The sequence below is a fragment of the Hyphomicrobium sp. DMF-1 genome, from assembly GCF_027886585.1.
Classification (GTDB): Bacteria; Pseudomonadota; Alphaproteobacteria; order Rhizobiales; family Hyphomicrobiaceae; genus Hyphomicrobium_C; species Hyphomicrobium_C zavarzinii.
On sequence record NZ_CP115706.1, the window covers coordinates 3,989,079 to 4,218,501 of the forward strand.

Below are 229,423 nucleotides of genomic sequence, written 5' to 3' on the forward strand. Positions count from 1 at the left end.
ACCGCTCAATGGCTATGCTTCAGCGTTCAATCGTGCGTGTTGGCAGGATCGACATCGCGCTCTCGTTGACCGTGCTCGTTCTCGCCCTTGTCCTCACATTCTCCAGGCCCGCTCACGCCATGAAAATCGAAGTCGTAAAAAGCCCCGGCGGCATCCAGGCGTGGCTTGTGGAAGCCCATGAAAATCCGCTGCTCGCCCTCAAGTTCTCGTTCGAAGGCGGCAACTCGCAGGATCCCGAGGGCAAGGACGGCGTCGCGAACTTCGTCTCCGCCATGCTCGACGAGGGCGCTGGCGACATCCAGGCGAGCGACTTCCAGGAGCAGATGGAAAGCCTCGCGATGCGCATGCGCTACGAGGACAGCCGCGACGCGTTCTACGGGAATTTCGAGACGCTGACGCAGAACCGCAACGAATCCGCCAAGCTGCTCAAGCTGGCGCTGACGAAGCCGCGCTTCGATCAGGATGCGGTGGAGCGTATTCGCGGTCAGTTGCTCGCCAACCTCGTCTACGCCGACCGCGATCCCGAGAAGGTGGCAGCCAAGGAGTGGTTCGCCGTTGCCTTCGCCGGTCACAGCTATTCCCGCCCCTCGCAGGGTACAGAGGCAACCGTCAACGCGATCACGCGCGACGACCTCGAAGCCTATCGCAAGCGCATCTTCGCCCGCAGCAACCTCAAGGTCGTCGCCGTCGGCGACATTACGCCGGAGCAGCTCGGCAAGCTTCTCGACGACGTCTTCGGCGATCTGCCGGAGAAGGCGAGCCTCGCGCCGGTGCCGCTGACCAAGCCGGCGGCGGGCGGCAAGGAAAAGTGGATCTCGATGGATGTGCCGCAGTCGGTCGCCGTGTTCGGCCTGCCTGCCATGCCGCGCAAGGACCCGGACTTCATGGCCGCGTTCGTGCTGAACCAGCTCATCGGCGGCGGCGGCTTCGCCTCGCGGCTGATGGAGGAGGTGCGTGAGAAGCGCGGGCTTGCCTACTCGGTCTACAGCTACATCCAGCCGTTCCGGCACACGTCTATCCTGACCGGCGGCGTCGCCACCCGCGCGGACGCGATCCAGCAGTCGCTCGACGTGATCCGCAAGGAGCTGAAGCACGTCGCCGACGAGGGGCCGACGCCAACCGAGTTCGAGAACGCGAAGAAGTATCTCATCGGCTCCTATGCGCTGCGCTTCGACACCAACTCCAAGATCGCGAGCCAGCTTCTGGGCCTGCTCGAGGACGACTTCGGCCCGGAGTACATCGACAACCGCAACAAGATGATCGAGGCGATCACGCTGGACGACGCCAAGCGCGTGGCCAAGCGGCTGCTCGACACCGACAATCTGATCGTGACGATCGTCGGCCAGCCCGCGACCGCCACCGCCGACAAGAAGGGCTGAGGGCGCTCGCCCCTCCTTCCTGCAAGAATATCGACGCCGCTCCGATCCTACCGGGGCGGCGTTTTCGTGAAAGGCTGCCGAACCGCCAAGCTTTCGGCATATGCCTCACCGACCATCTTGGCGCGGGCTGCGAAACCGGCTACGCCTCCCGCGGAACTCACGCTCGCTCGAACGGTTATGCGGGATGCCATGACAAAGCCCAGCTCCTCCTCCCCCTCCTATCGCCAGTCGATTGCCGGGTGCCTTTCTGGCGCCATCGGCGAGAACGGATTGTCCGAGGCCGAGCTTGGAAGCTGGCTCGAGAAGCTCGGGCCAGCGCTCCACGATCTCAAGGCGGATCATGCGAGCGGGCGTCTTCCGCTGCTCAAGATCTCAGAGGAGACGGACGATCTCGATGCGGCGGAGGCAGCGCTCGCCAAGCTGTCCGAAGGCGCGGAGACGATCGTGTTCTTCGGCACCGGCGGCTCTGGCCTTGGCGGCCAGACGCTCGCCCAGTTCGGCGGGTGGGGGCTTCCCGGCGTCTCCTGCTGCGCGACTGGCGACAAGGCACGCCCGCGTACGCGCTTCTACGACAATCTCGATCCGCTGACGCTGTCGGCTGGTCTCGCCCGGCTCGAACTCGACAAGACGCGTTTCGTCGTCACGTCGAAGTCGGGCGGCACGACAGAAACCATTGCGCAGCTTCTCGCGACGTTGTCGGCAGTGAAAGCCGCAGGCCTCGAAAGCCGTATTCCTCAGATGTTCCTCGGCATCACGGAGCCGGACAAGCCGGGCAAGAGCAACGGCCTGCGCGCGCTGCTCGGCAGCCTCGGCATTCCCATGCTGGAGCATCACACCGGTATCGGCGGGCGCTTCTCGTGCCTGACGAACGTCGGCCTGCTGCCGGCGCTGGCGCGCGGGCTCGATGCCCGCAAGATCCGCGCGGGTGCGCAGGAGGTGATCGACAGCCTCGTCTCGGCGTCCTTCCCCGCAGCCTTCGCTCCGGCGATCGGCGCTGCGACGGCGGTGGGCCTCTCGAAAGAGCGCGGCATCCGCACGCTCGTCATGATGCCCTACAACGACCGGCTCGGCCGCTTTTCTGAATGGTACGTGCAGCTTTGGGCGGAGAGCCTCGGCAAGGGTGGCGAGGGCACGTCGCCCATCCCGGCCCTCGGGCCGCTGGACCAGCACAGCCAGCTTCAGCTCTTCATGGACGGTCCGCGCGAGATCGCGGTGACCGTGGTCCGGGTCGCGAGTGCAGGCGAAGGCGCTCTGCTCGACGCGGAGATGGCTAAGCTCGCGGGGCAGAGCTTCCTCGGCGGCAAGACGATCGGCGACGTGGTGGATGCGCAGTCGCACGCCATCGCGGAGGCGCTGACCCAGGCTGGCAGGCCGGTTCGCACGTTCGATATTCAGAAGCTCGACGAGCGCGCGATCGGAGCGCTGCTCATGCACTTCATGATCGAGACCATCCTGGCGGGGCGGCTTCTGAACCTCGACCCGTTCGACCAGCCCGCGGTGGAGCTTGCGAAGACGCTGACGCGCGAGCGGCTCGCGCGCTGAGGGAGCCCGCCTCCGCTTACCGGATGCGGCGCTCGACGCTGAGGCGGATGAGATCGGCGGTGCGCTCAACGCCGAGCTTCTCCTTGAGGCGGCTGCACGAGTTCGCCACCGTCTTGTAGGCGATACCGAAGGTTGCCGCGATCTCCGCGAGGCTCTTGCCTTCGCCGAGCAGGCGCAGAATCTCGACCTCACGGTTCGACAGCTTGTGCAGCGGATCCTCGGTGAATGCGGAGCTGAACACCAGCTCGCTCGCCATGGAGCGGTCGAGATAACGATCGCCGGATGCAATCTTCTTCACGGCCGTGACGAGTTCGCCCGCTTCGGCGCTCTTGCTGACATAGCCGGCCGCACCTGCCTTGAGCGCACGCATGGCGTAGCTCGGCTCGGAGTGCATGGTGAACATCACGATGCGGGCCGCGACATTCTCCGCCTTGAGACGGCGAAGCAGCTCTAGCCCGCTCGATCCGTCGAGATTGATGTCGAGCACCACCACGTCGGGATTGACCGTTCGAGAGAGGTTCATCGCGTCTTGCGCATTCGCCGCTTCGTGGATCTCCGCTCCGGAAATCGTCGCGAGCAGGCGACGGATCCCCTCCCGCACCACCGCGTGATCATCGACCACAAGAATTTTCATCGGCTCAAGTCTCCTCGCGACGCAGGATAACACCCCCGTCGCGCCTCATATAGTTGTAACGATATCACTTTCCCGATACGCCCGGCACTATGGCTTAATGGCAATGCCCCACGGAAGGCGCCCTACAGGCACGGAGCGGAGCGGCTTCAGGGTGGCCGTATCGATCACCGTCATGTCGTTGGTGAGGCCGTTGGCCACGAAAAGCTGCGAGCCGTCCGGGTGAACGGCCATGTGCCAGGGCCGCTGACCCACGAGAACGTACTGCTTGATCTCGTAGGTCTCGGTGTCGACCACGGCGACGCGATTGGCGTGGCTGAGGGCGACGAAGGCGTGTTTACCATCCTTCGACATCTCGATGCCCACGGGCTGGATCAGCTCCGGATTGACGCCCGGAATCGTGAAGCCGAACTTCTTCACCACCTTGTAGGTCTTGGCGTCGATGACGGAGACGGTGCCACCGATCTCGGCCGAGACCCACACATGGCGGCCGTCCACGGTGAACTGAGCCTCGCGCGGGCGGGTATCGACCAGGATGTTCTGGAGCACGTCGAACGTCTCGTTGTCGATGACGTGCGCCATGCTGGTCTGCTCTGACGTGGCGACGGTGATCTTGTTGTCTGGCGAGACGGCCATGCCCTCGGGCTCGACACCGATCATCACCTCAGCCAGCACCTTGCCGTCGGCCCGCTCCATGATGGTGACGTAGCCCTCGTCCTCGTTGGCGATGTAGATCCGCTTGCCGTCCGGCGAGACATCGAGGAGCTCGGGATCAGGCCCCGAGTTCAAGGTGCGGGTGATTTCCAGCGTCTCGGTATCGATGACGTCGAGGCGGTTGTCGTCTCCGATGCAGACGAGCACCTCCTTGAAGTCCGGCGTGATGCGGATGCCGCGCGGCCGCATGCCGGTCTTGATGGTTTTCACGATCTTCAGAGACTCGTCGAGCACCGTGACCGTGTTCTCTTTCTCGTTCGTGACGAAGATGGTCAGCGCGCTCGCCTCTTTCGGCGCCGCCGTGAGCAGAAAGGGCAGAGCGAGCGCGGCAGTCACGATCTTGTTGCTGGTCACCATTGCGAACCTTCTGTTGTGGCGGCGCGTTCTCAATTCGGCAGGGCGGGCGGCGTATCGTGGGCCTTGCCGCCCACGGGCCGCGACACGAGGCGCAGAGCGCCGACAGCGGCATCGAAACCGGCGCTGGTCGCGATATCGAGCGCAGTCTGGCCCGTGGTTGACTTCACGCCGAGATCCGCTCCCGAACCGGCGAGAAGACCGATCATCGGCGCGTTGTTGTGGCCCGCCGCGATCATGAGCGCGTTGACGCCGTCCTTCGACAATGCGTTTACGTTCGCGCCCTTTTCGATGAGGAGACGGGCGAGATCGAGCGGCTGCGGCCCTTGCGCGAGGTTGCCGGACCGCGTCTTGGCGGCAAGCTGGGTCGCGAGCACCATCAGCGGCGTCACGTTCTCCACGCCCGAGGTGGCATTCACATCCGCTCCGAGATCGATCAGGGCCTTCGCCGCAAAATACTTGCCATCGCCGAGTGCCCAGGAAAGCGGCGTGATGCCCTGCTTGTTCTTGAGCTCGAGGTTCGCGCCCTTCTTGGCCAGCATCTCGATGGAAGGGACATGATTGCGATTGATGGCGTGCAGAAGCGGGAAGAAGCCATCGGCATCAGGCGCGTTAGGATCGGCGCCCGCCTCCGCCAGAATGCCGATCAGCGTGGTGCCGCGGGTGCGGGCAGCGGTGTCCAGCGGGGTAAAGCCGCCGGAATCGCGCTTGTTCACATCCGCGCCCTTCTTGATGAGGAAGCGCACGCGCTCCGCATCGTTGCCGATGATCGCGTTGACCAGCTCCTGATCGAGATCGGCGCCTTCCTTCAGCCAAGCTTCGAGGCGCGCTTCCGTCACGATCTGGTGCTCGGCCGCCTTGTCCGTATGCTCGATCTTGGGTGCCTCCTTCAGGAAGCGGTCCTGCGAGACGTTGCGGAGGCGCTCGTAGTAGGAGCCGTGGGCCGGCAGATCGCCATCCACCGCGCACTTCGAGCATTTGACGAGGGGGACGCCGTAGTCCTTGAGGACGGCGGCGATCTCATCCTTCTTCCGGGTGAGCGCCCAGTCGATCATGTACTTCAACATGACCTGGTTGCGCTGCATGCCGATGGCGAGATCGAACTCCATCGGCACCTCGTTCTCCCAGAGGTTCACCGGCTGAATGACGATCGGCTCATTCTTCTGCGTCTTGAGCCACCCTGCGAACGGCCCCCACACACCGGCCACGTCCAATTCACCGTCGATGACCTTCTGCACCTGCTGCCACGGCTGATGCTCGGGCTTCAGATCCGCGTCGTAGGCGATGACGTGGAGGTCGAGGTTCTTGAGCCCGCGGCGCTCGAGCGCCTCGCGCAAGCCGGAATGCTGGAACACACCGATGCGCAGATCCTTGAGCGCAGGATCGTCGAGGCTCTTGATGTCGAGCTTACGGTCCTCCCGGTGGGCAAAGATGTAGGTCGTTCGATAGATCGGCTCAGTGGTGAGCAGCTCCTGAAGCGCCGTCGGCATATCCATCAGGATGTCGCACTCGTCGTTCTGGAACGTCTCGCGGGTAAGGCCGCGTTCGTGATAGGGGCGCCAGAAGAAGCTCGCGTGGCCGCCGAGATCCTCGGCGATGATCTTCGCGATCTTGTTCTGATAGCCGTCCTCCTTCGAGGAGGAGAGCGGCATGTTGCCCGGATCGGCGCAGACACGCAGCACGTCGAGCTTGCGGTGACGCGCCTCCTGACGCGTTGCCGTGTGCTCGGCCGCGGTCAAATCGTCGAACGACTTGTTCTTCGTGAACGAGCGCAGGTTCTCCGCCGCGATGGCCGGGCCACAGAGACCGGCAAGAACGGCACCCAACGCGAGCGTGTGCGACAGCTTCCTCACACCACACCTATTAATGTTATAATGTTGCTTCTAATGATCAGAGCGCGGCGCGGCAAGTCCGGATCTCTACGCGGAGCAATCACAGTTTCGCGCGCCAAACCAGGGGCCTAGCCCGATCCTGCTTCGAGCGAATCCGGCCGGACCGGCTGCCACTGTCGCGGCTTCTTCCAAAAGCCGCTCCGCCTCACCGAAAGAGCGGCCCCAACGGCAAACGCCCAGTGCCGTGAGGCACCGGGCGTCCGTTTCATGCTCCTTGCCGATCACTCGCCAAGGCTGAACGTGTAGAGCTCGCCGCCCTGCGGGATCTTGTCGAGGCCGGTGGCCTTCGCCATTGCCGTCGCACCGATCGCGCCGAACTTGTCGTTCATGTCGAGACCAGCGGTGACGGGGATGCCGATCCAGCCGCCGAGACCCGAGAAGATCGAGACGTACTGCTTGCCCTTGATCTTGTAGGTGATCGGGTTGCCGATGATGCCGGAGCCCAGCTTCTTCTGCCACAGCACCTTGCCGGTCTTGCGATCGACTGCGCGGAAGTGGCCGCTCTTCGAGCCGTAGAACATCAGGCCGCCGTCGGTGACCATGGTGCCCGACCAGTTCGGATAGGGATCCGGAATCTCCCAGTCAGCCTTGCCCGTCACGACGTCGAACTTCTTGATCTTGCCAGAGATGCCCGGCTTCTCAGGATACATGTACACGTTGGCGAACACGTAGACCGTGCCCTGCTGCGTGTGCGTGCGCTCCTGCGGCTCGTCCTCCATGCACCAGTTGTTGGTGGGGCAGTAGAACTTGTTGGGCTCCTTGGGGTCGACAGAGCAAGGCTGCTGGTCCTTGCCGCCCATGGCCGAGGGGCAGGCAGCGACGTTGCGGCCGACCTCGAAGGGCGAGTGCTCGTAGACCTTGATCGGACGGCCGGTCTTGAGATCGACCTTCTCGGCCCAATCCACGGTCACGAACTTGTTGGCGCGCAGCAGCGTGCCGTCGACGCGATCGAGGACGTAGGCGAAGCCGTTGCGGTCGAAGTGGACGAGAGCCTTGTGCTTCTTGCCATCGACATCGAGGTCGTTGACGAGAATGTTCTCGTTCACGCCGTCATAGTCCCACTGGTCGAAGGGCGTCATCTGGTAGGCCCAGACGACCTCGCCGGTGTCCACCTTGCGGGCGAAAATGGTCATCGACCACTTGTTGTCCCACTTGCCGGTGTTGCACTCGTCGTGGGTCTTGTCGCCGCAGCGATAGCTGGGGCTCCAGTGACCGGGGTTGCCGGTGGACCAGTAGACGAGCTTCAGCTCGGGGTCATAGCTGCCCCAGGCCCAGTAAGCGCCGCCGCCGATCTTCCACTCGCCGCCGTTGGTCGAGGGATACGACGTGATGCCGATGTCGGTGCCGGCCGTGCCGTAGTGCGGGTTGGCCTTGTTGGTGTCCGGCGTGAGGCAGACATCCTTGTCAGAGCCCGTCGAGTGGCACTTCCAGACCACTTCGCCGGTCTCGATATTGTAGGCGGTGAGGCGTCCGCGGGCTGCGAACTCGTCGCCGCCGAAGCCTGCGATCACGAGGTTCTCGGCCACGAGAGTGGGACCCGTGATGGTCTCGCCGTGCTCAGGATAAGCGTGCTTCACGACCCACTTCTCGGCGCCGGTGGTGGCGTCGAGCGCGATCACGAAGCCGTCGAGCGTGTGGTAGATCACCTTGCCGGCGGCATAGTTCACGCCGCGGTGAACGGTGTCGCAGCAGGCGCGCGGAACGGCCGACTCATCGCGGTCGGTCTTCTTGACGTAGTTCCAGACCTGAACCGGATTGTCCGGATCGCTGAGGTCGAGTGCCTGCAGGATGTTGCACTGGGCCATGTTCGGGCAGCCCGACGAGAAGTACATCATCGGCTTGCCGTTGTGCTCGACGACGACCGGCTGGCCTTCGTGGCCGCGCAGAGCGCCGGTCGACTGCGACCAGGCGAACTGAAGCTTCTTTACGTTCTCGGTGTTGATGTCCTTCAACGTCGAGTGACGCGTGAGCTGGTTGTCGCGGCCCGGGGCGGGCCACAGGTTCTCGTTCTTGGTGTTCTTCTCGATCTCGGCATTGGCCAATACGGGGCCACTCATGCCGAGCAGGGCGGCCAAAACACCGCCAGCTACAAAGGCTAACCTCTGTCTCATTCTGCTTCCTCTCCTAGTACCAGGCGAGTTTCCGCAGGCAATTCCAAACCATGCCCTTCCGAAAACCCACGTCCTCTCGCAAATCCGGCTTTGCCGAAAAAACGAGATCCCGCATTACGCAAAACGGCATCTCCGGCCTTCCCGGCCGTGATCGTCTTGCGCATTCAAAAAATCTCGATCGTGGAGTGCTGACCTCCGATGGAGGCAGATGGCTTTGCTATGCTGGAAAAAGCTGGGCGCCGGGAGAACCCAAGGAGGAGAGCGGTTGTCTCGGCGCCCCAGCCATCCTGCAAGCCCGCGAACCATAGGCAACGCCAATAAGTTGCACTATGGGATTAGCTCCCGATGTGGTTTGCCAAGTTTCCCAATCACACAGTCGTGATCGCCGGTTCGATTTCGCCGAATAAGCCCGTAATTCCGTGCCAAATTGTAGGACGATTTCCCGGGATACATTTTCCTTGAAAACAATAGTCCTGTTCCGAAGCGGCAGAAGCGGAGAAGGAGACCGGCTTCGCGTAGCGCCAAAATCTCTTCACTTCGCAGTGCTGCGTTCAAACGGAGATATCGCGCTTCGGATCGATCGGATCAGTTGCGGCGGTTTTCGATGGAAAAGCGAATGAGGTCGGATGTGCGCGGTAAATCGAGCTTTTCCTTGATGCGCCCGCACGAGTTGGCAACCGTTTTGTAGGCGATGCCGATCGCATCGGCGATGCCTTGCAGGCTCTTGCCTTCGCCCAGCATACGCAGGATCTCGATCTCGCGGTTGGTGAGCTTGCGCAAAGGGTCCTCGGCGCGCACGCTGCTCATTACCAGCTCGCCCGCCATGGTGCTGTCGAGGTAGCGCTCGCCGTCGGCAACGCGCATCACCGCGGTCGTCAGCTCCTCGGCACCCGCGCTCTTGCAAACATATCCGTAGGCGCCTGCCTTGAGAGCCCGGTTCGCGTAGATCGGCTCGGCATGCATCGAGAACATCAAGACGCGCACGGCCGGGCTTTCGATCCGAAGACGGCGCAGCAATTCGAGGCCGCTCGCGCCTTCGAGATTGATGTCGAGGACCACGACATCCGGGTTTTCCTTGCGCGCCGTCGCCAGCGCCTCGTGGGCCGTCGCCGCTTCCAGCACAACCACGTTCGGCATGGCGGAGAGAAGGCGTTGCACGCCCTGGCGCACCACCGCGTGATCATCAACGACGAGGACCTTCATGCATCACTCCCCAGATCGGCGGATCCGTCGAATGCAGCATAGCTTTCCCGGATCGGGAGCCGGACGTCCACCTTAACACCGGCTCGATCTTCCCTGTTGCCAATATCGATCGTCCCACCGAGAGCAGTCACCCGCTCGCGCATGGCGATCAGCCCGAAGCCGCTCGACAGGCTAGACGGCTTCAATCCGCCTCCGTCGTCACGGACCAAAACACGGACGTCGTCGTCCTCGTTGCGCGTCACCTGCACATCGATCTCGGTCGGCTTCGAGTGCTTGAAGGCGTTGCTGATGGCTTCCCGAACGATGCCGTGGATCACCGCGTCGAGCTTCTGGCCGCATCCGCGATCCGTCACGTCGACGTTGAAGACCACATCGGGATTGCGGAGCTGCCAGGAGGCCACGAGCGTTTCGATGGCGTTGGCGAGACCCAGCTCCAGATGCACCGTGGGGCGGAGGCGGCCGAGGATCGACTTCACATGCTTCTTCATATGCGCCACCGCTTCGCGTATGGCGTCCGTGCGGGCGATCAGCGCGTCCGTCTCGGGCGCCTCCGCCATCTGGCGAATGGTCGAGGCGTCGACGTCGACGGAGAACAGGAACGGGCTCACCTCGTCATGAAGGTCGCGGGCCAGGTCCGCGCGCTCCTCCTCCTGCACGGTCGCGAGCTGCTCGTTGAGCTGCTGGTTGCGCCTCTCCATCTGGCCAAGACGATCGGCCATCTCGTTGAAACCGGAGCAGAGCTTGGCGAGCTCGGTCGGTCCGCTTTCCGCGACGCGCACGCCATAGTCGCCGCCGCCGAGCCGCTCGAACGCGGCGGAGAGCTTCGGCAGAGGCTCCAGGGCGCGCCCGACGGTGAAGTAGACGAGCGTGGAAACCAGCGCGCAGAAGAATGTCAGGATGGCGAGCTTCAACAGGAAGTCGTCCCAGACCTCTCCCACCTCTCCGCGCTGCTCGGTTTCGAGCTCGAACGCGCCGTAGTTGGTGAGACCTTCCGGCAGGGCGATGCGGATGACCTGGGGCGGTCCTGCCATCAGCGCGTAGAACCAATCCGGCAATTCCTCGGCCGGCGCGACGAAGCTCGATATGCGTGCGCCGATCGGCTCGGGCTCGATGAAGGTCGCGCGAACGTGACGGTTGCCGTCGAACACGCGGACGAGACGGACGAGTTGCAAGCGCGGCTCATCGTCGTGAGCAATCTCCTGGACGACCTTGCGCACGGTCTTCTCGGCAATCGAGAGCGCGGCACCGACCTCCGTCTCCACCTTGTTCGCGGCCTGCCAGTAGGTGATCGCGCCGCTCATCACGAGCGTAAGAATGAGAACGATGGAGATATTGCGGATGATGGTCGCGGAGAGCGACTCCGACTTCTTGGGTCCCAAAGACCCATTGAGATCGATGTATTCGCGCATCGGCATGGCTCTATCCCGCTCCGGCTCTCATGGTGCTCCGCTGCCAGGCAGGAGATCGCGCGCGACGCGAAAGCCCACGCTGAAATTGCGGAAGCCGGGAATGTTGCGCACGCGCATGGCTGACCGCATCGCCTTCACCGGATAGAACGCCGAGCCGCCGCGCAGACTGTAGACGCCGCGCGCCGCGGGTCGGTCTCCCTGAGGGGCGCAATCATCGGTCACGCGGGGAGAGCCGTCCTTCGGGCCGGACGCATAGTCCTCGCAATAGAGGTCCGCCGTCCATTCCCACACGTTGCCATGCACGTTGTGCAAACCCCAGGGATTGGCAGGGAAGGCGTCTGCGGGCGCAGGCGACTTGCTGTCCCATTCGCTTCCGCAGCCCACGCATGCCGCGCGCGCGACGCCGTCCGCCGGGAGCGAGTCGCCCCACCAGAAAGCTGTTTTCGTGCCCGCGCGGGCTGCCATTTCCCACTCCGCTTCCGAAGGCAGGCGATACGCATGTCCGGTCAGCTTGCTCAGCCACTTGGCGTAGTCCGTGGCATCGGTGTGGCTCACGCCCACGATGGGTTGGCCCGGGCCGGTCAGCGCCGCGCCCAGGTTACGATAGTAGCGGCTGGAGCCGGTCTCGATGTTGTGCTGGCCGCCCGGCTCGAGCCATTCGGGCGGCTTGCATCCGCCTGCCGCCACGCAGGCCTTGTATTCAGCCACGGTGACAGGATGCGCCGCCATGGCGAAGGCGCGGATGGTTACCGGCGTCAGCGTCTCGTCGTCCGAGCGGTCTGCCTCGTCCGGAGGCGAGCCGATGGCGAAGTCCGGCGGAGAGGGCGGAACGACCAGCATCGGCGGGCAGACGGCAGGGGCATCGCAATCGGCAAACGGTTTGCCGCCTCCGGCAACCCGCGTCTCGCTGCGCTCGGCCTTGCCGGTTCCGATCCGAACATCGATCAGAACCAGGCCCAGCGCGGCGGCGCGCGCCGCGACGGCCTCCTTCGTACCGGGATCGCGATCTAAAATTTCCTGCAAGGCCCGTGGGCTGGCCGCAGTCGCCACGGCTTCGGCGTCCGGGGCCGCGAAAGATGGCTCCGCCGTTCCGGCCAGAACCGCGAGCATGACTGTAAGTACCCGGGCGAGCGGGGAAAGATCGGGCGATGCTTGCATGGAAACTTTCAGTGTAACAAGGTAACATCTCCTATGTTATAAATTGTCGCATCGCGCAAGGGCCAGCCAGCAGATTCGCCGGCGCCGCTGAGCGCACACGCTCCGGAATGCCTAAAACGGAAAGGGCCTGACCATGGTTAGCCGCTCCATTTCCCGCCGTTCCCTGATCATTTCCGCCCTCGCTCTTCCGCCGCTCGCGGCCGGGCTTTGGCCGGGTTTCCTTCACGCCGCCGAAGAGGATCCGTGGCCGGGCCTCCGGGAGGAGGTGTTCGGAAAGCGGGAGATTGCGGAAAACGACGGTCTGGTCACGCTCTATGCGCCGGAGCGAGCAGAGGACGCGGCACTCGTGCCTATCAGCATCCGCATTCCCGGCACCGTGGCCCGGAACGCGGTCGCGCTTACGCTGCTGATCGACCGCAACCCTGCGCCGGTGGCGGCCACCTTCCGCTTCGGAGAGGGCTTCCGCGACGGTCCCGATATCGGCGAGCGGCAACTCGCAACGCGCATCCGGCTCGACTCCTTCTCCAAGGTGAGAGCGGTGCTCGAAACCGCGGACGGACGACTTCACATGTCCGCGAAGTTCGTCTCCGGCGCGGGCGGATGCTCCGCAACGCCCTCGAAGGACATCGAGGCGGCCCTCGCCGGCCTCGGGAAGATCGACATCAAGGCGAAGACGGAGCCCGCGCGCGGGGACGCGTTCCGCGAGGCGCAGGTGATGATCCGCCATCCCAACTTCACCGGCCTGCAACTCGATCCCGATACGCGCGGCTACGTGCCCGCGCGCTTCATCAACACGCTTGAGGTGAAGAGCGCCGGGCAGGTTCTGTTCCGCATGGAAGGCGGCATCTCGATCTCGGAGAACCCGAATATCCGCGTGAGCTACGGCGGAAGCAGCGCCGACGAGCTCATCGAGGTGAATGCCAAGGATACGGACGGCGCATCGTTCTCTCTGCGCTCGGACGCGCGGGGTTCCTAGAGCGTATTGCGATCCGACAGGCTCGGATCGCAATACGCTCTAGATTTCTGATTGTCGTATTGTCTTGCGACGAACCGGCCTGCACTTCGTCTGAAAATGCTCCAGCGAACGGCAAGCCGCTCACTCGCGGGCGAGACGCAGCAGATCCTCTGCGAGCGTATCCATGCCTTCCGGCACGTCTGTATTGACGAGGAGCGTGACGGACGTCCAAGCGCGGCGTCCCTCGCCCGCCGCGATCATGTTCAAGGCCGTATAGCCCGGCACGAGACCCGAGTGGGTGAAGAGATCGTAGTCCGCGCGGTGCTCCACGAACCACCCCATGCCGTAATAGAGATCGGGCGTCACGCGGGCCCCATCCGAGACCATCAGATCGACGAGCTCGACGGGCAGGATGCGGCCTCCCATCAAAGCGGCATTCCAGGCATAGAGGTCTCCTGCGGAACTCGCGACGTCGGCGCTGCCCTTGAGCCAGTCCGGCTGATCGAACACCGGGCGGCGCCTGTATATCGGGGGTGCCACGACGGCGCCGGCCGGGTAGTCCCCGATGAATCCCGTCTCGCGAAGATGGGCGCGCGGAAAGATCGTCTGCCGTAGATAGGCGTGATGGGAGTGCGGCATGGCCTCTCCCGGCAACAGAGCTTCCTCGATTGTCTCGGCCAGCAGGAAGTAACTGGTGTTCGAATATTCGAATGTGTTCGGCCATCCGGATGGCCGGAGCTTCTTCAGCTCCGACAGCAATTCGGGCGCGCCGATACGCCCCCACGGATTGGTGGTGGCCGGCGGCAGGCGCGTGAAGTTCGGAAGGTTCGACGTCATGGTGAGCAGGGTGCGGAGCGTGACGGGTTGCGTGTTCGACGCCGCATCCTGTCCCGGCCAGTGCTCCACACCCTTGAAGACGCGCGCGAGCGCGAGATCGAGGGTGACGGCCGTTCCGTCGCGCAGCGTCGCATCGCGGCCGATGAGATCGAGCACAGCTGAAGCCGTGAATTGCTTCGCAAGGGAGCCGACGTGAAAAACCGTGTGCTCCGTCGCCGCCACGCCAGGGGCGCTCTCACCGTAGCCTTTCGCCATCCCGAGCGCGCGCTCGGTGCCGATCGCGAGCGCGAACGAGACCTTGGGTAGCGCGCCGCGTGTCGCGTCCAGTCGCGCCAGGAACTGTTTGACGAGCGTATCGGCTTGAGCGGCCTTGCCGGCTGTCCATTCGGCCGCGACGGCCTGCGTGACCGATAGCACGAGCACGAGTGAGACCCACGCCGCGCGCGAGGCAAATCCGGGCTTGGGCGCGCCGCGCTCTCCGGCTGCTTGAGAAATGCGAACCCACCACATCAAGCTGGGTCAACACCGCGTTGGAGCCAAGACAAGAAGGTCACGAGACAACAAGAAACCGTGTGCCATCATCTTGAGTAGGCCGTTCCGGCGAGTCAAGCAAAGGGGCTACCGAAATCTTGCGTGAATGGGCGCAAAAAACCCCCGGCGCCTTCGGGCGCCGGGGGGCCGACTTCCCCGCGTCGACAATTCGGTGACTGCGCTTAGTCGCGCGATCCGTCGGTCGGCACGCGAGCTGCCGGATCCGATCCCGCAGCCGGGTCAGTCGGCTTGCTCGCGCCCGGACCCGGCTGACGGTTCTCGACAGAATTCGGATCGGCCGGAATGCCTGCAGGCGTCTCGTAGCCCGAACCGCCCGAGCTTGCGCCCTCGCTCGCGGAGCTGCCTGAACCCGTGCCTGCCGGAGCGGTCGGCATACGCGCGGAGGGCTTCGAGCCAGCGGCCGGATCGGACGGCGTCGTGGCGCTCGGGCCGGGCTGCTTGTTCATGGTGGTGCTGGGATCGGCCGGACTTCCGCCCGAGGATTGGGCGAGCGCAGATGTTGCACCAAGAGTAATGGCAAGGGCGGCAAAGACAGGAAGTGCTCTCGTCATGATCATTCCTTTTCTCGTTTGTGGTTTCCTCCCACCCGGAAGAAAACCCACGCCTTGCTCATCGGTTCCGATTATTGCGGACGCCGCTTTGACGCGCTCGGCCTCAAGCGCCAGGCTCCGCGCTGTCTTGCGACGGCTGTGCAGCAGGGCTGGGCAGTGCGGCGCGAGCTGCAAGCTCCGCCTCGGCGCGCTTCAGGTTGTCGAGCACCGCGACCATCTCGCGCGGCAGCGACGCCTCGTCCGGCTCATAGATGCGCTTCAAGCGCACGCCGAAGGTTCTAACCATTTCCGATCCGAAATCTCGTTCCATTATTCTCGTCTCCGGTGTGCTGCACTCCTTCCCAAGCACACAAAAAATCAACCGTTCAGTCCGAGCGCAGTTCCATTGGAAACGGTTACGGACAGGTATTTTCCGTCAGCCCGAAGCCGCCCAGGGGAAGACCTGGTCCTCACGCCTCACTCGACATGGAAGGGAGCTTCGCGCTCTCGGTGGGTAACCATGATCGGCATTCGCCGGTTCCGCGCGTTCAGACGGACATCTTAGCGCAGAGGTTTGCTGATGCTTCCGCGACGCTCTAACGCGTGAAGCGGACAAAAAAAACAACCGGAGAGCTTTCGCTCTCCGGCGTTTCCCGGCCGCAGCTCTCAGCCGGGGATCGCGCGGAAATTCCGCGCTTTGCCGTTAGTTGGTGGTGGACGGCGACTTCGCGGCCGGGCCGCTCTTGTTGCCCGGCATACCTTCCACGCCGCTCGAATCCTGGCTCGGCTGCGTCGTTGCGCCGGACCCGCTTGCGCCCGAAGATGCTCCTTCGTTTGCGGTACCGCTCTCCTCGCCGCCGGGGGCGCGCGTCGCGGGACCTGTGCGCGTATCAGGCGCACCCTGCACGCCGGGGCCGGAGTTCGGCTTGCCCTTCGCGTTCACGGAATTCTGGTTGTCGATGACGTCTGCGGCGTGCGCAACGCCAACGCCCGCAGCCATAGCAACAGTGGCCGCGGCGAGGGTGAGAGTGGCCATATGCTTCTTGATGGTCATTTCTTGCTTTCTCCTAAGTCTCAGTGCTCGTCTCCCTGCCAACAAAACTCCGAAGAGCGCACGCAGTTCCTCTGCGAGCCGCAATAGGCGCTCACGCGACACAGGGCGCGCCGCCCCGCGATTCTCATGAAACAAAAGCCGCTGCCTCGCGGTTTATGGAACAAAGCGGCCGCAACTTCCAATTCAGCGGCCGCGCACAAACACTCGTGAGGAGGAGTTGAAATGGCCCGCGCCACAGCACATCCCGACCATTCGCTGATTTCCAGCGAGGACGTTCACGGCACCGACGTGATCGGCGCCGACGACGAGGTCATCGGCGAGATCGACCATCTGCTGATCGAGAAGACGAGCGGCCGCGTTGCCTATGCGGTGATGAGCTTCGGCGGCCTCCTGGGGCTCGCCCACAGTCACTATCCCATCCCGTGGTCTGCGTTGAAGTACGACAAGAGCGTCGCCGGCTATCGGACCGGCATCACTGTGGACCAGCTCAGGAATGCTCCCGAGTTCAGCGACGATTCCTGGACGGATCGCGATTGGGAAACCCGCGCCCATCAGCATTTCGGCGCACAGACTTACTGGGCCCGATAAGCCTCAAAGCGGCTGCGGGCGAATAGCTCCAGCCACAAGAGATCAGAGGGGCCCGTGCCGTCATCGCGACGGCGCGGGCCTCTCCTACGCTTATCTCCTTCCGTCGAGGCATCATGGCCCACCCTGCCGACCCTGCCATCTCCGACTGGACGTTCGTGCGCCGGGTGCTCATCGTGCTCGCCATCGGCGCGCTGGCGCTCGCGCTTTGGGTGTTGTCCGATCTGCTGCTGCTTATCTTCGCCGCAGTGCTGTGCGCCTTGGCGCTGCGCGCACTCACTGCCCCCTTGATCAACGCGACCGGGCTCAATCAGGCGGTGGCTCTTGCGCTCGTCGTGTTGCTGATCGTCGCTCTTTGCGCGGGGCTCGTGCTGCAGTTCGGATCGCGCCTCTCCGATCAGATCTCCTACCTCATGCAAAACGTGCCTCAGGCGCTGCAGTCGCTCTCCCATCAGCTCGACCTCGGCTCCGTCTCGAAGGAGGTCGGCGGGTCGGCGATCGGTGCGCTGGCCGCGCGTGCGCTCACGATCGGCTCCAGCATCGTGGGGGCGGTTGCAGGCTTCGTGCTGGTGATCGTCGGTGGCATCTACTTCGCCGCTTCGCCCGGGCTCTACCGGCGCGGCCTCATCGCGCTTGTTCCTGAGCGGTGGCGAGCGGCCGTGACCTCCACGATCGAGGACAGCAATTTCGCGCTGACGCGCTGGCTCAGAGCGCAGCTCATCGCCATGGCGCTCGTGGGCGTGATGACGGGGCTCGGCATGTGGCTCGCGGGTGTCCCCTCCCCGCTGGCGTTGGGACTGATCGCAGCGGCCACGGAGTTCATCCCGATCGTCGGGCCTATCGTCGGCGCGATCCCGGCTCTTCTGCTCGCCTCGACCCAAGGCTGGGATCTCACCCTCTGGGCGCTGGCGGTCGCCGTCGTCGTGCAGCAGCTCGAGAACAACGTCATCATGCCGTTCGTCGTGGGCAAGGTGGTGGAGCTCCCGGCCGCCGTGGGCCTGTTCGCAACGGTGGCGATGGGCCTGCTGTTCGGCCCGCTGGGATTGCTGCTCGGCTATCCGCTCGCCATCGTGGGCGATGTGGCGGTGCGCCGGCTCTACGTGCGGGAGGCGCTCGGCAAGCCGGTGGACATCCCCGCCGAGCGGGAGCGCCACGCCAACGCCGAGGATGCGGCGGAGTGAACCGGCGCAAGCGGCCCGCGGATGATCTTGCGGAAATGACGTGAAAGTTGGAGCGGGCGACGAGAATCGAACTCGCGACATTCAGCTTGGGTAGGTTTTGGTCATCGCGTCATTTCAATGACTTGCAAAAATTTGGCACCTCGTTTTGAGGCAAGATGAGGAAGGCTGGATCAATCGCGGGCGTACTTTTTCTGTAATTCGGCAACTGCGGCGTTCACCTCAGTCATGGGGTGAGTTCTGCTCTCCTGGATAGCCGTGAAGATCATAAGCCAGAGCATTTGTGGAGGTGCGTGCTTCGTCGACGGATAGTTCTGAAGGATGCCGGCGATCGCGGGGGCCGCGAAAGCGTCGATGCGATCATGCAATGGCACGTCTGCTCGGAATGGCACCGCCTCGCAGAAGTATTTCCATTTTGGCTCTAAGGACGCGACAATTGCGTTGACGTCGGCCTTAACCTGTTCGTCAGGCGTTTTCTTCTTTTTCCAGAACACGACTAGTTCCTCTCAAACCCAGCGTCGGCGGACTGTTGCTTGTTAGGTGGTGGTTGGGATGTCCGTGATATTACGCCACATCGGTATCCCGGACGCTTCCATATGGTCGGCGATCTCCAATAAGTCTGGTTCGCTACCTAAGAGCAAGCATCCGTCACACTCTAGGTATGGTGCGATGCCGGGGGCATGGATCGCACCGCCCCCGCTCATTGTTATCTGATGCCCGAGCTGCATCAGTTTCGCGGCGTACCAATTATCAACGTCCTTATGACTGAGCATCGCTATCTTCATTCTTGCTCCCTTCGGAAATCGAGCACTTTCGAGCTTGATGGCCTTGGCGGCCGCACTTCTTGCACGTGATTGACCGCTTATGATTTGAGACGCGACGTGCGCCACTAGTCAGTTCACCCGCACGCTTATTATTATCTTCGAGGTCAGACAGACCAAAAATAACTCGTACCTTGAGCCGGGATGTCACCTGAAGGTTGCCGGTATCGGCGTCGAGGATAAGAAGGTTCTGCGCAACTTGATCGTAGAAATAATGCTTCATGGTAATTTCGCTCAACCCCACGCCCGCTAGTGACGAGGCGTGGACTGGAGCGCACTAGCTAATATGCTTTCAGCATACGCCGCATCAGCGCCCACGCCGCAAGGCGATGATGGGGACATCCGGCGTGGCACCGTTTGACACTTTTCCGCGCTCGTTGGCCCGCAAATCAGCAGCAAAATCAGCACTTCAAAAAGCACTAGGTCGCAGACACTCAGCTGTTCGTAACACCGTAACAGCTTGAAGGAGACACTGATTTTATTTGAGTTTGGAGCGGGCGACGAGAATCGAACTCGCGACATTCAGCTTGGGAAGCTGACGTTCTACCTCTGAACTACACCCGCAAAACGCATTTATTTCAATGCGTTAAATGAAAACGCGCCGCGTGGAGACAGCCATGCGGGCCGGGCATGTTTGTAGAGCGTTTGCGGCTGCTTGTGAAGCCGATGATACGTGCGGCACGCGTGCACGCCGCCCTCCCTGCCGCCCGGGACTACGGTGCTTCACCTATCTGTATTGCATTGGAGGCATGTTGCAGGCATGACCGGCGCGCTTACATTTCCGTGCCTGCTCTCACGCGACCGGCCTAGCTGAGGACTTCCGCTTCATGATCGAGACGACGACGATCGTACCCGCCGAATGGGCGCCCCAAGTGGCGATCTGGACGGCGTGGCCCGCAGACGCCAGCGAGTGGAACGACGACCTCGCATCTCCGCGCCGGGACGTGGCCGCGCTGGTCAAGGCGCTCAGCGAGAGCAACAAGGTGTACGTGCTCGTCAACGGCGATGAGGCGGCCGAGACCGCGCAGGTCGCGCTCGGCACTGCGGCCGAGCTCGTCTCCGCGAAGTACGGCGACATCTGGCTGCGCGACACCGGCCCGATCTTCGCTCATCGCGGCAACGACCGCGTGGCGCTTCGCTTCAAGACCAACAGCTGGGGCGGCAAATACGACCTGCCCGACGACTCCACGGTCGGCGACCGCGTCGCCGACCTTGCGGGCGTGCCGATCGATCGCTTCGACTTCGTGCTCGAAGGCGGTGCCGTCGACCACGACGGCGAGGGCACCATCCTCGCGACGAAGCAGACGCTTCTCAATCCCAATCGCAACGGCTGGTCCGCCGAGCAGGCGGAGGCCGCGCTGCGGCACGCTTTCGGAACCAAGAAGGTGATCTGGGTCGACGAAGGGCTGATCGGCGACCATACGGACGGCCACATCGACAACATCGCGCGGTTCGTGGCGCCGGGGAAAGTGGTCTGCCAGGCGCCGTCCGGCGGCGACGATCCCAATGCCGCGATCCTCGATGCCATCGCGGACAAGCTCGCGCACTCCACCGATGCGGCCGGGCGCAAGCTCCAGGTGATCCGCATTCCGGGCGTCGGGCTCTATCGCAACGCGTTGGGCGAAGTCTCCCCGGCCTCGCACATGAACTTCATCATCGCCAACGGCGTGGTGGTGGTGCCGGTCTACGGAACGCCGACGCAGGACGCGGCGCTCAAGGCCCTGCAGGCCGTGTTTCCGGATCGCAAGGTGATCGGCGTTTCCTCGCGCGGGCTGCTCGGCTGCGGCGAAGCGGGCGGCGGCTCCTTCCATTGCATCACCCAGCAGGAACCCCTCTGATGAAAAAGCGCACCATCACCGTCGCGGCCCTTCAGACGTCCTACGGGCACGATCTCGACGAGAACATCGAGAAGACCGAGAAGCTGGTGCGGAAAGCGGCCGAGCAGGGCGCCGAAGTCGTGCTGCCGTCGGAGCTGTTCGAAGGCATCTATTTCTGCACGAAACAGGACCCGAAGTGGTTCGAGACGGCGCATCCGGTCGACGAGCATCCGTGCGTGCGTGCGCTGAAGAAACTCGCCAAGAAGCTCGAAATCGTCATTCCGATCTCCTTCTTCGAGAAGGACGGGCCGCGATACTACAACAGCATCGCGATCGCGGATGCGGATGGCGACATCCTCGGCATCTATCGCAAGAGCCACATTCCGGATGGCCCCGGCTATCAGGAGAAATACTACTTCCGCCCGGGAGACACCGGCTTCAGGACGTGGAAGACGAAGCGCGGGCACATCGGCGTCGGCATCTGCTGGGACCAGTGGTATCCCGAGACGGCGCGCGCGATGGCGCTGCAGGGTGCGGAGGTGCTGTTCTATCCGACCGCCATCGGCTCAGAGCCCTACGACGCCGCGCTCGACACGCACCTTCAGTGGCAGCGTGCCATGCAGGGGCACGCGGTCTCGAACGCCATTCCGATCGTGGCGGCGAACCGCACCGGCCTCGAGGACAACGAGGGCGTGCAGCAGAAATTCTACGGACATTCGTTCATCGCCGATCATCGCGGCGAGCTGGTCGAGAGCTTCGGCGCGACGGACGAAGGCGTGCTCGTGCACACATTCGATCTCTCTCTGATCGAGAGCTATCGTGCCGACTGGGGCTTTTTCCGCGACCGGCGGACGGATCTCTACGCGAAGAGCATCATCTAGAGCTGCGTCCTCGAGAAAGGCCGCATTGGCGACTTCATATCGCGTCGGTGACGAGCTGACCGATGGCCAGTGCAGCCAGCCCGCCCTCTTGTCTTGAACGGTATCTTCCCTCTCGCCATCCCTGCGCAAAGATGGCGTGTCGTGCGCTCGTTTCTTATTCCGCCGGTGCGACGGTCGCGGCTGCCGGATCCGCGGCCCCATTCAGAGCGGCGGCCATTGCCTCGGGAGCAACCTCGACCTCCACGTCCGCCTCGGCTGCGGCCGGCTCGGGCTCGGATGCTGCTTCCGCTGCGGGTGCCTCCTCGGCGGCAGGTGCTTCCTCAGCGGCGGCTTCCGCTGCGGGTGCTTCTTCCGCAGCCGCTTCGGCTGCCGGCGCGGCAGGCTCTTCGGAGGCGGCCTCCACCACGGGCTCTTCACCCACAGGCTCTGCCGCTGCTTCCTCAGCTACCGCCTCGGCGGGGGCCTCGGCTGCTTCGGCGGCAGGCGCTTCCTCCGCAGCCGCTTCCATGGCGGGTGCTTCGGCTACAGGCTCCTCGGCCGGCGCGGCTTCGGCTGCCGCCTCGACCACGGCTTCCGCTTCGGCGACGACCTCCTCGGGGGCGGCTTCCACGACCTGCTCGTCCGCAGGGGCTTCTGCCGCTTCCTCGCTCACCTCGGCTACCGGGGCCGCCTCGACCTCGGCAACAGCCTCCTCCGCCGCTGCCTCCGCTTCGACGGCTTCGGCGGCCGCTTCAGGGGCCGACGCCGCCTCGACGGCTTCCGCTTCCGCTTCCGTCTCCGCTACCGTTTCCTCTGCCGCAACGGCTTCGTCTGCCGCCTCCGCCGCCACCGGCTCGGCGGCGGCCTCAACGACCGGCTCCTCCGCCGGCTCACTGGCCTCGGCCGCGAGAACCGGCTCGGCAAGCGCCGTCCCGCACGCCGCGATGGCGTCGCGAGGGGCTTCCGGCTCAAGCGCAACCGCAGCGTCGGCGGCGACCGGCGCGGCGGGAACTCCTTCTATGAACTCACTCATCTCTCTTGCGACGCGCACGATGGAATCGGCCTTGCAGCCGAGCTCCATCGCCATCCGCAAGCAGGCAAATCTCTGCTCTTGGAGGTTCATGAGAACTCCATTTTTGGGGTTTGCGATGTCAGTGGCGTTGCTTGGTGCGATGCAAACAACACAAGCATCATACTGCTTCGTTTAACTTGAGGCCACACTTGAAAGACTAGATAAGTACAATATTTCCAAGTAAAATCATGGAGCTATCGTAGATCTGATTTAGAGTGCGCGGTGCTTGGCTTAGGACGTTTGCGTGAATCAATTTGTGAGGACGGGACCGATTTGGATCGTCTCGATGGCGCGAAACAGAGAGCCCAGCGCATTCGAAATTCCCATTTTCGCCCTACCCATTCGCACCTCGCGAATGGAACAAGTTCCCGGCAGATCGCCAGACTATCCCGCACCTCACGCTCCCTCACAAAATCGTCAGAAACGGCAGCGCTTTACGCTCTTCTCGCGCCGAACTCGCCCGTGCCAGAAGGGAGCAAACGCCGATATGCGTGCCCCCATTTGGAGATTGCCCATGATCCGCCGGACGCTCGTTCTCGCCGCCGTTCTCATCGGCGCCGCTGCGCCGCTCGAGGCCAAAACGCTCGCCTACGAGGACAACAAACTCAACTTCAAGAGCTGCAAGGGCGAGGACGTGACCGCTCGCTGGTTCGGCGGCAACGTCTCACTCAGCCAGGCGGGCAAATCGCCGGGCGATCCCTCACCGTCCGCCGAGTTCCAGACCTGGGACGGCAAGTGCGGCACCTTCGAATGGAGCTCCGACATCGGCGCCCTGGTCATCAAGCTCGACGGCCAAGTGCAGTCCGAGCGCATCCTGCATTTCGTGGCCTGGGACGGCTCGCGCTGGTCGGCGACCCGGACGGGCGGCGGCTTCTATCTGGCCCGCATCGCCGATAAGGACGACGCCGACCCGAAGAGCCGCATGAAGGCGGCGGGCGAATGGGTGGCCAAGAACAACAAGCTCGGCGTGCCGGCCGCCGACATGCTGGCCGAGGGCCTCCAGGGCACGTCGAAAGAGTAAATTCAGCGCCTTCCCTGACCGGGAACGGCTCATGTTCGGGAGGATGGCGCTGCGAAACGCCATCTCGCCCGAAGCACCCGGCGTATGCTAGGAGAGCGCCACGATCGCCCTGCCGGTCGATTTTTGGCGCTTTTCTCCTGCTTTTCCGATGTCCCAGCCTGCTGCCACTGCCGAATCCCTTGCCGCCCGCCCGGAATGGACGCGAGCGCGCCGGATCGTGGTCAAAATCGGCTCGGCACTGCTCGCGGACCGGGAGACGGGGACGCTCAAGACCCAGTGGCTCGCCTCCCTGATGGAGGACGTGGCGGAGCTGGTGCGGCAGGGCAAGGACGTGGTGCTGGTGTCGTCCGGCTCGATCGCGCTCGGCCGGCACAAGCTCGGCCTGCCCAAGGGCCCGCTCGAACTCGAGCAGTCGCAGGCCGCCGCCGCCGTGGGGCAGATCAGCCTGGCGCACGCCTATCAGGAGCTGGCCGCGAAATCCGGGCTCACGGTCGCGCAGATCCTGCTTACGCTCGGCGACACAGAACAGAGGCGGCGCTATCTCAACGCGCGCCACACCATCGAGACGCTGCTCGAGCTGAAGGCGATCCCGGTCGTGAACGAGAACGACACGGTGGCGACCGCCGAGATCAAATACGGCGACAACGACCGGCTGTCGGCGCGCGTCGCCGGAATGGTGTCGGCCGACTGCCTTGTGCTGCTGTCCGACATCGACGGCCTCTACACCGCCCCGCCTGCGAGCGATCCCACGGCCCGCCACATTCCGCTCGTGACCGAGATTACGGCCGAGATCGAGGCGATGGCCGGCGACGCGGGAACGGAGCTTTCCAAGGGCGGCATGAAGACCAAGATCGAGGCGGGGAAGATCGCGCTCGGCGCGGGCACCAATATGGTGATCACCACGGGCAAGGTGCTCAACCCGCTGCGCGCCATCTCAGAGGGCTCGCGGGTCTCGTGGTTCCTCGCCAAGCAGGATCCGGTGACGGCCAAGAAGCGCTGGATCGCGGGCCAGCTCGAGCCGCGCGGCACGCTGCACGTCGATGCGGGCGCGGAGAAGGCCCTGGCCGCGGGCAAGAGCCTGCTGGTGGCGGGTGTAAAGCGGGTCGATGGCGAGTTCGAGCGCGGAGACGCGGTGATCATCCGCGCCCCGGACGGACGCGAGCTGGGGCGCGGACTTTCCGCCTATGCGCGCGGCGACGCGGAACGCATCCTGGGACGTAAATCCTCCGAGATCGCGGACATCCTGGGCTTCGAGGGCGGGCCAGAGCTGATCCACCGCAACGACATGGCGCTCAACACCCGCAAGTGACGCTCATCGTATATGTCCCTGGCGCGCGGCGCCGGGATTGACCTCACCAGCCAAAAGCCCAAAGTTACGCCCCATGCAGAAAGCAACCTCCACTGACCAGTCCATCGGCGCGCTGATGCGCGATATCGGCATCGCCGCGCGTGATGCCTCGCGGAAGCTCGCGCTCGCCCCGCGTGAGACCAAGGATCGCGCCTTGCTGAAGGCCGCCGCCGTGCTTCGCCGCGACGCGAAGCACATCCTGGCCGAGAACGCGAAGGACGTGGCGGAGGCCCGCGCCGCGGGCCGGGCCGAATCTCTCGTGGATCGGCTGGTGCTGACGGATGCGCGCATCGAGGGCATTGCACGCGGGCTCGAGGAGGTGGCGGCGCTCGCCGATCCGGTCGGCTCGGTTCTTGCCGAGTGGACACGGCCCAACGGCCTCAAGTTCCAGCGCGTGCGCGTGCCGATCGGCGTGATCGGCATCATCTACGAGAGCCGGCCGAACGTGACGGCGGACGCCGGCGCGCTGAGCCTCAAGTCGGGCAACGCCGCCATCCTGCGCGGCGGCACGGACAGCTACAATTCGAGCTCCGCCATCTACGCGGCGCTCGCGGAGGGGCTAGCGGACGCCGGTCTCCCGGCAGGCTGCATCCAGTATGTCGCGACGACCGACCGCGACGCGGTGGGCTACATGCTGACCGGCCTCGACGGCAACATCGACGTCATCGTGCCGCGCGGCGGCAAGAGCCTCGTGCAGCGCGTGCAGGACGAGGCGCGTGTCCCCGTGTTCGCGCACCTGGAAGGCATCTGCCACACCTATGTGGATGCCAAGGCCGATCTCGACATGGCGCAGAGCGTCGTGCTCAACGCGAAGATGCGCCGCACGGGCGTATGCGGGGCGACGGAGTGTCTGCTGGTGGACCGCAACGCACCGGCAGAGACGCTGCCGAGGCTGGTCAAAGCGCTCATCGAGGCGGGCGCGGAAGTGCGCGGCGATGCAGCCACGCAAGCTGTCGATGCCCGCGTGAAGCCCGCCGCGCCGGAGGATTTCGGGCATGAGTTCCTGGACGCCATCATTGCGGTGAAGACCGTTGACGGTGTGGGCGAGGCGATTGCCCATATCGGCCGCTATGGCTCGCAGCATACGGACGCGATCATCACCTCCGACGAGGCGACGGCGCAGCGCTTCCTCGCGGAGGTCGATAGCGCCATCGTGCTGTGGAACGCCTCGACCCAGTTCGCGGACGGAGGAGAGTTCGGCTTCGGCGCCGAGATCGGAATCGCGACCGGCAAGCTGCACGCGCGCGGGCCTGTCGGCGTGGAGCAGCTCACAAGCTTCAAGTACGTGGTGCGCGGTAACGGGCAGATCCGGCCAGTCTGATCGGCCGAGGGCTCTGATCAGGCCACAGCGAGCGTGACGAAGCCGCTCGCTGCGAGAACGCTGTCGAGCGTCTTCTCGAGCACGTCGAGCTTGAAAGGCTTGAGGAGGTAGCCGCTGGCGCCGGCCGCCTTGGCCGCCAGGATGTTCTCGGGCTTCGATTCCGCCGTCACCAGGATGAAGGGGGTTTCCCGGGTCTCGGGGTCGGCGCGGACGACCTTCAGGAGATCGAAGCCGCTCATTCCGTCCATGTTCCAGTCGGAGAGGATGAGGTCGTAGCGCTTCTGGCGAATATGCTCGAGCGCCTGCAGGCCGTTGGCGGCCTCGTCCACCTTCGCGTAGCCGAGCTGCACGAGCAAACGGCGGATGATCTTCAGCATCACCTGCCGATCCTCGACGATCAGCACCTCAAGCTCGCTGCGTGCACTCATAGTCTGCCCCCCGCGCGGACCGGTTACCGCGAGAGCGGGGCCGTCCGTTTCGTTGCCACGCCTCCAACCTTTCCCGAGAGCAATTACTAAATCGTGTGTGAGCGTGCGTTTCCGGCCGGGTTGCATGAGCCCAACGAAACATTTGCTTTCGGTTGACGCGGGGATCGGCGGGGTCAGCGGGCTTTTTCGGAACGGGCGGCTTCGCGGGCGATACCCGCGGCATCGCGCAGCTCCGCGTATTCGAGCGCCGCGTTGTCGACGAATGCGCGCTCGCGAATGAGAGGGGCGTGCGCAGGGCCGAGCGCTTCCAGCGCAGAGGGGCCTTCCGATCCCACGAAGAAGCCGTGGAGCACCACGCCCTTCTCCCGATAGGCGGGGTCCTCCAGCATCAGCTCGTGCAGGCGCTTCAGATTGTAGTGAGGGACGGACGCCATGAGATGATGGGGCAGATGGTAGTCCATGCCCCACGGAAACACTGCGTAGCGAACGAGAGGTCCGGTGAGAAACACGCGGGTATTGGTATAGCGCCCGCGGTCCGCGTTTCCGTGCTGCACCCACTGGCGCAGCATCATGAAGAGGGGAAACGACGTGAACAGCGGGATGACCCAATAGAGGTTGAAGTACTTCCAGGCCGGGGCGATGCCCGAAACGGTGAGAGCCGTGAGGGTGCCGTAGAGGAGCGCGAAGTAGACGACACGGCTCACCATGGTCGCGCGGTGCGAGATCACTGGCGCGAGGCGGGTTTGGGTGAAGGCGCGTTCGGGCGCCAGAAGCAGGTAGGCGATCGAAGCAAGGGTCGCGAGCGCGAGAAGCCCGCACCCGATCGCGGGATAGCCGAAACGGATCGTCTCGACCGTGGCGATGGGGGCCGCGACCGCATAGAGGATCCCAACGCGCAGCGGCCACTTGGAGCCCTGGCTCTCGGGATCGATGTAGGCATGCTCGTCGAAACCGACGGCAGAGTATTTGGCGCGGAAGAGCGTGAAGAGAAACAGCTTCACCGGCGAGAGGCGTTTCAGGAACGCCCATAGCAGCTCGACGGAGGGCACCGGAAAATCGAGCCAGTGCCCGCTCTCCTTCAACTGGGCGATGTCCGGATCGCGCTCCGGGTCGTTCACGAACTGGTGGTGCGCCAGATGATGAAGCCGGAACTGATACGTCGACGTGTAGATCGGGAAGGCCGCCAGCCAATCCGAGGCCAGCTCGTTGAGCATCCGGTTCTTGAAGAGCAGAAAGTGCGTGCCCTCGTGGATAGCGCCGCCGAATTGATGCTGGGCTGCGCCCAGAACCAGCGCCGCGAGGGCGTTGACGCCCAGCGTCCAGCCCCAGCCGAAGCCCTCATCCGCGATCCACTCATTAGCCTCGATCGCAAGGGCAATGGTGATGGCGATGACGGCGTAAACCTGGGCCAAGTGGACCCAGTTCGTCACGTTGTCGCGAGACTTGAGGGCTTTGACTGCTTCGGCGTCAAATGACGATCTGCCGGCGGACGACGCGGGCTGTGCCGGAGACGCCGCAACGCGCAGCGGATCCGGCGCCGCCAAATCGGAAACGGAATTCAACCCCGCACCCCCGAGCAGTCACAAAAAAGGCCTCTGGAATCAGAGACCATTCCTAAATACTGAGGTGTTCTTACCGAGGTATCAAGCGATTCCCCTGGTATGGTTACGTTTTGCGTGCACCGCATGCCGCAGAGGCAACAGCGCGGGTTTGCGTTTAAAGCCTGTGACGCGCCTTCGAAGGCCTTTGCCGTTTGACAGACCTAATGCGAAGGAGCTGAAAAAGTGACGATGCTGGAAGACAACACGCCTCCTCTCGACATCGCGCCAGCCCTTCCCACGGAGCGCGCCCAGAGCGACCGCGCCTATCGAATCCGGCGGCTGTTGCGCTACACGGGGGTCAATATCGCGAGCGTGACTCTCGACTACGGCATATTTCTCTCGCTCACCCACGCCTACGACATTCCGATCATCGCGAGCATCATCGCCTATGCGATCGCGCTCTCGCTCAACTACGATTTGTCGAAGCGGTTCGTGTTCGGAACGGACGGCAGCCACAAGAGCGAGAAGCGGCTCTTCACGGAGTTTCTGGCGACGGGCTTTCTAGGCCTGGTGCTGACGGCGGTCGCGACGGGGATCGGAATCCATACGTTCGGCTTGAGCCCCACTATCGCGAAGACTGTGGCCGTGCTCATCTGCTTCGTGACGCTCTATATCATCCGCAGCCGGCTGGTCTTCACACGTATCGAGTGAGAGGCACGCTTGCCGGTCCGGGCCGGGCTCTCCTCTGCTTTCTAGGCCGAACTCTTCGATTGGAACCGATGTCCGCCCGCCTTCTCTCCAAAAGCTTCGGTTCCCTGGCCGTGCGCACACCTCATACGGCGGCCGGGCAGCGGATCGGCTTGCTGGGAGGATCCTTCAATCCTCCGCACAGAGCCCATGTCGCGATCTCGGAAGCCATTCTGAAGCGGCTCGATCTGGACGAGGTGTGGTGGCTGGTCTCGCCCGGAAATCCGTTGAAGAGCCACTCCGATCTCGCGCCTCTCGCGGAGCGGCTCGAGGCTTGCGAACGCATCGCGACCCATCCGCGGATCAAGGTCACCGCGCTCGAAGCAGATCTCAAGAGCGCCTCCACCGTGGTGACGCTGTCGTTTCTCAAGCGCCGCTTCCCCGACGTCCATTTCGTCTGGATCATGGGCGGCGATAATCTGGCGGGGTTTCACCGCTGGACCGCGTGGCGGCGCATCGCCACACTGATGCCGTTCGTAGTTGCAGATCGCCCCGACTGGCGGTTGCGCGCCCTCTCCTCACCCGCTGCACGGGCTCTCGCGCGCTTTCGCCTCGACGACAGCAAGGCGGCCTCTCTCGCGCTGCAGCAGGCGCCTGCGTGGAGCTATCTCACGCTGCGTCTCTCGCCCGAGTCCTCGACCGAGATCAGGGCCGGGCGGGCCAGCATTTCCGCCTCCCGCACCGCAAAACCTCGTTAATGCGCGGCTTGTGATGCTTTTTCTAAAGAATGACGCAACGCGTGCGGAATAAAGAACACGCTGCGTCTCCCGCTCCGGGTGCGACAATCCGGACAAGACCCTATTGCTGGGGGGCCGGGCGGCGGCTATCCTACGCAGTGCTTGCGGCGTGATGAGGCGCCGGGGTGGTGGATCATACCGGCCATTGATGTGACGCGGGTCGGCCGGTGCAGTTTCTTGTAAATCCGCCTTGTGCCTTGTGGCCGATAGAAGGATGGCCTCTCAGGTGCTCCAACGGAAAGGATATTTCCCAAAAGATGCGAACCGCCATTGAGGGCGCCCGCAAGGGTGTGCCTCCCGCCGAGATCGTGCCAGCGCGCGCAAGCTCGGAGACACTGCTCAAAGAGGTCATCCATTGGCTCGATGAAGCCAAGGCGGAAGACATCGTCACGATCGACCTCAAAGGGAAGTCGTCGCTTGGCGACTTCATGGTGATCGCCACTGGGCGCTCTGACCGCCACGTGGGTGCTATCGCCGAACAGCTTCGCAAGCATCTCAAGGACAAGGGTATCGGCGGCGTCCGGGTCGAAGGTCTCGACACCTGCGACTGGGTTCTGGTCGATGCCGTGGACATTCTCGTGCACGTGTTCCGTGGCGAGGTTCGGGATTTCTACAATCTCGAGAAAATGTGGTCGGCCACGAGGCCGGGCGAGCAGACGTCGCACTAGCGGTTCTCAAGACCGGCGAATGCGTCGTGCTCGAGCGTATGCTCACGTTGCCAGTGATGGCGCCGTTCCGGGTGCCGTCACGGAGAGGATTGTGGGCGCTCCCGGGCTAGAGCACCAATGCCTAGCGGGAGCAGGTTGAATGCGTCTTTCCATCGTCGCGGTGGGGCGTCTCAAGGACGGACCCGAGCGCGAGCTCTATCTCAAATATGCCAAGCGGATCGACGATGCGGGGCGCGCCGTGGCGCTCGGCCCCCTTACGCTTTCCGAAATCCCCGAAGCGCGCCAGTCGAGCGCCGCGCAACGCAAGACGGACGAAGCCCAGCGCCTGATCGATCAGGCTTCGGGAGCCGATCTTCTGGTGCTTCTCGATGTGGCGGGCAAATCCTTCACCAGCGAAACGTTCGCACGCTGGCTCGCAGGGCGCCGGGACGACGGGCATCGCACGATAGCGTTCCTGATCGGAGGGCCGGACGGTCACGGAGAGAGCGCGCTCGCGCGCGCTAACCTCAAGATGTCCCTCGGCCCGCTGACAATGCCGCACGGGCTTGCCCGCATCGTGCTGGCCGAGCAGCTCTACCGGGCCGCCACCATCCTCTCGGGCCATCCCTATCATCGCGCATAATTATCCGCGCGCCTGCGGGCCGTTCGTCAAATTGCTGAACCAGAGCTGACCTAGGGTCGCGAGCGGTCACGCACGTTTGCGAGCTCCGGATTTTCGTGATCCTGAGCTTTGTTAACCACGGGCAGAGGCTGGACCATGGACGGTTGAGGCCCTATCAATCGACGGGCCTCGGGCGTTTCAGGCCCTGATTTCAGAGGCGAGCCGGCACAGGGACATGTTTGGCCGGCCAAAGGATTTTCGAACCCGTGCAAGGCTCTCATGGAAGAGCCTGCTCGTGGCTTCGAGATGTGAGTGAAGGGGAGGAAGCGGGATGGCGGCTCAGGATGTTGTGTTGCCGACACCGGGAGCATCCGCAGCTCCCCAGGAGGGCGACACCATTCTTTCGCTTCCGAGCGCGGATCTCGTCGCGCCGGATGCGGCACGCCCGCGCGAGCGCTTCATCCCCGTTACGACGTACGCGCTGATCGACCGCCTGACTGCGCCCCAGACCTGGCCTGCGGGAAAGGCCAAAGCCGCGCGCCGCTTCTTCCGCTACCTCGAATACTGGCGGCGCCAGCAGCACAGCGTCGGTCTCAGCACGCTGCTGCAAGCCTACGAGTCGTTCAGCCCCGACAGCGATCTTCTGGTGACGCGCACGTTCACGCCGGAAGAGCGTAACAACATGCAGAAGCGCGTGGTGCGCGATATCGAGAGGATTCTCGTTCAGGCCAACTACGTCCGCATCGATCCGTCGGACGTTGAGATGATCCTGACGAAGGAATCCCACTACGGCCTCGACCTGCACGTGGACTTCACCGCGTTCGAGGAAATCCTGGTCTACTACCGCGGCGCCTCGAACCGGCGCGACCAGCGGCGCACGCTGCGCAAATTCATGCGCAAGGAAGAGTTCGACGTTCCGATCTTCCAGCGGCTGTTCCTGCTGTTCAAGCTCAAGCCGTTCGAGACGCGTGTCGTGGAGATCATGAAGGAGCTGCGCCTGCCGCGCCGCGAGGCGGAGAAGGCGGTCAGGAACCTGCGCGCGATGATCCCGTCGTCGGTCAACGACAGCAACATCTACCTCAAGCTCTTCAAGAACATCCCGCGCAGCGACGTGGAGATGGTGTTCCCCAACACGCGCGTGAAGTTCCGCCTGCTCGACAAGCTCAGGCTCGGCGTCACGGGCAGCGCGGGCCTCGGCATGGGCGTATTCGGCGCGGCGGGTAAGATCGCGGTTGCGGCGACCAATCCGCTGATGGCGGCGGGCGCAGTGCTCGGTCTCGGCGGCATCGCCTTCCGCCAGACGATGAACTTCCTCAACCAGAAGCAGCGCTACATGGTGGTGATGGCGCAGAACCTCTACTTCCATGCCATGGCCGACAATCGCGGCGTGCTGATCAAGCTAGCGGACCGTGCGGCGGAGGAAGACGTGAAGGAGGAGATGCTGCTTTACAGCGTGCTCGCCAAGGAAACGGCCAAGCATTCGGATCTACCTGCGATCGATGCGGCCATCGAGCAGTATCTGGCGGCGAGCTTTGGCGTCACGGTCGACTTCGACCTCGAGGATGCCCTGCAGCGCCTGCTCGCAGACGGGATCGTGACCGAGGACGCCGACGGTACGCTGCGCACGCTCGGCCCCGAGGCCGCCGCACAGCATCTTGACGCCAAGTGGGACGTGTTCCTGGACAATCTCCCGGATTGCCGGGGCGACGAGGGGCGCGAGGTGGAGCGCACGGTTCCGATCGAAGACGCGGTAGCGGCGCAGCAGGCCGCGAGAGCCCAGCCGGGCTGAGCCCAGGCCCCTCGGTTTGCCATCGCGCCCACGCCCGATGCGCGATATAAACCAGCCGCGCCGCATGCCGGTTCGCCCGGACCCCGCGCGGTTGCATCTTCTATTCTTGCTCTAGAACGGATTCCATGACCCCCCATAAGCTGATTGCCGAGGTGGAGGCGCGCGATCGCGCAATGCGCGTTGCGGGTGCGCTTCAGGATCTTCTCGAGCCGCCGCCGGATGCGCTCACAGTGTTCGAGAACAAGACCGGCGACGACGCGCCGGTGCGCTGGCGCATCGAGGCCTACTTCTCCGATGAGCGGACGCCGCAGGACATCGAAGACGAGCTTACCGCCCTGCTCGGCGAGCCCGCTCCCCGCTTCCAGTCGGACGATATTCCCGACCTCAACTGGGTGGCGCTCTCGCAGGCGGCTCTGCCGCCGGTGCGGGCAAGCCGGTTCACGGTGCATGGCTGCCACGACCGGGAGCGCGTTCCACAAGGGCCGAACGCCATTCTCATCGAAGCGGGCGAAGCATTCGGAACCGCCCATCATTCGACGACTTACGGCTGCCTCATCGCGATCGGCCGGCTGGCGCAGGGCCGGACGTTCCGCAATGTCCTGGATCTCGGCTGCGGCTCCGGCGTGCTCGCCATCGCTGCGGCCCGCGTTTGGCCTCATGCCTCGGTGCATGGCGTGGACATCGATCACCAGTCGGTCGTCGTCGCGCGCGAGAACGCGGCGGTCAACAAGGTGGGCGCACGCCTCCGCTTCACCTGCGGACCGGGCGTATCAGCACCCGCCGTGCGCAAGCTCGTGCCGTTCGATCTCGTCGTCGCGAACATCCTCGCCGGGCCGTTGATCACGCTCGCGCCCGATATCCGCCGCGCCACGAAAGCGGGCGGGACAGTGGTTCTCTCGGGCCTGCTCACGCGGGAGGCGCCGCGCGTGCTTGCGGCCTATCACGCGCAAGGCTTCTCTCTCTCCTCCCATCAGCGCTACGATGGCTGGTCGACCCTCACGCTGACCAAGCGGACCTGAGCCTCAAGGACTTTCCCGCCATGTTCCAGACGTTCGCCGCACCGTCCGACGCTGCCGCCGTTCCCGATCGCGTGAAGCGGCTGCGCGCGCTGCTCGCCGAGGAAGGTCTGCAGGCGGTGCTGCTGCCGAGAGGGGACGAGCATCAGGGCGAGTACGTGGCGCCGTGCTCGGAGCGCCTTCGCTGGCTCACCGGCTTTTCCGGCAGCGCCGGGATGGTCGCGGTGACACGGCGGCACGCGGGACTGTTCGTGGACGGGCGCTACACCGTGCAAGTGCGGAGCGAGTGCGGCAGCAGCGGGCTGTTCGATTTCCCCGGGATGGCGCGCGTCGCGCTTGCCGGGTGGCTCAAGGACAAGCTCAAGAGCGGAGACGTCGTCGGCTTCGATCCCTGGCTGCATACGGCATCCGAGATCGCGTGGCTGGACGCGCTCCTGAAGGACGCCGGCATCGCGCTCAAGCCGACCCGGCGAAACCTGGTGGATCGCATCTGGGGCAAGGATCGCCCGCTTCCGCCAGACGGGCCGGTGGTGCCGCATCCGATGAAATACGCCGGACGCTCCGCCGAGAACAAAATCGCCTCGCTTCAGAAGACGCTGAAAGATGCTGGCCAGGATGCCGTCGTTCTCACGTCTCCGGATTCCATTTGCTGGCTATTCAATATTCGCGGCCACGACGTTGCGCACAATCCGGTCGTTCTCGCTTTCGCGATCGTGCCCGCCAACGGAAAGGCCGAGCTGTTCGTCGCGCCCGAGAAACTTTCGCGGGAAAGCCGTGCGCATCTCGAAAGCTCTGCAAAGATTTCTCCGCCCGGCGCCCTCAAGGATCGCATTGCGGCGCTGCGCAAGGCGGGGCGGCGCGTGCGCGTCGATTACGACCGGGCCGCGTTCTGGTTCGTGCGCGCGCTCGGCAAGAGCGCAGTTAGGGGCGGTGACCCCTGCGTTGCGCCGAAAGCGATCAAGAACGCAACCGAGATCAAGGGCGCGCGCGTTGCGCATGTGCGTGACGGCGCGGCCGTCGTGCGGTTTCTCGCCTGGCTCGACCGCGCCGTTGCCGGCGGGGATGCCGTCGACGAGATCGCCGCGGTTCGCGCGCTCGAGGACCAGCGTGCCGGGAGCCAGGCGCTCAAGGAGATCTCCTTCGACACCATCTCGGGCAGCGGACCGAACGGCGCCATCGTGCACTATCGCGTGACGGAGGCGAGCAACCGGATACTCAAGCGGGGAGAGCTGTTCCTGCTCGATTCCGGCGCGCAGTATCTCGAGGGAACCACTGATATCACGCGCACAATCGCGATCGGGGAGCCGCCTGCCGAAGCGCGCGAGCGGTTCACGCTCGTGCTCAAAGGGCATATCGCCATCGCGACAGCCCGCTTTCCCAAAGGCACGCGAGGAATCGACCTCGATGCCTTCGCGCGGCGCGCGCTCTGGGAGCATGGGCTCGACTACGATCACGGCACCGGCCATGGCGTGGGCAGCTACCTCTCCGTCCATGAAGGCCCGCAATCGATCTCGCGAGCGGGCATGGCTGTGATCGAGCCGGGCATGATCATCTCGAACGAGCCCGGCTACTACAAGGAGGGTGCCTACGGCATCCGTATCGAGAACCTCGTTCTCGTTACCGAGCCGGAGCGTCCCAAGGGCGGCGACCGGGACGTGATGGGTTTCGAGACGCTGACGCTGGTGCCGATCGACCGCCGCCTCATCGCTAAAGAGTTGCTGACACCAGACGAGACGCGTTGGATCGACACCTATCACGCAAGGGTTCTGGCGACGATCGGACCCGAGGTCGATGCTCCGACGCTTCGCTGGCTCGAAGCGGCGACAAAACCGCTCTAAAAACCTGCCCCGCACAACTCAAAACTTATTTCATTTCCCGGCAAAAGCCCGACCATTTCGCCCCATTTTGTGGCTTTTCTGCCTTCGCGCATAACAGCAAGAAGGCAGCGCGCACATTTTTCCTACTTTCTTCAATGCGTCACGCCGATTTTCTATTATGATTTATTAGATGTGATTCGGGTGTGCCGTGGCCCAGCGCTGCACGTCCCGTTTTCGATCTTTCGGTCGTGCGCCTTGCGTGCGGTTGCGATTAAACCTGCAACAGACTCTTTTGGAGCGTTTCATGACCGCGAGCAGCACTCTGCCCGCTCCAAACCTCATGCCTTTGATGCGCTACCGCGATTTGGCGGAGGCGATGAGCTGGCTCGAGGATGCGTTCGGGTTCGAAAAGCAGATCGCCGTCAGCGATAGCGACGGCGAGGTGATCTACGGCCAGATGAGCTATCGCGGCAGCCTGATGATGATGGGCGCCGTGCGCGATACCGATCTCGACAAGCTGATGCGCCAGCCGGACGAGGTGGGCGGTGTCGAGACGCAGAGCTGCTACATCGTCGTGGACGATGCGGACACCCACTATGCCCGCGCGCGCGACAAAGGCGCGGAGATCGTGCTCGAGATCAAGAGCGACGGCCTCGGACGGCGCGGCTATTCCTGCCGCGATCCGCAGGGACACATCTGGAACTTCGGCACCTATAATCCCGGCAAGGGCCTGACGATGACGTCGGCGTCAGCTCCGCCCTCGGTGGAAGCGCTGCCGGAACCGCCACGCCGGCGCCACAGCCCGCGTGTGCTGATGAGCATCGCCGGCCTGATGGTGGCGCTCGGCGCAACCTGCTGGGTGTTCGCGGACGAGATCAAGTCGGATCTGTCAAAGCGGCTCGCCGATGCCGCGGGCCGTCACCAGGCGGCCGAAGCAGAACGCGCCTACGCGGAGCTGGTGAAGGTGCGCGCGGAGAAGCGCAAGGCCGACGAGCTGGCGCAATCGCTCAACAGCGATCTGGCCAGCGAGCGGGCGCGGCGGATCGCGACGGAAGCCGATGCGGGCAAGACGTCCGAACGCCTTTCCGAGGAACAGACGGCGCGGCGCTCCGCCGAGACGGCCATTGCCGCGCTTCGCGAGGAGCTGAAGCGCGAACAGGATGCGCTCGACGCTGCCGTCGAGGCCAAGCGCATCAGCGAGGAGAAGCTCGCCGTCAAATCCGCAACCAACGAGCCAAGCCCGCCGAAACAACAGGCCGAGGTCAAGGCTGCGGAGCCGCCTGTCGCCGAGGCTACGCCGGAGGCGCCTGCCGCGCCGGTCGCTCTCAATGCGCCTGCTGCGACGCCGCCGGAGGCCCCGTCGTCCGTTGCCACGCCGGCTGGGGCAAGCGGCATCGAGACTTCCGCGACCAATCCGGCATCGGAAAAGGCTGCCGAACAAGCGCCGGCCAAGGCACACGCCGCGGCTTCCGACGATGATGACACCGCCACGCCGCACGCCGCCGCGCCCGATCGCGAGCAGAGCAGCGCGCGGCGTGCATCGAAATCGTCGCAGAAGAGCCAGAAGCAAGCGACGGCCCGTGCCTCGCGCGTTCTGCCGACCTATGTGGTGGACCTGCACGACGTGCCCTGGCCCTATAACACCTGGTACAAATAGCGGTTTCCGCTTTTCCTCAAGCGCGGGATCGACCCGCCCCGACAGGCTTAAAGGCGCGGTGTTCCCGACGGAACAGCGCGCCTTCGCATTCCCCTCCACTCTGGCTCAGGATCGGTTGCAGTGGGCTTGCCGCAAGGCGCGGCCACGCATGCCGAACAGGCGTTGTGCGTCAACAGAGAACGAGAGAAAGGGCGCGACCATGTCCTCGAAAGCCTCCCTGCTGTTTCTGAGCCTGCTCACGGGTGCGGCCAGCCTTCCTATCGGATACGCTTCGGCCGAAACCATCGGCAACACCGTCAGCGTGGCGCAGCTCGTCACCGCGCAGCTCGCGAAGGACACCCGCAACCTCGCGTCCGGCGACCTCATCAATCAGGACGAGCTGATCGAGGTGAGCCAGGACGGATCGGGCGAGTTCAAGCTGCTCGACGATACGAAACTCGCGCTCGGTCCCGGTGCGCGGCTGACGCTCGATAAATTCGTCTACGATCCCGCAAAGAGCGGCAACTCGGTGGTGATGCGCTTCGCCAAGGGCGCCTTCCGGTTCGTCACGGGCCTCGCGGAAAAGCCGGCCTACGTCATTCATGTTCCCTCCGCCTCGATCACGGTTCGCGGCACCATCTTCGACGTGTTCGTGGAGGACGGCGGCACGAGCTGGCTGCTGCTGCACGAGGGCGCCGTGCGCGTCTGCAATGCGACTGGGACCTGCCGCGATCATTCCGAACCGGGCAAGCTCATCCGCATCTCGAGCGGGGGTGAGCTCAGCAAGCCGACCCGATGGGCCACGCTGCCGGGCATCGAGAAGATCTCGTTCGATACCGCATTCCCATTCGTCGGCACGCCGCCGTCGGTCGATCCCAAGCCCGTGCTCACCCGCGAGGCCGTGCTTCAGCCGACGTCCGACACGGCGAAGGAGACTCCGAAGCGCCGCGCTGAAGCACCTAAGAAGAAGCGCCAGCAGCAGGCTTCCGCCGAGGCTACGGAGACGCCCGCGATGACGAACCTGCCGCCCAAGCGCACCAAGATCAAAAAGACCAATATCGAGCCCACCGGCAACAGCGTCGGAACGATGAAGGATCCCCGCAAGACGGGCCGCGGCATGGACAAGTACGAGCGCCATACGCAGAAGACCGATCGCTACACGAAGCAGCGTGAGAAAGGCCTCGATACCGCTTCCCAGTATGCGCCCACGACCATCGACAAGCTGCGCAAGAACGGCACCATCGAGCGTGCCGATGCCGCAAACTCCGGCGGCCCGGCGACCGGCTGGCGGAAGTACGTGGACAGGTATTACAGCGGCCGGTAGTCGCCGGCCTCGATGAGGGCGAAGCGGAGGAGCCGAAAGCTCCTCCGTTTTTTGTTGTGCCTGGTTCGTCGTGTCTGGGCTTACGCGCCGATGAGCGCCAGCCACTCGTCTTCGGTGAGAACCTTGACGCCGAGCTTCTGGGCGTTGGTGAGCTTCGAGCCCGCGTCCGCGCCTGCGATCACGTAGTCCGTCTTGGCGGATACGGAGCCGGCAACCTTGGCGCCGAGACGCTCGGCCTGGGCCTTCGCCTCACTGCGCCCGACGCGCTCGAGCTTGCCGGTGAAGACGACGGTCTTGCCCGTGACGGGCGAGGAGACCGCAACGGGCCGCTCGAACGGGGTCACTGTCACGTGCGCCAAGAGATCGTCCAGGGCTTCGACGTTGTGAGGCTCCGAGAAGAAGTCGACGAGGGCGTCGACTACCGTCTCACCGATGCCTTCGATGGCGTCGATGTCGGCGTAGGCCTCGCTCTCCTTGCCATCGCGGACCGCGGCCTCGACGGCGCCGCGGAGCGCTTCGAACGTGAGGTAGGCTTTGGCGAGATCCTTGGCCGTGGTCTCGCCCACGTGGCGGATGCCGAGCGCAAAGATGAAGCGGTCGAGCGTGATGGTGCGGCGGGCATCGATGGCGCGAAACAGCTTCTCGACCGACTTCGTGCCCATTCCCTTGCGGTTTCTGAGCGGTGTCAGGCTCTTCTTGTCTCGCTCTTCCAGCGTGAAGATGTCTGCCGGGCGGAGGATGAGCTCGTCGTCGAAGAACGTCTCGATCTTCTCCTCGCCGAGACCTTCGATGTCGAAGGCAAGGCGCGAGACGAAGTGCTTCAAGCGCTCCTTGGCCTGAGCCGCGCAGATGAGGCCACCGGTGCAGCGGCGCACGACACCGCCGGCGCCCGGAGATTCGTCCGCCTCGCGCACAGCATGGCTGCCGCAGACGGGGCAGGTCTTCGGAAACAGGAACGGCTCGGCGGAAAGCGGGCGCTTCTCGGTAACGACGCGCACGATCTGCGGGATGACGTCGCCCGCGCGCTGCACGACGACGGTGTCGCCGACGCGAATGTCCTTCCGCGCGATCTCGTCCTCGTTGTGCAGCGTGGCGTTCGAGACCACGACGCCGCCGACCGTCACCGGCTCGAGCTTGGCGACCGGCGTCAGCGAGCCGGTGCGGCCGACTTGTATCTCGATGTCGCGGAGCACGGTGACCGCCTGCTCGGCCGGAAACTTGTGGGCGATGGCCCAGCGCGGGGAGCGCGACACGAAGCCGAGGCGGGCCTGATAGTCGAGCCGGTTCACCTTGTAGACAACGCCGTCGATATCGTAGCCGAGGCTCGCGCGGCGCTCGCCGATCTCACGATAGAAAGACAGCAGGTCCTGCGCGCTCTCGCAAAGGGTCATCAGCGGATTGACCGGCATGCCCCAGTGGGCGAAGGCCTCGACCATGCCGTTCTGACTGTCGGCAGGCATGTCCGACATCTCACCCCAGGCATAGGCGAAGAAGCGCAGGGGGCGGGCCGCCGTGATGGCAGGATCGAGCTGGCGTAGCGAGCCTGCCGCCGCATTGCGCGGATTGGCGAACACCTTGCCGCCGCTCTCGGCCTGTGCCGCGTTGAGGGCGGCGAAATCGGCGTGGCCCATGTAGATCTCGCCGCGCACCTCCGCTACCTCGGGAACGTGGCGGCCTTTGAGCTTCTTCGGGATCTCGCGAATGGTGGCGACGTTGGCCGTGACGTTCTCGCCTTCGGCGCCGTCGCCGCGCGTGGCGGCTTCCACGAAGTGGCCGTTCTCGTAGCGCAGAGAGATCGACAGGCCGTCGATCTTCGGCTCCGCCGTGAAGGCGAGCGCATCGTCCGTCTTGAGGGAGAGGAAGCGGCGCACGCGCGCGGCGAACTCTGACACCTCCTCGTCGTCGAAGGCGTTGCCGAGAGAGAGCATGGGCACGCGGTGGCGTACCTTGGCGAAGGTCTCCGACGCCGCCGCGCCCACTCTGTGGGATGGGCTATCGGCACGGATCAGCCCGGGAAACCTGGCCTCGATCGCGTCGTTGCGCCGGCGCAGGTCGTCGTACTCCGCATCCGAGATCTCGGGCGCATCGGATTGGTAATAGAGCCTGTCGTGGCGGGCGATCTCTTCCGCGAGGTGCGCGAGCTCCGAGGCCGCTTCGCTGGCGCTCAGCTCATCGACAGGGCGTGGTTGGGGCTTTTTTCTAGACATCGCCCGTCACGGTGTACTCGCTCAGGCGTTCTCAACGCAACCGTTCCCTGGCGGCGGAAACGTGCCGCGCCGGGGGTCAGCCGGGGCCGCCGAGCGACAGCTTGGGAACGGCCTTCCACGCCTTGGTGATCCAGGAATCGCTGTTCACGGCCGGGGCGTGGCCCTCGGACTTCAGAAGCGCATAAGCGCTCTTGTACCACTTCGATTCCGGGAAGTTGTGGCCAAGCACCGCCACGGCCGTCTGCGCCTCGTTGATCACGCCGAGCGCCATGTAGCACTCGGTGAGGCGCATGAGGGCTTCCTCGACGTGGGCGGTCGTCTGGTAGTCGGAGACGACGGTCTTGAAGCGATTGATGGCCGCGACGAAGTTCTTGTCCTTCATGTAATAGCGGCCGACTTCCATCTCGGACGCCGCGAGCGTGTCCTCGGCAATGCGAATGCGGTTCTCGGCATCGCGCGCATAGGTGCTGTCGGGATAGCGCGACTTCAGAATGCGAAGCTGCTCCAGCGCCTTGCGAGTCGCGCCCTGGTCGCGATTCGCAGTCTTGATGTCGTCGAAGTAGGCCGAGGCGATGATGTGGTGGGCGAGCGGCGCATCCTTGGTGCCGGGATGCATGATCGTGTAACGCTCAGCCGATGCGATAGCTTCCGGCGTCTTGCCGGCCTTGTAATAAGCGTAGGCCGCCAGCACGATGGCGCGGCGAGCTTCCGGCGAATAGGGATGCGAGCGGTCGAGATCCTCGAACTTGCGCGCCGCGTCCTCGAACTTACCCTTGTTCATCAGGGTATCGGCGTCGGCGTACATCTTCTCGGGCGGATCGGTGTTCAGGATCGTGGCGCTATCGGAGGAGGACGCGCAGCCCGCGAGCGTCAGCGCAACACCGCCCATGGCGCACCAAACAACGGCCGCTGCCCATTTCGGCGTCTTCAGCAAATGCCCTACTCCCCAGCCGACGTTCTCACGCGCCGCCATCCCGCCCGGCAGCGTTTTGCGTTGATTAGCACACTTCAGATCAGGCCTGAAGCCAACAGGCCCTCGAAATCCCTTCTGGTGACCGTAGTTCCACAATGTGGTTGATGTGAGGCTCGGAGGCGTATTCGGGTGTGAGCGGATCGCCGGAAGCGCCATCTAGAACAAGCCGTTGGCGCGACTCATTCATGTCTCTGCGCGGGGCCGCGCTTTCGCGGCCGCATGGGCGGTTCTCAAGGTAGAGGAAGGTCGTCCGCCGGATCCGCAGCTTACTCGCCGGCAGCCGCGACGGCAGCCCGCTCGAAGGCAACGGGGCGGGTCTCGCGGACGCGCGGAGCCTGCACGATGGCCCAGGCCGAGCTATCCTCGAGCAGCTTCTGGAGTACCAGCGAGTTCAGGCGGTGGCCGCCCTTGACCGAACGGTAGGCGCCCAGAATCGGGTGACCCGAGAGGCTGAGATCGCCAACAGCGTCCAGCATCTTGTGGCGCACGAACTCCTGCGGATCGCGCAGGCCTTCGCGGTTCATGATGCGATCGTCGCCGATGGCAACGGTATTGGTGAGGTTGGCACCGAGTGCGAGGCCCGCCTTCCAAAGGCGCTCCACGTCGCTCATGAAGCCGAAAGTGCGGGCATTCGCCAGCTCGTTGCGGAACACGCCGGGGCTCATCTCGAAGGCCAAGCGCTGCTTGCCGATAACGGCGGACGGGAAATCGATCTCGACGTCGAGATGGAAACCGGAGTGCGGCGTCAGCTCGCCCCAGCACTCACCCTCTTCGACGCGGACGGGCTTCAAAACCTTGAGGAAACGGCGCGGGGCAGGAAGCTCGCGGATGCCGACTTGATCGATCGCCTCGACGAACGGCGCGGAGCTGCCGTCCATGATCGGCACTTCCTTGCTGTCGATTTCGATGAGGCAGTTGTCGATCTGGAGGCCGCGAAGGGCGGCGAGAAGATGCTCGACGGTGGAGACGGTTACGCCGTCTTCGTTTCCAATGACCGTGCAGAGCGTGAGATTTTTGACGTTGCAGACTTTAGCGGGGATCTCGGCGGTGATGCGTCCACGTTTCGTAACCACGAAACGGAGCCCAGTGTCGGCTACTGCCGGATGCAGGATAACCGATACTGGCGCTCCGCTGTGCACCCCCGTGCCGTGGACTTGGATTTCCTGAGCAATCGTCGTCTGTCGCGCGCCAATAAATCGATTCGACATGCTGCGCCGTCCCTCGATGCATCGGCATTCCGTCTTGAACGGTTTGCCACCCCCGGCCGACGTTCGCGCGCCGCTCACTCCATTCCCCGTTTTTTAACCGCCCAAGTCGCTTATTTTTGGCAAGCTCGAAGGGCAGTTGGGTGATGCGGATGTAGCGCGAACCGGTCGTTATTAAGAAACGATAGCCCCCGTCCCGCTGTGGCACAAATCACGCTTTCTTACGGCGTGTTACGTTCGGGACGGCTCCGCCGAAGCGCCGAAAACGGCCTTCGGACGGGTCGTGGACTATCTCCGTCTTTCTCTGAAAAACACTGGCAGTTCAACGTCTTGATTTTCGCGCTCGTACGCATCCGGCGCTTGAGCATAGCGCTCGTAGCCTTCGCCGTCCGCTGGTGCGGGCGGCTCGGAGGGCTGCTCTTGTTGATAGGATTGGGGGGAAATTCGCTGGCGTGTATCCGAATCAGATCCGCCGCGTACCCGGCCCGCTAAACGCTCGAAAAGACCGAGTCGCCGACGCGGTTCCTGGTGCGGGGCTTGCCGCGGCTCAGGAGCATAAATCGGCGGCTCCGGATCGGCATGCGGACGCTCGGAATACTGCCGCTGAACCTGCGGCGGGAAATCGTTGGCATCGGGCAAACGCCGTTGCTGGCGGCGCACCTCGGACGGGGGCTGGGGCGCGAACGATCCCGCCTGGCCGTGGGCCGAGACATACCCCTGCGGAAGGGGGGGCGGCGCGGACGCGGCCTGCAACTGCGGCGGACCGTCCTCGATCATGACATTGCCGGGGCCCCGCCAGGGTTCCCCACCGCGGCCGCGAGCGGGCTCGTGGCCCATGGAGGCCTGAGTCCGGGGGGTCCCGAACTGGGAAGCAGCCGACGGAGCGTATTGCAGGGCCTCGGTCAGGCGCTGCTGAAGGTCGTGGGCGCCGCCGCGATGCTCGCGCGCGGGCTCCGGCGCGTAGCTCGGCGGCGGTGGCGGCGGGGCATGGCGGGAGCTCTCTGGAGCCTGCGGGCGGCCAGGCGCGGCACGAGAGGCCGCGCGAATCCAATCCTCGGCGGGTGCGGGCGGGGCGCGTTCGGCCTCGCCAGCGCGACTCATGCCGGACGCCACGATGGAGACGCGGATCCGATCTCCCAACGTCTCGTCGTAGGTGGCGCCGACGATGATGTTCGCCTCGGGATCGACCTCCTGGCGCACGCGGCTCGCCGCCTCGTCCACTTCGTAGAGCGTGAGGCCGGGGCCGCCGGTGATGGAGAGCAGCAGGCCCTTTGCGCCGCGCAGCGACACGTCGTCGAGCAGCGGGTTGGAGATGGCTTCCTCGGCGGCGACGGTGGCGCGGCGCTCGCCGGTTGCCTCGCCGGTTCCCATCATCGCCGTGCCCATGCCCGTCATGACGGTGCGCACGTCGGCGAAATCGAGGTTGATCAGGCCTTCCTTGATGATCAGGTCGACGATGCAGGCCACGCCCGAATAGAGCACCTGATCGGCCATCACGAAGGCTTCGGAGAAGGTGGTCTTCTCGCTCGCGATGCGGAACAGGTTCTGATTCGGAATGACGATCAGCGTGTCGACGAAATTGCGCAGCTCTGCCACGCCCGCTTCCGCGATGCGCATGCGGCGCGCGCCTTCGAACAGGAACGGCTTGGTGACGACGCCGACCGTTAGAATTCCGAGCTCGCGCGCCACGCGTGCGATGACAGAGGCGGCGCCCGTGCCGGTGCCGCCGCCCATGCCGGCGGCGATGAACACCATGTGCGAGCCTTTGATGTGCTTGCGGATGTCCTCGATGGCTTCCTCGGCCGCCGCCTCGCCGATTTCAGGGCGCGATCCAGCTCCGAGTCCTTCGGTCAATTCGGCGCCGAGCTGGATGCGTACATCCGTGCTGGCTGCCGCAAGCGCCTGGGCATCGGTGTTGGCGACGATGAAGTCGACGCCCACGAGCCCCGTCGCGATCATGTTGTTGACAGCGTTGCAACCGGCGCCGCCGACGCCGATCACCGTGAGCTTGGGTCTCACATCCGAAAGATTCGGCAGGTGACCTCTGATGCTCATTTCGCCCCCGTTTCACGCGAGGGAGATCAGTCCGCAACGCGGCTCCCCGGCATTCCCAACTCGGCCCGGGCCCGATCCGTTGCTGGCGGCACTCCGAGCTAGAACCCTTCCCGCAGCCAGGATCCGACGCGCTTCAGGTAGCTTCCCGATTCGGCGTCGCGGCTGCGATTGATCCGCCTGCCGGCGTGCTCGGGCGTTTCCGCGAGGAGCAATCCGACCACGGTCGAGAACGCGGAACTCGATAGCGCAGGCGGCAATCCTGAAATCGCCTGCGGACCTGCAATACGCACAGGGCGGCCCAACTCTGCGGCTACAAAATCGGCCAAGCCGGTCAACTGGCTCGTACCCCCTGTGAGCACAAGACAGCGGCCGGCATAAGCCGTCATCTCGCACGCGTCCAGGCGTTGCCGGATATGATCGACGATCGCCTTTACGCGAGGCCGGATCACCTCAGCAAGCTCGGCCTTCGTCATGTGATGCATGACGCCTTCCTCGTCGCCGGATGCCGGGTACGTAAAGACGTCGTGCTCGTCAGACGGAGCGCAGACCACTGTGCCATAAAGCGCTTTGACTCGCTCGGCCTCCGCAAGAGGTGCATGCAACGCGCGGGCGATATCGAAGGTGATCTGGGTGCCGCCCAAGGGCGCGGAGCAGGCGTAGAGAAACCGATCCTCGGCAAACATGGCGATGCCGGTGGTGCCGGCGCCGATGTCCACAGCCGTCACGCCGAGCCGGCGCTCGTCTTCGCTCGTAACGGCAAGGGCGCTGGCAAACGGGGCGGGGACGTGGCTCGCGACCTCGAGGTAGCAGCGTCCCACCACCATCAAAAGGTTGCGCAGGGGTGCCTCGTCTGCCGTCACGGCATGGAGATCAAGGTCCAGCCTGCGGGCCGCCATACCGCGGGGGTCGCGCGAGCCGGGGGCGCCGTCGATGCGCAGGGCCACCTCGTTCATATGCACGAGCGCACGGCCGTCCCGCTCGACATAAGCCTGGCCGGCCGTGAGCAGGCGGTCCACGTCGGCGTTGGCGACGATGCCGCTCGCGATGTCGGCCTTGGCGGAGAAATTGTGAGACCTCAAGCGTCCACAGGACACGGCGACGTGGATCTCGGAGAGTTCGAAGCCTGCCATGCGCTCGGCCTGGGCGATGGCCGCGCGGGCCGCCTGCTCGGCGCGGTCGAGATCGATGATGACGCCACCCTTCACGCCCTCGGCGCGCTGATGGCCGATGCCGAGAATGCGCACGTCCGGGCTGCCGTCCTCGCGCCGCCCGGGCTCGACCGATGCGATCAGGCACGCGATCTTGCTGGTGCCGATATCGAGCACGGCCGTCACGCGTTTCGGCCCTCCGCTCCGCCGTTTTGCCTTGTCTCGTGTCATCGGATCTCTTCTCCTCAAGAGCCGGTGTTCGGCGCGGGCCCGGCGGCAGGCGGCGCCTCGGGGCGGATGGCGACGCGGCCGGGGCCGCGGAAATCGAGCGTCGTCTTGCCGCCGGCGACGAGACGGAGGAGCGCCGTATCGCGGGCGATCTCCTCGAGCGCGCCGACCTCTCCGTCGGCTGGCAGCTCTATCGTCGTGGCGTTGGTGAGCTTGAGCCGCCAGCGGCGCTCCGATACGCGCTCGGCCTCGCCCATGCGGGCCGCGATCTCGGGATAGCGGGCGAGGCTCTCCATGAGACCTGCGGCATCGGCAGCAGCACCTTCTCCGGAGACACGGGGAAGATCGGGGAGCTGTGCGCCGCTGACGGCGGCAAGCACGCGGCCAGTCTTGTCGATGAGGTAATGGCGGTCGGCGCGCGTCCAGAGCGCGTAAGGCTTCCGCTCGGTCACGCGGATGTCAAGGCGGCCGGGATAGACGCGCGTGAGTTCGGCGGTATCGACCCAGGGCAGGCGTTCGATGCGGGCTTTGACGGCGGCGGTATCGAGGGCCGCGAACGTGCGCACGTTGGCGAGATCGAGCGCATCGAAGATGTCGCGATCGAAGCTGAAATGATGACCCTTGAGCGTGACCTGATCGATGCCGAAGCCCAGAAAGCGCGCGGTGCGCTGGACCTCGGGCGAATGCTTGCCGAGGCGGACCGTCTCCTCGACGGCGCCCAGAGCCAAGCCGATCCCGAGCGCAGCGAACAGAAGACGGGCGCGCCTGGGCTTCCAAGCAGCCAGCGAGAAGCGCCGGCGCGGCGACGGCGCGCCAAGGACCAGCGCAAGCTTCTGCTCGACCTGATAGGGGCCTTTGGGGCTACGGGCGGGGGGCGTTTCGGAGTGTGGAAGCGGGTCGTGAGCGGGTGCTTGCAGGATCGCATCGTGCGCCTGCAGTCGGGTCATACGGTCCTGCCCTACCTCGAACAACTCGCGTCCTCGACGATCCATCTCACGAGCTTGCCAAATGACCAGCCCGCATGTGCAGCAAGCTCCGGAACCAGAGAAGTTCCCGTCATGCCCGGCTGCGTGTTGACTTCAAGGCAGATCAGCTCGCCGGTTCCGCCGTCGGTATCGTCGAAGCGGAAGTCCGCGCGAGACACACCGCGGCAGCCAAGCGACGCATGTGCCGCCAACGTGTATTTCCGGATCAACTGGTAAACATTCGGTAAAATATCTGCCGGAAGCTCGTGGGTAGAGCCGCCCGGGGCGTATTTCGCCTCGAAATCGTAGAAGGCGAGGCCCTTCTGGGGCACGATCTCGATCACGTCGGTCGCGAAGTCCCCGATCACCGCGCAGGTCAGCTCGCGCCCGGGGATGAAGCGCTCCACCATCACAACCTGCTCCGGCGCGCCGCCTTCGAGAATGGCGCGCGACCAGTCGTTGTTGCCGGGGCGGATGATGAGGACGCCGACGCTCGAGCCTTCATCGACGGGCTTCACGACGTAAGGCGGCGGTAGCGCGTGAGCGGCCGCGGCGTCGCTGCGGGTGAGGAGCTTTGCTTCCGCGACCGGCACGCCGGCCAGTCTCATGATCGCCTTGGCGTTCTCCTTGTGCATGGCGAGGGCGGACGCCAGCACGCCCGAGTGCGTGTACGGAATGGCCATCATCTCCAGGATGCCCTGGATGCAACCGTCCTCTCCGAAGCGGCCATGCAGCGCATTGAAGCACACATCCGGGCGCACGGCCGCGAGGCGGGCGGCGATGTCGCGATCGACGTCGATGCGGGTGACGCGGTAGCCCTCGCCTTCGAGCGCATCCGCGACGGCGGCGCCGGAGCGGAGGCTCACGCTGCGCTCGGCGGAGAGGCCTCCCATCAGAACGGCCACGTGCTCGAAAGTCCTTTGCGGTGGCTCGCCCAGCGTGTTGGTCATGATTTCACAGTCTCAGACAGATGTTCGCCGTTTCCCTATTCCGCCGCAGCCAGCGCCTCGCCGACCGGACGGCCGGCCTCAGGCAACCCCAGGCGGATGATCTCCCATTCGAGCGTGACGCCAGCGTCGGCCTTCACGCGCGCACGCACCGTCTCGCCCAGGCGCTCGATGTCCTCGCCGGTGGCGTTGCGGTCGTTGATCAGAAAGTTGCAGTGCTTCTCGGACACGGCCGCGCCGCCCACGCGAAAGCCGCGGCAGCCGGCGGCGTCGATCAGCTTCCAGGCGCTGTGGCCGGGCGGGTTCTTGAAGGTGGAGCCGCCGGTGCGCTCCTTGATCGGCTGGTTCTTCTCCCGATACTCCGCCACCTCGTCCATAGCGCGCAGGATCTCTGCGGGATCGCCCGGCGTTCCTTCGAACAGGGCTTCGGTGAAGATCCAGTCGGACGGGATGGCGCTGTGGCGATAGGTGAAGCCCATGTCGGCGAGCGAGAGCACATGGATGTTGCCCTCCGGGTCGACGGCGCGCGCTTCGCGCAGCACGTCCTTCGTCTCGCTGCCGTGGGCGCCCGCGTTCATCCGAAGCGCTCCGCCGATGGAACCCGGAATGCCGCGATAGAAGGCGAGGCCGGCAATGCCTGCGTCCGCAGCGGCCCGCGCGACCTTCACGTCCGGCACGACGGTGCCGACGCGGATGCGGTTGCCGGGCTCGACCTTGATCTCGCCGAAACCGCGCCCCAAGCGGATAACGATGCCGGGCACGCCTCCGTCACGCACGAGCAGGTTCGATCCCAGGCCGATGACGAAGGTCGCGAGGTCTGTCGGCTTGTTCTTGAGGAAGTAGGCGAGGTCCGCCTCGTCGGCAGGCGTAAACAGCACCTGTGCGGGGCCACCGGCGCGGAACCAAGTTATGTCAGCCATCGACACGTTGGCGGAGAGGCGCCCGCGCAGCTCCGGCATGCGTTCTTTCAGGTCCGGCGTGAGATCGGGGAAGGTCATCGCGCTTCACTCCTGGCCAGATCGCAAGAGTGACCTACCCGCAAACGACCCGTGGCTGCCCGCAAGCTCTTGCGGTCGCGATGCTCCGGAGACGTGTCTAGACACCGGCCTTCGCCGGTGTGACGTAAATTTGGGGCTGTGGGCCGGACGAAAAACACCGTCATCCCGGCGTAGGCCGGAATCCAGCTCCGCTTGCCGCATCGCTTTCGAAGGAAGAAGGGATGTCCAGCCGTAAAGAGAGCTGGGATCCGCCCATGCCCTGCCCCCTTCCCACAAGGGGGAGGAAGCTTCCGCTGCGTTCGTTTTGATCGTCACAGGGCGCTCCCGGCGCGGCGGGGCTCGGCGGCGGCCAGCCACTCGGGAAGCGCGTGCGCCCATTCGGTGGAGTTTCCGGCGCCGAGGCAGATCACCATGTCGCCCGGGCGCCCGTGACGCCGGATTACGCCCACGAGCTCACGCGGGTCTTCGATGGTGGCGACTGCGGTGTGGCCCATGCCGCGGATGCCCTCGGCCAGCGAGAGCGGATCGATACCGTCGATGGGCTGCTCGCCCGCGCTGTAGAGCGGCGCGACGATCACGCTGTCAGCCGCGCGAAAGCAGGCTGAGAACTCACGGAAGAGATCACGCACGCGCGTGTAGCGATGAGGCTCCACGACGGCGATCACACGCCCGCGTGCACCGGCTCGCGCAGCTTCGAGGACGGCCGCGATCTCCGCTGGGTGATGCCCGTAGTCGTCGAAGATCTGCACGCCATTCCAGGTGCCGGTGAGCTGGAAACGGCGCTTGACGCCCGAGAAGCCCGCAAGGCCCGAGCGAATGACGTCGTCCGGGATACCCGCCTCTGCCGACACGGCGATAGCGGCGAGCGCATTCAGAGCGTTGTGCTGGCCCGGCATCGGAACGGTCCAGCCGCGGATGGCGCGGGCGCCCCCCTTCACGCGCGGGCCGAGGTCCGCATCGATCACGGTTCCACCGCCGTCGGCACGGACAGCGCGCAGCACGATGTCTGCGTCGTCACGTGTGCCGTAGGTGAGAAGCGGGCGGCCGTCGCGCTTCAATTCGAGGCGCTCCACCATCTCGCGCGCGACCGGATGATCGGTGCAGGTGACCGCGAGGCCATAGAAGGGGATGTTGCGGAAGAAGGCTTCGTACTCGCGGTGCATGTTCTCGACGGAGCCGAAGTAGTCGAGGTGCTCGGGATCGATGTTGGTCACGACGCCGATCTCGGTCGGGAGGCGCGTGAAGGTGCCGTCGCTTTCGTCGGCTTCGACGATCATCCAGCGGCCCTGGCCGAGGCGTGCGTTGGAGCCCCACGAGTTGATGATGCCGCCGGTGATCACGGTGGGATCCTGGCGCGCGTGCTCGAAGATGGTGCTGATCAGGGAAGTGGTGGTGGTCTTGCCGTGGGTACCGGTCACAGAGACAGTTGCGTAGAGGCGCATCAGCTCGGCCAGGATCTCGGCGCGGCGCACGATGGGCAGCCCCTTGGCGCGGGCCGCCTCGAACTCCGGATTGTTGCGCTTCACCGCCGTCGAGATCACGACCTGGCGGGCGCCGATAAGGTTCACCGCATCATGGCCAACGAACACGCGCACGCCTTTCGCGCGCAGGCGGCGGACATTGGCGGAATCCTTCTGGTCGCTGCCCTGGACGCTGTAGCCTTTGGCGAGCAGGATCTCGGCGATGGCGCTCATGCCGATGCCGCCGATACCGATGATGTGAAACGGCCCGATGTCACGGGGCATCTGCATGCGTGGTGTTCCTATTCCTGCCGCGCGGGGCGCCTCGGGGACACTATGTCCTGCCCTTGGCGCGCGTGAGTGTGACGTATCGTCAGAGTCACGACGTTCCCCCGTCTGCTCCGCGGCGTCTTCCGATCACGTCCCCGACCAGATCCGCGAGCAGGCCCACGGAGGACGCCTGCCCCTGGGCTTTGGCACTGGCGGCCGCACGCGAGAGAGTGTCGGGTGAATCGAACAGCCTTCCGAGTTCTGTCGCCAAACGCAGCGGCGTCAGATCCCTTTGCTCGATACACCAGCTGCCCCCCGATTCGGCAAGGTTCGTAGCGTTTGCAAGCTGATCACTGTCGAGAGAATGCGGCAAAGGTACGAGGATCGACGGGCGCCCGATGACTGCCAATTCGGCGACGGAGGAGGCGCCGGCGCGGGCGATCACCACGTGGCTATCGGCCATGATCTGCGGCAAGTTCTTGAAAAAAGTGGCGATCTCGGCGTCTATGCCGGCCGCGGCGGTTTCCGCCTTCACGGCGGCCACGTCCTCCTCGCGAGCCTGTTGAACGAGCTTCAGCCGTTGGCGGACGGAAAGGGGCAGCGTCGCCAGGGCCGGCGGCACGGCTTCGGAGAAGAAACGGGCACCCTGGCTTCCACCAAAGACGAGGAGGTGAATGGGGCCGTTCTGGTTCAGCGGCGGGTAGGGGGTCTTGGCCGCCTCGATGACCACGCCCCGCACGGGATTGCCGGTGAAGCGGGCCTTCTCCGCCAGTGCGCCCTCCAGGAACTTCGTCTTGCGGAACGAGGTGGCGACGGCGGCGGCGTGTTTCGCGAGCGCGCGGTTGGCGCGGCCCAGCACGGCGTTCTGCTCGTGAATGATCGACGGGACGCCGAGCATCCGGGCAGCCACCAGCGGGGGAATGGTGGGATAGCCGCCGAAGCCGACCACAGCCGCAGGCTTCACGGAACGAAGCAGCTTGTGCGCTTTGAGGATGCCGCGGGCCAGGGTGAAGCTCGCCCGGGCAAGCGCGATAGGGTTGCGCTTGCTGCCCGGCGTCGCCGCCGGAAGCTGATAGACGGAGCGCGCGGGGAAGCCGGTGCCGTAGCGGTCGCCGCGCATGTCCGTAACGAGGTCCACGGCAAATCCGCGCCGCCCCAGCTCCTCTGCCAGGGCATAGGCGGGAAACAAATGGCCGCCGGTTCCGCCAGCGGCAAGCAGGATGGTGGGGGGCTCACGCGTCACGTTCGTGTCTCGTTGTTGGGAGCGAGGCTCGGAAGGCTCGGCATCAATGGGGGCTTTTTGAGGCGGTCCGCATCCGGGCGGCGGCGGGTCAACGCCAGCAACATGCCGAGCGTCAGCGAAATGGCAAGCATGGAGGAGCCGCCCGCCGAAAGAAACGGCAACGTCATGCCCTTGGCAGGAAGCAGGCCGACGTTCACACCCATATTGATCAAGGCCTGAAGCCCGAACATCAGCGAGAGGCCGACGATGCCGAGGCGCGTGGCGGCGTCGGGCTCGCTCTCGGCGTGGCGGAGCGCGCGCAGGACGACGAAGGCGAAGAGACAGAGCAGCGCGAGGCAGGCGAGCGCCCCGTACTCCTCGGCCACGACGGCGAAAATGTAGTCCGTGTGCGCGTCCGGCAGAGAGGTCTTGATGGTGCCCTCGCCCGGGCCGCGCCCGAGAAAACCGCCTTCGACGAACGAGCGGATCGCGCGGTCTCCCTGGCTGAAATCTCCGGTCTGCGGATTGATGAAGCGGTCGATGCGGAAGGCGACGTGCGGAAAATAGATGTAGGCCCCGTAAAGCCCGACGGCGCCCGCGACGGCGACGACAGCGGCCCCTGTGGCGGCAAGGCCCGAGACGAACAGCATCGTCATCCAGACCATGGTGACGAGCATCGTCTGACCGACGTCAGGCTGGATAACGAGCAAGCCGGCAAAAATCGCAAACAGGCTCATGGCCAGCGTGAGGGCCGGCATGTCCGGGCGGCGGCGCGCCTCGGCGAGCAGCCAGCCGGATACGACCACGAACGCGGGCTTTGCGAACTCGGACGGCTGGATCGAATGGCCTTCGATGGACAGCCAGCGGCGAGCGCCGTTGATCTCCTCGCCCATGAAGTACACCGCGACGAGGCCGATCATCGAGGCTGCGAGCGTGAGGATGGCGAGGCGGCGAACGGCAGCAGGCCCCAGCAGCGAGACCGCAAGCATGATGACAATGCCCGCCAGCGAGAAGATGACGTGCCGCTCGACGAAGTAGTAAGGGGAGAGGCCCTTCTTCACCGCGACGGCGGGGCTCGCCGCGAGGGAGAGGACTACACCCGCGGCAACGATGATGAGGATCGCGTAGAGGAGCACGTGGTCGACGGTGAACCACCATTCCGCGAGCCGGCTTCTGTCGGCGCGCGAGAACTTCATCGGCCGTCTCGCTCGGCTGCGAGATGCGCGACGAGCTTCTTGAAGGCGTCGCCACGCACCTCGAAATTCTTGAACTGGTCGTAGGAGGCGCACGCGGGAGAGAGCAGCACGACGCTACCCGGCTTGCCTGCGGCGAGCGCATCGGATGCCGCATTGCGCACGGCGACGTCGAGCGTGCCGGAACGCTCGAACGGCACCGCATCCCCCAGCGTCGCCGCGAATTCCTCCGTCGCTTCGCCGATGAGGTAGGCCTTGGCGATGCGCGAAAAGTAGGGCGCGAGCGTCGTGATACCGCCGGCTTTCGGCTTACCGCCGAGGATCCAGTAGATGTTGCCTTCGAAGGAGGCGAGCGCCTTCTCGGTGCTGTCGGCGTTGGTGGCCTTGCTGTCGTTGATGAAATCGACGGGGCCGATCTTCTGCGCGACCTCCAGGCGATGCGGAAGGCCGGGGAAACTTCTGAGGGCCGCCTGAAGATCGCCCCCTGCGCGGAACTTCTCCGGGAGGGCCTCGACGGCGGCGATGGCGGCGGCGGCGTTTTGCCAGTTGTGGCTGCCGCGCAGCGTGGGGATACCCGCGAGGTTTGCGCGCTCGATCTCGCGCCCCTCTGCACCGCGTTCGAAAACGCGCGCGTCACGTGCATAGAGTCCGCGGTCGATTGCGCCGCGGATGGAGACGCGGCGGACGTTTGGCTTCGCTCCCGCCTCGAGGCTCTCTGCAATGCCTGCGCACCAGTCGTCGTCGATGCCGATCACGGCCGTGCCCTCAGCCTTGTCGACGAGGCGGCGCTTCACCTCGGCATAGTGCTCGACGGTGCCATGGCGGTCGATGTGGTCGGGCGTTACGTTGAGCAACACGGCGACCGTCGGCGCGGCACTTGGCGAAAGATCAATTTGGAAGCTCGACAGCTCCAGCACGTGAATTCGGTTGTCGGCCGGCGGCTCCAGCGTCAGCACGGCGCGGCCGATGTTGCCACCGAGTTGTACGTCGTTGCCGAACTCGCGAAGGATGTGGGCGATCAGCGCCGTGGTGGTGGATTTGCCGTTGGTGCCGGTGATGGCGATGACGGGAGCATCCGGCGCGCTCACAGTGCGCTCGCGGAAGAACAGCTCCACGTCGCCGATGATCTCGACGCCAGCCGCCTGCGCCTTCACGACTGTCCAGTGGGGCTCGGGATGCGTCAGCGGAACGCCCGGCGCGAGGACGAGCGCGGCGAACTCCCGCCAATTCACCTGCGTGAGATCGACGACGGGGCATCCCGCATCGGTTGCCGCCTTGCGGCCCGCCTCGCTGTCGTCCCATGCGGCGACGCGGGCGCCGCCTTCCATAAACGCGCGCACGGTCGCGAGCCCGGAAGCGCCGAGGCCGAAAACCGCAACCGTCCGGTCCTTGAAGGTCGTGATGCGAATCATGGGCTCAGGCTAATGCCTTTTCTCGCGCGATTGAATCGTGGCCGGCGCGCCGTTCGCCAAGCGTGGCCCGCTCAAGCGTCCGGAACTGCGTCTGAACCCCGGTCTCCGTCGGGGTGACGTTGCCTTATTTGCCGTTCGTCGAGACAAACAACCACCGTCATCCCGGCATCAGCGCAGCTTCAGGGTGGCGAGGCCGATCAGAGCCAGGATCACGGCGATGATCCAGAAGCGGACGACGACGGTGCTCTCGTGCCAGCCCTTCTGCTCGTAGTGGTGATGCAGCGGGGCCATGCGGAAGACGCGTTTTCCGGTAAGCTTGTACGAGGTCACCTGGATGATGACGGACAACGTCTCCAGTACGAACAGGCCGCCGACGATGGCGAGCACGACCTCGTGCTTGGTGGCGACCGCGATGGTGCCGAGCGCGCCGCCGAGCGCCAACGATCCCGTGTCGCCCATGAAGATCATGGCGGGTGGCGCGTTGAACCAGAGGAAGCCAAGACCAGCGCCGATCAGGGCGCCGCAGATGACGGCCAGTTCGCCGGTGCCCGCGACGTGGTGGATCTGCAGGTAGGAGGCGAACTTCACGTTGCCGATGAGATAAGCGATGAGGCCGAAGGTGGCCGCAGCGATCATGACGGGCACGATGGCGAGGCCGTCGAGGCCGTCCGTCAGGTTGACCGCATTGCCCGCGCCGACGATGACGATCATGCCGACGATGATGAAGAACGCGCCGAGATCGACGAGCGCCGTCTTGAAGAACGGGAGCGCGAGCTTGCCCGACAGCTCCTCCGTCGAGAGATCCATGATGATGTAGACCGCCAACGCGGCGACCGCGATCTCGAGACCCAGGCGCGCCCAGCCGCCGAAGCCGCTCGGCTGCTGCTTTGTGACTTTGAGATAGTCGTCGTAGAAGCCGATGCCGCCATAGGCGAGCGTGACCAGCAGCACGACCCAGACGTAGACGTTCGCGAGATCCGACCAGAGAAGCGTCGCGACGGTGACGCTAGCGAGGATCATGAGGCCGCCCATGGTGGGCGTACCCTTCTTCGAGAAATGCGACTTGGGGCCGTCCTCGCGGATTGGCTGGCCCTTGCCCTGCTTCAGGCGGAGCAGATCGATAATGCCGGGGCCAAAGAGAAGAACGAAGAGAAGCGCGGTGAAAATGGCGCCGCCGGTGCGGAAGGTGATGTAGCGGAAGACGTTCAATATGCCGATCTGATCGCTGAAGCTTACGAGCTCATACAGCATGGTCTTCCTTCCCCCTCGTTCCCAGCCCCGAACAGACCTATTTGGTGCCCAACAGTTTCACCAGTGCGTCCGCGACCGGACCCATGCGGCTGCCGTTCGATCCCTTGATCATGATCACGTCTCCCGGAGCGAGCGCGGCGATCAGCCGTTCTCTGAGCTCGCCGGATTCCGGCGCCCAGGCCCCCTGCCTCTCCGGTGCCAAGGCCGCGAAAAGATGCGCCATGTTCGGCCCACAGGCAAAAACCAGATCCGTACCGGCGGCGTCAACTGCTTCCTTGAGCCCGGCGTGGAGCGCTTTTTCCTCGGGGCCCAGCTCCAGCATGTCGCCCAGCACGGCGATGCGGCGCGGAAAAACGCCACGCGGCACGGTGCCGAGAACGGCAAGCGCCGCCCGCATGGAAGCAGGATTTGCGTTGTAGCTCTCGTCGATTAGCAGGATACGGCCATCCCGGAAGGGAAGCTCCGTCCGCGAGCCACGGCCGGGTGGTGGCGGCAGGGCGGCCAGCGCTTGGAGCGCTTCCTCCACGTCCGCTCCCGCGGCCTCTATAGCTGCCACGACGGCCAAGGCATTGCGGGCAATATGAATTCCCGGAATTGCGACCCGGAACCGGATGGTGCGACCCGCGACATCCATCTCGATCGAGGTTCCGTCGGAGGCGATTTCGAGCGTCTTGGGTCTCACGTCCGCGCGCGCGTCCTGGCCGAACGACACGATGCGCGCGCCGACGGCCTCCGCGTGACGGCGCAGCGTTTCGAAATGCGCGTTGTCGCGGTTGATGATGGCAACGCCGCCCGGCTCCAGTCCCAGAAAGATCTCGGCTTTTGCCTCGGCAATGGCTTCCACGCTCGGAAACTGCGCGAGGTGGACGGGCTCGACGGTGGTGACGATGGCGATGTGCGGGCGGGCGAGGCGCGTCAGCGGCGTGATCTCGCCTGCGTGGTTCATGCCGATCTCGATCACGCCGAAACGCGTGGACGCCGGCATCCGCGCAAGGGTGAGCGGCACGCCCCAATGGTTGTTGAAGGACTTATCGGCCGCGTGGGTAGAGCCGATGCGCGAAAGGCAGGCGCGCAGCATATCCTTGGTGCCGGTCTTTCCGACGCTGCCGGTCACGGCGATCACGCGCGCCTCGGGCGCGAGACGCGCACGCGCTGCGCGGCCGATGGCTTCGAGCCCCGCCACCGTGTCGCGCACGCGGATCAGCGGTCCGTCTCCCGGGCGCTCCTCGTAGGCCTCCGCCACCAGGGCCGCTGCGGCCCCCGCCTCGAAGGCTTTCGTCACGAACTCGTGCCCGTCGCGCTGATCCTTGAGCGCAACGAAGAGATCCCCCGGCGCGAGCGTCCGCGTATCGATCGACAGGCCCGTGATGGGAGCGCCGGTCGCGCGCTCGGCCCGGCCGGCAGTTGCGCGCACTAGGTCGTCAAAGGTCCAGAGAGGAAGTGACATCGAAGGGTCCCGTGCGTCCGGCCGGACGACTTTCTTGTTGTGCGACGGCAGGTTATCAATCGGCGAGGGCCGCGCGCAGGCAATCGTGATCCGAGAAGGGAATGACGGTCTGGCCTACGATCTGGCCGGTTTCGTGGCCTTTGCCGGCGACCAGCACCACATCACCAGGTTGCATGAGGCGGACAGCCGTGCGGATCGCCTCGGCGCGGTCGCCAACCTCCGTCGCCGACGGCGCGGCCGCCAGAATCTCGGCGCGGATCGCAGCCGGCTCCTCCGTTCGCGGATTGTCGTCCGTCACGATGGTGACGTCGGCGCGGGCGGCCGAGATGGCACCCATGATGGGACGCTTGCCGCGATCGCGATCCCCACCGCAGCCGAACACGCAGATGAGCTTTCCCGTCACGAATGGACGGACGCCGTCGAGAGCGGCTTCGAGCGCTTCCGGCTTGTGTGCGTAGTCGACTACGGCGAGCGCGCCGTTCTTCTCGCCCACGATCTCGAGCCGGCCCTTGACGCCGCTCAGCCCTTCGAGCGCGGGAATGACGACGGCGGGATCCTCTCCAACCGCGATGGCGAGCCCTGCCGCCACCAAAGCGTTCTCCACCTGATAGGTGCCGATCAGCGGAAGGCGCACGTCGTAAGTGCGGCCTGCGTGCCGGACGGTGAGCGTTTGGGCGAAGCCGTCCCGGCCGAGCTTTTCGAGACGCACGGTCTCGCCCTTTGCGCCGACTGTGACGAGCCGGAGGCCCCGCTTTTCTGCCGCGCGCACCACGTCGCCTGCGCGTGCACCATCGGCGTTGACGACGGCGGGCGCGCCGGGTGGCAGCAACTCCTCGAACAGGCGCAGCTTGGCCGCGAGATACGCTTCGGTCGTCGGATGATAATCGAGGTGATCGCGACCGAGGTTGGTGAAGGCCCCGGCCGAGACCTTCACGCCATCCAGACGGTACTGGTCGAGGCCATGAGAGGAGGCTTCGAACGCGAGGTGCGAGATGCCTTCGGCCGCGAGAGCGGCGAGCGTCTCGTGCAGCGTGACCGGGTCGGGGGTCGTGAGCGAGCCGTAGACCGCGCCATCCGGTTTCACGAGACCGATGGTGCCGAGCGAGGCAGCACGCCGTCCAGCGGCCGCGAAAAGCTGACGCGTGAACTCGGCGACCGAGGTCTTTCCGCTGGTGCCGGTGACCGCGACGGCCACCTCGGGCTGGCGTGCGTAGAACGCTGCGGCCATCAGCGCGAGCGCGCGGCGCGGCTCGGGCGCGCGAAGCACGGGAATCGCGAGGCCGTCCGGGACGCTGGCCGTCTCCGCCGCGAGAACCGCGACGGCGCCTTTGACGGCCGCATCGGCGATGAATTTCGCGCCATCGGCCTTGCTGCCGGAGAGGGCTGCGAACAGCACTCCCGGCGCGGCTTTGCGGCTGTCGGCGGTGATGCCGGTCACGTCGATACCTGCGCTGCCCGGAGGAGCGGCGGTGATACCGGCGGCTGTCATAAGCGAGGATAGAAGCATGTCGTCTCTGCCGGAGCGGAAGACCTCGATGCTTCTAGAGTCCGCCGGGCGGCACGTCAAACGCGGCGCAGGTGGTTGTCGAACTCAGTCCCGGTAAAGCTCAGCATATCCGGGGCGCGCGCGCCGTCGTGCTCGAAGCGGACGACGCCGTGGCCGGAGCTCATGACGAACTCCGAGCCGCCGCTCTCCGCAATGCCGCAGCCATCCTCGATCTTGACCTCGTGCACGATCCGCCCGGTCTCGGTGTCGGCGTAGACGATGCGGCCGGCACGCGGCGCGGATGCCGCGAGGTAGCGCCCGTCCGCGCTCATGGCGACGGAGCCGATGTAGCCCTTGAGCGAAACGCCCATGGGGTCGGCGGGCTCTATGATGGAGATGGACTTGTCGAGAGACGCACGGCCGATCAGCTCGGGGCTGTCTTCCAGGCCGCCTTGCCATTGACCGCCGAACCAGACTTCACCCTTCGCGTTGGCGGCGAGGTGGCGCACCGACAGCATGTTGATCTCGGGCGGCAACCCGTGGCTCGCCTTGAGAGAGCCGGTCGCCAGATCGACGAAGGCCATGTTGGGTTCCATGCCCGCAAGGTCGATGCTCTCGCGGCCGGTCGCGGGATCGCTGCCGAAACCGCCGTTGGCGACGACCATGGTCTTGCCGTCGGCGAGCATGATCGCCTCGTGAGGGCCGACGCCATAGGACGGGAACTCGCCGATCCGGCGCCATCCGCCCGACGTGTCGTAAATGCCGATCACGCCTTCGCCGCTCTCGACGTTGTGTTCGCTCGTGTAGAGGAGGCGCCCGTCCTGCGAGAAGAAACCGTGGCCGTAGAAGTGACGGTCGGCGGGCGGGGCGAATACCTCGGGCTCGCGGCGTCCGTCCAGATCGAAGGCGAGCGCGAAAAAGCCGGGCCTGCGGCCGAACACGACGGCGCGGCGCGAGGCGTGCTCAATGGCGACGTCGTGGCCACGCGCCGACAAAGGAATCTCTCGCAGGATTTTTCCGTTGGCGGCGATGAGAAGCACGGCGTAGGTGCCATCGGGACGACGCGCGGCGGAGGCGTAAGCCGCTTCGGTGGCGGCAGCGCCCGCCAATCCTTCCGCCGCGAGTGCGCTTCGAGCAGCGCCCAGCGCCACCAACGATCCGATCAGGAAATGGCGGCGGTCAATCGCCATCGAGTTCGTTGAACCCCAGTACGATTTCAGCATTGGGCGCCAGCTCCTTCACGATGATCAGGCGGATGCCGGAAAGATCGAACCTCATCTTCCTCAAGGCGTGAAGATGGGCTTCCGATCCCCGCTCCGTCGCCCGCAGCTTGTCGAGCCGCGCGGCGTCCGCGAGCAGGCTCTTCCACGCCTTTGGCAGGAAGTCCGTCATCCATGGCTTGTCGGCCGGAACGTATGCTGAAAGCCCGGTCGTCTCGAACAGATCCCTCAAGGCGACGAGCGAGGAGGTGAGGAACTCGCCCGTCAGCTCCGCGCGCTCAAAGGGAAGGCGCACGCGCTTCGGCGGCGTTTCGTCGAGGGCCGTGAGCTCTGGCGTGACGAAGCGGTTCTTGCAGAGATCGAGCCCAGTCGCGATGGCCTTCACCACGTCGCGCACCGTCTCCGACGCATCCTGATAGAGCGCATTGTCCGAGCCTGGCGTAAGGATCTTGAGGCGGAAACTGTCCTCACCGGTCCAGCCTGTGCTGATCTCGCTTGCGACCGTATCGATATTGGCCGCTATGGCGCTTGCCAGCGCGCAGCGGTACCGGGCGGTTTCCTCCGTCGAGGCGCCAAGCGGCGCCTTTTCGTCGAACAGAAGAACCTCGAGCGCGGTGAGCCCCTGCACGGCGACGCTCTGCTTGGCGAGAGCGCCCGCCTCGAGCAGCTCGGGCTTGCGCGCTGCGAGAAGGCCATTCAACTGGCGGGAGGTGGTGGCACGCGGGTCCGGCCAGAAAAGTACACGCTCGAGCCGGTGATTGCGGGAGACGGGCCCGAACCGGATGAAGTCCAGGCTTCCCCAGGCGCGCACCGTGTCGGCGAAGGAGGCAACGGCCGCGCGGCGCGTGGCGTCGTCGGCGCCCTCCTTGCAGACAGCTTGAAGAGCGGCGTTCATGCGCGCCGTCTTCTGCGTCAGGGTCTGGATGTGGGGCACGATGAACTGGTCGACCGCGTCGAGCACCATGGTGGCGTGGCTCTTGCGGATGGGGAGGGCTGCGGCTGGAGCCGCGGCTAGCCCTACGACAAAGGCTCCCATGGCCGCGGCCAGGGACATTCTCAACAACCGGTTAGAGATCACGAAGCAGCTCCTCGGGGCCGAAAGGCCGCCCGATATTTATTCCGGAGCGTTGGGGAGCGGAAGGGCCTCGCGTGTCCGGTTCCCGTGAGGTGCGGAAGATGTACCGCGCCTCAATCGCAGGATTCAAACTCCTCCTCGAGGGGAGCGGGCGTCAACTGGCTGCGGCGCTGCTGCTGCATGCGCATCAGGCGCTCGCGTGTGGAGAAGCTGCGGTAGGGACAGACAAGCCCCCTGCGCTCCAGGTTCTCGACCTTGGCGTAGATCACGTCCACGGCCAGGGGAGCGCACCCGCAGCACTGCATACGCTTCTGCATGTAACGGTATACGACGCCGGGCGTCGGGATCGGCGCTTCGGGCTGGTTCAGGATATCCAGGAGTGCAAGCTCGATGTCGTGGTCGGAGACTTGCTGGCAGGAACAAACGATCATGAGCGTATACCTGCCTGCTTATTGTCTCGGCGCGGCGTGGGACGCCGACGCATATGCCGCTGCGTTCACGATCAGGCCCGGAGACAGCACCTGATCGAGCCCGCGCATGGTGACCGCGAAGCTCTCGGCGTGATGGACGACCTCGTCGATCAGCGAGCTTTCGATGAGAGCGAAGGCGCACGCGCGCATGGCCGGGCAGGTGTTGTGCTGGCAGGCGGCGATCATGGAGACCGCGAGGCACTCGTCGCGGCAGAAGCCCGCGCAATCCCCCGAGCACACCTCGATCTCACGGCGGGCTGCCGCGCTCACCGCGCGCACCCAGGCCGACAATTCGGAAACAGCCGTGCGGGCTGCGTTCGGCCCCAGCGCCTTGGCGTAGATGCGCCAGGCTTCCTCCCAGCGATCGATGTCGCCGGATTTGTAGCCCGCCACCCAATAGCGGAAGCCGAGGCCGATCAAACGCTCGGCGCCGCGCTCACCGGCGAGGGTGTGCGGAACGGGCGTCGTAACAGGAAGGCGGCGGAGATTGAGATTAGTGCGCTTCATGACAGCCCTCCCCTGCGGAGGCCGAAATCACGGCGCTGATCGAGAAACGTGAACTGTGCGAGCTTGTTAGCTGCCGCGTCACTGGCGCGTGCATAGCGCAGGCGCACACCACCCATTGCGGGCGAGGTTCGAAAACCATCGATCGGACCTTCCTATTGTCGGGGTTCAAGGCCCCGAAAAGGACATCTTAAGTTGGCTGCTCAGTCGCAACCTTGCGCCTAAGCAACCTCTTTCGGCCGATCGAGTCAAGTGTGCTGATGACACATTACATGACTGGAATCATTCAAAACTTTGTTTTGAAGAGTTCCAAAGTAGACAAACTGTCGGAGGGTCAGCCGTGGCCGGGATGCTGGCGGCGCGCCGCGCTGCCCGCGATGGTCGCAGGCTTGGTGGTGCGACGGGGAAGCTTCGGCTTCGCGCGCCCAGGGGCCGCCTCTTTCCGCTGAACCTTGATCATCTGCTCCAAGGTGTGCTCGTCCAGTACGCTGATAAAAGCGCCGAGCGCGTTGTCGAACAGCTCGTCGAGCGCTGCGAGCTGGCCCTGTGTGCCGCTCCGCTCACTCTCGTCGTTCTCGATCTCGAGATTGAGGATCTCCATCGCGCGGACCACATCACCGATCCGGATCTCCGATGCCGGACGTGCCAATCGCACACCACCATGTCTCCCGCGAACTGCCTGAATAAATCCCGCGCGAGATAGGAGATGTACGATCTTGAAGGTGTTCTGGAGCGTGATGTCCCGCCGCTCGGAAATTTCCGCGACTTTCACGAGGTTCGGCTGGGCAACGGCACAATCGAGTAGAATCCGAATCGCGTAGTTGGTTGTTTTGCTGAGGCGCATTGTCTGTCCAGTTTCTCCGCCCGCGACCCACCCCACCGGGGACTCGGTTCAGTTGGTATCCTAAACTCAATCTAGACTAATTCCAAACTACTACGCATATCAAACGGAAATCTGATCCAAATCGGAAACAATCTTGCGGCGCCCCCACACGCAACGATCTACTTATGATAGTTTCCTTACGTATTCTTGACTGTTTGCGTCAATAAGTCTAGTCGGTTTGAGGTGGCTTGCCAACCTCAGGAGGCACTTCTTGTCCCACGTGATCCGCACCGCGCGCTTTTTGCCGCTTTTTGCCGCCGCGACAGCGTCCCTTGCGCTGTTTCCGCTGCCATCCCGCGCCGATGCGCCTGCCGTTAAGGACGTGCTGACGACGTATGCCAACATCGCCCAGGCCGGATACGAGGACAGCCTAAAGGCAGCGCGTCAGCTCAAGACCTCCGTCGATGCCCTGATCAAGGCCCCGACCGAAGAGACGCTGGCCGCAGCGCGCGCTTCGTGGGTCGCCGCGCGTGTTCCCTACATGCAAACGGAAGCCTTCCGCTTCGGCAATCCGATCGTCGACGACTGGGAGGGCAAGGTGAATTCCTGGCCGCTCGACGAAGGCCTCATCGACTACGTCGCTGAATCCTATGGCAGCGAGAACCCGGAGAACGAATTCTACGCCGCCGACGTGATCGCGAACACCTCGCTCAAGATCGCTGGCAAGACGGTGGACACGACCAAGATCACGCCGGAGCTCATTCGCGAAACTCTGCACGAGGCGGGTGGCGTGGAAGCCAACGTGGCGAGCGGCTATCACGCCGTCGAATTCCTGCTCTGGGGCCAGGATCTCAACGGCACGGAAGCGGGCGCAGGCAAGCGTCCGGCCACGGACTATGATCTCAAGGCCTGCACCGGTGGCAACTGCGACCGGCGCGCGGCCTATCTCTCGACCGTCACCGACATGCTGGTCGAGGACCTGGAGTGGATGGCCAAGCAGTGGGCTCCCAACGGGGACGCGCGCAAGTTCGCCACCGAGAACGAGAAGCAGGGCCTCACCGCCGTCTTTACCGGCCTCGGCAGCCTTTCGTACGGCGAGCTGGCGGGCGAGCGCATGAAGCTCGGCCTCATGATCCACGACCCGGAAGAGGAGCATGATTGCTTCTCGGACAATACGCACGCGTCTCACTACGGCGACGCGTTGGGCATCAGGAATGTCTATCTCGCGAGCTACACGCGCACCGACGGAAGCGTTGTTTCCGGCCCCAGCGTCTCCGATCTGGTCAAGGCCAAATCGCCCGAGACGGACAAGCAGGTCCGCGCCGCGCTCGACAAGACGCTGGCGAAGATGACGGCGCTCGTGGATCGCGCTAAGAAGGTCGAGGCTTACGACCAGATGATCGGCCTCGACAATGCAGAGGGGAACGCGACCGTGCAGGCTGCCATTGATGCGCTGATCGCGCAGGCGAAGGAGTTCGAGCGTGCGATTGCGGCCCTCGATCTGAAGGATATCAAGTTCGAGGGCTCCGACAGCCTCGACAATCCGGATAAGGTGGAAGAGGCAAAATAGAGCGCGGGAAAGCCTGCCCTCACTCTATCGTTGATTTTTGGAATGTTCGGCCGTTGGGCATGGGGGGGCGTCTATGAAGGTTCGGTTCGGTACAGGGATTGTTGCTTGCAGCTTTGCCGCGGCCGTGCTGTCCTCGACTTCGAACGTGCGCGCTGCTGATCTCGGGGGAGATTGCTGCGCGGACCTCGAGGAGCGCATTGCGGAGCTCGAGGCGACGACCGCCCGCAAGGGCAACCGCAAAGTTTCGCTTACAGTCGCGGGCCAGGTGAACCGCGCCATCCTCCTGTGGGATGACGGCGTCGAAGACAACGCTTACGTGGTCGGCAACAAGAACGACCAGAGCAATTTCAGCTTCACCGGCGAAGCAGGGATCACCAAGGGATGGAAGGCGGGCTACGAACTCACCGTCCGCTTGCTCGACAATCTTTCGGACGCCGTCTCCCAGGACGACGACAACGGCGATCAGGGCTTCTTCGTCTGGCAATCGCACTGGTGGGTCGAAAGCGAGAAGCTCGGCAAATTCTCCATGGGTCTCGCTTCGCGCGTGAGCGATACGGCGCCCGAGACCGACCTTTCGGAAGCTGGCGTTGCGGGCTACGCGGGCGTGCAGGACATCGGCGGCGGCTTCGCCTTGAGGCTGCGTGACGGCAGCCTCGCTCCGATCGGCTGGGGCGACGTCTACAATCACTTCAACGGCGATACAGCCAACATCGTGCGTTACGACACGCCGGAGATCGCAGGTTTCGTGGCCTCGGCGAGCTGGGGAGAGGACGACGTCTGGGATGTGGGCCTGCGCTATGCGGGCGAAGGCGGCGGCTTCAAGCTCGAGGGCGCCATCGCCTATACGGAGCTAACGGACGGCACGGACGAGGTCATCGGAAATACGCTGGGCCTCGACCAGTCGACGCTCGTGGGCTCGGTGTCTCTGCTGCACGAGGTAACCGGCCTCAACCTCACGTTCGCAGCTGGCTGGCGCGAGTGGAATCAGGCTGCGACCGACGTCGACGGCGCCACGCGCACGCCAGAGGACACCAGCTTCATCTATACTAAGCTCGGCTGGATCGCGAAGCTCAACCCGCTCGGTCCCACCGCCTTCTACGGCGAGTACGGCTGGTTCAAGGATTTCGTGAGCGTGACGGATGATCCCACCGTGCTCAATGCTTTCAACGTCACCGGAACGGCGACGCGGATCGCGGGCAACGAGGCCGAAGTGTGGGGCGCCGGCGTGGTGCAGCACATCGAGTCGGCCGAAATGCAGATCTATCTCGGCTACCGCCACCACACCGCCGATTTCGAGCTGGTGGATGCGGCGGGCAACCGGGTTGCTTCGGAAGGCGTCGAGGACTTCGACACCGTGATCAGCGGCGCCAAGATCGCATTCTAGATCGCGATTGATTGAATGCAGTGGGGGTTCCGGCGCATGGGCCGCCGCGCCGTATTTGCATCGCCGCTTTGATTCCGGTTAAGGCCGGCCGCGCGGAGATGCCCTGAGATGCCTTGGCGCCTCGTGGCGCGGACGATGCTTTATGGGCTCGTGAAACTACTCCCAAAGGTCACCATTGCCGAGGGATCGTACCGGTGCTGAAAATCGGCCGTCCCTTCTCTATACGTTCGCATGCCGCATGGTCCGAAGCGGGCCGGTGTGCACTTGTCCTCCTGCGAGGCGGGGCCTCTCTCGCCACCAATCGGAGAAGAAGTCGAAAAGGTTTCTGATGCCACGCGCGCTTGGACAGACGGTCTCGACGGTTGCCTTTGCCGCTTTCGTTCCCCTGATCGGCGGAGCAGTCTCTCTCTTGGGCGGGAGCGGCGCGGCCGCCCCTGCGGTCACGGTTCCGGCAGGGATAGAGGTTGGAGAAGAACGCCCGGGCGGCAGTGCCACCTCGCGCGAAAGCGTCACGAACCGCGATGCGTTCTCCCATTTCTCGCACGGCATCGGCTTCGAAGGCGAAGCGCGGTTCAAGGTCGGCAACGCCATCTTCCGCAAGCTTTGGGTCGCTGCCCCCTCGTCCACGCAAGCGTCCGACGGGCTCGGCCCACTCTACAATGCGCGCGGCTGCCAGAACTGCCATCTCAAGGACGGGCGCGGGCGTCCGCCGCTGGCCAATTTTCCGGACGAGACCGCCATCTCGATGTTCCTCAGGCTTTCCATTCCGCCCGAGACGGAAGAGCAGAAGCGTCTTCTCGCCGAGCGCAAAGCCACGACCATTCCGGATCCTGTCTATGGCGGGCAACTGCAGAACATCGCCATTCAAGGGCACGATGGCGAAGGACAGATGCACATTACCTACACGGATGTGCCCGTGACGCTGGCCGGCGGCCAGGTGGTCACGCTGAGGCGGCCGTCGTACTCGGTGATCAATCTCGCCTACGGACCCCTGCATCCCAAGGTGATGCTCTCACCGCGCATTGCACCGCCAATGATCGGGCTCGGCCTCGTCGAGGCCATTCCGGAAGCGGACATCCGCGCCAACGCCGATCCCGACGACGCCAACAAAGACGGAATTTCCGGCCGCACCAACGAGGTCTGGTCCATGTCTTCTCAGAGCGTGAAGCTCGGCCGCTTCGGCTGGAAGGCGGGCGAGCCGAGCGTTCTCGATCAGAGCGCGGCCGCGGCGGCTGGCGATATCGGGCTTTCCAATCCGCTGATGCCCTTCCCCTCGGGAGATTGCACGGCCGCGCAGAAGACCTGCATCGACGCTCCCAACGGCAATTCCGAGCGCGCAGGCGGCTTGGAGCTCAGCAAAGAGTTGCTCGACCTCGTGACCTTCTATTCGCAGAACCTCGCGGTGCCATCGCGGCGCGACGCGGGCGATGACGCGGTGCTCAACGGCAAGGGGCTTTTCTACAAGGTCGGCTGCGCCGCCTGCCACATGCCCTCCTTTACGACAGGCGTCGTGGACGGACAGCCACATCTGAGCAAACAGCTGATATGGCCCTACAGCGACTTCCTGCTGCACGACATGGGCGAGGGACTTGCCGACGGGCGTCCCGAAGGCGAAGCCAGTGGGCAGGAGTGGCGGACAGCGCCGCTCTGGGGTGTCGGCCTCACGGAGGTGGTGAGCGGCCATACCTTCCTGTTGCACGACGGGCGCGCGCGCAATGTGGAGGAAGCCATCCTGTGGCACGGTGGCGAAGCGCAGGCGGCGCGGGACGGCTATGCGCAGCTCAGCGCGGAGGAGCGCGCGGCGCTGCTCAAGTTCGTCAACTCTCTCTAAGGTTCTGCCGCGGGACGACGACGCGCTGCTCAGGCATCGTCCTCGGCCTGCTTCCAGCCGTAGAGCCAGTCGTAGCGGCGCATGAACGTCTCCGGCGGGATGTGCGCCAGGGTGAGGTTGCGCGCCTTCGCCATGAAGCCAGCCAGATGATAGATGCGTCCGTTGGTTCGTGACGCCTCGGCTACGCGCCGGACGCGTCCCGCACGCGCGCGCTCGTAAGCCTTAAAGGCATGTGCCGGGCGGTCGGGCTCATGAGCCAGCGCATCGGCAATGACGACGGCGTCCTCGAGCGCCATGACGCCGCCTTGCGCGAGAAACGGAAACACGGGATGAGCCGCGTCGCCGATAAGCGCCATGCGGCCGGCTGAGAAGCGCGGCGGCTTTTCAAGTCCCAGCAAAGACCATCGGCGCCAATGGCCGGGCTTGCCCAGGAGATCGCGCAGGAGCGGTGCGAAGCCAGCCGTCCGCGCCGCGACCCACTCGCGATCGCAGGGCGTGCTCCAGTCACCCGATACGGCCTGATCGTCGAAGATCGCAACCAGCGCCATGGCATATCCGGCACTGACGGGATAGTGCACGACATGCACATTGTGCCCGAGCCAGAGGTGCACCTCCGTCCGGCGGAGCGCTTCGGGGACCTCCTCAATCGGGATCACGACCCGCACGGCGCTCTTGCCCGTGTACTGCGGCATGCCGCCGGAGAACAGCCGTCCGCGCAGCGCCGACCATGCGCCATCGGCGGCGATCAGCAAGTTGCCGCGGAAAGTTTCCCCCCTGACGCACACGGCCACCACCTCGTCCGCCTCCTCGTGGGCCGAGGTAACCTCGATGTTCTTTCTCAACTGGATATGCGGCTCGCGCTCGACCGCGGACAGGAGCGCCGCGTGCAGGTCGCGGCGGTGGGCAACCCAATAGGGAGCCCCGTGGCGTTGAGCGATCCATTCGCCGAGAGGAAACCTCGCGAGTTGCTCGCCCGTCACCGAATCGAGAATGCGGAGCGCGTCGGGTACCGTGACGTGCCCCCTCAGAAAGCTGGCAGCACCCAGCTGCTCCAGGATGCGTGTTCCATTGGGGCCGAGCTGGATGCCCGCGCCGTCATCGCCGAAAGCCGGGCGGCGCTCCAGCACCTCCGAGCAGATACCGCGCTTGGCCAGCGCAAGCGCCGTGGCGAGCCCGCCAATCCCTCCGCCCGCGATCAGAACGTTCTCGAGTGGCGTCGCTGCCATTGCTGGTTGCCGGTCACCGGCCCCTGCCGCGCACCTTACGCGGCCAGATCGCCTGCCAGCGTGACGAGGCAATCCTTCGGATCGCTCTCATCCTCGGCAAGGCGGGGATCGTGCACATAGAGGGTGGAGCAGTAGGGGCAAAGGATCTGGCTGTCGGCCCCCATGTCCAGAAAGACGTGGGGGTGGTCGAAGGGCGGCCGTGCGCCCATGCATTGCAGCTCCCTGACACCGACGAAGATTTTTTCGGCGCCGAGATCGTTGGCAAAGTGGGGCGTCGCGCTCTTGGCCATGGTCTTACTTCATCCCGCTTGTTCGTGAAGCTAACCATAGCGGCGGGCAGCGCAAATTAATAGGGGACGCGGCAACATGGGGCGGCCGCACGGTTGATTTCCATCAGACGGACCGCCTGCGGCGCATCCCGCCTCCCGTCAGGCCCACGGGAGGGTAGCCAGGAGCAGGGCCAGCCCTTCGATGTCATTGCCTCCGAACCCCTTTTGCTGCCACTTTGCGCCCCTCGGCCGACGCGCCGACGCGCAGCCCCTCCTCTCTTGCGAGTGCATCGGAATGCATCCCAGGCCCGACATGAAGACCTTCTCGTCCGACGGCGTGACGCTCGCCTATCTGGACGAGCGGCCTGCAGAGAACCCGGACGCGGAGCCGGTGCTTTTCATTCACGGCTTCGCCTCCAACGCCAACGTCAACTGGGTGGACACGGGCTGGGTGAGCGATCTGCTCGCGGCAGGCTATCGCGTCATCGCGTTCGACAACCGCGGTCACGGCCGGAGCGAAAAGCTCTACGGGCTCGAAGACTACGGCGCGCCGTTGATGGCCGAGGATGCGCGCCGCCTGCTGGATCATCTCTCGATCCCGCGCGCGCACGTGATCGGCTATTCGATGGGCGCGCGGATCGCGGCCTTCCTGGCGCTTGCGCACCCCGAGCGTGTGCAAAGCCTGGTGTTCGGCGGCCTCGGCATCAACATGGTGCGCGGAATGGCCGGCACGGGTCCGATCGCCCATGCCCTGGAAGCGCCAAGCGCGGACGCAGTCAAAAGCCAGGCGGCCCGCACGTTCCGCGTCTTCGCCGAGCAGACGAAGAGCGATCTCAAGGCGTTGGCAGCGTGCATCCGATCGGCTCGCGCGCCGATCACCGCCGAGGCGGTTTCGCAGATCGCGCGTCCGGTGCTGGTGGCTGTAGGCGAGAACGATGTGGTTGGAGGCGCCGCGCCGGACCTTGCCGCGCTTATTCCCGGCGCGGAGGCCTTCGTCATTCAAGGGCGGGAGCATATGAAGGCGGTCGGCGACCGCTCGTTCAAGGATAGGGCGCTCGCATTTCTCGCACGCCATCCGCTGCGGTAGAAGGAGGGCACGTAAGCAGCGCCGGAACCAGATCAAACGCCGGAATCACAAGGCCCCGGTGAGACAGATGTTGCTCGTCGAGGGAACATCGTGGGGGATGCCGAGCGAGCAAGTCTATCTACGGGCCGGGGCCTCGACGCACGAGATCGATTTGGCGCATTACGCATACAATGCCCACCGTTACGGCCTGTGCATCCAACGAGAGAGGGACGGATGCTAATAGCAGGGACCGACAAGCGCCTGACGATCCGGGCATTTGAATTGTAGCAAACACTCGATTGTGTTGTGTACGGATTCGCCAAAAGTCATCCGCTTATTTGTGGATAACTTTGGGGAAACTGCCAGAAAACGGTCGCACTTGAGCCCAACAGGTGCCGCAGAGCCGGCCGCAAACGGACAGAAAATCCTGCGATAGGACGTATGGGGAGGATGGGACACGTTCACCTTTCATTAGCCATAACCGGCATAGTGTCCCAAGGTCATGCGTCTCAGTCGCGTTCTCTTGCTGCCGGTTCTGGTACCGGCCCTGCTGTCCGGATGCAGCTCCGGTCCAGACTTCGTCGCCAAGTACGAGCCTTGGCGGGGAAAGGAAGAGAGCGCGTGCATCGCATCCGGCGTTCTCGCCCACACGACCTTCCTTGCAAGCCGATCCGCGCTCGGCGGTCCGAGCGTCTGCGGGACCGAACGGCCCTACGAGCTTTCCGCGGTTCTCGACGGACAAGTGCGGCTCAAACCGACGGCCATGCTGCGCTGCCCGATGATCCCGCAGGTGGAGCGCTGGACGCGTGAGAGCGTCGCCCCCGCCGCGCGCTACTACTTCGGCACCGACGTGGTGGAAATCTCCGTCGCGGGCTCCTATTCCTGCCGCCCCATGAACCACGTCTCCGGCGCCAAGCTGTCGGAGCACGGCTACGCCAATGCGCTCGACGTGGCGGGCTTCACCTTCGCTGACGGGCGCAAGATCACGATCAAGCGGGGCTGGAACGGCGATGTCACCGAGCAGGCGTTCCTGCGCGCGGTTCATCGCGGCGCGTGCCAGCAGTTCACCACGGTGCTCAGCCCGAACTACGACCGCAACCACGCGGATCACTTCCACGTGGATCTGGCGCGGCGCGGCGCGGATGGGCTCTCACGCATCTGCAAATAGGGCCGGCCGGAAGACTGGCACTGATGTAGGTTTTTTGATTGGTCGCATTTTCTTGCGACGAACCTTCTTGCGACGAACCGGCGTCCACTTCGTCGGAGAATGCTCTAGGCGCCGTGGTCTTTGTTCTGGCGCTTGGCGGCCCTGCCCGCGGTTTCCGGTCCGTCATATGTGCAACGGGCCGGTGCGCGGACCTTCCAGCTCATGCCAGTCGGAGCGTAATCGACCTCGACGGTGGCATCGAGCGACTTCTCCACCATGGCGACCATGATCGTGTAGCCGAAACCGCGCCGCTCGGGTGGCGTGACGGGCGGGCCGTCCTCCTCCTTCCAGTCGAGCAGGAACTCCCGCTCCTCGCCCGAGCCTTGCAGCCGCCAGGAGACGATGACGCGGCCGTTGCCGTCCGAAAGGGCGCCGTACTTGCTGGCGTTGGTGGCGAGCTCGTGCAGTGCCATGCCGATAGCCTGGGCTGCAGGCGGCTGGAGACGAACGGGGGGCCCTGAGATCTCGATGCGGGTTCCGATCAACTCGCGGAAGAGCGAAAGTTGCGATCGAACGAGATCGGCTACGCGCACGCCCTGCCAGTTGCTCTCGATCAAGAGATCCTGGCTGGCGGCGAGGCCGACGATGCGGTCCGAGAACTGGCGGACGAACTGCTTCGGGTCGCTCGAGGGCATCTGCCGGGCAATGGCCTGCACAACGGCCAGCATGTTCTTCGAGCGATGGTTGACCTCACGCATCAGGAGCAGGATCTGCTGCTCGGCCTGCTCGCGCAGATGGGCTGCCTCCTCGAGCGCGGTGCCGATGGCGTTGGCCTCGGATATGAGCGTCGGCTGGAACTCGACGGCCCTCCCCTCGCCCAGAGCCTTGGCGGCGCGCTCCGCCATGTTGAGAGGCTTGGTGATGACCCGCGCAACGCCGACGGCACCGGCCAGTCCCACGCAGGTGAAGGCCGCCACGATCAGCACATAGCTCAGAAGCGCCTCGCGTGCGGCGGCGTCGACAAGCTCCGCCGGCACCGAGACGTAGACCACCCACTCCGCCACGCGGGACGGCGCAGTTCCCCACTTCACGACCCTGCCCTCGAGGTCCTTGCCGCTGGCGGAGTTGTCGGTCGCCTCGCCGCGCGTTTCCTTCGACAACGGCTTGCCGACGAACTCCTCATGAAGGCGGGTTCTCGCGATGACGACGCCCTTGCGGTCTGCTATCGTACCGCGCCAATCCGGCGGCAGCTTCTGCCGGTCGAGCAGCTCCTTCATGAGGCTCGGCTCGAGCGAGAGGGACAGAATGTAGCGGATCTTGCCGTTGCGCTGGACCGGAACGCTGACCGCCATGACCGCTTTCTTGGCCACGTCGCCGATCACCACATCGGATACGAACGGACGCTGCGACGCCAGAAGCTCCTCGTCGAAGCCTGTGCTGCGGGGCAGCGGCGTGCCATAGGGGACGCGCGTATTGAAAAGCTGCTGACCGCTCATGTCGCGCAGGAAGGCGTAAAGCCCCCGTGACTTGAGAGCCGCCTCCGCCTGACGGTAGACGGTCGCGAAATCGTCCTCAGCAAGAGCAGGGGTGGTGGCGAGCGATTCGAGGACGGCGATATAGCCGTTGAGCGTCTGGTCGAGATCGGCCGCGATGCGCTCCGCGGTGCGCCGCGTCTCGTCGAAGAGGCGCGCCCGCTCGGTGGTCGTCAGGCGTGCCGCCTCCATGCCCAGCAGCACGAGCAGGGGCACGGCGAGCGCGATGATCGACAAGGCGAGGAAATAAGAGACGGGCCACGGCGGGCGAAGAGAGAATTTTCTATCCATTCCGGGCTGGGCCATCCAAGCTGGCGGTGTTTCTTACTCTTATATCAACCCGCGTTCACCTGGTAACAGTTCCAAACAGCCCAAGTGTGGCCATTCTTAGAGAATGACCACACTAAGATCCGAAAAAATAGAGAAATTCCTAGGAACCGTAGTCAGACCCGGCCAGTTTCAGCCGTGGCCTCGATACTCGCGCGGACCACCGGCTCCGTGAGCGTGGGCGCGCAGTACTCGATGAAGCGGTAGGCGTAGCCCCGGAGGTAAGCGCCGCGCCTGACGGCGATCCGCGATACGTTTTCCTGGAAAAGGTGCGTTGCGTCGAGCAGGCGCAATTGAGGGTCGCGCACAGGGTCGAAGGCCTGCGAGGCCACAATCCCCACGCCGAGGCCAAGCTCGACGTAGGCTTTGATCACGTCGGCGTCGAGGGCGGAGAGCACGATGTCGGGCACGATGCTGGCATCGGCGAACGACTTGTCGATCTTGGGGCGGCCGGTGAAGCCCTCACTGTAGGTGATAAGGGGCCATTCCGCCAAAGCGTCCAGCGTGAGCTTGTCCTCCTGCTCGAGCGCGTGGCCCGCCTTTACGATGACGCCGTGATGCCACGTGTAGTACGGGAACGACACGAGCTCGGGCGCATCCTGAAGCGACTCCGTCGCGATGCCGATGTCGGCGGTACCGTCCGCCAGCATGCGCGCGATCTCGGTCGGGCTTCCCTGGTGCAGCACGAGGTGCACGTTGGGGAACGCGTTGCGGAACTTGGCGACGACATGGGGCAGCGCATAGCGCGCCTGCGTGTGCGTGGTCGCCACGTCGAGCTGGCCGCGATCCTTGTTCGCGAACTGCTCGCCGAGCTTCTTGATGTTCTGCGTATCGAGCAGAATGCGTTCGACGATGCCAACGAGCTCCCGCCCGGGCTCAGTCAGGCCCAGCAGGCGCTTGCCGCGCCGGACGAACAGCTCGACGCCAAGCTCGTCCTCGAGATCCTTGATGTGCTTCGACACACCGGACTGCGATGTGTAGAGAGCGTTGGCGACGTCGGTGAGATTGAAATTGCGCTTTACCGTCTCACGGATGATGCGAAGCTGCTGGAAGTTCATCTGCGCTCGTTTTCTCCGAACAGGCTCAAGCGGCGGCTCTTGATGCGAACGGCTTCTCCCGTCGCCAAGCCCAACGCGGCCAGATCGTTCGGTGTGACTTCGACCTCAAAATAATCCTTCTTGCCCTGCCGCGCATCCCCATTCGCGATCAGCTCGACGCGGGTGATGGCACCGCTGGTCAATATCCTGTTTACCTTGGCGGCGACGCCCTCGCCTTCGGAGCCCTTCACGATCTCCGTATCGTGGGGACGGGCGAAGGCGACGACGGATGCGCCGTCGCTCAAGTCCGTACGGCCATGCGGCAGGCGGTCGTTTCCGACGCGGACATAGTCACCCTCGATGCGGCCTCGGAATTCGTTCACGGTGCCGATGAAGCTGTAGGCGAACGACGTCGCGGGCTCGTTGTAGATCTCGCGCGGAGAGCCGATCTGCTCGATGCGGCCCTTGTTCATGAGCACGATGCGATCCGAGACCTCGAGGGCCTCCTCCTGATCGTGCGTAACGAACACCGACGAGATATGCAGCTCGTCGTGCAGGCGGCGAAGCCAGCGGCGAAGCTCTTTTCTCACCTTCGCATCGAGCGCGCCGAACGGCTCGTCGAGCAGGAGCACCTGCGGCTCGACGGCGAGGGCGCGGGCCAACGCGATGCGCTGGCGCTGTCCGCCCGACAACTGGGCCGGAAAGCGATCGGCCAGCCAATCGAGCTGAACCAGCTCCAAAAGGCGCTGGACCTTTGCGCGGATCTCCTTCTCGGAAGGCCGCTGCGATTTCGGCTTCACCCGCAGGCCGAACGCCACGTTCTCGAACACGGTCATATGCCGGAACAGGGCGTAATGCTGGAACACGAAGCCGACCTGGCGCTCGCGAACGTGCTTGTTCGAAGCATCCTCGCCCGAGAGGATGATCGAGCCCTGGTCTGCGCTTTCGAGGCCCGCAATGATGCGCAGAAGCGTCGTCTTTCCGCAGCCGGAAGGACCCAGGAGGGCGATCAGCTCTCCGCGCGGCAGATCGAGGTTGATATTGTCCAGAGCCTTGAAGCTGCCGAACGACTTCGAGATGTTTTTGACCTCGATGCTCATGAAGACTTCTCCTCGGACTGAGTGAGGCCCGCCCGCCATTCGATGTAGGTCTTGATGGCGAGGGTTACGAGAGCCAGCAGCGCGAGCAAGGATGCAACGGCAAAGGCAGCCGCGAACTGGTACTCATTATAAAGGATTTCGACGTGCAGAGGCATGGTGTTGGTCTCGCCGCGGATGTGGCCGGAGACGACCGACACGGCGCCGAACTCGCCCATGGCGCGCGCGTTACATAGAATAACGCCGTACAGCAGCGCCCACTTCACGTTCGGCAGCGTGACACGCCAGAACATCTGCCAGCCCGAGGCGCCGAGCGTGACAGCCGCTTCCTCCTCGTCGCGTCCCTGGGACTGCATGAGCGGGATCAACTCGCGCGCCACGAAGGGAAACGTCACGAAGATAGTTGCCAGCACGATGCCGGGCACGGCGAAGATGATGCGGATGTCGTGCGCCGCAAGCCAATGGCCGAACCAGCCTTGTGCGCCAAACATCAGCACATAGATGAGGCCGGCGACCACGGGCGAGACGGAGAACGGCAGGTCGATGAAGGTGATGAGGAAGTGCTTGCCGGGGAAATCGAACTTCGCGATGGCCCAGGCAGCCGCGATGCCGAAGACGAGGTTCAAGGGAACCGAGATGGCCGCCGCGATCAGCGTGAGCTTGATGGCAGACAGCGTATCGGGTTCGATGAGGGCCGCCAGATAGGCGTCCCATCCCTTGCGTAGCCCCTCGACGAAAACGGCGATCAAGGGCAGCAACAGGAACAGGGCGAAATACGAGAGCCCGATGCCGAGAAGGGCATACTTCACCCATGGCTTGTCGCGCGTGGCGACATTGGCCTCGAAGCGGGTGGCAGAGCCCGAGTGGGGCGCAAGGTGTGCAGCGGCTCCGGCCATCAGGCTTCCCTCCCCGTGCGGCGGGCGGTCCACGCCTGCAAGCCGTTGATGACGAGCAGCAGCAGGAACGAGACGATCAGCATGACGGAGGCAACGGCGGTCGCGCCTTCGTAGTCGTACTGCTCGAGCTTGGTGATGATCATCAAGGGCGTGATCTCTGAAACGAGCGGAATGTTGCCCGCGATGAAGATGACCGAGCCGTATTCACCGACGGCGCGTGCAAAGGCGAGCGCGAAGCCGGTGAGAAGCGCCGGCACGAGGCTTGGAAACACGACGCGGCGGAAGGTCTGGAAGCGGCTGGCGCCGAGGCTCGCGGCCGCCTCCTCGAACTCCGCATCGAGGTCTTCGAGAATTGGCTGAACGGTGCGTACGATGAACGGCAGGCCGATGAAGATGAGTGCGATCAGAATGCCGAGCGGCGTGAACGCGACCTTGATGCCGAACGGCTCGAGATACTGTCCGACCCAGCCGTTCTTGGCGTAAAGCGCGGTGAGCGAGATGCCGGCGACGGCCGTGGGCAACGCGAACGGCAGGTCGATCAGCGCATCCACCAGCTTCTTGCCGGGGAAGGTGTAGCGGACGAGGCTCCACGCCAGGATCAGGCCGAACACGACATTGATGGCGGCCGCCAGCAGGGAGGCGCCGAAGCTCAGCTTGTACGAGGCGACCACGCGGGGCGCCGAGGCTGCATTGATGAAACCTTCCCATCCCAAGCTCGCCGACTTGATGAAGACAGCGGAGAGCGGAATGAGAACGATGAGGGAGAGGTAGGCCAGGGTGAATCCGAGCGACAGCCCGAATCCCGGCAGAACCCTCTTTGCGCGTGCGTATGCCATATCTACTGAAGTCCTGTGTCAGTGCGCAATCGTCAGGGCGATTACAACAGAGACCGAACACAGCAGCGCCGTCCAGGAGATCAGCTTCTCAACTTGTATGTGTTTCGATGGCAAGACACCGTCCCCCGAACTGTCGGCATGCACCCTATGGGGCGGGCGCATAGAACTAGAAATAATAAGAACTGCGATCGATATTCGAATTTCTGGATTAGACGCGGTCAGGGGGCGGGGGCGACGATCACGAGATAAGCGGTCGTTCGAGATGTCGACGGGTTTTCAATGGCGTAGATACTGGAGGCCTCGAAGGCTATTGCGTCACCCTCGCTGAGCGTGATGGGTGCGTCTGCGCCGACCGCGACGGTTAATTGTCCGTGCGAGACGACGAGGTTGTGCCGTGTTCCGATGGGAGAGGCGGGAAACTCCTCACGATGTCCAGCCTCGATCTGCAGCTCGAAGAAGCCGGTGGAGCGCTGACGCGCACCCGGCAGGAGACTGCGTGTCGAATAGCGGCCCTCGCTGGTTATGAGCACGCTCGCGCGATCGCGGCTCAGCACGACGACGGTGGGCTCGCGCTCGGTCGCGACGAGAGTGGCAACGGGAACGCCGAGCGCATCGGCCACTCGCCAAAGCAGGCTCACGGTAGGCACGCTCTTGGCCGTCTCGATCTGCCCGAGCATCGCGCGGCTCACGCCCGACAGCTCGGCGAGCCGCTCCAGCGACAGGCCCTGGGCCTTGCGCAGACGGCGCAAATTCGAACCCACGATGACGGGGACGTCGCGTGGCGTTGCTTCGGGCGTGAGGGTATCGAAACCCGCATCCCGGTCATCCGGTTCTGCTCTGCTCATTGAGATCGAAGGTGCCGCAATCGTTTTCATGACTGCCAACGTAGCGGCAGCGGCCCTTCACACGAACCAAGAAGAAATGATGTGCTTATGCGCTAGCTCGAATTGCGAGCACACCGCGAAACACTGTTCGCGAAATAGGAAAAGGGCCACTCGTGAGAATGGCCCTTTTCCGTTGGTCGTTCAGAGCATTCGCATCAGAACTTGATGATCGCGCCGGTCATGACGAGGTCGACATCCTCCACCGGAGCGTTGCGGATGGCGCCAGAGGCAGGACCACTGGTCGCACCAGTCAAGCCTTTTAGGGTCAGATCACTTTCGACATGGCGATATGAGAGATACAGAACCATCGCGGCCTTGTCGAAGCCTTGGGCGATGCCTGCGCCGAACACCTCGACGCCGGTTCCCCAGATTGCCCAGCCATGCGCGGCGGCTGGATCAGGGCTCAGTGCATCGCTCTGCGTGACCGTCCGGCGAGAATTGGCTCCGCCTTCGTAGTCGTAGTACTCGCCGTAGATCGTGGTTTTTCCGAACTCGTTGAATTTCTTCTCGATACCTGCCTGCACAGCCCAGAAGTCCTGGCTGTCGTCCACGCCAGCCACGGTAGCAAAGCGTGCCTGCTTCTTCAGGTAGTCATCGTTCTTCACACCCGCGCCGGCGTTCAGGAACAGACCGGTCGCTTCATGCACCACGCTGATGGAGCCGCCGAACTGATCGCATTTCTGATCCGTGCTCGCCACACCCGGCGCCGCGTCGGCGCGGCCAGCGCAAACGGTCTTGGTTTGAAGATAATAGCCATCTGTCACTTTGCCATAGCCGACGCCCGCAGCCACCTTAAAGCCACCGAACTCCCCGGTGTAACGAAGTGCCAGATCCCAGAAGTCGTCCTCGCCCCAGGAAGCGGAAGCCGTGAAGCCGGCGATTTCGGGAGATTCATACTTGATGAGGTTGAAGCGACGCTCGCCTTCGCCGGGCTGGTCACCGCCATCACCGATGAGGCGACGCAGCGTCAAGCCATTGTCGCCGGGGCTGCTGGTGGCGCTTGTCGTTGGCGTGACCGCGTTGTTCGTCAGACGGCCATTGATTGCCGAGCGGAGAAGCAAGCCAAAGCCGGTGTCCTCGACGTCGGAGTACTTGGCGAAGTCTTTGGTCTGCGTCTGGTTGATCTCGGTGATCTGGTCGGTCGCGCTCGCCTGCATTCCGAGAGACACGGAACCAAACTTCTTGTTCTTCACGAACCAATAGCTGTCGCGAAGATCGAGGCCGATATCAGCGGGATTACCGTCACCCTTGGCGTTGAATTGGTTCGAGCGCTTCGAGTTGGCGGAGCGAACGCCGATCTCGATCCGATAGCCCGCTTCCCAATCGGCGTCGATCTTGGCCTTGCCGCGGAAACCGATACGCGTGCGGGAGTTGTCGTTGGTGACCTGATAGACGTTGCTCTCTTTGCCGTCGTCCCAATACATCAGGGCTTCGTTCACCTGACCGTAGACCTCGAGCGACACCTTACGATTGCCCTTGCGAGCCGTCGTCGCCTCGAGCTCTGCGATGCGCTCCTCAAGATCGGAGCAGCAGCTTCCCCCGAGATCCGCTGCAGATGCCTGCACCATACCAACCGAGACGAGCAGCCCGGCAGCCATGGCCGCCGCATACCCTCTCCGTCCCCTCGTTCCCCCAACCATTAGACATTCTCCGTTATATTAGACGGATCCTCTGCGATAACGTTTTGATATATCTTGTATTTTCCATATTACGTACTCCTCGCTCAAGGATTCCGAGCGTCACCGTTTCACATTCCGTACACAATGTTGCGTGGAAGACGCGTTCACTGCCGCCCGGGCACGCACGATGTCTGCAATGCTGCACAAGGAACGCGGGACGGCGCGTGCAGGTGTGTGCTTCTCCGCACGCACCTGACGCGACTCAGAAAATTCGGAACTGAAGCTCGACTCTAGAGCGCGGCGAACACAGGCCGGCGAATCGACGAACGAGTTTCAACGTAGGTCCGATCCGTTAATGAATATTCATTATTGAGTTGCTGAAGCAGCTTCAGCCCATAGGGCCACGGGCCGTAACCCGCCTCCGCATTAATGTGGCCGGCCGCTCCGAGATTGACGAGATTAGCGCCCCACGCGTCAGCGAGGCCGGCGGCGCGCTCGAAGCTCAGCCACGGGTCATTGGTGGAAGCCACCAGAGTGACCGGAAAACCGAGCGGGCTAGCAGGCAAGAGATCGGTGACGCCGAACTTCTCGGGATCGGCAGGTGCCACAAGCAAGAGGCCGGCGATGCGATCGCGATAGTCTTCCGCCGCCTGCACGGCCGCGAGCACGCCGAAGCTGTGCGCGGCGATGAGGAGCGGCCCCGGCTGGCGCGAGATCTCACGGCGGATGCGGCTTGTCCATTCGGGAAGATCCGCGCGCTTCCAATCGCGCTGGATGACGCGAACAACGTCCTCGAGCTGCGTTTCAAACCAGGTTTGCCAGTGGGCGGAGCCGCTGGAATTCAATCCCGGAACAATGAGCGTCGTGGTCATGGAGGCGATCCTTCAAAGCTGCGGGCTCTCGATTTTGACCCGCCTGTCGTCGACAAAAAGCTAGCGGCGGAACACACGCGACTTGGGCTTTGCACGACAACAGGCCTCGATGATCGAGACGGCTCTGACGATCGAGAAGGCTGCGGCCAGCGCCAGGCCCGATGCGGTCACGCTCATCACTCCCATCGTGTCGATCATTGGCATGAGGGACTTTCCTGGTTCGTGAGCCGGGCTGCGAGGACGCTACGCGAGAGAGTTATTGAAGGGGACGCTGCGGATCCGCCGCCCACGCTTCCTTCAGGAGAAAAGGAGCGGGAGCGGCGGATATTAGTGCTTAGGATGGATCAGCTCTTGCTGCCGGGCACGTAGATCTGGTCGAACGTGCCGCCGTCAGCGAAGTGGGTCTTGTAAGCGTTCGCCCAGCCGCCAAACGCGTCGTCGATCTTGAAGAGATTGATCTTCGGGAACTGCGATGCGTACTTCTCGGCGACCTTCTGGTCCGTGGGGCGATAGAAGTTCTTGCCCGCGATCTCCTGGCCTTCCGGCGAATAGAGATAGTTCAGATAGGCTTCAGCAATCTTGCGGGTGCCTTTCTTGTCGACGTTCTTGTCGATCACAGCGACCGGCGGCTCGGCGAGAATGCTGATGGTCGGCACGACGATCTCAAACTTGTCCGGACCAAGCTCCTTGAGCGCCAGGAACGCCTCGTTCTCCCAGGAGATGAAGACGTCGCCCACGCCGCGCTCGACGAACGTGGTGGTCGAACCGCGCGCGCCCGAATCGAGCACCGGCACGTTCTTGTAAAGGCGCTTCACGAAATCCTTGGCTTGCTCGTCGCCGCCGTACTTGCGCTTGGCGTACTCCCAGGCCGCAAGATAATTCCACTGCGCGCCGCCGGAGGTCTTCGGGTTCGGCGTGATGACCTGCACGCCATCCTTCACCAGATCATCCCAATCCTTGATGCCCTTCTCGTTACCCTTGCGAACGAGGAAGACGATCGTGGAGGTATAGGGCGTGCTGTTGTGCGGCAAGCGCTTCTGCCAGTCGGCCGGCAAAAGCTTGCCCTTGTCGGCGATACCATCGATGTCACGAGCAAGCGCGAGAGTCACGACATCGGCCTCGAGACCGTCGATCACCGCGCGGGCCTGCTTGCCCGAGCCACCGTGCGACTGCTTGATGGTGAGATCCTCGCCACCCGTCGACTTCCAGTGCTTGATGAAGGCCGCGTTGAACTCCTGATAGAGCTCACGGGTGGGATCGTAGGAAACGTTGAGAAGCTCGGCCGCGTTGGACGCAGCCGCGAGGCCGGCCAGGCCGACAGACAAGCCGAGCGCTAGGGCGGTTCGGCGCGAAAGAAGGGCGAGTGACATCGTGAGCTCCTCTGGATTTGGCTTAACTGGAGCCGACCGTAGGCGGCGCCTCGCGTGGAGCGAACCAAGAAGAACTGCTGAGCTTATGAACAATACTGCGGACACATATCCACTGAGCGCGGAAGTCGAGCGGATGCGCGCTCGTTAACACCGTTTGTCGCGTGAGCCACTAGCGGTCGACGTCGGCGCGGCGCACTTTCTGCTCGGAGATTTCCGGCGCGCACAGCTCGATGAACCGGTAGACGTAAGAACGCAGGAAGCGTCCGCGCCGCACCGCAAGGCTCGACACGTTCTCGTCGAACAGATGCGTGCATTCGATCAGTGACAGGGCCTGGTCCCGCTCGGGGTCAAAGGCCATTGATGCGATAATCCCGACGCCCAGCCCGAGTTCCACGTAAGCCTTGATCACGTCGGCATCGAGGGCGGACATGGCGATATCCGGCTCAACGCCTGCCTTCTCGAACGCCTGGTCGATGCGTGCGCGGCCCGTCAGGCCCTCGTCGTACGTGATGATCGGATAGTCGGCGACCGCTTCGAGCGTCAAAGGCTCGACGCCGAGCAGCGGATGGTTCTTTGGCACCACGAGGCCGTGCGACCAGCGGTGATAAGGGAAGGCGAGGAGGCCGGGATTGTCCTCCAGCGTGTCGGTGGCGATGCCGAGATCCGTCTGGCCTTCGAGCAGAATGGCTGCGATCTCCTTGGGGCTTGCCTGATGCAGCACGAGGCGCACATCCGGAAACGCCGCCTTGAAGCGCGCGATGACAGGGGGCAGCATGTAACGCGCCTGCGTGTGCGTCGTGGCAATGTTCAGCGTGCCGGAATCGCTCTTTGCGAACTGCTGCGAGAGGAGCGCCATGTTCTCGGATTCGAGCAGGATCCTTTCCGCGATGACGATGACCTCCTGCCCCGGCTCCGTAAGACCCAGTAGGCGCTTGCCGCGCCGCACAAATATCTCGAGCCCCAGCTCCTCCTCCAGGTCGCGGATGTGCTTCGACACGCCGGATTGCGAGGTGAGGAGCGCCTGGGCGGCGTCGGTCAGATTGAAATTGCGCCGAACCGTCTCGCGGATGATGCGAAGCTGCTGAAAGTTCATGACCGCCGAGGAGTTACCTGTCGCCGAAGGGCCTCGCCAACGTGTAACCGCGCTTCGCACAATAGCGAATAACCATTTTCTTCTTTGCTTATGCCGAAATCGAAAATGCCCGCAACTCGGGGGATCGCGAACGGCCTCGCCTCGCAATGCCAGCCCGATTGAATGCTTCTCACTTCTTGTTATTTGACCCTGCTCGCCGATGAGCGCTTGATGACCATGCGAGGCGGTTTGCGCTCGCCGCGGTGATTTCGAGGTTCACTTGCGCCGCGTCATCAAACGCTAAGGAGTAGCCATGACGTTCTTCTCTTTCCGCTACGGCCCCGACGCTGACGGCCGTCTCCTTTCCGGCCCCGCCGCGCTCGCCTGTCGGTGTTGTTGATCGCCTGAGCCGGGCTGCTTCCCGGCTCCCGATGCAACCCTTCCGACCTATTGCGAGTTAGCCCGCCGACACGCGGGAAAGGATACATATACAATGTCAGATGCATTCGTTATCGAGGTGGCCGACGAGACCGCCGGCATCGTTGTCCGCCTGGACAGCGAGAAGAGCTACCGCTTCCATGCTTCGCTGCCGCGCTACTATCCGCTCGACGGCAAAATCTTCTCCGCTCCGCGCGATGCAGAGCGGGCCGCACTCGCCCAGTTCGGCCGCGGGCCGAAGCAGAAAGCGAGGGCTGCTTAGTCTTCCGGGACCGGGCAGACGACGCTCATGCGCCTTACGCCCGGTCTCGGTCCACCTCTCCATTTTGCTTTCTTTCGCCTTGCCACTGCCTTCGACCTCGCCACCGTCCCGCGCGCTCACCGGCGCCTCTTCCGTGAGCGCTGCGCCCGATGGCCGCCCATCTCCCTGGACCACGGTGGTCACGCCAAACGTTTCTGGCCGCGGTTCTCCTCCGGGCCGGTTCGTTCTCACGAGCCGGCCCTTTTTTCAATTCCCGCTTCTAGTCATACAAGAAAGGTTCGACTGATGACGACACTGCGCAAAACCCTCCTGGGTCTCGGCCTCGCAGCGCTCGCGCCCTTTGCGGCCAACGCCGAAAGCTCCATTCTCAACGCGTCGTATGACGTCTCGCGCGAGCTCTACAAAGACATCAACCCCGCGTTCGTCGCGCATTGGAAGCAGACGAAGGGCGCCGACATCACCGTCAACCAGTCGCACGGCGGCTCGACCAAGCAGGCAAAGGCCGTGGCCGAGGGCCTCGAGGCCGACGTCGTGACGCTGAACCAGGCGACCGACCTCGACTTCCTCGCCAGCAAGGACGTGGTCGACAAGGACTGGAAGTCGAAGTTCCCGCATGACGCCGCGCCGTACACAACTACCAGCATCTTCATCGTGCGCCAGGGCAATCCCAAGGGCATCAAGGACTGGAGCGATCTCGTGAAGCCCGGCGTCTCGGTCGTCATTCCGAACCCGAAGACGTCCGGAAACGGCCGCTACACGTATCTTGCCGCCTGGGGATATGCGCTCGGTGCCGACAAGAGCGAGGACAAGGCGCGCGAGTTCGTCAGCAAGCTGTTCGCCAACGTGCCGGTGTTCGACGGCGGCGGGCGTGGCGCAACGACGACCTTCACGCAGCGTGACGTGGGTGACGTGCTCGTGACGTTCGAGAACGAGGTCGCGCTGCTCAAGACCGAATTCGGCGACAAGTTCGACGTCATCTATCCGTCCATCAGCATCGAGGCCGCGCCGCCGGTCGCCATCAACAAGGTGATCACCGCCAAGCGCGGCACGGCCGAGCTGGCCAAGGGCTACCTCGATTTCCTCTATACGCCCGCTGCGCAGAAGATCATCGCCAAGCATGGCTTCCGTCCGTGGGACAAGGACGCGCTGGCCGAGGCCAAGCTGCCGGAGATCAAGACGTTCAAGGTTGAGGACAAGATCAGCAGCTGGGCCGATGCGCAGAAGAAGCATTTCGCGGATGGCGGCATCTACGACCAGATCACCACGACCAAGAGCAACTGACACTTAGCTCTCGCGCACGATGGGGGACGCCCGGCTTCTGCACACAGCAGGGCCGGGCTTTTCATTTGCGAATTTGCTTATCACTTCTTCTTGGTTCAGGGGCGCGGCAGCGATTTCTAACATCTTGCGGCAAGCGCGCGGTTCGCTTGTTCGTCAGAGAGGCGGATCACTCCCGTGACATTCAAGATCGACGGCATCGTCAGCGCGCTCAGAAGCTCGCGGAGCGCTTTATCACGCACGGTCGACCCGAACGGACGCGTTCTCGATCTTCCTTCCCCGCGCGAGGTTTCGGAAGCCGTTTCGGGGATCACGTCCTCGCTCTTTCCGCGCCGCTACGGCGGGGCGAAAGGCGGCCTCAACGGAGAACTCGACTATTTCGTCGGATATACGCTCGGCAAGGCGCTCGAAGCATTGCGGGCTCAGGTCGTTCGCGAGCTGCGGTTCACCGCGTCTCTCAACGGCAACGAGCCCGACGACAGCGAAGCTGTGGCGCTTTCCATCGCGCAGGATTTCGCCGATGGGCTGCCGGCGATCCTCGACATTCTCTATAGCGACATCCGCGCCGCCTACGACGGAGACCCTTCCGCCAAAAGCCACGAGGAAGTGCTGCTCAGCTATCCGGGCGTCAAAGCGATCATTCATCACCGCCTTGCGCACGCGCTCTACAAGCTCGGCGTACCGATCATCGCGCGCATCATCGCGGAAAGCTCGCACTCGTCGACCGGCATCGACATTCATCCCGGCGCGGAGATCGGCGGCAGCTTCTTCATCGATCACGGCACAGGCGTCGTAATCGGCGAGACCGCCGTGATCGGCGAGCGCGTGCGTCTGTATCAGGCGGTGACGCTCGGCGCGAAACGCTTCTCCGTCGACGAGAACGGCGCGCTGGTGAAAGGGCTGCCGCGTCATCCGATCGTGGAGGATGACGTCGTCGTCTACGCGGGCGCGACCATTCTCGGGCGGGTGACGATCGGGCGTGGCTCGGTGATCGGCGGCAACGTCTGGCTCACGCGGAGCGTGCCGCCAAACAGCAACATCGTGCAGGCGCAAGCACGCAGCGAAACGTTCGACGGCGGCGCCGGAATATAAATCTCTTCTTGACGCCAAATACGCAATGAGCAATCTGACCGTGCGCGTATTATTGGTATAAAATACTCTAATATAACGGAAATCGAGGCTAATATGGCAGACGAAGAACAAACAGCGTTGGGCGATGTTGCGGCAAGGCAATTAGCCAATGCGACCAAAACCGTCCCGCAGATTTCGAGCATCACGCCGCGGTGGCTCGTTCATTTCCTGAACTGGGTACCGGTCGAGGCCGGCATCTATCGCGTGAACCGCGTGAAGGACGAGGACAGTGTCGAGGTCTCCTGCTCGCTTCGTGACGAGCGCGCCCTTCCCAACACGTTCGTCGACTACATCGAGAACCCGCGCGAATACATGCTCTCGGCGGTGAACACCGTGCTCGACATTCACACGCGCGTCTCGGACCTCTATTCCGTGCCGCACAACCAGATCAAGGAGCAGCTCCGCCTCACCATCGAGATCGTGAAGGAGCGGCAGGAAAGCGAGCTGATCAACAACAAGGAATACGGCCTCCTAGCCAACGCCGCGGCGGCGCAGAAGATCAAGACGCGCACCGGCGCGCCGACACCCGACGATCTCGACGAGCTGATCTCGCGCGTGTGGAAGGAGCCGGCGTTCTTCCTCGCTCATCCGCTCGCCATCGCCGCATTCGGCCGCGAGTGCACGCGCCGCGGCGTTCCGCCGCCGACGATCACGCTGTTCGGCTCGCCCTTCCTAACCTGGCGCGGCATTCCGCTGATCCCCTCCGACAAGCTCGAGGTGAAGGGCGGCAAGACCAACATCCTGCTGATCCGCACCGGAGAATCGAAGCAGGGCGTCGTCGGCCTCTATCAGCCGGGCCTCCCCGGAGAACAGAGCAAGGGCCTCTCCGTGCGCTTCATGGGCATCAACCACAAGGCCATCGCCTCCTATCTCGTCTCGCTCTATTGCTCGCTCGCCGTTCTGACGGACGATGCGCTCGGCGTGCTCGAGGGCGTCGAGGTGGGCAAGTACCATGAGTACAAGTGACTACCCCAATCCGGGCCAGAGTCCGGGCCTGGATCCGGTCCGTCTCAATCCGTCGCTCGGCGGCGTGGGACTAAGTCCACAAGGACTCGCTCCGACCCTGGGGCCGGGACTGCCTGACGAGGCGCTCCTGACGCGCCTCGCCAACGAGCTGTTCTCGGCCGTCCCGGGCTCGCCTCCGGGCTTCGGCGGCGTGCCGGTACCCAGCGCTCCGGTCACCGCGCCGCCCCAGGTGCTGGTGCCGGATGTGCCGCTCGCCGCGCCCCCGTCGCAAGGCTCGCTGCCGAACGCCGCCTTGGGACCGCTCTCGATTCCGCTTCCCTATGAAGCGGAGCTCGATGCGCTGCTCGGCGGTCTGTTCCGCGGCGGTTCCTCCGCCTCAGCGGCTCACGATATGGAGCTCCGGCCGGACATTCCGCTCTCCACTCCGCCTTCGGCGGGCACGGTGGGGCATTCGTCTCCGGTTCCGCTCCCCTACGACGCCGAGCTCAAGGCTCTGCTCGGGGGGCTCGGCGGCGAGACGCGTGTCGCGGATCCGACCAACGGGGCGGGCTCGTCCTTCTATTTCCTGAAGGACATCGGCTCCGTTCCGGGCGGCATCGGGGTGCCGGGCCAGACGGGGCCTGGTCTCCACTCGGAATTCGCATCCGCGCATCCCCCCTTCGACGTGAATGCGATCCGGCGCGACTTCCCCATCCTCAGCGAGCACGTGAACGGACGCCCGCTGGTGTGGCTCGACAATGCGGCCACCACGCAGAAACCGCAGGCGGTGATCGATCGCCTGTCGCACTTCTACAGCCACGAGAACTCGAACATCCACCGGGCAGCTCACGAGCTGGCCGCGCGATCGACCGACGCCTACGAGGGAGCGCGCCAGAAAGTGGCCCGCTTCATCAACGCGCCCTCGACCGAGGAGATCGTGTTCACCCGCGGCACCACCGAGTCCATCAATTTGGTGGCTGCCACGTTCGGCTTGCAGCACGTGGGTGAGGGAGACGAGATCGTCATCACGCATCTCGAGCACCACGCCAACATCGTGCCCTGGCAGCAGCTCGCGCTTGCCAAGGGGGCGAAGCTTCGCGTCGCTCCCGTGGACGACCGCGGCGTCGTGCTGCTCGAGGAATACGGCAAGCTGCTCAACGGACGCACCAAGCTCGTCTCGTTCACGCAGGTCTCGAACGCTCTCGGCACCGTCACCCCCGCCCAGCAGATGGTGGAGATGGCGAAGCGGGTGGGCGCGCGGGTTCTGGTGGACGGCGCGCAGTCGGTCTCGCACATGAAGGTGGACGTCCAGTCACTTGGCGCGGACTTCTTCGTGTTCTCCGGGCACAAGCTGTTCGCTCCGACCGGCATCGGCGTGCTGTGGGGAAAGAAGGACCTGCTCGACAGCCTTCCGCCTTACCAGACCGGCGGCAATATGATCCAGGATGTCACCTTGGAGCGGAGCATCTTCCATGCTGCTCCCAATCGCTTCGAGGCGGGCACCGGGAACATTGCGGATGCCGTCGGCCTGGGCGCCGCGATCGACTACGTGGAACGCATCGGGCTCGAGAACATCTCGCGCTACGAGCACGGGCTGATCGTCTACGCCACCAAGCTCCTGAGCGAGATCCCGGGCCTCACCATCATCGGTACGGCCCCGGAGAAAGCCGGCGTCATCTCGCTGGTGCTCAAGGGCGTGAAGAGCGAGGAGGTGGGCGCGCGTCTCAACAAGTACGGGATCGCGGTACGCTCGGGCCATCACTGCGCGCAGCCGATCCTCCGCCGGTTCGGACACGAGGCGACGGTGCGGCCGTCGTTCGCGTTCTACAACACCTGCGGCGAGATCGATCTGCTCGCTTCGGCGCTGCGCGACATCCAGCGTCAGGCCGGACATTCGCATCTCTGACGGCGCGATTGCAGACGAACCGATGCGGCGGCTTCACGGACGTGAGGCCGCCGCATCGTCTTGGCCGGTCTCATCGTTCTCGCTGCTGCTCCCCTCGCGCAACGCCTCTCCATGTCGCAAGGGTTTCCCTTCCGGCGTCTCGTTCGCGAGGGCCAGCAGGATGTCGGCGTGACACGGATCGCCTGGCTTGCACCAGCAGGCGAGGTTCTTTCCCCTCAGCTCATGAAGATGCTCGCGCAGAAGCGTCATGCCCTTGAGCGTGGTGGTCAGCCACTGCGCATAGGCCTCGGCCGCCCAGGCCTTGCCGAGATAGAGCTGATGACCGAAGGGAAATGGATTTCCCCATTTGCTGCCACGGCCCACATAGATCGTATCGGGCGGCAGGCGCCAGCCCTTGAACATCTTGCGCTGGATGCGTCGCGGATTTGCCATCGCTGTCTCCGACCCGGGCGTCGTGCATCGGACTGATTAGACCGAACGCACGCTCCCGGCGGTAGCCGGAAGCCCGGGCTTCGACAGATATTTTTCCGTGTTTATTTTCGCGCCTGCAACAGGGCGCAAACGGAAATCGCAGCAACCATTGCGGAGACAAAGGCAATGGTGCCGGGCGCCGCGAGCGGGAGCGACACCAGCGCCGGGCCAGGGCAGAAGCCGGCGAGGCCCCAGCCGATCCCGAACACGGCCGCGCCGATCACGAGCCTGCGGTCGATGGGAGCATCAGCGGGCGGGACGCGGAACTGTGATCCCGAAAGAGGCGCCGCGCGCCGCCGGACAAGCCAGAACCCCGGCGCCGCGACGCCGATGGCGCCCGCCATCACGAACGCCAGACTCGGGTCCCACGTGCCGGCGATATCGAGAAAGTTCTGCACCTTCGCCGGATCGACCATGCCGGAAAGGATCAAGCCCAATCCGAACAGAAGGCCGGAGAGAAGCGCACCGATCACGCCCATGGCCAGCCTCCGATCACATGGCGCACCGCATAGACGGTTGCAGCGGCCGTCGCCATGAACACAGCCGTTGCCACGATGGAGCGGCGCGAAAGACGGGCGAGCCCACAGACGCCGTGGCCGCTCGTGCAGCCACGGGCGGCGAAGACGCCCGCGCCGACGAGCAGTCCCGCTACGACGGCCAGGCTCAAGCTCGGCGTTACGGTCTGATGCACCGGCCCCCCGGTCGCGAGCGTCCAGACGAATGGGCTAGCGAAGAGAGCGGCAATGAACGCGGCCGCCTCCAGCGGCGCGCTCGCGGCATAGGGCGGAAGCAAGCGGCGCACGATGCCGCTGATGCCAGCCAGGCGGCCGGTGGTGAGGAGAAGCAGCACCGCGGAAGCCCCAATCAGGGCTCCACCGGCCAAGGATTCCAGAGGCGTGAATGGCGTCACGGTCATCGGCAAGGATCTCCAGCGCGAAGCGAGGTCATAGGCGAGCCCGCGCAGCGTGTCGAGAGGTCCGCTCTTCTACTTGAGCGGGGCCTCTTCCCCGCCGAACCTGTACTTCACGCCGAAGGTAGCCTCGAACTGGTACATGCTGATGTCGATGGTGTGCGCCGGATTGCCGAAGCCAACAAGCTCGGCCCCGCTCACCGTCTCCTCCGGCGCATAGAGGCCCGCAAGCTCGACCGACCAGGCGCTGTCGATCTTGTATTCGAAGCCAGCCGTGATGTGATGCTGCACCACGGCGGGGGCCAGAATGTTGAACTGCACGTCCCGCGAGGAGATCGGGTTCGTCGCATACGCATATCCGGCGCGGAGCGTGAGGGCCGGCGACGAGCGCCATTCGACACCGAATTTCACCACGTCCACATCGTCCCAGCCGAAGCCTCGGCCCTCATCCGTTCCGAGCAGGGCGGGGTTGGTGGACGGGTTGGCGACCGATGCGACCGAGCCGAACCAGATATGGCGATAGTCGGCGAGCAGGGTGAGGTTCGGCGTCAAATCGACCGCGATGCCGGCCTGGATGCTCGCCGGGATGTCGAAGCTGCCCTGCTCCGCGAACAGGCCGCGGTACTTATTGAACTCCTGCGTCCAGATCGGGGAGTTGCCAGCCACACCGAACCGGATACCGGGCGCGACCGCCCATTCGAGGCCAGCGCGAACGCCGCCACCCCAGGACACATCGTAGCCTCTGTTGCTCACGGCACCGGGATCGCTGGACGCTCCTGCAAATGCATCCAGCCCTTTGAGCTTGATCTGCTGGCGCGCGATGATCGGCGCGACACCGATCGAAACACCGGGTGCGATCGTCTTGGCGAGCGCGACAGAGAACAGGGCCTGCTGGAGATCGACGCCGAGGCTGCCGAAGCCGAAGATGCCGGGACCGGGCGAGAACGCGCCCCCCGCGACGGAGGGATAGTCCGTGTTCATGCCGCCGCTGCCGTAGACAGAGAACCCGATCACATCGAAGTATGGGTTACCGTCGAGGCGATAGCTGGCGGCGAGATTGGGAATGGCGAACCAGTTGCTGTCGCTCTCGACGACGCCGCTCGGCGTGAAGCCGGGTGCGCTGCCGCCCTCGAACTCGCGGCGCGGGCTGAACGCAGACACGGCCGCCGTGAACTCGTTTCCGGAATGCACGAGGCCCGCCGGGTTGAGCGAGATCGACGTCGAGTCCCGGCCATCGGCCACACCTGCGCCCCCCAGCGCCTTGTGACGCGCGCCGTAGCCGTGCTGGAAGTAGCCTTCCGTAGCGCTGGCAGCCGACGATAGCGCCGTCCCCATTGCGATGACGACGAGCGCCGACTTCATCGGCGACGACGAACTCACAGACATTCGATCCCCCTCAGAACAAAACCCCTAGGGGGAACCTAGAGAGGCAGAGAAGCGTGGCGAACGAAGAAAAAACGCAAAGCAATTTCGCGTTTCGCGATCGCGCCACTCACCGGAAGTTTGGCGATTTGTATAGTCGGAAAGATGCTCATCCGAGGTATCGTGTGCGGCAGGGGGACTACCCAATCGAGGAGCTCGGCCATGACCGATCACTCACTGTCCACCACACCCGCAAAGCCAGACGAGTTGCCCGGCGGCGAGCTTCCCCGCGCGGTCTACAGATCCGTCGCCGCGGCCTTCGCCTGGATGATCCTGACGGCGTGGATCGCGTTCGGAATCGGCCGCGAGGCCGATTTCGCGCTCGCGGCTGCGTCTGTGCTTATCTTCATCTTCCTCGCTCTGCCGCTGCTCATTTACATCACGGCAAGCCATCACATGGCGGCCAAGCAGGAGACGCTCAACCACTTCCTGCATTCGGAAGTCGACACCGCGACGGGACCGCTTCCGGGCAAGGACGTGTGGATCGAGATCGCGGTCATTCCCGTGGCGCTCGCGCTAGCGGCCACGCTGCTCGGGATCGTGTACGCCTTCAGCTGACGCAGGCGGGCTCAATACGGGTGCGCCTGAGGCAGCTATGAGCACCTTCTTCTGGTCTCGCGTCAGCCTCTTGATCCGCGCTTCCTCTTTTTGCGCGGCGGAGCGCGTCTCGAAGCTCGCTTCGTAGACGAGCGTAACGGGGCGGCGGGGTGCAGTGTAGCGCGCGCCGCGAGCCCTCGCTCCATTGTGCTCCTGAAGGCGGCGCTGAACGTCGGTGGCGATGCCCGTGTAGTACGTGCCGTCGGCGCATTCGACGATGTAGAGCACGTAGCTCATCTCCGCCGTTTATCCCTTCGCGCCTCCGGAGGGCGCGGCGCGATGCTTCCTCTTGTGGGCGTATTTCGACACGGGCCGGGAGGCACCGCGGCCTGCGTGATGCGACGCGTTTCCTCGCTCACCCTCGGCGCGAGGTCCGCCCTTGCCCTGATAGCCGCCGCCGCCGTCCCGTTTGAAACCCTTGCGATGCCCGTCCTTGTCGTCGCGCCAGGGCTTCTTCGGGCGCTCATGACGCGGTCCCTCGTGACGTCCCCCCTCGTGACGAGGTCCGTCATGACGCGGGCCCTGGAACGGACGCGGCGCACGCGTCTCCGGCGCATCATTGGCCGGAGCGGACGCGTCAGCCTTGCGGTCGAGCGTGTCGATCCGATCGGTCACGGCGGCATAGTCGCTCGCGCCATGGGCCCCGACGCGGGAGATGCGGCCCTCGTTCTTCGGCATCATGCGGGCGGCGTCCGCGAACTTGTCGGCGAACTCGGCTGCGATCTCGAAGCGTGTATCGCGGTCGAAAATCTTGATGGCGCCGATCTCGGATTTGGTGACGCCGCCTGCCTTGCAGAGGAGCGGGAGCAGCCAGCGCGGATCCGCATTGCGCTCGCGCCCGATGTTGACGCGGAACCACACCATCTCGCGGCCGTCGCGATGACGCTCGCGCGGCGGGCGGCGCTCGCGGCCGGCTGCGTCTCCGCCGGAAGCTTCGCCTCCCTGCTCGCGGTCGGGCCGGCGCTCGAAGCGCTCGCCCCGGCGGTCCTCGCCTTTCCAACGACCGCCGGCGGGACGAACCCGGTCCTGCCGACGCGGCGGGGGCCCCGTGTCCTCCGCGAGATCCTCGGGCGCGGGCAGACGTGCCCGGTGCATCCGCACGAGGGCAAGCGCGATCTCCTCGGCAGAGCGCGCGCCGGTCAGCGAGCCCACGAGCGCAAGATCCTCGTCCGTCGCCGCATCGGTGAAGATGGGGTCGCTCAGGAAGCGTTCCTGATCGCGGGCGCGGATCTCCTCGGCCGTCGGCGCGGGGGCCCACGTCACCTTGAGGCGCGCGGCGGCAAGAAGCGCTTCCGCCTTGCGCCGGCGGTTGAACGGCACGACGAGCACGCAAAGCCCCTTCTTGCCGGCGCGGCCCGTGCGGCCTGACCGGTGCAGCAGCGTCTCATGGTCGTGCGGCAGCTCGGCATGGATCACGAGCGCGAGGTCAGGCAGGTCGAGGCCACGCGCCGCGACGTCCGTCGCGACGAGCACGCGGGCGCGGCCGTCACGCAGGGCGACGAGCGCCTGCGAGCGCTCGTTCTGCGTCAGCTCGCCCGAGAGGGCGACCGCCGAGAAGCCCCGCTCCACCAGGCGCGCATGCAGCCGCTTCACACCCTCGCGGGTGGCGCAGAACACGATCGCGGCGCGCGCTTCATGAAGGCGCAGCACATTGACCACCGCGTTCTCGATGTCGAACGGGGCAACGCGAATGGCGCGGTATTCGATGTCGGCGTGCTGCTCGTTGCGGCGGAGCGTCTCGATGCGAAGAGCGTCGCGCTGATAGCGGCTTGCGAGAGCTTCGATCTCGCGCGGCATGGTGGCGGAGAAGAGCAGCGTCTGACGTGTTTCAGGCGTCGCGTCGAGAATGAATTCGAGATCCTCGCGGAAGCCGAGGTCCAGCATCTCGTCGGCTTCATCGAGCACGATGGTCTTGAGCTTGGAGAGATCGAGCCGGCGGCGCTCGAGATGATCGCGAAGGCGCCCCGGCGTGCCGACGACGATGTGGGCGCCGAAGCCGAGCTGGCGTGCCTCTGCGCGGGCATCCATGCCGCCGACGCAGGTGACGACGCGTGCACCCGTCTCCGCATAGAGCCAGGCCAGCTCGCGCTGAACCTGCATGGCAAGCTCGCGGGTGGGCGCGATGATCAGCGCCAGCGGCTCAGCCGCGGGCTCGAAGCGCTCGTTCTCGCCGAGCATGGTGGCAGCCATGGCCAAGCCGAAGGCTACCGTCTTGCCGGATCCGGTCTGGGCGGAGACCAGCATGTCGCGGCCCGAGGCCTCCGCTTCGAGCACGGCGCTCTGCACGGCGGTGGGCACGGAGTAATTTCGCGAGGCCAGCGCACGTGCGAGCGCCGGATGAGACGTGGGGAAAGTCATGTTCGGGCTGCCTCTCACGCGATGGCGACAGCTCCGGCCCCGCACGCGAGGCTCGGCACCAGGCCAAGTGTCTGTGGTTTTCCGGTTGTCTAGACGATTTCCCTCAGATCCGCCAGCGGGAGGCTCGGCATTATCGGAGGCGCATTGTCGCCCGGAGGCGCCCAGGATTGCACCGCCAACAGGGCGTTGGGTGCGAACGACCGAGGGCGATGAAGGGCCGGTCTCAGGGTCACGCAGCGATGCGTAACCGATTGATTTTACTTAGCTCGTCTCCTCAGCGCCCATCTTCGGTTCGCTCCGCGAACTCGCAAAGAAAAGTGGATGGCGCCGGAATGCGCCATCCACGCACATGTACTCAGGATCGACGGCGAGGCAGGAGGCCCGCTGCGCCCGGGCCTCACCAGCGGTATTGAACGCCGCCATAGACGGCGCGCCCCGTGCCGGGATTGAAGAGCTCCATGCTCGGGTCGGCATTGCCTGTCGTGATGGTGGTTGCGATGTAGCGCTCGTCGAGCAGGTTGCGCCCTTCGACATAGCCCGACCAGCCCTTACTCTGGTCGTAGCCGAGCCTGAAGCCGAGAAGCGCGTAGGGGTCGACCTTCAGAGTGTTGGCATTGTCCGCGTAAAAGGCATCCGCCATCCACTCGACATTCGGGCCGGCATAGAACCCGCTCGGATGATTGTAGAGCAACTCGGCACGAAAATTGTGCGGTGCGACTCCCGGCAGCTGGTTGTTGCCCCACAGGACATCGTTGTCGAAGAAGAAGTCGTTGTATGTGTAGACGACGTTGAGCCAGACGCGATCCTCGATGTCGAAAGTCGACTTGAGGAAGGCCAGTCCGAAGCCTGCTTCGACGCCTTGATGCACCGTCTTGTCCGCATTCTGGATTACGCACGGCGCGGTGAAGAAGGGAGAGAACACCACCGTCAGGCACTGCAGCTCGTCGTCGATCTCGGCGCGGTAGAGCGAGACATCCCACCTGAAATCGGGCCTGCTCCCGCGCGTTCCGATCTCATAGGTCGTGGCCGTCTGCGCCTTGATGTTGAAAGCGTTCGCGTCAAAGGTCGGAACCTCCGCGCTGCGCGAAATATTGGCGAAAACCTGCCAGCCGGGATCGACATCCCACAGGATGCCAACCTTGGGACTCCAGAGATCGTAATCGTTCGAGCCCGAATTTGCTCCAATCCGGTCACGCTGCTCGCGAACGACATGCATGAACTGGGTGCCGGCGATGAGGGCCACGTTCGGCGTCACGCTGAAGCTGTTCTCGACGTAGGCCGAGTAATTTTCCGACTCCCAGTCGAGAGAGGTGGTCAGCGCGCCTTTTTTGCCTGCGTTGTTGACGAACTGCTTGTAGTCGAAGGTGCCATTCAGAACATTCGCGCCGACGATCAAGCGATTGCGGAAGCCTCCGATCATGCGGTCGTCGGTGGCGCGGACGAAACCGCCGTAGTCCGACACGTCGTAGTCGAGGTACTCATAGATCGGATGGTCGACGTAGCGCTGGTGCGTGAACGCGCCGAACTCCACAGTCGTTCCGTCGATGCGCAGCGTGGTCTTGTTGGCCACGCGCACGGAATCGATGTTCCGCTGCTGGTCCAGGAATACCCAATAAGGGTTCGCTTCCTTCGGTGATTTCAAGGCCTGTGCCTTGGTCACCTCTCCGGGCAGTTCGCCGTTCCAGGTATTGGCGTTGACGTAGAAGCGCGTTTCCGCGTTCGCCGACAGGCGATAGCCGAGGTTGGCGTTGAGGCGCGCCATCTCCTGTTCGCTGTGCTCGCGATAGCCGTCTTCGCGATTTGCGGAAAGGTTGATGAAATAGTCGACCGGGCCCGACACGCCACCCGAGTTCACCGTGGTCTTGACGAACCCGAAACTGCCGACGTCAATGCGAGCGCCGAAAAGGTCGGCGTCGTAGCCCGTCGGCGTCACGAAGTTGATCGCGCCGCCGAGGGAGTTCGAGCCGAACCGCAAGGCGTTCGCGCCCTTATATACCTCGACATAACGATAGGCCGAGGGATCGACTTCGAAGAGATCGAACAGCCCGTCCGACGTGTTGATCGGAATGCCGTCCATAAACGCGTTGATGCCGCGGTTGCCGTAGTTGCGGGTGAGGCCCGACCCTCGGATCGAGACGCGCGCATCCGGTCCCCACTTCGACTGGATGATCACGCCTGGCACCCACCCGATCGCATCCTTGATGGTGTTCGCGGGCGTGTTCCTGAACTCAGTGTCGGGCACGACCTCGACGCCGCCCGGCGCCCGGTTGATGTCTGCCGTTGCTTCAGCCGTAGTCGGCACGCCGAGGCTACCGGAGCGGGTGCCCGGCGCAGGCGCGGCAACCGGTGCAGGCTCAGCGGCCGGGAGCAGAGCGGCCGCGCTCTGAGGAGCAGGGGTTGCTTTAGCAGTCTTCTTAGCTTTGGCGGCCTTGGAAACGGTGGTCTCGACCTTCACCGCCGGCAACTCGGTGGTTCCCTTGGAGGGCTCCTGTGCAACGACTGGAGACGTGACGAGTAGAGCCGATACACCGGCCAACACCACTCGGAAGTGGGGCAGCCGGGGCGAAGCCGAAATACGGAACAGCGGCATGATGGGACATCCAAGCTGATTAAATGGGAGCGACGCGTCATCGGAGACTAATGGATTGGGCGGCGATCCGGGATCCCGGATCGCCGTCCATTCTCCGTGTCAGAATTTCAGGGTCAGCCCCGCGTTGAACGAGCGTCCCTCACCGGGAACGTTGTCGCGGGGCGAGGCGAAGTAGTAGTGCCCCGCGAGCGGATCCTCGAAGTAGGTGTCGAATACGTTCTTGATGCCGAGATCGACGCGCACGTTCTGCCACTCGTAGCTCGTGGCGAGATTGAGCAGAGCGTAACCGCCCGTCTCCATCTCATTGCGCACGGTGTCGACGTTATGCTTGCCGGCGACCGCATAGATCTCGACCGAGTTCGTCCATCCGCCCAGCGTATGCGTGAGCGCGAGCCTGCCGTTCCATGGCATCATGTGATAGAGGCTGATGCCCGTATCGGCATTTTCGCCGTGCACGTATCCGGCAACGCCGGTCAGCGCGAAGCGTCCGAACTGGCTCGAGTCGGCGAGCAGCAGGCTTCCCGACAGGTTGATGCCATAGAGCTCGGCGTCGTGATTGGCGAACTGAAGATAGACGACGTCCGGCATCATCATGCTGTCGCCGATCTTTCGAACGCCGATGTAGTCCTCGACGTAGGTGTAGTAAGGAGTGGCCTTGAACTCCCAATCCTTGCGCGCACCGCTGCTCCAACCCGTGGTGAAGCTCACGGTATGGGCGACCTCGGGATCGAGATCCGGATCGCCGACGTATCCGTTGAGGTCGCCGAACCATCCGATCATGCTCATGGCCATCTCTCCGCGGCCCCAAGCGTAGCGCTCATAGAGATTCGGGGATCGCGTCTTTCGCGCGTAGCCAAACTCATAGCTCTCGGAAGCCGACGGCGCGTAGCGCGCCAGCGCGGTGACATCGAAATTCGTATCCGTGCGAGACCTGTCCCGAGCGTTGAAGTCCAGCGCCGCCTGCGCATCGGGATTGTTCATGCAGCCCATCATGCCCATGGGAATGCAGGGGTTAGCCGTGTTGTAGGGCGCTACGTCACCGGTATCCATCCAGACCATGTCGTTGCGCACGCCGAGCAGCGTCGACCAGGCGTTCGTCCACTTCCGCTCCCACTCGACGAAGGTACCGAGCCGTTGGCGCGTGCCGTCGTTGATATTCAAGTAGGTGTCCGGCGCCATCATCATGGTGCCAGCCACGGGCGGCCACCAGTCGTCGAGCCGCTGGTGATGGAACTCGTTGCCGATGCGGAGGAGATCGCGCCCGGACAATGGGATCTCGGCTTTGACCGAGTACCCTGCGTCCTGGCCTTCGGTGAGCATCGGCATCTCACCCGGCTGCTTATCCGCGAGGAAGTTCATCTCGTGCTTGGTGTTCTGGTAGAAGGCCCGCGCATCGAGCTTGCCCCAGCCGAAATTCGCGACATACCGCGTGTTCAGGAACCAGGCCTTGTTCTCGACCATGTCCATGTACTGGTTCACGTAGCCCTGATACGGGATGTATTGGATGCCGCCTTGGACGACGAACAGGTCGCCGCCGTTGCGAACCGCAAGCTGCACCGAGTGGTTCTGAGCCTCGTACTCGGACGAGAGCACCTCGACCCCGTGGCCGTCCTCGTAGTTGTCGGAGCGAACCCACGCGCCCGCGTAGTTTACGCTGACGTTGTTGCTCGCGGCATGTGCCGTCGCCGAGGTGCCGACGCCGTTGCCGTTGCTGCGATAGAAGGCGGAGATGCTGCCGGCGGTGTGCACACCTTCACCGACGCCTGCGAAATGCGGCGGCAGCGATTCCACGATCACGGTGCCGCCCAGACTGTCGCCCCCCTTCGAGACCGGCGTGACGCCCGAGAGCACCTCGATGTAGGCGATCTGCGCGGGATCGGCGTAAGAGAGCGGCGGGTTCATATGGTTGGCGCAGGCCGACGAGACGACCATGCCGTTCAGAAGCACTTTGACGCGATCGTCGTTGAGGCCGTTGATGACGGGCAGCCCGGACACGCCGCCAGCCTTGAAGATGCTGACGCCCGGGGCCTCGCGCAGAAGCTCGGCTGTGTCGCTCGTCTGGGGGATCTTCGACTGGATTTCCTGCCGCCCGATTTGCGTCGTGGTGCTCGGCACGGCAAGCCCTGTCGCGCCTACGCCCACGATCGGGGGAAGGCTTCCGTCGCCGCCGTCCACAACATCGGCTTCGGATTGGCCCTGTTCGGCTCCCTGAGACACGCTCGACGGCTGGCCAGGCTTCTTTGCCTTCTTGGCTTTGCCGGCAGCCGACTGCTGGACGGTGACCTCGGGGAGGGTTTGTTGCGCGTGAGAGGGCGAGCCCATCGCGCAGAGCGCGAGAACCGAAACGGCTCCGAGGGCAGCCGCGCGAATGGAGACAGGATTGGGCCGGGCCGAGACGAGCGGCCGGAGCAAAGCGTACATGGCGAAGATCCACATTGAGTCTGAAACGAGCGACGGGCGCACGCTTCCGTTCGGGAAGGCGATGCACGGCCATCGATGGCGCAGTAGAATCAGATCAGTGCGGAGAGGGGCGGGCCTCGGGCGGAGACTGCCCCGGGCTTGGGAGTCTCGGCAAACAGCGCCACCGCCAGCGTGTAGGTAACGGCGGCGTACTCGACTTGGCGAACGACAGGTTTGGACTCTGCGGCGGCCACAGCGGCAGCACCAGAAGCGGCATACGGGCAAAGTGCGGTATCGGCGTGTTGCGGCTTTGGCGAAACCGGCTTGTTTTCATCATCGACGGCCAAAAGCCGCGCGCCGGAGCTCGCGCAAATGACGATTTCGAGCCCCAAGCCCTCCGCAGCACTGGCCGACTGCAGCATATATCCGGCCGGGAGCAGGCTACGCAGAGCCAGCACGGCAAGCAGGACAATGGTGATGGCAGCGCGTCTGTGCACGGATTTACTTCCCCCACCCCACAACGCTAGCAGGGGGATGCAGGTTCGCAATACGTAATGGCTACTCGAAGAGCGAGGTGTGACGAAGCCGCCACATCGCTTGATCCAAGTCACTCTTGGAGAGGCTCCGCTCTTGAACGCAGAGCGGTCTCCGTTTCGACGGACCAGCTGCTGACGATCGAACTCCACCGGCACGGTGAGGCTCATTGTTGTTTTTATTGGTGCGGACGGTGGGACTCGAACCCACACGACGTTGCCGTCTCAGGATTTTAAGGCGATCCAAGTCACTTCGCAGGATTACGCGGCATTGCGTAACTTATTGATTTTACTGAGTCTGATTACTCAGTATACATCTTGATTTCGCCCTGTTTCGCTCCAAAGTGGTCGCTAATTGGTCGCTAATTTTGATCGATGGAGACCGCTTGTGACTGCCGCTGTCCTTCTTTCGAAGCGCTTGGTCGACGCTCTTCAACCGGGCGAAACTCTGTTCGATACGACCGTAAAGGGGTTCGCGGTTCGGCGCCAGCTGCGGCACCCGGTTTACATGTTGAAGGCACGCATCAACGGTCGTCAGAGATGGATCACCATTGGTCGGCATGGCGCACCGTGGACGGTTGAAACGGCCCGCAAAGAAGCACAGCGCCTGTGGGGGCAGATTCACTCCGGTGTGAATATCGTTGCGGTGCGCGAGGCGAAACGCAATCAGCCGACGATTGAAGAACTGTGCGAACGCTTTCTCGAGGAGCACTCGCGCCAGCACAACAAACCGGCAACTGTGTTGGGCTACGAGCGCAACAATCGCAACCACATCATTCCCCTTCTCGGCGGCCGTACGGTTGCAGAGATCACGCGCACAGACATCGAGGAGTTCAAGCGCAAGATCCGCGAAGGCATTACATCAAAACGCACAAAGCGTCGGCGCGAAGGTGGAACGGGTGGGCTTGATGTTAGAGGTGGCCCAGGCGCCGCCAATAGAACGCTTAGCCAGCTGTCGAAGATGTTCAATCTCGCCGAGGTATGGGGCTGGAGGCCTGAGAACAGCAATCCCGTGCGCAAGGTCATTCGCTACAAGGAGAAGAATCTCGAGCGCTTTCTTTCCACCGAAGAACTCCTGCGCGTCGGACAGGTCCTAGTCGATTTCGGAGCCACGGGTGCAATCATGCCGTCTGCACTTGCGTGTATCCGCTTGCTCATCTTCACGGGCGCTCGGCTAGGAGAGATGTTGACGCTGCAGTGGTCGTACGTCGATCTTGAGCGGCGCCTGCTTCTCTTGCCCGATAGCAAGACCGGTCAGAAGCCGATCGTACTCAATCAGCAGGCGATTGAGGTCCTGAACTCCATCCCTCGGATCGCCAATTGCCCGTGGGTCATCGTTGGGCATCTGGAGGGAGAGCATCTCAAGGCGTTGCAACCTGCCTGGGACAAGGTTCGGCGTGCTGCCGGCATCCCCGATGTGCGGATCCACGACCTGCGCCATTCATTCGCCAGCTTCGCCGTCATGAGCGGCGGCACGCTTCCTGTGATCGGCAAGCTGCTTGGACACAACACCCCGATCACGACGGCGAGGTACGCTCACCTCTCCAACGATCCGGTCAGCCATCTGGCCGAGATCACAGGAACGGCTCTTGCGAAGGCGATGGCTTCCGGCAAGTTGCCGGGCGAGAGTGACGTGGAGCAGCGGAAAGCCGCGGATACGTTCGAGACCCTCAAAAGCAAGCTGGCGGAGTTGTTGGCTGACATGGACAAGCTGTCGAAGTCTCCGTAGGAGCGCAATCAGGAAACCACATCGGTCCTTGCGAAGACCGGTGCGCCGAGTTTGCAGACGTGGGGGCCACTACACGCAAGGCAACTTCGCTAGGTTCTGCGATGGACCGCTCCACCTTCACAGCCGACGTGAGCTTCCCGACGCTACGGGCCATTAGCGACCCCATCAATCCAGTCGTACGGTGCGCTGCACAAGGTTGAGGCGTGCCAATGGCGGACATCGCCACAAGCTTGGTCGGCGCACCCGTAAACTCGCCGACCAAGTCTGCTCATAGAGGTCGAGCGGCCGTCAGATATCGATCTTCTCTGCGATCTCGATCGCGTCGTCGACCTCGATCCCGAGGTAGCGAACGGTGCTCTCGATTTTTGAATGCCCAAGCAAGAGCTGGACCGCGCGAAGATTACCCGTGTGCCAGTAGATCAACACCGCCTTCGTACGTCGCAACGAGTGCGTTCCGAACTTCGTCGGATCAAGTCCGATACTGGCAACCCACTCGTGAACGAGCCGAGCGTACTGTCTCGTCGTCAGTCCGTGGGGGCCATTGCTTCGACCAGCAAATAAGCACTGGCCCGGCTTTCGTACAGTCATCCTAAGATAGTCGTCAATGGCAGATCGTGTCTGGTCCGTCAGTTCGAACCGCACCGGTCTACCTGTCTTCTTTTGCCGGATGGTCGCGCGGTCCATCGCATAGCCGCTCGGCGCAACGTCATCGACACGGAGCGCGACGACGTCACAGCCGCGCAACTTGCTGTCGATGGCCAAGTTGAACAGTGCCAGATCGCGCTTCCGATCCGCCATCTGGAGCTTGGTTCTAATCGACCAGACGTGGCTTGGCCTCAGCGGAGGCTTCGCGCCGATGAGTTTACCCTTGTTCCAGGGCTCGCGGCGGACCGGTTTCAGATCTCCAATTTCGTGATTGTTGTCCATAGTCTCCTTGTTCGAGAGACAAACCAGCATGCGCCTGCGACGCCTCCATGAGCTTATCTGGCCACCGCTTTGGAGTGATTCTTCCTTCGAGTGGTTACCAGCCGTCGATTATGGCACCTGCGGATATCCTGCGCGGGCTTACACGGGCCCCCCGATTGAACAGTGTAGCGACTGAGCGAGCACCGTCTCCTCATGCCGGTTGATGAAGCTACATCAAGGAGGTTACGAGGACTTCCACCGCCATCCCCTGAAATGCGTCGCTCATTCCAACGAAACTGCCTGCCACTGGGATCGCTTGCCGTATGTCACGCACGACGGCAACTGGGATCAGATTGAAGCCGCCGACACTCCGGTTCGTCGGATCGAACGTGATCCAGCCCGCGCCGGGCACATAGACTTCGGCCCAGGCATGGGTCGTTCCCGCACCCCCAAACCCTATAAGGTTGTGATCCGGATTGTAGAGATAGCCGGAGACAATCCTCGCCCCGAATCCGAGACTGCGGGCAGCTTCGACAAAGAGAACCGCGAAATCGCGACACGATCCCCAACCGCGATCAAGAGTTTGGATCGGCGACTGCGTGCCTTCATCGTCCCGGCTCTGATAGCGGATCCATTCTGAGACGCCAGCGCTCAGATCTTTGAGTAGACAAAGAGTGTCTGTCGGATTGCCTGCCACCAACGCCCGTGCCCAGCCCCGCAACCGCCCAGCGGGGTCCTGATACTGCTGGATCGCCAGTGCGCCAAGATCGATCCAGTCATCGTCGGAGTATCGGAAGGGGTAGTAGATCGCGGAAGCGGCAATATCGAAGATAGGCCACGCGGTGGTGTGGAGTTGAATTTCGGCCGCGCTTTCGATCACGAGGGTGTCGGTCATGGTCTGAAATGTAGCCGTCGCCACGGCATTGCCGTAGACGTCATGCGCCCATTTCAACACCGCGTTGGGTGTCACCACCACGTCATGCGAAATCAGGCGAAGATCCCGGCTCTCGCGGGGGCGCAGCATCAATCGGTGCGACCCAAGGCTCACCGGCTGCCGATAACGGTAGGTTGTCCGATGATGAATTTTGAGGCGCATCACCAGGCTGGCTTCATCGGCAGGCTGCTGCGTTTGGATATCATCTTCAGTTTGGCTTGCTGCGGGAGCTGATCAGAGACGAACGCACGGGGTCATCCGCCGGTCAGATCAAATGCGACCCGTTAGAAGCAGGACAACGACAACTATTAGCAGAACCCCGACGACACCAACACCGCCGTGACCAAAACCTTATCCGTACCCACCAAAGCGGCCACTAAAGCCACCGAGCAGGAAAATGATGAGGAGAATAATAAGGATGGTTCCGAGTGACATGATCTATCTTCCGTCGCACGCGCTGAACGAATGTCGATTGATTCCGATGCCAGTGTCTTCCGAGACTCATCCTGTATGCTGAATATCCCGGTTCCTCGGTGACAACAAAACCGGGGCGGTTCGCTACGCCGCCCCAAGTGCATAGTCGAGAGGTGGTCAGTGATTTGTCGGCGTCCGATCTGACGTGCCACTCGCCGTCTGACCTGCTTCCGTACCCGCCGCGCCGGTACCGGTCGCGCCCGGGGTACGGCTCGGTGATGGATCGCCTGGCGTCCGGTCCGATGTTTTATCCGAGCCACCCATCCCGTCACCAGCGCCGTCCAATGAACTTTGTATACCGCCCTGCTTGCAGGCGTCGGTCCATTCAGCCTCCGACAGCTGCTTGTCGCCGTCCTTGTCCGCCTTCTTGAAATCATTCACGTAGGGCTTGGCCTTTTCCTTGGAGAGGTTGCCGGAAGAACCCGCAAGCGCCTGCGTCCACAGCGTGCCGCATTGAGCTTGGGTCATTTTCATGTCGTCGGGTATCTGGGCGGAGACCGCTGAGGACCCGATGAGGAGCGTCGCCGCGCATACAGGCAACGCTTTCATTGCAGTTCTGATCATCATTGTTTTCCTTGTTATTGAGTGGAGTGCGCCCGCGTTGCCTCAGATCAGATCGCCGCTCGGTTCGCTGGGCTGCCACACGGTGCGCTCGTTGCGGAAAAATATTCAAGATTGATCGACGCCGATAGGATCGGAAACTACTCAAGCGGAGTTTCACTGCCGAGTTCACAGCAATAGGTGAGCGGCGCGATGGCCTAAATCTAAATCTCGCCATTGAGCGCGCTAGAACTCCCCCTATTTACGCAAGTGGCAAAACAGTAGAGGCATCTCGAGACGGCGACTTCCTTGAGGCGGCGATTTTCTCGGCGTCGTTGGGGACTAGCCCTCTCTCAATAACTCATAGAGAGACGATGTGCACATGGCGTCGACACCGGAACAGATCGCGCGTCGGATCCTCGACCTGCTCGATCAACGGCACACCAAACCAGGCGAGCACGACATGTTCGGCGCGATTGCAGCGCGCCTTGCAAATGAAGACATCTACGGCGAGGCTTTGAACGGCGGCGTCGAGTTTGGAACAGCGAGCGGATGGTTCAGCGTGCAAGGGCCGCGCATTTTGCGGGCGGCGGTGGCCGCGCCGCTCAAGACGTAAACTGCTCGCAACGGTCGTCGAGGGGGAGCACTGAACCTTCGAAAGTCGGCCCGCCTCCCGGATCTCTGAGTAGATTCCGACTCTACGCAATCCATACGTCTTCCTCTACGGTCCTTCATGACATGCGGGTCGGGATTTTACCATCCATGCGCGCATGCACCCTTTTTTGAGGGCGCACAGTGCTGGCAACGAGGACACATCACGGTCGATCCAAAAAGCAAATTCGCCGCAGAGCGCTGGAGCTGGTACTCGCTTTCTTCTTGGATGGTCCCGTCACTTCTCGTACCCATCGTTCTGGCAGCTGTGTTCATCGGATACGTGATCGTCGAGGCTGCCAACTAGCAGCGCTCCGCGCTCACGACCAAATCCCTCGAGAGAGCATCGGAGAACGCATGTCACGATACCAACAGCTCATATCGACGGGCATTGTCCTTACCGCCATCACCGGAGGCGTGGTGGGCGCCCTGAGTGGGCTGGCGCTTGATGGATTCGTCACCAACCAACCCGTCTTGGCCATCGCGGCCGGATTTCTGGCCGTGCTGGCCGGCACGGTCGTTCGGCATTTCACCGTCTTTGCATCCATCCGCGGAGCAGGCCCTGGTCCCGGAAGGTTGATCATCCCAGGTGTCGTTCTGATCAACGCCACGATTGCAGCGATCGGCGGAGGGCTTATCGGGTACTTTGTGAGCCTGAGCGTCCTCAATCCGCCGCCTGCGGCCTGGATCGGCTGTCTGGCGGGCGTCTTGGCGAGTGTCGCCATGGAGCTCTTGATGATCGGCTACCGCGCCAGATCTCCATAACTTAATCCCCGGCGGTACGTTATGGCCGGACGGAGAATCCGCTAGTGGCACTAAGTTTCCCAAATCGAAGCCGAAGCTACGATGAGCGCGGCCGACGCGTGCGCTTCTGGGGCTACGATGGTGCGTTCGAGATCAGCTTCTTCGTGGAGCAGCGCGCCTTCGCTCGCATAAGTCCTCATGCAACGCTGGATGAAGCTGGATTTCTGGGTGTGTTCGATCGTTACCGGGATCGCATTCTACAGGTGGCCGCGAAGGTTTACGCCGGTCGCCGCAGGGAGGCCTACACCTTGCTCGAGAGCGACTTCTGAGCCATCACGCGCTTTAAGCGGCGGCAATTGCAATCCGGATCAACGCCGGCATTGATTTCGCCCCGGTCTTCTTCATGATGGCCGCGCGGTGGTTGTCCACCGTGCGCTGGCTGATGCCGAGATCGGCGGCAATGTTCTTGCTCGGGTGGCCTGCCATAACGAGGTCTAGGATTTGGCGCTGGCGCGCGGTCAGGCTCGCAACAAGGGAGACGGCCGTGATCCGGGCGACGGTCGATTCGATCTCCTCGCTGTTCCCGTCAAGCGCGCGCTCGATGCTGGCCAGCAGCTCCACATGGCCGATCGGCTTCTCGATGAAATCCACGGCACCCGCCTTCATTGCCTCGACGGCGAGCGGGACATCGCCATCGCCCGTGATCATGATGGTGGCCAGAGAACGGCCCGCGGCCTTCAAGCGCTCGATCAGCTCAAGGCCGGTCATACCCGGCAACCGGGCATCGAGCAGCAGGCAGCCCTTAGCACCGCCGTACCGCAAGAACTCCTCCCCATCGGCAAAGATCTCCACGGCATAGCCATGCGCCTGGAGAAGGTCGCGCGACGCCTCGCGAAGAGCGGCGTCGTCGTCCACCACATAGACGGTTGGCGCTTCTGATGCTTGCGGGTTTTGCGGCAATGGGACCGTTCTCTCGACCGGCGATGGCTGTAGGAGATCCTGAATAAGGCGGACGAGCTGGGGCGCCTTCACCGGCTTGTTGAGCTGCGTGTACCCATGGTCAGCAATGGCACGGAGCGTGCCTGTCGAAATGTCGCCCGTGAGAACGATCGCCGGGATATCGCGTTGGAGGCGCTGACGCAGGCTCGCGATGGCATCGAGGCCGCTGACGCCACGGGCCAGGTTGTAGTCGGCAATCACCAGGTCCGGTCGCGTTGCAGCGTTCCCAGCCAGCTCGAGCGCCATCGCGACGTCGGCGGCAACCGTCGTGCGATACCCTTCCTGATCGAGCAGCAGCTTGATCATCTCCCGTACGGATGGATCGTCTTCAATCACCAGGACCGCGCCGCACACGGGCGAATGATCGTCACGAACGGGCTCGACCGGGCGCGCTTCGCTTGTCTCGCCGGAGACTGCGAGCGGGATCTCAATGGCGAAGGCCGATCCGTAGCCGGGAATCGAACGGACGTCGATCGAGTGGCCGAGCATATCGCCCAGCCGTTTGACGATGGACAGACCCAGCCCGAGGCCGAGGCTGCTGTCGCGGGCCGGATTGTCGAGCTGGTGAAACTCCTCGAAGATCTTGCGGGCCTGGTCCATGGGAAGGCCGATGCCGGTGTCGAGCACCTCGATGCGGATGATCCCAGGCCGCCGCCGGCATCCAAGCAGCAGTTTCCCGCTGCTCGTGTACTTGAAGGCGTTAGAGACCAGATTGCGGATCATTTGATCGAGGAGACGCGGGTCGCTTCGTCCGAAGAGGCTGCATGGGATGACGCTCCACCGCAGGCCCTTTTCGGCGGCGAGAAACGAGAAGTCGGCCTTCATGCGGCTGAGCAGGCCGTTGATGGGGAAATCGACGATCTCGGGCCGCACGATCCCGGCTTCGAGCTGATTGATGTCGAGCAGCTTGTCGAGCATGGTCGACATGGCGCTTACCGTGTCATCGAGGCGCCCCAGCAGCTTGCGCGTGTCTTCGTCGGTAGCGCGTTTCATCAGGATGCCTTGCAGCAAATTGATGGTCTGCAGGGGCTGGCGCAGATCGTGACTGGCGGCCGCAAGAAAGCGGGACTTGCCGATATTGGCGCGTTCCGCCACCGCCTTCGCAGCCGCCACCGCCTCGCTCTCGCGCTTCGCGTCGGTGACATCGATGATCGACAACAGGATTTTTCGGCTAGCCCTCGGCTCTTCCCCGATGGTGCGGGCGCCCACCGTGAATGATCGGATTCCAAGCTCCGAGCAGGTAATGGTGATCTCGGCATCGTCGGGCCACACATCTCCCTTGCGAAGTGCGGCCAGAAACTGATGCAGCGCCGGTACATCGAGGCAGGAGCCGACCTCGTGGAGAGGGCGGCCGACGGTTTCCGCAGGCCCTACAGCGAAGACGCGATAGAAGGACGTTGAGGCGGAGATCACGTGGAGGTCGGCATCCAGCACGACAAGCGGCTGCCCGATGGTTGCGATGATGCTGTCCGAGTATGACCGTGCGGACTGGATCTCTGCCTGCGCGGCCTTGATTTCGGAAATGCCGGAAAAAGTCACGACCACGCCGTCGACATGCGGGGCGTCGCTGCGATACGGCAGGATGCTGCGAATGTACCAGGAGCCGTCGTCAGCCTCGATCTCGCGCCGCCTCGGAGCCGACGTCTTGAGAACCGAGGTGGCATCGCGTAGCATGTCGTCGTCCCGAAATCGATGCGTAAGATCTCCGAGCGGCCGGCCGATGTCGGTGGTAATAATATTGAAGAGTGTTTTGGTCGCAGGCGCGAAAAAGCGGATTCTCAGCGCCCGGTCGAGGAACAACGTCGCGACGTCGGAGCTGTTGAGGATGTTGTTGAGATCGTCCGCGGTCGCCCGCTGCCGCTCCACCGTCTCCTGAAGCTGGCTGTTCAGCGCGTTTAGCTCCTCGTTCAGGGATTGCAGCTCCTCCTTCGAGGTCTCGAGCTCCTCATTGATCGATTGGAACTCCTCGTTGACCGACATGGCCTCCTCGTTGATCGCCTTGTGCTCCTCGTTGGCGACCTCGAGCTCGAGAATTGTGCTGTTGAGCTCTTCGCGGAGCAAAGCGATCTCGTGCTCCTGATTGATGTTCGGATGCAACTCCGTTTCACCTCCTTGCGACGCAGCGGGACTCTTGGCCTCCTCGGTGAAGCTCACGATGCGGTATTCTTGTCCCTCGCTGGAGATCTCGAAGACGCCGATCATGACGTCCACGGGACGACCGTCATGGGTTACTCGTCCGCCTGTCACGAAGCTGTTGCCCCGATCCGACGGCACATGTTGGAGCGCGTGGCGAAGCTTGCCGCGCAGTCCCTCGCGGGCCATGACGAGAATGTCCCGGCTTGCTTCGCCGGGAGCGATCTTGAGAAATGTATCGATCGCGCCGAAATAGTGCAGCGCCTCACGCTTGTCGTTGATGAGAACCGCTGCCGGCACATAAGCGTCCATCAGCCTGCGCTTGGCTAGATCTCCCAGAGTTGGAGCCGGACCGGTCCGCTCCTGGGGCGATAGGGACCGCGAGCGAAATCCAAGCTCACCGCTGGGGATCGGGAACGCGGTCTCACCCGGCCGGCTCCGACCGATATGGCGGTAGAGACGATGTGTTTTGCTGATCGGCGCGAAGTGGTCGCCATGTTTGCCGACGGTCTCCGAGGCGCCCAAGACCAGAACGCCGCGCTCGCGAAGCGCGAAATGGAACAGAGAAAGTGTCCGCTCCTGGGCCTCAGGAGAAAGGTAGATCAGCACGTTGCGGCACGAGATGAGGTCGAGGCGCGAGAAGGGCGGATCGGCCAGCAGGTTCTGAGTTGTGAACACCACGGCCTCCCGCAGCTCGCGCACGACGCGATAGCCGCCGTCTTCCTTGATGAAATAACGGGAGAGCCGTTCCGGCGTCACGTCGTTCTGGATATGCTCCGGATAGGATCCGTTGCGGGCGAAAGCTACGCAGCCGGGCTCGATGTCGGAAGCGAAGACTTTCAGCTTGATGTTGCTCCTGTTGGCCGCAATGGCCTCGAGAAACAGGATGGCGATCGAGTAGGCCTCCTCCCCGGAGCTGCAGGCCGGCACCCAGACACGGATTGGCTGGCCCGGAGGCTGCTCTTGAACCAGCTCCGGCACGACCGACTGGCCGAGCATGTCGAAAGCAAGCCGATCCCGGAAGAATTGCGTGACATTGATCAGGAGATCCCTGGCCAGCCGCTCGCGTTCGTCAGCATCCTCACGCAGGATTTCAAGGTAACTCTTTCGATTCTCGATCGCTGCCAGCGCCATGCGCCGCTCGATGCGCCGGATCAGCGTTCCTGGCTTGTAAAGAGAGAAGTCGTGGGAGGTCATCTCGGTCAGGAGCGCGATGATCTCGGTTGGCCCGTTCTCGGTTTCCATTTCATCGTCAGGAGTCTTGCGGCCGCTGACATACGCCTGGCGGCTGAAGCTCATGAGCGCCTGAGGAATTTTTTCTATCGGCAGAATGAAATCGGTGCAGCCCGTATCGATGGCGCTGCGTGGCATCCCATCGTGCTGGGCCTCGTGGGGATCCTGGACGACAACGAGTCCGCCCTGCTCGTGCACGGCTTTCAGGCCGAGACTTCCGTCGGTGCCGGTGCCGGACAGGATCGCACAGAGCGCACGCTCACCGCACTCCTGTGCGATTGAGCACAGGAAAAAATCGAGAGGCATCCGCGCGCCGTGATGATCACGCGGCTTCGACAACCACAGCGACCCGTCGCGCAAGGCCAGATAGGCACCGGGCGGAATGAGGTAGACGTGATCGACTGCCACCCGCATGCCGTTAGTGGCTTCCACGACGGGCATTCTCGTGTGGCGCGCCAGCAATTCGCTCATCATGCTGGCGTGGGTCGGATCCAGATGCTGGATCAGCACGAAGGCCATGCCGCTATCCGCAGGCACGGCATCCAAGAAACGCTGGAAGGCGTCGAGGCCGCCCGCTGATGCCCCAAGGCCGACAACGGCGAAGGGCAGCGACCGGCATGGGTCGGTGCTTTTCGGCACGCGCTGTCCGCCGGGCTTTTGCGCAGCATCCGGTGCGCCTGGACGAGGCCCAGCCATTGTGACGCTTTCTCTATATATCCCAGCCTTCCACGATAGGAAGTGTGCCGGGATCTGATGATCATAGCATGTTTTGCTGGTCTGCGGCGGGATCGTCTCCTACCGAGGAATCCCATTTTGGAGCTTAGGTAGAATCCGAACCTTCCGGCCCGTCGCTGCCTACAGCTAAGGTCTCGATCAGTGGAGGCGGAAGGCACTCGCAAACAGCGCGGATAACTTCGCCCAGCCGTCCGTCTTTCATGGAAGAGGAGTGAGTAAGCCATGCGGCAGACGCAGCCCGTAGTTTCCGACGGCGGCGCCCAGAGCAATGAGCGCCCACCATCCCATCCGAGCACAATCACCCGGTATCTAGCGCGTGAGAAGCGTTTGCGGCTTGTTGTGAACGAACTCGGCCATCGCGCAAAAAACCTGCTCGCCGTGGTGCAATCAATCGCCAGTCAGACCGCACAACACAGCAGCGACCTTGACACATTTCGATCCGCATTTTCTCAACGCCTCGGGGCTCTCTCCCGTTCCCTGGACCTTCTCATTCATGAGGGTGAGCCGGGCGTGAGCGTCATGGAGCTGGTGCGGAGACAGCTCGAGCCCTTCGTCAACGTCGATGGAACGCGTATCGTTGTGACGGGTCCCTGCGCTCTCCTAAACCAGGAAGCGATGCAAAATCTCGGATTGGCGCTGCACGAGCTGGCGACCAACGCCACGAAATATGGGCCGCTTTCGGTTCCAGAAGGTGGAATCTCCGTGAGCTGGGATCTTGCTCAAGGCGACTCCGGGTCCGAACGCTTCCGCTTGATTTGGCGTGAGCACAACGGGCCTCCGGTTACGCCTCCGGACCATCACGGCTTCGGCTCCATGGTTCTGCAACGCATTGCGGCGGCGATGCTGGGTGGAAACGTGCAGCATGACTTCGACGTTGGCGGCGTCAGCTGGACGCTTGAAACTCCCGCAGCGGCCATCCTTTTGGTGAAATCAAAGACGGTTGTCGGCGTAAGCGAGCGATAGCACCGGGAGAGATCTCATGCCGCGCTGCCTAAATGCTTTAGCACGTCCGCACCAAGGTCCTGCACCAGGCGTGAGCGACTAGGTAGATTCCGACTCTAAGCGTTCCTGACGGCTTGGAGCACTGTCCAACGGGAGACCTGAGGGCGCACACATGTGACGATCGTCCTTCATCTCGACAGCGTAAATTAAAACCACAAACACCAACCAGGTGAGGACATCATGACCCACACACCCAAGACGGCCTCCGATTCAATCGTAACCGCACCGTCCGTCGCACCGCCGTCTCCTCCGACGGAACCTAGCTATGAGCGCCCCCTCCCTGTCGGGGACCCGGAAGTCGTCACCACCCCTATTATTTCCCAGAAGCCGCGCACCGCGCCGGCCCCGGTGAAGATCTGAGGGCATTGGTGGGGTCCGTCATTCGCAGTGACTAGGCGGGATGGCGAGCCGGTGCACACGTCACCCCGGCTCGCTCCCCGTTCGGCAAGGAATGTTTCCAGGTACAAGCGTGATCAATACGAGAAAAGAAACATGACGACGCGAACGACGCGAACGGTGGTGGCGTTCAATCACGCCTTCTCCCTCGACGGTGTCGATGGCGAGCTGCCCGCCGGATGCTATGTCATCGAAACCGAGGAAGAGCAGCTAGATACTCTGACAAACGAGGCCTATCGCAGGCTTGCGACCGCGATCACGCTGCCGGCCGTTGGGACCATTAGCCTCCGCAAGCAGATCGTTCCGATCCACCCGGACGACCTCGCCGCCGCCCAAAGCCGTGATGCTCAACACGTGGCGCCCGCAATCAAGGCGGCGAAGAGCTGACGCATGGCCGATCGCACCGCGCAGAACATGTCGCAACTCGTATGAACGCGGTGATTTGTTCGCAATCTCGTATTGCACTCAGGCTTGAGGTAAGGCCATCATGGCGACGGCGCAAGAAGTCCAGAACGCGGATATCCGGGACACCTTCGCCCGCTCCGTCGCTGAGGCGCACCCAGACATCAAGCTTATCAGCCATTCGAACGTCTTCTACTGGTGGCCGGCCTGGGTTGCAGGATTTGCGGCGGCGATGATCAGCTACCTCCAAGGCGTGGACGTCTCGATCACGCCGAACTTCATCGATCGCATCCATCCGAGCAACAATCCGGGCATCTTCTTTATCACCGTGCTGATCGCACTCGTGATCTTCACCAACGCCAAGCTGCGCGGAATCTACTCTGTGCTTACGATCGTCACCGCGGCCTTCCTCGTCGTCGTCCTGGCGTGGTTTGGCTGGTGGGACAATATCCTGCGGTTCATCCCTCAGCTTTCGGCGCGTGCTAACATGGGATTCTATCTGTTCTTCTCGAGCGCGATGCTGACGGTCTGGTTGCTTGCGTTCTTCGTCTTCGATCGATTGACGGCTTGGCGAATTCGCCCGGGGCAGATGGTTGAGGAGCGCCTCATCGGCGGGCAGACGCGCAGCTACGACACCAACGGCCTTGTCTTCGAGCGGCGAGGTCAGGATCTTTTTCATGACATCATCTTGGGATTGGGTGCCGGCGATCTGACGCTCAAAATTGGCGGTTCCAACGAGGAGACGATTCAGATCCCGAACGTTCTGTTCGTAAACCGCAAGGTGAAGGCGATCGAGATGCTGATCGCGGTCAAGCCGGACGCGGTTCGCGCCGCTGCGGTCTAGCGCGGCGCGAACCGCGTCTGGTGCAGGATCCTACTCCTGGAGCGTTGAGGTTGGGTACTTTCCGAGTCTCACGCTGCCCGTGGTTAACCTCTAGTGTCAGCTCACGCTAGGGCTCATCCGAAGATTTCGATCGCCAGCCATCCATCGAGGCTGACGTCGGCGGGCCGTCATCAGAAAAATGGAAACAGAGTCATGACAACGATCACGAAGACGATATTGATCACGGGTGCCGCGGCGATCCTCGCTATCACGGGGATGGTCAGCACGGCGGAAGCCAGGGACGGCCAGCGCAGCGGTGCGCAAAAGCACTATGGCGGTGGGGATCGCGTCGGAAAGAACCGCGCCGATCATCGCGGGAAAAGCTATCGCGGCCGCGATCATGACCGTTCGGTCGGGCGTGCGTTGCGCGGCGTGATCATCCTCGGTGAAGGGGCTCGCGGCTGCTCCTATGAATATCGCAAGTGGCAGGCAACCGGCAGCCGGTATTGGCGCTCGCGCTATCACGATTGCCGCAGCGGGTGAACAGAGAGCTTTGCGTCCCGTCACTGCAGTTTGCGTTGGGGACGCCGAGAGGATGGGTCGCACGTTGCGGCCCATTTTTCTTGTGTCGGGTTTGCTGTGTTGGGTTATTTGAGTCTGTGCCTAGGCTCGCAAGCTGAGTAGACCCTTCAGCGATGGTTGTGGCGGGGCCATGCGCCAATCGCGCCGCCTTCGTTCTCCCAGCGTTCGATGCCGGAGTGCTGCTGCTGAGATGGGAGGCGGTCATTCTGCTTGTGGAACGCGCTCATGATCTGCCCGCGGCGCAATTGCAGTTGCGCGACCATGTCTTTATTGCCGGATGCCTTGGCTATCTCGATTGCGCGCTCGAGATAGAAACGCGCATCGTCGCGGCAGAACTGGGCGATCTGACCCTTGGCCTTACGCATGGCCGCATACGCGATCTCAGCGCGCCGCGTGAAATCGGCAATGTCCCGGCTGACGTCTATCATGGTGTTCCCCTTGGAACGGAAAGGCCGTGAGCATGCCGGGGAACAACCGGGTACGCCCACGGCCCTATCGTAGCGACGACATCGCTAGATGATGTCGATCTCGGCGGGCAGATAGCTCGTGACCTCAAGGCCGACGGCCTGCTCGCGCACCTGCGGTGCGTTCCAGATTCTCATTGGTATCTCCTTATCTCGGACAAGCGCCTTTGCGCCGATCTCTGTTGAGTCATGTGGTGCTCTCACGCCCAAAGCGCCAATCACGTTCTCGTTTATTTTCGGCGTTGAGCGGCAGTTCCAAGCGTGAGTACTTTCCGAGCCTGATGTCTCGTTTCCCATTGCAATAGGGTTGGGAACCGCTCTTTCGGCGGCAGCTACTGGATAGGCTTTTATGTACGACAATGCGACCTGCGCCGCTTTACTTCTCGTGTTTTGCTCGATGCCCCTGACGGTGTTGTCGACCAGAGGGAGCGCACAATCCTCGACGCCCGATACGCCGCGTGCGGAACTGCCCCTTCCCGCACTGGGCAGCCATGCGCCTGCCACCAAGGAGCAAAAAATGGCTTCGTGCATGGCTCTCTGGGAGGCGGAGACGCACATGACGAGGACAGAATGGAAGAACGTGTGCAAGCGAATCGAGAGCAGGAACTGAGCTGCAAGATTTGGAGATCTGGAACACACGCTTCGCTGCGCCGCAAATTCGGATTCCAACAACGTCTTCACTAAAAATAACGTCCTTATGTCAATTGTCGAAAGGTCGCACCAAGATGCGAATTGCGCAAGTCGCACCACTTGCCGAATCCGTGCCACCGAAATTCTACGGCGGCACGGAGCGGGTCGTATCGTGGCTGACCGAGGAACTGGTTCGTCAGGGCCACGAGGTAACCCTTTTCGCCTCTGGCGACTCCGAAACGTCTGCGTCGCTCGTCCCTTGTTGCTCCCGCGGCTTGCGCCTACGGGGCGTCCGCGATCACTTGGCAACACATCTCGTCATGCTCTCCAAGGTGATGAGAGCGGCGGCGGATTTCGACATCATCCATTTTCATGTCGACCTCCTTCAACACCCTCTTTTTAATCGCATCCGTCACAAGACCATCACGACGATGCACGGACGGCTCGACCTCCCGGACAATATGCCGATCTACAAAGCCTTCCCCAGGATGCCGCTGGTTTCGATCTCGAACCATCAGCGGCTTCCTGTGCCGGCGTTCGTCAATTGGGTTGACACCATTCCGCACGGTCTGCCGGCGTCTCTGTGCCGGTTCAATCCACACGGCGGGGACTATCTCGCATTTCTGGGTCGCATCTGCCGGGACAAGCGGCCGGACCGCGCCATCGAGATCGCCAAGCGCACAGGAATTCCCTTGAGGATTGCCGCCAAAGTCGATCCGGCCGACACAGACTATTTCGAGCAGATCATCAGGCCGATGCTCGACCACCCCTTGATCGAGTTCATCGGCGAAATCGACGATCAACAGAAGGGCGCGTTTCTCGGAAACGCCCATGCGCTGCTGTTCCCGATCGACTGGCCGGAACCGTTCGGGCTGGTGATGATCGAGGCGATGTCGGTTGGAACACCCGTCATCGCATGGCGGGCCGGGTCGGTTCCCGAGATCGTCACCGAGGGCGTTTCCGGCTTCATGGTCGCTTCGATCGACGAAGGTGTCGCAGCCGTGGAAAAGAGCCAGACGCTCGATCGCGCCATTGTAAGGCAGACGTTCGAGCGGCGGTTCACTGTCGAGAAGATGACCAGCGCCTACGTCGCGGCCTACGCGCGCCAATTGGCTCTCGCCAGAGATGCGAACCAGCCGCAGCGGGTCGGAGCGTTTGCCGCCGTCTAGTATCATGGCGCCGCATTCAGAGCGTGCGAACGCATATCCCAATCGGCTGCTCTTGGCGTAATCTGAGCTGCAACCCGTTGACTTGAATGGGGCCACATGACCACCGCCAATCCGACCGGTGTAGCGGATCACGAGCACGACGATTCCGACTATCATATCGACGTCAGCACGTCGCTGACCGAGAGGACGCTGCGGACGCTGAAGCACGGAGACGCGTTCGCCGTTCTCGATGCCTATGGAGATCTGGGAGTCGAGTTAGGTACGCCGGAAGGCATCTACTTTCGCGACATGCGCTTTCTGTCGCGGCTGAAGCTGATCTGCTCCGGGCAACGCCCGCTGCTGCTCTCGTCCGTCATTCACGATGACAACTCCGCTCTGTCGATCGACCTGACCAACGCCGATATCGAGCCTCCCAGTCCGCACCCAATCACGCGCGATACCATCGCCATCTCGCGCACCAAGTTTCTCTGGAATGCGGCATCCTACGAACGCATCGCGCTGCGCAACTACGATACGGTGGAGCGATTAGTCTCGATCGAACTTTTGTTCGATGCCGATTTCGTTGACTTGTTCGAAGTGCGTGGGATGCCCCGTGCAAGACGAGGGCAGATCAGCATCAAGAGAACGGCAGCGGATGCGATCCAGTATGTCTATGATGGGCTCGACGGCGTCCAGCGGCGTACCACTTTGACCTTTACCCCCATGCCAGGACGGCTGGACCTGCATCGAGCCGTCTTTGAGCGTGTCCTCGAGGCGGGCGAGCGATCTACGATTCTGGTCACGGCCGCCTTCAACGAGAGCGACGAGCCGCCCCGGCCCATCTCCTTCCATTCCGCCTACCGCGCCAAGCGCAGGGCATCGCGTTCCGATACGGAGAACATTGCAACGATCGAGAGCTCGAACCCTCTCTTCGACGAGCTCATGTGCCGGTCGACCGCCGATATCTATACGTTGTCGACGCGCGCCGGCGAGGAGCTGTACCCTTACGCCGGCATCCCCTGGTACAATACGGTGTTTGGCCGCGACGGCATCATCACGGCGATGATGATGCTCTGGATCGATCCTGCCATCGCGCGCGGCGTGTTGCTGCATCTGGCCGAAACGCAGGCCACGCACCACGACCCGGGATCGGACGCGCAGCCGGGAAAGATTCTGCACGAGCGGCGCAGCTGCGAGATGGCGCAACTCGGCGAGATCCCCTTCCGCCGCTATTACGGCACGGTCGACGCCACGCCGCTGTTCGTCATGCTGGCCGGGCTCTATTTCGAGCGCACCGGCGATGTGGCGACGCTGGAGAGGATCTGGCCCAACGTCAAGGCCGCCCTCGAGTGGTGCGACGTGTACGGCGACCGGGACGACGACGGTTTCGTGGAGTACCTTCGGGAAACGCCGAACGGCCTTGCCAACCAAGGCTGGAAAGACAGCAACGACTCGGTTTTTCACGCCGATGGCTCGCAAGCCAAGGGGCCGATCGCTTTGATCGAGGTGCAGGCGTACGTGTTCGGCGCGAAGCGCCAGGCTGCCAAGCTCGCCCTGCAGTTCGGCGAGCCCGCCATGGCGGCGTGCTTGAGCCAAGCCGCAGACGACCTGCAGGTTCGCTTCCAAAACGCTTTCTGGTGCGAGGATATCGGCACCTATGCCCTGGCGTTGGACGGCGACAAGAAACCCTGCAAGGTCCTCACTTCCAATGCGGGGCACGCGCTTTTCACCGGCATCGCGACGCCCGCTTCGGCGCGGAAAGTGGTTGCATCCCTGATGCGCCGAACGTCATTCAGCGGCTGGGGCATCCGCACGGTTGCGCACAGCGAGCCGCGGCATAATCCAATGTCCTACCACAACGGATCCGTCTGGCCACACGACAACGCGCTGATCGCCCTCGGCTTCGATCGCTACGGCTTCAAGGCCGAGGCTGCCGTCCTCTTCGAGGGCATATTTGCGGCTGTCGGCTATCAGCAGGACCGGCGTCTGCCGGAGCTGTTCTGCGGGTTCACGCGCAAATCCGGACGCGGGCCCATCGCCTACCCCGTGGCGTGCTCGCCGCAAGCGTGGGCGGCCGTGTCCCCGTTCGCATTCCTCGGCGCCTGTCTCGGCGTGTCGATCGTCCATGCGGCAGAGCAAGTTCGTTTCATTAAACCGACCCTGCCGAGCTTCCTGAATGAGGTCATCGTGCGCAGAATGGTGGTCGGCAAATCACGACTTGATGTCCGTGTTGCCCGTCACGGTACTGATGTATCGGTGAACGTCCTGAAGCGTGACGGTGATGCACGCGCCATGGTCGTGACCTGATCAGGCCCGCGCGTCGGCCATTCGCCAGTCGTAGGTTAGGTGCCACCTAACTGCGATAAGCATTCGACGTCAGCGCCTCGACGCACGCCTCATCTGCAATCGACGACAACTGCCTGTTCGTAAACCGCTGCGCTGTCGCCAGGAGAGCCAATGCCGCACGACATATCGCTCATCGCCACGATCACGATGGGGTTTGTTCTCGCGTTCCTCGGTGGCTTGCTCGCCAGCAAGATGCGCTTGCCGCCGCTGGTGGGATACCTGCTTGCCGGAGTGGCACTTGGACCATTCACACCCGGGATTGTCGGAAACGCCGATGTCGCAAGCCAACTTGCCGAGATCGGCATCATTCTGCTGATGTTCGGTGTCGGTCTGCACTTCTCCATCAAGGACCTGATGGAGGTGCGCGCGATCGCCATACCAGGCGCCATCGCGCAGATCGCCGTCGCTACGGGCAGCGGTCTTGCACTTGCGCTGCTGTGGGGCTGGGGCATCGGCGCAGGGCTCGTTCTGGGACTGGCCTTGTCGGTGGCGAGTACGGTTGTCCTGCTCCGTGCTCTGGAGCAGCGCAACACGCTCGACTCGGCCAACGGTCGCATCGCGGTTGGCTGGCTCGTCGTCGAGGATCTGGCGATGGTGCTCGCTCTCGTTCTGCTGCCGGCGCTGGCAGGCGCACTCGGAGGGGATGCGCGCGGCGCAGCTACCCAGTTCGCTGGCGGCAGCCTGGTGACAGCGTTGCTTTTTACGCTGGCAAAGGTCGCAGTGTTCGTGGCCCTGGTCATTCTGGTAGGGACGCGGGTTGTGCCTTGGCTCCTGCTGACGGTTGCGCGGACGGGCTCGCGTGAGCTGTTCACGCTATCGGTATTGGCGCTCGCCCTTGGGATTGCCTACGGCTCGGCTGAGTTGTTTGGCGTCTCGTTCGCGCTCGGTGCGTTCTTTGCCGGTGTCGTGCTGAGTGAATCCGACTTCAGCCATCAGGCGGCGGCAGATTCGTTGCCCCTGCAGGATGCCTTCGCTGTGCTCTTCTTTGTCTCGGTCGGAATGTTGTTCGACCCTGGGATCCTCCTGCGTCAGCCCCTGGCGGTTGGGGCGGTGCTGCTGCTTGTCGTGTTCGGCAAATCGCTGGTAGCCTTCGCCATCGTGCTCCTCCGCGGCTATCCGGTGGCGACTGCGCTCATCGTCTCGGCCAGCCTGGCTCAGATTGGTGAGTTCTCATTTATCCTTGCGGGTCTCGGCGTGACGTTTGGCCTGCTGCCGCCTGAAGGACGCGACCTGATCCTGGCCGGTGCAATCCTCTCCATCACGCTCAATCCCCTGGTGTTTGCTTCCATCGACCCGCTGCTTGCCTGGTTCCGGGCGCGACCACGATTGACGGCCCTGCTGGAACGACCGGGCAATCGTTTTTCGATGCCGGTCGATAGGAGTGAAGAGACCGGACTGAGGGACCACGCCATAATCGTCGGCTATGGCCGCGTCGGCGAGATCATCGGTGACGCGCTCAGGGCTCAGAAGCTTGCTTTCGTGGTGATAGACGAGAACCGGCGGCGCGTGGAGAAACTCCGCAAGCAGGGATTGACGGCCATTTACGGCGATGCCACCGCAGCAGGCGTCTTGGAGGACGCGGGCGTCAGCAGCGCCCGACTGCTCATAGTCGCGATTCCCCAGGGCTTCCTCAAACGGCGCATCATCGAGCTGGCCCGCGAGGCAAATCCCCAGATCGACACTGCCGTGCGAACGCACCGCGCATCAGAACTCGCCTATCTCAAGGACCAAGGGATCGGAATCGCCATCATGGGGGAAAGGGAAACGGCATTCGGACTGTTGCGCTACGCACTATCCAGTCTTGGGTGCTCGGACGACCGAGCACAAGCTGTCGTTCAGGCCGCCCGTATGGCGGGTGAAGGCGGGGCGTTTGAGCGCGAGGCGGATATCGAGCTACCCGAAGCGCCCGCTGAATTGAGAGAACATCGTGAGCAATGAACCGCGGAGCTTGAGCCGGTGTGCGCGAGGCGCCCGTCATTGCTTCCGAAGAGGTTCGATATTGAACTCTCCGAGGATCGACCGCAAGAAGAGCTGGCGCAGGCTGTAATGGCTTGACTTCGAGACCTGCCTTCGATGCCCGAAGACCATCCGGTCCTTGGCTGATCGATCGAGGACCGTCTGCTATCAGACATGTTTCGACCGCAGCTTTGACTGCCAGTAGTGCTGCGGGCGGTTATCGCACCATGTCCGCTAACTCGGCATCTCGGTCATCGGTGCCCGGGCACTGCTGCGCTTGCTCAGGACCGCTAAGGGTCACTAGTGCCTGTTCTCCAAACCGGGTGCTTCCCGCTCTTAGCCTAACAGCAGACATGGGCCCACGGGGGAATCAAGGCGCGGCGGTCACTGCCGACGATGTCCGCTATTGATGCTGTGGACGCCATCCATCAGCCAGCCCGGAGACCGGTAAGGTTTCCGGGCAAGAGATGGAGGAAGTCAGATGGTGCAGCCAGTCACGGTCAGCCTCGATATCGCTAAGAACGTTTTTCATGCCCATGGCCTCGATTCTCAGGGGCAGAAGGTCCTCAGCCGTAAGCTTCGCCGCGGTCAGGTCGAGGCACGATCGCGAAACTGGGCCATCGGGTCCGGCTCATGCCGCCGGCATACGTGAAGCCCTACGTGAAGGCACAGAAGAACGACGCGGCAGATGCCGAAGCGATCTGCGAGGCGGTTAGCTTTCGGTGTGCGCCGGAGCATGTCCGCGACCTCTACCACTGAGAGGTACACCTGCTCCTCCCCATTAGACATCAGCAGCCGCTAAGGGGACTTGTTGCCATGCCCACGTACCCACTCGATCACTTCATCGTACAAGTAAAGAACCTTCGACTTCCCGTTGTCGCCGAGCCTGTAGTATTTTGGACCGCGGGATTCCAACCTCATTTTCTCCAGCGTCCGCGGCGACATTTTCAGCATCTGCGCCACCTCCACAGAGGTCATGAACAGCGCATTATCTCTCTTGCCTCCGCCACCCGCCCCTTCCGCCGAACGAACTGCCCCTTCCAAAAACCAAAACACGCTTGCTACAATACCGCTCAGAAACACTTCATCCCCCGGATCGACATGAACGCATCCCCAGAACTCGCCACCGCAGAAGGTAAGCTTGCCACGGCGCTCAGATCATTCAATACCGCCCACCGCGCGCTGGACACAACCCTTTCGCGCTTGGGCGCGAGGGAAGGGGCCACCGACCGCCTCATCCACCACGCCGACGAGTATGGCGTCGACCATACCCTTATGGTGCTCGGTAAAACCCCTCAGGTATTCGAATTCAAGGATGGGGTACCTGCCAAAGAAATGCCCGCGCTGCGTTTGCAGCTGGAAGCGGCATATGAAGCCATGCACGCCGTTGACCTCGCCAACGCCAAGGTCGAAAACCTCATCAGCGCTAACAATCCCTCGCACAAGAAAGCTATCCTCATCGCCGGCAAGGCCCACACCTTCGATGCCAAAAAGGATGAGTTAAGCGACCGGGACAGCGGCGCAACCATCAAGGCCGATGCACACCGCGTTCATACCGAGGAAGACAGCGGCCCCGCGCGCAAGCGGGAACAAGACCGCGACCGCTAGAGCATTGCATCACGGCAACAGCAATCGTCCTTCGTTGCGTTGCCGTTCGAACCACGCTTCCCATCGCGATTAAAACCAGTACTAATATTCACCATCACTGTTCAGGAGGGCGTACCACCACCAAGACACGCGTTTCATCACAACAAAAACGATCCGTGTCCCTTTGGTGGAGTATTCCATGCGTTCCTCCGTTTCGCGCGCCATTGGTTGCGCTCTCTTTTCCCTTCTTCCGCTTATTCCCGCGCATGCCGTTGATCAGGACATCTCGTTGTCCGCCACGGTAGCCTCCTCTTGTACGCTGTCGGGCAGCGCGGCACCCAGCGCGCTCTCAGCCACCATCCCGGTCACCAACGGGCAGGTCAGCACCACCCCCATCACCATCGACATTCCCATCGCCTGCAACGCAGGCGCTTCCCTCATCATCGGAACGCTCAATGGCGGATTGCGCCGACCGGGGGGATCGTGGCCGCAAACCACGAACCGCATCGACTACGTCGCGCACGTGGCCGGCGCCAGCTACATGCCGTTTTCCATAGACACCGAACCGACACAAGGCCAGGCGTTCTTCGAGAACCCTTTCGCACCCTCAGGCCCGCCTAACGGCAACCTCACCATAACCATCACGCCCAAGCAGCCCGCGTTACCCCTTTATCAGGGCAATTATAGCGACACGCTGCGCGTCACGGTAACCCCGTCCCAATAACCAACCGCCGCCGTCCAAAGGGCGGCGGCCTTCCACATTCCGGAAAACACCATGATCCGCCTCCTCGCCGTCCTCCTGGGCGTGCTTGCGGCAATGCCCGCGCATGCGCTCACCGTCACACCCATAACCGTGGAAATGAACTCCGCAGGGGCGCGCACCCGCGCCGTCATCACCATCACCAATTCGTCAAACGAAGTCACAGCCGTCGAACCCAGCTTCAACAGGGTGACGCTCAACGAGCATGGAAGCGCCACGCGCGAGGAGGGGGGAAGCGACAACTTCCTGATCCTTCCCCTGCAAGCCATGCTGCAGCCCGGTGCAACACAGACATTCCGCCTGCAATGGGTCGGGGCACCCGACATCCCCCAGAGCGAAAGCTACTTCGTCACCTTCAACCAACTTCCCATCGAAGGCCTGATGAAGAAAACGGGCCTCACCATCCTCACCGCCTTCAGCGTTGCGGTGAACGTCGCCCCCTTGTCGGCGCGCCCCGTTGTGCAACTCGTCTCCACAAGTATCGACGCAAGCGGAAAGCCCGCCATCACCGTGCAAAACCCAACAGCCTCGCATGCGCTGATGAAGGACGCCGCGATAACGGTCCACGCCGATGGCACCGATTACCCGCTATCCCTTGCAGACTTCCAACAGGCCTACGGCAACGGCCTCGTTCAGCCATGGCGCACAAGGCGGTTCGTCCTTCCGGTGGAGCTTCCACGCGGCGTGACATCGGTCACCGCCACCCTCAATTTCAAAGCACCGGTGCAATAGCATATGAGGCGCGCGGGGGGCATCACCGTCGGCTTGGCTGCGGCCGCTGTTTCAGCGATGCCTGCGCACGCCGTCGAGCACCCGGAAACCCAGCTCAATGGAACCGGCCGCGCCATCGTCATGCCGGTTCCGCTCCGCTACCATTCCGAAGTACTTGGTGAGGTGACCGTTGTCATCGACGAGCATAATCAAGTGCTGGTCGCCGCCACCGACCTCGCGCCCATTCTCAAAGACCACGTTCCGGACTCCAGTCTGCTCTCCCTCAGCAGCTTGGAGGTAGGGCCCATCCCCCTCACCCTCTACGCCGAAATGCACGGGTTGGAGATCGGGTTCAACGAACAAGCCGTGGAGCTCACGCTTTCGCTACCCTTAGACCAATCCAAGCCCCGCGCCCTGTCGTTCGGATCCGCCGCGACGATGCCAACGCTGATGGAGCCCGCCACTTTCAGCGCCTTCCTCAACTACGATCTGGCGCTCACGCATGATTGGACCTATGCCCCGGCTTCCGGCTTTTCACTCGACCTTGAAGGGGCCACAAGGTTTGGAAGCGTGGTGCTTGAATCGGAAGCCACACTGGGAGGCTCCCTGAACGGGTTTTTATGCCCCATTGAAGCCCGATGTCAGGCGCAGAGCGAAAACCAATTCACAAGGCGCGGGACGCGCGCCGTATACGATATAGAACAGTGGGATACCCGATCGGTCTTCGGCGACACCACCTACATGGGACTCCCCGGGCAACGTCCCATGGATCTGTTAGGTGTCTCGCTCGAGCATAACCCTGATCTGTTCGGGAAGAAGCGAAGCCAAAGCACCCGCAGCTTCAACGAGCTTCTGGTCGTTAAAAGCAACGCCACCCTTGAACTGGTCGTCAACGGCATACCGATGCAACGCCTGCCGCTCAAACCGGGCAGCTACAGTCTCCAAGACCTGCCCGTCACGCTGGGCTTCAACAATATTGAAGCCATCATCATCTACGACACGGGCGAGCGCGACATCATCCGTTTCGATGCCCTCTCCAACCACCAGCTGCTCGACGAAGGCGACTTCACATGGAGCCTGTCGGGGGGCTTGCCCTCAACATGGATCGACGGCCAGCGCGAATATTTGAATCACTTCCAAGGCGGGCTTTTTGTTCGTCACGGCTTCTCGGACACGTTCACCGGATATTTCGCCTTTCAAACCGACAGCACCGTCCACAATGCCTCCCTCGGGTTCCACCACTTAACCTCCATGGGGACATGGCACCTTGGCGCAACGCTGAGCCAAGGGCCCGAAATGGGATATGCCGCCTCAGTTTCCTTTGAAACACTTCCCGATCTTGATGCTCCAAACAGCTCGTTCCGGGTGGCTGCCGATTATTATTCCGACCAGTACCGCCAGCCCGGTGACGCCCAGCTGCTCATGAACGATATCCTCTATCCCGCCTTTGATTCCTGGTTGAGGCTCTCCGCCATCCAAACCAAGCCTCTGATAGGAGGTGCCTACGCCACCGCCACCGCCCGGTATGATTTCGCAGCCGATGTCGCCAACATCCCCGGAGCCGTCTCAGCGGGTACCGATCGATGGAGCCTGGATTTGGGAATAAGCCGCCAATTCTTCGACACCACCACGCTTACCGTCACCGCCGGTTACGGAAACGACAGATTGCTTTCTTTCTCGCGCCTTGATGACGAACCCGAGTTCCGCCTTGGGTTGAGCTTGTATGTGCGCCTCGGCGACACGTCCGTCGGCGCCCGCCATTCCTTCGGCAACGACGTGTCTTCCATCACCGCCTCCCACCTATCGCATTCCCCTTCCGATGTCTGGCAAGTTTCCGCCACCGCCGACAACGCCCCCGAGCGCGGGGTCTTCACCTCCGCCGCCGCACAGCATCTCGGCCAGCGCGGTGAAACACGCCTTTCCCACACCCTGCAGCAGCCGCAAGACGGTGACGAACATCACCTCACCCAGCTCAACCATGCAGGAGCCGTCGCCTTCGCCGATGGCAAGCTTGCGCTTGGTGCTCCGGTCAGAAACGGCTTCGCCATCGTCTACCCGCACGACAACATTCCAGACGCCGATGTCATCGTCGGGAATGGGCAAGTGCCCCGCGCAACAGGAACGTCGTGGTTTCCGGCCGTGGTCGCGGATCTCCCCCCCTACACCAACGTCCAATACCCGCTTGATGCCCAGAACATTCCTGATGGCTACGCCCTCGGTGCATCCCATCTATCCGTAAGAGCTCCCTACCGCGCGGGCTATGCGGTGGCGCTCGGTTCCGACATGCCGCTCACAGCTTTCGGCATCTTGCTGGACGCCTCCGGCCAACCCATCGCCCTGCAATCCGGGACACTTACCTCTCCAGCCTACAACGGACATTCGCTCACCGTGTTCACCAACTCCGCAGGGAAGTTCGCCGTCGAAGGATTGGCCAAGGGTCACTGGACCATCATCATCGCCAACAACACCTACGCCCTTACCATACCCGCAGACGCCTCCGGCTTGTTCAATGCCGAGGTTCTCATTCCGACTGACGCCACACCACAGACAGAATCAATCGAATGGCCCGCCACGCTCGTCACGGAAGCACAATGATGCGAAGGGCTATCCAAACGCTTGTCGGGTGCGGACTTGCACTTTTCAGCCATCAAGCCGTGGCCTGCGACGGGAGACCCTTCGGTCAGCCCACCCTCACGCTCAACGCCCCCAGCCTCGCACTGTCCTATTCGGGCACCCTTGCACACGATTACATCCCCGCGCGCGTGACGTTCCCGACCGGCTTCAACGGCATCTGCACGCTGGTCATCGAGGTATCGACGGCGCAGTGGCCGATGGTGTCAACGCTTGAAAACGTTCAGGCCCCACAGCACGCCTTGACCTTTTATCTGCCTCCGCTCTTTGAGTGGAACGGCGGAAGCTACAATCAATGGGTCTACGGCGGATCAGGGCAGGTTGTTGACGTCACCATCCCGTTCACAATCCCCGCCAACCAGAGCAACAAGCCGGCTGGCCTTTACCGCCGCGATATGAACGTCAAGCTCAAGAATGTCATCAGGGGCGGGTATTACTACGACGGCTACCTCACACTGACCGCAACCGTTGCCTCTTCCTGTACCCTTCCGCCTCCCACCCTCTCCGCGCTGGATTTCACGCCCGCCATCGTCAACGGAACAATACCTGCCGCTTACCTGCGCTCCTTCAGTCTTCCAAACGCCGGCTGCAACGGACCGGCACGCCTCACACTATCGGCACAACCCCTGACCAGACCCGGTGGAGGAACCCCCATCCACTTTTCTGCAAGCGCCGTCCTCGGCAGCACGGCCGTTTCTCTTGATACGCGAGTAGCTGCTTCGTCCTTCGCCACCGCCATCAGCGCCCCTGTGTCTTCATCCGTGCCCGTAACCGTCACCGTTGCGCCCACCATCACGCCACTTCAAGCAGGGGCCTACTCATCAAACCTGCGCGTAAGCCTCGAACCGGCACAATAATACCTTTCCGCATAGGGAAGGGGCCGCAACGAAGGGGGTGGCGTGGAAGGCGGGAGAGAAAGGCTCTTGCGCCGCTCCCGCACAATCCCAACGAAGTCACGTTCCATGAATCTCACCACGCCACGCAATCCCGACGACATCAATGTTTTGCGCGTCCGCCAGCTTGAAGCCACCAAACGCCGCGTGCTGGCAGAGCTCCGCGCCCTTGGATTATCGAAGGCCACCGTCCAGTACCGCGCGGACGTGGCGGATCCCGGCGAGGTGCAGGTGAAAGGCTCCAACGGCACCGCCACCGTTCTGGAACATCCCATCGAAGCCGCCTTCTACGACATCGCCACATTGGTGGAACGCTTCGCCCTCGACGTGGTCGCCCACCACCACGGCGGTTTTGAAAGCGACGGCGGCGGATACGGCTACGTCATCCTCCACGCCGACAAGGGGCTTGTCCGCATCGAGCACACCAGCATCGAAACCAACGAAGTTTCCAAAGAAACCGAACTCTGAGCGCTTGTTCCCAAAAGCGAGGGGGTGGTTCCCACCCCGTTGGGCCGTGCCGGCCGGGAGAGAGAGGCTTTCCCAAAAAGAGCGCGGCTTCACAAATGAAAGCAAATATTATGATCACCGCGCCCCAGCACATCCTCCACAACACGCCCGTCCTGCTCGGACGCATGAACCATATGCCTCCCCCCACCGATGACAATGCGCAGCACACGCACGACCTCCTCGAGGAATCCGTCATCACCTTGTTGCGCCAGCATTGCCCCACCTACCTCAAGATGGACGGCGTCCCCATCCGCCTGGCACTGGCCCGAGCCTTCGTTCGCTTCATCCTGGAACGAACCCGCGGCAACCAAGCACGCGCCGCCGAGCTAGCAGGTTTCAACCGCAACACCTTGCGCCGCCTCATCCGCTGCTTTCGCATCGACTGGGCATTTTACGCCGCGAAGTGAAAGCACACTCCATGAGCAAGACCGTCATGCCGCCACAGCGGCCGTACGCGCGCGCGCGCAGCCGCCGCATCTTCAACCAGCTGTTCTCCCCACGCGAGAACGGCCGCCTCCACGAAGTGGACGAGCTGCCGACCGAGCCCGATGAGCACCATTGGTGGACGGCCGTGGATCTCGCCCCGGACACCAATAGCCTCTACCTGCTTCCGGGGTTCCAACTCGTGAACAGGTTGGGGTTCGTGGAAACCACACACGCCTGGGGAGGGGACGCCGACCAGCATCCCCTTTACCTCTACTGAAACCAAGCAAAGCAAACGCCATGAATTACACACTTCACGCCCGCAGCAACTATTTCCGGGTTCGTGATCCCAAACGCTTCAAACGCTGGTGCCGATACTTCGGTCAGGAATACTGGACGGGCAAGGAAATCCCCGGCAGCGAAGACGAGGCTTACGCCATCGCCGCCGACAACAGTGACGGATGGCCAAGCACGCACCCGGAGACCGGAGACGAGTTCGACTTCGATGCTGAGCTCGCCAAACACCTGGACCCGCGCGACATCGCCTTGCTCTACCAGATAGGCCATGAAGGCCTGCGCTTCATCTCCGGCCATTCCTCAGCCATCCATGCCGATGGCCGCGCCGTGCATGTGGGACTGCACACCATTCACGATCTCGCGCGCGAAACATTCGGCAACGAGGTGGTCCTCACCCAAGCCTGCTACTGACCACTTATGAAACCGTACTCCGATGGCCTATAAGCCTTCCAAGGCCCAGCGCCTTGTCCTGACCCTCACCCTCAATCTTGAAACCGAAACCGGCGGCCGCCCATCAACCGGCCAGTTGAGCCGCACAAGCGAGTGTTTGGTGGAAGCCGTGCGCCTGCGCCTGTTCGGTGACGGCTTCCTGCCGCCGGATGTGTGCGTTGACACCTCCGGCATCACTGTCGATTAACAACGAAAGCACCACCCATGCCCCGCACGAAACCCCCGTTCCGAACGCAACGGAACGGGAGCCAATGCCTCCACGTCCACGTGGACGACATCTCCACCGTCATCATCAAGCGCGAAGACGAAGGGGTGGTCATCGACGTCTACCCCTTCAAGGAGTTGAACGCCAACCCCGTCACCTCCACCTGGGCCCATAACCACGACCTCAGTCCTGACGACCAACAGCCACCGTCCCCGCCGCTCACCCCTTGGCAACGCACGGCGCTGACCTCTTACGACTTTGGTGAGTTCGCCTATCTCGCCAATGCCAAGGACGCCCGCAGCTTGCACGACGACCTCAGCCATTGCGGCGACAGCCTGCTGCGCTTCATCTTCTCGGAACTGTCCGCCCGCGAAGACTGCACAAGCTATCAGGATGCCCTGCGCCGCATGACCGTTGCGCGCAACCAGCTTAACGACCTTATTGACGACTTGCAGACCATGGCCACGGAGCCTGCCCGCAAGGGTGAAAGCCCGCGCTTCCGCCTCGCGTGGTTCATTGACAGCGACGCCACATCACCAATGGCAGCGGCACAGGAGGCCCTTGCCATTCAGCGCAGACGCAGTTCCAGCGCCACCCTCTTCAAGGTGAGGGAAACCGCAACAGGTAAGGTCACCTCCATCGACCTTGCCAAGCAACTGCACCAATGAAAGCCGACACCATGCCCGCCACGCCACCCAACTGCCTGCGCATTACCTTGCATATCCGCAGCCTGGGCCAAATCCCCGAGCACCAAGAAACAAAGAGTGCCGCCGACAAGATCGCCACCTACTTCAATGACGGGATCTGCGATGAGCCACTCGCACACCAATTGAAGCACTTCGGAAAAAGCGCGGCCACAAAGATGGTCCAAGCGGAACTCACCAGCTGGCTTGAGGATCTGGGCGCCGAACCAACCGATATCGCTGTCACCGAACTGTCCTAAGAGCAACCCAACGAAAGACGCCGCCATCAACCGTCCGCACCACGACGCCCTCAGTTCCGCGCGTGCTTATTCTCAGAAGATGAATTCTAACGCCTACATCACGAGCACCCCGTTCGCTTCGCACTCATTAACCGCATACAATTCCCACAATCGGTGAAGAGAGGAAGAGGGGGTCCAGAAGCCACATAGCAGGTGGACGAAAGGAGACAGAGCCCACCGCGAACGACCACCACAACGAAAGACACCACCATGCCCTTACCCCATACCAAACCAACCTTCCGCGCCCGCTTGCGCGAAGCCTTACGCGAACTGGCCTACGACCTATTGACCCTTCACCACAAATTATTTGATCCGTTCGACCCCAAGTCCATGCCGGATTACGCCAAAGAATTCGCCCCTGACGACGCGAAGCCCACCGGCCAGCACTCCCAAACACCGCGCAACTAATGCCAAACGACAATAGAGCACACACCCCGCCCTTCGGTCGGGCTGGCGTGTGACCGCATGATAAGAAACCAACCATGGGCAAGCCCCCTAAAGGCAACGTCCCCATCGTCATCTTTGGATGCAATGCCAGCGATGACGCAGTCACCAGTGACCTCCCCTGTGAAATCGACGACAGCCACGAAGCGACAATCTCCACGGAAACCTATGAAGCAATTTTCGCCGCAAAGCAGGCCTTTCAAAACAACCCCCACTGGGACAGCACCGCCATCACCTCCGACATGAAATGCAAGCCCTTGGACGATATGCTGAGTGCCGCCGATATGTGGCGCACCGGTGTTGAGACCTTTCATGTCTATCGGTTCGGCGGCCTATACCTACGGCTTCTGCACAAGGATAACCGGCAGGCCGAGATTGAATTTGAGGTGGTGCGACCTGATGGTGCAGCTCTCATACCCCCCCTGCGAACGGCCCGTTGACGCTCTATTTCCTGAGCGATGAATCAGACCGCCCGGAAAACCGCGACCTGTTTGTGTGGGCCAAGACACCCGCTGACGCCGTCACCTATTGGCGTGGCTATTATCAAATCGGACCGGGAAGAAGCGACCGCCAACGGGACAACATCTGGTCGGTGCCTCAACAAACGCATGCCCCCGGTGCCATCAAATGGAACAGCCCGGAAGGACTGATGAGCGTTGATGCCTGACGCTGCTCATTTGCACGCCACTTCGTATGCACGGAAGACACACACGGCATACAAGAGCACCCCACATATCAGAGGTGCTGCCTAAGTTGGCACCATGGTCCCTTGGCACCTTGCCTGCTTGGTGCCTTTGATGCTGGCACCATGATACTGCGAGAGATGTCAATGCCGGATGGTGAGGTGCGCCTCTACTGCACGCGCATCAGCACCATCATCAGCTACTTCGCCGACGACGGCGAAGGCGGCTCCGTGCTCTGGCTCGAGCCCGGAGACATGGCCATCGTGCAAGACGGCACCATGGATGAAGTGCGCGCGTGGATTCTGAGTGACGTAGCCCAGCGCTTGAATTGCCCTCCCGCTGCAGTCGAAACCCTCCCCATCGAAACGCTCTGCTCGCGCCTCAAGTGGACACCAGAAACCCCGCGCCATCCTTGGCAAGTGCAGCAGCGCAACAAATCGCCCGCACGGCGCATATCCCGCTAAGCTACGCCTTACTACTCCACTCCTACAGTAAAACACGCCATAACGCCCTCCTACTTCGTCTAGAGGTCAGTATAGTTTCGATCACCGTCTAAAAAATCGTCGGGGGTCCGGGGGCAGACAGCCCCCGGGGGCTGCTGTTTGTTTAGCCATTTCCTGAGCCCGTCTGCGCACACTCTGTATGCATCCTAACTATACCACATTTTTGCATCATGGTAGGTAAGAGATGTTGGGAGCAAGCAATGCGTTGGGGGCCCTGGGTGGGCCCCAACGCGGGTCATTCGGCCTTCGGCCTCAAGACCCAAATTGCTTGTCCCTTAAACGCCGGGAGGGCTCTCGAACGCATGGCATCGGACGCCGACGCAGCATCCACGGGCGCGCACTCCGCGCGCGCCCGGCGTAACCGGCGCCCCAAGATCACACTCGATGAGTCTGAAACAGCAAGGCTCCGCCTCGCTGCAAAAGCCCGTGGGTTGAAGCCTGCCGCGTTCATGCGCGGGGCGGTTCTCGCCGCCATCAGGGCTACGGAAGAGGGGCCACAGGTCGACCCCACCGATGCACTCGCGCCGGCAGTTCACGCTTCGGCTCCGCCATCCATGTCATCCCTTGTGGCAACGGCGAAGGACCCATCGGCCACCGTGCGCAAGAAGGTCTTTCTCACGCCTGACGAGAACAAACTTCTCGCCAAGGAAGCCAAACTCGCCATGCTCTTGCAGCAGGACTACATGCGCCTCGCGGTGGTGGCCGCCCTGACGCAGATGCCGCCGCCCAAGCGCAAGGTCCTCATGAGCCGCAACGACCTCGCGCACGAGATCGCCATGGTCGCGTTCCAGATCAAAAAGGCTGGCACCAACCTCAACCAGCTTGCGAAGCAGGCCAACAACGGCCTCGTTCCCATCACACGCTCCGAAGTCCTGTACTTCATGAACACGCACCAGCGCGTGCTGACCCTGACCACGGCCGCGCTTGAGAAGGTGCTGGCATGATCGGCAAGATTCCGAAAACAGGAAAGGGATTCCGGGGCACATTCAACTACCTCGTGCGCGGCAAGCGAGACGCGGAAACCCCCGAACGCCTGGGCTGGATGGAAACACGCAACCTGTTCGTCGAGGACTATGAGAAAATACCGGCCATGATGCGCGCCACGGCCGCGCAATCCAAAAAATGCCAGAAGCCCGTCTACCACTTCCTGATTTCGTGGCGGGAAGATGAGGCGCCCGCAGACCCCACCATGCGCATGGTGGCCGACCGCGCCTTATCCGACCTCGGACTGCAGGATCACCAGACCGTATTGGCCGCCCACCGCGATACCGCCCACCGCCACCTGCACATCATGGTCAACCGGGTTCATCCGGAAACAGGGAAGGCGTGGCATACGGGAAAGGACTGGGAACGTCTGGAGCGCTCCATCGCGCGCCAAGCCATGGAGCTCGGCTTCCTCAAGGTCGAGGGCCGTCACAACACGCCGGAAAAAATGGCCCGCGAAGCCAAACGCGCGCGCGACGCCGAGTACCAGATGGCCACCCGCAAGGACGGCAGGGTGCCGCTCGATCGCTGGGGCCTTGAGGAAGTCAGATCCCGCCGCGCCCAGCTTGGCCCCATGTTCGAGCAGGCGCGGTCGTGGGATCACCTCGAGCGGCTTCTTTCCGCCGAAGGCCTCTCCATTTCCGCCAAGGGGCAGGGCCTCGTCATCGATGACGGCATAGGCTTCATGAAACTGTCCGACCTCAGAAAGGAGCTGCGGCTCAATGGGCTTGAATCCCTCTTCAGCCAACGCTTCGCAGACTTTGACCGCCGACGTGCCTTGGAACGACAGCTTACGCGAGATCAAGCCCCTGCGCCCACGGAGGAACGTCCTCACATAAGGCGCGCCCGCAAGAAGCCGGACAAAACATCGGAAAGCGAAGAGGGCGGCGCCACCGCACAGCATCCGCGCCGCGACAAGCCTGAAGACATCACGCGCGAAGACCGCGAACGAGACGAGGAGGAAAGGGATACGCAACGCAGAGAATGGCGCGCACAGCGGCTTGCCGCTGGGCCACAACGCACTTTGCCCTCCACCGGCAGCGCGGACGAAGACTCGCCACCGCATCGCGAACTGCCACCCGCGACCCAAACACCAGCCGAGCCTTCGCCTCGCCAAGACGCCTTTGCCGGACTAGCAGGCGCGCACCAAAAACTGGATCTATCGCGCAAGCTCCACGACATGGGCCTCATCAGCAAACAAGACCTGAACCGCGCGCAAAACGAAGTTGATGCGGCGCGCCAAGAGGTCGCCAAGCACCAGACCTTAAGCGAGTTTGTCAGTGATGGTGTCCGAGACGCTCTTGCCGGCGTCGGTAAACCAACGCAGCAGTCTGCGCCGTCAAATCCACCACCGGAGAACTCCAAGCCGCCGAAGCACGTGCCTAAGCGCAAAAGGAACGATGAGCGCGAACGCTAGCAGGTCTTACCAACCGTCGCATTTGCCCCGAAGCGGATCGGACCGAGGGATCTCATCTGACAATCTGACGCCCGCCGTCAACGCCTCCAATCGGCGTGCCAAGCGTAAAATGGGAGGCCGCATTGTCGGGATGGCGCGTTCGGGGCATTGACGGCTGCTGGCGAGATCGGGTTTTGAGGTGAGCCTCTACTTGAGTATCTGCAGCAGGTTTTGAGTGCCGCTATTCGAAATTTCAAGCGTTTGAATCGCTAGCTGCTCCTGCGTTTGCAGGGCCTTCATTTTGGCAGCCTCCTCGCTCAGGTCTGCGTCGACGAGCTGGCCGATGCCGCGGGTGTTGGAGTCGATGAGATTTTTTACGAAGGCGTTGTTGCCCTCAATCCGTGACTTCGTGGCGCCGACGACTGACGCGGACAGAGTGAGCTCGGAGAGCGCGTCATCGACCGCCTTGATGTAGCGGTTCAAAATCTCCTTATCGAGATCCGTGTCCGTCAGGCGCGAAATGTCGATATTCGATACCGCGACTTCAGACGCGGCGGGCCTTTCCGAACTCGCGATCTCGCGGGTGCGTGTGAAAGTCGGGGCACTTACACTCGTGATCATTGCGGCCTCCATACGTAGGGGCCAGTCTAGCGCGCGCTTGCTGACATTTAATTTTCACGATGTAGATGAATTGATTCAAATTGAGCCTTTCCAGGCACCCTGCACACGCTATGTAGCCTCCGCGGATTTTAGGCGTACGCGGGTTCGTCCCAAAAGCTGAATTCGCCACCCACGGGTCATCTGACGCGAAACGTCACGGTCATCAAGTCCGCCCTCGAGGGGGAAAGCGGACGCCCATCCGCCCGCCAGGACTGACGTCAATGACCAGAAGCGGACAGTCGCGATGTTGTCATCAGGCGCTCACGGCTCGCGCCAATCCGGCCTCGTCAATTATTCACGAACAAGACCTCAAGCGTCGCCGTGTCGTGCCGCGAATCCCTGCCTTTGGGCGCCCCGAGCTTGAAGACGAGGGCTGCGCGGATTGTGTGGAAGTCTAGATCAATTCTGTGACGGTTGAGGTTCTGGAAACAAAGAGACTGCCACCACGAACAGTTCGTGTCCAGCCGGCTTGCGGAGTTGTCACCCTGATAGTTGGAGAAAAGGTATTCGGCGCGCAGAGCGAGATTGTCTCCGAGACTTAACTCGCTACCCCCGATGAAATTGCCGTGGAGCTCGTCCGGCACGATGAGGTCAACGTACTTACCGGCAAGATACTTTCGCTTTGAGTCCCGACGCTCAAGTCAGTCGCCCCGTGCAAATCTGCCTCTGTGTAGCCACCCAGCGCGTAGAAAATCATTCGCTTCGTACCGAGGTAGCCCAACCGGCCGCCGACGCTCGATACCTTGTCGAACTCTACGCTCGACGTGGCGTCGAAGGGCTTCGTGAAACTTGAAGGATTTGTAATGCAGTTCCCGGAGTTACACAGCCTCGCAAGAGATTCGATCGACCCTATGATGGGCAAGCCACACCGGCACGGCGTCCCAAGGGTTCATGGCATCCGCACCGCCACGCCGTCTGTAAGGCTGGCCGGCGGGTAGACTACGACTTGATCTCCCGCCTTAAGGCCGTTCTCAATTGCCACACTGCGTCCTGACCGCTGCGCGATCTCGACTTGCCTCAATCGCGCGCGACCGCTCTCTATAATGAAGACATACCATTCCTCTCCACGGCGGAAGAGAGCCCCGACTGGGACGACGGTGGCCTGGTCGATCATGTCGACGATGATCCGGGCATCGACCCGGTATCCGTCGCCGAGGTTCGTCCACTGCGCGCGCGGAGATGCGATGTCGATAACGACCCAGACGCGCTGCTCCTCGACACCCAGGGCTGAGATCTTGGTGAAGCCAGAGGGCTCCACACGGCGCACGCGGCCCTCCAGAGGCGCTTCTCCACCCCAGCGATCGAGGATGACCTTGTTACCGACCGCGATGCGCGCCGCGTCCGTGGTCAGCACGTCAACGATGACCTCGAGGTCGGTGGTATCGCCGAGTTCCAGCAACGGCGCCCCAAGCGACACCACCGCCTCGCTTTCCTGAATCACCCTGAGGACACGTCCGTCGATCGGGGATGTCACGGGAAACGCTTCATCCGTGCCAGGTTCTCCGCTTCGCTTGAGCGCGGCGCGGGCCTGTTCGAGCAAATGCTCGGCGGCGTGGCGGCGGCGTTCCGCTGCGGATACCTCCCGCTCTGCTGCCAGCACTGCGAACGTGTCGCGATCGAGCTGCGCGATGCTCGTGACACCCGCTGTCCTGAGTCGGGTGGTCCGATCCAGCTCGGTCCGCGCCCGAGAGAGGAGAACCTCATTTTGCTTCTTGAGCTCGGTGAACTCTTCCACGGCCGCCTCCGCCGTACCGACTTTCTCCTCGAGTTCCTGACGCAGGCGGGGCTCGAGCAGCGGCGAGATATGGGGAAGAACCGTCGTCAGAGTACTTCCGGCTCGGACCGGATCTCCTGCCTTCATTGGAAACCTGGGCACACGCCCCCCCAGGGGTGCCGAAACGATGAAACGATCGCGGACGCGCGTACGGCCATCTTCCTCGACAATGGCGGTGAACGGCTCTCTCATGACCGTGGCCGTTTCCACGAGGATGGCGCCCGATCCGAGGATTCGATAGATCCCGAAGACTGCCAGAGCCAGGAGACCGACGAGGATGGCGGTCCATTTCTTCTGCATTTTCACTCTCGCGTCTTGAGAACAGCAATCAGGTCGAGCTTGTCGATCCGCCGGCGAACGACGAAGGCGCTGGCGGCAGCGGCGGCAAGAACGATCAGGGTCGCCGCAGCATAGCTACCGGGCTCGATCACAACAGGAATCTGAAAGGATTCCCTGCCGGCCGAGGTGACGATGAGTTCGATCAGCATGCGCCCCGCCGCAAGCCCAATCGGAATGGCAATCAACACCTCGAAGGCCAGCTCGCTTATCAAGATCGTTGCGACTTCGCGCCGCGTGAAACCAAGTATGCGCAGACTTGCCAGCTCCCATGCTCGCTCATGGAAGGCTACCCGTGCGCTGTTGTAGACCACGCCAACGGCAATCAGCAGTCCAAATCCGGAGAGGATGAGGGCGCCCACAACGATCATTCCTGCAATCGTTTCGTCGAACAGGGAGATCCACAGGGTCTTCACCGAGCTCGCTTCGACCTCCGGCATGTCCTGGATACGGCGCCATACTGTGACGGCCTGCGCCGAATCGATCTTCAAGGCCGCGCCGTTGACGACGTCGCCTTCGCGCATGAACCCGTTCAGGGCGCCAAGCTCCATCGTCGCCAAAAATCCCAGGATGTCCTCGGTCAGCTTGACCACGGGCAACTGCCGCACCCGCCGCTTACCTTCCAAGATCTCGACCGTCACGGTATCGCCCACGGAGACGGCCAATTTCTCCGCCAGAGGCCGGCTCATCATGAGGCCTTCGAGGGGGACCGCAATGGGCAAGAGTTCTTTGTCCCGCAGCACTTTGAGCTCGGATGTGGCGGCAAGGCCGGTCAGCGATGTGCGGTATCTGCGGTGATCTGCTCGCAACTGTACCGGAACAATCCGCTGTCCCTCCGCCCATAGCACGCCTGGAACGGAGCGGAGGTCGTAGACGGCGGTGGCGGAGACAGGAGACGAGAAGGTGACGAACGCGTCGCCGCGCTCGATGCGCCCGAAGTTGGCGTCTATCATGTAATGTATGGCGTCGAACCAAAACAAGCCGAAGAGGACGAGTGGAACTGCGAGCGCAATGCCAATAATCGTGAAGGCCGTCCTGAAGGGCCGCCCGACGATCGCGCGAAGGGCCATGACGACTTGAAGCGGAATCGCCCCCCCCGGGTGTCGGCCGAACCAGGTGATGGATCGGGCTGTCGCGGGCAGCTGAGGACGCATGGCCTCCGCCGGCGCGAGACGTGTCACTCGATAAACTGCTGAACCGGCTGCGAGATTTGCCGCTACGACGCTTGCCACGACGGCGGCTACGATGATCCATGGCTCCAGCTTCGCCTCAAGGGCCGGAAAGCGGAAGAAGGCCCGGTAGCTCTCGATGACGCTCGTCGCGAAAAAGCGACCCAGAAAAATTCCGAATGCCGACCCGGCGAGGGCGATGATTGTTACGAGTTTGAAGTAGTGCAGTGCGATGGGCAGTTTGGCGAAGCCCAGAGCCCTGAGAGACGCGATCTGCTCCCGTTGCGCCTCGACGAGGCGGCCAAGAATGACATTGAGAAGAAATGCGGCGATGCCGAAGAAAATCGTAGGCATCACAATGCTCAACGTCTCTTGCTCGACCAACTCGTCTTCCAGAAAGCGGTGGGACGTCAGCTCGCTACGGTCATAGGCGCCGATACCCCCGTAGGGTGCCAAGAGGCGGTCAATCTCCTCGATGACCCGCGGCTTCGACGCTCCCGGGGCCAATGTCATGACGAGATCGTTGAACGCGCCTCGCATGTCGAAGGCGCCGGCTAGCGCATCTTCCCCCGCCCAAAGGATGACCAGATTGCGATCGTCGGGGAGGGGTAGCGCGGACCGCGTGGCAAACACGAACTCCGGCGACATGGCTATGCCGGCGACCCGGAAGGACTGCAAACGGCTGTTGAGGACCACATCGATCGTATCTCCCGGTCGAACCGTCCTCGCCCGGGCATACGCTTCGTTGATGATAATCTCGTTGGCGCGCGCCGGATCGAGCCAGCGACCGGCAACGATATGCAAGCGATTGAGCAGAGGCTGACCATCCGCCGGAATTGACACGATGCGCCCTGAGATCGGCAGGTCCGTATCCGGCCGCATCACACGCACGGCTTGGGTAATGCGAGGCTCGACGATACTGATGCCGTCGATCTCGCGAACCCGCTGGATCACAGAGTTAGGGGCGCGTTTCAGGTTGGCGAATAAGTCGGCAAAGCGCTCGTTGCGATAGTGGCTGTCCATCGCCTCAACGAGTGCAAAGTAGTTCGATACGGACATCACGAACACGGCAATACCCGACGCAACCAGCAGTGCAATGCTTAGCACCTGGGTTCGCATCGACCAGAGATCGCGCATGACCTTGATATCGAGGACATTCACCATGTGATGTCCCCCGCTGGGATGCGCTTCGGGTTCCGGTCTTCGCTTGAGATCCGGCCACCGCTCAGCCGCAGCACCCGGTCGGCCATTCCGGAAATGGCCGAATTGTGGGTGATCACGACCGTGGTGGTCCCGAGCTCGGCATTCACTTTTGCTATGGCCGCCAGAACGAGGCGGCCCGTCTCTGCATCAAGCGCCCCGGTCGGCTCATCGCAGAGGAGGATGTCGGGTCGCTTGACGATAGCTCGCGCAACAGCCACGCGCTGTTGTTCTCCGCCCGACAGTTGTGAGGGAAAGCGATCGTGTCTATGGGAGAGGCCCACGAGATCAAGCGCCGCTTCTGGCGTCATGGGATCGTTGGCGATTTGCGCCACCAGGCGCACGTTCTCCAGAACGGTGAGGCTTGGAATAAGGTTATAGAACTGGAACACAAACCCGACGTGCTCCCGTCGATATTGAGTCAGCTGGGAGTCGGTGGCTCCGGTGAGTTCGTGATCGCGCCATCGAGCTGTGCCCGATGTCGGTGCATCAAGCCCGCCCAGAATATTGAGCAGAGTTGATTTTCCCGAACCCGACGGGCCAAGCAGCACGAGAAACTCACCCTGTCGAATCTCTAGATCTATGTCCTTCAGTGCGTAAATGGGCGCGAGGCGCGTGCCATAGACCTTTGTCAGTCCGCGCGCGGCGAATACTGGAGAATCCTCTCCGCTGTGTGCCCGATGCTCATCAGGTCTTTCGCGCCTCTCTAGCTCGTCCACGATGCCCCTTGCGCGCTCCTATGGCCCACCGATCCGACCTCAATAGACGATTGGTCTGCCGTCGACAGTCTGAGTTGAGGATCAGACCCGCAATGCGAACGACGAGTGCAATCATCGCATCCCAAACAGCTCCTGATGGAACTGAGAAGGCGGCAACCCCTTGGCTATCAGCGGATTGCACATTGCTCGCCCGGACGCTAGCGGACCGCAGAACCAAACATCTGCCTCTCTCCAATGAGGCGCCAAAGCTTCGAGGCGGTCCAAAGTCAATCTGCCATCCGTGAATTCCACGAGCAAATGAAACCGGACACCAGCTAGCTTGGCGAGTGGGCGGATATTCTCAATGAATGCCTGCTCCGGCGCGGCGGTGGCATAAAATAGGTCGACGGCTAGATACGCCCCCGAAGCTCCAAAGTTTTCAGGCGCGCGATACAGGGCTTAGTGCCTACGCCGCCGCCGTTTCAGATTTGGCGGCGGCGTTTTTCATTGAGGAAATTGAACCGGCCCTAAGGTCCTTCGACGACAACGCCCTGGCCTACGTCAAGACTGCTGGCCAACGTTCGTGCGTCGCCCAGACCCTTGATCGTCAATGTCAGAAGGCCGTCATCACACCAAGCCGAAGAAATAGTGCAGGTAATTCACTCCGAGAAGACACATCATCATCTGAGCGTCAGGGCCGGCTGCCTGCCAAACGCAGTCCGCACGGAACCCGTTGGTCTGGTTCGGCAGCTGGTGGGCGACATCGCTGTCGGGAGGCCTTCGTTGAGTTCTCGTGATCCAGCTATGAATGCGGGAGCATCGGCGGTAAATTAGGAATGACCCGTCCTGGAACGAAGATATGTCGCGCCTGCATATCCATCCCGAGTCCCATCTCGTCTCCCGCATCGGCTGGCTACGGGCAGCAGTTCTCGGCGCCAACGACGGTATCGTCTCGACTGCCAGTCTGATCGTTGGTGTGGCGTCGGCTGGGTCTGGACGGGCGGAGGTATTGATCGCAGGGCTTGCGGGGCTTGTCGCCGGGGCGATGTCGATGGCTGCCGGTGAGTACGTCTCGGTCAGCTCGCAATCGGACACCGAGCAGGCGGATCTTGCCCGCGAGCGAGCCGAACTCGCAACCCAGCCCGAGTTCGAGCGCGAGGAATTGGCGCAGATCTACATCGGCCGGGGAGTGTCGCCCGATCTGGCGCATCAAGTGGCGGACCAGCTCATGGCGAAGGACGCGCTCGGGGCACATGCCCGCGACGAGCTGGGAATATCGGAAGTGACGACAGCTCGCCCGATCCAGGCGGCGCTGACCTCAGCTGCGACCTTTGCCGTAGGTGCGGCCCTTCCGCTTCTTATGGCGCTGCTCCTGCCGGCCGCGATGCTTGTGACGGGTGTCTCCGTGGCATCGCTCCTGTTCCTGGCGATTCTCGGCGCGATCGGTGCCCAGGCGGGTGGAGCAAATGTACTCAAAGCCACCCTTCGCGTGACCTTCTGGGGCGCGCTTGCCATGGCTCTGACGGCAGGGATCGGGGCGGTCTTCGGGGTCGCGGCTTGATAGCGCAGCGATTTCGCAAATTGAATCCGGCCGGCGAAGGATGCAGATGCAGAATTACTAAATGAGTGTGGCATCTGTCATCAGGTGCTCATCCGAGTGACCTCCGCTCCGGGACGCATAGGAGGAACGCAAAATGACCAACTCAATTCGACGGACGATCGCGGCAGCAGCTGTCCTGGCCACGGCAGCGGGTTCGATGGCGTTTGCGCAGGACCAAGGTGGCCACTCGGCGCCCATGATGGGACCCGGCATGATGGGTCGAGGCATGGGACCAGGAATGATGGGCTGGGGCATGCGGGGCATGATGGGGCCCGGAATGCAGGAGATGATGGGCCCCGGCATGATGATGGGAAACGGCCCAATGATGGAGGGGCGGCTTGCGTATCTCAAAGCCGAGCTCGGCATCTCCGAGGCCCAGACAGAAGCCTGGAACGGGTACGTGAACGCCGTCAAAGCCCGTGCTTCCACTATGCAGAGCACATACGCAGCGATGATGCAGACCATGCAGTCAGGCAGTGCCGTCGAGCGTTTGCAGGCGCACATTCGAGCGATGGAGAGCATGGTCGAGACTCTGAAGGCCCTCTCCCCGGCTACCGAAGCACTCTACAAGGTGTTGAGCGATGAGCAAAAGAAGAAGGCCGACCTGCTCCTGGGTGCAGGCTGCTGCATGATGTGAGGGTGTTGTGAGCTACTATTTCAGCGAGGTGCTGTCGCTCGACTTTGACGATGCCGTAGCCGAAGTGACGAAAAGCCCAAGGAGGCGGGCTTTGGCGTGATCACCGATGTTGATGTGGCTTCGACGCTCAGGTCGAAGCTCGATGTGAAATTTCGGCCTTACCGCATTCTTGGCGCCTGTAATCCTGCCCTCGCCCATGAGGCACTCAAACGGGAGGATAAGGTGGGCACCATGTTGCCGTGCAATGTGATCGTTCAAGAAATCACGCCCGGAAAGGCGGAAGTCGCGGCGATCGACCCGGTGGCGTCTATGGCCGCCATAGACAATCCCGCACTCCTCGAAATGGCGAAACAGGTGCGTGACAAACTTGAGGCAGTCGTGCGATCGCTTTGAGGGGCAGTGCGTCCCCTATGTTTGGCAACCCTCAAGAGCGCAGGTCGCTTCGCACAAGCTGAATACGAGCACACGTCCCCGTATTATTCCGATGTTTTTGGGGATGCCACGAGATCGGAATACTGAAGTCAGCGGAGGAACTACCTTGTCTGGCCTTGCCCCTTTCCCGGGCCAGTGGTTTCGAGTGCCGCCTTGCACCCCGCCGAGACCTTGTCCTTGTTTGCTTCAAGGCAGGTGCGAACCTCGCCCTGGCCATGCTCCTTTCCGGTGCAGACTTTCGGGATGTCATCCTTGCAGGCGGTCGCCACGGGGCCTCCCTGGGCTAAGGCAACAGCTGTCAGAGTAAAGCTGGCAAGCGTCGCTGCTGCATTCGCTCTTATGCTTACGTATGTCATGAAATGAGCCTCCTCAATTCGCATTTCAACGACGTCGTTGCGCGATTCCTGGCGTCAAATTCCCAGACTCACTCAATCACTGTCTCTTGGTGGGGCAGGCACGGGCGGCCGTGCTCAAGAGAACGTGTCAGCCATCAACCCATCGAACCACTTACCCATCTCCTTGAAGTACTTCGGGGTCCATCCATCGGAGGCCGCGAATGACTGGGCGACCGGCGTCATAACTTTAGCGGCGGCGTCATACTGAAACACGGCCGTAAGCCAACTCGCCTCCGTTCGCGTGATCGTCGAATAGCAGGCAGAATTTGTGACCGGTGAGGGATCGGGCTGCCCACCTGAGAAAAGACGCGCCAGAGCGTCGGCGCACACCTTGGCCTCCTGATTAGCGATATGGCCCGCTTTGGGCTGAGTCGTCGCGCTCGAATCGCCGATCACGTGGATGCTGGGCGCTGCGACACTTGCATAGCTCAGCACATCCACGGGCGCGAAGCGCCCATCACTACCAGAAACAAGACCGGTGGCGACGGCGAGCGCGCTTGCGCGCTGCGCCGGAATGAGGTTGATGACATCTCCACGAACCAAACCCCCGCTCGTCGAAAGAGACATGGCCCCTACGTCGACCGAGGTCACCTCGACGCCGCTGAGGTACTCTACGATCTTGGCATGCGGTCCCAAAAAGGCGCGAGAAAAGTTATCTTTCTCGACCACTATATCCGGATTGGCGTCGAGCACGATGAGCTTGGAGCGAGGCTTCTCAGCCTTGAGCCAATCCGCGATCAGGCAGGCCCGTTCATACGGACCGGGCGGGCAGCGGAACGGAGCCTTAGGAATGGTGATAACGACAACGCCATTGGACCGCATACCCTTCAGCTGCCGCGCAAGCAGTGTCGTTTGCAGCCCCGCGGTCCAGGCATGGGGCATGCTATCGTCCTCTAGCCCTGGAACATTGTCGAAGTCGATCCCGGGAGCCATGACGATACGGTCGGCACTAAGCGCGGTGCCGGACGCAAGCTTCACAGTTGTACGAACGGGGTCGACTGCAACAACGTCGTCGATAACCACATCGACGCCGTAGCGACGGCTCAGAGCCTCATATCCGAAGGTCAAACTGGACAAGTCTCGCTGAGCCGTAAGCACGAGGCTGCTCATAATGCTCGACACGTATTTCGGGTTACGTTCGACGAGGGTCACAGCCACCTCGTCTCCCCACAGCCGCATGTACTTGGCCATCGTGGCTCCGCCCATGCCCCCGCCGACCACGATCACCCGGGCCTTGGGCACTGGTGGGGGCGCAAGAGCCCAACCTGACCCTGAATGCGTCAGCGATGCGAGGGCAGCGGATGTGGAGGCCATGAGAAATGTGCGTCGATCCATGGTCGTGCCCTCACCTTTGACTCGAGAGCCATTGCGCAAGATCGTGCAGTTGCTGGTCGGTATAACCTAAGGCGTGCCGGGTCATGATGCCCTCGCCCTCTGCCCCCGAGCGGTACTCTCTCATCTCCTTCAGGAGCTTGTTGACTGACTTGCCAGTTAGCTTCTCGAACCCGGGCGATGCCTCGCTCGGCCCATGACATTGGAAGCAGTTCGAGGCGAGCAGCCTTCCCGGGGGACTTTTGCTCTGTTGGGCCAGAGACGCGCTCGGGTCACAAAAGAAGGTTGCGACCAACATTGGCCAGCCTGCATAGACCCATCTGAGCTTGCACTTTGATTGTAGAATGCGGCAACGACCCATTTGAACATCCTCCGCGCCAACTTGGCGGACTAGCGGTCGTAGATGTTTCTTGTCGCAGAGATGCAAACTTTTGCCTTGACAGCGGTCAAGTGCCTGGTCGGCGAGGTCTGCGTGAACCTAAAATAGCCAGAGCCAATCCGCCACCCGCTCATGACCTGATGCCATGGCGATCCTCCCGCTGATCATCCAGAGGAGAACCACAAGCATCAGGAAACGCCTGACAAGACAGTCATCGAGCGCGCGGAACCCCCGATCCAAGCATCGCATCCAGCGCCTTCCGCTTCAAGGAAGCCAGCATGCTCCCCAAGTCAGCTTTCGTCAGAGTCGGGCGGACGGCGCGAAAGGATCTTGCGCCCGGTAAACATGGCCGAGGTGATGCTGCCACCTTCATGCAGTTCGGTCACCACGACGGCGATAATGTGCAGAGTAACGACGGCTGCCAGGGCGTAGAACCCGAATTCGTGCACCATGACGAACGGCTTTCGAAAGGCCCGCATCGCATCATAGGCGGTCTTGTCAATCAAGTCAGTAGCACCGGGCACAACGAGCGCCGGATCCACCCCGGGAGCCGCGACCCAAGCTGCAAACCAATGGCCGAAGGGAGGCCAGTAGAGATCAGTTCCCGCCAGGACAAGCCCGGTGGCCGCCTGCATGAGAAGCAATACGAATAGGAGGGACACAGCGATACGCGCGAGCGGATTGTGTCCTACGTACTGCTGAGGCTCACCCGCGAGGAACGAGGCCGTATAGGCGCGAAGAGCCGTCAGATAGCCGGGGCCACCCGGCACTATGGCGCGCCACCGTGCATACCTGTTACCGAAGAAAGCCCAGACAAACCGCCATAGCAGGTTGGCTGCCATCAGGTAGCCAAACAGCACGTGGACGTTCTTGAGCGTAACCTTGCCACCCGGGGAGTGATGAAACAGGGTGTCGAGCAGGATGTCGAGGCCGGTCACGAGAAGACCGAACACGGCGAGCGCATTGATCCAATGGAACAAGCGCGTCGGCAGGTCCCACGCCACGTATTCTTTATAGTCCGGCATTACACTCCGCTCCTTTCGGCATCGCAACTGACCTTGCCCCCGGAAGGTACTCGCTCATAACTGGAGTCCGTTCTGGTTATGGTCCGACGTGGACCTCCTTGCAAACTCGTTCGGCGTGAGCCCGTCGAGGCTCGTGTGCGGTCTCTCCGCGTTGTAGTCCGCCCGCCAGCCGGCGAGCACCTCGCGGGCATGCGCCAGGCTGCGGAACATCGTCTCATTCAACAGCTCGTCGCGCAGTCGCCCGTTGAAGCTCTCGACGAAGCCGTTCTGCATCGGCTTGCCCGGCGCGATGTAGTGCCAGGCGATGCCCGTTTCCTGTTGCCAGCGCAGGATCGCCATCGAGGTGAACTCGGTGCCGTTGTCGCTGACCACCATCTCCGGCTTGCCGCGCCGCGCGATCAGGTCGTCCAGCTCGCGGGCGACGCGATGGCCCGACAACGAGGTGTCGGGCACCAGGGCAAGGCACTCGCGCGTGAAGTCATCGACGATGGCGAGCATGCGGAAGCGGCGCCCGTCCGTGAACGTGTCCGAGACGAAGTCCAGCGACCAGCGCTGGTCCTTGCCCTGTGGCACGGCAGCAGGTGCCCGTGTGCCGAGCGCACGCTTGCGGCCACCCCGCTTGCGGACGACGAGCCGCTCCTCCCGGTAGATGCGGAAGAGCTTCTTGTGGTTCACGGTGAAGCCCTCTCGCCGCAGCAGCAGGTGCAGGCGCCGGTAACCGAACCGGCGGCGATGAGCCGCCAAGGCTTTCAAGCGCGTGCGCAGCACACCGTCATCACTTCCTCGCCGATAGCGATAGACCTTCGGCGCGAGCCCGACCAGGGCACACGCACGGCGTTGCGAGTAGTCTTTCTCTTCGATCGCCCAGCTCACGGCGGACCTCCTCGCGGCGGGCGTCAGAAGTTTTTTGTCAGCAGCTCCTTGAGGGTAGCGTTATCGAGCATCTGCTCGGCCAACAGCTTCTTCAGCTTGCGGTTCTCGTCCTCGAGCGTCTTCAGGCGCTTGGCCTCCGACACCTCGAGCCCGCCGTACTTCGACTTCCAGGCGTAGAACGTCGCCGACGAGATCCCGTGGCGGCGGCATACCTCGGCGGTGGCCATGCCGGCTTCCTGCTCGCGCAGGATGGCGATGATCTGCTCCTGTGAAAACCTGCCCTTACGCATCATCCGTCTCCTTCTCGGATCGACGGACTCTAGCTCAGATCGGGTACCCCTGCGGGGGCAAGGTCAGCTGCTACAATCCTGTCTTCTGTCACATCTCAGAATCGCTATGTCTTCGACCAGAATTGTCGAGTGAAGTCGATCGAACTGGCGACGGCCATCGGCCTTCCGGCCACGGACGCGATGCTTTCGATCAACTTCCTCCCAAATGCTGTTTATGAACCGAGGGCTTGTATCCGCCTCACCCTAGTGACCGCCGAGCGGTTGTCTTTCCCGACTGATAGGCTGATTTTCGAGTTTACCGAGAACGAAGCTCTCGATGCCGAGCACGTGTCGAGAATCGTCACTGAGTATCGTGCCATGGGTTTCAAGACCGCCCTTGATGATTTCGGTTCCGGTCATGCTGGCCTTGGGCTGCTTGCGCGAATCCAGCCTGACATCGTCAAACTCGATATGGAGATCATTCGCGGCATCGATTCCGATTCCAGAAAGCAAGTCATTGTGCGGTCGACCCTGCAGATGCTGGCTGACCTTGGCATCATTCCGATCTGTGAAGGGGTTGAGACCCGCCGGGAACTCGAGACGCTCCGGGACATGGGTGTCGATCTTATCCAGGGCTATGTCCTAGCCAAGCCGGCTTTCGAGGCGCTGGCCGAGCCTAATTTGTGATTGCAAAGCCTTGCCAGACCAAGCGGGGGGATGGGACTGTCGGCTAAGGGGCATTCCGTGCTCGTCCGACGAAGCCACGCGGTGTCCGCTATTTAGCTCAATGCGGACCCGAACGCCTCGAACTTCAGCGCGGCGATGCCTGATGTTGGCCGACTTCCGCTGATGCGACCGTGCACCTTTGTGCGGCGCCGTGGCGGAAAAGACCGATTAGGTGGCTAGTGGCCCTCCCCAGACGTCACTAGGTTTGCGGGTTGGTCCCAGAAGCGGGCTTGGCGCGGCTGCTGTCAGCAGTCTCATGCGCTCGGCGACCAAAACCGCTTTCGTACGCGCAAAGCGCAGACCGAGGCTGGACAGATTCCAATGCCGCTCCTCCCCCTGGTCAGTCCGTGGTGCGCGCGAAAGGCTTGTGGTCCTTCCCTGCGTCCTTGTTGCGGTGCAGGGCTGCATTGACCAGGAGCATCAGGGTGATCGGAGTGGTGACCATCATAAAGATCATGATCAGGACCTCGTGGAAGACCGGACGCGACTGAAGCACAGAAAAATATAGGATCGAGGCGATCAGGACGCATCCAATTCCGAGTGTCGTCCCAAGGGTCGGTGCGTGGGCGCGCGCATAGAAGTTGTTGAAGCGCAAAAGTCCGACAGCCCCGATCAGCGTGAGGATCGAGCCAAGAAGCACGAATATTGCGGTCAGCACTGTGACCCAATCGGGCAATCCGCTCGTCATTCAATTGTCTCCCCGCGCATGAGGAACTTTGCCAACGCGGACGTGCCCACAAATCCTAGCAGCGCGATCATCAGCGCCGCCTCGAAGTAGACGGAATCACCGGTTTGGACACCGAATGTCAAAATGAGAGCCATCCCGGCGACATAGAATGCGTCGAGAGCTAGCACCCGATTTTGCGCATTGGGCCCCCGCACCATCCGAATGACCGCACACGTCATTGCCATGACGAAGAGCAGTTCAGCGATTGCGAGCGACCAGAGCAGAAACGTCTGAGCGTTCATTCGAAAATCTCCATGAGAGCTCGTTCATACCGTGTTTTGATGAGCTGGACCCATGCCGTCTCGTCGATTAGGTCGAGAACATGGATCAGGAGCAATCCCTTCGCGCTGTCGAAGCTGACCCACACTGTGCCCGGCGTCGACGTGATAATGCACGCAAGGGTCGCCAAGCCGTAGTGATCGCGTAACTCAAGTGGGATCGTCACAAAGCCAGACTTCACAGGTGGGGTCGAAGCAACGATGATACGTGCAACCGCAATATTGGACCGCACAATATCCAACAGTACGATGACCGCGAGCCGGACGGCCGCAGCGGGCTTCCGAAGACGGGCTCTCGGCATCTCAATCGTCGAAATCGAGAGACCACCTGCAACGGCAATCAGGCTGCCCAAAAGAAAATGTCCTAAAGAAATTGACTGGTTGAGCAACAACCAGAGACCAAGCAAGAACGCTGAGAGGACCGGGTGGGGAAGCAGGGCCGTCATGGGCGTTCCTCCAGCGATCGTTCCACACTCGGCGCAGATAGGACTCGTTTTACGTAGGTCTCAGGCAAGAAAAGATCGTGCGCTGTGGCCTGCATGAAGCGCGCCGCGGGCTCAGCGTTGACCGTGAGCCCGACACAGAGCGCCAACAAGCTGACGATGGGTAACAGCTCGAGAAAGCGAACGGTCGGCACATTGCTTTCGACAGGAACCCAGAATACCCGGATGCCAGCCCGCATCAATGCGAACAGCACCACCATTCCCGACACCAGCAGGAGCGCCATCAGAAGCCAGGGCATGGCGTTCTGGCTGGGATCCGGCAACTGGAAGAGCGCCGTCAGCATGAGAAATTTTGCGATGAAGCCCGACAGCGGAGGAAGTCCGGCCAGCAGCAACGCGCAAACTGCGAAGCCAATGCCGAGGATGGCCATGGTCGCTGGGAAGGCGATGCCGACCGGCTCAATCTCCTTCTCATCATCGTCGCCAAACGCCTCCAGCGTCACTGCGATCATATCTGCGCCTGCAATCCTGCCGCGCTCGAAAAGCTCAATCAGCAGAAAGAATGCGGCGAGCGAAAGTGTCGAGACGACGAGATAAAACAAGGCGCCGCCGGTTACCCCTTCGTTGCCGACCGCGATGGTCGCGAGCAGCGTGCCCGATGATACCAGCACGCTATAGGAGGCGAGGCGAGCGAGATCCTGAGATGCCAGGAGGCCGACCAAGCCGAACAGAACGGTCGCAATACCGCCAATCAGGAGCCATTCATGGCCAAAGCCGGCCGATGCTCCTGCTCCTGCACCGAACAGCAAGAGCCAGAGCCGCAGGATCGCGTAGATTCCAACCTTTGTCAGGATTGCGAACATAGCGGCCACTGGCGGCGCCGCAACGGAATAGGTCGCAGGCAACCAGAAACAGAGCGGCCACATGCCCGCCTTGATCAGGAACGCGATACCCAGGATGGCCGCTCCGGCCTCGAGCAGCACTCGCTCGCTCGCGGGCACGGCCGGAATGCGGGCTGCAAGGTCCGCCATGTTGAGCGTGCCTGTCGAACCGTAAATCAGACTGACGCCGATTAGGAACAGCGCTGAAGCCGCGAGGTTGATTGCGATGTAGTGCAATCCTGCCTTCACCCTCAACACCCCGGATCCGTGAAGCGCGAGGCCGTACGAGGCGGCAAGGAGCACCTCGAAGAAAACGAACAGGTTGAACAAGTCACCGGTGAGGAACACGCCGTTCAAGCCTGCAAGCATAAACTGAACCAGCGCATGGAAATAAGATCCCGCGCTGTGCCAGCGCGTAATCGAGAATATCAACCCAGCCATTACCGTGATGCCGGTCAGAGTCAGCATGAGCGCGGACAGCCGATCCACCACGAGAACGATACCAAACGGCGCTTGCCAATTGCCGAGGAGATAGACGCTGATGGTGCTTGCGGAGTCGGGCGCTCCCGCATCGGCGATTCCGAGCAAAGCAACAGCGATGCCGACGGTGCCCAGGGTCGAAAGAAGCGCTATCGCGGCCTTGACGGTCCGCAGGCGCTCCGGCAGCGGGACCATCAGTGCCGCCGTCACAAGCGGCAGCAGAATGGGAGCAACGACAAGATGCTCGACAGTGGGGCTCACGGGCCAGTCCTCCGGCCGTCAACGTGGTCGGTTCGCGTCAGGCCGCGCGCTGCAAGGAGAACGACGAGGAAGAGAGCCGTCATTGCGAACGTGATGACGATGGCCGTCAATACCAGCGCCTGCGGCACGGGATCCGCATAGTGAGCAAGATCGGCAGGTATGCCCTGCTTGTAGAGCGGCGGCGCCGCAGAGCGAACGCGCCCCATCGAGAAAATGAAGAGATTAACCGCATACGATAGCAACGACAGGCCGATCAGGACCTGGTAGGTGCGGGACCGCAGCAGCAGCCATACGCCGGAACTCGTCAACGCGCCGATGCTGAGCGCGAGAATGATCTCCATTATCCCACTCCGTCTGTTGCCGCCGACACTACGCTCGGCTTGCGATGCGTGCGGATCGTTTGATGCGCGAGGGCGATCAGCATGAGGACCGTGGCGCCGAGCACGATGGCCAGGATGCCAAAGTCAAAAAGGAGCGTGCTCGAGATGTGGACGTCTCCAAGGATCGGAAGATCCACTTTAAACATGTGTGACGTCAGGAACGGGTAGCCAACGAGCCAACCGGCAACGCCGGTCGCAAACGCAAATGCGGATCCCATGGCCATCCAGCGCAGCGGGTAGACCCGAATCCGGGCTTCGACCCACACAGTGCCCATCGCCATATACTGGAGAATGACGGCGATAGCCATTGACAGCCCCGCAACGAAACCACCGCCGGGGAAATCGTGGCCACGCAGGAACAAGTAGACGGCAAAGGTCCCGATGACAGGAAATAGGAGACGTATGATAACCGACGGCACCAGCAAATAGTCGGCGAAAGTCTCACCGGGCACCCGGTCGGGTTGCTCGACATCGAAGGCTTCCTGCGCGCGCTTCCGCTCGGGCACAGCCAAACTCTCCGGTGCGGGCCGGAAGCGGCGCAGAAGCGCGAAAACAGCCAGCGCCACAATACATAGCACCGAAACTTCACCGAGCGTGTCGAACCCGCGGAAGTCGACCAGAATCACGTTGACGACGTTCCGGCCACCACCCTCTGTATAGGAGCGTTCCAGGAACTCACGGGCGATGCCATCGGTCGGGACGGGCCGCGTCAGCATCGCGAACGAAATCGCAGCTAGCCCCGCGCCGGCAGCGAGCGCAATCGCAAGATCCACGTAACGTCTCATCAGCGTCGAGGAGTCCGCCGGACGCAAGCCTTCGTCAAGGCGCTTGGGAAGCCAACGTAAGCCGAGAAGAATGAGCACCATCGTCACGACTTCAACCAAGAGCTGCGTAAGAGCGAGATCCGGCGCGGACAAATATATGAAAGTGATGCAGGTAGCGAGCCCCGCTCCACCCATCAGAATGAGCGCCGCCAACCGGTGAAACTTGGCCTGCTGTGCGGTTGCTAATGCGCAGACGATGCCGATAATCCAGACAAGCGCGAAAGCGAAGTCAATCGGCGCGATCTTGAAAGTTTCCGGAAGGACCTTCTGGTGCATAAGAGGCAAGAGCCCGGCGACAAGCGAAACGCAGACCAGGACACGCATTTGCGTCTGAAGCCGCTGCGTGCCCATCAAACCCAAGAGGCGGCGCGCCCAGGCGCTGACCGTGTCGCCTATTGAAAGACGGTTTTTTGCCAGGACGAATAGCGGGCCCTTATCGACATTATACACGCGAAGTACTGCGTAGGTCGCGACACCGCCCGCAAGGGCTAAGACGCTCATCAAAAACGGCAGCGTGAAGCCGTGCCAAACCGCAAGGTCGAAGACAGGGGCATTCGCGCCCAGAACCGAGGCAACGGCCATTTTCAGGAACGGACCGATTGTGAAGTTCGGCACGATGCCGACTACCAGACACACGACGACAAGCAGTTCGATCGGGAGGCGCATCCAGTGCGGCGGCTCTTTCGGCGTCTGCGGCAACGTGGGCGGCGGTCCGAAGAAGATATCGCGGATGAACCGCAAAGAGTAGGCCACACTGAACATCGCCGCCAGCGTCGCGACGTAGGGCAGAGCGTCATCCAGCCACGACCCGTCATGCGTCGCGATGGTCTCTGCGAAGAACATCTCTTTTGACAAAAACCCGTTGAGCAAGGGCACGCCCGCCATCGCCGCAGCAGCGACCATCGCCAACGTCGCTGTCATGGGCAGGAAGCGGTAAAGGCCGCTGAGCCGCCTGATGTCCCGGGTACCGGTCTCGTGATCGATGATGCCGACCGCCATGAAAAGCGACGCCTTGAATGTTGCATGGTTCAGCATGTGGAAGATGGCGGCCACCGTCGCGAGCGGCGAATCCAGGCCGAGAAGCAGCGTGATCAGCCCCAGATGGCTGAGGGTGGAGTATGCTAAAACACCCTTGAGGTCGTTCTGGAACATGGCGAGGAACGCCCCCATGACGAACGTCACGAGGCCTGCCGATCCTACGATGTAGAGCCAGTAGTCGGTGCCCCCGAGCACCGGCCACAGGCGTGCCAGCAAGAAGACTCCTGCTTTCACCATCGTTGCCGAATGCAGATAGGCTGAGACCGGCGTCGGCGCGGCCATCGCGCGCGGAAGCCAGAAGTGGAAGGGAAACTGTGCACTCTTCGTCAGCGCGCCAAGCAGGATGAGAGCCAACGCGGGGACATAAAGCGCGTGGCCTCGGATAACATCTCCAGCCGCAAGAACACGGTCGAGGTCGAAACTTCCGGCGATATGGCCAAGCACGATCACGCCGGCGAACAGACATAGACCGCCCATGCCGGTGACTGTCATTGCTGTCCGCGCGCCGGCCCGCGCGCTGGCGTCGTGATGCCAATAGCCGATCAAAAGGAACGAGAAGAAGCTCGTCAGCTCCCAGAAGAAGGCAAGCTGGATCAGGTTGCCGGAGAGCGCGATGCCGAGCATCGAGCCCATGAAGGCGAGAAGAAATGCGAAGAAGCGCGGAACCGGATCCTCCGGCGACATGTAATAGCGCGCATAGAGGAAAACGAGGAAGCCTACACCAGCGATCAGGAGTGCAAAAATCCAGGCAAACCCGTCAAGCCGTAAAACGAAGTAAAGCCCCGCCGGCGGTATCCATGCGAACTCGGAGCGGACGATCTGCCCGTTCGCCATTGCAGGATAGAGCAGCACGAGGGAGACGAGCACGCAAAGCGCCGTCCCGCACGCAAGCCACGCTTCCAAATTGCGCGCATTGGTGGGGAGTAAGGACGCGACCAGACTGCCGACGAACGGAAGTACGATCGTGGTGAGCAGCAACGTGTCGCTAGAAACCATTACCCCCCACCCTGTTCGTGTGTCCCAAACTCAGCTTGGCGTCGCAAGTCTCGGCACCGCGAGGATGTCTATTTCCAACGTACGCAACAGTTCCTCGGCGACGCTCCCTAGGAGCATTCTGGCCACTCCCGAACGGCCATGTGTCCCCACAATAAGAAGATCCGGCCCGATGGTGTCGACTGCCTTGGAGATGACGGGCACCGGATCGCCCTCGGCAACGTAATACGAACAGTTCGCCGCGTCTAAGGCCAGAGATGTTAGGTAGCTCTGCAGCTCAGTAGTGGCTCGCTGCTGTTCCGTCTCGACATACGCAGTGATCCGCTCTCGCGGCACGTCGGCGAGCGCCAACTTCGATTTTGCAATCGCGCTGAAGGCATGGGCGACGGTAAGGTGCGTGTTATCGAGGATGCCAAGTCCGCTTGCGGACGACAAAGCGTTTGCCGATGTATCCGACAGATCGATTGCGGCAAGCGCTCGCGCATAGGGCTGAGCCGCTTCACTGTTCACCATCAGAACCGGACACGCCCCCCCACGGATGACGCGCTCGATCGTCGTGCCCACGAACACGTCACGCAGCAACTGCCTACGGTGGCTGCCCATGACGATCAAGTGTGCTCCAACAGCGGCAGCGGCTTTCATAATTGCATCATGCGGCGGGCCGATCTCAACAATGCCACGGCACGGCACGCCGCGCAGTTCAGGGACCGACGCAATCTGCTCGTCGAGGATCTTGTGGCTTTCGGCGACTTCGAGGGCCGCCAGCGATTCCGGCTCTTCATCTACGATATGAACGAGCGTGAGCTCGGCGCCGGACTGGCGTGCAAGGATCGCCGCGCGCCGGATTGCGCGATGAGCCCGGGTGGAAAAATCAGTCGCAGCAAGAATACGCTTCATCTGCCTTCTCCTCCATGCCGGCGCGTACCGTCTTCGCCCTTTTGCGCAAGGCCGCACGCGGGGCTATGCGCCCTTGATCAGGAACTGGTTACAGGGTGTACCACGGAAATGACCCTTAACTTGTGGGGACGCCCATCATTCCCCTCAAGCATCATCATTTGACCGGGCGACAAACCGATCAGTGCGGCCCCAACAGGCGTGAGAATCGAAATCTTCCCCGCGTCGATATCGGCTTCACGCGGATACACGATCTCAACACAACGACGGTCGGTGTCGTCCAGCACGAATTCGACGCGCGAGTTCATCCGAACAACGTTTGCTGGCACCTCCCCTTCGGGAACGACACTGGCGCGTGCCAGCTCACGGAGAAGGCGCTGCGCCACATCCCGCGACCGCTGGGTCAATTCAGCCGCCGTCGCCAGTGTGAACAGCCGCCGCTCTTCCCTTTCGCCTACGAAGATTTGCGGCAGCGCCTTGGAAACCGGGTGAAATATCATGGATGACCTCAATTGATTTTGGCGCGCCGCAATTTCGTGCGAGCGGTTTCGGCGCGCGACTGAACTGACGAACATTGAGCGCGGAGGCGCCTTATGTCCGTTTTGCTAGAGGTGAATAGATTGTGCGTCCCCCGAGCTCCGGGGCGCAAGGCACGCCGAGCCGGGGGCTAATTGCCCGCAACGTTAGAGCCCGCCAGGGGGAGCTTTAAAGGGATGCCAGTCAGGATGAACATGATTGGATAATGGGGAACGGTGCGTTGTCCGTCAACGGGCAGAAGGTCTCAGCTCAAATTGCGGGAGCTGTGCGCCGCTGACGCAGCGGCGCGTTCTTGAATCCGGACCTAGGGTGACGATAACGAAAACAGTCTACTCTTCGAATGTCGGTGATGACGTTCGCTGCAATCGCTATGCCCACTCGGTTCTACCGAAACCCGCCCGGGCCAAAGGCTCGCCGCCGGGGGCGCACGCACCGAGGCAGGAGAGGCCTCCTTCGATCTCTCCTCCGAAAAGAGAGGCCGGTCGCAGCACATTCAATTCTACGTGCGGTGCTACTGCCACGGCCAGAGACCCACGCTTTTCGTCGATCGGAACAGATCCGATTGGAACAGTCGCGATGCACGGATCCTCGAGCGAGCGTAGCCGTTTGGTTTCCGAGACGTCGCTCACGTGTTCGAGGCGCAGGATGTGAGCGAGCGGCGGGTTGCCTGCCCCACTTGCTCTCGGTAGCTCGTCTTCGCGCTGAAGCTCAACTGCTAGCCGCCGACACAGGGCCTCTTTTGCCTTGTCCCCCTCGGAAAAGCCCCCGGCGACAGGGGGTTGGGAAGTGCGCGCCGGGGGCTCGGACAAAGCCGGCGAGGGGACACCGACCATGTCGTCCCCGGCGCGAGAGACACCGGGGAATACTAAGCGGCCATTTGAAGGCCGAAACAACGACGTTACGCGGCGAGCGCGGCGGGCGCGCTGTGCTCGCTTTCCATGACGGTGACCAGAACCGGCACGAGAAGGCGATCCGCAAGCACGCGCTGCTTGTCCGAAAGAACGGAGTAGAGATCCGTCACGTGCGCTCTCATCGTCCGGCAGACCTCAAGCCGGAACAGGCTTTGCCGGACCTGGATATCGAGTGCGACAGGCAGTGACGGATAGTTCGCACGCGTGACCCGCTGGTCTTCCGCCAAGCTCTCCGGCAGCAGCCGCATCGCTGCGTTGACGGCGCCACGAAACCGCACCCACTGCCCCAACTGCTGCTCGGAAATATCGAGCGCTTCCTTCAAATGATTGAGACGTTCAGCATGGATACTGGGATTGACCCTCGACATGCTCTGCTCCTTCAATCTTGTTGTTGGTCTTGGGCCCTTATTGCAAACGTCGGATCTTCGTCCGTGGGCCAACAATTATATTTTCCGATACGGCCGCGCGGATTGCTTGATCGAGATCAAATGAACGATAGGCCTGACCAATCTGTCGCAGTGCGCGCACAAACGATGCCGGCTTGGCGACCGCGCCCAAAGTGGTGGGGTTTCGTCACCCCAGAGGGACAATCTCAGGTCGATGGAGACGTCGAGACTGAAACAAGAGTGAACGTTAAGGTAAACAATGGCAGAGCTTTGCACACTCCCGATTATCGGAGACATCCTGCCTCGTGTTCGCTTTCGGGCGCGATGCGTTCGATCTGAGGCAGCGATTTTCGACGTAGAGACCGGCAGTACTGCTGGCCGCTTTCTCGGCATCCCAACGGCACCGAAGTCCCACGAGCGGTCATCGGTACCACCGCAATCGGCGGCTCAAAGCACGGCGCCACCACGTCTGCTCTCAGCGGAACTGCGTCGATCCATTAGACGTCACTCTTCTCGGTGATATCGTTAGTCAGGTGACTTGCATGGCCTTGTGCCGCCATACTCCTGCCGTCCACCCGCGCTCGACTCCGGAGATCATTAAATTGCCGGTCGCGTTCCGGTACGTTAGCCCTGGGCGTTGATACCGTCTCTCGAAACGTCAACGGATGCGGCCAATGAAAACCTATCGAGTTAACGGAAGCCAGGTGAAGCGATTGCGGGAGCTTCTGACTTCAGGAGCTACACAGAAAGAATTCGCCTTCGCCATCGGGATCAGCGAGCGCAAGCTGCGCGACATCGAGAACCACAACGGTATCATCAAGCGAGATGGGTTGGCTCGATGCCTGAATGTCGAAGCGAGTGAAATCGCGTATGCTGTCGACGGCCCTCGTCTGGTGCCAGCATCCGACTCCCCGGTGCCGACGGTCCCGAACTCAATACCAACCGGGGATCGACTTCAGCCACGCGATGATACGAAATATGCATCGGCCACGATGGATGCCGACGAACTCTATGAGCACGCAAAAGTTCACGCTCGGTCGTCTGTACGATTGAAACGAAGCAGACTGCCGAGCTGTCTGGCTATGCCAATGAGATCATGGATGTGCTTGGCAGGCTGACCTGGTCGCAGCGCTCGGTTCTCGATGAGATCCCCGAGGTTGTCGTAACAGCTATCAAGTGCCACGCTCGTGAGCTGCTTGTGTCCGCTAACCAATACTAACCTGATAACTGAGGCGCGCCGTCGACCTGAGTGCAGATGGGTTGACAGAAGAGGTCACAAAAATGATAGTAAGTAGTTACTATCAATCAGATCGACATCAAAGATGCAGACCAAACACCTTCCCGCCGAGGAGCGCCGCCAGCGCACCGTGGAGGCCGTCGTCGCCCTTGCGGGCAAGCAGAACCCAAGTGAGATCACGACGGCGGCGATCGCCAGTGAAATGAGCGTTACTCAGGGTGCCTTGTTCCGGCACTTCCCGAGCAAGGAGGCCATATGGCAGGCTGTGATGGAGTGGGTTGCCGATCGGTTGCTGGATCGGATTGACCGGGCAGCGGAGCAGTCATCATCACCGCTTGCTGCTCTGCACGCAATATTCATGAGCCACATAGAATTTGTGATCGAACATCCCGGTGTACCGCGGATGATGTTCGGAGAGTTGCAGCGAGCAGAAGCAACACCTGCGAAGAAGGTCGCGCACGCTTTGATGAGACGTTACGCGGAGCGTCTCGCACACAAGCTGGAAGAAGCCAAGGCCGGAGGAGAGGTGCTGGGCGACACGGACACGAAGGCGGCGGCCATACTCTTCATTGGAATGATCCAAGGCCTGGTCATGCAGTCGATGCTGGCGGGCAACCTTCGGGCTGCGAGAGCCAAAGCGCCGGGCGTGATCGAAATCTATTCTCGCGGTCTGGGTGCCGGCTATGTGGACCGGCCATCAGAAGCCAAACTGAGACAGACCAATAAATGAGGTTGAAGTGATCACGCGAACGAAACTTATCGTTATTGCGCTCGCGCTGCTCGCTGGTGGGGGGGTAGCCTTCTATCATCTGCACGGACATGGCCATAGTCATGAGGCCGGGGGCGGATTGCAGCTCAATGCCGGCCAGAAGTGGGAGGCGGACCAACCGCTCCGCGAGGGCATGGAGCGTATCCGTGAATTTGTGAGCGCCGCCAAACCTACCGGCAGCGCGTCCGACATGCAGGTTCTCGCCAAAGGCATCCAGCAGCAAGTCGATTACCTGATCGCAAATTGCAAGCTACCGCCTGCGGCCGACGCGACCCTCCACGTCATGATCGCTGATCTCTTGGAAGGTGCCGATCTCGTCACGAAGAAGAATGACCCGCAGCGCGGTATCGCAGTCCTTCGAAAGGCTCTCGAGACATATCCCAAGTATTTCGATCATGCAGGCTGGCCTGGTTTCGGGAACACCTGATCGATCATGAGCGACAGCGCTGCGACTCTCCAGCACCCTCGCACAAAGGTTTGAAGCAGATGCAAGACAGCTGGCTTCCTTCGTCGGCAGTCTTTCGCCGACCTGCAGTCAGGTACGCGCTGGTGGCTGCTGGCGTTGTTGCCGCGATCATGCTGGTGCGGTGGGTTCCCGCTGAGCCACGAGTTCCGCAAGCGAATCGGAGAAATCAGAGGAAGCAAGCGTTAGTCACGCGGCGTCAACCTCTTGCCCGTGCGGTCATTACGTTGATGCGTATGCTCCGCTGCGTCGCCGTTCTCGCGGGTCCGGAATGGGAGGATTGGCTGTCGCGCGCCAATGCCCATCGCGATACGGACTCTATGCGCCGAGGGTGGCAGCGAGGTTGTTGGCGAGTTTTGATCCACGCGCCCGCGAAGGGCGCGACCCCATGAACGCCATCTTCACGTTGGATTTTCGGGATGAGTTTTCTTCTGGCACGCCGTAAAACGTAATGTTATCGCATATGTAGTACTGGCGTGGCGGGAGGGCATCAGGATGATTGATCGAAGCGTAACGAGGGCGATCACAAAGTGCGCACTTCCGTTCGTCTGCGCGGTGACACAGCTGGCCGCTGCGCCAGTCCACGCGTCTCAGGCTTTCATTCCAGAGTACGGACGCGGAACTGTCGTGGTTCTGAACTTGGATGACAACAAGATCCTCGAACGCATCAAGACCGGCACCAGTACCTGGGGGGTCACGGTCGATGCGTCGCGAAAGGTGGCCTACGTTACGAACAGCGGATCCGACGATGTGTCCGTTATCGATACCGAAAACCGAAAAGTCGTTGCGACGATCGACGTTGAACGCAATCCGACAGGTCTCTCGGCGACGGCTGACGGCAGGAAAGTCTATGTCGCGAACGCCGATGCCAACACCGTCTCCGTGATCGATGCCATGACGCGCAGCGTCATAAAATCGATCGCGGTGCAGAAAAGTCCGCGGTGCATCGTGTCCCACCCGAGTTCGAAGTGGGTTTACGTGACCAATAATCACAGTAGCTCGATATCAGTCATATCGACTGAGACCGACGAAGTGGTGTCGGAAATTCCGGTCGTCGGCGAAAAACCTTACGGCATCGCCGTGCACCCGGATGGCAAGACGCTCTATGTGCCGATTTTCGAAGCTAACGAACTGGCAGTCATTGATATCGAGACGAAGAAGACCGCCGCTAGTATTCCCGTCGCAGCGGGCCCCCAAGGAGTCGGCATCAGCGACGACGGGAAGGATGTATATGTATCTAGTGTAACGGAAAATGTCGTTACGGTCATCGATACCGCATCGGCGCAAGTGAAGACGCGCGTTGCAGTGGGAAATTTTCCCCGCGGCATGAGCTTCGATGCACGAACGAAAAGGATGTATGTGGCAACAACACGTTCCAATACCGTCACGGTCATCGACGGAACAACCTACCAGCCCATCGCCACCGTCGACGATCTGCTCTGGCCCATGGCATTTGGAAACTTCATTGTTCAGCGATAATCAACCCGGCCAATTATAGCCGCCTGTCGCGAGCATCAGCGCAAGTCAGGCAGTGAAGAGCGTTGCGAGTACCTCCGGTGTTGAACGGGACACACGCAGCCCTCCCGACCATAAATCCCATCACAAAACGGGAGGAAGTCCCATTCACATCCCCGTCATAATGGATGTTACTTCTTCCCGGGAATTTCTACTGCGGAGCATGTAAAGGCTTCCCTGCTCGGGTGCCGCATGTCTCTCACGCAGGGAAAATTTCATACGTCGCTGGGCGAGGACGCCGTCCGTGACGCAAACAATATGCGTCTCTGGAGGACACGTCTTGCGTAAACGTATCGACACTATTCGATGAGGTAGAGCGGATGCCGGACATGCTCTCCGAGCTCTGACCTGCATTCGGCGCCGAATTTCCAACCACAATTAGAAAGTGTGTCAACCCGCATCTTCACTGATGCGTTCGGGGGGAAGAGATGACTATTGCCGATTTGAATGGCGCGCGCAGCAAGAGGACGTACGTGTCATCATGCTCAAGCGCAGCGCTTGCACTCTATGCGTTCTCGTCCATTGCGCCGGCATTGGCGCAGGAAACACAACTGGATCCCTTTGTCATCTCGGCGACTAGAAAGTCTGAATCGCTCTCCTCCCTTTCAAGCTCCGTCACAACCATCACCAAGGAGGAAATCGACACCCAGGTTCGCCTAAGCAACAACGACCTGGCCGCAGCGCTCGGGAAGCTCGTTCCCGGTCTGGCCGTCGGCAATCAGACAATGAGTACCTATGGGCAGACGCTCCGCGGACGGAAGCCGATCATTCTCGTTGATGGTGTGCAGCAGAATCCAGCTTTCGATCCCGGTAAGAATTTTTGGGTGATTGATCCGGCCATGATTGAGCGGATCGAGGTCGTTCGGGGAACGACGGCGATCTACGGAGACGGCGCGACGGGCGGCTTGATCAACATCATCACCAAGAAACCGACTGACGGCGCTCCCGTTCACACGACAGCGGTCGGCACGAATTTTTCGCTCTCAGGCCTCGAGGAGGACAGCTTCAGCAAAAGCATCAGCCACACCACCACCGGCAAGTCCGGCGCTATCGGGTATGTGCTGGGTGCGTCGTACGTCGACACAGGGGCTTTCTTTGACGCCGACGGCGATCGCATCGCCCCGAACCCGCATCGAGACGGCGGAATTTCCGACACCGAGCAGTGGGACTTCTTCGGTAAGATGTCGGTCGACATTGACCGATTGCAGACCGCACAAATCACTGTCAATGCGTTCCAAAACCTCCAAGATACCGACTGGATCGGCGACCCATCTCAGCTCGAAGTCTACAATGGCGACAAGGGGCGCGTGGTGAACGGTGCCCACTTTGACGATCCTGTAGGGGTCAGAAATCTCTCCGCGAACTTCGACTACAATCACCAGGATATCCTTGGAAGCGCCGTACACATCCAGGCCTTCTACAAAGACTACTGGGCGCGCTCGACGCCATTTTTCGGCTTCGATCCCATCACTTATCAGGACCGGATCGAATCCGAGAAAGCGGGCGGCAGGCTCGAAATCGATACGCCAGTCTCAAGCGCGGCGTCTGTCCTCTGGGGGCTCGATTACGTCCACGAGGATATTCAACAGAACGTTCGCGAAATGGACGCGGCGACGGTTGCCAACAGCGGCCGGCGGGTGTTCCGGTTTAATGGGAACGAGTGGGGCTGGCTCAATCCCTATGCACAGGACAGCATCGCGGCGTTTGCTCAGGGCGAATGGCGCCCACTTGATGCATTGACCCTGCGCGCAGGCGTCCGTCACGAAAAGGTTTTCATCGACGTTCCGACGTTCACAGTGCTTGGCACGAATAATGTCGTCGACGGAGGCAAGCTCGATTTCGAGGCAACCCTCTTCAACGCCGGAGCGGTCTATGAGTTCTCACCGTCACTTAACGTGTTTGCCAACTTCTCGCAGGGGTTCTCACTGCCGGACGTTCGGCAGGTCCTCCGTAGAGGCCGAGCGGGTCCCACTAGCACGCCGTTCAATGACGTCGACGGTTTGATCATCGAGCCGGAGCTCGTCGACAATTATGAAATCGGCGCCCGAGGCAATTGGGATCGCATCAGCGCATCGGTTGCCTTATTCTATAATGAATCCGACCTTGGCGCGAACCCGCCGCTCAATGTCAATTCGGCCATCGTGCGCGCTCCCGAGAAGATCTGGGGCATCGAATTGACCACGGACGTGCGCGTGACCGACACTTTGACATTCGGCGGCACGTTCACCTGGCTTGAAGGCAAGCAGGATCTCGAGACCGATACGTTGGGATGGATCTATCTCAACAACCAGCGTATCCGGCCGCCGAAGGGCACTGCCTACATCGAGCATCAGACGACGCCGTGGATGAAGAACAGATTCCAGATGCTCGCAAGCGGACATCGTGATCGGTTCAATGACTCGACGTTGTCCTTCAAACGGGAAATCAGCGGCTACGCGACGTTCGACTGGTTTAGCGAAATTAAGATCGGCGAAGACACCCTGATGCTTGGCGTCGAGAACATCTTCAACCGTCTCTATTACACGCCTCAGTCGCAGCAGTTCCTTGAAGGCGACGTCACCCACGCCGCTGCTCAAGGCGCCCTGTTCAGCGCCCGTTATACGCACAAATGGTGATGGTCATGAGCCGGTTCTCTCCATCGATCCTGCTTCTGACGGCAACGTTGGCCTTCGGCGCGCTCGCCCCCGTGTCAGCAGAAACAATCGTCTATTCGACGGATGAGGGCGCCGGCTCCGTGTCCATCATCAATGCGGAAAAAGGGGAAGTGATCGGTAGCATCGCCGTTGGCGACAAGCCGCGCGGTGCTGCCATCACACCCGACGGCCGCACGATGTACGTTAGCGACCAACCAAACAATACGCTGGTCATCATCGATCTGGAACAAGGGAAGCGGGTGGGCAGCATCCGCCTCTCCTCGTCGCCGGAAGGCGTGGCCATTTCTAAAGACGGCAAGTGGATCGTAGTCGCCAATGAAGAGGCCAACACGGTCTCTTTCATCGATACCGCTGACAATGCCGAGTTGTTTCAGGTCGCGACCCAAGGGGAGAACCCGGAAAGGGCTCAGTTCAGCCCCGATGGAAAGTGGCTCTATGTCACGGCCGAGAACGGAGCCGAGGTCGACGTCATCGACACGGCTCAGAGAAAATCGATCAAGCTGGTGATGGTGGGTGTACATCCGCGAGACATCGCATTCTCCGCGGACGGCAAGAGAGTATTCGTGGCATGCCAGGATTCCGAGTTTATGGCTGTCTTGGACGCCACTACGCATGAAAGTCTGGCGCGTGTACCGTTCCGAAAAGGTGGCGTTGGGCTAGCAGTCAACCCGGATGGCAGGACAATCTACATCTCGAACCGGACCGACAACACGGTGACAGCCATAGATGCTGTCTCGCTCAAGGCCCTGGCTGAGATTCCTGTCGGAAAGAGGCCATGGAACATGGCCATATCGCGCGACGGCAAGCTGTTGTTTGTGGCCAATGGCAAGTCCAACAGCGTCACGGTCATCGACACTGCTACGAACACGGTTGCGAGGGAGATTCCGGTGGGGGCAACGCCATGGGGCGTATTCTTGCGTTGATACGCGGGGCAAAGGGCAGCGGCCTATGAGCGGGCCTGCCGACCATGCCCCCAGTGAAGATACCCGGCCTGCAGACGAGGTTGCGCATCCAGTTGCGCCCGCCGAGGTCTACGCCCCGGCCTTCAGCTCCCTTCCATGGCCGCAGACGGGGCCGAGTGACACTCTCGCGATCCGCGCCGCGAGTGTTTCTGCGTCCTTTGTTATTCATGTCTGTCTCGCCGCTGCCGCTGTGCTCTGGCTCGGCGAGCGATCGGGCCTGATCAGAGAGATGTCCGACGCGATCAGCGTCGAAATGCTGCAAACCAATATGACGGAGCAGCACCAAATCGACGAGATTTCGGAGATCGTCGAAGTTCCGGCACCATCTATAACCGCCGGCACCCCCGATGGCTTGACTGAGCTCGAGGCCGTCGAGCCCCAAGTAGCCTCTGCAGAGAGTACCCCTTTGCCGCCTGTTCCCTCAGAGCAGGAAGGCATCGAGGCTCTGAGGGGCGCCGAGACAGTGGACGAGGCCATCGGAACAGAAACACGAGAGAAACCCGAGCCGAAAGAGGACGCGAGGGAAAATAAACCCATCAAGACGCAGCAACAGAAGGCGGCCGAAAAGACCGAGAAAAGCGCCAAGCCGAAGAAGGGAGTTCCAACCCCCGAGAGCAGCGCAGGCGCCAAGGCGAAGGCTGCTCCTATCTCCGCAAGCACAGGAAGCGTTCTCAACTATGCGTCACGGGTACGCGCAAAGGTATCCGGACATGTCCCGAGATCGGGAGCGGGAAAAGGTACCGTTGTGATTTCCTTTGCGGTCACGAAGTCCGGAGGACTAAGTGGAGCGCGCGTTTCGCGATCATCCGGAAACGCCGCCATCGACCGGGCGGCCTTGGCCGGAGTGCGCGCTTCCGCGCCGTTTCCTCCGCCACCCGCCGGCGCGTCACCCGCTCAGCTCCGATTTTCTGTCGCCTTCCAGTTTCGCTGAGCGTTCGGGGGGAGGCTGTCGGCAGCTTTGCGAAGGCTTGCGGACTTACCGATGAGCGTCAGCTGATCGGCGCAGGGAGCCGGCATGATGTCCACAAACTCGACCACGCCGAAGTTGCCGACCGAGGGGCACACCGCGAGGCTCATATCGCCTGTGGGTGTTAGCTGCCATAAGAGACCGCGCTTTCAACACAAGATCTGCGCACAGTGCATACGCACTTGACGAGCCGCATCAACCTAGGCGACAAACATATTGTAGTGCCGCACAAAAGGAGATGTCCTACCAACCCCTCAAGCACAGCATTCCATACCGATCACCAACGCTAGACTGTTTCAAAGCGGATTTGCTGATCCATGCTGCTTGGGCCCGGGGACTCTGCCTGGGGTGCGCGTTTGCACCCCCAAAAAGACGACTATTTCAAATTCACGTTGGGTGAGCCCATGGGCACCGTGGGCGGCGCAGGCGCCGTCTACCAGCTCATGCCGCGCTCAACCCCACCGCTTGTCGCCAAGCTCTACAATGACAAGGTGCTGCAGCTCATCAAGAGCGACAGGAAGTACGCCCAGCGCATCATCGCGCTCGCCTTCCACGGCAACGAGCTATCCAAATCACTGCCCTTCGCCACCTGGCCGAGACGATTGATCTTCAGCGAGAAGAACCCAAAGGATGCCCAGCAAGCCCTGCTTGGATTTTCCATGGAGCGCTTGGTCGGAACAACGTCCCTCATCGACCTCATCACCCAGAACAACACACGCCTCAAGGTCACCCCCGACCGAACCGCCTTCCTCTGCATCACGCTGGCAGACCAAGTTGCCCGCATGCACCGCCATCCATGGACCTTCGTCTTTGGCGATCTGTCCCCGAACAACGTGCACATTTCCGCCGATCTCACGCAGGTGCGCTTCATCGACACCGATGGATTCCAGTTCGATTACAACAACGGTCAGTACAGCTTCCGCCTCTCCGGGCTGACCAGCGGCTTCAAGGCGCCCGGGTCGGATGCCGCCTTGCTCAAATCCGGACGCCTCACCACCACGCACGATGACTTCGTACTCGCCATCCTCCTTTTCATGTTGCTGATGGCAGACAAGGGAATGCCCATCCATCCGTTCCAATCCGGCGACGCACCGGAGGATCTGCGCATCGACAAGCGCCAATTCCCCTTGTCGGATACTCAGCAATTTCCGCTGCCAAAACCCGTCATCGATGCGTGGAACTCGCTTCCGCAAGACCTGCGCACCACGTTCACCCGCACCTTCACCGGCCCGACCCCGGTCAAGGCCAGCGAATGGGTCAGTGTGCTCTCCAACTACCGGAGGTGTCTTTGACCCGATTAAGCTCATGACACCCTACAGCCATTACGTCGCCCCACCGCCCCTCGTCACGCGCATCCACCCGTTCTCGCAACGCTATGGGCAACTGCAACGCCTCTGGCACACCTCCGCTGCCATTCTACGTCCTCTGGCGCGCGTAGCAGGTGCAATGCTCCGGCTCCTGACCGTCACGTTGCCGTTCCTCATCACGCGCCCCGCCAAATGGCTGTTCCGCACCATCGTTGCCACACTCCGCGCCATTGACCGCATCGCCGATGCGGTCGTCACCATCATCTTCGATATCCTCGTCGCCGCCGCCAAAAAGCTGGTCATGCCGTTGCTGAGCCTCTCGGCCTTGCTGGCCCTCCTGATTTTCATCTCACGCAGCGACGTTCAACCGCATCGCGACGTCCCCGCGCTCGCCGCCATTGCCCCACAAGCAACCGCGCACCCGGCGCAAACACCTTCTCCCATCAAGCCGGCGCCGACAGCGCCCGCCCGCAAACTCGCCGCCTTCCACGCCCCGTATCACGTGTTCAGCACTGAGCGCGCATCCGTGGCAGCGCTCGCCGATGCCCTCAACATCCCTCCAAAAGTGGTCAGCACTGGTGTCACCCGTGCCCTCGCGCTCGCCGCGGACAATGCAAACGCCATGCGCCCCTACGTGGGCCGCTTTCCCCTTCCGCAACACACCCCCAACCGTTTGCTGACGGCGCTCACCCCCTCCGACATCACCCAGCTTGCCCGCCTGCTCGAGCATTCAACCCCCATCGACAAGCGCGAATTCACCCTCACGGCCAATCTGGCGTCCGGCGACCTGTCGCTCACTGCGCGCATCAACAAGTTGATCAGCTCGGCCGCGCCAGGCGCCTGCTTCCGTTACGCCCTGACCTTCATGCGCCGCACATTCCAACACACCCTTTCCATGACCGCCTGCCGCCAACGCGGAACGTGGTCGTTCCCCACAGACCAGAAAGGACAATGACATGTCAGCCATCGCCAAGCAGATGATCACCAACCTCGCGGGCCCGGGCTTTGTCCCCCCCACGCTTTCCGCACGCAAACGCTATCCGTTCGTGTTCATCATCGACATATCAGGCTCAACAGGGATGGAGCCCGACCCCGACATCCACCACATCAACAAGGCCATCAGCATCCTGCTCGATACGCTGCGCAACCCAACCCCCTCCAGCGAACTGCAGAAGCAGGTGGATAGCTTGGACATCTGCATCATCTGCTACTCCGACAGGCCGCGCGAAATCGTCCCATGGTCCATCGTCCAGAACCTTCCCCCCGCCGTGCAAACCCTGACACCGGAATACGCCACGGGAACGGGAGCCGCCATCGAGATGGCCCTGCAGCAGATCAGCAACCGCCTCCACTATTACCAAGACCCAAACAACAACTTTGCATCGGGAATGCCTCACATCATCCACATCACCGATGGGGCGATGACCGACATGAAACCCGGGGATGCCCGCTGGACCCAGATCAAGCAGCGATTGGACAACATCAACGGGGTCACCAACCCCGAAAAGAAAACGGTCACCATGCTGCACTTCGTCTCCCCCAAGGGATGTGACCGCGAACGCATCAACATCAACGGCCGCATGATGACCGGCCAGCAATTGCTGAGCGAGCTGACAGGGCCCGATACCGTCTTCGAAATGGGCCGCGAGATCGGCTCGTTCGAAGTGCTCATCCGCCTCATCACGGTCGCCATCACCAGCATCACCAAGAACTTCGGTGCAATGAACGGCGTGGACGCCATGCGCTCCGCCATCGACAGCGCCGCGATCTCGCTGCGCACCAGCAACGTCACGCAGATCCCCTGATGCAACAGCCCGCGCCGCTCCCCATCCGTCATGACCTTCCGCCCTTGGCTCGCCTCGAAACCAACTGGGTGCCCCCATGGCTCATCGCCCGCGTTGCCCAGCATGGGCCATGGCATTACCAGAACGGTGCCCCCATGGACGACAGCCACATCATCGGCGGCACCTCCGGCGCCTTCTGGATGGCCGCCGCCGACGGAGTCGGCTCACAGCCAAGAAGCCGCCACGGCAGCTCTGCCGCGTGCCTGGCACTCGACGCTTATCTCGGCGCCGCTCTCACAGGCGGCGCCGACTTAACCCGCACCCTCCTGCTTGAAGGCTTCAATGCGGCCCACCTCGCCATCCAAGACCTTGCCGCCCGCGAAGGAAGACCCGCCTACGAATATTCAACCACGCTCGCGGCCGTCATCGTCAAGCGCAACACCATCATCGCAGCCGCCGTGGGTGACAGCAGCATTGCCGTCGGAAGCAACCATGAAAACGAGAAGGGGGACAAAGTTTATGCCCTGACGCCCTTCTGCTCCGCCCCCCAGCCAGAACGCGCCACCTACACCATCGCCGACCCCAACTGGCTCAACTACGTGACGAGCAGCGAGAGCTGCAGCCCCCACATCACAGCCGTCATCATCGCCACCGATGGGGCCAACAGCTTCTTCCTCGACGGCAACCGCTTCAAAGCCGATTGGCCCGAAACCCTCGAAGGCCGCGTCCGCGAGCTGGGCCCGCTGACCTTCGTCAACACCTTCGCCCATTTCATCCAGCACCAACCGCCCGAGAACCACGATGACAGGACGCTTCTCGTCGCCTACCGCCCGCCCCATCACCTCGCCCCACCCGCTGCGCAACCCCGGTGACTACACACAATCCTCCTTCGTGCCCGCGCTCGACGCCCTGCTTGGCGACCCTGCCGCCGAGTTAAGCGTGCCCGTCACAGATCTCACCGGCATGGCCGACAGGAAGCAGTTTGCGCGCTTCATCAACGACCACGTCAACAAGGATGCGCCAAGCAAGATCGCCTACGCCGCCGGTGCCGTCATGAATATCCTGACCCTCAACCCCGCCGCCCAAGCCGCCCATACCGCCAAGCACCTCAACGACACGTGGAAGCACACCAGCAAGGTCAAGGAGCTCTACCGCACCGTTGACCAGTTTACGGCGGCAAGACCCGTGCTCTCGCTCACGGATAAGGAACGGACGTTCCTCAGAAGCAATGCGGACTTCACCGCCCAACACCAGATGACGCCAGACCAGTGGGGGGAGTTTCTCGCAACTCTGATCTGGAACGACGGCAAGTGCCGCCTCGACCCCGCCCCCTCGATCGCCGGCCTTGCCGCAACCCACATCGCCCATGATGTGGTGCGGACCTTTCTCCAGCACTGGATGGACAAGCACGAGGTCTTCCTCGCCTCCATGGCCGCCGACATCGCCAAGCGCGCCCAAAACCTTCCTGCTTCAAAAGGAGGTGTCCCAAACGCCGTTCTCCACCAAGCGCTCGATACCGGCGCCAAATGGATGGACCTCAACACCCTCCGCTCGAGCCGCTATTATTCCGTGACGGAAAAGCCCGAAGCCCTCCTTCTCGGTTACGAACCTCAAAGCGGGGCGCCCGTGTGTTTTGCAGGCGCAGAAAGCCTCATCACCATCGGAGGGCCGGGGTCGGGGAAGAGCCAATGCCAGGTCATCCCAAATCTCTTGCGCTACAAAGGAAGCGCCATCGTTCTCGACGTGAAAGGGGAGCTGTGGGATGCAACAGCAGGGTACCGCGCGAAAAACTACGGGCCCGTCTACCGCTTCGCCCCCACCGACCGGTCGTTGACTACCAACCGCTACAATCCATTTGACTTCATCTCGCAGGACCCCTCCACCGCCGCCGATCAGGCAACCGTGCTCACCTATCAGGTTGTCGTCGATGACCCCAACCTCAAGGAACCCTATTGGGAGAACCGGGGCCGCGACCTGATGTGGGCGTTCGCCATGATGGTTGCCGTCAAGGCACCTCCCGACAAGCGCACCATGAAAGGGTTGGCCGAGCTGATGAGCGTACCCTTCAGCGAAGACCCAGACAGCGACATCCAGCAGCTTCTCGAGTCCATGGTCCGCATGGCAAAGCGCACCGGCATCTTCGATCTCGAGGCCGCAGCTAACGCCATCCGCGCCGGTATCAAGGCGGGGGGAACACGTCTGGAAGGCGTGCTGGACACAGGACGCCGCTACCTTTCCGTATTCACCCGCTCGCCCACCATCGAACAAACCATCAGCACATCGGATTGGCGGCCAGAACATTTCCGAACGCGGCCAGGCACAACGCTTTACATCTGCGTCCCTCCCGCGGAGCTCAAAGCCTATGCCCCCATCATCCGCATCATGCTCATCCAGCACACGCGCATCCTGATGCGCAAACAAGCCGCGCATGGGGAGTTGCCCATCACCTTCTTCCTCGATGAAATGCCCCAGCTCGGAAATTTCGAAAGCATTTTGGAGTTGCAGGACGTGGGACGCGGCTCAGGATTGCGCTTGTGGATGTTCGCCCAATACATCGCCCAGCTGGAAGCCGCCTTTGGAAACAAATATCAGGGCGTGGTCGATGCCTGCCGCTCACGCAGCTTTCTGCAACCCGACATGCAGCTGGTAAGGCTCATCCAACCGGGGCTAGGGACAACCCGGAACCCCTTCACCGGTGAAACCAAAAAACTGGCCGAGGACCACGACCTCGTCGGACGCCTTTACGACGACAAAGTCATCCTGACCACCCGTGGAGACCACCCGATGGCACTCGACAAGCGCTACGCCTGGCAAACCGATAAAGCGAAGATGTTGCCGCCCCCACACCCCCATTCATGCGCTAGCCAAGCTCTCGCTCGTGGTCTCGCCGGTAAACCCGTTCACCCTGTTGCACCGCGTCGGCCTTGACCGGCTCCCGTATTCCTTTTCCGGCCGAGACCCCCACTGCGCGAGACAGCGCTTGATCAGACGCATACCCCCGCAACTGTTTCAATCCCGGATATTCGTTGGCTACCTCGCCGGGAATACGGAGTGCATGCCGTTCCAACAAGGCATCCAATTCCTTCTCCGCCGTGTCCCGCGCGTAATCCTCTTCGGTCCTGCCCCGCATCCGTTCATGGGCCAGCAACAATATGCCAACGGCCTTCTCCCCTTCGCCGCGCTCGATAGCCAGCGCCCGCAGCTTATCCTTGCTCCAGCTCATGCCGTCACCGTGCTTTCCACTCTTACGCCATCATAGTTCACATGCGCGCCCACCTGACGGCGCTTCATGCCAACCGCTTCCGCCACTTTCTCGAACTCGTTATGAAATACCGCGAACGCGAGAGGAACCGCATGTCTCTCACGGCACCACGCCAAATAGGCTTCCCAAACGGCAAAGCTTCCAACGCAGCTATATTCATCCGGATGAAGCCGGTCCGCGGCAAATGTCGCCACCTGCCACCCAAGCTCTTCGACCTTAACGCCCATCACGCTCCCGCTCCCGATAACTTTCGACAATATCCCGCGCAAGACGCTCACGGTCCACCTCAATAAGCCGGTTCAAGGCATCCTGATGTAACAGTGCCTGCTGCACCGAGGCGACAAACCCACTTGGCAATCGCCCTTTGGGAAGCAGCTGAACATCTCGGGCAGTTGACGGCCAGCGCACCACGTTCACCTCGGCGGTAATGACGTAGCACCCCAAACCGTCTAGGCCCGCATCGCCCAAATACCCCTTCGGAATCTCCATCGACGGCATCTTGGTAATCGGCCGGTGAGAAATCGGAACAAGACGAAGGCGTGCGCCATCCGGCTCACATTTTGTCTGCACGATAAGACAAGGACGCCGTTTCAGCCCCCGGTCATGACCCGCAGCCGCTTCCCACGACCACAGATACGAGAACCCGACCACATCTCCAGCTTTTGGACGGAACTCCGGCACGTCTCCCCCCCAGCCAGCCACCCGAGAGATCATTAAAGTGTAGAGGAAACAGCACTTCCCGTCACCATGTTTACACACCGTAGACGCGTTTGACCCACGCTCCGCCAAAGAAGAAAGCGAGCCATCCCGCCTTCCTTACATAGGTATCAGGATGTACCCCCCTCCATATATTGAAGCGGCTTGTCCCGGTTACTGGCATCGCCGCAACAAACCTTTTCAGGTTCGCTGTGACAGGCCCACGCGGTACCAGTCGCATCGCATACTTGGCATACCTCCTCCGCTCCCGGCAGGCAGCCAAGGTTGGACGCGGACTCCGTCATTTCCTTGCCGACATCGAACGGGCAACCTTCGCAGTAGCCTTAGCCTACAGTCTGCATGAGTTGTTTCCTTTCACCCATGCCAGACAGCGGAGAGGTTCGCCACGGGGCGGCACACGCCCCGTGGCCTGTTTGACTCCCTTGCGAAGCCCCTCCCTCGCCGTCAATCAGAACGCGGTCTTTCTGCAGACCTGACAGTACCGGCCCATCATTCCAACATCCCCGTCAGCTGCCCTGCGCATAGCCAAGTGGAAGGCCATCACGCGCTTAATCTTCGCGTGCAACAAAACGTGATATCCGCCTAGATACCCCTAGCTACCCGATACCCCGACCACTTGAAAATGCCCATTGTATAAGGGTTTTTCATTGCCCATCGTCTGTCCACCGGCAGCAGCCGGATGTTTTGGTTCTTCCAGACAAAGGACAGCAGCATGGCGAAAACATACGACAAGCCCGACCGCGGCAACTTCCGCGCCTTCAAGAACAACAGCAAGGAAATCGGCGACGACCGCCCCCTGTTTCAAGGCAAGCTGACGCTGCCCAACAGCAAGGATGAGCGCAGCTTCGCGCTGTGGCCCTACGCAAGCGAAAAAGATGGCGCAACCATTCTCTCCGGAAGGGCAGGTGTGTCGGCCAACTCGCAAATTGCGTCCTACACCCAGCCCGCAAAGGAAACAGTGCAGAAGCTCGCCGTGGAGATTCCCTCCAAGAGCGGAGGTGAGCCGTTCAAGCTCGAGCCCGATTCCCTGATCCTCTTCACCAACAAATCCAAGGACGCCGATAACCAGGAACGCCCCGACTACTACGGTTTCTATAATCCCGGTGACGGCAAGCTCCAACGCGTCGCGGCGTGGTCACAGCTCGACCGCTATGGAAACCCCATGCTCACCGGCTCCGTCCAGGCCTACGACCAAAACAAGCAGATGGAGCAGGACGCGGAACGGCCCGCGCAATCCGCCCATAACATGGCCAGCGACCGCGAACTGGAACACGCGCGCTAAGGCCCTTCGCTTCTACTCAGCCGGGGGGCCGCTCAAGCGGCTCCCCTTTTTCTATGGAGGCGCCATGAACATCCACTTCGACATCAACCAAGACTTCATCGATCTGCACCAACAGCACCGCGAAGGTAAGATTTCTCGGGAAGAGTACGACAACAAGCTTCGCGCCATCCTCATCGCCGCCGACAAGGTGGCGTTGCGTCCACCCCGCCCTTCCAACCTTACCCCCATCATAGAAACCGAACACTCAGGCCCGCTCACCTACGAATGGAATGCCGACGGCAAGCTGACCCTCAGCGTCAACGCCGCAATCGAGGACCAGCCGCGCCTCAATGCATACCCCCGTCACCTCCGCCAAGCAGCCCGCGTCGAACTTGACGCCAACCTCACGGAGAAGGAGGCAGCGAAGTTGCGTGCCGCCCGAACGGCTGGTGATTTCTTCTACCAAGCGGTCATGGACGACCTCCTGTGCTGCCGCGCCGGCGAGATGCTCCAGCGCCAAGGCCCCGACGCGAAACGGGCCGTCAACATCGACGAACGGTTCCACCTCGGAGACAACCCGGACGTCATCCTCAACGAAGACCTTCCTTCGCTTGTGCACGGCGCCGTGCGCGACGACGAGATGGAGCGATGACCATGGGAGACCAAGACGTCCCCCGCGTGCGCTACGCGGAACGGCATGACGGCTCTTACGACATCACCGTCATCAATGGTGATGCCCCTTCACTCCGCATCGACAGCTACCCCGAGCACATCCGCAAGGAGGTTCAGACCACCTTCCAGTCAACACTCACGCTTTCCGAAATGCGCAAGCTGCGTGCCGCCCAAGACATCGGCGAACCCGCCTACACCGCCGTGTGGGACGACCTTGTCTCCCAACGCGCCGAAGAACGCCTGCGCAACCCCTCCGCCTTCACCCCCGGAACTTTGGAGACTGGACGCGATGCCCTCACATCACCACACCGCTCCTACCTTGCCCCGGAAACGGAACGCAGCCGATGACATCGACACCTTACGCTTCTCACTTCGGCTCATGCTGGACTTCCATGGGCCCGCCGCCGTCATCAATTATGCAACCGACCACAACATCCGCTGCGAAATCTGTTGCACATGCGGATGGATGCCCCACCATGATGGAGAATGCCTGATGTGCGACCTGCCCCTATGACCGGTCCCGTTCAGGCTTATGCAGGGAAGGGGAACGCTCAACAAGCACCGCCATGTCTTCCTTGTTCCGCTCTGAAATCCGCTTCACCGCGTGCGTGACCACACCCCTGAAGGCCGCGTCGCCGATCCGTGACGCGGCCTTCTGCATGGCTTCCCATTCCTCCGGTTCCAAGGCATCCAGAAGGGCGTTCAGCTCGGTTTCAGCCCATGCTGCATCAACCCCGTCCTCTTCTGTCCACCCCTGTGCGCGCGCATACAGCAACGCCGCCTCTTCCGCCTTATTGGATGCCCCTTGGCGCAGCAGCGCCTTGGCTTCAAGGACAGCCTTGAACTCACCCTTGCTCCACATGGCCCGCGACCCTTGTTGTTCTTTCGCGACGCACACCCTCATGCACCAGGTGTGCCAAGGCACCCTGCCACCCCAGTGTCCTTAGCGGCAAGAAAACAACAACGCTTCACAACGTGCACCGTGGGCGCTTTACCCCACCAAGGCCGGCGCTATAGTGAAACTTCAACCGCGGAGGACAAAACCACCAACACGCAACCGGACCTTTCATCAAAACCCGTCCCGTCAATGCGTATCGCGTGGTTCCCGCATGCTGCCTGTCATTTCGCACACCTCCACAGTGGAGGACCTCTTCTCCTCCCGCATCTTCATCGCCGCCTCCGTCCAGCGCACCTACCAGTGGAATACGTCCGAATGTGAAACCCTGCTCGCCGATCTGGTGCGGGCGTGGAGCGCACAAGCCTCTTCTCCGGAACCAGCGGCCGCTGACCTTTCACTCGATGAAGAGATGGACGCCGATCTGGGGCTACTCCCTACACCCAGCATCCAGCCCGCGCTTCCCGATTATTACCTCGGCGCCATCGTCACCCGTACCGCTCCAGACGGCGCCGTCGAAATCTACGATGGCCTGCAGCGCATCACCACGCTGACCATCCTGATCTCCGTCCTGCGCGATACCGTGGACGATGACCTTCTGAGCCAACGCCTCGACAAACTCATCAATCAGGACGGCGACAAACCCCGCCTCTTGCTTCCCGAGCGCCACCCCGCCCTCTGGAAGGAAATCCAGAAGCGGGGAGAGGCGGGGAAGGTGCGAAGATCATCGGTCGCCAACGACTTCCAGCACCGCGTGCGCGAAGCCGCCCGTACCTTCCGCTCCGCCGCCAATGCCTGGAACCCAGCCCAGCAAGCCTCCTTCGTAGAGTTCCTTCTCAATCGCGTGGCGATCGTCATCGTCCACGCCGCGGCCGGACGATTGGCACGCCAGATCTTCGTCACCACCAACCTCAGGGGACTCCCCCTCAACCAGGCCGACCTGTTCAAAGGGCAAATCCTCGACATCGCCCCCGATGAAGCCACCGCCGCCGACATGGAAAACAGCTGGTCCGTTATCCAACACGCGGTGGGCAACGATCTCGTGCCCTTTCTGACAACGGTCGATTTCATCACGCGCAGGCAGGAACAATCCGCCGACCACCTGCAGGAGCTGATCGATTACCTCGGAAGCAAAGTAGGGCCGCACAAAATCAACGAATGGCTGAAACGGCTCTCCGTCTTCGCCTCCGCCTGGAAGCATCTTGATAGAAAACTGGAAAGCCCCGGAAGCACCCCTTTGGACGTCAACATCTGGCGGCTGAGCCTGTTCAAATGGCAGCAGTGGAAGCCACTCGCCCTGCTCTGGCACGCAAACTACCTTTTGAAGACCGCCAAAGGCGTATCGTCATCGTCTGAAACAGCCCACGCCCGTCATTTTGCGCAGCTGCACCGCCGCTGCATGGCCATCACCCTTGCCAGCCTCAACCAATCCCAGCGCTCAAATCTGTTCGCCCAAGCCATCACCCAAACCATCAAGGGCAACAACTGCCTGTCAGGGGCCTTGCTCATCACGGACGTCCTTCAAGACCGCATCGAGGATAAGCTCTCCAACCCGTTCACCGACGAAGACCGCCGCATCGTTCTCTTCCGCTGGCTGGAGTCACTCTGCTGGGATGTTCCCCCGCTCTACATCAAGGATGGAAGTATCGAACACGTGCTGCCACAGAACCCCCATCCGAACTCTCAGTGGTTCATTGATTTCTCAGACGAAGACAGCCGCCACGAAAGTTGCCACAGCATCGGAAATCTCGCCCTCATCGATCCGGAAACCAACACCCGGCTCGCCAATGCCGATTTCATTCACAAGCAGCAGATCTTTCTCGAGGCTTCCGGCCGCTTCCGCTCTTTGCAAGGGTTCGAGCAATCCACCGCCTGGACTGAAGACGACATTCAGAGGCGCACCCAACTGCTGAAACAAGACATAGTGAAGCAGCTGCATCTCACGCCGCGCTCCACACCAAAGCGCAGGGCCCAGAGTGAAGCGGCAACTGCACGCCCAATGTAAGGAAGGGTTCGCCTCACAAGCTTCCTCGATTCCGAAAACTTGCTGCGTCTGCAGCCGCAATCGAGCCCGCTTCCGCTACTGACCGGAAAGGATCAGAACTTTTACAACGATAGTTCGAGTGTGGGCGCCTCCCGCCTGCGGCGGGCCACGCTCTATCGCACGAGCGCAATGCGCGCGACGGAGCCGCGATATTGCGTCTCCGCCCGTACGGGTGACGATCGTTGGCGCGGCACGCGGCACGGCCACAGACACCAATAGCCCGCGTGAGGGATGAAAGGAGAGAAGAGGGAGGGGCATGAAGGGCGAACCGGCCAGAAGCCGAGAGAGGCCGCCGGTTCCCAACCAAGGAGCCCGCCCATGCAGAAACCACAACAAACCACCCAACCCGCAATCCTCGCGCCGAAAGGCCCCTATGACTATGCGCAGTGCCCTCCGTCGTCGCCGTGGGGACGCGTTCAAGAGACAACCATCCTCATGTGGGCCTACAGTCCCGATGGAACACGTGTCCCGGTGCTTTGGCAGGTCCATACCGCAGGCCATGGCGGTACCCGCGTGCACCGCCAGCTAGCCGCGCGCTTCCTCAACCGGCTTCCGAAGGAATGTCACGCCTACGGCGGCAACAGGCTCTGGTATGAGGAAGATTGCGAAAGCAACGTGCCGCTATTCATCTTCTATAATGGCCTCGACCCCTCGTGCTGGCTTGTCACGGAAGGTCAACAGTTCCCGCGCGAGCGCTTGATGGAAAGCATCAGGCGCTGGATGCCGGACACGGTTGATGCCGTGCGTGCCATTGCAGCGCGCTTCGATGCCGTCCTCGTCAAAAACGGCCATACGTTGAGAAGCCCGCTTCCCGCGCAACACTCCGTCTAGCCCCCTGAGCCGTTTATCGATGCCACGCTTCGGCGCATTGCGCCGGAGCCGCTTTCGTTCATCCCCATGGAGATACGTCATGACCCAGGAACGTCCCCGCATTGTTTTCTGCACAAACACCAACCGCATCATCGATTTCGTCCGCGATGGCACCGGTGAAACCGACATCCAGGCCATCGCCCGCCTCAAGGGGGAATACGGCACCGCGCTAACCACGCTACCCGCCCAGGAAGCCCAAGCCCGATACGAAAATAGCTTCAAGACGCCGGTGCAGGAGATTACCGCCGAAGCCTTCGACGATGCCCTGAACGTGCTTCCGCCCGAAGACTGGCGCCGTGGGCGCGGCGCCGAAAGCTTCAAATGCATGGAGAGAATTGCCGGAGCGGTGACCTCAATCTATGTCGCCGTGGCAAACCGCTACTTCACCTTCAACGATCACATCCGCACGCCACATGACCAGTGCTGCGAACGTGTGATGGCATTCATCGCCGCCCATCCGGTTCCCACGACAACCGCGCCGGAGGCAAGCACATGACCATGCAAGCGCGCTTCACTTTCGATGCCCGCGATGAACAGCTCCGCCAGCAAGGACTAATCTACTGGAACACCACAAATGACCCGCGCGTCGGGGATTACGTCAAGCTCGGGGACGGAACCCTCCACCGCATCAGCACCAAATCCAGCACGTCCTTCCAGCTGTCAGATCCACGCTTCGGAGCCAGCTTCCATTGGTGCTGGTGGTACTGCTCCTACTCGGGAGGCCATCAAAGGGCACTCCACGCTCTCTCTTCCTTAGAAGACACCGGCGAAACCCGCGACGGAGACGTCTGGGTCTTTCACCACGACCAGGCTGGAGCCCACCGCGGCGTCACCTGCACCATCCCATGCAGAATCTACCGCCTTACCCATTAACCGAAAAATGGAGACCACTCATGTCAGCTTCCCTTACAGACCACGCCATCGAAATCCTCCAGAAAACGAACGATGGGGAGGACCTAGACCCCAAGCACTTGAAGATCGTCGAGTACGCCGTCAACGGCCTCCTCAACCAAACAGGCTTGCACCTCTTCTACGACTTGCTCGAAAACGTGCGCGGCGGTTACGTCCGGCCATGGTTCCATGGCGTCGAGCACGTCACGCGCAATCATCAGGGCTACGTGCTGTGGAAGGGCGTCGCCATCGAGCACTACAGCGGGGCCTACGCCCACTCCGACGAAGCCGCCGAGAATATCCGGGAATTGGCGCGACGCTGCGCCATCCTTGAAGGGAAGGGGGTCACTCCCGACACCAACAGCGTCGTCTGGCAATGGAGCGAATAACAGGCAGCACGCTTGCGCCCGTGTGTCCCATGCCGAATACTTCACCCATGTCCATCCACCCCAACCTGCAACTGCTCCTGCACATCATAGACCAATACCCCGGCTCTACCGTCGTCGAGCTCACCGAGCACCTAAAACCCTACGCGCCCGCCCACGACCCGCACACGCAGCAAGCCGTGCGCACAAGATTGCGGGCTTTGCTGGCAGCAGGCTTTGTTCAGCTCGACCATAAGGGCAAACCCCGCACTTACCTCCGCACGCAACAAAGCTACCGCGTCGTTCCCAGTCACGGGCCTTTCGACCCGGAAACGCCCCGCCGCAGACCTCCAAAACAGGCCCAGAGATAGAGCACGGCCCGCAAAGGGTGCCGGATACTCCAGCACAGAGGGTGCAGGAGAAACGGCGCAATCCTGATCCGGAGGCCTGCCCATGTCGCTTCTTCAAGCGCCCGCCATACCTGTTACAGCACTCATCCCGCCCGAGGACCCTGACCGCCCCGACCGCAGCAAAGCTGCTGGCCTCCTGTCTGCCGGCGAACGGCTGCTGATCCATCTCGCCCGTGGACACGCCCCTTGCGCGCACAACATCCGCGCCGCCATGGAGGAGGCTTTCGGTGCATCCGACAGCACGGGCGCGTGGGTGTGGAAGGACGCCTACGAAGCCTTGGAAATAGCACAACTCTTATTCCTGCGCCGCTTCCTTCCCAGCATGCGCAAATCCGCAAAGGACCCAAAACAGCTGCTCTCCATGCTGCAGAGACTGGGCGACCTCATCCCCACCCACACCAGGCGCAGCGAAGACTCCATCGGCCTGCAGCAGTTCTCAACCCCGCTGGAACTCGCCTTCCTTGTTGCGGAAGCAGCCGCCATCACAGCCGACGACGTGGTGCTGGAACCGTCAGCGGGCACCGGGCAGCTGGCCATCTTCGCGGAAGCCGCCGGCGCTTCGCTTCATCTCAACGAGCTTTCCCCCACCCGCGCCGATATCCTCGCCACCCTGTTCAACACCACGGTCACCAGCTTCAACGCCGAGCAGATCCATGATCGTCTCGGCGATACCGTACAGCCCACCGTCATCATCATGAACCCGCCGTTTTCGGCTTCTCCGAACGTCACCGGCACCATGCGCGGTGTTGACCTCCGCCACGTCAAGTCAGCACTCAATCGCCTAGCGCCCGGCGGCCGCCTGGTCGCCATGACCAGCGCCGGACTATGGCCACACAACCCGCAATGGAAAGAAGCGTTCGACCAGCTGAGCAAGATCGCCACCCTGCGCTACACCACCGCCGTGAGCGGCAAGATGTTCCAACGCCATGGAACCGCCATCCCCACCCGGCTCAGCGTCTTCGACAAACGTCCGGCCGCAGACGCCGATGCCAAATGCAGCGCCGAGGACGCAATCAGCCCCCAGCGCATTCTCTGCGACATCGCCACTTGGGTACCCGCACGCGCGCCATGCGCCAAGCGCATCACCGTCACCCTCAACACACCCGTCAGCAAGCCACACCCCAAGCCTGCACAACACTCATCCGCAGCATCGTCTGCGCCAGCCCATGTCATCAGAGGCAGCGAGATCACCTACAGCCTCGTTGACGCGCCGGCCACCACCGCGTCCCAGGGCCTTTATCAAAACTACGCGCCGGAGCGCATCAAAGTGGACGGCGCATGCCCGCCGCCGACCGCGCTGGTGCAATCGGCCGCCATGGCTTCGGTCAAACCGCCCGCGCCCGCGTACAGGCCACATCTCCCCCCGGATGTGATCAAGAAAGGCCTGCTCTCCGACGCCCAGCTTGAATGCTTGATCTACGCCGGCGAAGCCCATGCTCGCCTGCTAACCGGCCATTGGACTGTGGATGACACGCTCGACCACGTCTCGGCCGCCACGTCCGACACCGCAAATGCCGTCCAGTTCCGCCGGGGCTTCTTCATCGGCGATGGAACCGGTGTGGGGAAGGGACGCGAAGTCTCGGGCATCATCCTCGACAACTGGATCAAAGGACGCACCAAAGCAGTGTGGGTCTCCAAATCCGACACGCTGCTGGAAGACGCCCAACGCGACTGGAGCGCGCTCGAGCAAGAAAAGCTGCTGATCGTGCCCCAATCCCGCTTCAAGCAAGGAAAACCCATCCCGCTCTCGCAAGGCATCCTGTTCACCACCTACGCCACGCTCAGGTCAACGGAACGGGAAGGAAAGAAATCACGGCTCGCGCAGATCACCGATTGGCTGGGGCACGATTTCGACGGCGTCATCATCTTCGATGAAGCCCACGCCATGGGCAACGCCGCTACCTCCAAGAACGACCGCGGCACCAAGAAGGCGTCGCAGCAAGGCATCTGCGGTTTGCGCCTGCAGCATGCCTTGCCCAATGCCCGCGTCGTGTATGTCTCCGCCACCGGCGCAACCACCATTGAAAACCTTTCCTATGCGCAGCGCTTAGGGCTTTGGGGCAACGACGACCTCCCGTTCCCCACCCGCGCCGATTTCGTCGCAGCCATGCAGCAGGGGGGTATTGCGTCATCCGAAGTTCTTGCCCGCGACTTGAAAGCGCTTGGATTGTATATCGCCCGCTCGCTCAGTTACGAAGGCGTCGAGGTGGATATTCTGGAGCACGCGCTTACGGAGCAGCAGATCGACATCTACAATCACTACGCCCGCGCCTACAAAGTCATACACACCAACCTGCACGAAGCCCTGAAGGCATCCGGCATCTCCGATGAAGCCGGCGCCACGCTTAACAAGAATGCCAAGTCTGCCGCGCTTTCCGCGTTTGAAGGTAACAAGCAGAGATTTTTCAATCACCTCATCACGGCCATGAAGGTGCCGACGCTGCTGAAGGCGTTGCAGAAGGATTTGGATGATGGAAAAGCATGCGTCATCCAGCTGGTCTCGACCTCGGAAGCCTTGATGGAAAGACGCCTCTCGCAACTGTCGCCATCGGAGATGAACACCCTCAACTTCGACGTCACACCGCGTGAGTATGTGCTGGATTATTTGCAGCACAGCTTCCCCACCCAGCTCTTCGAAACCTACAGCGACGAGGAAGGGGAGCTGCAATCCCGCCCCGTCTTCACCGAGGACGGCCAGCCTGTGTTTTGTAAATGGGCCGTTGAACAGCGCGATTTCATGCTCGAACAGCTGCAGCTACTTCCCCCCGTACAAGCCGCCATGGATCAGATCATCCATCACTTCGGAACCGACATGGTGGCTGAGGTCACCGGGCGCTCGCGCCGCATCGTGAAGAAACCGGGCGTGACGGGCTTTGAGCTTTGCGTTGAGAACCGCAGCGGAAGCGCCAACCTTTCCGAAACCTCCGCCTTCATGGATGACCGGAAACGCATCCTCATCTTCTCCGATGCAGGAGGAACCGGGCGCAGCTACCACGCCGACCTCAATTCTTTGAACCAGCACCCGCGCGTGCACTACCTCCTCGAAGCCGGATGGAAGGCCGATACCGCCATCCAAGGACTTGGGCGTTCCCACCGCTCCAACCAAAAGCAGCCCCCGCTGTTCCGCCCCGTCGCCACTGACGTGCGCGGCGAAAAACGCTTCCTCTCCACCATCGCCCGCCGCTTGGACAGCTTGGGCGCCATCACACGCGGGCAACGCCAGACCGGCGGGCAGGGGATGTTCCGGCCCTCCGATAACCTGGAAAGCACTTACGCGCGCGACAGCCTGCGCGCCTTCTACAGCCATCTTCACAAAGGGATTGTTCCCTGCACCACGCTGCAACAGTTCCAAGACGCAACCGGGCTCAAGATTGTGGACCGCGATGGAACGATGCTGGAAGACCTGCCGCCGATTTCACGCTTCCTGAACCGCGTGCTGGCGCTGGAAATCCAGATCCAGAACGACATCTTCGCCTATTTCGAGACCCTGCTGGAAACGCGCATTGAGCGCGCCAAGGCCGCCGGAAGCTTCGATGTGGGGTTGGAAACCATCACCGCAGAAAGCTTGACGGTTGAAACGCGACAGCTCATCGCCAGCAATGCGGCGACAGGCGCCGAATCGCTCCTTCTCAAAATCCGCCAGAAGGACCGGACCAAACCACGGACGCTAGACAGCTTGCACGAATACCTGGGCTACCGGGGCGCCGTCCGCCTCGTGAACAGTAAATCCAAGCGCGCCGCCCTGCAGATACCCACCTCATCGCTGATGAACGAGGATGGCACGCTCGAAGACCGGGTACGCCTGTTGCGGCCGATGGAATCCACCGCCGTACCGGTCAATTCCATGCCTGAAAGCAACTGGGAGCCTTGCGACCAGAAAACTTTTGAATGGCTCTGGACCGAAGAGCTGAGTTCCTTGCCCGAGTTCACCGAGAGCACCTTCCATGTCATGACCGGGTTACTGCTTCCCTACTGGAAGCGCCTGCCGCTCAACAACCCGCGCGTCTACCGCTTCACCACCGATAAGGGGGAAGCCCTTATCGGCCGCCTTATCCCCACGGAAGTGTTGGGCGCCTTCACGCAAGACAAACCCGACCTGACGCCGGAAGAAGCCTGGGACCACGTGCTCAACAACGGCATCCTACGCCTTGAGGATGATCTGCTGGTGAAGCGCATAACGACCATGCACGCGCCACGCATCGAGCTGTTGGGGTTCACGCAAGGCCAGTACCAGCAGCTGAAAGCCATCGGCCTCTTCGCGGAAACCATCGCCTGGAAGCTTCGCCTGTTCATTCCGACTGGCTCTCTTGAAGGACCGCCAATCCTCGCCAAGCTGCTCCGAGCGCACCCCATCCGCTCCACCACGTTCTAAGGAGGCGCGTCATGGATTTCAGAACCCTCTCACGGCGGTTGGCTGATAACGCCGAAGCGGTCTGCGCCCATTACCTCTCCAACGGACGACGGCATGGGCACTATTGGCTGGTGGGGGACGTGTTCAACACGCCCGGCCGCTCTCTCTACGTGCGGTTGTTTCCAACCCATGGCGGCAAACCCGCAGGGAAATGGGCCGATGCCGCCGACCCTGAAAAGCACGGAGATCTTCTGGACCTCATCCGCTGGAACCGGGGGATTTCCTCATCGGCCGAGCTGCGCCGCGAAGCCATGGACTTCCTCTCCCTTCCCATCAAAGCTCCGGCAGCACCACCAGCTCCCCGCAACAGCGCGCTCGCCGCTTCGCGCCTGGTCCATGCCTCGACCCCCATCATAGGAACATTGGGCGAGCAATACCTGCGACGGCGCGGCATCACCGCGTCGCTGGATCTGAAGGCGCTGCGGTTCCACCCCGGCTGTTATTACAAACCCGACCGCGACGCCTTATTGGAAACCCACCCCGCCATCATCGCCGCCGTGACCGACCTTGCGGGCACCATCACCGGTGCCCTGCGCATCTATCTCGATCCTTATGACGTAGATAAAGCCCATCTCGAGTTTCCGCGACTTTCCATGGGTAACGTGCTCGGAAACGGCATCCGGCTTGGAATCGCCCACGACGTCATGGCAGCGGGTGAAGGGCTTGAAACGATGCTCGCGCTGCGATCTCTGATGCCCACCATGCCGATGGTTGCCGCCACGTCCGCTTCCCACCTTGGCGCGCTCGAGTTGCCGTCAACGCTCAAGCGCCTGTACATCGCCGTCGACAACGACCCGGCCGGGATGACGGCGGCAGAATGCTTGTCGTTTCGACATATCGACAACCCCATCGACATCCAGCTGCTCCAACCTGTCTATGACGACTGGAACAGCGACCTGCTCAGGCTCGGACCAGACCTCGTGCTGAGAGAGCTAAGCGCCCTCCTTGTGGAACCCGACCTGGGACACGTGCTCTCGATGCCACGTCGAAACATCTCCTAACCTTGCAGGCACAGCATATATGATGTATACGGATCATATGCCGTTGCCTGCCAGCCAGTTCCGTAATCCCGAGATCGTCGCCTCACGCGGACATAACTGGGCAGACAAAAGGTCCCACGGGCGTATTCAGATCGCGCTGGACGCCGCCATATCCGATCTCATCCGTGTCATCATGGTGAGCAGCGATCCCCAAACAAGCACCATGCTGGACGCCCAGCTCTATCGGATGACCACGCGCTTCACCGTTGTCACCCGTGCGCTCCATCGCCGAAGCAGAACCTCTGTTGAATGGGAGCTCCACAGATCCACTGTTTCCGCTCTCGAACATATGGCTTACGCCCTCGAAAAGCTCGAGCACTGCGCAAAAGCAACATCCCCTCATGCTGACCAAACACGATCAGCATACCTTACCCTCCATGCATACGATGCGAAGACCATGGCACTCGAAGCCGACGCGCGCAGCGCAAGAAGCTTCATGACCAAGGGCCCTATGTCCGGCCTCGCTGACCTAGCCGGGATCATACGGGATACTCCAAATTCCCCCGATGCAATCTTGCCTCTTGCTCGCCTCGTTCCATTGGCCAGATCCATCCCGCACGATAGCCTTTTGAACCAGGATACTCCCGGCGGACGGGCCTATCTCGACGCATACGCGCGCATCCGAGATATCGCCCGCGCCAACATCGACACCAATCCAAGAGCAACAACACATCATGACGTCTCGCGCTGATACCACACTCCGGCTCCGCCTCGGCTCCCAGCGCGATGGATTGGGCTTTCTCTACGGATTGGATCCTCGATGACGAAGAGGTCGCTCGTGTCCCAGAACACAGCCAAGCCGCAACCGTTCTGACCCAATGCTGATGTCGTCCTTCCCACGTCGGCAGCGTCGGTACCGTCCCCCGTCATGAATTGTAGAAAACGCGATATTTTCTACACATTGTTTCGGAGTTCCGGCCCAAGCTCTTGCCCGTGTTTGGCCCTGTGCCAGAGAAGTGGGCGGCCAGCCTTTGAACGACCCGCTCGGCCACTTGGCCGACTTAACGCCTGTAAAACTCTCTGCATCAGGAGTATATTGTCCGCAACCGAGCAATAAGGGTTGTATAGCAGGGACGGCAAGTCCGACGGGCGGTTACGTGAGGCTTGCTATTGGACAGGAGCACGTCGTGGATGGCGCGGGAATCATACGTTTTGTTTTGACCAACCTGCCGGCGTTTCTGCTCGTCTTAGCCTTCGTCATCGCCACCCTGTCCACAGGTATCCCCCGCACCGCGGAACGCTATCTCTCGTGGCTGTTGCTCTTGGCAGTGGGTTGCGAAATGGTTTGGGCTGGGTTCTTTCACGTCTTTTTTCCCGAGACTGCGGCCTCCTTCATCAACTGGCAGGTCAGCCCATTCCAGTTCGAGATCGGTGTCGCCGATCTCTCCATCGGATTAGTTGCCATCGCCTCCTTCTGGAGAAGCCTTGAATTCAAGAGCGCAGTCGTCGCCTACGTCGTGCTGTTCTATATCGGCGCCGCTATCGACCATGTGCATCAGGCACAGGTTGCAGGCAACTTCTCGCCGGGCAACTTCGGACTGCTCCTCCTTATGACGGTCGCTAAAGTCCTGCTGCTTACCGGACTTCTGTGGGAGGCGTGGCGCGAGCGTGAGAGGATCGACCGCTAGACGATCTCATTAGGGAACAAGCAACCCATGAGACCCTTTTCAACAACTCGTTTCACAATGACTTAAGCGTTATCTTCAAGACACACAGACACCCGCAAACCACTCCCTCTTCTATCCGGCACACGCGCTCGCGCCGTATACTGTCCTCATGAAGCCAGCCCGCGCTCGGCCCGATACCGACGCCATCATCGACGCATGGCTTTCATCGGCACGCCTTATCATCGACTCCGGCGCCACGATTGCAACCGACACCTTCCTCTTCGGCCGCGGCTTATCTCCGTCATCCCGCAAGACCTACTACCATGTGCTCAAGCGGTTCATGGATTGGGCAGTCGCCAATGAAATCGACAGTCTTGCCGATGTGACCCCGCGCCACGTCGCAAGCCATATTGAAGGGCTGATGCCGCGCACGGCCAAAACCCGGTTGACCAACCCCGGAAAATCCAAGCTGCTCTGCCGTGCCGTCATAGCCACCTATTTCGATGTCCTGCTCGCATCCGACATCGTCGAAGCAAACCCCGCAGCCAGCTATCGGTCACGCGGCCATTCCCGGCAGACAACCCCCACACCGGCCCTCACGCCTGCCGAGTTGCTACGCCTGCTCGATGTCATTCCGCGCGATACCCCGCTCGGCAAACGAAACCGCGCTCTTCTCGGACTGCTGGCGGGCACCAGCTGCCGCATCGCCGCCGCATTGGGGCTTTCGCGCAAAGCGCTTACTTTGGTTCAAGGCGTGTGGCGTGTCACCCTAATGGAGAAAGGACAGATCCCCCATACCATCCCTCTCACGCCTGCGGTCTGGAGCCTGATCAATCCGCTGCTAGATTTGGGGCATGACGTAGAAGGCGACTTCATCTTTCCCGCTTGGGACATGCGCCGTAAGCGCCTCATTTCAAAGCCCATGCGTTACATCGAAGCCTACCGCACCATCCAATCCATTGCAGTGTCCGCCGGCATCACCGACAAATCCATCACTCCACACAGCTTCCGCGCAACCGCCATAACCGCCCTGCTCGACGCAGGCCACGACATCGTCATCGCCCAGCGCATCGCAGGACACGCCGACCCCGCCACAACGCGCCGTTACGACCGAAGGCAGAAGACCGTTATGGAGGAGGATGTGGGGCACCTGGAGAAGGCGCTCGAGTTGGACAATGCCTGAAAGCTCATGCCCCCCCACGGTCCCAACCAATTGCGTCAACCTCACCCGCCGACGATACGCAACGCAGCGCCATCAAAGTAATTCATCTCTTTCCAGTGCTTCAGCTGAACCTCCAGACGAAGCAGCCGCTTGTTCCACGGACCACACTCCGGTCCAAGGGAGTTGATGACCTGCCACTCCCCGTTAAAGAAGACCTCCAACCTGATAGGCCCTCCCTCCGTGATCGGAGGAGAGGGCCTGGACATCGCACCATCGGGCATGACATTTCCTCATCAAATGGACTGCACGTAGACACTGGTCTGCACACTCCATCTGCCCGAAGACGCATGCCTCCTCATGGACAGGCCGGGGGCACTTCCGTTCAGGGGTTGTCCTTGACAAACGCATTCCCCTGACTCACCACGCTATTATGCTTCACTCTCCCGACACGCTCGAAACATGGCTGTCCTATCTTCAATCGGCGCTCAACGACAGCGTTACCTACGCCAGAGACCGACACAAACAACCAGACCTAACCCTCAACGCCCTCATCAACCTGGTGTGCGAGGATCGTGAAGACTTCGACAGCCTCACCAGGACGCTCCGCCGCGCCATCAAGGATTCAGCTCCCTCAAATCGCCACGTCATCAGCGAAGAGCTGTTCGATAGCCTGGACAGACACGTCTTCCTCCCCTTCCTCCCGGTTCATCGCCGGAAGCATCTGTTCCAATCCCATCAAACCGCCTTCGTCGAGCAGGTCCTGAAACGGCGCTATGCTCCCCGACGCCGTGAACTTGCCCGCGTCGAGACCTTTCTGGAACATGCTCCCGTCTCCGTCACCGACCTTACAACGGCGGAGGGCTTCACGGCCCTGGTGTTCAACACCGTCTACGAACCCGCGCTCCGCGCCGATGCCGACACCGCCACCGCAAACCTCCGCCTTCTCCGCGCTGGCTTCGCCTTCGGGCACGATGCTCTCAGCTCTGGCTGCAAACGCACGAGAGCCTTTCAACGCGCCATCCTCCTGCTCATAGGCGCCTTCTCGCTCTACCGCATGGGGCACGAGGGCGAGACCGCCCTCGTCGCGGAAATGCGCGATGCCTATTCAGACGAACGCAACGACTACCTGCTCCACGGCATCCTCGCTCATCGCTACTTCCACAACCTCTTCAGCGAGGCTTCCAGCCATTCTCTCGATCTCATCCGGCGCGGACGAACCGGCACGTGGGGCAGCCTGTCAGGGAATGGCGTCTACCTTCTCCGCGCCGCTGACCTCGCCTTGGAGGAGGGCTTCCGCCCCGATCAAAAACCAAAAATCCTGCATGGCGCATCCCTCGCGGAACTCTTGAATGACGCCGCTGACGACTTGCAGCGACATGGCCGCCACGCCGAGCTTCACATCTGCCGCGCGACCGCCCTCAAGACGCATATCCTGCAAGGAGACGTGCAAGCGACAATGGAGGGGGTAGCCGCCATTCGTCAGGATCCAGCCTGGGCAACCACGCTCACACCCTACCGCCAAGCTCTCCTACTTGCCCTTGAAGCCCGAGCCAACTTCATTGCCTCAAGAGGGATCGACCGGCCGCTTCTCTTGGCGGCCGGCAGCCTCGTGCGCGAGCTGCGGATGCTGAAAAAGGTCCACCCGCATTTTCGGCTGAACCCCATCGACGAACTGTTCATCCCCGACCTCGAACGCGCGACCCTCGCTGTGTTCGGATCCACCGCCAACATGACGGCCTGAGCCAAGCTCGGAGGGCATCGGACGACGGCGGCCATTTCCCCGTGTCAGTTTCGTTCAACAGCCCCTGCATATGCTTTCACGAACGAAAGCATATGCACTGCCGTACAAATGGCCTTTGCTGGCCGATGGCCAAGACCCAGACGCCCTCGAGGCGAGGCTCGCCTATCATCTTCACCGTTTGCACCTTACCGGCGCACCGCTGCGGGAAGCCCTGAAAGGAAAGGCACTCCTTGCCACTGCCTTGTCTCAAGCACGCGCATCCGTCGATCAGACCTTCATCTCCGAGCTCGCCGCCGCACTAAATATCACGGCCGATGAATTAAGCCGCTCGCCGTCCGATGATGAAGCCCGAGAATGGGCTTTCTACCGAACTAGTGCAAGAAACCCGCAGGAAGTTTGGCGGCGCGCTTCCGAACTATGGACAAACAAGGGGGTTTCCAATACCCGAGCTGCCGCCATCATCGGTATGAAGCAACCCAACGTCGCCCGCGCCCTTAACGGTAAGCCAGCCGACATCTTTGATTGGCAGCATGCCCAGCGCCTATCAGACGCAATCAAAGTCTTTCCTCCAGAGGATTTTCTGCCACCCGAACAGCCCGCCCAAACAGAAAATCCCTCCCGCTAGCGGGGGTATATCACAGATTTCCACGCCTGAAGTTTGACGCATTCCGGCCCACTTCCCGGCCGCATTCACCCCCGAAATCTCACGCACGCGCCCACCGCGCATACACGTAACCAAACAGGCTCAACCGCGAACGCCGCGCAAATCCCTTGCGCGCGAACGCCCACCCATGGATCGCACGCCTCGTGAAAATCGAAACCCTCGTGGCCCGCTTTAGCGGCCGTTGCGTCTATTGCGGAAAGCACGTCAACACCGGAGAGCGCGGCCCGCATCCGGATGCACCAAGCCGCGATCACTTCATTCCTCTTTCTCGCGGAGGATCACGAGGGGCGAAAAACACAGTCCTCGCCTGCCACAGCTGCAACCAGGCCAAAGGCAACATGGACCCCCGCCTCATCCTCTTCACATGGCTTTGGCTCAGCCCCGACAGCTTCCATGCCGCGCTCGAGCGAATCGACGGCGATTTTTCCGCTCCCAACAGACCACTGCACTGATCTCGCCCCCCGAAAGGACACCCATGCCATCATTCACCGAGGTTTTCGTGTCAAAGCGGCCGTTACCCCTTGTGCATCCCCTCACTCCCCAAAATGATGCGGACAGGGATCATTCAAAAAGCCCACCAAACATGGCCAAAGCCTACAAGCTTCCGGCGCAAGACCGGCTGCCTTATCCCCCCATGCCGCCGCTGATACGTCCTCAGTGGCCCTTCATCGCCCGCATCTACGACATCGCGTCCCAATGGGTGCAGGAAGAATGGCAGGCCATGGAAACGATCAGGCGCGATGCAAACAAGAATAAGCTCAGCGCCGCACACAAGGCGGCCATCGAAGACTGCCGCCTCACACCCGACAATCTCGCCAAGCGCCTCGACAACATCAGCCAGGCCACGCTTCGCAGGGAGCTCAAGAGAATGGGGGCTCCTGCCCCCGGTGAAATCATCCGGCAGGCACGCCTCCACTTCGCAAAACACCTGCTGACACATACCCGTATCCTCATCAGGGACGTTGCCGTGCGCGCAGGCTACGACGACGAGAGACACTTCACGGAGCTGTTCACGCGGGAGTTTGACTGCAAGCCGTCGGACTTCAGGCGCCAGATGCTCCTGGAACTGCCTGTTATGGAGCCTAAAGGGAAGTCGCCCGCGAAAGCCAGACGCAGGTCAAAACCCTAGACATCCACAAATTCCATCATAACCCATGGTTCCATCGTCATTACATCGCATGCGCCATCGCTACCCCGTAGAAGCATATGAGATCCATCTTATCCATTCTCTGTGTACGGCCATGGCCCCAACACGCTTCCGATTACCGGCAGACGACAGCACACTCTTTCCTCGCATGCCTCTGCCGGAGCGCAGCGGCAACGCCTTCCTCGACCGCATCAACGATCTTGCCCTCCGCTGGATTCAAGAAGAGTGGATCGTGATCGATGCCCTTACGCGCGAAGCCCACAAAGGAAGGAACGTGGCTTCGGTTACCGAAGCCATAACTGAAAGCCGTCTCACGCCGGACAACCTCGCCAAGCGGCTGGACAACATCAGCCCGGCGACCCTCCGGCGTAACCTCAAACATCTCAACGGCACCACGCCCGGCGACTTCATCCGCAGAGCCCGCATTGCCTTCGCCCAACACCTGCTTATCCACACGCGCCTGCTCATCCGCGACATTGCCCTCCGTGCGGGATACAGCAGCGAAAAATCGTTCTCGCGCACCTTCCTTCAGGAAACAGGCCAATCCCCCCGGCAGTTCAGGCAACAGGCGTTGGCTATCTACAAACACGCGGACAGGGCACTTCTCGACGGCGCTCCCAGCAAATGATCATGACCCCCGCCCGCACAGCACCGCTCCGCCCCACCCAAGGCCCTGAAAACGTGGAGCAGGGCTCGCTTGCCGACGAATGCGTCAGCTTCGAAGGGCCAAGCGATGTTATCGCCTGCGCCTTCTACACCGACAATTACCTGCCCCAGGTCCACGCTCTTCGGCATTCCCTCAAATCGCATAAGCTCCGCTTCTTCCTGAAGCGGGTAGCCCGCCAGTCCACCTGGGAGGCCACGACACGCCTCAAGGCCGCGTTCGTCCGCGATTGCCTCGCACGATTTCCCAACAGCCATATCCTCTACCTCGATGCCGATTCAGTGCTTCGCAAAACTCCGGACTTCCTTGCTACCGTGAAAACGGACGTCGCCTTCTGCGTCTTCAACAAACCCATCCGCGGCAAGCATTGCCTCCAGCTTTCGGGCGGCACGATCTACGTGCGCAATACAGAGGGTGGCCGAAGGTTTGCCCATGAGTGGGCGGAGACCGCACAGCACTGCGGTCAGTTTGCAACCGACGAAGACATGATCCACATGGCCTTTGGCCGCCTCGAGGGGCTCACACTCACCGTCCTGCCCATGGCGTTCTACAAGGTCTTCGACAACAAGCGCGCGCAAGAGCCCATCGTCGAGCATTTCCAAGCAAGCCGTAGCCAGTTCAAGATCAGCAAAGCCATCCGCAGGATAAAGCGCGTCAGCGTTGCGGTTGGCGTTGTCGCTCTCCTGACCTTCGCCGGCTTCCTTCTCGCCCGCGCGTGAACCACCACATATTCCATCAAAAACCGCGCCTTCCTCATCACCAGCTTTACTCAGATATACCCCATCCCCCTTTCTGAAACCTGGATATCAAAACGGGGGGATCCATGGGCCAGGAGTTCGACGCAACCGTCATCAACCTCGACCGCGACACCGAAAGACTTGCCCACTTCTCCGCACAGATGGCCGCCGCTGAAGTCCGCTTCGAACGCCTTCCCGGCGTGCTGGGCAACAATCCGCCCCCACACCTCAGGCCACAGTTCGCGGCTTCGCAACTGACCCCCGGCGAGATCGGCTGTTACGCGAGCCATCTCCTCGCCATGGAAAAGGTCACGAAACCCACCCTTATCTGCGAGGATGCCATTGTCCTCACCAACCCCCAGGCCTTCATTCCCGCGCTCAATGCCGCGCTTCACGTGCTTCCGAACGATTGGGATCTCCTGCACCTCATGAAACCAAAGAAGGCGTCGGTGCCCCTCGCGCCCCTCTCCCACGGCGTCAATCTCGTGCTGCACTCCAAGGTGCCGCGCGGGTCATGCGCCTACCTCATCTCCCCTGAGGGCGCGCGCAAGCTGACTAGGCCCACGCCGCGCATCTGGACCAATGACGACGACATCAAGACGTTCTGGCGCTTCAACCTCAACATCTACGGCATCAACCCGGGGCTCGTCGCCCGCTCGAAGCTCAAGTCCACCATCGACATGGTGCACGACCGGGGCGCCAAGTTCCGCCACTTCCGCACCCTCAGCCTCGATCGCTTCACGCAGGGCGTGCCCATGAATATCCGCAGGATGGGATTCCGGCCGTGGCTGGTCTGCCAGTTCAAAAACCTCGTGGGGGCCCGATAATGCTCCCAAGGTGCGAAGCGCCATGATCGGATAAAAAAGGGCGGCTTCAGCCGCCCTTCCCTGGCCCTATGTCTTTCCTCCACTGGTGTCCTTCTCCCATCCGCCAAGATTGCGTCGACATACCCCTTGCCAAACCCACCTCCCGCACCACAATAGGCCGGACGAAAGCGACCGACTTGCGAGACCTGACAATTTGCGACCTCATCGAGGACGACCTGCCGGAACGCCTCATTCCCGGCTACGCCAAGACCATCGCGCAGGACGCAAAAGCCACAGCCAAAGAGTTGGGCGTGGTCTCCCGCAACAATCACCCCCCCGCCATCGAAGCCGTGCTCTTCTTGTTGGAGGAGCGAAAGACACGCACTGAAAGTATCATCACCCACATCACCGCATGGTTCGGACAACAGCGCATCCCAAACGACCTGTCGGCGAAGGCAACGACCTGCCTTGACGATGCAGCCCGCTTCCTCATGGTTCTGGATACAGCAAGCGCAGAGCTCAAAAGGCGCCTGCCGACGCCCAACGGGCCTCGTCTCAACCTCACCCACTACCGCTCCCTCGACGCCATTCCCGAGTTCCACAACGGGCTCCTCGGCACCCTCAACAGCCAGCGGATGCTGTTCTCGGTTCTCGAAGAGGCAAAGACTCTCCCCCAAGACCACGACATCGACGAAGCCATGCTGCTTGCAGACTACGCGTTCGCGCATGCCCGCAACATCCTGGATCAAGCCGACACGATGATCGCTGCCTGGCGAAGCCAATCTCCCAGCCCGAACCAAACCCTACTCCTCACCGCCATCATCGCGACATTGGATGAGATCCGCAGGTGCATGCTCGGGCTGCGCAGCGAGCAGCGGAAGCTTTCGCTTATGACGAAAGCTTCCGGCGACGGCATACGGGTGCATTGAAAAGACACCGCTCCGCCAGACCGACAGTCGTGAATAACCCCCAGATGCGTCACAACGCGCTCACAATGCGTATCCGCGTGAAGTGAGTTCCCCTGCGGTCAACTTTGGAAAACGCGCCAAACGCCGGTAGACTGCGTCAGGGCGCCTTCCGAACAAGGAGGTCTCAATCCTCGCGACAAAAGCGATGGCGATTATCAGTTCGGCTTCCATGGCAAAGCACGAATGCCAATGATTTCATCACCGCCCCTTGCAATGGCGGTTCCACATCCCAGAATGCCCCCGAGCTCCAAGCTCCGCATCGCCCTCCCGGCGCATGCGGAGGGAGGGAGGAACACTTATGTTGTTACAAAGACTCGGGAACGCCACATACCTGGTCTCAATGGCCACATGCATTGGCGTACAAGCCTATACGGGCGGCACGTTTATATATCGCGCTAACATCCGGCCCGACGATCTCTTGGAGATCACGCGTTGGGAGTTCGGCAACTTGCTCGGCAGCTTGATGCTATTGAACGCCTGCTTTGCGTGCGCCATCTTGTGGCCATTCAGAAACATACTTTACGAGTTCATCGTCGAAACGTTCACCAACGTCAGACGCTAGAACTGGGGCCGCAGCAATGCGGCCTCTTTTTTTAGTACCGTCCCTTGCAATTCCGACTTCCGGTTCCACAATGCCCCCGAGCTTCCAAGCTCCGCATCGCCCTCCCGGCGCATGCGGAGGGAGGAAGGAACACTTATGTTTTTCAAAATGCGAAAGGTATTCTGGCTATATATAATGTTCCCAGTTGCCGCCGGAGGGATCGGCGTGACAATAGGGCTAGTGTTGCAGACCGCCGCGCGCCATGTCCCACTGCCTGTTCTGCTAGCCACGCTGTTCGTCGGCATCGTCTATTACGAAATTTGGGCCGGACGCCTTACATACGGTCCATTGCCTAACCGCGACGATCGTTGACAGACTTTCACACTAGGGGCCGCATCACGCGGCCCCAATTTTTTAGAACATTTTTTCCGCGACACTGACATCACTCTCAGCATCCGAGTGCCAACACTCTGTATTGCCCGTTTTTTGTTGCATAAAAAATTATATGTCATTTGACTCCCTCCAACGATGCAACTCACCATGAGCATGTTACGTTGCCAGTAGCGCCCGTCACATCGGCACCGCTCGTTGTGGTTCATTGCACCACCGCCATTAGGCAACATCGCCCAAAACTACCATGGGGAACTTTCCCCAACTGAGAGGACCTGACCAATGTTCACATCGTTGAGCACTTTGTTGCGCTTATCCCGGCGCGCATCATCTCGCACTTCCTCAACATTCAAAGCAACCTTGCCGCCAACGGCACTCGGAAGCGTGCACGGAAATCAGGCAGTGGAATATCGCCATCGTACGGATTCGGGAGCTAATCATGGAACCTCATAATCTAAAGACCGAAGGCGGCACTTTCCAAGGCATGAGGGCTTCGCTCAACATTGGGGACCGTACCGTATTCATCTTTACCTGCATTGCAGTCGTCGCGATCTGTTACCTTGGGGGTGAATATTTCAAAGACAGACGGGACGCGCGGCGATACTCTGCTCAGGCTCACACAAGCCGCGATGCTGGCCCGGATCTCAGTAACAAGACAGCGCCACCAGCTCCCCCTGCGCCTTTCCTCCCCAAGCAGTCACAACTGCCGACTCGCGCCACGCCGTTGCATGACGCTGGACCACTCATCCAGCTTTCTGAATCAGCAGCAGAACTGGAACCTCTTGTCGGTTGGGATTTGCCGCAGGTGCCCCCGGCCGCGCCGCGACGGGAAGCAGCTTCGCCGACGCTCGACAGCGTTGGCGCTGCCGTTTCCAGAAACCCCGGAAACGGCAAGGGCGTGCAGTATCCTAACGAGACGCCCCCATCGATCATAACGACGCCAGAAATCAACGTGGACCAGTCAGCCCCGGAGCCGTTGCCCGTGCGGAAGCCCCGCCGCGTAGAACCGTCACCACGCCGCCAAGCAGGCCCCAACTTGTTCGATTTTCTTTGGGGACCTCAACCGCGTCGGTCGGCGCAAGCTCCACGGGTCTACGGATGGCGCGGGTTAGGAAGCGAGCCGCCACCACCGGGTCTTTACCACTGGCCCTGGCAAGACCACACCTGGTCACCTCACGCGCCGGACACCATGCCTTGGGCAATCTCGCCCGGCGATGAAACCCGTTGCAGGCTGGGAAACTGCTACTGAGCAGCATCAGTAGCACCCGAAAGGACGGCCCACGCCGTCCTTTCGTTTCTTTTGTCCATGGGGACCTGTTCCAAAACCACCGGTAGCCAGCCCCGGGAAGGGCTCACAGCAGCTTTCCGATGAAGGACGGGGGACCATCGGAAAACGCGTCAAAAACCGGGAGATTTGCGTCAGAAGCCATTCCGCACAAATCCACGCCACAATCCTCTCGCCAAGACGATATGGCCTTCCCGTCTGCTTGCGGATAGGATTGCTCAATCACAGCCGCTCGGGGGAACAGGTGTCGTGCCCAGCCGTCTATTGAAAATCGTTGCAGGAATCGTTGCGGCAGCAGCCGCCGGTGGCCTCGTCTATCACTTCCGCCTCTGGGAAAAGGACTGGAGCACCATCGACGACGGATGGGCTTCGCTCATAGGTTCGGCGATGGGGTCGTTCCTCGCCGTTGTGGGCGCGCTCTATGTCAGCAAAGCCGAAGAACGCCGGAAGAAGAAGGAGTTTGAGGATTTCGTGCGCGTGGCCGTGCAGAACCTTGTGGTGCAGGCGTCTTACCTCGAGGCCATGGCGCGGGAACCGCATAAGATTGCTTCTACGCCGGAGGTGCAGGCGGGGATTATCTCGATTCAGTTGCGCAACCTCACCGATGCGCTTGCGGTTTTTGATCGCGAGATTGCTGGGTCAAAAGACGGCAGCTATCTACTACGCCGCGAAATAGTGAGCACCGACGCCGCCCTCAACGAACCACGCCCATACCTAAACATTGAGGTTGAACCCGCCCAAGCCTTGAATAACTGGCACGTCGGCGCATACCAAATCCGCCTACACGCCATCGCCTTTTTAGAAGCCTTTGGATGGACCGTACCCATACCCTCCGCTCACCTTCTCGGCGCCACGATCAAGAAAACTATCGACGCCTGGAGATCCTGGAACATACCCGTATCCGGTAATGGCTCTCTTCCCGCGTCTGGCCACACCCAGCACCAACCCATCCAACACGCTCTCGCGTGAAGTCGGATTGCTCAGGCCGGTCATGCCTGACAGGTATTTGATCCAAGGATAGCGCAGGATGCCCATCTTGATTGATCATGGGCAGGCGCACAAATCGCGCTCCTGACGGGGGTATTTGATAAGTGTGCGCGATAGGGCGGCAGGTTTCTAAGCTGCCAAGATTCCGCGGCGCCATTCCATGTTAGAACGATAGCGCCGCAAGGCTGGCTTCTCCACGTAAACAACAACCAAGGAGAGTAGCCATGTACCTGAGTGGCACGCTGACCTTCTGGTTCGGACAGATGAGGTTCATCCTCGTTCTGCTCCGCCAGAAATAAGCAAGGGCCAATCCGTTAACGGCGGAAAGGCCCTTTTTCGTAAACAACACCCGTTTTATAGTCTGTATGCTGCTCAATGTCAATGTGCCGTGCTGATCACCGGCATGCTGAACCTCTGGTTCGGTAGCTTCAGCTTCGTTCTGTATTACCGCCCAAAATAAGAACAGGCCCAATCCGTGACAGCGGAGAGGGCCTTTTGTTTCGATCAACATCAGTATTATTGTCCGCATACGCTCTTTCGGCAAGACCCTGGTGAGCTTCTGCGGCATCCGCAAATGACCATCGATGAAGACGGATAGCATCCCACAATCTGCCTTGCCTTTGTATCCACCAGAACCCATACCCCAGCTATCGCCCCCACACCTCCACCACGTACACCATAAACCCTCGTTGCACTTTACGCGGACACCCCTTGAAGAGGGCCATCCATTCGTTGCGCGACAACGCCCCCAACCGTCCTGCCAGCTTGTTCAAGCGCGCTTCCGTCACACGACGCGTTTCCCCGGTTTGCCCCACCATCACGCGGTAAAGCTCCAACGCCTCCTTCCACCGCGCCGGAACACGCGTCTTCGACACCACACCCCATATCCTCCACTCCTTCCGCGCGCGCTGCAGCACAGCGCTGCATCGGTTCCCTTCATCAAAAAGGGAACCGGGAGTGATAACCGCTTCAACGAAACGGCGCAGCCGCTTTGGGCTCTCGCCTTGGACATACGGACTGCCTCCCGGCCCATGTGTTGGAACGGCAAGCAGCATGTTTTTATCGACCGTTGCTCCGGTCGCGTTGAAGCGGGTTATCAGCCCTGCCGCGTGAAAGGTACCGCGGCGACGGTACACTAGAACCAACCTCCACAGCGTGTCTCTCCCGCTGCCCTTACAAAAGGCATTGGCGGGCGCCGCTTCCGCGCCTCCCAGACATCCATGATTGCCGTTTCCACGCGCACACCGGTTGTCGTCTCAGCCAACAATGGCCTACGCTTCCGCATGAACCTTCAACCGTCGTTCCCACGCCGCCCATCAAACAGGATACCCTTCTACAAACAGCCGGGCATTCTCCAGGAAGGCTTTTCCATCCTTGCGCAATGCGTTGAGAGTATCGACAAGATGAGAGGAATCATACGCTTCGCGGAAATCGAAATGCGCTATTCCAACGACCAAGAATTCGGGAAAGCCATAGCAGGGTTTTCGGAACACACCGGCGTTCCCCTCAAGGTCAAGCGCCCCAAGGGAAAGCTCTCAAACCTCCTCTACACCCACCGCGCGGTAAGAGACATCCTCGCCGCAGTCGACGGCATGCCAAAAGAGAAGGCGGAGAAGCGCCTCACCACCTTGCGCAACAAATGCGCGCAGATATCCCAAACCCTCATGGTCTTGGAATCCACCCGCCGCCCGGAGCTCGGTGCCACTATCCACACGCGGCGTTTCCACTCCAACCTCATCATCTTTAGAAAAGCGCCACGCGTCGTCATCGTGCTTGCCGTCCTCGACATCAACGAGGATTACTCTGCGATGCTTCCAGAGGATCGGCGACACCTGGCACAGGTCGCCGTATCATGGCTGAGTAGCGGAATTGACGACCCAGACGGCCCTTAGTTCCTCCGTCCAACCGTGGGAAACACACTTCATGACGTTATTCCTCGACACCGAGTTCAACGGTTTTGGCGGTCCCCTTATCAGCATCGGCCTTGTCTCCGATTCCGGGCGCAGAGAGGACGAATTCTATGGTGTGCGCGCCTTGCCGGCCGACCCCACGCCTTGGGTTGCCGAAAACGGCCTGCCGGTCCTGGGCGCTAAGTCAATATCCGACGCCGTGCTTCAAGCGAAACTGCTTGATTACCTCCACCGGCACCGGTCCGAAACAATCGTGGCCGACTGGCACGAGGATCTCATCCACCTGCTCCGCCTGCTCGAAACCTCGCCCGGCAATGCCTACCGTCCCGACCTCACCATGCGCGTCATCAGGCCCACCGAACCCATCGTCTCCACCATTCCGCACAACGCGCTCCACGATTCAAAAGCACTGAGACGCTGGTACCTCTCCCACGCCGCTTGAGGCCCTATTGCCCACCTGTAACCCGTAGGTTACAATATGATATAGGATTAGAGATCGACCCCACGGAAATCACCGGCCTTTGACGCAAGGGCTACGCGCTGCACCTGCATACGCTCAGCAGCACGCCTACCGGCTACGGTCAGACTGGGCGGATGCAGTTCGACACCAAGCGACCGGATATCGCGGAACACCTCTACAGACTGAAGAACTGGGGCTCCGCCCAAGACGCTATACCCATCATCCCGACGGCCGCGGAGTTCCTTCAGCAAAACCTATCTGCTTTCGATATCCTCGTTCCCGTCCCGCCTTCCAAGACCCGAAGCCTCCAGCCGGTGCTTTATCTTGCAGAAGGAATTGCCAAGACACTGTCCAAGCCCTACTGCCCCTGCGTAACCACCACGCGCCAGACAGCGCAACTCAAGGACATTTCCGATCCCGAGCAGCGCAAAGCGCACATGGAAGGGTTGTACGCCGTGGATGCCGCACAAACCGCCGGAAAACGCATTCTTCTCTTCGACGACCTCTTCCGTTCCGGCACCACCCTCAACGCCATAACCGAGCTGCTGCTGACCACTGGAAAAGCCGCAGACGTCGTCGTGCTCACCATCACAAGAACAAGGGTCAACCAATGAACACCATCTTCATCGGAGGCTCACGCGAGGTCGCACGCCTTCCGCAAGAGGTGCAAGCCCGCCTCGACGAAATCATCAAGAAGAACCACCACGTCATCGTTGGCGACGCCAACGGCGCCGACAAAGCCGTGCAGAAGTACCTCGCCGACCGTGAATTCCAGAACGTCACGCTGTTCTGCTCGGGGGACACTCCCCGAAACAACGTCGGCCATTGGAAAGTCCAGTCCGTGACCGTCAACAGCAAGACCAAGGATTACCAGTTCTTCGCGGCGAAAGACCGTGAGATGGCCCGACGCGCTGATTTCGGACTGATGATCTGGGACGGGAAAAGCCCGGGCACCCTACTCAACCTCGTGAGATTGCTACAGGGCAGCAAAATCGCCGTGCTCATTAACGTTCCCCAAAAGCAAACCCACAACATCAAGACCGCCGACCAGTTGCGGGAGTTCTACCGCGCCTGCACAAACTCCATCCGCAGCGACTTGGAGAGACGCGCCACCGGGCTGGAAATGCGCTTCCTGGAAGGGCTCCCCTCGCAACCAGATTTTCTCGAAGCCCCCGCCGCAAAAGAAGGAAAGAGCACAGGCGCCCTGCCCGAATCCGCCATCCAAGATCTCAACGCCGCCCTCGCATCCGGCGACATCGTGCGCATCACCGATTTGCTTGGCGCGCTCGCACGCAACAGAGGCATGAGCCAAATCGCCCGTGACACAAACCTCGCGCGCGAAAGCCTCTACCGATCGCTTGATGCTGGCGGCAATCCTGAATTCGCGACCGTGCTCAAAGTTCTCACTTCTCTTGGTATCGACCTCGAAGTTCGGAAAACCTCGACCCCCGATAGAGACCGCTAAGTTGCGGTTAGACGGCCAGTTTGTCCACAGTTGCGCCATTCACAACGCACAAGCGCCCTCAAAGACGCCCCAAGCCCTTGGGCGACGATGCAGAGGGCTCACGGAGCTCGATCACAACCCTCTCAATGGACGCATCAGCCCGCTGCGCCGCACGCACAAGAGACGTCATGTAGTGCGCCTCAATCCATGTCTTCAGGAATTTCACCGGCACAGAAACCGTCAGAACCCCACCTTGCAACCGTTCCACTTCGACGGATGGGAACCAGCTGTCGTATTTGTCAGGACCGACCTCTCCCACAAGCCCCCTCCTCAACAGCTCCAGACGCGCCCAATTGAACGGCTTCAGGACCGGTGCCGAAGCAGACGCCGGCGCAACCGGCATGCCCATGACCGTCTTGCTTCCAATGACAGCCACGCCACCTAAACCCGTCATTATCGAGAACAACCCCCGCCGAGATACATCGCTCACGCCATCCTCCACTCTGGATTCCCAAACACACCGTGCGTCGCACACATCATCTTCTGTTCTAGAGTATTTATAAAAATGGCCGCCGTAGGATGACCGGCGGCCCTCGCAGAGGTGGTTAGCAAACGTCCAGTCACCCGGACCAATCACGTATCGAACTCCACGTTAGCGGTCCTGACATGGCAAAATAATAGGCCGCATATCCAGGAAAGGGACGCGGCCTTACAGGAGTCGATCACCCGGGCTGCTTACCCCCAGGCTTACAAATTTATATGTAGAGCTACGCGCGCTCCTGACAGGTCAATCCCCACCCCTCCTCGAGCGCCCGAACAGCCGCTTCGGTTTCTGGGTCGAACCGTTGCAGGATATGAACATTCGCAGCCTCGCGCTCAAACGCATCCCGCTCATCCTGAGCGCGTTGCCATGCAAGATAATCCGCAAGTGACCAGGGTGAGCCCAGAGCTGTCGTGTCGTCCACTGAAGCCTTGAGAGCCCCCATCCGGTGCCTTTCGTTGGTCTCTTCTCCTACACCCGTTCGTGATGGCGTCCAACGATACAAACCAAATCCCGCAAGGCACCTGTCGCCGTTCTGCAACATTTTATCGGGTTATCGAAGTTGGCACCTTAGTTTTGACCTAAACCCAGCATCAGGGTTTTGAATACGTAGCTCGTAAACTCGGATAAACCCCATGAAACCCTCGGTGCAATCCTCCAATACCCTTTTCAACGGTCTCTTGCTTGGCTGGGAGAGAACCCCGGACGGCAATAGCACCCCCATCTGGGACAGATCCCGCGAAGGGCACCTTCTCACCATCGCGCCCACCGGTAGCGGCAAGGGCGTCTCCTGCGCAATCCCGGCGCTTCTCTCCTGGCAAGGTCCAGCCATCGTCGTCGATCCGCGCGGCGAAAACTACGCGGTCACGGCGAAGCGTCGCCGGGCCATGGGCCATATCGTTTACCGCCTCGATCCGTTCTGCATCGCCGGAAACGATATGGGGGATCTGCTCAACCCCATGGATCTCATCGATCCGGAAGCCGACGACTTCGAGGACAACGCCGCGGTGGTCGCCCAGCTCTGCATGCAGCGCCTTACCGATGAACGGGCCCCCTACTGGGACGAACGCGCGTCTTCGCTCATCACCAGGGTCATCTGTGAGCTCTTCAGACACCTTCCCTCGCGCCGCCCGACCCTTCGGGACGTGCAGGACACCATCAAGGGATTGCCGGTCTACGATTTACCCCTCAAGCCCGGCATCCCCCCCGAAGATCAGTTGAGCCCGGTCGCCGCAATCCTTCACGCCATCCTCGCATCCGGCGAATTCGCGTCCGACCGCACGCGCGCGTGCATCTTCTCAACGGCAAACGCCCACCTGTCGTTCATGAAATCTCCCGCCGTCCATCTTTCCCTGACGGACAGCACCATTCTTCTCGACGACATCACGGCCGGGGCGATGCACACCATCTACCTCGTGATCCCGCCCGACAAGTTGGTCACGCACAGCAGGCTTCTGCGCCTTTGGCTCGGGGTCATGCTGACTGCGATCTCAAGACGGAGACGCGCCCCTGCGCAACCCACGCTGTTCCTGATCGATGAAGCAGCCCAGCTTGGGGAAATGACGGAGTTGCGTGCCGCGCTGACCCTGATGCGCGCCTATGGAGTCAGGGTGTGGACCTTCTGGCAGTGCCTGTCCCAGCTGCAGTCCATCTACTCAAAGGATTGGCACTCCATCATCAACAACAGCTCGGTCCAGCAGTTTTTTGGCGTGAAAGCCCCCCACGCACGGAAGCTGCTCCACGACTTCGTGGGGAACGCCCTACCCAAGGACGGCCTCCAAGAGAGCGACCAATTGCTCTTCACCGGCAACGAACTCGACGTCACACGGCGCGCCAGCTACCTCAACGACCCGATCTTCAAGGGGTTGGCCTCGCCACATCCGTTCCACACTGTGCAACACGCCCTCTCGAGCCCAATGCTGCCCGCCCTGTAGCCAACCTCATAAACGAAAGCGGCGCCGTATCAGCGGCGCCGCTAGGTCGAAACAACGCGTGAACGCCTCTACCGGGCGCCCTTCTTATCGATCAGCAGGTCATCAAGCTTCGTCCCGCGCTTCTTTAGATACTCCCGAACCCAGACGGGTTGCATGCCACGCCCGGCCCAGGTGTTTTCACTGACCGGATCCTTATACTTGGGCGCAATCGACACGCCTTTCTTGGAAGAGGGCTTCGACACCCTTCCACCCTTCACAGAACCGCCTCCACCCCGCAGCGAGGCAAGCTCTTTCTCGAGCGCCGAAATACGCTCCGACTTCGAAAACTCCACAAGCTGAGAAAAGTCCTGCAGCACCGACTGCTGGACTTCAAACGTCAAACCCGAAAACCAGTCTTTTACCCCCCGCCGGTCCATGCCACGCGCCGCCTTCGCCATCGGTAATCCTCTGTTCAATAATTCATAGGCTTAATCGATATATACGCAGCTTCGCTTACCTTTTCCAGCAACTTCCCGGCGATATCTGGCTGTCTTTTCCGTAAACCCACCCCCTTAACCACGTCAAAGACCATTTTTCAAAGAATACTCCCACAATGCGGAAGCCGTTTACGTTGCAGAAGCGCCTTTTTAATCTTCCGCCACCTCCAAAAGGTCTTGGCGTGAGGACCCACGCTGCACAATCCTGATGCCCTCCGCCGGATACGGATTGGCCAGCGCATGCGCCTCATCCTCCGTTCCCCGCAACCACGTTTCAAACTGCTCTTCCTTGTCGAGCAAAACCGGCATGCGTTCGTGCGCCACCGCCGTCTCCAGCGTGTTCGGACCACAGGTCATGAACGCAAAGACGTTCTCCGTGATATCGTCCCCGTCCTTTTTCACAGGCCCGGTATAGGATCTCCAGATCCCCGCAAAGGCTCCCAGCGGCCTTTCTTCCGTCTCGGAACGCAGTGAGTGCCAGACCCAGTCCGCCGGCCGCTTCCCCAACGGCTCGCAATAGCTGCTGAACGGAACCAAGCATCGCCTCTCACGAAACGAGGGTACCCAAAACGGATTTGTGCGGATGGTGTCGTCACGGCAATTCCCGGTTCTTTCCGGAGCCCTTCCATGAGGCCTCCGCACAAAACCCCAGGTCATTTCTAAAAGCTCAGGCTCGCCGCCGTCGCCCAATCGGATAACCGGCGCCGCATGGCCCGGAAAGATCGAGAACTTGGGCTCAAACCAGGATGTCCGGTTCTCTTTCAATCCAAACTTCATCATCACCGCAAGACGCGTGCGGGATTGCGCGTAGAGGTTACAGATATCACCCTCCCCTTGGTTCACCGAGCAAGTAAGAGATCATCGACAGCGTGGTGCCTCCACCGCAAGGTTTCAAGTCAGAACGAAACATCTAAGCCCGATGAAGAAGATGTCTGCCGCACGGTCTCTTTTGCACCACCTGCATGTTTATCAGCAGTGCTGCCGTACGCGACACCTTCCCCTTAGCCATGAACAAAGCTCTTCTCGCAATCAAGTAAAGGCATGCCGGTAAGGAGAAGGGGGGCGCGCTGTTGCACGGGATTTCGGTCAAGGATGGAGCTCGGCGCGGCAGGCGTTCAAAGCGGCCGTGCCGTCCGCCTGCGGAAGGTGCCACCACCGTTCCCGCACACCCTGCACCGTTCCCTTCTAAACCGGCAGTAAATTGACCTGGCTCAACCCACCCTCCAATCCGTCACCTCACACTCAGGCATGAGTTCCTTCTCACCCTCCGCACGGCCCTTCCCCCTTTTCTCCATCGGGTTCCGTCCGTTCTTCCTTGCCGCGGGCCTTTATGCCGCCTGGAGCGCCGTCGCCTGGATCTGCTTCTACGTCCGTGGCACCGAGCCTCCGCACATCTGGGATGACATAGCCCGCATGGCACGGGCACGAAATGCTGTTCGGCTTTGTCGCGGCCGTTCTCGCGGGCTTCCTGCTGACCGCTGTGCCCAACTGGACCAAGGCCCGGCCCATCCGCGCATGGCCGCTTGCCGTCATGGTTGGGGTGTGGTTTGCGGGGAGACTTGCCATGCACGGCTATTTTCCAGGCTCCGCCACCGTAGCCGCCGCCATCGACGTCCTCTTCCTTCCGATGCTGGGCCTCAGCCTGCTGCCCGCCATCATCCGCGGCCACAGCACCCGCAATGTCGTTTTCTTCATCCTCATCGCCCTGCTTACAGCGATGAACACCATCATCCATGCGGGCATGGCGGGGATAGACCTTCCGCTGGACCCCCAGCAGGCCCTCACGTCATCCATTTTCATCGTCATCCAAATGATCGCCGTGTTTGCAGGGCGCATCATTCCACTGTTCACACGCAATGCGTTGAAGATGGCGGGGATCGGTTTCATTGCTCGCAGCTGGCCGGCGCTTGAGCCCCTTTCCCTCGGGTCTGTCGCCATCCTTGTGCTGTCTGCCCTTGCCGGACAGGCCGATACGCAGCTTGCCGGTGCGGTTGCCCTTGCCGCCGGAGTTCTCAATATCATCCGCATGGCTCCTTGGAATGGGCACCAAGCTTTCCGCATGCCCATCGTGCTGGTGCTGCATGCGGGTTATGTGTGGATTGCTCTTGGTCTGACCGCCTACGGTTATGCCCTGCTGCTGGCCCCTTCCCTTCAGTGGCCCGCGCTGCACGTGCTCACCATCGGCGGAATCGGCACCATGACGCTCGCCATGATGAGCCGCGTGGCCCTTGGCCACACCGGCCGCACCATCCTCGCCTCCAAACCCATGGTGGCGGTGTACGCGCTTTTGCAGCTTGCCGTGCTTGTGCGCATCGCGGGGGGATTGGGTTGGGTTGATTATACCGTTTCGGTCGCCGGAGCCGGGTGGTCGTGGTCGGCCGCGTTCGCCGTCTTCTCCGTAATCCACCTTCCCATCCTGACCCGCCCGAGAGCCGATGGCCGCCACGACTAGGGCCTCTTTCCCGTCCCATCAGAAATTGCGGAACTTCACCCTGACCTTCTGCCCCACGGGGAGCGCCGCCACCTGTAGAACCGCATCTTGGCGGACCATATCGCCGAGCGTCGGACCGTGCCGGTAGTTCTGCACATGATAGCTTCCACGGTAGCCGCAGGCCTCGAGGTCGGCGTGCATCTGCGCCACGTCCGCGACATCCAACAGATCGGTGTGCACCGTAGTGCGCACCTCGAACGGCACGCTGCCCGCCACCATCATGCGCAGGCTGTTTTGGAAATTATCCCACAGGCTTTCGCGCATGTGGGTCACCTTGCGGAAGTTGTTGCGCGGGGCCTTGTAATCCAGCGAAGCAGAGGGTATCCCGCGCCTCAAGCCGCACCTGCCTGCCCTGAACTTGGATGCCACGAGCCGAAAGCAATTTCAGGCAACGCGAGAACGTTTCCGGCGTTAGCCCAAGGTGGTTGGCGACCTCGGCCTTCTCGTAAGGCAGCGTGAACTCCACCTTCGGCCCTCCACTCTCAAGCATGACCCGGAGCAGGAAGTGCGCGACACGCTCGACCGCAGGATGCATCGTGACCAGTTCGAGCTGGTACATGAGCTCATTTGTCCGTTCGGACAGAACGCCAAGCATATTCATTGCAAAGCGCGGAAAGCTTCCGATGCAATGCGTCAACGAGCTCGAAGGGATGGCAAACAACACCGCATCGCTTTCCGTCTCCGCACAGACTGGCGACGGCCTTCCATAGAATACAACATTCTCCAGCAGGCTTTCCGATGGCCCCAGCAAGCGGGTGATGATTTCGTCCCCGTCTTCCGTGCAACGGAACACCTTCACCCTTCCCTCAAGGATGATGAAGATCCCAACAGGGCTATCACCCTGATTGATGATCCGCACGTTGCGCTCAAATTTCCTGATGATCCCAACTCGCGCCACCCGCTCCGCGGTCTCCGGATCAAGCTCGCCGAAAAGACGGCTCCGCAACAACGGAGCCACACGTTTGGTATCACCAAGTATCCCATTCAAAGCCGGGGCAATATTCATTCACATCAAGTCTAACCCATCGCTCACAAGTGAAAAATAGCGCAAATTTCACACAGCTCATGAAAGGTCAGCAGCCAACAAGAGGAATATCAAAACAGTTTACGGGCATCAAAAAGGCAATAATGCAACAACACCCCAACCCAACGTAAGGCACGGCGGGGATTTCCCCGCCCTCCTTATGCAGTCCAATCCCGTTCCTGATCCCGCGTTTGCAACCTCACCAACACCGCATCGATCGATTCGCAGAAGGAGGCGCTCGATTGACAGCTTGCTGTCACCACGTGCCCCGTCGGGATCTCCCGTGCCTTCCGCACCAGCGCATCAAGCTCAGGAAGATCCTCAAGCTCAACCAGGACATCAGGTCTCGTCACCATTGCCCCAATCTTCGACAGCCCACCGAACGGACCAACCGTAAACCGCTCAATCATCCCGTGACCGCGCACGGTCGCCGCGAACCCCACGCCAACACCCAGCATCGTGCCGGCAAGCACATTGCTCCCCTTTTCGGCTTTCGATAGCAGCCATGCAGCAGCGCCATCCTCAAAGGCATCCGCCATCTTTTCGAGCCCGTGAACAACAACCGCGTCCTCCATCCGGCGCGGAACGTGCCCACTCCTCCTGAAGAGAGCACGCTCAACAACCGACAAGCGTTGCTCGATACGGGCTTGCTGCCGCCGCAGAACCTCTCCTTCAGCATGAGCAAGCATTCCCTGCCGTCGGGCAAGCAGGCCCATCAATGTCTGAAAAAGTCCGTTGGCGATCGCCTCGTAGTGCTCCGAGTTCCCCCAATCCAAACCAGTCGTCGCATACCGCTCCGGGTGATCACGCTGCAAAACAGCTCGCTTATCGAAGCTCACTCACATTTCTTTCCTTATACTGATTATTGTATACGCGAGCGCCGCTTTCTCCGCAAGAGCACACACACACCATCCCTCTCATCTGGTCCGGCTGCTTCACACACACAGAGCTTCTCTTCTTTCACGCGCTTCGCGGCTCGAAAGCCTGCGCCTAAGCCGGGCCGCCCTCCCGTCAAGGACGTTGCCTCGCGGCGTTGCCGCGCCCTGCGGGTGACGGGCCCCGGCCGGCCCGGCTTCAGGACGGCGCACGAGCCGCGCAGCGGATGCGGCTCGTTCAAGAAAGGAAGCATCCCATGACCAGGAAACCACCCATCGACATCTACCAACAGGTGACGGACGCCATCGTCGCGGCCATCGAATCCAATCCAGGCGAATACCGCATGCCGTGGCAGCGCTCCGGGATCGGGCTCACCCTCCCCGTCAACGCACTCACCAACAACGCCTACAACGGCATCAATGTCATCGTTTTGTGGTGTACCGCGGCCGAGCGCGGCTACGTGGGCCCGTCACGCTGGGCGACCTTCCGGCAATGGCTTGAACTCAAGAAACCCGTGCTGACTGGCGAAAAAGGGACCCCCATCTGCTTTTACAAGCAGTACGATGTCGAGCCTTCGGCCGATAGCCCCGACGACGACGGAAAGCGCCTCGTCGCCAAGCACACCCACGTCTTCCACGAAAGCCAGACGCAGGGGTATCTCCCGCCTCCTGAAGCCCCCGCCATGCCTCCCCTTGAGCGGCATGGTTTAATGCGCGCGCTTCTTGAAGCCACAGGTGCTGATGTGCGCGTCGGCGGTGAGGCGGCATTCTATGTCCCCTCGGCCGACTTCATCCAACTTCCGGATGAAAAGCACTTCACACAGGACGATGCGGGCGAAAGGACGTTCCAGTTTGAGTCCACCGCAGCACACGAGCTGACCCATTATGCCGCCTTCCGGATTATGCCGCGCCGATCGTCGATCCTGGGGACAGGTGCGCAACGCCAGCGCGGCATGTCGGCATAATCAGAGCGCCTCCAGGAAGGAGAGCAGCTTGTCGCTCGGGCGGTAGCGGCCGTGCTTTGCCTCGATCGGCCGGGTCTTGGCGATTGCCTTCTCCTTCATCTTCATGTCGGCGTGGATGTACATTTGCGTCGTCTCGACAGATTCGTGACCGAGCCAGAGCGCGATCACCGTACGGTCGACGCCGCCGTGCAGGAGTTGCATCGCCGCGCTGTGGCGAAGAACGTGCGGCGTGACGCGTTTCGAGCGCAAGGATTTGCATGTCTTCGATGCCGTATCGACGTGCCGGCGAACGATGCCCTCCACGGCATCGCGGCTGAGGCGGGTGCCGCGATTGCTGATGAACAGCGGATCGTCCGCCTTGCCTTTGCGCTCGGCCAGCCAGTCGCGAAGAAGCTTGATGCTGTCCTTTCGGATCGGAGTTGCGCGCTCCTTCCGGCCTTTACCCATACAACGGACGTGCGCGCCGCTCCCGAGGGCGATGTCATCGCACGTCAACGTGATCAACTCCGTGACGCGCAAGCCCGTCTGCAATGTGAGCAAGAGGATCGCCCGGTCACGACGGCCATGCCATGTCGAGAGGTCGGGGGCTGCAATGACGGCTTCGATCTCGTCACGGTCGAGATAGTCGATCGCCCGCTTCTCGTGCCGCTTGGCCGGCATGGCAAGCACACGCTGGCAATGATGCAGCAGCTGCGGCTCATTGACAGCAACGTACTTGAAGAACGACCGGATCGCCGCAAGCCGCGTGTTGCGGCTCCGTGCTCCGTTTCCTCTCGTCTTCTCGAGATCGGTGAGGAACTGGGCGACAAGATCGGCGTCGATGTCGGCGACCTGCAGTGCTGTCGGCTCTTTCTTCCGCTCATCGGCGGCATATAGAAGCAGCAGGCGGAACGTGTCGCGATAGCTCGCAACCGTGTTCTGGCTGGCCTTCATCTGCGCGCCGAGCCGCTCGGTGAAGAACCGCTGCAAGTAGGCTGATAGTGCATATGTCTTCATCGTCCATTCCCCTTCGATATGCCTGCTGCCAGGGTGCGTTCGGCGCGTTGTGATGCGAGCTGCAGCAACTCAGGCACGGCCTCGATGTACCAGTAGGTGTGCTCCGGCTTCGCGTGGCCGAGATAGGTGCTCAGCTTGATCATCTCCCGATCCGCATCGAGCCCCTTGCGGTACCAGCCGATGATTGTGCGCACCGCGAAGGTGTGCCGCAGGTCATGGATACGGGGCCCGCAGCCGTGCTTGCAGAAGCGTTGCGGCTCTCTGAGGCCGAGCGACTGGCTGACCAGAGCGAAGTTATAACGTGCGCAGCAGTCGGTCGGGCGCTGACCGCTTTCCATTAGGAAGAACGGGCCGGGCGTGCATTCCAGCAGCCGTGTGCGCTCGGCGCGGTACGCTCGTAGCCTCACTACGGTGCTTGGCGCCAGCGGTACATAGCGAGCCGTTCCGTTCTTACCGCGTCTGACCGTGATGACGCCTGCGTCGAGGTCGACGTCATCGTCGTCTAGCCCGATGGCTTCGTTGATCCGAAGGCCCGTCACAGCGATCAGCCCGAACAAGGTCGAGCACGACAAGCCCCGCATGCCGTAGCGGGAAGGCAGCTTCGATGCCCGAACGACGATCGCCGCCAGCTCCGCCTCGGAGTAGATGTATGGCCGGCCGCGTCGCACTTTGCCGGCGATCAGTCCCGCAGGCGGCACCTCAGTTCGAGCATCCTGCCCCTGCAACCAGCCGGCAAAGCCGCGCACCATACCGAGCCGGGTCGACCAGGTGTTGTTGCTGGCCTTGCCGAAGCTCTCCTTCCAGCGAAGGAAGAGATCGACAGTCACATGATCCTCACCTTCGCGATCGGCGAATGCCGCGAAGCCGCGCATGACGCGAGCCGTGAAGGACAGGTCGTAGCCGAGGCTGCGCCGCACCGCGATGTACTCTTCGAGCCGTTCTGTCATCGTGGTCATGCGCGGGCATCCTTCGCGGCGCGAAGAGCGCGCTTCTCGTTCGGCCACGGCGGCGCGATTGAACGCAGACCGTCAACATCGTGCCGCGCATAGATCGTTGTCGACATGCGGGAGCGGTGTCGCAGCACGTCGCCGATCTCGTCGAGTGACGCCCCTTTGCGCAGCATGTCGGTTGCGAGGCTGTGCCGGAGCAGGTGCGAGCCGACGTACTTCTGTGGCGGCTTGAGACCGGTTTCCTCGAACGCCTGCTTGAGTGCGGTATTGAGGATCTGGGCGTCCACGAATGGCTTGTTCGGCGGCGTGCTGGAGACGAACAGCGTCCGCGACCGTCCACGCCTACCGTTCTTGATATAGTCGACGATGGCCTTGCCAACATCGTCGGGCAGTGGCATCCGATCATGCCGCTTGCCTTTGCCCCGGATCAGGATCGTGCCGTTGCGCCAGTCGATATCGTCGAGCTGGATGGCAATGGCCTCGGGCGCTCTGAGGCCGAGACGCGCGAGCACCATGAGCATGGCGTAGTTGCGCCGGCCGACCGGGGTCGGTGCCCAGGCGGCGTCGAGCAGCTTTTCAACCTCGTCGGGTTTCAGATAGCGCGGCAGCGTGCTCTTCGCCGGTTGTCGGGCGCGCGGGATCGACGCTGCCAGATCGCGCTTCGTCTTGCCGCTCCAGAACAGGAAGCGGAACAAGTTGCGCAGGTGCGATGGCCCCGTCTTGTCTCGTGGCGCCGTGCCGCCGCGGAGCTTCCGCAAGAAGTCGACGACGTCGTGCGGGGTTATCTCGTCGAGGTTGCCAAGTGTCTCGCCGAACCGGAAGGCCATGAAGCGCTTGAGGAAGCTGATGCAGTGATAGATCGTCGCGTCCGTCAGTCCGCGTTGGTCGCAGAGATAACTCTCGTATTCGGCCTGCAGGCGATCCAATCTCGTCAGCGCCTTTTCCTTCGGCTTTGGACGATCGGCGACGCCGGCCTCGACGAGCACGTCGATGAAGCGCTCCAGGCAGAAGCGCTTCTGATTGTACTTGTTCGGGTGCATCGCCTTGAGTGCGGCGGCATGCGTCGCTGACAACGTCCGGCCGACGAGTTCGCCCTTGCGCAATCCTCTGCTCGCGACCGCCTCGCAGAGCAATCGCGCGGCTCCTTCGTAGGTCCGCATCGTCGCTGGCGTGTAACCTTGATCGACGAGCTTCTGCAGGAACTGCTCGCAGTAGGGCTTCAGCCAGTTCGGAGCGATCTCGATGGCTGTGGGCTTTCTGGTAGACCAGGGCATGGTGCCTCCTTCCGTTGGTTGGAAGGAGCAAAGGCCCATGCGCAGACGAGGCCCGCGAGATCGGGCCACGCGTTATCTGTGCAGAACTCGGAGCGGCCCGTTCATCCCGCGCAGCAAGACAGCATCTTGACGTCCTTGTTGAACGTCTGCGCTGCGAGCTTCAAGCCTTCGACCGTCGTGAGATAGGGGAAGATCGTCTCGCCCAGCTGCTCGACCGTCATACCGAACTTGATCGCCATCACCGCCGTCTGGATGCTGTCGGCGCCTTCAGGGGCGAGGATATGAGCGCCAAGCAGCTTGCGTGTTTTCGCATCGGCGACGAGCTTGATGAGCCCGCGCGTATCACGGGCGGCCAACGCACGCGGCACATTGTCGAGCAAGAGGACGGACGTCGCCACTGCGTGGCCGGTCGTTTTCGCGGCGGCCTCGGTCAGCCCAACGCTGGCCACCTGCGGATCGGTGAACACCACTTCGGGCATGGCGCTGTTGTCGTACACGAGACTATCACTGTTGAGCGCATTCTTCGCCGCGAGCTTTGCGCCATAGGCGGCCATATATACGAACTGGTCTCGTCCAGTCACGTCGCCTGCCGCATAGGTGCCCTTACGCGATGTGCGCATGCGGTCGTCGATCGCAATGGCCCCGCTCTGGGTCTGTCGGATGCCTGCGTCGGCAAGCCCGAGCTGCTCGACGTTGGGGCTGCGGCCCGTCGCGATGAGCATCTTTTCTGCCGTGATAATCTCGCTCCGATTTCCCTTTCGGATCGACAACTCGATGCCTTCATCCGTCTTCCGGCAGCGCTCGTAGGTGACGCCGCCAACAACGGTGATCCCCTCCTGCTCGAAGTAGACGCCAAGCGCCTCGCTGATCTCGGGCTCTGCCGTCGGCAGCAGGCGGCTGCGACACACGATCGTCACCTTGACGCCGGCACGGGCGAAGACCTGGGCCAACTCCACGCCGACGAACCCGCCGCCGACCACGATCAGGCTTTTGGGCAAGTCCTTCAGATCGAGCGCCGTGGTACTGGTCAGATAATCGATGCTGTCGATGCCGGGAATCGCCGGCACGCCAGGCCGTGTTCCCGTGGCGATGATCACCTTCGGCGCGCGAATGAGCGATCCGTTCACCGCGACGCCCCCTTCCGATATGCGCGCCGCGCCTTCGAGATAGGCGATGTTGTTGTAGGCCGGCAGCAGGTCCGCATACTTCGCCTGCCGAAGACCTGACACGAGCGCGTCCTTTTGGGCGACGAGCGCCGCCCAATCCGTCACAGCACCGTTTGCGCGGATGCCATCAAAGCGCACCGACGCGCCCGCCTGATGCACGCTCTCCATGGCGCGGATCAACGCCTTGGACGGAACGCAGCCGACGTTGACACACGTACCGCCGATCGTGCCGTGGCCGACGAGCGCGACGTTCGCGCCCTGCTCGGCCGCCGTGATGGCGGCGGAGAATCCAGCCGAGCCGGCCCCGATGACGGCCAGATCGTAACCTTTGCCGTTACCGGCGCAGCAATCGCTCATGTCAGGTTCCTGGTGTGTTCGTCTTGGTACTTTCGGAAGTGCAACAGGCGGCTGCGCTCTGCCGACGTCTGTAAAGACCGTAGCTGATCAGCCCAATGCACAGAGCGAGGATCGGCAGCAGCACGTAGTCGAGATAGCCTGTCAGCGCCGACAGCCCGACTGCGCCGAGTGCGATGACCAGCACCGGAGTTGCGCAGCATATGGCCGCCACCACAGCACCGATGGCGCCAGTCTTGATGAGCGCAGAGTCGTTCATTGGGTTTTCGTCGCGGCTGCCGCCGCGAGCTTGGTTGGATAACCAGCATTGGTCGCAGCAGCAGTTAGTGCGGCAATGGTCGCCTTCTGATCATCGAACGTCACGACCGCCGACATCTGCTCAAGCGACACCACAACCTTGGTTACACCGGGAACGGCGCTCAGTGCCTTGCGAACAGTCGGCGGGCAGGTGGCGCACGACATGTTGGCGACGGAAAGCGTGACGGTCTGCTCGGCGGCGAAGGCGGCACCGGAGGCCAATAGGCCGATGCTCAAAGTGGCAAGCGTGACGAGACGTTTCATGATGATTTTCCTTATTGAGGTTCAGTTCAGCAGCAGCGGTGCCACGAAGTCGAAGGCCAGAGCCACGACCACCAGCATCGTTGCAATCCACAGGGACGATTTGACGAGGCGGTTGGGCAGTGGCCGTGCACACGAGCCATCGGCGCAGGCCTGCTTTGGCTTTACATAGACGAGGTAGTAGCCGTAGCCGAGGAGCGCCAGCGTGCCCGCCGCGAAGTACGGCTTGAAGGGAGCAAGCGCCGTGAGGTTGGCGATCCACGCGCCTGAGATGCCGAGGCTGAACAGAACCAGCGGCAGGATGCAGCACGACGAGGCCGCCAGCGCGCCGAGAATGCCGCCGGCCGCAATCCATCGCCCACGGGCCTGCTCGCTGCCCGATTGATCAGGCGCGGATTCGGTCGCGTGTGCCTCGGTGCTCAGAGCCATCTTTGATCGTCCTTCTTGCATTTACTCTTCCACTATGCGACCTGTAGTCACTACAGCTTCAAGAGAATAATTTTCACGGAGGATCAAGTTGTTGCGAGCCGCCCAGTTCCCCATAGGAGCACTGTCCGCTGCGACCGGCGTCAACATCGAGACCATCCGGTACTACGAGAAAATCGGCCTCATGCCGGCGCCGCCGCGCAATGAGGGCCGACAGCGCATCTATGACGCGGGCCACCTCAAGCGGCTAACATTCGTCCGCCGCGGCCGGGAGCTTGGCTTCTCGCTCGACCAGATCCGCGAGTTGCTCGGACTCGTGCGCGGCCATGACCTCACCTGCGGCGACGTCAAGACGATGACGGACACGCATGTCACCGACATCCGCCGCAAGGTGAAGGATCTCAAGAAGCTGGAACGGGTTCTGACGCAACTGTCCGCCCAATGCGGCGGCGATGCCGTCCCGGACTGCCCGATCCTGGACGCGCTCTCCAAGGGCTCATGATTATGCCGATGTCGATCGGCAATGATTGCGCCCTGTTCGGGAGGAGTCGTGTCGGCGCGGCATAATCCGGAAGGCGGCATAATGGGTCTTATGCCGATATCGGCATAATGGCCACTGGTCGGGCAACCCCAAACGCCTGGCCCGCGATCTCAGCGGCCGCTTCGGAACGTCAGGCTACGCCTTCGAGGAGTTGGTCGCGGAATTGGGCGCCGCCTATCTGTGCGCCGAGCTCGGCATCTGCGCCGAACCGCGCAAAGACCACGCCCAGTACCTCTTGCACTGGCTCACGGTCATGAAACAGGACAAGAAAGCCATCTTCACGGCGGCTGCAAAAGCTGCGGAAGCGGCGCGCTACCTCATGGGCTTCATGCCCAAGGAGGCACAGAATGCCGCGTAACGGAGCCACGATCTATGAAACGCTTATCTGGCGCGGCATCACCTGCCGAGTCTGCACCACCCGCGATCGGAATATCACGGGATGGACCGTCATCACCCTGCGTGCCCCGGAGGATATCCCCTTTCCGCTTGGCGTACGCGGATACTGTCGCCATGGTTTGGAGCAGGCGGAACTCGAGGCGGCCGGCGGCGCGGTATCCTTTTTCAAAGCCTGGGCAGACCGCGAGGCCCAAAACCCCACCTATCTCCACGCTGTCGTCCGTCACAGGCAAGGAGACCTGTTCAAGTGAAATGACGCCTCACCCTCCACGGCATCCTGCCCGTCAGCAGCAAGCTCGTCACGCACAGCAAGGTCATCAGTGCCAACCACAACGCCACTCCGACGAGGCAGGCAACCCCTTGTCCCATACCGAACAGAGTATCCCGTACCGATATCTCCCCAATAATCCCGCCCACGCACCCAATCGCCTTGCGAAGAGCAATGGCCCCCTTCTGTCTGATCAGGTTCATCGGCCCTTCCACGCTTTCACCACGTGCCCGCCGCGCATCCCAGTACCCGTCCACATCCCTCAGCTTCACGTAGCGGAAAAACGGCCAATGCCATTCCGATACAAAGACCTGCCGTAGCTCCTCCGTGGGGTCGATCTTCGAGGCAATGCACCCCAGCAAACGCTCGGGAATGCTCACCCAGCCGAGGCACTTTCTGTAAAGCAGCGATCGTTTCACAAATGTTCGACGGCACACCTGGCAATACTCGCCGTCCGTCCACGACGTCAGCGTATAGGAGCAACAAGGGCAGCGGCGATTTCGCATGGACGCAGTCTGACAAACCTGCGCTCGGTCCAGAACCGTGTGTGCCCACGGCGTATGCAATGGGAGTCTAACAACGCCGATCTCGTTCGCCCTCTGTTGCATCTCAACACTCCCGCCTTAGGAGCCAATGAGCGTGCGTTACACCCGCTCAACTCTTCGGCAACGGCGCGAAGTACTTCGCTTGAAAGACTACGCGCGGGGAAAGCTTCGCTTCACCAGACAAAGCGCCGCGAGCATAAACACAAATACTATCCCAGAAAACACTATTTCTATTCCGATGCCTATCGGCCACATATTATTTGCCGGACTTGAGAAAGGCGATTGAATAAAAAGTCGAGCACCCAATGGTGCGGCTTGAAACCAAACGACACTTGACCACAGTTCCGCCCGCGTAAGCGCTCCTAGAGCTACCCCAACCAAAATCTCGGCCGCGCGAATTAGAAGCGTGAATTTCCCGGATGCACCCCCTCCCACATCACCTACATACAGATCCACAATGGTCAGCATGGAGAATACTATGCCGGCAGCCACAGCCCAAATTGCGCTCCGCTTCATAAGAATATGCTCCCAATGCGGGATGCCCGCAGGCATCTGGTTCGTCGATACCCGTATCCCCAGCTGCTCGAACCTGTTGCAGCCTTGAGATGTCGCACAGTCAGGAAATCTCCTTTCTTAACTGGATTCCCGAAACAAAAATTGTATGAAGTGTTCCATCTGAGCTTTCAAAGTCCAATTCTACGTTTCCATATTGATCGAACCCGACGACAGCCATTCTCTGACCGACTTGCGAGGCAATCGCGCGAACATCTTTGGTTGGCAAACCGGCTATCAATTCGGGCGGCAGCGTTCTCAGAACCACGATATCACCCATCTTAATTTCGTGCCCTTCAGCGTCGGCCACCAATTTTTTCATACTTTGCCTCGCTAATGTTGAGAGCATCGGCAGCCCAGGTGTTTCGATTGAGCACCCAAAACGAACTTCGGTTTATTGGGATCAACTTAGCCCCGAATGTTGTTATTTGCGTCAGCTCCACTTACGCAAGTACAGTCTTTCCTCGGGCACTATGGCTCACGGATACATCGATCATCGTCCAACTCAGGAGTTCGGTACACAACAAGACCAGGATAGGGAGTTGCTCTTCCCCCACCCTCACCCTCTTTTACTGAAAGTTCTTAAACGTCGTAGTGGCACCATCAAACATAAGCTTCACGGTATCAGTGGGGCCTTTGCGGTTCTTTGCGACGATCACTTCTGTGATGCCACGCGATGCTTCAAGTTGGGCCTTTACATCCGCGATGCGCTTCCGCTCGGTGTCGGTTGACGCGGTGGCTTCATCCGCCGCGCCAAGCCCCGCCTTCAGATAATAGTCGTGGCGGTACAGCATGAGAACCACGTCGGCATCCTGCTCGATGCTGCCGCTCTCCCGCAAATCCGAGAGCAAGGGACGTTTGTTGTCGCGGGATTCAACGCTGCGCGACAGTTGGCTTGCCGCAATCACCGGCACGTCCAGTTCGCGCGCCACCATCTTGAGGCCACGGCTGATCTGCGTGATCTCCTGCACACGGTTGTAGTCGCCCTTGATGGGAGACATCATCAGCTGCAGGTAGTCGACGATGATGAGGCCGATGCCGAACTTGCGCTTCATCTCACGGGCCCGTGAGCGCAGGGCGCCGACGCTCAATCCCGGTGTATCGTCGATGTGAAGAGGTAAACTGTGGAGCTCATTGGCTGCTCCCATCATCCGTTGCAGATCGCCGTCGGACAAATGACCATTGGCAATCCGGTTCGCGCAAATATTGAGCGCGTTGGCCACCAGCCGTTGCGTCAGCTGGGTGGCACTCATCTCCAGGCTGAACACGCCCACCGGCGCCGTATTGGCGCCGTCAGCGAGGTGCCGTGTCGCCACAGCTTGCGCCATGTTCAGCAGCAGGCTCGTCTTCCCCATGCTCGGCCGCGCGCCGAGAATGACCAAGTCACTGTTCTGGAACCCGCCGAGCAAACTGTCGAGGTCCGTGAAGCCGCTCGCAATACCCGTCACGCCCGTTCCCGTGGCTTTTGCAGCCGCAGCCTGCCGGATCACCTCGATGAGGTTCTGGCGCATGTCACGCGCGGCGTCCTTCCGCCCGATCGCCGTGAGACGGAAGACCTCACTCCCCACCGCCTCGAGCATGGCTTCCACGTCCTCGGGCTTTGTTGCCGCCCGCGCCTGCGTGTGGACGCTTTCCGCAAGGCCCATCAGCTGCCGCTGCCGGAAGGTGGTGATGATGACGTCCGCAAGGCTTTTGGCGTCTCCGGCCAGGGACGCATTCTCGAACATGGCCGTCAGATGCGGAAACAGCGTCTTTTCCGCATCGAAGGCCGTTCCCTTCAGGCGCTCGCTGATGGTGATGGGGTTCGCCTCACCCCCACGCGCATTGATGATGCTCTCGATCGCTTCAAAAATGGCGCCGTGCACCGGCACATAAAAGTGTTCCGCACTCAGCGCGCCCTCAAGCTCGTCATAGAAGCGGTTGTTGACCATGATGGCACCCAGCAGCGCCTGCTCCGCTTGCGCGCTGTGGGGTGATCTCTCCACGCCGCGCGGGAGCCTCTCGCTCCCCAGCTGCACGACACGCGCGGGCTCCCCTGCCATCGCGGCATCATGGCCCGAACAAAGCCAAACACCAACCTTTGCGAATCGTACACTTATCAGTCTGGCTGTTTCGCTTCCGAAACTTGCCGCTTATCTGGGCACCCCATGACATCCAAGCGCCTGCCGATTGCCGGCTTTCCGCACCTTGCGCTCACGGCGCAGAACGACCATAGACTGTTCGCCAGAACCTTAGCCGCCTTACGAAAAGCCGGTTTCACAATCGAAACTGACAAAGCCGTTCCTCCGGACGGCTCGACCGGCACCTCAATCATCATGGCTCTCACTTACGCGTTCCAAGAGGCAAAGGGCGCTTAGATTACACCCCCCCGAATCTCCACAATGAGCACTACAGCCGCTCCCTGCCCCCCAATCACACCCGCAGCAATTCCTCCCAGCGCGTCGTGTAGCGCGGAGACAGGTGTTCGGAACGCATGGCCCAGCGCTTGTTCACCCCGCAAGCCGCCATCACCATCGTTCCCCGCCCCCACACGCGGTTAAGACGATCAACCGTACGCATCAGGGTCTTGCCCTTCCAATCATCCGCAGAAGCCCACAGATCTCCTTGGACCCCATCTGCCGGCTCTATGGCATCCAGCATCACGCCAGCCTTGGTGTAGCGATACCCCTGCTTGTAAATGCGCCTCACCGCACAAAACGCCGCGTGAATGAGTTTCGAGGTATCAGCCGAAGCCACCGGTAGCCTCACCACGTCGGATGCACTGTATTGGCGCTCGGTGGTCTTAAACGGGTTGGTATGCACGAACACCAGCACGGTACCTGCAGCGAGATTCTGGCGACGAAGTTTTTCTGCCGCACGGCTCACGAAGCTCGCCACTGCTTCCTCAAGTTCCCGCTGTGCTGTGACCGGCCGCCCGAACGAGCGCGACGCCATAATCGATTTAGCTGGTTTCGACCCCTCGTCCAGCATCAGGCATCGTTCCCCATCGAGTTCCCGGCCGATGCGTTCGACCACCACGCCTGCCTCCCGCCTCAACAGATCGGGCTGGGCCTCGCGGAGATCCACCGCGGTCGTGATACCGAGCGCGCGCAGGCGGCCCCCAAGACGCGTCGCCACACCCCAGACCTCTTCCACCTCGAGTTTCGCCAGTGCATCCGACTGCTTCTCACGGCTCATCAACGATTTCACGCCTTGCGACCCCGCGTCCTTTTTCGCCGCCCGGTTCGCCACCTTGGCCAGCGTCTTGGTGGGCGCAAGCCCAAAGGACACCGGAATGCCAGTCCACTGCAGGATCGTCGCCCGCATTTCCCGCGCAATCCCCTCCTCACGCCCTTCTAAGCCCGCCAGGTCGATAAACGCTTCGTCGATCGAATAAACCTCCACGCTGGGCGCAAGTCGCCTCAGGATCGAGATCACCCTCTGGCTCAGATCGCCATAGAGCGCGTAGTTGGACGAACGAATGACCACGCCCTTGCGCTGCCACTCCGCCCGATGCAAATGCCAGGGATCGCCCATCCTGATACCGAGCCGCTTCGCTTCATCGCTCCGCGCCACGGCACATCCATCGTTGTTTGACAGCACCACCACCGGGCGATGACGAAGTCCCGGATCGAACAGCCTCTCACAACTGACATAGAAGTTGTTGCAATCCACCAGCCCCAAACACGTCATCGCCGCTCCACCTCTCCGTCCGCTATCGGTTACGGCGCGTGCATCCGCACGCTTTTGGGGATCACGCCCCAAATCTCAAACTCAGTCCCTTCAGTGATGGGGATATCCGGGTAGTTGATATTCTCCGGCGTGAGCCACACGCGCCCAGCTCTCATGCGAAGGCGTTTCATCGTGAACTCACCGTTCACCAGCGCCACGATGATGGAGCCATCCACCGGCTTCAACGACCGGTCGACAACGCAGATATCGCCGTCGTGAATGCCGGCACCCACCATGCTGTCGCCCTGCGCCTTCACAGCGAAGGTGCTGGCAGGGTTCCTCACCAGCAACTCATTGAAATCCAGCGGGCGGTCTTCGTGCTCTTCCGCCGGAGACGGAAACCCAGCTGCAACCGGTGCCGCCATCAGCGGAACATGTAGATTTGTGCGTATCTCAACAACCCGGACCCACATGAAGCAACTCCTTCTTGATTTTTGTTCACTTTTTGTTCTCATTCTCCCCAAGTGTCAAGACGGAGATTGTCCATGCGGCGGAAAGGCGAACTCAGCAAGAGCATGATCGACCGGCAGTGGCCCCACCAAGTCGCATTGCCCGAACGGCTGTCATGCCGCTCACATTGGCCGCCCCAACACGCATTCTGCAACGGCCTCGACGTGTCACCGCGTGGGCATTGCTTTGTCCGCAATGGGGAGTGGTGGAACGTACGATGCTTTGCCGTGAAGGAGGATGCCGAACGGTTCATCCAGACCTTCGGCGGGGAATACATGACACCGGAAACTCGCCCCCGCCATTGAGATGGCGTTCGTTGTTGGAAAATTCGCACCCGGCACTTTGGAACAACCCGCATAAAGAAAGGCCTGTCCCCGAACTTCGGAGACAGGCCTTTTCGACTATCGTTTTTGGATCAGTATCCTCGATACAGCAGTCACCCAAACGGCGAATGCGCATGAAAACCCAACAAGCGCCGACGCCGGCACCTCCAGGAACAGCGCGTCCGATCCGAACCAAGCCGTCTGTTCATCGAGAGTCGCCAGCCCCGTCCCGAATGCGTCGAGGACCACAACAAGCGACGCCGTCAACAAAACGGCGGAACCCAACACTTTAAGCATCGATGTTTCCTTTCTCCCCCCGCATGCGCGGAGGGCATGCGGTTGAAGAACCTAACAATCGGGGTATGGGTCGCCCGGACGCTTTTTCAACTCCTCGATGCAGCTTTTTTATTTCGGCACACCGATCGGCACGATCAACACCCCCCGTATCGAACAAACTCTTTCCAGAGATCAATCGGTGCGCCTCCGTTCAACCCGTAAGCCACACCAAAGCACCGGTAACCCCAAACACCACCAACGCCAGAAGCACACCCTCCCGCCACGATGGATCAGGCCCACCATAGTCAGGCTCCTTCTCATATCCGCTCACCTTGGATCCCATCCCCTAGACCAGTTTGCGGACTTCTTCTTATCACTGAACAATTATCGCGCCACCATTCCATTCCAGACACCTGTCAGGACAGCTGTTGCCCCTCTCCATAAGATCCCACAAAGGAGAGAAACCCATGCGTATCATGACTGTATTCGTTTTAACCGGGGCGCTGCTGTGTACAGCCACCAGTGCCACGGCATTGGAGGTTACCTCACACAACGACATCCGCAAACTCAACAGCGGGCTTGAGCAGCGCCTCGAGTCAACCTCGGCCGCGCTCACCGCCGCCTTTAACAACCTCAAGGACACGATAGACGACATTCTTGCACGCCTTGGCGTACTCGAAACCAAAATGGCGGCCGTCACCACCAAACAACCCGCGGACTGGAATACCCCGCTCGAAAACCGCCTGCTGGGGATCGAGAGCACCAACGCGGCCCAGACCAATGCCATCAACACCGCGACCACAAAGAACAACGCGCAGGACAACCGCCTCGCTGCGCTGGAAAATCAAACCCCAGCCGCAATCCGTATACGCGTCAAGAGCAGTAGCTGTAGCGACATCAGCGTAGTACGAGGTTCCCAACGCATGTGCCCGAGCAACAGGGTGCTCGTGGGCGTCACCGGAGGCGTCATCGCAACCAGCTCTAAATCCTGGAGCGGCACCTTCCACTGCTGCGAACTGGAAACCTACTAAGAAGCCTCACACGACATGGCCCTTCGGGGCCATTCGTTGTCATGAGCATCGGGCTTCATCGCCGCAAGCTTCACCGTGAGTCCCAATGCGTTTCTAATCCCAGGGGCACTGGACCTGGCATTGATCGTGTCAGGAATGACAAGATGGTGCGGTCTCGCAAAAATGCTGCAGGCCATGCCGTGAAACCGGCGGGATGATTGCAACTCCGCCGCTTGCCATCACACCCCAAAGGATTCCAGCTTCGCACCCTTCTTGATCGCCATCACCAGCCAGTTCGGCTTGCGGCCGCGCCCCGTCCAGGTCTCCTCAGCATTCTTAGGGTTCCGGAACTTGACGACAACCGGCTTCTTGCCTCGGCCGCCGAACAGCTCTTCCAGCGAGAAGCCTGCCTGCTCCGCCAATTCGCGCATCTTGGCCTTGGTTTCACGGGCCTCCGATGCCTTTCTCTCGGTAAGCGCCGCCTCAATCAGCTCCCTCGCCTCCAGAAGCTCGGCGTAGCTCATCTTCTCGAGTCCGGTCAGTCGGGCCATCTGAAACTCCATGCATGAAAGGGCGTTTTTTTATATGCCCCGCTGCCATAAAGCAAATGAGCACGCCGAATGAGGGCTAATTCTGAATGAAGCAGCGGTAGGCGACTGTCGTGTTGTTGTCCCGTTCGTAGCTGAAGTCGCTAATTGACGTGCTGCCAACGGTGGCATGCCCATCAAAGGGCGACGTGACCGTGGCATAGTCGTCCAGCCACTCCCAATTCCCTGTCTCGCCGGTGAGCGCGTAGTTGTTCATGGCGATGTACCATTCCTGGCTGCGTGGCAGGCGGCCGCCGTACTTCGTGAAGCAAGTGTCGGCTGCGACGTTCCAGGATGCCACGGTGGAGGCCTCCTCAGCGGTTTGCATGCACCCGAGACTGCGCCCCTGTGCGGCAATCTGCGTGAACCCCGCCGGGCAACCCGTCATGTCGCTGCTCGCATAGCCGTTGTAGCGGCAGAAGGTGACGGTGACGTTCTTCGGACGTGTTTCAGTGCCGCCCGTGGCACCTGACGCATCGGGAGCAGCCGCACCTGCCGACGTCGCGCGGTAAGCACCCGCACCGGCCACATAAGCGGTTGAGTTATCCGTATACACTTCGTGGGTGTGGCTCTTCAGATCATCGGCCTGCACGTTGCCGGGGGCACGCGTGCCATCCGGGTCGTTGCCCGCCCCGTTGTCGCGGCCACGCAGGAAGCGGCCACGAGCAGTCGTGTATTCGGACCAGCCCGAAGGACAGGACGTTGCCTCGAACGCCGCAATCGTTCCGGCAGGCATACCAACTCCGATGTTCGTCCAGCTTGACCCATCACATACCTGCATCGTCGCGCTGGTGTAACGTATGGCGCCGGTGATGCCGCTGCCGCACGTAAGGCTGCTTGTGCCAACTTGGATCGCATCGCTCGCCGATATGGTGCCCACCACATCCAGCGACGCTTTTGGTGCATTGGTATTGATGCCCATCTTGCCCGTTGGATCGATGACGGGGAATTGATACCATCCCGTCCAGGTTCCGGAATACCGCCCTCGTACGTACATGCCTTGTGCCAAAGAGCCGGCCACGGCATACGGAATGGCAAACTGCGTCAGCTGCCCGCTACCGTCCTTGGTCCCATACTCATATGAAAATGGCTGGAAGTAGTAGCTGTCGGACGTAGGCGCATTCGTTGCGTCAGTCCCCCGCAAGAGCGTGTAGCCGCTACCCGAACGAGCGTTAGAGATGTCGTTCCAATCTTTTACGCCGCTCGTCCCCACCGCTCCGAACCCACCCCCAATCTGGCCGTTGACATACAGCGAGGTGGAAGGAGCCGTCGTGTTAATGCCCACGTTTGCGCCCCAGACGCGCATGCGTTCTGTGCCAGCTGTCGTAAAGCCTATGCTGTTGGAGGCTGGGGTAAACAACCCTGTGTTGGTGTTCCCCGTCCAGGTGTAGGTCGGTGTACTCACGCTGTCACTGCTGTTCCCGAAGACCTGCGTGCCGACATCAACGCTGCCACTCGCCGAGATGTTTCCTGCGACATCCAGCTTTGCGCCGGGTGTGCTGGTGCCCACGCCGACTTTGTCTTGGGGAAGCAGCAGAAGGTCAGAACCGGGGAAGGTCGTCGAGATCGACATATTGCCGTTGCCGCCGTTGTAAAGTTCGATCCGGCCATAGGCGCTGCGGTTCGAATTGAAAGCATGCAACACGCCAGTAGCTGGAATTTCCACCGAGCCGTTGACGTGCAGAGAAGAGCTTGGCGCGGATGTCCCAATCCCAAGCCGCTTGTTGGCATTGTCCCAGAAGAAGTTGGCAGTATCGCCACCGAGGGCATTTGCAGCGTTAAACTGGATGGCCCCCGTGCTTGAAGCCGCGGTGGTGCCACCCGCCGAGACAGTGTCGCTGGCCAAGCTCACCCAGCCCACGCTGTTGCAGACCTGAATGGTGTTACTGGTGCTGTTGTAGCGAAGCGCGCCGCGGATCTGCGCCCCGCACGCAAGGCTGCTACTGCCGACCTGGATGGCATCTGTCGCCGAAATCGTTCCGGCGACATCCAGCTTAGCGAGAGGGTTGTTGGTCCCGATTCCAAGATTGCCGCCGTTGCTCATGCGCCACCGGTAGACGGAGTTCGTTCGATCATAAAGGCCGATATTGTCTGTTGAAGGATAAAGCTCCCAGGTGTTCCCGCTGCTGCCCGAAGGCTTAAAGATGATCCGGTTGTTACCGTTAAAGGGCCCCTCAAGCACGACAGCGCCACCGGAAACCTCGAGCGCACCCGATCCACCAACGGTGCCGATCCCAACATTGCCATTCGTCCCCACGAACAGGCCGGGCGCATCATCCGCCTGTTGGGTGGAAGATACGATGAAACTTCCGCTCACTTGCAGCGTGGCATTCGGAGTGAGCATGTTGTGGCCAATCCCCACATTACCGGTCGGCGACGTGATGTAGAGGCGATAGCCAAAGCCGCTGTGGTAGATCCCGAAGTTGCCTGCGCCGCCGCCAGCACCGGCCCCCGTCGACATGAGCGAATAGATGCCGCCATTGTCGGCCGTCGCATTGAGCGACAACCCCGAACCATATCTTGCTGCGTCGGCCTGTCGAATTGTGAGCCCGCCGCCGGACGCGGTGGAATTCATACCGGGAACATCAAAAACGGGAATGCCGTCCGCGCCGATGACAAGGCGCTGTGTGCCTGCGGCTGTGAAGGTCAAGCTGGTGTTCTCGCTGGCAATGATGGTTGTCGTGCCGGAGATGATGCGGTCTTCCTGGCCGCCGCCGGTTCCTATGCTGGTCCAGGCGCTGCCGTTGCAGTATTGCAGGTTGCCGCTGTTGTAGCGGATGGCTCCAGCAATGGGAGCGCCACAGGTCAGGCTGCTGGTACCGACCTGAATGGCATCTGAAGCGGAGATGGTCCCGGCAACGTCCAGAATGGCCAAGGGGCTCCCAACACCCAACCCGACCCGTCCGCCGAAATAATTCTTGGCGTTTACGTCCTGTTGGTAGAGGCCGAAGTAACTGCCGGTGATGGTGCCCCCAGTCGCACGGTTGTTGATATAGATGCCGTAGAGGTTTCCGATGGTTCCATTCATGGCATACGGGATGATGGAAAGGCCGCGGACATCATCGGTGATACGTCCGGTTGCCGTTCCGTTATAGTGGCCAAACTGGATCACCTGGCCGGTAAGCGCCGCCAGCCGCCCTTCATCCCCGGCATACTGTCTGAGGACATTGCTGCGGCTCCCATAGACATAGCCGCTGTTGCTCACACCTGAGTCAATGAAAACAGCCGGGGTGGAAGCAATGCCGATGTTGTAATAGCTGCCGTCGGCCGATGCCCTGAAGGATGGCTCCACGCTCAGCGTAAATCTGGTTGCGTCCGTCCACCCTTCGCTGATCCGAACCCGGGAGGTCGCGTTGCCTGTGTTCCCGATCCCGATGCTGCCATCCGCATTCACCACCAAACTCGGTGTCGTCGTTTGCCCAGTCACCGACACCACAAACGTGCCGCTGACCTGTAAGGTCGCTGTCGGAACCGAAGTTCCAGCCCCAACTTTCCCACTGAAATACCCGGCCGTCGCACTGACAGCCCCTGTAGCACTCACACCAAGCGTCACAAGACCACGGTACGGGTCAAACCAGGCGCTGTTGGCACCGGCCTGTGTCACGCTGATGTAACCGGTGTCGGAAATGGCCACCATGCGGGTGGCATTGTTGGTGCCGCTGACGATACGGTCGCCGCTGCTCGCCACCACACCCGTAAGGCCGGAGCCGTCACCCACGAAGCTTGTGGCGCTCACTGTGCCATAGACATCAAGCTCCGCATTGGGGTTATTCGTGTTGATACCTACCAGCCCGCCGCTCGAAAGGTAGAGGGAGTTGTGGGGGCAGCCCACGAAGTCCGCTCCGCCGCCGATGCAGACACGGCGGGCGTCATTGCCGAGGGTGGTGGAAATGCGCGAAACCGGCGCCCAGACCTGCGCCTCGGCCCCAATGCTCACGCAGGCCAAAACGGCGAAGGCAACAGCGCGGCGAAGAAGGCGGTTCACCCCCGCACTGTGCACGCAGTTCACGTATACAGCAGCACAACGCGCTATTTATTAGGCAGGGAATGTGTCCGGCACACAACCTACGCATAAGGAGTGATCTTTAGATTTGAGCTATGAAACCGATACCCACAACCTGAAGCACTATAAGCGGACCGCGTTGAGGATTGCCGGATACGAGGCAATAAGAGGTGCGTTGATCACGGCAATCCCAAAGAAACCTTTGCTTTCCTGGTGAGGGGACGCAGGGGGAGTTTCACGCGTCGGAATCAGCCTGAGGCGTGGGTTCGAAGACGGGTTCAGCTCACGGGCTCGCGGTGGCCAGTCGTGGGAAAGCGGCGGTCTACCGTCTGCGTGACAGTTCCTCCGCCGCTACCGCCTCCACAACTGCAAGGTCCATCTCGGCGACACTGGAGCGCCGTGCAACTTCCGCAGCCAC

217 protein-coding genes, 1 tRNA gene and 4 pseudogenes (1 of these 222 running past the window's edge) are annotated in these 229,423 nt (G+C 61.8%); 111 read left to right on the forward strand and 111 right to left on the reverse strand.

Going from position 1 to position 229,423, the window contains the following annotated elements; genetic code table 11:
- The first annotated feature begins 14 nt into the window (after positions 1-14).
- Together PE058_RS18230 and PE058_RS18235 are read left to right on the forward strand one after the other, a co-directional pair.
- Complete coding sequence (locus PE058_RS18230) at positions 15-1,379, forward strand: M16 family metallopeptidase (RefSeq protein ID WP_271029018.1); 1,365 nt, start codon at positions 15-17, stop codon at positions 1,377-1,379.
- 189 nt (positions 1,380-1,568) lie between these two features.
- Complete coding sequence (locus PE058_RS18235; RefSeq protein ID WP_271029019.1) at positions 1,569-2,921, forward strand: glucose-6-phosphate isomerase; 1,353 nt, start codon at positions 1,569-1,571, stop codon at positions 2,919-2,921.
- Positions 2,922-2,937: 16 nt separating this feature from the next.
- On the opposite strand, the gene PE058_RS18240 is transcribed toward PE058_RS18235, so the two are convergent.
- From PE058_RS18240 to PE058_RS18275, 8 genes are all read right to left on the reverse strand, one after another.
- Positions 2,938-3,555, reverse strand: a complete 618-nt coding sequence (locus tag PE058_RS18240) for a response regulator (RefSeq protein WP_020085065.1) — start codon at positions 3,553-3,555, stop codon at positions 2,938-2,940.
- A gap of 87 nt (positions 3,556-3,642) precedes the next feature.
- Positions 3,643-4,623 carry a PQQ-dependent catabolism-associated beta-propeller protein gene (locus PE058_RS18245; RefSeq protein ID WP_020085064.1) on the reverse strand — a complete coding sequence of 327 codons (981 nt, stop codon included), beginning with the start codon at positions 4,621-4,623 and terminating at the stop codon, positions 3,643-3,645.
- A gap of 29 nt (positions 4,624-4,652) precedes the next feature.
- The gene (locus tag PE058_RS18250) at positions 4,653-6,473 is read right to left on the reverse strand and encodes a quinoprotein dehydrogenase-associated putative ABC transporter substrate-binding protein (RefSeq protein WP_271029020.1); all 1,821 of its coding nucleotides are present in this window, start codon (positions 6,471-6,473) and stop codon (positions 4,653-4,655) included.
- A 260-nt stretch (positions 6,474-6,733) separates the two neighbouring features.
- Positions 6,734-8,623 carry a PQQ-dependent dehydrogenase, methanol/ethanol family gene (locus PE058_RS18255; protein ID WP_026867884.1) on the reverse strand — a complete coding sequence of 630 codons (1,890 nt, stop codon included), beginning with the start codon at positions 8,621-8,623 and terminating at the stop codon, positions 6,734-6,736.
- The gene (locus tag PE058_RS18260; protein WP_156827284.1) at positions 8,620-8,787 is read right to left on the reverse strand and encodes a hypothetical protein; all 168 of its coding nucleotides are present in this window, start codon (positions 8,785-8,787) and stop codon (positions 8,620-8,622) included. The genes PE058_RS18255 and PE058_RS18260 overlap by 4 nt, the downstream gene beginning before the upstream one ends.
- A 421-nt stretch (positions 8,788-9,208) precedes the next feature.
- A complete protein-coding gene (locus tag PE058_RS18265) occupies positions 9,209-9,826 on the reverse strand; it encodes a response regulator transcription factor (RefSeq protein WP_020085061.1) in 618 nt (205 codons plus the stop codon).
- Complete coding sequence (locus PE058_RS18270) at positions 9,823-11,241, reverse strand: ATP-binding protein (RefSeq protein ID WP_020085060.1); 1,419 nt, start codon at positions 11,239-11,241, stop codon at positions 9,823-9,825. The genes PE058_RS18265 and PE058_RS18270 overlap by 4 nt, the downstream gene beginning before the upstream one ends.
- A 21-nt stretch (positions 11,242-11,262) precedes the next feature.
- Complete coding sequence (locus tag PE058_RS18275) at positions 11,263-12,393, reverse strand: formylglycine-generating enzyme family protein (RefSeq protein ID WP_271029021.1); 1,131 nt, start codon at positions 12,391-12,393, stop codon at positions 11,263-11,265.
- A gap of 133 nt (positions 12,394-12,526) precedes the next feature.
- Here PE058_RS18275 and PE058_RS18280 point away from each other — a divergent pair, with 133 nt between their 5' ends.
- Positions 12,527-13,369 (forward strand): quinoprotein dehydrogenase-associated SoxYZ-like carrier, encoded by an 843-nt coding sequence (locus PE058_RS18280; RefSeq protein ID WP_271029022.1) that lies wholly within the window; start codon positions 12,527-12,529, stop codon positions 13,367-13,369.
- A 120-nt stretch (positions 13,370-13,489) separates the two neighbouring features.
- Here the strand turns inward: PE058_RS18280 and PE058_RS18285 are convergent, their stop codons facing one another.
- The 4 genes from PE058_RS18285 to PE058_RS18300 form a co-directional block, all read right to left on the reverse strand.
- Positions 13,490-14,695 carry a serine hydrolase domain-containing protein gene (locus PE058_RS18285; protein WP_271029023.1) on the reverse strand — a complete coding sequence of 402 codons (1,206 nt, stop codon included), beginning with the start codon at positions 14,693-14,695 and terminating at the stop codon, positions 13,490-13,492.
- Between the two features lie 203 nt (positions 14,696-14,898).
- The gene (locus tag PE058_RS18290; protein WP_020085056.1) at positions 14,899-15,294 is read right to left on the reverse strand and encodes a hypothetical protein; all 396 of its coding nucleotides are present in this window, start codon (positions 15,292-15,294) and stop codon (positions 14,899-14,901) included.
- A 97-nt stretch (positions 15,295-15,391) separates the two neighbouring features.
- Positions 15,392-15,574 carry a hypothetical protein gene (locus PE058_RS18295; protein ID WP_271029024.1) on the reverse strand — a complete coding sequence of 61 codons (183 nt, stop codon included), beginning with the start codon at positions 15,572-15,574 and terminating at the stop codon, positions 15,392-15,394.
- 396 nt (positions 15,575-15,970) lie between these two features.
- The gene (locus tag PE058_RS18300) at positions 15,971-16,321 is read right to left on the reverse strand and encodes a hypothetical protein (protein ID WP_020085054.1); all 351 of its coding nucleotides are present in this window, start codon (positions 16,319-16,321) and stop codon (positions 15,971-15,973) included.
- A gap of 222 nt (positions 16,322-16,543) precedes the next feature.
- Between PE058_RS18300 and PE058_RS18305 the strand changes: the two genes are divergently transcribed.
- Together PE058_RS18305 and PE058_RS18310 are read left to right on the forward strand one after the other, a co-directional pair.
- The gene (locus PE058_RS18305) at positions 16,544-16,909 is read left to right on the forward strand and encodes a PRC-barrel domain-containing protein (RefSeq protein WP_020085053.1); all 366 of its coding nucleotides are present in this window, start codon (positions 16,544-16,546) and stop codon (positions 16,907-16,909) included.
- 113 nt (positions 16,910-17,022) lie between these two features.
- A complete protein-coding gene (locus tag PE058_RS18310; protein ID WP_271029025.1) occupies positions 17,023-18,087 on the forward strand; it encodes an AI-2E family transporter in 1,065 nt (354 codons plus the stop codon).
- Positions 18,088-18,257: 170 nt separating this feature from the next.
- On the opposite strand, the gene PE058_RS18315 is transcribed toward PE058_RS18310, so the two are convergent.
- The gene (locus PE058_RS18315) at positions 18,258-18,578 is read right to left on the reverse strand and encodes a hypothetical protein (protein WP_271029026.1); all 321 of its coding nucleotides are present in this window, start codon (positions 18,576-18,578) and stop codon (positions 18,258-18,260) included.
- A gap of 816 nt (positions 18,579-19,394) precedes the next feature.
- A tRNA-Gly gene (locus PE058_RS18320) sits at positions 19,395-19,469 on the reverse strand.
- Between the two features lie 263 nt (positions 19,470-19,732).
- Between PE058_RS18320 and PE058_RS18325 the strand changes: the two genes are divergently transcribed.
- Entirely contained in the window at positions 19,733-20,743 is a 1,011-nt protein-coding gene (locus PE058_RS18325; RefSeq protein ID WP_271029027.1) for an agmatine deiminase family protein, read from the forward strand.
- On the forward strand, positions 20,743-21,603 hold the full coding sequence (aguB, locus tag PE058_RS18330) for an N-carbamoylputrescine amidase (protein ID WP_271029028.1): 861 nt from the start codon (positions 20,743-20,745) through the stop codon (positions 21,601-21,603). Before PE058_RS18325 ends, aguB begins: the two co-directional genes overlap by 1 nt.
- Positions 21,604-21,757: 154 nt before the next feature.
- On the opposite strand, the gene PE058_RS18335 is transcribed toward aguB, so the two are convergent.
- Entirely contained in the window at positions 21,758-22,705 is a 948-nt protein-coding gene (locus PE058_RS18335) for a hypothetical protein (RefSeq protein WP_271029029.1), read from the reverse strand.
- 463 nt (positions 22,706-23,168) lie between these two features.
- On the opposite strand from PE058_RS18335, the gene PE058_RS18340 reads away from it, so the two are divergent.
- The 3 genes from PE058_RS18340 to PE058_RS18350 all read left to right on the forward strand — a co-directional run bounded on the left by PE058_RS18340 (position 23,169) and on the right by PE058_RS18350 (position 26,344).
- Positions 23,169-23,675, forward strand: a complete 507-nt coding sequence (locus PE058_RS18340; protein ID WP_020085048.1) for a hypothetical protein — start codon at positions 23,169-23,171, stop codon at positions 23,673-23,675.
- 148 nt (positions 23,676-23,823) lie between these two features.
- Positions 23,824-24,984, forward strand: a complete 1,161-nt coding sequence (gene proB, locus PE058_RS18345; RefSeq protein ID WP_271029030.1) for a glutamate 5-kinase — start codon at positions 23,824-23,826, stop codon at positions 24,982-24,984.
- Positions 24,985-25,057: 73 nt separating this feature from the next.
- The gene (locus PE058_RS18350) at positions 25,058-26,344 is read left to right on the forward strand and encodes a glutamate-5-semialdehyde dehydrogenase (RefSeq protein WP_020085046.1); all 1,287 of its coding nucleotides are present in this window, start codon (positions 25,058-25,060) and stop codon (positions 26,342-26,344) included.
- Between the two features lie 17 nt (positions 26,345-26,361).
- On the opposite strand, the gene PE058_RS18355 is transcribed toward PE058_RS18350, so the two are convergent.
- Positions 26,362-26,772, reverse strand: coding sequence for a response regulator (locus PE058_RS18355; RefSeq protein WP_020085045.1), 411 nt, complete (start codon positions 26,770-26,772; stop codon positions 26,362-26,364).
- A gap of 173 nt (positions 26,773-26,945) precedes the next feature.
- The gene (locus PE058_RS18360; RefSeq protein WP_271029031.1) at positions 26,946-28,334 is read right to left on the reverse strand and encodes a fatty acid desaturase family protein; all 1,389 of its coding nucleotides are present in this window, start codon (positions 28,332-28,334) and stop codon (positions 26,946-26,948) included.
- Between the two features lie 228 nt (positions 28,335-28,562).
- Here PE058_RS18360 and PE058_RS18365 point away from each other — a divergent pair, with 228 nt between their 5' ends.
- The 9 genes from PE058_RS18365 to PE058_RS18405 all read left to right on the forward strand — a co-directional run bounded on the left by PE058_RS18365 (position 28,563) and on the right by PE058_RS18405 (position 38,648).
- Complete coding sequence (locus tag PE058_RS18365) at positions 28,563-29,024, forward strand: GtrA family protein (RefSeq protein WP_020085043.1); 462 nt, start codon at positions 28,563-28,565, stop codon at positions 29,022-29,024.
- A gap of 68 nt (positions 29,025-29,092) precedes the next feature.
- Positions 29,093-29,758, forward strand: coding sequence for a nicotinate-nucleotide adenylyltransferase (locus PE058_RS18370; RefSeq protein WP_020085042.1), 666 nt, complete (start codon positions 29,093-29,095; stop codon positions 29,756-29,758).
- Positions 29,759-30,054: 296 nt separating this feature from the next.
- Positions 30,055-30,465: a ribosome silencing factor gene (gene rsfS / locus PE058_RS18375; RefSeq protein ID WP_020085041.1), complete on the forward strand. Its 411-nt coding sequence runs from the start codon at positions 30,055-30,057 to the stop codon at positions 30,463-30,465.
- A 139-nt stretch (positions 30,466-30,604) separates the two neighbouring features.
- Positions 30,605-31,087 carry a 23S rRNA (pseudouridine(1915)-N(3))-methyltransferase RlmH gene (gene rlmH / locus PE058_RS18380; protein WP_271029032.1) on the forward strand — a complete coding sequence of 161 codons (483 nt, stop codon included), beginning with the start codon at positions 30,605-30,607 and terminating at the stop codon, positions 31,085-31,087.
- A gap of 310 nt (positions 31,088-31,397) precedes the next feature.
- Positions 31,398-32,855 carry a TMEM143 family protein gene (locus PE058_RS18385; RefSeq protein ID WP_020085039.1) on the forward strand — a complete coding sequence of 486 codons (1,458 nt, stop codon included), beginning with the start codon at positions 31,398-31,400 and terminating at the stop codon, positions 32,853-32,855.
- 125 nt (positions 32,856-32,980) lie between these two features.
- Complete coding sequence (locus tag PE058_RS18390; protein WP_271029033.1) at positions 32,981-33,874, forward strand: 50S ribosomal protein L11 methyltransferase; 894 nt, start codon at positions 32,981-32,983, stop codon at positions 33,872-33,874.
- A gap of 20 nt (positions 33,875-33,894) precedes the next feature.
- A complete protein-coding gene (locus PE058_RS18395) occupies positions 33,895-35,709 on the forward strand; it encodes an aminopeptidase P family protein (RefSeq protein ID WP_271029034.1) in 1,815 nt (604 codons plus the stop codon).
- A 283-nt stretch (positions 35,710-35,992) separates the two neighbouring features.
- The gene (locus PE058_RS18400; RefSeq protein ID WP_156827281.1) at positions 35,993-37,345 is read left to right on the forward strand and encodes a VOC family protein; all 1,353 of its coding nucleotides are present in this window, start codon (positions 35,993-35,995) and stop codon (positions 37,343-37,345) included.
- Positions 37,346-37,544: 199 nt separating this feature from the next.
- A complete protein-coding gene (locus PE058_RS18405) occupies positions 37,545-38,648 on the forward strand; it encodes a FecR family protein (RefSeq protein ID WP_271029035.1) in 1,104 nt (367 codons plus the stop codon).
- An 80-nt stretch (positions 38,649-38,728) separates the two neighbouring features.
- Here the strand turns inward: PE058_RS18405 and ligA are convergent, their stop codons facing one another.
- From ligA to PE058_RS18505, 20 genes are all read right to left on the reverse strand, one after another.
- Positions 38,729-40,855 (reverse strand): NAD-dependent DNA ligase LigA, encoded by a 2,127-nt coding sequence (ligA, locus tag PE058_RS18410; RefSeq protein WP_271029036.1) that lies wholly within the window; start codon positions 40,853-40,855, stop codon positions 38,729-38,731.
- A gap of 76 nt (positions 40,856-40,931) precedes the next feature.
- The gene (locus PE058_RS18415) at positions 40,932-41,789 is read right to left on the reverse strand and encodes an outer membrane protein assembly factor BamD (protein ID WP_040498006.1); all 858 of its coding nucleotides are present in this window, start codon (positions 41,787-41,789) and stop codon (positions 40,932-40,934) included.
- A 305-nt stretch (positions 41,790-42,094) separates the two neighbouring features.
- The gene (gene lpxC, locus PE058_RS18420) at positions 42,095-43,036 is read right to left on the reverse strand and encodes a UDP-3-O-acyl-N-acetylglucosamine deacetylase (protein WP_026867879.1); all 942 of its coding nucleotides are present in this window, start codon (positions 43,034-43,036) and stop codon (positions 42,095-42,097) included.
- A 285-nt stretch (positions 43,037-43,321) separates the two neighbouring features.
- Positions 43,322-45,088 (reverse strand): cell division protein FtsZ, encoded by a 1,767-nt coding sequence (gene ftsZ / locus PE058_RS18425; RefSeq protein WP_020085031.1) that lies wholly within the window; start codon positions 45,086-45,088, stop codon positions 43,322-43,324.
- A 98-nt stretch (positions 45,089-45,186) separates the two neighbouring features.
- Positions 45,187-46,467, reverse strand: coding sequence for a cell division protein FtsA (gene ftsA / locus PE058_RS18430; protein ID WP_271029037.1), 1,281 nt, complete (start codon positions 46,465-46,467; stop codon positions 45,187-45,189).
- Positions 46,468-46,481: 14 nt separating this feature from the next.
- The gene (locus PE058_RS18435) at positions 46,482-47,411 is read right to left on the reverse strand and encodes a cell division protein FtsQ/DivIB (RefSeq protein ID WP_271029038.1); all 930 of its coding nucleotides are present in this window, start codon (positions 47,409-47,411) and stop codon (positions 46,482-46,484) included.
- 11 nt (positions 47,412-47,422) lie between these two features.
- Positions 47,423-48,379, reverse strand: coding sequence for a D-alanine--D-alanine ligase (locus PE058_RS18440; RefSeq protein WP_020085028.1), 957 nt, complete (start codon positions 48,377-48,379; stop codon positions 47,423-47,425).
- A 35-nt stretch (positions 48,380-48,414) separates the two neighbouring features.
- Positions 48,415-49,374: a UDP-N-acetylmuramate dehydrogenase gene (gene murB, locus PE058_RS18445; protein WP_271029039.1), complete on the reverse strand. Its 960-nt coding sequence runs from the start codon at positions 49,372-49,374 to the stop codon at positions 48,415-48,417.
- A 311-nt stretch (positions 49,375-49,685) separates the two neighbouring features.
- Positions 49,686-51,125: a UDP-N-acetylmuramate--L-alanine ligase gene (gene murC / locus PE058_RS18450; RefSeq protein ID WP_271029040.1), complete on the reverse strand. Its 1,440-nt coding sequence runs from the start codon at positions 51,123-51,125 to the stop codon at positions 49,686-49,688.
- 88 nt (positions 51,126-51,213) lie between these two features.
- Positions 51,214-52,347 (reverse strand): undecaprenyldiphospho-muramoylpentapeptide beta-N-acetylglucosaminyltransferase, encoded by a 1,134-nt coding sequence (gene murG / locus PE058_RS18455; RefSeq protein ID WP_271029041.1) that lies wholly within the window; start codon positions 52,345-52,347, stop codon positions 51,214-51,216.
- Positions 52,344-53,522, reverse strand: coding sequence for an FtsW/RodA/SpoVE family cell cycle protein (locus PE058_RS18460; RefSeq protein ID WP_020085024.1), 1,179 nt, complete (start codon positions 53,520-53,522; stop codon positions 52,344-52,346). The genes murG and PE058_RS18460 overlap by 4 nt, the downstream gene beginning before the upstream one ends.
- Complete coding sequence (gene murD, locus PE058_RS18465) at positions 53,519-54,931, reverse strand: UDP-N-acetylmuramoyl-L-alanine--D-glutamate ligase (protein WP_271029042.1); 1,413 nt, start codon at positions 54,929-54,931, stop codon at positions 53,519-53,521. The genes PE058_RS18460 and murD overlap by 4 nt, the downstream gene beginning before the upstream one ends.
- 168 nt (positions 54,932-55,099) lie before the next feature.
- Positions 55,100-56,182, reverse strand: a complete 1,083-nt coding sequence (gene mraY / locus PE058_RS18470) for a phospho-N-acetylmuramoyl-pentapeptide-transferase (protein ID WP_020085022.1) — start codon at positions 56,180-56,182, stop codon at positions 55,100-55,102.
- A gap of 37 nt (positions 56,183-56,219) precedes the next feature.
- Positions 56,220-57,629 (reverse strand): UDP-N-acetylmuramoylalanyl-D-glutamyl-2,6-diaminopimelate--D-alanyl-D-alanine ligase, encoded by a 1,410-nt coding sequence (locus PE058_RS18475; RefSeq protein ID WP_020085021.1) that lies wholly within the window; start codon positions 57,627-57,629, stop codon positions 56,220-56,222.
- 55 nt (positions 57,630-57,684) lie between these two features.
- Positions 57,685-59,136 (reverse strand): UDP-N-acetylmuramoyl-L-alanyl-D-glutamate--2,6-diaminopimelate ligase, encoded by a 1,452-nt coding sequence (locus PE058_RS18480; RefSeq protein ID WP_271029043.1) that lies wholly within the window; start codon positions 59,134-59,136, stop codon positions 57,685-57,687.
- A 56-nt stretch (positions 59,137-59,192) separates the two neighbouring features.
- Entirely contained in the window at positions 59,193-60,338 is a 1,146-nt protein-coding gene (locus PE058_RS18485) for a DUF1513 domain-containing protein (protein ID WP_271029044.1), read from the reverse strand.
- Positions 60,295-61,389, reverse strand: coding sequence for an imelysin family protein (locus PE058_RS18490; protein WP_083929093.1), 1,095 nt, complete (start codon positions 61,387-61,389; stop codon positions 60,295-60,297). The genes PE058_RS18485 and PE058_RS18490 overlap by 44 nt, the downstream gene beginning before the upstream one ends.
- 134 nt (positions 61,390-61,523) lie before the next feature.
- Positions 61,524-61,841 (reverse strand): (2Fe-2S)-binding protein, encoded by a 318-nt coding sequence (locus tag PE058_RS18495; RefSeq protein ID WP_020085016.1) that lies wholly within the window; start codon positions 61,839-61,841, stop codon positions 61,524-61,526.
- Between the two features lie 18 nt (positions 61,842-61,859).
- Positions 61,860-62,387 (reverse strand): hypothetical protein, encoded by a 528-nt coding sequence (locus tag PE058_RS18500; protein WP_020085015.1) that lies wholly within the window; start codon positions 62,385-62,387, stop codon positions 61,860-61,862.
- A 331-nt stretch (positions 62,388-62,718) separates the two neighbouring features.
- Complete coding sequence (locus PE058_RS18505; RefSeq protein ID WP_083929092.1) at positions 62,719-63,228, reverse strand: RrF2 family transcriptional regulator; 510 nt, start codon at positions 63,226-63,228, stop codon at positions 62,719-62,721.
- A gap of 250 nt (positions 63,229-63,478) precedes the next feature.
- On the opposite strand from PE058_RS18505, the gene PE058_RS18510 reads away from it, so the two are divergent.
- The 3 genes from PE058_RS18510 to PE058_RS18520 all read left to right on the forward strand — a co-directional run bounded on the left by PE058_RS18510 (position 63,479) and on the right by PE058_RS18520 (position 67,992).
- Entirely contained in the window at positions 63,479-64,777 is a 1,299-nt protein-coding gene (locus tag PE058_RS18510) for an imelysin family protein (RefSeq protein ID WP_020085012.1), read from the forward strand.
- A gap of 73 nt (positions 64,778-64,850) precedes the next feature.
- A complete protein-coding gene (locus PE058_RS18515) occupies positions 64,851-66,161 on the forward strand; it encodes a hypothetical protein (RefSeq protein WP_271029045.1) in 1,311 nt (436 codons plus the stop codon).
- Positions 66,162-66,489: 328 nt separating this feature from the next.
- Complete coding sequence (locus PE058_RS18520; RefSeq protein ID WP_020085010.1) at positions 66,490-67,992, forward strand: di-heme oxidoreductase family protein; 1,503 nt, start codon at positions 66,490-66,492, stop codon at positions 67,990-67,992.
- Between the two features lie 29 nt (positions 67,993-68,021).
- Here PE058_RS18520 and PE058_RS18525 read toward each other — a convergent pair whose 3' ends face one another.
- Positions 68,022-69,218 (reverse strand): FAD-dependent monooxygenase, encoded by a 1,197-nt coding sequence (locus PE058_RS18525; RefSeq protein ID WP_020085009.1) that lies wholly within the window; start codon positions 69,216-69,218, stop codon positions 68,022-68,024.
- 35 nt (positions 69,219-69,253) lie between these two features.
- The gene (locus tag PE058_RS18530; RefSeq protein WP_020085008.1) at positions 69,254-69,508 is read right to left on the reverse strand and encodes a zinc-finger domain-containing protein; all 255 of its coding nucleotides are present in this window, start codon (positions 69,506-69,508) and stop codon (positions 69,254-69,256) included.
- A 292-nt stretch (positions 69,509-69,800) separates the two neighbouring features.
- On the opposite strand from PE058_RS18530, the gene PE058_RS18535 reads away from it, so the two are divergent.
- Positions 69,801-70,574, forward strand: a complete 774-nt coding sequence (locus PE058_RS18535) for an alpha/beta fold hydrolase (RefSeq protein ID WP_020085006.1) — start codon at positions 69,801-69,803, stop codon at positions 70,572-70,574.
- 481 nt (positions 70,575-71,055) lie between these two features.
- Positions 71,056-71,721, forward strand: coding sequence for an extensin-like domain-containing protein (locus PE058_RS18540; RefSeq protein WP_020085004.1), 666 nt, complete (start codon positions 71,056-71,058; stop codon positions 71,719-71,721).
- A 104-nt stretch (positions 71,722-71,825) separates the two neighbouring features.
- Here PE058_RS18540 and PE058_RS18545 read toward each other — a convergent pair whose 3' ends face one another.
- The 11 genes from PE058_RS18545 to PE058_RS18595 all read right to left on the reverse strand — a co-directional run bounded on the left by PE058_RS18545 (position 71,826) and on the right by PE058_RS18595 (position 83,263).
- A complete protein-coding gene (locus PE058_RS18545) occupies positions 71,826-73,523 on the reverse strand; it encodes a sensor histidine kinase (RefSeq protein WP_271029046.1) in 1,698 nt (565 codons plus the stop codon).
- Positions 73,524-73,675: 152 nt separating this feature from the next.
- On the reverse strand, positions 73,676-74,617 hold the full coding sequence (locus PE058_RS18550; protein WP_271029047.1) for a CysB family HTH-type transcriptional regulator: 942 nt from the start codon (positions 74,615-74,617) through the stop codon (positions 73,676-73,678).
- Positions 74,614-75,696, reverse strand: coding sequence for a sulfate/molybdate ABC transporter ATP-binding protein (locus PE058_RS18555; RefSeq protein ID WP_020085001.1), 1,083 nt, complete (start codon positions 75,694-75,696; stop codon positions 74,614-74,616). The genes PE058_RS18550 and PE058_RS18555 overlap by 4 nt, the downstream gene beginning before the upstream one ends.
- The gene (gene cysW, locus PE058_RS18560; RefSeq protein ID WP_020085000.1) at positions 75,693-76,589 is read right to left on the reverse strand and encodes a sulfate ABC transporter permease subunit CysW; all 897 of its coding nucleotides are present in this window, start codon (positions 76,587-76,589) and stop codon (positions 75,693-75,695) included. The genes PE058_RS18555 and cysW overlap by 4 nt, the downstream gene beginning before the upstream one ends.
- A complete protein-coding gene (cysT, locus tag PE058_RS18565) occupies positions 76,589-77,425 on the reverse strand; it encodes a sulfate ABC transporter permease subunit CysT (protein WP_020084999.1) in 837 nt (278 codons plus the stop codon). Before cysT ends, cysW begins: the two co-directional genes overlap by 1 nt.
- Before the next feature lie 218 nt (positions 77,426-77,643).
- Entirely contained in the window at positions 77,644-78,270 is a 627-nt protein-coding gene (locus tag PE058_RS18570; protein ID WP_020084998.1) for a helix-turn-helix domain-containing protein, read from the reverse strand.
- A gap of 194 nt (positions 78,271-78,464) precedes the next feature.
- Positions 78,465-79,949, reverse strand: a complete 1,485-nt coding sequence (locus PE058_RS18575) for a porin (protein ID WP_271029048.1) — start codon at positions 79,947-79,949, stop codon at positions 78,465-78,467.
- Between the two features lie 269 nt (positions 79,950-80,218).
- The gene (locus PE058_RS18580) at positions 80,219-80,800 is read right to left on the reverse strand and encodes an RBBP9/YdeN family alpha/beta hydrolase (protein ID WP_020084996.1); all 582 of its coding nucleotides are present in this window, start codon (positions 80,798-80,800) and stop codon (positions 80,219-80,221) included.
- Positions 80,801-80,860: 60 nt separating this feature from the next.
- Complete coding sequence (locus PE058_RS18585) at positions 80,861-81,004, reverse strand: hypothetical protein (RefSeq protein WP_156827278.1); 144 nt, start codon at positions 81,002-81,004, stop codon at positions 80,861-80,863.
- Positions 81,005-81,144: 140 nt separating this feature from the next.
- Entirely contained in the window at positions 81,145-82,170 is a 1,026-nt protein-coding gene (locus PE058_RS18590) for a sulfate ABC transporter substrate-binding protein (protein ID WP_020084994.1), read from the reverse strand.
- Between the two features lie 169 nt (positions 82,171-82,339).
- Positions 82,340-83,263: a CysB family HTH-type transcriptional regulator gene (locus PE058_RS18595; RefSeq protein ID WP_020084993.1), complete on the reverse strand. Its 924-nt coding sequence runs from the start codon at positions 83,261-83,263 to the stop codon at positions 82,340-82,342.
- Between the two features lie 472 nt (positions 83,264-83,735).
- On the opposite strand from PE058_RS18595, the gene PE058_RS18600 reads away from it, so the two are divergent.
- The 5 genes from PE058_RS18600 to PE058_RS18620 all read left to right on the forward strand — a co-directional run bounded on the left by PE058_RS18600 (position 83,736) and on the right by PE058_RS18620 (position 89,202).
- Positions 83,736-83,942, forward strand: coding sequence for a hypothetical protein (locus tag PE058_RS18600; protein ID WP_020084992.1), 207 nt, complete (start codon positions 83,736-83,738; stop codon positions 83,940-83,942).
- A 285-nt stretch (positions 83,943-84,227) separates the two neighbouring features.
- Complete coding sequence (locus PE058_RS18605; protein WP_020084991.1) at positions 84,228-85,223, forward strand: sulfate ABC transporter substrate-binding protein; 996 nt, start codon at positions 84,228-84,230, stop codon at positions 85,221-85,223.
- Positions 85,224-85,397: 174 nt separating this feature from the next.
- Positions 85,398-86,312: a serine O-acetyltransferase EpsC gene (gene epsC, locus PE058_RS18610; protein WP_020084990.1), complete on the forward strand. Its 915-nt coding sequence runs from the start codon at positions 85,398-85,400 to the stop codon at positions 86,310-86,312.
- Positions 86,313-86,405: 93 nt separating this feature from the next.
- Positions 86,406-87,317: a family 2A encapsulin nanocompartment shell protein gene (locus PE058_RS18615; RefSeq protein ID WP_020084989.1), complete on the forward strand. Its 912-nt coding sequence runs from the start codon at positions 86,406-86,408 to the stop codon at positions 87,315-87,317.
- Entirely contained in the window at positions 87,304-89,202 is a 1,899-nt protein-coding gene (locus PE058_RS18620; RefSeq protein WP_271029049.1) for a family 2A encapsulin nanocompartment cargo protein cysteine desulfurase, read from the forward strand. The genes PE058_RS18615 and PE058_RS18620 overlap by 14 nt, the downstream gene beginning before the upstream one ends.
- A 33-nt stretch (positions 89,203-89,235) precedes the next feature.
- On the opposite strand, the gene PE058_RS18625 is transcribed toward PE058_RS18620, so the two are convergent.
- The 4 genes from PE058_RS18625 to PE058_RS18640 all read right to left on the reverse strand — a co-directional run bounded on the left by PE058_RS18625 (position 89,236) and on the right by PE058_RS18640 (position 91,969).
- Positions 89,236-89,634: a DUF4326 domain-containing protein gene (locus tag PE058_RS18625; protein ID WP_020084987.1), complete on the reverse strand. Its 399-nt coding sequence runs from the start codon at positions 89,632-89,634 to the stop codon at positions 89,236-89,238.
- Between the two features lie 101 nt (positions 89,635-89,735).
- On the reverse strand, positions 89,736-90,152 hold the full coding sequence (locus PE058_RS18630) for a YeeE/YedE family protein (protein WP_020084986.1): 417 nt from the start codon (positions 90,150-90,152) through the stop codon (positions 89,736-89,738).
- Positions 90,143-90,589: a YeeE/YedE family protein gene (locus PE058_RS18635; protein ID WP_020084985.1), complete on the reverse strand. Its 447-nt coding sequence runs from the start codon at positions 90,587-90,589 to the stop codon at positions 90,143-90,145. Before PE058_RS18635 ends, PE058_RS18630 begins: the two co-directional genes overlap by 10 nt.
- 69 nt (positions 90,590-90,658) lie before the next feature.
- Positions 90,659-91,969 (reverse strand): OmpP1/FadL family transporter, encoded by a 1,311-nt coding sequence (locus PE058_RS18640; RefSeq protein WP_026867872.1) that lies wholly within the window; start codon positions 91,967-91,969, stop codon positions 90,659-90,661.
- Between the two features lie 198 nt (positions 91,970-92,167).
- On the opposite strand from PE058_RS18640, the gene PE058_RS18645 reads away from it, so the two are divergent.
- Complete coding sequence (locus tag PE058_RS18645; RefSeq protein ID WP_020084983.1) at positions 92,168-92,563, forward strand: hypothetical protein; 396 nt, start codon at positions 92,168-92,170, stop codon at positions 92,561-92,563.
- Here PE058_RS18645 and PE058_RS18650 read toward each other — a convergent pair.
- From PE058_RS18650 to PE058_RS18670, 5 genes are all read right to left on the reverse strand, one after another.
- Positions 92,522-92,839 (reverse strand): GIY-YIG nuclease family protein, encoded by a 318-nt coding sequence (locus PE058_RS18650; RefSeq protein ID WP_020084982.1) that lies wholly within the window; start codon positions 92,837-92,839, stop codon positions 92,522-92,524. The two genes, PE058_RS18645 and PE058_RS18650, sit on opposite strands and share 42 nt — an antisense overlap.
- A gap of 9 nt (positions 92,840-92,848) precedes the next feature.
- The gene (locus PE058_RS18655; protein ID WP_271029050.1) at positions 92,849-94,960 is read right to left on the reverse strand and encodes a DEAD/DEAH box helicase; all 2,112 of its coding nucleotides are present in this window, start codon (positions 94,958-94,960) and stop codon (positions 92,849-92,851) included.
- Between the two features lie 397 nt (positions 94,961-95,357).
- The gene (locus tag PE058_RS18660; RefSeq protein WP_271029051.1) at positions 95,358-97,550 is read right to left on the reverse strand and encodes a TonB-dependent receptor family protein; all 2,193 of its coding nucleotides are present in this window, start codon (positions 97,548-97,550) and stop codon (positions 95,358-95,360) included.
- Between the two features lie 99 nt (positions 97,551-97,649).
- Positions 97,650-99,971, reverse strand: a complete 2,322-nt coding sequence (locus PE058_RS18665) for a TonB-dependent receptor (protein WP_271029052.1) — start codon at positions 99,969-99,971, stop codon at positions 97,650-97,652.
- Positions 99,972-100,060: 89 nt separating this feature from the next.
- A complete protein-coding gene (locus PE058_RS18670; RefSeq protein WP_020084979.1) occupies positions 100,061-100,447 on the reverse strand; it encodes a DUF2946 family protein in 387 nt (128 codons plus the stop codon).
- 424 nt (positions 100,448-100,871) lie between these two features.
- Here PE058_RS18670 and PE058_RS18675 point away from each other — a divergent pair, with 424 nt between their 5' ends.
- Positions 100,872-102,212: a tyrosine-type recombinase/integrase gene (locus tag PE058_RS18675; RefSeq protein WP_271029053.1), complete on the forward strand. Its 1,341-nt coding sequence runs from the start codon at positions 100,872-100,874 to the stop codon at positions 102,210-102,212.
- 288 nt (positions 102,213-102,500) lie between these two features.
- On the opposite strand, the gene PE058_RS18680 is transcribed toward PE058_RS18675, so the two are convergent.
- From PE058_RS18680 to PE058_RS18695, 4 genes and pseudogenes are all read right to left on the reverse strand, one after another.
- Entirely contained in the window at positions 102,501-103,139 is a 639-nt protein-coding gene (locus PE058_RS18680) for a tyrosine-type recombinase/integrase (RefSeq protein WP_271029054.1), read from the reverse strand.
- A gap of 208 nt (positions 103,140-103,347) precedes the next feature.
- On the reverse strand, positions 103,348-104,214 hold the full coding sequence (locus PE058_RS18685; RefSeq protein ID WP_442908683.1) for a transglutaminase family protein: 867 nt from the start codon (positions 104,212-104,214) through the stop codon (positions 103,348-103,350).
- Positions 104,215-104,322: 108 nt separating this feature from the next.
- Positions 104,323-104,487 (reverse strand): annotated as a pseudogene (locus PE058_RS18690) (DUF3309 family protein).
- Between the two features lie 156 nt (positions 104,488-104,643).
- Positions 104,644-105,093 carry a hypothetical protein gene (locus PE058_RS18695; RefSeq protein ID WP_271029056.1) on the reverse strand — a complete coding sequence of 150 codons (450 nt, stop codon included), beginning with the start codon at positions 105,091-105,093 and terminating at the stop codon, positions 104,644-104,646.
- Between the two features lie 355 nt (positions 105,094-105,448).
- On the opposite strand from PE058_RS18695, the gene PE058_RS18700 reads away from it, so the two are divergent.
- The 3 genes from PE058_RS18700 (at position 105,449) to PE058_RS18710 (ending at position 106,790) form a co-directional block, all read left to right on the forward strand.
- Positions 105,449-105,682 (forward strand): hypothetical protein, encoded by a 234-nt coding sequence (locus PE058_RS18700; RefSeq protein WP_271029057.1) that lies wholly within the window; start codon positions 105,449-105,451, stop codon positions 105,680-105,682.
- 392 nt (positions 105,683-106,074) lie between these two features.
- The gene (locus tag PE058_RS18705) at positions 106,075-106,482 is read left to right on the forward strand and encodes a hypothetical protein (protein ID WP_271029058.1); all 408 of its coding nucleotides are present in this window, start codon (positions 106,075-106,077) and stop codon (positions 106,480-106,482) included.
- Positions 106,483-106,526: 44 nt separating this feature from the next.
- Positions 106,527-106,790: a DUF1488 domain-containing protein gene (locus PE058_RS18710; protein ID WP_271029059.1), complete on the forward strand. Its 264-nt coding sequence runs from the start codon at positions 106,527-106,529 to the stop codon at positions 106,788-106,790.
- Positions 106,791-106,803: 13 nt separating this feature from the next.
- Here PE058_RS18710 and PE058_RS18715 read toward each other — a convergent pair whose 3' ends face one another.
- Positions 106,804-111,522, reverse strand: a complete 4,719-nt coding sequence (locus PE058_RS18715) for a chemotaxis protein CheB (protein ID WP_271029060.1) — start codon at positions 111,520-111,522, stop codon at positions 106,804-106,806.
- Between the two features lie 261 nt (positions 111,523-111,783).
- On the opposite strand from PE058_RS18715, the gene PE058_RS18720 reads away from it, so the two are divergent.
- The 4 genes from PE058_RS18720 to PE058_RS18735 all read left to right on the forward strand — a co-directional run bounded on the left by PE058_RS18720 (position 111,784) and on the right by PE058_RS18735 (position 114,727).
- The gene (locus PE058_RS18720; protein WP_271029061.1) at positions 111,784-112,524 is read left to right on the forward strand and encodes a sensor histidine kinase; all 741 of its coding nucleotides are present in this window, start codon (positions 111,784-111,786) and stop codon (positions 112,522-112,524) included.
- A 531-nt stretch (positions 112,525-113,055) separates the two neighbouring features.
- On the forward strand, positions 113,056-113,346 hold the full coding sequence (locus PE058_RS18725; RefSeq protein WP_271029062.1) for a hypothetical protein: 291 nt from the start codon (positions 113,056-113,058) through the stop codon (positions 113,344-113,346).
- Between the two features lie 100 nt (positions 113,347-113,446).
- Positions 113,447-114,205 carry a hypothetical protein gene (locus PE058_RS18730; protein WP_271029063.1) on the forward strand — a complete coding sequence of 253 codons (759 nt, stop codon included), beginning with the start codon at positions 113,447-113,449 and terminating at the stop codon, positions 114,203-114,205.
- A gap of 192 nt (positions 114,206-114,397) precedes the next feature.
- Positions 114,398-114,727, forward strand: coding sequence for a hypothetical protein (locus PE058_RS18735; protein WP_271029064.1), 330 nt, complete (start codon positions 114,398-114,400; stop codon positions 114,725-114,727).
- A gap of 146 nt (positions 114,728-114,873) precedes the next feature.
- Here the strand turns inward: PE058_RS18735 and PE058_RS18740 are convergent, their stop codons facing one another.
- Together PE058_RS18740 and pqqA are read right to left on the reverse strand one after the other, a co-directional pair.
- Positions 114,874-115,194: a hypothetical protein gene (locus PE058_RS18740; protein ID WP_271029065.1), complete on the reverse strand. Its 321-nt coding sequence runs from the start codon at positions 115,192-115,194 to the stop codon at positions 114,874-114,876.
- Between the two features lie 84 nt (positions 115,195-115,278).
- On the reverse strand, positions 115,279-115,368 hold the full coding sequence (gene pqqA, locus PE058_RS18745; protein WP_271029066.1) for a pyrroloquinoline quinone precursor peptide PqqA: 90 nt from the start codon (positions 115,366-115,368) through the stop codon (positions 115,279-115,281).
- 211 nt (positions 115,369-115,579) lie between these two features.
- Here pqqA and PE058_RS18750 point away from each other — a divergent pair, with 211 nt between their 5' ends.
- From PE058_RS18750 to PE058_RS18860, 23 genes and pseudogenes are all read left to right on the forward strand, one after another.
- Positions 115,580-115,840, forward strand: coding sequence for a hypothetical protein (locus PE058_RS18750; RefSeq protein ID WP_271029067.1), 261 nt, complete (start codon positions 115,580-115,582; stop codon positions 115,838-115,840).
- Positions 115,841-115,955: 115 nt separating this feature from the next.
- Positions 115,956-117,029 carry a glycosyltransferase family 4 protein gene (locus PE058_RS18755; RefSeq protein ID WP_271029068.1) on the forward strand — a complete coding sequence of 358 codons (1,074 nt, stop codon included), beginning with the start codon at positions 115,956-115,958 and terminating at the stop codon, positions 117,027-117,029.
- A gap of 96 nt (positions 117,030-117,125) precedes the next feature.
- Positions 117,126-119,315, forward strand: a complete 2,190-nt coding sequence (locus PE058_RS18760) for an amylo-alpha-1,6-glucosidase (RefSeq protein ID WP_271029069.1) — start codon at positions 117,126-117,128, stop codon at positions 119,313-119,315.
- 150 nt (positions 119,316-119,465) lie between these two features.
- Positions 119,466-121,292, forward strand: coding sequence for a YbaL family putative K(+) efflux transporter (ybaL, locus tag PE058_RS18765; protein WP_271029070.1), 1,827 nt, complete (start codon positions 119,466-119,468; stop codon positions 121,290-121,292).
- 499 nt (positions 121,293-121,791) lie between these two features.
- Positions 121,792-122,027 (forward strand): annotated as a pseudogene (locus tag PE058_RS18770) (IS110 family transposase); the annotation flags it as partial.
- Between the two features lie 99 nt (positions 122,028-122,126).
- Positions 122,127-122,918: a hypothetical protein gene (locus PE058_RS18775; RefSeq protein WP_271029071.1), complete on the forward strand. Its 792-nt coding sequence runs from the start codon at positions 122,127-122,129 to the stop codon at positions 122,916-122,918.
- Positions 122,919-123,096: 178 nt separating this feature from the next.
- The gene (locus tag PE058_RS18780; protein ID WP_271029072.1) at positions 123,097-123,621 is read left to right on the forward strand and encodes a hypothetical protein; all 525 of its coding nucleotides are present in this window, start codon (positions 123,097-123,099) and stop codon (positions 123,619-123,621) included.
- A 51-nt stretch (positions 123,622-123,672) separates the two neighbouring features.
- Positions 123,673-124,389 (forward strand): molecular chaperone, encoded by a 717-nt coding sequence (locus PE058_RS18785; RefSeq protein ID WP_271029073.1) that lies wholly within the window; start codon positions 123,673-123,675, stop codon positions 124,387-124,389.
- Between the two features lie 33 nt (positions 124,390-124,422).
- The gene (locus PE058_RS18790; RefSeq protein WP_271029074.1) at positions 124,423-126,963 is read left to right on the forward strand and encodes a hypothetical protein; all 2,541 of its coding nucleotides are present in this window, start codon (positions 124,423-124,425) and stop codon (positions 126,961-126,963) included.
- Positions 126,930-127,856, forward strand: a complete 927-nt coding sequence (locus tag PE058_RS18795; protein ID WP_271029075.1) for a hypothetical protein — start codon at positions 126,930-126,932, stop codon at positions 127,854-127,856. Before PE058_RS18790 ends, PE058_RS18795 begins: the two co-directional genes overlap by 34 nt.
- A gap of 105 nt (positions 127,857-127,961) precedes the next feature.
- The gene (locus PE058_RS18800; RefSeq protein WP_271029076.1) at positions 127,962-128,360 is read left to right on the forward strand and encodes a hypothetical protein; all 399 of its coding nucleotides are present in this window, start codon (positions 127,962-127,964) and stop codon (positions 128,358-128,360) included.
- Between the two features lie 110 nt (positions 128,361-128,470).
- The gene (locus tag PE058_RS18805; protein WP_271029077.1) at positions 128,471-128,806 is read left to right on the forward strand and encodes a helix-turn-helix domain-containing protein; all 336 of its coding nucleotides are present in this window, start codon (positions 128,471-128,473) and stop codon (positions 128,804-128,806) included.
- Positions 128,807-128,817: 11 nt separating this feature from the next.
- Positions 128,818-129,102, forward strand: coding sequence for a hypothetical protein (locus PE058_RS18810; RefSeq protein ID WP_271029078.1), 285 nt, complete (start codon positions 128,818-128,820; stop codon positions 129,100-129,102).
- Positions 129,103-129,122: 20 nt separating this feature from the next.
- Positions 129,123-129,530 carry a hypothetical protein gene (locus PE058_RS18815; RefSeq protein ID WP_271029079.1) on the forward strand — a complete coding sequence of 136 codons (408 nt, stop codon included), beginning with the start codon at positions 129,123-129,125 and terminating at the stop codon, positions 129,528-129,530.
- A 22-nt stretch (positions 129,531-129,552) separates the two neighbouring features.
- On the forward strand, positions 129,553-129,756 hold the full coding sequence (locus PE058_RS18820; RefSeq protein ID WP_271029080.1) for a hypothetical protein: 204 nt from the start codon (positions 129,553-129,555) through the stop codon (positions 129,754-129,756).
- Positions 129,757-129,836: 80 nt separating this feature from the next.
- On the forward strand, positions 129,837-130,442 hold the full coding sequence (locus PE058_RS18825) for a hypothetical protein (protein ID WP_271029081.1): 606 nt from the start codon (positions 129,837-129,839) through the stop codon (positions 130,440-130,442).
- The gene (locus PE058_RS18830; RefSeq protein ID WP_271029082.1) at positions 130,439-130,717 is read left to right on the forward strand and encodes a hypothetical protein; all 279 of its coding nucleotides are present in this window, start codon (positions 130,439-130,441) and stop codon (positions 130,715-130,717) included. The genes PE058_RS18825 and PE058_RS18830 overlap by 4 nt, the downstream gene beginning before the upstream one ends.
- Before the next feature lie 249 nt (positions 130,718-130,966).
- Positions 130,967-131,164, forward strand: a complete 198-nt coding sequence (locus tag PE058_RS18835; protein ID WP_020087570.1) for a hypothetical protein — start codon at positions 130,967-130,969, stop codon at positions 131,162-131,164.
- A gap of 74 nt (positions 131,165-131,238) precedes the next feature.
- Entirely contained in the window at positions 131,239-131,640 is a 402-nt protein-coding gene (locus PE058_RS18840; RefSeq protein ID WP_271029083.1) for a hypothetical protein, read from the forward strand.
- Positions 131,637-131,867, forward strand: a complete 231-nt coding sequence (locus tag PE058_RS18845) for a hypothetical protein (protein ID WP_271029084.1) — start codon at positions 131,637-131,639, stop codon at positions 131,865-131,867. Before PE058_RS18840 ends, PE058_RS18845 begins: the two co-directional genes overlap by 4 nt.
- Before the next feature lie 162 nt (positions 131,868-132,029).
- The gene (locus tag PE058_RS18850) at positions 132,030-132,347 is read left to right on the forward strand and encodes a hypothetical protein (RefSeq protein ID WP_020087567.1); all 318 of its coding nucleotides are present in this window, start codon (positions 132,030-132,032) and stop codon (positions 132,345-132,347) included.
- A gap of 341 nt (positions 132,348-132,688) precedes the next feature.
- A complete protein-coding gene (gene mobC / locus PE058_RS18855; protein WP_271029085.1) occupies positions 132,689-133,330 on the forward strand; it encodes a plasmid mobilization relaxosome protein MobC in 642 nt (213 codons plus the stop codon).
- Positions 133,327-134,787 carry a relaxase/mobilization nuclease domain-containing protein gene (locus tag PE058_RS18860; RefSeq protein ID WP_271029086.1) on the forward strand — a complete coding sequence of 487 codons (1,461 nt, stop codon included), beginning with the start codon at positions 133,327-133,329 and terminating at the stop codon, positions 134,785-134,787. Before mobC ends, PE058_RS18860 begins: the two co-directional genes overlap by 4 nt.
- A gap of 186 nt (positions 134,788-134,973) precedes the next feature.
- Here the strand turns inward: PE058_RS18860 and PE058_RS18865 are convergent, their stop codons facing one another.
- From PE058_RS18865 to PE058_RS18880, 4 genes are all read right to left on the reverse strand, one after another.
- The gene (locus PE058_RS18865; protein ID WP_271029087.1) at positions 134,974-135,399 is read right to left on the reverse strand and encodes a flagellin; all 426 of its coding nucleotides are present in this window, start codon (positions 135,397-135,399) and stop codon (positions 134,974-134,976) included.
- 916 nt (positions 135,400-136,315) lie between these two features.
- A complete protein-coding gene (locus PE058_RS18870; RefSeq protein WP_271029088.1) occupies positions 136,316-137,500 on the reverse strand; it encodes an efflux RND transporter periplasmic adaptor subunit in 1,185 nt (394 codons plus the stop codon).
- Between the two features lie 2 nt (positions 137,501-137,502).
- Complete coding sequence (locus PE058_RS18875; RefSeq protein ID WP_271029089.1) at positions 137,503-139,869, reverse strand: ABC transporter permease; 2,367 nt, start codon at positions 139,867-139,869, stop codon at positions 137,503-137,505.
- Positions 139,863-140,624 carry an ABC transporter ATP-binding protein gene (locus PE058_RS18880; protein ID WP_271029090.1) on the reverse strand — a complete coding sequence of 254 codons (762 nt, stop codon included), beginning with the start codon at positions 140,622-140,624 and terminating at the stop codon, positions 139,863-139,865. Before PE058_RS18880 ends, PE058_RS18875 begins: the two co-directional genes overlap by 7 nt.
- Positions 140,625-141,462: 838 nt before the next feature.
- Between PE058_RS18880 and PE058_RS18885 the strand changes: the two genes are divergently transcribed.
- The 3 genes from PE058_RS18885 (at position 141,463) to PE058_RS18895 (ending at position 143,233) form a co-directional block, all read left to right on the forward strand.
- Positions 141,463-142,164: a VIT1/CCC1 transporter family protein gene (locus PE058_RS18885; protein ID WP_020086105.1), complete on the forward strand. Its 702-nt coding sequence runs from the start codon at positions 141,463-141,465 to the stop codon at positions 142,162-142,164.
- Positions 142,165-142,297: 133 nt separating this feature from the next.
- Positions 142,298-142,840 (forward strand): Spy/CpxP family protein refolding chaperone, encoded by a 543-nt coding sequence (locus PE058_RS18890; protein WP_271029091.1) that lies wholly within the window; start codon positions 142,298-142,300, stop codon positions 142,838-142,840.
- A 96-nt stretch (positions 142,841-142,936) separates the two neighbouring features.
- On the forward strand, positions 142,937-143,233 hold the full coding sequence (locus PE058_RS18895) for a DUF302 domain-containing protein (RefSeq protein WP_442908664.1): 297 nt from the start codon (positions 142,937-142,939) through the stop codon (positions 143,231-143,233).
- 140 nt (positions 143,234-143,373) lie between these two features.
- On the opposite strand, the gene PE058_RS18900 is transcribed toward PE058_RS18895, so the two are convergent.
- From PE058_RS18900 to PE058_RS18915, 5 genes are all read right to left on the reverse strand, one after another.
- Positions 143,374-143,541: a cysteine rich repeat-containing protein gene (locus tag PE058_RS18900; protein WP_271029092.1), complete on the reverse strand. Its 168-nt coding sequence runs from the start codon at positions 143,539-143,541 to the stop codon at positions 143,374-143,376.
- Between the two features lie 201 nt (positions 143,542-143,742).
- Positions 143,743-145,002: an FAD-dependent oxidoreductase gene (locus PE058_RS18905; RefSeq protein WP_333780405.1), complete on the reverse strand. Its 1,260-nt coding sequence runs from the start codon at positions 145,000-145,002 to the stop codon at positions 143,743-143,745.
- A 10-nt stretch (positions 145,003-145,012) separates the two neighbouring features.
- The gene (locus PE058_RS22085) at positions 145,013-145,360 is read right to left on the reverse strand and encodes a c-type cytochrome (RefSeq protein WP_442908665.1); all 348 of its coding nucleotides are present in this window, start codon (positions 145,358-145,360) and stop codon (positions 145,013-145,015) included.
- A 308-nt stretch (positions 145,361-145,668) separates the two neighbouring features.
- Positions 145,669-146,403 carry a cytochrome b/b6 domain-containing protein gene (locus PE058_RS18910; protein ID WP_271029093.1) on the reverse strand — a complete coding sequence of 245 codons (735 nt, stop codon included), beginning with the start codon at positions 146,401-146,403 and terminating at the stop codon, positions 145,669-145,671.
- Positions 146,404-146,457: 54 nt separating this feature from the next.
- A protein-coding gene (locus PE058_RS18915) for an IS3 family transposase (RefSeq protein WP_271029094.1) occupies positions 146,458-147,566 on the reverse strand; the annotation gives its coding sequence in 2 pieces (ribosomal slippage) (positions 146,458-147,314 and positions 147,314-147,566; 1,110 coding nt in all).
- 129 nt (positions 147,567-147,695) lie between these two features.
- On the opposite strand from PE058_RS18915, the gene PE058_RS18920 reads away from it, so the two are divergent.
- Positions 147,696-148,232 carry an EAL domain-containing protein gene (locus PE058_RS18920; protein WP_333780406.1) on the forward strand — a complete coding sequence of 179 codons (537 nt, stop codon included), beginning with the start codon at positions 147,696-147,698 and terminating at the stop codon, positions 148,230-148,232.
- A 379-nt stretch (positions 148,233-148,611) separates the two neighbouring features.
- Here PE058_RS18920 and mnhG read toward each other — a convergent pair whose 3' ends face one another.
- The 9 genes from mnhG to PE058_RS18965 all read right to left on the reverse strand — a co-directional run bounded on the left by mnhG (position 148,612) and on the right by PE058_RS18965 (position 157,286).
- Positions 148,612-148,959, reverse strand: a complete 348-nt coding sequence (gene mnhG / locus PE058_RS18925) for a monovalent cation/H(+) antiporter subunit G (protein ID WP_271029095.1) — start codon at positions 148,957-148,959, stop codon at positions 148,612-148,614.
- Positions 148,956-149,240, reverse strand: coding sequence for a K+/H+ antiporter subunit F (locus PE058_RS18930; protein ID WP_271029096.1), 285 nt, complete (start codon positions 149,238-149,240; stop codon positions 148,956-148,958). The genes mnhG and PE058_RS18930 overlap by 4 nt, the downstream gene beginning before the upstream one ends.
- Entirely contained in the window at positions 149,237-149,722 is a 486-nt protein-coding gene (locus PE058_RS18935) for a Na+/H+ antiporter subunit E (RefSeq protein WP_271029097.1), read from the reverse strand. The genes PE058_RS18930 and PE058_RS18935 overlap by 4 nt, the downstream gene beginning before the upstream one ends.
- Positions 149,719-151,341, reverse strand: a complete 1,623-nt coding sequence (locus PE058_RS18940; protein ID WP_271029098.1) for a monovalent cation/H+ antiporter subunit D — start codon at positions 151,339-151,341, stop codon at positions 149,719-149,721. Before PE058_RS18940 ends, PE058_RS18935 begins: the two co-directional genes overlap by 4 nt.
- A complete protein-coding gene (locus tag PE058_RS18945) occupies positions 151,338-151,682 on the reverse strand; it encodes a Na+/H+ antiporter subunit C (protein ID WP_271029099.1) in 345 nt (114 codons plus the stop codon). Before PE058_RS18945 ends, PE058_RS18940 begins: the two co-directional genes overlap by 4 nt.
- A complete protein-coding gene (locus PE058_RS18950; protein ID WP_271029100.1) occupies positions 151,682-154,579 on the reverse strand; it encodes a monovalent cation/H+ antiporter subunit A in 2,898 nt (965 codons plus the stop codon). Before PE058_RS18950 ends, PE058_RS18945 begins: the two co-directional genes overlap by 1 nt.
- Positions 154,580-154,609: 30 nt before the next feature.
- Positions 154,610-155,473, reverse strand: a complete 864-nt coding sequence (locus PE058_RS18955; protein ID WP_271029101.1) for a universal stress protein — start codon at positions 155,471-155,473, stop codon at positions 154,610-154,612.
- 77 nt (positions 155,474-155,550) lie between these two features.
- Positions 155,551-155,970, reverse strand: coding sequence for a nucleoside diphosphate kinase regulator (gene rnk / locus PE058_RS18960; protein WP_271029102.1), 420 nt, complete (start codon positions 155,968-155,970; stop codon positions 155,551-155,553).
- Between the two features lie 935 nt (positions 155,971-156,905).
- Positions 156,906-157,286 (reverse strand): Spy/CpxP family protein refolding chaperone, encoded by a 381-nt coding sequence (locus tag PE058_RS18965; RefSeq protein WP_271029103.1) that lies wholly within the window; start codon positions 157,284-157,286, stop codon positions 156,906-156,908.
- A 692-nt stretch (positions 157,287-157,978) separates the two neighbouring features.
- Here PE058_RS18965 and PE058_RS18970 point away from each other — a divergent pair.
- The 12 genes from PE058_RS18970 to PE058_RS19025 all read left to right on the forward strand — a co-directional run bounded on the left by PE058_RS18970 (position 157,979) and on the right by PE058_RS19025 (position 171,890).
- On the forward strand, positions 157,979-158,422 hold the full coding sequence (locus tag PE058_RS18970) for a helix-turn-helix domain-containing protein (protein ID WP_271029104.1): 444 nt from the start codon (positions 157,979-157,981) through the stop codon (positions 158,420-158,422).
- A 204-nt stretch (positions 158,423-158,626) separates the two neighbouring features.
- Positions 158,627-159,271, forward strand: coding sequence for a TetR/AcrR family transcriptional regulator (locus PE058_RS18975; protein ID WP_271029105.1), 645 nt, complete (start codon positions 158,627-158,629; stop codon positions 159,269-159,271).
- Positions 159,272-159,278: 7 nt separating this feature from the next.
- On the forward strand, positions 159,279-159,737 hold the full coding sequence (locus PE058_RS18980) for a hypothetical protein (RefSeq protein ID WP_271029106.1): 459 nt from the start codon (positions 159,279-159,281) through the stop codon (positions 159,735-159,737).
- Positions 159,738-160,268: 531 nt separating this feature from the next.
- Complete coding sequence (locus PE058_RS18985; protein ID WP_271029107.1) at positions 160,269-161,252, forward strand: YVTN family beta-propeller repeat protein; 984 nt, start codon at positions 160,269-160,271, stop codon at positions 161,250-161,252.
- A 464-nt stretch (positions 161,253-161,716) separates the two neighbouring features.
- Positions 161,717-163,903 (forward strand): TonB-dependent receptor, encoded by a 2,187-nt coding sequence (locus PE058_RS18990; protein WP_271029108.1) that lies wholly within the window; start codon positions 161,717-161,719, stop codon positions 163,901-163,903.
- Positions 163,904-163,908: 5 nt separating this feature from the next.
- Entirely contained in the window at positions 163,909-164,865 is a 957-nt protein-coding gene (locus PE058_RS18995) for a beta-propeller fold lactonase family protein (RefSeq protein ID WP_271029109.1), read from the forward strand.
- 25 nt (positions 164,866-164,890) lie between these two features.
- Positions 164,891-165,835, forward strand: coding sequence for an energy transducer TonB family protein (locus tag PE058_RS19000; RefSeq protein ID WP_271029110.1), 945 nt, complete (start codon positions 164,891-164,893; stop codon positions 165,833-165,835).
- 440 nt (positions 165,836-166,275) lie between these two features.
- Complete coding sequence (locus PE058_RS19005) at positions 166,276-167,163, forward strand: hypothetical protein (protein WP_271029111.1); 888 nt, start codon at positions 166,276-166,278, stop codon at positions 167,161-167,163.
- Between the two features lie 178 nt (positions 167,164-167,341).
- Complete coding sequence (locus PE058_RS19010; protein ID WP_271029112.1) at positions 167,342-168,133, forward strand: hypothetical protein; 792 nt, start codon at positions 167,342-167,344, stop codon at positions 168,131-168,133.
- Between the two features lies 1 nt (position 168,134).
- Positions 168,135-168,983 carry a VWA domain-containing protein gene (locus tag PE058_RS19015; RefSeq protein WP_020087562.1) on the forward strand — a complete coding sequence of 283 codons (849 nt, stop codon included), beginning with the start codon at positions 168,135-168,137 and terminating at the stop codon, positions 168,981-168,983.
- The gene (locus PE058_RS19020; protein ID WP_271029113.1) at positions 168,983-169,834 is read left to right on the forward strand and encodes a protein phosphatase 2C domain-containing protein; all 852 of its coding nucleotides are present in this window, start codon (positions 168,983-168,985) and stop codon (positions 169,832-169,834) included. Before PE058_RS19015 ends, PE058_RS19020 begins: the two co-directional genes overlap by 1 nt.
- Positions 169,764-171,890 (forward strand): type IV secretory system conjugative DNA transfer family protein, encoded by a 2,127-nt coding sequence (locus PE058_RS19025; RefSeq protein ID WP_271029114.1) that lies wholly within the window; start codon positions 169,764-169,766, stop codon positions 171,888-171,890. Before PE058_RS19020 ends, PE058_RS19025 begins: the two co-directional genes overlap by 71 nt.
- On the opposite strand, the gene PE058_RS19030 is transcribed toward PE058_RS19025, so the two are convergent.
- Genes PE058_RS19030 through PE058_RS19040 form a run of 3 tightly spaced genes read right to left on the reverse strand, consistent with a single transcriptional unit; the run spans position 171,823 to position 172,905 of the window.
- Positions 171,823-172,185 carry a hypothetical protein gene (locus PE058_RS19030; RefSeq protein ID WP_271029115.1) on the reverse strand — a complete coding sequence of 121 codons (363 nt, stop codon included), beginning with the start codon at positions 172,183-172,185 and terminating at the stop codon, positions 171,823-171,825. The two genes, PE058_RS19025 and PE058_RS19030, sit on opposite strands and share 68 nt — an antisense overlap.
- Entirely contained in the window at positions 172,182-172,451 is a 270-nt protein-coding gene (locus PE058_RS19035) for a hypothetical protein (protein WP_271029116.1), read from the reverse strand. Before PE058_RS19035 ends, PE058_RS19030 begins: the two co-directional genes overlap by 4 nt.
- A complete protein-coding gene (locus tag PE058_RS19040) occupies positions 172,441-172,905 on the reverse strand; it encodes a hypothetical protein (protein ID WP_271029117.1) in 465 nt (154 codons plus the stop codon). Before PE058_RS19040 ends, PE058_RS19035 begins: the two co-directional genes overlap by 11 nt.
- Positions 172,906-173,653: 748 nt before the next feature.
- Between PE058_RS19040 and PE058_RS19045 the strand changes: the two genes are divergently transcribed.
- From PE058_RS19045 to PE058_RS19055, 3 genes are all read left to right on the forward strand, one after another.
- Positions 173,654-174,223 carry a hypothetical protein gene (locus PE058_RS19045; RefSeq protein WP_271029118.1) on the forward strand — a complete coding sequence of 190 codons (570 nt, stop codon included), beginning with the start codon at positions 173,654-173,656 and terminating at the stop codon, positions 174,221-174,223.
- A 64-nt stretch (positions 174,224-174,287) separates the two neighbouring features.
- Positions 174,288-174,854, forward strand: coding sequence for a hypothetical protein (locus tag PE058_RS19050; RefSeq protein ID WP_271029119.1), 567 nt, complete (start codon positions 174,288-174,290; stop codon positions 174,852-174,854).
- Positions 174,851-175,222: a hypothetical protein gene (locus tag PE058_RS19055; protein ID WP_271029120.1), complete on the forward strand. Its 372-nt coding sequence runs from the start codon at positions 174,851-174,853 to the stop codon at positions 175,220-175,222. Before PE058_RS19050 ends, PE058_RS19055 begins: the two co-directional genes overlap by 4 nt.
- A 160-nt stretch (positions 175,223-175,382) precedes the next feature.
- On the opposite strand, the gene PE058_RS19060 is transcribed toward PE058_RS19055, so the two are convergent.
- The gene (locus PE058_RS19060) at positions 175,383-175,736 is read right to left on the reverse strand and encodes a hypothetical protein (protein ID WP_271029121.1); all 354 of its coding nucleotides are present in this window, start codon (positions 175,734-175,736) and stop codon (positions 175,383-175,385) included.
- Between the two features lie 247 nt (positions 175,737-175,983).
- On the opposite strand from PE058_RS19060, the gene PE058_RS19065 reads away from it, so the two are divergent.
- The 19 genes from PE058_RS19065 (at position 175,984) to PE058_RS19150 (ending at position 198,481) form a co-directional block, all read left to right on the forward strand.
- Positions 175,984-177,774 carry a DUF262 domain-containing protein gene (locus PE058_RS19065; protein ID WP_271029122.1) on the forward strand — a complete coding sequence of 597 codons (1,791 nt, stop codon included), beginning with the start codon at positions 175,984-175,986 and terminating at the stop codon, positions 177,772-177,774.
- 357 nt (positions 177,775-178,131) lie between these two features.
- Positions 178,132-178,644, forward strand: a complete 513-nt coding sequence (locus PE058_RS19070; protein WP_271029123.1) for a DUF7007 domain-containing protein — start codon at positions 178,132-178,134, stop codon at positions 178,642-178,644.
- A gap of 79 nt (positions 178,645-178,723) precedes the next feature.
- Positions 178,724-179,179, forward strand: coding sequence for a hypothetical protein (locus PE058_RS19075; RefSeq protein WP_271029124.1), 456 nt, complete (start codon positions 178,724-178,726; stop codon positions 179,177-179,179).
- Positions 179,176-179,556, forward strand: a complete 381-nt coding sequence (locus PE058_RS19080) for a hypothetical protein (protein WP_271029125.1) — start codon at positions 179,176-179,178, stop codon at positions 179,554-179,556. Before PE058_RS19075 ends, PE058_RS19080 begins: the two co-directional genes overlap by 4 nt.
- Positions 179,557-179,576: 20 nt before the next feature.
- A complete protein-coding gene (locus PE058_RS19085; protein WP_271029126.1) occupies positions 179,577-179,963 on the forward strand; it encodes a hypothetical protein in 387 nt (128 codons plus the stop codon).
- Positions 179,964-180,392: 429 nt separating this feature from the next.
- Entirely contained in the window at positions 180,393-184,721 is a 4,329-nt protein-coding gene (locus tag PE058_RS19090; RefSeq protein WP_271029127.1) for a strawberry notch-like NTP hydrolase domain-containing protein, read from the forward strand.
- 11 nt (positions 184,722-184,732) lie between these two features.
- Positions 184,733-185,761: a DUF7146 domain-containing protein gene (locus tag PE058_RS19095; RefSeq protein ID WP_020087544.1), complete on the forward strand. Its 1,029-nt coding sequence runs from the start codon at positions 184,733-184,735 to the stop codon at positions 185,759-185,761.
- Between the two features lie 19 nt (positions 185,762-185,780).
- Complete coding sequence (locus tag PE058_RS19100; protein WP_271029128.1) at positions 185,781-186,491, forward strand: hypothetical protein; 711 nt, start codon at positions 185,781-185,783, stop codon at positions 186,489-186,491.
- A gap of 436 nt (positions 186,492-186,927) precedes the next feature.
- Positions 186,928-187,428, forward strand: coding sequence for a DUF6790 family protein (locus tag PE058_RS19105; protein ID WP_271029129.1), 501 nt, complete (start codon positions 186,928-186,930; stop codon positions 187,426-187,428).
- Between the two features lie 148 nt (positions 187,429-187,576).
- Positions 187,577-188,590: a tyrosine-type recombinase/integrase gene (locus tag PE058_RS19110; protein ID WP_271029130.1), complete on the forward strand. Its 1,014-nt coding sequence runs from the start codon at positions 187,577-187,579 to the stop codon at positions 188,588-188,590.
- A 409-nt stretch (positions 188,591-188,999) separates the two neighbouring features.
- Complete coding sequence (locus PE058_RS19115; protein ID WP_271029131.1) at positions 189,000-190,310, forward strand: hypothetical protein; 1,311 nt, start codon at positions 189,000-189,002, stop codon at positions 190,308-190,310.
- Positions 190,311-190,380: 70 nt separating this feature from the next.
- Complete coding sequence (locus PE058_RS19120; protein ID WP_156827538.1) at positions 190,381-190,935, forward strand: hypothetical protein; 555 nt, start codon at positions 190,381-190,383, stop codon at positions 190,933-190,935.
- A gap of 200 nt (positions 190,936-191,135) precedes the next feature.
- Positions 191,136-191,426 (forward strand): HNH endonuclease, encoded by a 291-nt coding sequence (locus PE058_RS22090; protein WP_442908684.1) that lies wholly within the window; start codon positions 191,136-191,138, stop codon positions 191,424-191,426.
- A gap of 131 nt (positions 191,427-191,557) precedes the next feature.
- Positions 191,558-192,103: a helix-turn-helix transcriptional regulator gene (locus tag PE058_RS19125; protein WP_271029132.1), complete on the forward strand. Its 546-nt coding sequence runs from the start codon at positions 191,558-191,560 to the stop codon at positions 192,101-192,103.
- A gap of 166 nt (positions 192,104-192,269) precedes the next feature.
- On the forward strand, positions 192,270-192,749 hold the full coding sequence (locus PE058_RS19130) for a helix-turn-helix transcriptional regulator (protein ID WP_271029133.1): 480 nt from the start codon (positions 192,270-192,272) through the stop codon (positions 192,747-192,749).
- Between the two features lie 2 nt (positions 192,750-192,751).
- Positions 192,752-193,504 carry a putative nucleotide-diphospho-sugar transferase gene (locus tag PE058_RS19135; RefSeq protein WP_271029134.1) on the forward strand — a complete coding sequence of 251 codons (753 nt, stop codon included), beginning with the start codon at positions 192,752-192,754 and terminating at the stop codon, positions 193,502-193,504.
- A gap of 104 nt (positions 193,505-193,608) precedes the next feature.
- A complete protein-coding gene (locus PE058_RS19140; RefSeq protein WP_271029135.1) occupies positions 193,609-194,349 on the forward strand; it encodes a glycosyltransferase family 25 protein in 741 nt (246 codons plus the stop codon).
- A gap of 176 nt (positions 194,350-194,525) precedes the next feature.
- The gene (locus PE058_RS19145) at positions 194,526-195,257 is read left to right on the forward strand and encodes a hypothetical protein (RefSeq protein WP_271029136.1); all 732 of its coding nucleotides are present in this window, start codon (positions 194,526-194,528) and stop codon (positions 195,255-195,257) included.
- 2,504 nt (positions 195,258-197,761) lie between these two features.
- Entirely contained in the window at positions 197,762-198,481 is a 720-nt protein-coding gene (locus PE058_RS19150; RefSeq protein ID WP_271029137.1) for a hypothetical protein, read from the forward strand.
- A gap of 665 nt (positions 198,482-199,146) precedes the next feature.
- Here PE058_RS19150 and PE058_RS19155 read toward each other — a convergent pair.
- Positions 199,147-199,635 (reverse strand): hypothetical protein, encoded by a 489-nt coding sequence (locus tag PE058_RS19155; protein WP_271029138.1) that lies wholly within the window; start codon positions 199,633-199,635, stop codon positions 199,147-199,149.
- 84 nt (positions 199,636-199,719) lie between these two features.
- Here PE058_RS19155 and PE058_RS19160 point away from each other — a divergent pair, with 84 nt between their 5' ends.
- The 4 genes from PE058_RS19160 to PE058_RS19175 all read left to right on the forward strand — a co-directional run bounded on the left by PE058_RS19160 (position 199,720) and on the right by PE058_RS19175 (position 202,334).
- The gene (locus PE058_RS19160; protein ID WP_271029139.1) at positions 199,720-200,391 is read left to right on the forward strand and encodes a hypothetical protein; all 672 of its coding nucleotides are present in this window, start codon (positions 199,720-199,722) and stop codon (positions 200,389-200,391) included.
- Positions 200,392-200,422: 31 nt separating this feature from the next.
- The gene (locus PE058_RS19165; protein ID WP_271029140.1) at positions 200,423-200,851 is read left to right on the forward strand and encodes a hypothetical protein; all 429 of its coding nucleotides are present in this window, start codon (positions 200,423-200,425) and stop codon (positions 200,849-200,851) included.
- A 152-nt stretch (positions 200,852-201,003) separates the two neighbouring features.
- Positions 201,004-201,483 carry a ComF family protein gene (locus tag PE058_RS19170; protein WP_020087523.1) on the forward strand — a complete coding sequence of 160 codons (480 nt, stop codon included), beginning with the start codon at positions 201,004-201,006 and terminating at the stop codon, positions 201,481-201,483.
- Positions 201,480-202,334: an addiction module antidote protein gene (locus PE058_RS19175; RefSeq protein WP_271029141.1), complete on the forward strand. Its 855-nt coding sequence runs from the start codon at positions 201,480-201,482 to the stop codon at positions 202,332-202,334. The genes PE058_RS19170 and PE058_RS19175 overlap by 4 nt, the downstream gene beginning before the upstream one ends.
- A gap of 58 nt (positions 202,335-202,392) precedes the next feature.
- On the opposite strand, the gene PE058_RS19180 is transcribed toward PE058_RS19175, so the two are convergent.
- Complete coding sequence (locus PE058_RS19180; protein WP_156827532.1) at positions 202,393-202,803, reverse strand: DnaA N-terminal domain-containing protein; 411 nt, start codon at positions 202,801-202,803, stop codon at positions 202,393-202,395.
- 686 nt (positions 202,804-203,489) lie between these two features.
- On the opposite strand from PE058_RS19180, the gene PE058_RS19185 reads away from it, so the two are divergent.
- Positions 203,490-204,788, forward strand: a complete 1,299-nt coding sequence (locus PE058_RS19185; RefSeq protein ID WP_271029142.1) for a type IV secretory system conjugative DNA transfer family protein — start codon at positions 203,490-203,492, stop codon at positions 204,786-204,788.
- Between the two features lie 68 nt (positions 204,789-204,856).
- On the opposite strand, the gene PE058_RS19190 is transcribed toward PE058_RS19185, so the two are convergent.
- Positions 204,857-205,225, reverse strand: a complete 369-nt coding sequence (locus tag PE058_RS19190) for an H-NS family nucleoid-associated regulatory protein (protein ID WP_271029143.1) — start codon at positions 205,223-205,225, stop codon at positions 204,857-204,859.
- Positions 205,226-205,414: 189 nt separating this feature from the next.
- Positions 205,415-206,107, reverse strand: coding sequence for an SOS response-associated peptidase (locus tag PE058_RS19195; RefSeq protein ID WP_271029144.1), 693 nt, complete (start codon positions 206,105-206,107; stop codon positions 205,415-205,417).
- 580 nt (positions 206,108-206,687) lie between these two features.
- On the opposite strand from PE058_RS19195, the pseudogene PE058_RS19200 reads away from it, so the two are divergent.
- Positions 206,688-207,716, forward strand: a pseudogene (locus tag PE058_RS19200) (NnrS family protein); the annotation flags it as partial.
- A gap of 18 nt (positions 207,717-207,734) precedes the next feature.
- Here the strand turns inward: PE058_RS19200 and PE058_RS19205 are convergent.
- From PE058_RS19205 to PE058_RS19215, 3 genes are all read right to left on the reverse strand, one after another.
- Positions 207,735-208,019 carry a hypothetical protein gene (locus tag PE058_RS19205; RefSeq protein WP_271029145.1) on the reverse strand — a complete coding sequence of 95 codons (285 nt, stop codon included), beginning with the start codon at positions 208,017-208,019 and terminating at the stop codon, positions 207,735-207,737.
- Positions 207,997-208,761 (reverse strand): Crp/Fnr family transcriptional regulator, encoded by a 765-nt coding sequence (locus tag PE058_RS19210; protein WP_271029146.1) that lies wholly within the window; start codon positions 208,759-208,761, stop codon positions 207,997-207,999. Before PE058_RS19210 ends, PE058_RS19205 begins: the two co-directional genes overlap by 23 nt.
- Positions 208,762-208,937: 176 nt before the next feature.
- Positions 208,938-209,618, reverse strand: coding sequence for a hypothetical protein (locus PE058_RS19215; protein ID WP_271029147.1), 681 nt, complete (start codon positions 209,616-209,618; stop codon positions 208,938-208,940).
- A gap of 263 nt (positions 209,619-209,881) precedes the next feature.
- Between PE058_RS19215 and PE058_RS19220 the strand changes: the two genes are divergently transcribed.
- The gene (locus PE058_RS19220; protein WP_271029148.1) at positions 209,882-210,619 is read left to right on the forward strand and encodes an ArdC-like ssDNA-binding domain-containing protein; all 738 of its coding nucleotides are present in this window, start codon (positions 209,882-209,884) and stop codon (positions 210,617-210,619) included.
- Here the strand turns inward: PE058_RS19220 and PE058_RS19225 are convergent, their stop codons facing one another.
- From PE058_RS19225 to PE058_RS19255, 7 genes are all read right to left on the reverse strand, one after another.
- A complete protein-coding gene (locus PE058_RS19225; protein WP_271029149.1) occupies positions 210,620-211,615 on the reverse strand; it encodes a tyrosine-type recombinase/integrase in 996 nt (331 codons plus the stop codon).
- Positions 211,612-212,571 (reverse strand): tyrosine-type recombinase/integrase, encoded by a 960-nt coding sequence (locus PE058_RS19230; protein ID WP_271029150.1) that lies wholly within the window; start codon positions 212,569-212,571, stop codon positions 211,612-211,614. The genes PE058_RS19225 and PE058_RS19230 overlap by 4 nt, the downstream gene beginning before the upstream one ends.
- Entirely contained in the window at positions 212,568-213,839 is a 1,272-nt protein-coding gene (locus PE058_RS19235; RefSeq protein ID WP_271029151.1) for a site-specific integrase, read from the reverse strand. Before PE058_RS19235 ends, PE058_RS19230 begins: the two co-directional genes overlap by 4 nt.
- A 101-nt stretch (positions 213,840-213,940) precedes the next feature.
- Positions 213,941-215,362, reverse strand: a complete 1,422-nt coding sequence (gene merA / locus PE058_RS19240; protein WP_271029152.1) for a mercury(II) reductase — start codon at positions 215,360-215,362, stop codon at positions 213,941-213,943.
- A 1-nt stretch (position 215,363) separates the two neighbouring features.
- A complete protein-coding gene (gene merF / locus PE058_RS19245; RefSeq protein ID WP_271029153.1) occupies positions 215,364-215,618 on the reverse strand; it encodes a mercury resistance system transport protein MerF in 255 nt (84 codons plus the stop codon).
- Positions 215,615-215,920, reverse strand: a complete 306-nt coding sequence (merP, locus tag PE058_RS19250; protein ID WP_271029154.1) for a mercury resistance system periplasmic binding protein MerP — start codon at positions 215,918-215,920, stop codon at positions 215,615-215,617. Before merP ends, merF begins: the two co-directional genes overlap by 4 nt.
- A gap of 21 nt (positions 215,921-215,941) precedes the next feature.
- A complete protein-coding gene (locus tag PE058_RS19255; protein ID WP_271029155.1) occupies positions 215,942-216,346 on the reverse strand; it encodes a mercuric transporter MerT family protein in 405 nt (134 codons plus the stop codon).
- Positions 216,347-216,434: 88 nt separating this feature from the next.
- Here PE058_RS19255 and PE058_RS19260 point away from each other — a divergent pair, with 88 nt between their 5' ends.
- The 3 genes and pseudogenes from PE058_RS19260 (at position 216,435) to PE058_RS19270 (ending at position 217,531) form a co-directional block, all read left to right on the forward strand.
- Positions 216,435-216,845 carry a MerR family transcriptional regulator gene (locus PE058_RS19260; protein ID WP_271029156.1) on the forward strand — a complete coding sequence of 137 codons (411 nt, stop codon included), beginning with the start codon at positions 216,435-216,437 and terminating at the stop codon, positions 216,843-216,845.
- Positions 216,846-216,963: 118 nt separating this feature from the next.
- Positions 216,964-217,242, forward strand: a pseudogene (locus PE058_RS19265) (zincin-like metallopeptidase domain-containing protein); the annotation flags it as partial.
- On the forward strand, positions 217,232-217,531 hold the full coding sequence (locus PE058_RS19270; RefSeq protein WP_271029157.1) for a hypothetical protein: 300 nt from the start codon (positions 217,232-217,234) through the stop codon (positions 217,529-217,531). The pseudogene PE058_RS19265 and the gene PE058_RS19270, both read left to right, overlap by 11 nt.
- Here the strand turns inward: PE058_RS19270 and PE058_RS19275 are convergent.
- The 3 genes from PE058_RS19275 to dnaB form a co-directional block, all read right to left on the reverse strand.
- Positions 217,524-217,967 (reverse strand): hypothetical protein, encoded by a 444-nt coding sequence (locus tag PE058_RS19275; RefSeq protein WP_271029158.1) that lies wholly within the window; start codon positions 217,965-217,967, stop codon positions 217,524-217,526. The genes PE058_RS19270 and PE058_RS19275 overlap by 8 nt on opposite strands.
- Positions 217,968-218,709: 742 nt before the next feature.
- The gene (locus tag PE058_RS19280; RefSeq protein ID WP_271029159.1) at positions 218,710-218,967 is read right to left on the reverse strand and encodes a hypothetical protein; all 258 of its coding nucleotides are present in this window, start codon (positions 218,965-218,967) and stop codon (positions 218,710-218,712) included.
- A gap of 247 nt (positions 218,968-219,214) precedes the next feature.
- Positions 219,215-220,687: a replicative DNA helicase gene (gene dnaB, locus PE058_RS19285; RefSeq protein ID WP_271029160.1), complete on the reverse strand. Its 1,473-nt coding sequence runs from the start codon at positions 220,685-220,687 to the stop codon at positions 219,215-219,217.
- A 105-nt stretch (positions 220,688-220,792) separates the two neighbouring features.
- Here dnaB and PE058_RS19290 point away from each other — a divergent pair, with 105 nt between their 5' ends.
- The gene (locus tag PE058_RS19290) at positions 220,793-221,002 is read left to right on the forward strand and encodes a hypothetical protein (RefSeq protein ID WP_271029161.1); all 210 of its coding nucleotides are present in this window, start codon (positions 220,793-220,795) and stop codon (positions 221,000-221,002) included.
- A 55-nt stretch (positions 221,003-221,057) separates the two neighbouring features.
- Here PE058_RS19290 and PE058_RS19295 read toward each other — a convergent pair whose 3' ends face one another.
- The 3 genes from PE058_RS19295 to PE058_RS19305 all read right to left on the reverse strand — a co-directional run bounded on the left by PE058_RS19295 (position 221,058) and on the right by PE058_RS19305 (position 223,426).
- Positions 221,058-222,317, reverse strand: coding sequence for a Y-family DNA polymerase (locus PE058_RS19295; RefSeq protein ID WP_271029162.1), 1,260 nt, complete (start codon positions 222,315-222,317; stop codon positions 221,058-221,060).
- Between the two features lie 29 nt (positions 222,318-222,346).
- On the reverse strand, positions 222,347-222,769 hold the full coding sequence (locus PE058_RS19300) for a LexA family protein (RefSeq protein ID WP_051113840.1): 423 nt from the start codon (positions 222,767-222,769) through the stop codon (positions 222,347-222,349).
- A 438-nt stretch (positions 222,770-223,207) separates the two neighbouring features.
- On the reverse strand, positions 223,208-223,426 hold the full coding sequence (locus PE058_RS19305) for a hypothetical protein (RefSeq protein ID WP_271029163.1): 219 nt from the start codon (positions 223,424-223,426) through the stop codon (positions 223,208-223,210).
- Positions 223,427-223,872: 446 nt separating this feature from the next.
- Between PE058_RS19305 and PE058_RS19310 the strand changes: the two genes are divergently transcribed.
- Positions 223,873-224,436: a hypothetical protein gene (locus PE058_RS19310; RefSeq protein ID WP_271029164.1), complete on the forward strand. Its 564-nt coding sequence runs from the start codon at positions 223,873-223,875 to the stop codon at positions 224,434-224,436.
- Positions 224,437-224,654: 218 nt separating this feature from the next.
- Here PE058_RS19310 and PE058_RS19315 read toward each other — a convergent pair whose 3' ends face one another.
- The 3 genes from PE058_RS19315 to PE058_RS19325 form a co-directional block, all read right to left on the reverse strand.
- The gene (locus tag PE058_RS19315; RefSeq protein ID WP_040497910.1) at positions 224,655-224,966 is read right to left on the reverse strand and encodes an H-NS histone family protein; all 312 of its coding nucleotides are present in this window, start codon (positions 224,964-224,966) and stop codon (positions 224,655-224,657) included.
- Positions 224,967-225,042: 76 nt separating this feature from the next.
- Positions 225,043-228,987, reverse strand: coding sequence for a beta strand repeat-containing protein (locus PE058_RS19320; RefSeq protein ID WP_271029165.1), 3,945 nt, complete (start codon positions 228,985-228,987; stop codon positions 225,043-225,045).
- Between the two features lie 340 nt (positions 228,988-229,327).
- Positions 229,328-229,423 carry the 3' end of a hypothetical protein gene (locus tag PE058_RS19325; RefSeq protein WP_271029166.1) on the reverse strand. It continues 249 nt past the right edge of the window, so 96 of the gene's 345 nt are visible here — the last part of the coding sequence; its start codon lies beyond the right edge, outside the window; its stop codon occupies positions 229,328-229,330.

Excerpts from the sequence above, each read along its gene's own strand:
- PE058_RS18230 (WP_271029018.1), top strand. The coding sequence starts at position 15 with ATGCTTCAGCGTTCAATCGTGCGTGTTGGCAGGATCGACATCGCGCTC.
- PE058_RS18235 (WP_271029019.1), top strand. The coding sequence starts at position 1,569 with ATGACAAAGCCCAGCTCCTCCTCCCCCTCCTATCGCCAGTCGATTGCC.
- PE058_RS18240 (WP_020085065.1), bottom strand. The coding sequence starts at position 3,555 with ATGAAAATTCTTGTGGTCGATGATCACGCGGTGGTGCGGGAGGGGATC.
- PE058_RS18245 (WP_020085064.1), bottom strand. The coding sequence starts at position 4,623 with ATGGTGACCAGCAACAAGATCGTGACTGCCGCGCTCGCTCTGCCCTTT.
- PE058_RS18255 (WP_026867884.1), bottom strand. The coding sequence starts at position 8,623 with ATGAGACAGAGGTTAGCCTTTGTAGCTGGCGGTGTTTTGGCCGCCCTG.
- PE058_RS18260 (WP_156827284.1), bottom strand. The coding sequence starts at position 8,787 with ATGCGCAAGACGATCACGGCCGGGAAGGCCGGAGATGCCGTTTTGCGT.
- PE058_RS18265 (WP_020085061.1), bottom strand. The coding sequence starts at position 9,826 with ATGAAGGTCCTCGTCGTTGATGATCACGCGGTGGTGCGCCAGGGCGTG.
- PE058_RS18270 (WP_020085060.1), bottom strand. The coding sequence starts at position 11,241 with ATGCCGATGCGCGAATACATCGATCTCAATGGGTCTTTGGGACCCAAG.
- PE058_RS18275 (WP_271029021.1), bottom strand. The coding sequence starts at position 12,393 with ATGCAAGCATCGCCCGATCTTTCCCCGCTCGCCCGGGTACTTACAGTC.
- PE058_RS18280 (WP_271029022.1), top strand. The coding sequence starts at position 12,527 with ATGGTTAGCCGCTCCATTTCCCGCCGTTCCCTGATCATTTCCGCCCTC.
- PE058_RS18285 (WP_271029023.1), bottom strand. The coding sequence starts at position 14,695 with ATGTGGTGGGTTCGCATTTCTCAAGCAGCCGGAGAGCGCGGCGCGCCC.
- PE058_RS18290 (WP_020085056.1), bottom strand. The coding sequence starts at position 15,294 with ATGATCATGACGAGAGCACTTCCTGTCTTTGCCGCCCTTGCCATTACT.
- PE058_RS18295 (WP_271029024.1), bottom strand. The coding sequence starts at position 15,574 with ATGGTTAGAACCTTCGGCGTGCGCTTGAAGCGCATCTATGAGCCGGAC.
- PE058_RS18300 (WP_020085054.1), bottom strand. The coding sequence starts at position 16,321 with ATGACCATCAAGAAGCATATGGCCACTCTCACCCTCGCCGCGGCCACT.
- PE058_RS18305 (WP_020085053.1), top strand. The coding sequence starts at position 16,544 with ATGGCCCGCGCCACAGCACATCCCGACCATTCGCTGATTTCCAGCGAG.
- PE058_RS18310 (WP_271029025.1), top strand. The coding sequence starts at position 17,023 with ATGGCCCACCCTGCCGACCCTGCCATCTCCGACTGGACGTTCGTGCGC.
- PE058_RS18325 (WP_271029027.1), top strand. The coding sequence starts at position 19,733 with ATGATCGAGACGACGACGATCGTACCCGCCGAATGGGCGCCCCAAGTG.
- aguB (WP_271029028.1), top strand. The coding sequence starts at position 20,743 with ATGAAAAAGCGCACCATCACCGTCGCGGCCCTTCAGACGTCCTACGGG.
- PE058_RS18335 (WP_271029029.1), bottom strand. The coding sequence starts at position 22,705 with ATGAACCTCCAAGAGCAGAGATTTGCCTGCTTGCGGATGGCGATGGAG.
- PE058_RS18340 (WP_020085048.1), top strand. The coding sequence starts at position 23,169 with ATGATCCGCCGGACGCTCGTTCTCGCCGCCGTTCTCATCGGCGCCGCT.
- proB (WP_271029030.1), top strand. The coding sequence starts at position 23,824 with ATGTCCCAGCCTGCTGCCACTGCCGAATCCCTTGCCGCCCGCCCGGAA.
- PE058_RS18350 (WP_020085046.1), top strand. The coding sequence starts at position 25,058 with ATGCAGAAAGCAACCTCCACTGACCAGTCCATCGGCGCGCTGATGCGC.
- PE058_RS18355 (WP_020085045.1), bottom strand. The coding sequence starts at position 26,772 with ATGAGTGCACGCAGCGAGCTTGAGGTGCTGATCGTCGAGGATCGGCAG.
- PE058_RS18365 (WP_020085043.1), top strand. The coding sequence starts at position 28,563 with ATGCTGGAAGACAACACGCCTCCTCTCGACATCGCGCCAGCCCTTCCC.
- PE058_RS18370 (WP_020085042.1), top strand. The coding sequence starts at position 29,093 with ATGTCCGCCCGCCTTCTCTCCAAAAGCTTCGGTTCCCTGGCCGTGCGC.
- rsfS (WP_020085041.1), top strand. The coding sequence starts at position 30,055 with ATGCGAACCGCCATTGAGGGCGCCCGCAAGGGTGTGCCTCCCGCCGAG.
- rlmH (WP_271029032.1), top strand. The coding sequence starts at position 30,605 with ATGCGTCTTTCCATCGTCGCGGTGGGGCGTCTCAAGGACGGACCCGAG.
- PE058_RS18385 (WP_020085039.1), top strand. The coding sequence starts at position 31,398 with ATGGCGGCTCAGGATGTTGTGTTGCCGACACCGGGAGCATCCGCAGCT.
- PE058_RS18390 (WP_271029033.1), top strand. The coding sequence starts at position 32,981 with ATGACCCCCCATAAGCTGATTGCCGAGGTGGAGGCGCGCGATCGCGCA.
- PE058_RS18395 (WP_271029034.1), top strand. The coding sequence starts at position 33,895 with ATGTTCCAGACGTTCGCCGCACCGTCCGACGCTGCCGCCGTTCCCGAT.
- PE058_RS18400 (WP_156827281.1), top strand. The coding sequence starts at position 35,993 with ATGACCGCGAGCAGCACTCTGCCCGCTCCAAACCTCATGCCTTTGATG.
- PE058_RS18405 (WP_271029035.1), top strand. The coding sequence starts at position 37,545 with ATGTCCTCGAAAGCCTCCCTGCTGTTTCTGAGCCTGCTCACGGGTGCG.
- ligA (WP_271029036.1), bottom strand. The coding sequence starts at position 40,855 with ATGTCTAGAAAAAAGCCCCAACCACGCCCTGTCGATGAGCTGAGCGCC.
- lpxC (WP_026867879.1), bottom strand. The coding sequence starts at position 43,036 with ATGTCGAATCGATTTATTGGCGCGCGACAGACGACGATTGCTCAGGAA.
- ftsZ (WP_020085031.1), bottom strand. The coding sequence starts at position 45,088 with ATGAGCATCAGAGGTCACCTGCCGAATCTTTCGGATGTGAGACCCAAG.
- ftsA (WP_271029037.1), bottom strand. The coding sequence starts at position 46,467 with ATGACACGAGACAAGGCAAAACGGCGGAGCGGAGGGCCGAAACGCGTG.
- PE058_RS18435 (WP_271029038.1), bottom strand. The coding sequence starts at position 47,411 with ATGACCCGACTGCAGGCGCACGATGCGATCCTGCAAGCACCCGCTCAC.
- PE058_RS18440 (WP_020085028.1), bottom strand. The coding sequence starts at position 48,379 with ATGACCAACACGCTGGGCGAGCCACCGCAAAGGACTTTCGAGCACGTG.
- murB (WP_271029039.1), bottom strand. The coding sequence starts at position 49,374 with ATGACCTTCCCCGATCTCACGCCGGACCTGAAAGAACGCATGCCGGAG.
- murC (WP_271029040.1), bottom strand. The coding sequence starts at position 51,125 with ATGCAGATGCCCCGTGACATCGGGCCGTTTCACATCATCGGTATCGGC.
- PE058_RS18460 (WP_020085024.1), bottom strand. The coding sequence starts at position 53,522 with ATGAAGTTCTCGCGCGCCGACAGAAGCCGGCTCGCGGAATGGTGGTTC.
- murD (WP_271029042.1), bottom strand. The coding sequence starts at position 54,931 with ATGATTCGCATCACGACCTTCAAGGACCGGACGGTTGCGGTTTTCGGC.
- mraY (WP_020085022.1), bottom strand. The coding sequence starts at position 56,182 with ATGCTGTATGAGCTCGTAAGCTTCAGCGATCAGATCGGCATATTGAAC.
- PE058_RS18475 (WP_020085021.1), bottom strand. The coding sequence starts at position 57,629 with ATGTCACTTCCTCTCTGGACCTTTGACGACCTAGTGCGCGCAACTGCC.
- PE058_RS18480 (WP_271029043.1), bottom strand. The coding sequence starts at position 59,136 with ATGCTTCTATCCTCGCTTATGACAGCCGCCGGTATCACCGCCGCTCCT.
- PE058_RS18485 (WP_271029044.1), bottom strand. The coding sequence starts at position 60,338 with ATGCTGAAATCGTACTGGGGTTCAACGAACTCGATGGCGATTGACCGC.
- PE058_RS18490 (WP_083929093.1), bottom strand. The coding sequence starts at position 61,389 with ATGTCCCTGGCCGCGGCCATGGGAGCCTTTGTCGTAGGGCTAGCCGCG.
- PE058_RS18495 (WP_020085016.1), bottom strand. The coding sequence starts at position 61,841 with ATGATCGTTTGTTCCTGCCAGCAAGTCTCCGACCACGACATCGAGCTT.
- PE058_RS18500 (WP_020085015.1), bottom strand. The coding sequence starts at position 62,387 with ATGAAGCGCACTAATCTCAATCTCCGCCGCCTTCCTGTTACGACGCCC.
- PE058_RS18505 (WP_083929092.1), bottom strand. The coding sequence starts at position 63,228 with ATGCGCCTCAGCAAAACAACCAACTACGCGATTCGGATTCTACTCGAT.
- PE058_RS18515 (WP_271029045.1), top strand. The coding sequence starts at position 64,851 with ATGAAGGTTCGGTTCGGTACAGGGATTGTTGCTTGCAGCTTTGCCGCG.
- PE058_RS18520 (WP_020085010.1), top strand. The coding sequence starts at position 66,490 with ATGCCACGCGCGCTTGGACAGACGGTCTCGACGGTTGCCTTTGCCGCT.
- PE058_RS18525 (WP_020085009.1), bottom strand. The coding sequence starts at position 69,218 with ATGGCAGCGACGCCACTCGAGAACGTTCTGATCGCGGGCGGAGGGATT.
- PE058_RS18530 (WP_020085008.1), bottom strand. The coding sequence starts at position 69,508 with ATGGCCAAGAGCGCGACGCCCCACTTTGCCAACGATCTCGGCGCCGAA.
- PE058_RS18535 (WP_020085006.1), top strand. The coding sequence starts at position 69,801 with ATGAAGACCTTCTCGTCCGACGGCGTGACGCTCGCCTATCTGGACGAG.
- PE058_RS18540 (WP_020085004.1), top strand. The coding sequence starts at position 71,056 with ATGCGTCTCAGTCGCGTTCTCTTGCTGCCGGTTCTGGTACCGGCCCTG.
- PE058_RS18545 (WP_271029046.1), bottom strand. The coding sequence starts at position 73,523 with ATGGATAGAAAATTCTCTCTTCGCCCGCCGTGGCCCGTCTCTTATTTC.
- PE058_RS18550 (WP_271029047.1), bottom strand. The coding sequence starts at position 74,617 with ATGAACTTCCAGCAGCTTCGCATCATCCGTGAGACGGTAAAGCGCAAT.
- PE058_RS18555 (WP_020085001.1), bottom strand. The coding sequence starts at position 75,696 with ATGAGCATCGAGGTCAAAAACATCTCGAAGTCGTTCGGCAGCTTCAAG.
- cysW (WP_020085000.1), bottom strand. The coding sequence starts at position 76,589 with ATGGCCGGAGCCGCTGCACACCTTGCGCCCCACTCGGGCTCTGCCACC.
- cysT (WP_020084999.1), bottom strand. The coding sequence starts at position 77,425 with ATGGCATACGCACGCGCAAAGAGGGTTCTGCCGGGATTCGGGCTGTCG.
- PE058_RS18570 (WP_020084998.1), bottom strand. The coding sequence starts at position 78,270 with ATGAGCAGAGCAGAACCGGATGACCGGGATGCGGGTTTCGATACCCTC.
- PE058_RS18575 (WP_271029048.1), bottom strand. The coding sequence starts at position 79,949 with ATGGTTGGGGGAACGAGGGGACGGAGAGGGTATGCGGCGGCCATGGCT.
- PE058_RS18580 (WP_020084996.1), bottom strand. The coding sequence starts at position 80,800 with ATGACCACGACGCTCATTGTTCCGGGATTGAATTCCAGCGGCTCCGCC.
- PE058_RS18585 (WP_156827278.1), bottom strand. The coding sequence starts at position 81,004 with ATGCCAATGATCGACACGATGGGAGTGATGAGCGTGACCGCATCGGGC.
- PE058_RS18590 (WP_020084994.1), bottom strand. The coding sequence starts at position 82,170 with ATGTCACTCGCCCTTCTTTCGCGCCGAACCGCCCTAGCGCTCGGCTTG.
- PE058_RS18595 (WP_020084993.1), bottom strand. The coding sequence starts at position 83,263 with ATGAACTTTCAGCAGCTTCGCATCATCCGCGAGACGGTTCGGCGCAAT.
- PE058_RS18600 (WP_020084992.1), top strand. The coding sequence starts at position 83,736 with ATGTCAGATGCATTCGTTATCGAGGTGGCCGACGAGACCGCCGGCATC.
- PE058_RS18605 (WP_020084991.1), top strand. The coding sequence starts at position 84,228 with ATGACGACACTGCGCAAAACCCTCCTGGGTCTCGGCCTCGCAGCGCTC.
- PE058_RS18615 (WP_020084989.1), top strand. The coding sequence starts at position 86,406 with ATGGCAGACGAAGAACAAACAGCGTTGGGCGATGTTGCGGCAAGGCAA.
- PE058_RS18620 (WP_271029049.1), top strand. The coding sequence starts at position 87,304 with ATGAGTACAAGTGACTACCCCAATCCGGGCCAGAGTCCGGGCCTGGAT.
- PE058_RS18625 (WP_020084987.1), bottom strand. The coding sequence starts at position 89,634 with ATGGCAAATCCGCGACGCATCCAGCGCAAGATGTTCAAGGGCTGGCGC.
- PE058_RS18630 (WP_020084986.1), bottom strand. The coding sequence starts at position 90,152 with ATGGGCGTGATCGGTGCGCTTCTCTCCGGCCTTCTGTTCGGATTGGGC.
- PE058_RS18635 (WP_020084985.1), bottom strand. The coding sequence starts at position 90,589 with ATGACCGTGACGCCATTCACGCCTCTGGAATCCTTGGCCGGTGGAGCC.
- PE058_RS18640 (WP_026867872.1), bottom strand. The coding sequence starts at position 91,969 with ATGTCTGTGAGTTCGTCGTCGCCGATGAAGTCGGCGCTCGTCGTCATC.
- PE058_RS18645 (WP_020084983.1), top strand. The coding sequence starts at position 92,168 with ATGACCGATCACTCACTGTCCACCACACCCGCAAAGCCAGACGAGTTG.
- PE058_RS18650 (WP_020084982.1), bottom strand. The coding sequence starts at position 92,839 with ATGAGCTACGTGCTCTACATCGTCGAATGCGCCGACGGCACGTACTAC.
- PE058_RS18655 (WP_271029050.1), bottom strand. The coding sequence starts at position 94,960 with ATGACTTTCCCCACGTCTCATCCGGCGCTCGCACGTGCGCTGGCCTCG.
- PE058_RS18660 (WP_271029051.1), bottom strand. The coding sequence starts at position 97,550 with ATGCCGCTGTTCCGTATTTCGGCTTCGCCCCGGCTGCCCCACTTCCGA.
- PE058_RS18665 (WP_271029052.1), bottom strand. The coding sequence starts at position 99,971 with ATGTACGCTTTGCTCCGGCCGCTCGTCTCGGCCCGGCCCAATCCTGTC.
- PE058_RS18680 (WP_271029054.1), bottom strand. The coding sequence starts at position 103,139 with ATGGACAACAATCACGAAATTGGAGATCTGAAACCGGTCCGCCGCGAG.
- PE058_RS18685 (WP_442908683.1), bottom strand. The coding sequence starts at position 104,214 with ATGCGCCTCAAAATTCATCATCGGACAACCTACCGTTATCGGCAGCCG.
- PE058_RS18695 (WP_271029056.1), bottom strand. The coding sequence starts at position 105,093 with ATGATGATCAGAACTGCAATGAAAGCGTTGCCTGTATGCGCGGCGACG.
- PE058_RS18700 (WP_271029057.1), top strand. The coding sequence starts at position 105,449 with ATGGCGTCGACACCGGAACAGATCGCGCGTCGGATCCTCGACCTGCTC.
- PE058_RS18705 (WP_271029058.1), top strand. The coding sequence starts at position 106,075 with ATGTCACGATACCAACAGCTCATATCGACGGGCATTGTCCTTACCGCC.
- PE058_RS18715 (WP_271029060.1), bottom strand. The coding sequence starts at position 111,522 with ATGGCTGGGCCTCGTCCAGGCGCACCGGATGCTGCGCAAAAGCCCGGC.
- PE058_RS18720 (WP_271029061.1), top strand. The coding sequence starts at position 111,784 with ATGCGGCAGACGCAGCCCGTAGTTTCCGACGGCGGCGCCCAGAGCAAT.
- PE058_RS18725 (WP_271029062.1), top strand. The coding sequence starts at position 113,056 with ATGACGACGCGAACGACGCGAACGGTGGTGGCGTTCAATCACGCCTTC.
- PE058_RS18730 (WP_271029063.1), top strand. The coding sequence starts at position 113,447 with ATGGCGACGGCGCAAGAAGTCCAGAACGCGGATATCCGGGACACCTTC.
- PE058_RS18735 (WP_271029064.1), top strand. The coding sequence starts at position 114,398 with ATGACAACGATCACGAAGACGATATTGATCACGGGTGCCGCGGCGATC.
- PE058_RS18740 (WP_271029065.1), bottom strand. The coding sequence starts at position 115,194 with ATGATAGACGTCAGCCGGGACATTGCCGATTTCACGCGGCGCGCTGAG.
- pqqA (WP_271029066.1), bottom strand. The coding sequence starts at position 115,368 with ATGAGAATCTGGAACGCACCGCAGGTGCGCGAGCAGGCCGTCGGCCTT.
- PE058_RS18750 (WP_271029067.1), top strand. The coding sequence starts at position 115,580 with ATGTACGACAATGCGACCTGCGCCGCTTTACTTCTCGTGTTTTGCTCG.
- PE058_RS18755 (WP_271029068.1), top strand. The coding sequence starts at position 115,956 with ATGCGAATTGCGCAAGTCGCACCACTTGCCGAATCCGTGCCACCGAAA.
- PE058_RS18760 (WP_271029069.1), top strand. The coding sequence starts at position 117,126 with ATGACCACCGCCAATCCGACCGGTGTAGCGGATCACGAGCACGACGAT.
- ybaL (WP_271029070.1), top strand. The coding sequence starts at position 119,466 with ATGCCGCACGACATATCGCTCATCGCCACGATCACGATGGGGTTTGTT.
- PE058_RS18775 (WP_271029071.1), top strand. The coding sequence starts at position 122,127 with ATGCCCACGTACCCACTCGATCACTTCATCGTACAAGTAAAGAACCTT.
- PE058_RS18780 (WP_271029072.1), top strand. The coding sequence starts at position 123,097 with ATGCGTTCCTCCGTTTCGCGCGCCATTGGTTGCGCTCTCTTTTCCCTT.
- PE058_RS18785 (WP_271029073.1), top strand. The coding sequence starts at position 123,673 with ATGATCCGCCTCCTCGCCGTCCTCCTGGGCGTGCTTGCGGCAATGCCC.
- PE058_RS18795 (WP_271029075.1), top strand. The coding sequence starts at position 126,930 with ATGGCCCGCCACGCTCGTCACGGAAGCACAATGATGCGAAGGGCTATC.
- PE058_RS18800 (WP_271029076.1), top strand. The coding sequence starts at position 127,962 with ATGAATCTCACCACGCCACGCAATCCCGACGACATCAATGTTTTGCGC.
- PE058_RS18805 (WP_271029077.1), top strand. The coding sequence starts at position 128,471 with ATGATCACCGCGCCCCAGCACATCCTCCACAACACGCCCGTCCTGCTC.
- PE058_RS18810 (WP_271029078.1), top strand. The coding sequence starts at position 128,818 with ATGAGCAAGACCGTCATGCCGCCACAGCGGCCGTACGCGCGCGCGCGC.
- PE058_RS18815 (WP_271029079.1), top strand. The coding sequence starts at position 129,123 with ATGAATTACACACTTCACGCCCGCAGCAACTATTTCCGGGTTCGTGAT.
- PE058_RS18820 (WP_271029080.1), top strand. The coding sequence starts at position 129,553 with ATGGCCTATAAGCCTTCCAAGGCCCAGCGCCTTGTCCTGACCCTCACC.
- PE058_RS18830 (WP_271029082.1), top strand. The coding sequence starts at position 130,439 with ATGAAAGCCGACACCATGCCCGCCACGCCACCCAACTGCCTGCGCATT.
- PE058_RS18835 (WP_020087570.1), top strand. The coding sequence starts at position 130,967 with ATGCCCTTACCCCATACCAAACCAACCTTCCGCGCCCGCTTGCGCGAA.
- PE058_RS18840 (WP_271029083.1), top strand. The coding sequence starts at position 131,239 with ATGGGCAAGCCCCCTAAAGGCAACGTCCCCATCGTCATCTTTGGATGC.
- PE058_RS18850 (WP_020087567.1), top strand. The coding sequence starts at position 132,030 with ATGCCGGATGGTGAGGTGCGCCTCTACTGCACGCGCATCAGCACCATC.
- mobC (WP_271029085.1), top strand. The coding sequence starts at position 132,689 with ATGGCATCGGACGCCGACGCAGCATCCACGGGCGCGCACTCCGCGCGC.
- PE058_RS18860 (WP_271029086.1), top strand. The coding sequence starts at position 133,327 with ATGATCGGCAAGATTCCGAAAACAGGAAAGGGATTCCGGGGCACATTC.
- PE058_RS18865 (WP_271029087.1), bottom strand. The coding sequence starts at position 135,399 with ATGGAGGCCGCAATGATCACGAGTGTAAGTGCCCCGACTTTCACACGC.
- PE058_RS18870 (WP_271029088.1), bottom strand. The coding sequence starts at position 137,500 with ATGCAGAAGAAATGGACCGCCATCCTCGTCGGTCTCCTGGCTCTGGCA.
- PE058_RS18875 (WP_271029089.1), bottom strand. The coding sequence starts at position 139,869 with ATGGTGAATGTCCTCGATATCAAGGTCATGCGCGATCTCTGGTCGATG.
- PE058_RS18885 (WP_020086105.1), top strand. The coding sequence starts at position 141,463 with ATGTCGCGCCTGCATATCCATCCCGAGTCCCATCTCGTCTCCCGCATC.
- PE058_RS18890 (WP_271029091.1), top strand. The coding sequence starts at position 142,298 with ATGACCAACTCAATTCGACGGACGATCGCGGCAGCAGCTGTCCTGGCC.
- PE058_RS18905 (WP_333780405.1), bottom strand. The coding sequence starts at position 145,002 with ATGGATCGACGCACATTTCTCATGGCCTCCACATCCGCTGCCCTCGCA.
- PE058_RS22085 (WP_442908665.1), bottom strand. The coding sequence starts at position 145,360 with ATGGGTCGTTGCCGCATTCTACAATCAAAGTGCAAGCTCAGATGGGTC.
- PE058_RS18910 (WP_271029093.1), bottom strand. The coding sequence starts at position 146,403 with ATGCCGGACTATAAAGAATACGTGGCGTGGGACCTGCCGACGCGCTTG.
- mnhG (WP_271029095.1), bottom strand. The coding sequence starts at position 148,959 with ATGACGAGCGGATTGCCCGATTGGGTCACAGTGCTGACCGCAATATTC.
- PE058_RS18930 (WP_271029096.1), bottom strand. The coding sequence starts at position 149,240 with ATGAACGCTCAGACGTTTCTGCTCTGGTCGCTCGCAATCGCTGAACTG.
- PE058_RS18935 (WP_271029097.1), bottom strand. The coding sequence starts at position 149,722 with ATGACGGCCCTGCTTCCCCACCCGGTCCTCTCAGCGTTCTTGCTTGGT.
- PE058_RS18945 (WP_271029099.1), bottom strand. The coding sequence starts at position 151,682 with ATGGAGATCATTCTCGCGCTCAGCATCGGCGCGTTGACGAGTTCCGGC.
- PE058_RS18950 (WP_271029100.1), bottom strand. The coding sequence starts at position 154,579 with ATGGTTTCTAGCGACACGTTGCTGCTCACCACGATCGTACTTCCGTTC.
- PE058_RS18955 (WP_271029101.1), bottom strand. The coding sequence starts at position 155,473 with ATGAAGCGTATTCTTGCTGCGACTGATTTTTCCACCCGGGCTCATCGC.
- rnk (WP_271029102.1), bottom strand. The coding sequence starts at position 155,970 with ATGATATTTCACCCGGTTTCCAAGGCGCTGCCGCAAATCTTCGTAGGC.
- PE058_RS18965 (WP_271029103.1), bottom strand. The coding sequence starts at position 157,286 with ATGTCGAGGGTCAATCCCAGTATCCATGCTGAACGTCTCAATCATTTG.
- PE058_RS18970 (WP_271029104.1), top strand. The coding sequence starts at position 157,979 with ATGAAAACCTATCGAGTTAACGGAAGCCAGGTGAAGCGATTGCGGGAG.
- PE058_RS18975 (WP_271029105.1), top strand. The coding sequence starts at position 158,627 with ATGCAGACCAAACACCTTCCCGCCGAGGAGCGCCGCCAGCGCACCGTG.
- PE058_RS18985 (WP_271029107.1), top strand. The coding sequence starts at position 160,269 with ATGATTGATCGAAGCGTAACGAGGGCGATCACAAAGTGCGCACTTCCG.
- PE058_RS18990 (WP_271029108.1), top strand. The coding sequence starts at position 161,717 with ATGACTATTGCCGATTTGAATGGCGCGCGCAGCAAGAGGACGTACGTG.
- PE058_RS18995 (WP_271029109.1), top strand. The coding sequence starts at position 163,909 with ATGAGCCGGTTCTCTCCATCGATCCTGCTTCTGACGGCAACGTTGGCC.
- PE058_RS19000 (WP_271029110.1), top strand. The coding sequence starts at position 164,891 with ATGAGCGGGCCTGCCGACCATGCCCCCAGTGAAGATACCCGGCCTGCA.
- PE058_RS19005 (WP_271029111.1), top strand. The coding sequence starts at position 166,276 with ATGGGCACCGTGGGCGGCGCAGGCGCCGTCTACCAGCTCATGCCGCGC.
- PE058_RS19015 (WP_020087562.1), top strand. The coding sequence starts at position 168,135 with ATGTCAGCCATCGCCAAGCAGATGATCACCAACCTCGCGGGCCCGGGC.
- PE058_RS19020 (WP_271029113.1), top strand. The coding sequence starts at position 168,983 with ATGCAACAGCCCGCGCCGCTCCCCATCCGTCATGACCTTCCGCCCTTG.
- PE058_RS19025 (WP_271029114.1), top strand. The coding sequence starts at position 169,764 with ATGACAGGACGCTTCTCGTCGCCTACCGCCCGCCCCATCACCTCGCCC.
- PE058_RS19030 (WP_271029115.1), bottom strand. The coding sequence starts at position 172,185 with ATGAGCTGGAGCAAGGATAAGCTGCGGGCGCTGGCTATCGAGCGCGGC.
- PE058_RS19035 (WP_271029116.1), bottom strand. The coding sequence starts at position 172,451 with ATGGGCGTTAAGGTCGAAGAGCTTGGGTGGCAGGTGGCGACATTTGCC.
- PE058_RS19045 (WP_271029118.1), top strand. The coding sequence starts at position 173,654 with ATGGCGAAAACATACGACAAGCCCGACCGCGGCAACTTCCGCGCCTTC.
- PE058_RS19050 (WP_271029119.1), top strand. The coding sequence starts at position 174,288 with ATGAACATCCACTTCGACATCAACCAAGACTTCATCGATCTGCACCAA.
- PE058_RS19055 (WP_271029120.1), top strand. The coding sequence starts at position 174,851 with ATGACCATGGGAGACCAAGACGTCCCCCGCGTGCGCTACGCGGAACGG.
- PE058_RS19060 (WP_271029121.1), bottom strand. The coding sequence starts at position 175,736 with ATGTGGAGCAAGGGTGAGTTCAAGGCTGTCCTTGAAGCCAAGGCGCTG.
- PE058_RS19065 (WP_271029122.1), top strand. The coding sequence starts at position 175,984 with ATGCTGCCTGTCATTTCGCACACCTCCACAGTGGAGGACCTCTTCTCC.
- PE058_RS19070 (WP_271029123.1), top strand. The coding sequence starts at position 178,132 with ATGCAGAAACCACAACAAACCACCCAACCCGCAATCCTCGCGCCGAAA.
- PE058_RS19075 (WP_271029124.1), top strand. The coding sequence starts at position 178,724 with ATGACCCAGGAACGTCCCCGCATTGTTTTCTGCACAAACACCAACCGC.
- PE058_RS19080 (WP_271029125.1), top strand. The coding sequence starts at position 179,176 with ATGACCATGCAAGCGCGCTTCACTTTCGATGCCCGCGATGAACAGCTC.
- PE058_RS19085 (WP_271029126.1), top strand. The coding sequence starts at position 179,577 with ATGTCAGCTTCCCTTACAGACCACGCCATCGAAATCCTCCAGAAAACG.
- PE058_RS19090 (WP_271029127.1), top strand. The coding sequence starts at position 180,393 with ATGTCGCTTCTTCAAGCGCCCGCCATACCTGTTACAGCACTCATCCCG.
- PE058_RS19095 (WP_020087544.1), top strand. The coding sequence starts at position 184,733 with ATGGATTTCAGAACCCTCTCACGGCGGTTGGCTGATAACGCCGAAGCG.
- PE058_RS19100 (WP_271029128.1), top strand. The coding sequence starts at position 185,781 with ATGATGTATACGGATCATATGCCGTTGCCTGCCAGCCAGTTCCGTAAT.
- PE058_RS19110 (WP_271029130.1), top strand. The coding sequence starts at position 187,577 with ATGAAGCCAGCCCGCGCTCGGCCCGATACCGACGCCATCATCGACGCA.
- PE058_RS19115 (WP_271029131.1), top strand. The coding sequence starts at position 189,000 with ATGCTTCACTCTCCCGACACGCTCGAAACATGGCTGTCCTATCTTCAA.
- PE058_RS19120 (WP_156827538.1), top strand. The coding sequence starts at position 190,381 with ATGCTTTCACGAACGAAAGCATATGCACTGCCGTACAAATGGCCTTTG.
- PE058_RS19125 (WP_271029132.1), top strand. The coding sequence starts at position 191,558 with ATGGCCAAAGCCTACAAGCTTCCGGCGCAAGACCGGCTGCCTTATCCC.
- PE058_RS19130 (WP_271029133.1), top strand. The coding sequence starts at position 192,270 with ATGCCTCTGCCGGAGCGCAGCGGCAACGCCTTCCTCGACCGCATCAAC.
- PE058_RS19135 (WP_271029134.1), top strand. The coding sequence starts at position 192,752 with ATGACCCCCGCCCGCACAGCACCGCTCCGCCCCACCCAAGGCCCTGAA.
- PE058_RS19140 (WP_271029135.1), top strand. The coding sequence starts at position 193,609 with ATGGGCCAGGAGTTCGACGCAACCGTCATCAACCTCGACCGCGACACC.
- PE058_RS19160 (WP_271029139.1), top strand. The coding sequence starts at position 199,720 with ATGATTGCCGTTTCCACGCGCACACCGGTTGTCGTCTCAGCCAACAAT.
- PE058_RS19165 (WP_271029140.1), top strand. The coding sequence starts at position 200,423 with ATGACGTTATTCCTCGACACCGAGTTCAACGGTTTTGGCGGTCCCCTT.
- PE058_RS19170 (WP_020087523.1), top strand. The coding sequence starts at position 201,004 with ATGCAGTTCGACACCAAGCGACCGGATATCGCGGAACACCTCTACAGA.
- PE058_RS19175 (WP_271029141.1), top strand. The coding sequence starts at position 201,480 with ATGAACACCATCTTCATCGGAGGCTCACGCGAGGTCGCACGCCTTCCG.
- PE058_RS19185 (WP_271029142.1), top strand. The coding sequence starts at position 203,490 with ATGAAACCCTCGGTGCAATCCTCCAATACCCTTTTCAACGGTCTCTTG.
- PE058_RS19190 (WP_271029143.1), bottom strand. The coding sequence starts at position 205,225 with ATGGCGAAGGCGGCGCGTGGCATGGACCGGCGGGGGGTAAAAGACTGG.
- PE058_RS19205 (WP_271029145.1), bottom strand. The coding sequence starts at position 208,019 with ATGCGCGAAAGCCTGTGGGATAATTTCCAAAACAGCCTGCGCATGATG.
- PE058_RS19210 (WP_271029146.1), bottom strand. The coding sequence starts at position 208,761 with ATGAATATTGCCCCGGCTTTGAATGGGATACTTGGTGATACCAAACGT.
- PE058_RS19220 (WP_271029148.1), top strand. The coding sequence starts at position 209,882 with ATGCGGCTCGTTCAAGAAAGGAAGCATCCCATGACCAGGAAACCACCC.
- PE058_RS19225 (WP_271029149.1), bottom strand. The coding sequence starts at position 211,615 with ATGAAGACATATGCACTATCAGCCTACTTGCAGCGGTTCTTCACCGAG.
- PE058_RS19230 (WP_271029150.1), bottom strand. The coding sequence starts at position 212,571 with ATGACCACGATGACAGAACGGCTCGAAGAGTACATCGCGGTGCGGCGC.
- PE058_RS19235 (WP_271029151.1), bottom strand. The coding sequence starts at position 213,839 with ATGCCCTGGTCTACCAGAAAGCCCACAGCCATCGAGATCGCTCCGAAC.
- merA (WP_271029152.1), bottom strand. The coding sequence starts at position 215,362 with ATGAGCGATTGCTGCGCCGGTAACGGCAAAGGTTACGATCTGGCCGTC.
- merF (WP_271029153.1), bottom strand. The coding sequence starts at position 215,618 with ATGAACGACTCTGCGCTCATCAAGACTGGCGCCATCGGTGCTGTGGTG.
- merP (WP_271029154.1), bottom strand. The coding sequence starts at position 215,920 with ATGAAACGTCTCGTCACGCTTGCCACTTTGAGCATCGGCCTATTGGCC.
- PE058_RS19255 (WP_271029155.1), bottom strand. The coding sequence starts at position 216,346 with ATGGCTCTGAGCACCGAGGCACACGCGACCGAATCCGCGCCTGATCAA.
- PE058_RS19270 (WP_271029157.1), top strand. The coding sequence starts at position 217,232 with ATGCCGCGTAACGGAGCCACGATCTATGAAACGCTTATCTGGCGCGGC.
- PE058_RS19280 (WP_271029159.1), bottom strand. The coding sequence starts at position 218,967 with ATGAAAAAATTGGTGGCCGACGCTGAAGGGCACGAAATTAAGATGGGT.
- dnaB (WP_271029160.1), bottom strand. The coding sequence starts at position 220,687 with ATGGCAGGGGAGCCCGCGCGTGTCGTGCAGCTGGGGAGCGAGAGGCTC.
- PE058_RS19290 (WP_271029161.1), top strand. The coding sequence starts at position 220,793 with ATGACATCCAAGCGCCTGCCGATTGCCGGCTTTCCGCACCTTGCGCTC.
- PE058_RS19295 (WP_271029162.1), bottom strand. The coding sequence starts at position 222,317 with ATGACGTGTTTGGGGCTGGTGGATTGCAACAACTTCTATGTCAGTTGT.
- PE058_RS19300 (WP_051113840.1), bottom strand. The coding sequence starts at position 222,769 with ATGTGGGTCCGGGTTGTTGAGATACGCACAAATCTACATGTTCCGCTG.
- PE058_RS19305 (WP_271029163.1), bottom strand. The coding sequence starts at position 223,426 with ATGCTTAAAGTGTTGGGTTCCGCCGTTTTGTTGACGGCGTCGCTTGTT.
- PE058_RS19310 (WP_271029164.1), top strand. The coding sequence starts at position 223,873 with ATGCGTATCATGACTGTATTCGTTTTAACCGGGGCGCTGCTGTGTACA.
- PE058_RS19315 (WP_040497910.1), bottom strand. The coding sequence starts at position 224,966 with ATGGCCCGACTGACCGGACTCGAGAAGATGAGCTACGCCGAGCTTCTG.